General features: G+C 59.7%; 205 protein-coding genes, 8 tRNA genes and 1 pseudogene (2 of these 214 only partly in view). 106 read left to right on the forward strand and 108 right to left on the reverse strand.

Annotated features, from left to right (window positions below):
• From OHL18_RS11450 to ligD, 3 genes are all read left to right on the forward strand, one after another.
• On the forward strand, positions 1 to 878 hold the 3' portion of the coding sequence (locus OHL18_RS11450; RefSeq protein WP_263374987.1) for an alpha/beta hydrolase family protein. It extends 469 nt beyond the left edge of the window; only the last 878 of its 1,347 coding nucleotides appear in the window; its start codon lies off the left edge, out of view; it ends in the stop codon at positions 876 to 878.
• An 18-nt stretch (positions 879 to 896) separates the two neighbouring features.
• On the forward strand, positions 897 to 1,859 hold the full coding sequence (ku, locus tag OHL18_RS11455; RefSeq protein WP_317890489.1) for a non-homologous end joining protein Ku: 963 nt from the start codon (positions 897 to 899) through the stop codon (positions 1,857 to 1,859).
• A gap of 127 nt (positions 1,860 to 1,986) precedes the next feature.
• Positions 1,987 to 4,740, forward strand: a complete 2,754-nt coding sequence (ligD, locus tag OHL18_RS11460; RefSeq protein WP_263374988.1) for a DNA ligase D — start codon at positions 1,987 to 1,989, stop codon at positions 4,738 to 4,740.
• A 148-nt stretch (positions 4,741 to 4,888) separates the two neighbouring features.
• Here ligD and OHL18_RS11465 read toward each other — a convergent pair whose 3' ends face one another.
• Positions 4,889 to 5,785 carry a dimethylarginine dimethylaminohydrolase family protein gene (locus tag OHL18_RS11465; RefSeq protein ID WP_263374989.1) on the reverse strand — a complete coding sequence of 299 codons (897 nt, stop codon included), beginning with the start codon at positions 5,783 to 5,785 and terminating at the stop codon, positions 4,889 to 4,891.
• 355 nt (positions 5,786 to 6,140) lie between these two features.
• Here OHL18_RS11465 and OHL18_RS11470 point away from each other — a divergent pair, with 355 nt between their 5' ends.
• Positions 6,141 to 6,371, forward strand: a complete 231-nt coding sequence (locus OHL18_RS11470; RefSeq protein WP_263374990.1) for a hypothetical protein — start codon at positions 6,141 to 6,143, stop codon at positions 6,369 to 6,371.
• 72 nt (positions 6,372 to 6,443) lie between these two features.
• Here OHL18_RS11470 and OHL18_RS11475 read toward each other — a convergent pair whose 3' ends face one another.
• The 3 genes from OHL18_RS11475 to OHL18_RS11485 all read right to left on the reverse strand — a co-directional run bounded on the left by OHL18_RS11475 (position 6,444) and on the right by OHL18_RS11485 (position 11,823).
• Entirely contained in the window at positions 6,444 to 9,638 is a 3,195-nt protein-coding gene (locus OHL18_RS11475; protein WP_263374991.1) for an efflux RND transporter permease subunit, read from the reverse strand.
• A gap of 119 nt (positions 9,639 to 9,757) precedes the next feature.
• Positions 9,758 to 10,885 (reverse strand): efflux RND transporter periplasmic adaptor subunit, encoded by a 1,128-nt coding sequence (locus OHL18_RS11480; RefSeq protein WP_317890490.1) that lies wholly within the window; start codon positions 10,883 to 10,885, stop codon positions 9,758 to 9,760.
• Positions 10,886 to 11,121: 236 nt separating this feature from the next.
• The gene (locus OHL18_RS11485) at positions 11,122 to 11,823 is read right to left on the reverse strand and encodes a queuosine precursor transporter (protein WP_263374992.1); all 702 of its coding nucleotides are present in this window, start codon (positions 11,821 to 11,823) and stop codon (positions 11,122 to 11,124) included.
• A 100-nt stretch (positions 11,824 to 11,923) separates the two neighbouring features.
• Here OHL18_RS11485 and OHL18_RS11490 point away from each other — a divergent pair.
• Positions 11,924 to 12,000 (forward strand) — tRNA-Glu (locus OHL18_RS11490).
• A gap of 159 nt (positions 12,001 to 12,159) precedes the next feature.
• Here the strand turns inward: OHL18_RS11490 and OHL18_RS11495 are convergent.
• The 5 genes from OHL18_RS11495 to OHL18_RS11515 form a co-directional block, all read right to left on the reverse strand.
• Positions 12,160 to 12,555 (reverse strand): hypothetical protein, encoded by a 396-nt coding sequence (locus OHL18_RS11495; RefSeq protein ID WP_263374993.1) that lies wholly within the window; start codon positions 12,553 to 12,555, stop codon positions 12,160 to 12,162.
• Between the two features lie 12 nt (positions 12,556 to 12,567).
• Positions 12,568 to 13,284 carry a hypothetical protein gene (locus OHL18_RS11500; protein ID WP_263374994.1) on the reverse strand — a complete coding sequence of 239 codons (717 nt, stop codon included), beginning with the start codon at positions 13,282 to 13,284 and terminating at the stop codon, positions 12,568 to 12,570.
• A gap of 958 nt (positions 13,285 to 14,242) precedes the next feature.
• The gene (locus tag OHL18_RS11505; RefSeq protein ID WP_263374995.1) at positions 14,243 to 14,434 is read right to left on the reverse strand and encodes a CPBP family glutamic-type intramembrane protease; all 192 of its coding nucleotides are present in this window, start codon (positions 14,432 to 14,434) and stop codon (positions 14,243 to 14,245) included.
• A gap of 19 nt (positions 14,435 to 14,453) precedes the next feature.
• Positions 14,454 to 15,089 carry a response regulator transcription factor gene (locus OHL18_RS11510; protein WP_263374996.1) on the reverse strand — a complete coding sequence of 212 codons (636 nt, stop codon included), beginning with the start codon at positions 15,087 to 15,089 and terminating at the stop codon, positions 14,454 to 14,456.
• Positions 15,086 to 16,318 (reverse strand): sensor histidine kinase, encoded by a 1,233-nt coding sequence (locus OHL18_RS11515; protein WP_263374997.1) that lies wholly within the window; start codon positions 16,316 to 16,318, stop codon positions 15,086 to 15,088. The genes OHL18_RS11510 and OHL18_RS11515 overlap by 4 nt, the downstream gene beginning before the upstream one ends.
• A 170-nt stretch (positions 16,319 to 16,488) precedes the next feature.
• On the opposite strand from OHL18_RS11515, the gene OHL18_RS11520 reads away from it, so the two are divergent.
• Together OHL18_RS11520 and OHL18_RS11525 are read left to right on the forward strand one after the other, a co-directional pair.
• Complete coding sequence (locus tag OHL18_RS11520; RefSeq protein ID WP_263374998.1) at positions 16,489 to 19,203, forward strand: carboxypeptidase regulatory-like domain-containing protein; 2,715 nt, start codon at positions 16,489 to 16,491, stop codon at positions 19,201 to 19,203.
• A gap of 86 nt (positions 19,204 to 19,289) precedes the next feature.
• Positions 19,290 to 20,456 carry a hypothetical protein gene (locus OHL18_RS11525; RefSeq protein WP_263374999.1) on the forward strand — a complete coding sequence of 389 codons (1,167 nt, stop codon included), beginning with the start codon at positions 19,290 to 19,292 and terminating at the stop codon, positions 20,454 to 20,456.
• A 284-nt stretch (positions 20,457 to 20,740) separates the two neighbouring features.
• On the opposite strand, the gene OHL18_RS11530 is transcribed toward OHL18_RS11525, so the two are convergent.
• The gene (locus OHL18_RS11530) at positions 20,741 to 22,837 is read right to left on the reverse strand and encodes a PP2C family protein-serine/threonine phosphatase (protein ID WP_263375000.1); all 2,097 of its coding nucleotides are present in this window, start codon (positions 22,835 to 22,837) and stop codon (positions 20,741 to 20,743) included.
• Between the two features lie 31 nt (positions 22,838 to 22,868).
• Positions 22,869 to 23,147 carry a hypothetical protein gene (locus tag OHL18_RS11535; protein WP_263375001.1) on the reverse strand — a complete coding sequence of 93 codons (279 nt, stop codon included), beginning with the start codon at positions 23,145 to 23,147 and terminating at the stop codon, positions 22,869 to 22,871.
• A 613-nt stretch (positions 23,148 to 23,760) separates the two neighbouring features.
• On the opposite strand from OHL18_RS11535, the pseudogene OHL18_RS11540 reads away from it, so the two are divergent.
• Positions 23,761 to 24,040 (forward strand): annotated as a pseudogene (locus tag OHL18_RS11540) (transposase); the annotation flags it as partial.
• Positions 24,041 to 24,599: 559 nt separating this feature from the next.
• Here the strand turns inward: OHL18_RS11540 and OHL18_RS23445 are convergent.
• The 7 genes from OHL18_RS23445 to OHL18_RS11575 all read right to left on the reverse strand — a co-directional run bounded on the left by OHL18_RS23445 (position 24,600) and on the right by OHL18_RS11575 (position 30,331).
• The gene (locus OHL18_RS23445) at positions 24,600 to 25,745 is read right to left on the reverse strand and encodes an AAA domain-containing protein (RefSeq protein ID WP_263375002.1); all 1,146 of its coding nucleotides are present in this window, start codon (positions 25,743 to 25,745) and stop codon (positions 24,600 to 24,602) included.
• A 43-nt stretch (positions 25,746 to 25,788) separates the two neighbouring features.
• Positions 25,789 to 25,935, reverse strand: a complete 147-nt coding sequence (locus OHL18_RS11550; protein WP_263375003.1) for a hypothetical protein — start codon at positions 25,933 to 25,935, stop codon at positions 25,789 to 25,791.
• Between the two features lie 302 nt (positions 25,936 to 26,237).
• Positions 26,238 to 27,020: an alpha/beta fold hydrolase gene (locus OHL18_RS11555; RefSeq protein ID WP_263375004.1), complete on the reverse strand. Its 783-nt coding sequence runs from the start codon at positions 27,018 to 27,020 to the stop codon at positions 26,238 to 26,240.
• Positions 27,001 to 27,783 carry an MBL fold metallo-hydrolase gene (locus OHL18_RS11560; RefSeq protein ID WP_263375005.1) on the reverse strand — a complete coding sequence of 261 codons (783 nt, stop codon included), beginning with the start codon at positions 27,781 to 27,783 and terminating at the stop codon, positions 27,001 to 27,003. The genes OHL18_RS11555 and OHL18_RS11560 overlap by 20 nt, the downstream gene beginning before the upstream one ends.
• Positions 27,784 to 27,806: 23 nt before the next feature.
• Positions 27,807 to 28,970: a DUF5700 domain-containing putative Zn-dependent protease gene (locus OHL18_RS11565; RefSeq protein ID WP_263375006.1), complete on the reverse strand. Its 1,164-nt coding sequence runs from the start codon at positions 28,968 to 28,970 to the stop codon at positions 27,807 to 27,809.
• 271 nt (positions 28,971 to 29,241) lie between these two features.
• Positions 29,242 to 29,934 (reverse strand): alpha/beta fold hydrolase, encoded by a 693-nt coding sequence (locus OHL18_RS11570; protein WP_263375007.1) that lies wholly within the window; start codon positions 29,932 to 29,934, stop codon positions 29,242 to 29,244.
• A 163-nt stretch (positions 29,935 to 30,097) separates the two neighbouring features.
• Positions 30,098 to 30,331 carry a hypothetical protein gene (locus tag OHL18_RS11575; RefSeq protein WP_263375008.1) on the reverse strand — a complete coding sequence of 78 codons (234 nt, stop codon included), beginning with the start codon at positions 30,329 to 30,331 and terminating at the stop codon, positions 30,098 to 30,100.
• A 278-nt stretch (positions 30,332 to 30,609) separates the two neighbouring features.
• On the opposite strand from OHL18_RS11575, the gene OHL18_RS11580 reads away from it, so the two are divergent.
• Positions 30,610 to 31,239 (forward strand): response regulator, encoded by a 630-nt coding sequence (locus tag OHL18_RS11580; RefSeq protein ID WP_263375009.1) that lies wholly within the window; start codon positions 30,610 to 30,612, stop codon positions 31,237 to 31,239.
• 151 nt (positions 31,240 to 31,390) lie between these two features.
• Positions 31,391 to 32,188, forward strand: coding sequence for an alpha/beta fold hydrolase (locus tag OHL18_RS11585; RefSeq protein ID WP_263375010.1), 798 nt, complete (start codon positions 31,391 to 31,393; stop codon positions 32,186 to 32,188).
• A gap of 56 nt (positions 32,189 to 32,244) precedes the next feature.
• Here OHL18_RS11585 and OHL18_RS11590 read toward each other — a convergent pair whose 3' ends face one another.
• Both OHL18_RS11590 and OHL18_RS11595 read right to left on the reverse strand, forming a co-directional pair.
• Positions 32,245 to 35,334, reverse strand: a complete 3,090-nt coding sequence (locus tag OHL18_RS11590; protein ID WP_263375011.1) for a sensor histidine kinase — start codon at positions 35,332 to 35,334, stop codon at positions 32,245 to 32,247.
• Between the two features lie 317 nt (positions 35,335 to 35,651).
• Positions 35,652 to 37,061, reverse strand: a complete 1,410-nt coding sequence (locus tag OHL18_RS11595; RefSeq protein WP_263375012.1) for a dihydrolipoyl dehydrogenase family protein — start codon at positions 37,059 to 37,061, stop codon at positions 35,652 to 35,654.
• Positions 37,062 to 38,150: 1,089 nt separating this feature from the next.
• Here OHL18_RS11595 and OHL18_RS11600 point away from each other — a divergent pair.
• Positions 38,151 to 38,450, forward strand: a complete 300-nt coding sequence (locus OHL18_RS11600) for a hypothetical protein (protein WP_263375013.1) — start codon at positions 38,151 to 38,153, stop codon at positions 38,448 to 38,450.
• Positions 38,451 to 38,539: 89 nt separating this feature from the next.
• On the opposite strand, the gene OHL18_RS11605 is transcribed toward OHL18_RS11600, so the two are convergent.
• Together OHL18_RS11605 and OHL18_RS11610 are read right to left on the reverse strand one after the other, a co-directional pair.
• Positions 38,540 to 39,100 (reverse strand): RNA polymerase sigma factor, encoded by a 561-nt coding sequence (locus OHL18_RS11605; RefSeq protein WP_263375014.1) that lies wholly within the window; start codon positions 39,098 to 39,100, stop codon positions 38,540 to 38,542.
• A gap of 357 nt (positions 39,101 to 39,457) precedes the next feature.
• Positions 39,458 to 40,078, reverse strand: a complete 621-nt coding sequence (locus OHL18_RS11610) for a response regulator (RefSeq protein WP_263375015.1) — start codon at positions 40,076 to 40,078, stop codon at positions 39,458 to 39,460.
• A gap of 134 nt (positions 40,079 to 40,212) precedes the next feature.
• Between OHL18_RS11610 and OHL18_RS11615 the strand changes: the two genes are divergently transcribed.
• Positions 40,213 to 40,584: a hypothetical protein gene (locus OHL18_RS11615; protein ID WP_263375016.1), complete on the forward strand. Its 372-nt coding sequence runs from the start codon at positions 40,213 to 40,215 to the stop codon at positions 40,582 to 40,584.
• Positions 40,585 to 40,752: 168 nt separating this feature from the next.
• Positions 40,753 to 41,508: a response regulator transcription factor gene (locus tag OHL18_RS11620; RefSeq protein WP_263375017.1), complete on the forward strand. Its 756-nt coding sequence runs from the start codon at positions 40,753 to 40,755 to the stop codon at positions 41,506 to 41,508.
• A 71-nt stretch (positions 41,509 to 41,579) separates the two neighbouring features.
• Here the strand turns inward: OHL18_RS11620 and OHL18_RS11625 are convergent, their stop codons facing one another.
• The 3 genes from OHL18_RS11625 to OHL18_RS11635 are packed head-to-tail and all read right to left on the reverse strand — an operon-like array spanning position 41,580 to position 46,580.
• The gene (locus tag OHL18_RS11625; RefSeq protein ID WP_263375018.1) at positions 41,580 to 44,672 is read right to left on the reverse strand and encodes a sensor histidine kinase; all 3,093 of its coding nucleotides are present in this window, start codon (positions 44,670 to 44,672) and stop codon (positions 41,580 to 41,582) included.
• Entirely contained in the window at positions 44,647 to 45,747 is a 1,101-nt protein-coding gene (locus tag OHL18_RS11630; protein ID WP_263375019.1) for a LamG domain-containing protein, read from the reverse strand. Before OHL18_RS11630 ends, OHL18_RS11625 begins: the two co-directional genes overlap by 26 nt.
• A 59-nt stretch (positions 45,748 to 45,806) precedes the next feature.
• The gene (locus OHL18_RS11635) at positions 45,807 to 46,580 is read right to left on the reverse strand and encodes a response regulator transcription factor (protein ID WP_263375020.1); all 774 of its coding nucleotides are present in this window, start codon (positions 46,578 to 46,580) and stop codon (positions 45,807 to 45,809) included.
• A gap of 285 nt (positions 46,581 to 46,865) precedes the next feature.
• Here OHL18_RS11635 and OHL18_RS11640 point away from each other — a divergent pair, with 285 nt between their 5' ends.
• From OHL18_RS11640 to OHL18_RS11655, 4 genes are all read left to right on the forward strand, one after another.
• Positions 46,866 to 48,218, forward strand: coding sequence for an extracellular solute-binding protein (locus OHL18_RS11640; RefSeq protein ID WP_263375021.1), 1,353 nt, complete (start codon positions 46,866 to 46,868; stop codon positions 48,216 to 48,218).
• A 41-nt stretch (positions 48,219 to 48,259) separates the two neighbouring features.
• The gene (locus OHL18_RS11645) at positions 48,260 to 49,639 is read left to right on the forward strand and encodes an ATP-binding protein (protein ID WP_263375022.1); all 1,380 of its coding nucleotides are present in this window, start codon (positions 48,260 to 48,262) and stop codon (positions 49,637 to 49,639) included.
• 9 nt (positions 49,640 to 49,648) lie between these two features.
• Complete coding sequence (locus OHL18_RS11650) at positions 49,649 to 50,278, forward strand: response regulator (RefSeq protein WP_263375023.1); 630 nt, start codon at positions 49,649 to 49,651, stop codon at positions 50,276 to 50,278.
• A gap of 199 nt (positions 50,279 to 50,477) precedes the next feature.
• The gene (locus tag OHL18_RS11655; RefSeq protein WP_263375024.1) at positions 50,478 to 50,816 is read left to right on the forward strand and encodes a TQO small subunit DoxD; all 339 of its coding nucleotides are present in this window, start codon (positions 50,478 to 50,480) and stop codon (positions 50,814 to 50,816) included.
• A gap of 24 nt (positions 50,817 to 50,840) precedes the next feature.
• Here OHL18_RS11655 and OHL18_RS11660 read toward each other — a convergent pair whose 3' ends face one another.
• From OHL18_RS11660 to OHL18_RS11685, 7 genes are all read right to left on the reverse strand, one after another.
• On the reverse strand, positions 50,841 to 51,491 hold the full coding sequence (locus OHL18_RS11660) for an SDR family NAD(P)-dependent oxidoreductase (protein ID WP_263375025.1): 651 nt from the start codon (positions 51,489 to 51,491) through the stop codon (positions 50,841 to 50,843).
• Positions 51,492 to 51,669: 178 nt separating this feature from the next.
• The gene (locus OHL18_RS11665; RefSeq protein ID WP_263375026.1) at positions 51,670 to 52,131 is read right to left on the reverse strand and encodes a DUF6130 family protein; all 462 of its coding nucleotides are present in this window, start codon (positions 52,129 to 52,131) and stop codon (positions 51,670 to 51,672) included.
• A 39-nt stretch (positions 52,132 to 52,170) separates the two neighbouring features.
• A complete protein-coding gene (locus OHL18_RS11670) occupies positions 52,171 to 53,112 on the reverse strand; it encodes an MBL fold metallo-hydrolase (protein ID WP_263375027.1) in 942 nt (313 codons plus the stop codon).
• A 112-nt stretch (positions 53,113 to 53,224) separates the two neighbouring features.
• On the reverse strand, positions 53,225 to 53,845 hold the full coding sequence (locus OHL18_RS11675) for a YkgB family protein (protein WP_263375028.1): 621 nt from the start codon (positions 53,843 to 53,845) through the stop codon (positions 53,225 to 53,227).
• Between the two features lie 37 nt (positions 53,846 to 53,882).
• Positions 53,883 to 54,704, reverse strand: a complete 822-nt coding sequence (locus OHL18_RS11680) for an alpha/beta fold hydrolase (RefSeq protein ID WP_263375029.1) — start codon at positions 54,702 to 54,704, stop codon at positions 53,883 to 53,885.
• A 238-nt stretch (positions 54,705 to 54,942) separates the two neighbouring features.
• Positions 54,943 to 55,185 (reverse strand): DUF1427 family protein, encoded by a 243-nt coding sequence (locus OHL18_RS23305; RefSeq protein ID WP_396274396.1) that lies wholly within the window; start codon positions 55,183 to 55,185, stop codon positions 54,943 to 54,945.
• Between the two features lie 120 nt (positions 55,186 to 55,305).
• Complete coding sequence (locus OHL18_RS11685) at positions 55,306 to 57,054, reverse strand: MOSC and FAD-binding oxidoreductase domain-containing protein (protein WP_263375030.1); 1,749 nt, start codon at positions 57,052 to 57,054, stop codon at positions 55,306 to 55,308.
• Positions 57,055 to 57,255: 201 nt separating this feature from the next.
• On the opposite strand from OHL18_RS11685, the gene OHL18_RS11690 reads away from it, so the two are divergent.
• The 4 genes from OHL18_RS11690 to OHL18_RS11705 all read left to right on the forward strand — a co-directional run bounded on the left by OHL18_RS11690 (position 57,256) and on the right by OHL18_RS11705 (position 59,879).
• Positions 57,256 to 58,059, forward strand: a complete 804-nt coding sequence (locus OHL18_RS11690) for a cysteine hydrolase (protein ID WP_263375031.1) — start codon at positions 57,256 to 57,258, stop codon at positions 58,057 to 58,059.
• A gap of 33 nt (positions 58,060 to 58,092) precedes the next feature.
• Positions 58,093 to 58,263, forward strand: coding sequence for a hypothetical protein (locus OHL18_RS11695; protein ID WP_263375032.1), 171 nt, complete (start codon positions 58,093 to 58,095; stop codon positions 58,261 to 58,263).
• A 62-nt stretch (positions 58,264 to 58,325) separates the two neighbouring features.
• A complete protein-coding gene (gene rpiB, locus OHL18_RS11700; protein ID WP_263375033.1) occupies positions 58,326 to 58,793 on the forward strand; it encodes a ribose 5-phosphate isomerase B in 468 nt (155 codons plus the stop codon).
• Between the two features lie 153 nt (positions 58,794 to 58,946).
• Positions 58,947 to 59,879, forward strand: a complete 933-nt coding sequence (locus OHL18_RS11705; RefSeq protein ID WP_263375034.1) for an alpha/beta fold hydrolase — start codon at positions 58,947 to 58,949, stop codon at positions 59,877 to 59,879.
• Between the two features lie 163 nt (positions 59,880 to 60,042).
• On the opposite strand, the gene OHL18_RS11710 is transcribed toward OHL18_RS11705, so the two are convergent.
• The 8 genes from OHL18_RS11710 to OHL18_RS11745 all read right to left on the reverse strand — a co-directional run bounded on the left by OHL18_RS11710 (position 60,043) and on the right by OHL18_RS11745 (position 62,815).
• Positions 60,043 to 60,249 carry a hypothetical protein gene (locus OHL18_RS11710; RefSeq protein ID WP_263375035.1) on the reverse strand — a complete coding sequence of 69 codons (207 nt, stop codon included), beginning with the start codon at positions 60,247 to 60,249 and terminating at the stop codon, positions 60,043 to 60,045.
• Between the two features lie 76 nt (positions 60,250 to 60,325).
• Complete coding sequence (locus OHL18_RS11715) at positions 60,326 to 60,634, reverse strand: metallophosphoesterase family protein (RefSeq protein WP_263375036.1); 309 nt, start codon at positions 60,632 to 60,634, stop codon at positions 60,326 to 60,328.
• A 56-nt stretch (positions 60,635 to 60,690) separates the two neighbouring features.
• Positions 60,691 to 60,942, reverse strand: coding sequence for a metallophosphoesterase (locus OHL18_RS11720; protein ID WP_263375037.1), 252 nt, complete (start codon positions 60,940 to 60,942; stop codon positions 60,691 to 60,693).
• A gap of 1,108 nt (positions 60,943 to 62,050) precedes the next feature.
• Positions 62,051 to 62,126: transfer RNA gene (locus OHL18_RS11725), tRNA-Trp, on the reverse strand.
• A 276-nt stretch (positions 62,127 to 62,402) separates the two neighbouring features.
• Positions 62,403 to 62,477, reverse strand: a tRNA-Pro gene (locus OHL18_RS11730).
• Between the two features lie 7 nt (positions 62,478 to 62,484).
• Positions 62,485 to 62,560 (reverse strand) — tRNA-Phe (locus tag OHL18_RS11735).
• Between the two features lie 7 nt (positions 62,561 to 62,567).
• A tRNA-Ser gene (locus OHL18_RS11740) sits at positions 62,568 to 62,655 on the reverse strand.
• Positions 62,656 to 62,738: 83 nt separating this feature from the next.
• Positions 62,739 to 62,815: transfer RNA gene (locus OHL18_RS11745), tRNA-Leu, on the reverse strand.
• Positions 62,816 to 63,953: 1,138 nt separating this feature from the next.
• On the opposite strand from OHL18_RS11745, the gene OHL18_RS11750 reads away from it, so the two are divergent.
• Both OHL18_RS11750 and OHL18_RS11755 read left to right on the forward strand, forming a co-directional pair.
• On the forward strand, positions 63,954 to 64,211 hold the full coding sequence (locus OHL18_RS11750) for a hypothetical protein (protein WP_263375038.1): 258 nt from the start codon (positions 63,954 to 63,956) through the stop codon (positions 64,209 to 64,211).
• Positions 64,212 to 64,379: 168 nt separating this feature from the next.
• On the forward strand, positions 64,380 to 65,699 hold the full coding sequence (locus OHL18_RS11755) for a TROVE domain-containing protein (RefSeq protein WP_263375039.1): 1,320 nt from the start codon (positions 64,380 to 64,382) through the stop codon (positions 65,697 to 65,699).
• A 73-nt stretch (positions 65,700 to 65,772) separates the two neighbouring features.
• Here the strand turns inward: OHL18_RS11755 and OHL18_RS11760 are convergent, their stop codons facing one another.
• From OHL18_RS11760 to OHL18_RS11780, 5 genes are read right to left on the reverse strand one after another with little or no spacing between them, the layout of a single operon-like run.
• The gene (locus OHL18_RS11760; RefSeq protein WP_263375040.1) at positions 65,773 to 66,924 is read right to left on the reverse strand and encodes a VWA domain-containing protein; all 1,152 of its coding nucleotides are present in this window, start codon (positions 66,922 to 66,924) and stop codon (positions 65,773 to 65,775) included.
• Positions 66,921 to 69,188, reverse strand: coding sequence for a DUF5682 family protein (locus OHL18_RS11765; protein WP_263375041.1), 2,268 nt, complete (start codon positions 69,186 to 69,188; stop codon positions 66,921 to 66,923). Before OHL18_RS11765 ends, OHL18_RS11760 begins: the two co-directional genes overlap by 4 nt.
• Before the next feature lie 4 nt (positions 69,189 to 69,192).
• Entirely contained in the window at positions 69,193 to 70,281 is a 1,089-nt protein-coding gene (locus tag OHL18_RS11770) for an ATP-binding protein (RefSeq protein ID WP_263375042.1), read from the reverse strand.
• A gap of 5 nt (positions 70,282 to 70,286) precedes the next feature.
• Positions 70,287 to 71,684: a DUF5691 domain-containing protein gene (locus OHL18_RS11775; protein WP_263375043.1), complete on the reverse strand. Its 1,398-nt coding sequence runs from the start codon at positions 71,682 to 71,684 to the stop codon at positions 70,287 to 70,289.
• Positions 71,681 to 73,087: an SWIM zinc finger family protein gene (locus OHL18_RS11780; RefSeq protein WP_263375044.1), complete on the reverse strand. Its 1,407-nt coding sequence runs from the start codon at positions 73,085 to 73,087 to the stop codon at positions 71,681 to 71,683. The genes OHL18_RS11775 and OHL18_RS11780 overlap by 4 nt, the downstream gene beginning before the upstream one ends.
• 1,887 nt (positions 73,088 to 74,974) lie before the next feature.
• Here OHL18_RS11780 and OHL18_RS11785 point away from each other — a divergent pair.
• Positions 74,975 to 76,216: a hypothetical protein gene (locus OHL18_RS11785; protein WP_263375045.1), complete on the forward strand. Its 1,242-nt coding sequence runs from the start codon at positions 74,975 to 74,977 to the stop codon at positions 76,214 to 76,216.
• A 77-nt stretch (positions 76,217 to 76,293) separates the two neighbouring features.
• Here the strand turns inward: OHL18_RS11785 and katG are convergent, their stop codons facing one another.
• From katG to OHL18_RS11800, 3 genes are all read right to left on the reverse strand, one after another.
• Positions 76,294 to 78,513, reverse strand: coding sequence for a catalase/peroxidase HPI (gene katG, locus OHL18_RS11790; RefSeq protein ID WP_396274403.1), 2,220 nt, complete (start codon positions 78,511 to 78,513; stop codon positions 76,294 to 76,296).
• Between the two features lie 114 nt (positions 78,514 to 78,627).
• On the reverse strand, positions 78,628 to 79,068 hold the full coding sequence (locus OHL18_RS11795; protein ID WP_263375047.1) for a Fur family transcriptional regulator: 441 nt from the start codon (positions 79,066 to 79,068) through the stop codon (positions 78,628 to 78,630).
• Between the two features lie 179 nt (positions 79,069 to 79,247).
• The gene (locus OHL18_RS11800; RefSeq protein WP_184216517.1) at positions 79,248 to 79,448 is read right to left on the reverse strand and encodes a cold-shock protein; all 201 of its coding nucleotides are present in this window, start codon (positions 79,446 to 79,448) and stop codon (positions 79,248 to 79,250) included.
• Positions 79,449 to 80,898: 1,450 nt separating this feature from the next.
• On the opposite strand from OHL18_RS11800, the gene OHL18_RS11805 reads away from it, so the two are divergent.
• Positions 80,899 to 82,482, forward strand: a complete 1,584-nt coding sequence (locus tag OHL18_RS11805) for a pyridoxal phosphate-dependent decarboxylase family protein (protein ID WP_263375048.1) — start codon at positions 80,899 to 80,901, stop codon at positions 82,480 to 82,482.
• 72 nt (positions 82,483 to 82,554) lie between these two features.
• On the opposite strand, the gene OHL18_RS11810 is transcribed toward OHL18_RS11805, so the two are convergent.
• The gene (locus tag OHL18_RS11810) at positions 82,555 to 83,973 is read right to left on the reverse strand and encodes an FG-GAP repeat domain-containing protein (RefSeq protein ID WP_263375049.1); all 1,419 of its coding nucleotides are present in this window, start codon (positions 83,971 to 83,973) and stop codon (positions 82,555 to 82,557) included.
• Positions 83,974 to 84,078: 105 nt separating this feature from the next.
• Positions 84,079 to 85,419: a Gfo/Idh/MocA family protein gene (locus tag OHL18_RS11815; RefSeq protein WP_263375050.1), complete on the reverse strand. Its 1,341-nt coding sequence runs from the start codon at positions 85,417 to 85,419 to the stop codon at positions 84,079 to 84,081.
• 182 nt (positions 85,420 to 85,601) lie between these two features.
• Between OHL18_RS11815 and OHL18_RS11820 the strand changes: the two genes are divergently transcribed.
• Positions 85,602 to 86,369, forward strand: a complete 768-nt coding sequence (locus OHL18_RS11820; protein ID WP_263375051.1) for a 3-keto-disaccharide hydrolase — start codon at positions 85,602 to 85,604, stop codon at positions 86,367 to 86,369.
• A 5-nt stretch (positions 86,370 to 86,374) separates the two neighbouring features.
• Here OHL18_RS11820 and OHL18_RS11825 read toward each other — a convergent pair whose 3' ends face one another.
• Positions 86,375 to 87,028 (reverse strand): class I SAM-dependent methyltransferase, encoded by a 654-nt coding sequence (locus tag OHL18_RS11825; RefSeq protein WP_263375052.1) that lies wholly within the window; start codon positions 87,026 to 87,028, stop codon positions 86,375 to 86,377.
• 140 nt (positions 87,029 to 87,168) lie between these two features.
• Here OHL18_RS11825 and OHL18_RS11830 point away from each other — a divergent pair, with 140 nt between their 5' ends.
• Both OHL18_RS11830 and OHL18_RS11835 read left to right on the forward strand, forming a co-directional pair.
• Entirely contained in the window at positions 87,169 to 88,281 is a 1,113-nt protein-coding gene (locus tag OHL18_RS11830; RefSeq protein ID WP_263375053.1) for an alpha/beta fold hydrolase, read from the forward strand.
• Between the two features lie 116 nt (positions 88,282 to 88,397).
• Positions 88,398 to 89,321 (forward strand): DMT family transporter, encoded by a 924-nt coding sequence (locus OHL18_RS11835; RefSeq protein ID WP_263375054.1) that lies wholly within the window; start codon positions 88,398 to 88,400, stop codon positions 89,319 to 89,321.
• Between the two features lie 3 nt (positions 89,322 to 89,324).
• Here the strand turns inward: OHL18_RS11835 and OHL18_RS11840 are convergent, their stop codons facing one another.
• Positions 89,325 to 90,386: an L-threonylcarbamoyladenylate synthase gene (locus tag OHL18_RS11840; protein WP_263375055.1), complete on the reverse strand. Its 1,062-nt coding sequence runs from the start codon at positions 90,384 to 90,386 to the stop codon at positions 89,325 to 89,327.
• A gap of 54 nt (positions 90,387 to 90,440) precedes the next feature.
• Between OHL18_RS11840 and OHL18_RS11845 the strand changes: the two genes are divergently transcribed.
• Positions 90,441 to 91,055, forward strand: coding sequence for a class IV adenylate cyclase (locus OHL18_RS11845; protein WP_263375056.1), 615 nt, complete (start codon positions 90,441 to 90,443; stop codon positions 91,053 to 91,055).
• Between the two features lie 101 nt (positions 91,056 to 91,156).
• Here the strand turns inward: OHL18_RS11845 and OHL18_RS11850 are convergent, their stop codons facing one another.
• On the reverse strand, positions 91,157 to 92,140 hold the full coding sequence (locus tag OHL18_RS11850; RefSeq protein WP_263375057.1) for an energy transducer TonB: 984 nt from the start codon (positions 92,138 to 92,140) through the stop codon (positions 91,157 to 91,159).
• A gap of 382 nt (positions 92,141 to 92,522) precedes the next feature.
• On the opposite strand from OHL18_RS11850, the gene ileS reads away from it, so the two are divergent.
• Positions 92,523 to 95,567: an isoleucine--tRNA ligase gene (ileS, locus tag OHL18_RS11855; protein ID WP_263375058.1), complete on the forward strand. Its 3,045-nt coding sequence runs from the start codon at positions 92,523 to 92,525 to the stop codon at positions 95,565 to 95,567.
• Positions 95,564 to 96,091: a signal peptidase II gene (gene lspA, locus OHL18_RS11860; protein ID WP_263375059.1), complete on the forward strand. Its 528-nt coding sequence runs from the start codon at positions 95,564 to 95,566 to the stop codon at positions 96,089 to 96,091. The genes ileS and lspA overlap by 4 nt, the downstream gene beginning before the upstream one ends.
• 285 nt (positions 96,092 to 96,376) lie before the next feature.
• Here the strand turns inward: lspA and OHL18_RS11865 are convergent, their stop codons facing one another.
• Together OHL18_RS11865 and OHL18_RS11870 are read right to left on the reverse strand one after the other, a co-directional pair.
• Positions 96,377 to 96,775, reverse strand: a complete 399-nt coding sequence (locus OHL18_RS11865) for a PIN domain-containing protein (protein WP_263375060.1) — start codon at positions 96,773 to 96,775, stop codon at positions 96,377 to 96,379.
• Entirely contained in the window at positions 96,772 to 97,014 is a 243-nt protein-coding gene (locus OHL18_RS11870) for an AbrB/MazE/SpoVT family DNA-binding domain-containing protein (protein ID WP_263375061.1), read from the reverse strand. The genes OHL18_RS11865 and OHL18_RS11870 overlap by 4 nt, the downstream gene beginning before the upstream one ends.
• A gap of 176 nt (positions 97,015 to 97,190) precedes the next feature.
• Between OHL18_RS11870 and uvrA the strand changes: the two genes are divergently transcribed.
• The 8 genes from uvrA (at position 97,191) to aqpZ (ending at position 105,528) form a co-directional block, all read left to right on the forward strand.
• On the forward strand, positions 97,191 to 100,184 hold the full coding sequence (uvrA, locus tag OHL18_RS11875; protein ID WP_263375062.1) for an excinuclease ABC subunit UvrA: 2,994 nt from the start codon (positions 97,191 to 97,193) through the stop codon (positions 100,182 to 100,184).
• Complete coding sequence (locus OHL18_RS11880; protein WP_263375063.1) at positions 100,181 to 101,593, forward strand: tetratricopeptide repeat protein; 1,413 nt, start codon at positions 100,181 to 100,183, stop codon at positions 101,591 to 101,593. The genes uvrA and OHL18_RS11880 overlap by 4 nt, the downstream gene beginning before the upstream one ends.
• A gap of 24 nt (positions 101,594 to 101,617) precedes the next feature.
• The gene (locus OHL18_RS11885; protein WP_263375064.1) at positions 101,618 to 102,103 is read left to right on the forward strand and encodes a hypothetical protein; all 486 of its coding nucleotides are present in this window, start codon (positions 101,618 to 101,620) and stop codon (positions 102,101 to 102,103) included.
• A gap of 39 nt (positions 102,104 to 102,142) precedes the next feature.
• Complete coding sequence (locus OHL18_RS11890) at positions 102,143 to 102,721, forward strand: hypothetical protein (protein WP_263375065.1); 579 nt, start codon at positions 102,143 to 102,145, stop codon at positions 102,719 to 102,721.
• Positions 102,722 to 102,788: 67 nt separating this feature from the next.
• Positions 102,789 to 103,202, forward strand: coding sequence for a hypothetical protein (locus tag OHL18_RS11895; protein WP_263375066.1), 414 nt, complete (start codon positions 102,789 to 102,791; stop codon positions 103,200 to 103,202).
• A complete protein-coding gene (locus OHL18_RS11900) occupies positions 103,147 to 103,860 on the forward strand; it encodes a M48 family metalloprotease (RefSeq protein ID WP_263375067.1) in 714 nt (237 codons plus the stop codon). Before OHL18_RS11895 ends, OHL18_RS11900 begins: the two co-directional genes overlap by 56 nt.
• 35 nt (positions 103,861 to 103,895) lie before the next feature.
• Positions 103,896 to 104,723, forward strand: a complete 828-nt coding sequence (locus tag OHL18_RS11905) for a hypothetical protein (protein ID WP_263375068.1) — start codon at positions 103,896 to 103,898, stop codon at positions 104,721 to 104,723.
• A 79-nt stretch (positions 104,724 to 104,802) separates the two neighbouring features.
• On the forward strand, positions 104,803 to 105,528 hold the full coding sequence (aqpZ, locus tag OHL18_RS11910) for an aquaporin Z (RefSeq protein WP_263375069.1): 726 nt from the start codon (positions 104,803 to 104,805) through the stop codon (positions 105,526 to 105,528).
• A 63-nt stretch (positions 105,529 to 105,591) separates the two neighbouring features.
• On the opposite strand, the gene OHL18_RS11915 is transcribed toward aqpZ, so the two are convergent.
• On the reverse strand, positions 105,592 to 106,476 hold the full coding sequence (locus OHL18_RS11915; protein ID WP_263375070.1) for a prolipoprotein diacylglyceryl transferase: 885 nt from the start codon (positions 106,474 to 106,476) through the stop codon (positions 105,592 to 105,594).
• Positions 106,477 to 106,623: 147 nt separating this feature from the next.
• Between OHL18_RS11915 and hpt the strand changes: the two genes are divergently transcribed.
• From hpt to OHL18_RS11935, 4 genes are all read left to right on the forward strand, one after another.
• A complete protein-coding gene (gene hpt / locus OHL18_RS11920) occupies positions 106,624 to 107,148 on the forward strand; it encodes a hypoxanthine phosphoribosyltransferase (RefSeq protein ID WP_263375071.1) in 525 nt (174 codons plus the stop codon).
• A gap of 35 nt (positions 107,149 to 107,183) precedes the next feature.
• On the forward strand, positions 107,184 to 107,606 hold the full coding sequence (locus OHL18_RS11925; protein ID WP_263375072.1) for a VOC family protein: 423 nt from the start codon (positions 107,184 to 107,186) through the stop codon (positions 107,604 to 107,606).
• A gap of 86 nt (positions 107,607 to 107,692) precedes the next feature.
• Entirely contained in the window at positions 107,693 to 107,938 is a 246-nt protein-coding gene (locus OHL18_RS11930) for a hypothetical protein (RefSeq protein ID WP_263375073.1), read from the forward strand.
• Positions 107,931 to 108,365, forward strand: coding sequence for a TA system VapC family ribonuclease toxin (locus OHL18_RS11935; protein WP_263375074.1), 435 nt, complete (start codon positions 107,931 to 107,933; stop codon positions 108,363 to 108,365). The genes OHL18_RS11930 and OHL18_RS11935 overlap by 8 nt, the downstream gene beginning before the upstream one ends.
• 11 nt (positions 108,366 to 108,376) lie before the next feature.
• Here the strand turns inward: OHL18_RS11935 and OHL18_RS11940 are convergent, their stop codons facing one another.
• The 4 genes from OHL18_RS11940 to OHL18_RS11955 all read right to left on the reverse strand — a co-directional run bounded on the left by OHL18_RS11940 (position 108,377) and on the right by OHL18_RS11955 (position 112,942).
• Positions 108,377 to 108,922 carry a porin family protein gene (locus OHL18_RS11940; RefSeq protein ID WP_263375075.1) on the reverse strand — a complete coding sequence of 182 codons (546 nt, stop codon included), beginning with the start codon at positions 108,920 to 108,922 and terminating at the stop codon, positions 108,377 to 108,379.
• Positions 108,923 to 109,036: 114 nt separating this feature from the next.
• Positions 109,037 to 110,950 (reverse strand): hypothetical protein, encoded by a 1,914-nt coding sequence (locus OHL18_RS11945; RefSeq protein WP_263375076.1) that lies wholly within the window; start codon positions 110,948 to 110,950, stop codon positions 109,037 to 109,039.
• Positions 110,951 to 111,054: 104 nt separating this feature from the next.
• Positions 111,055 to 112,191: an energy transducer TonB gene (locus OHL18_RS11950; RefSeq protein ID WP_263375077.1), complete on the reverse strand. Its 1,137-nt coding sequence runs from the start codon at positions 112,189 to 112,191 to the stop codon at positions 111,055 to 111,057.
• A gap of 571 nt (positions 112,192 to 112,762) precedes the next feature.
• Entirely contained in the window at positions 112,763 to 112,942 is a 180-nt protein-coding gene (locus OHL18_RS11955; protein ID WP_263375078.1) for a hypothetical protein, read from the reverse strand.
• Positions 112,943 to 113,104: 162 nt separating this feature from the next.
• Between OHL18_RS11955 and OHL18_RS11960 the strand changes: the two genes are divergently transcribed.
• A complete protein-coding gene (locus tag OHL18_RS11960; RefSeq protein WP_263375751.1) occupies positions 113,105 to 114,358 on the forward strand; it encodes an amidohydrolase in 1,254 nt (417 codons plus the stop codon).
• Between the two features lie 73 nt (positions 114,359 to 114,431).
• Here OHL18_RS11960 and OHL18_RS11965 read toward each other — a convergent pair whose 3' ends face one another.
• A complete protein-coding gene (locus tag OHL18_RS11965; protein WP_263375079.1) occupies positions 114,432 to 114,584 on the reverse strand; it encodes an MFS transporter small subunit in 153 nt (50 codons plus the stop codon).
• A gap of 25 nt (positions 114,585 to 114,609) precedes the next feature.
• On the reverse strand, positions 114,610 to 115,986 hold the full coding sequence (locus OHL18_RS11970) for an L-lactate MFS transporter (protein WP_263375080.1): 1,377 nt from the start codon (positions 115,984 to 115,986) through the stop codon (positions 114,610 to 114,612).
• 214 nt (positions 115,987 to 116,200) lie between these two features.
• Here OHL18_RS11970 and acs point away from each other — a divergent pair, with 214 nt between their 5' ends.
• Entirely contained in the window at positions 116,201 to 118,174 is a 1,974-nt protein-coding gene (gene acs, locus OHL18_RS11975; RefSeq protein ID WP_263375081.1) for an acetate--CoA ligase, read from the forward strand.
• 173 nt (positions 118,175 to 118,347) lie between these two features.
• On the opposite strand, the gene OHL18_RS11980 is transcribed toward acs, so the two are convergent.
• The 3 genes from OHL18_RS11980 to OHL18_RS11990 all read right to left on the reverse strand — a co-directional run bounded on the left by OHL18_RS11980 (position 118,348) and on the right by OHL18_RS11990 (position 122,409).
• Entirely contained in the window at positions 118,348 to 118,938 is a 591-nt protein-coding gene (locus tag OHL18_RS11980) for a hypothetical protein (RefSeq protein ID WP_263375082.1), read from the reverse strand.
• 179 nt (positions 118,939 to 119,117) lie between these two features.
• Positions 119,118 to 121,538, reverse strand: coding sequence for a PAS domain S-box protein (locus OHL18_RS11985; RefSeq protein WP_263375083.1), 2,421 nt, complete (start codon positions 121,536 to 121,538; stop codon positions 119,118 to 119,120).
• Between the two features lie 175 nt (positions 121,539 to 121,713).
• Positions 121,714 to 122,409 carry a YybH family protein gene (locus OHL18_RS11990; protein WP_263375084.1) on the reverse strand — a complete coding sequence of 232 codons (696 nt, stop codon included), beginning with the start codon at positions 122,407 to 122,409 and terminating at the stop codon, positions 121,714 to 121,716.
• Positions 122,410 to 122,578: 169 nt separating this feature from the next.
• Here OHL18_RS11990 and OHL18_RS11995 point away from each other — a divergent pair, with 169 nt between their 5' ends.
• Entirely contained in the window at positions 122,579 to 123,874 is a 1,296-nt protein-coding gene (locus tag OHL18_RS11995; protein ID WP_263375085.1) for a dicarboxylate/amino acid:cation symporter, read from the forward strand.
• Between the two features lie 179 nt (positions 123,875 to 124,053).
• A complete protein-coding gene (gene dxs / locus OHL18_RS12000) occupies positions 124,054 to 125,943 on the forward strand; it encodes a 1-deoxy-D-xylulose-5-phosphate synthase (protein WP_263375087.1) in 1,890 nt (629 codons plus the stop codon).
• A 141-nt stretch (positions 125,944 to 126,084) separates the two neighbouring features.
• Here the strand turns inward: dxs and OHL18_RS12005 are convergent, their stop codons facing one another.
• The 3 genes from OHL18_RS12005 to dprA all read right to left on the reverse strand — a co-directional run bounded on the left by OHL18_RS12005 (position 126,085) and on the right by dprA (position 130,838).
• Positions 126,085 to 126,369, reverse strand: coding sequence for a DUF427 domain-containing protein (locus OHL18_RS12005; RefSeq protein ID WP_263375088.1), 285 nt, complete (start codon positions 126,367 to 126,369; stop codon positions 126,085 to 126,087).
• A 174-nt stretch (positions 126,370 to 126,543) separates the two neighbouring features.
• The gene (gene topA / locus OHL18_RS12010; RefSeq protein ID WP_263375089.1) at positions 126,544 to 129,348 is read right to left on the reverse strand and encodes a type I DNA topoisomerase; all 2,805 of its coding nucleotides are present in this window, start codon (positions 129,346 to 129,348) and stop codon (positions 126,544 to 126,546) included.
• A 275-nt stretch (positions 129,349 to 129,623) separates the two neighbouring features.
• Positions 129,624 to 130,838, reverse strand: a complete 1,215-nt coding sequence (gene dprA, locus OHL18_RS12015; RefSeq protein ID WP_263375090.1) for a DNA-processing protein DprA — start codon at positions 130,836 to 130,838, stop codon at positions 129,624 to 129,626.
• A gap of 347 nt (positions 130,839 to 131,185) precedes the next feature.
• Here dprA and OHL18_RS12020 point away from each other — a divergent pair, with 347 nt between their 5' ends.
• The gene (locus tag OHL18_RS12020; protein WP_263375091.1) at positions 131,186 to 132,619 is read left to right on the forward strand and encodes an ATP-grasp domain-containing protein; all 1,434 of its coding nucleotides are present in this window, start codon (positions 131,186 to 131,188) and stop codon (positions 132,617 to 132,619) included.
• Positions 132,620 to 132,688: 69 nt separating this feature from the next.
• Positions 132,689 to 134,056, forward strand: a complete 1,368-nt coding sequence (gene zwf / locus OHL18_RS12025; RefSeq protein ID WP_263375092.1) for a glucose-6-phosphate dehydrogenase — start codon at positions 132,689 to 132,691, stop codon at positions 134,054 to 134,056.
• Between the two features lie 148 nt (positions 134,057 to 134,204).
• Here zwf and OHL18_RS12030 read toward each other — a convergent pair whose 3' ends face one another.
• The gene (locus tag OHL18_RS12030; RefSeq protein ID WP_263375093.1) at positions 134,205 to 135,644 is read right to left on the reverse strand and encodes a serine/threonine protein kinase; all 1,440 of its coding nucleotides are present in this window, start codon (positions 135,642 to 135,644) and stop codon (positions 134,205 to 134,207) included.
• Positions 135,645 to 135,709: 65 nt separating this feature from the next.
• Between OHL18_RS12030 and OHL18_RS12035 the strand changes: the two genes are divergently transcribed.
• The 7 genes from OHL18_RS12035 (at position 135,710) to OHL18_RS12065 (ending at position 142,914) form a co-directional block, all read left to right on the forward strand.
• A complete protein-coding gene (locus OHL18_RS12035) occupies positions 135,710 to 136,459 on the forward strand; it encodes an HAD family hydrolase (protein ID WP_263375094.1) in 750 nt (249 codons plus the stop codon).
• A 169-nt stretch (positions 136,460 to 136,628) separates the two neighbouring features.
• Positions 136,629 to 136,713, forward strand: a tRNA-Leu gene (locus tag OHL18_RS12040).
• A 258-nt stretch (positions 136,714 to 136,971) separates the two neighbouring features.
• The gene (locus tag OHL18_RS12045; protein WP_263375095.1) at positions 136,972 to 138,333 is read left to right on the forward strand and encodes a pilus assembly protein TadG-related protein; all 1,362 of its coding nucleotides are present in this window, start codon (positions 136,972 to 136,974) and stop codon (positions 138,331 to 138,333) included.
• A gap of 56 nt (positions 138,334 to 138,389) precedes the next feature.
• A complete protein-coding gene (locus OHL18_RS12050; protein ID WP_263375096.1) occupies positions 138,390 to 138,827 on the forward strand; it encodes a TadE/TadG family type IV pilus assembly protein in 438 nt (145 codons plus the stop codon).
• 65 nt (positions 138,828 to 138,892) lie between these two features.
• Complete coding sequence (locus tag OHL18_RS12055) at positions 138,893 to 139,342, forward strand: TadE/TadG family type IV pilus assembly protein (RefSeq protein WP_263375097.1); 450 nt, start codon at positions 138,893 to 138,895, stop codon at positions 139,340 to 139,342.
• 205 nt (positions 139,343 to 139,547) lie between these two features.
• Complete coding sequence (gene xylA / locus OHL18_RS12060) at positions 139,548 to 140,879, forward strand: xylose isomerase (protein WP_263375098.1); 1,332 nt, start codon at positions 139,548 to 139,550, stop codon at positions 140,877 to 140,879.
• Between the two features lie 1,054 nt (positions 140,880 to 141,933).
• Complete coding sequence (locus OHL18_RS12065; protein WP_263375099.1) at positions 141,934 to 142,914, forward strand: hypothetical protein; 981 nt, start codon at positions 141,934 to 141,936, stop codon at positions 142,912 to 142,914.
• A gap of 478 nt (positions 142,915 to 143,392) precedes the next feature.
• Here OHL18_RS12065 and OHL18_RS12070 read toward each other — a convergent pair.
• Positions 143,393 to 143,481, reverse strand: a tRNA-Leu gene (locus OHL18_RS12070).
• A 178-nt stretch (positions 143,482 to 143,659) separates the two neighbouring features.
• On the opposite strand from OHL18_RS12070, the gene OHL18_RS12075 reads away from it, so the two are divergent.
• Positions 143,660 to 144,808 carry a glycoside hydrolase family 172 protein gene (locus tag OHL18_RS12075; protein WP_263375100.1) on the forward strand — a complete coding sequence of 383 codons (1,149 nt, stop codon included), beginning with the start codon at positions 143,660 to 143,662 and terminating at the stop codon, positions 144,806 to 144,808.
• 30 nt (positions 144,809 to 144,838) lie between these two features.
• Here OHL18_RS12075 and OHL18_RS12080 read toward each other — a convergent pair whose 3' ends face one another.
• The 9 genes from OHL18_RS12080 to OHL18_RS12120 form a co-directional block, all read right to left on the reverse strand.
• A complete protein-coding gene (locus OHL18_RS12080) occupies positions 144,839 to 145,168 on the reverse strand; it encodes a hypothetical protein (protein WP_263375101.1) in 330 nt (109 codons plus the stop codon).
• Positions 145,169 to 145,284: 116 nt separating this feature from the next.
• Positions 145,285 to 145,656: a VOC family protein gene (locus tag OHL18_RS12085; RefSeq protein WP_263375102.1), complete on the reverse strand. Its 372-nt coding sequence runs from the start codon at positions 145,654 to 145,656 to the stop codon at positions 145,285 to 145,287.
• Positions 145,657 to 145,698: 42 nt separating this feature from the next.
• Positions 145,699 to 145,872, reverse strand: a complete 174-nt coding sequence (locus tag OHL18_RS12090; RefSeq protein WP_263375103.1) for a hypothetical protein — start codon at positions 145,870 to 145,872, stop codon at positions 145,699 to 145,701.
• 131 nt (positions 145,873 to 146,003) lie between these two features.
• Entirely contained in the window at positions 146,004 to 147,029 is a 1,026-nt protein-coding gene (locus OHL18_RS12095) for a thioredoxin domain-containing protein (RefSeq protein WP_263375104.1), read from the reverse strand.
• A gap of 38 nt (positions 147,030 to 147,067) precedes the next feature.
• Positions 147,068 to 148,768, reverse strand: a complete 1,701-nt coding sequence (locus OHL18_RS12100; protein ID WP_263375105.1) for an NAD+ synthase — start codon at positions 148,766 to 148,768, stop codon at positions 147,068 to 147,070.
• A 116-nt stretch (positions 148,769 to 148,884) separates the two neighbouring features.
• Positions 148,885 to 150,396 (reverse strand): sugar transferase, encoded by a 1,512-nt coding sequence (locus OHL18_RS12105; RefSeq protein ID WP_263375106.1) that lies wholly within the window; start codon positions 150,394 to 150,396, stop codon positions 148,885 to 148,887.
• A gap of 410 nt (positions 150,397 to 150,806) precedes the next feature.
• The gene (locus tag OHL18_RS12110) at positions 150,807 to 151,712 is read right to left on the reverse strand and encodes an ABC transporter ATP-binding protein (protein ID WP_263375752.1); all 906 of its coding nucleotides are present in this window, start codon (positions 151,710 to 151,712) and stop codon (positions 150,807 to 150,809) included.
• Between the two features lie 182 nt (positions 151,713 to 151,894).
• The gene (locus OHL18_RS12115; protein WP_263375107.1) at positions 151,895 to 152,707 is read right to left on the reverse strand and encodes a molybdenum cofactor guanylyltransferase; all 813 of its coding nucleotides are present in this window, start codon (positions 152,705 to 152,707) and stop codon (positions 151,895 to 151,897) included.
• Positions 152,708 to 152,709: 2 nt separating this feature from the next.
• Positions 152,710 to 154,119, reverse strand: coding sequence for a dipeptidase (locus OHL18_RS12120; protein WP_263375108.1), 1,410 nt, complete (start codon positions 154,117 to 154,119; stop codon positions 152,710 to 152,712).
• Between the two features lie 156 nt (positions 154,120 to 154,275).
• Here OHL18_RS12120 and OHL18_RS12125 point away from each other — a divergent pair, with 156 nt between their 5' ends.
• Both OHL18_RS12125 and OHL18_RS12130 read left to right on the forward strand, forming a co-directional pair.
• Entirely contained in the window at positions 154,276 to 155,055 is a 780-nt protein-coding gene (locus tag OHL18_RS12125; protein ID WP_263375109.1) for a class I SAM-dependent methyltransferase, read from the forward strand.
• A 234-nt stretch (positions 155,056 to 155,289) separates the two neighbouring features.
• Positions 155,290 to 156,114: a hypothetical protein gene (locus OHL18_RS12130; protein WP_263375110.1), complete on the forward strand. Its 825-nt coding sequence runs from the start codon at positions 155,290 to 155,292 to the stop codon at positions 156,112 to 156,114.
• Positions 156,115 to 156,176: 62 nt separating this feature from the next.
• Here the strand turns inward: OHL18_RS12130 and OHL18_RS12135 are convergent, their stop codons facing one another.
• Both OHL18_RS12135 and OHL18_RS12140 read right to left on the reverse strand, forming a co-directional pair.
• A complete protein-coding gene (locus OHL18_RS12135; RefSeq protein ID WP_263375111.1) occupies positions 156,177 to 156,776 on the reverse strand; it encodes an HAD family hydrolase in 600 nt (199 codons plus the stop codon).
• A 27-nt stretch (positions 156,777 to 156,803) separates the two neighbouring features.
• Complete coding sequence (locus tag OHL18_RS12140) at positions 156,804 to 157,364, reverse strand: DinB family protein (protein ID WP_263375112.1); 561 nt, start codon at positions 157,362 to 157,364, stop codon at positions 156,804 to 156,806.
• 169 nt (positions 157,365 to 157,533) lie between these two features.
• Here OHL18_RS12140 and secA point away from each other — a divergent pair, with 169 nt between their 5' ends.
• The gene (secA, locus tag OHL18_RS12145; RefSeq protein ID WP_263375113.1) at positions 157,534 to 160,569 is read left to right on the forward strand and encodes a preprotein translocase subunit SecA; all 3,036 of its coding nucleotides are present in this window, start codon (positions 157,534 to 157,536) and stop codon (positions 160,567 to 160,569) included.
• Between the two features lie 32 nt (positions 160,570 to 160,601).
• On the opposite strand, the gene OHL18_RS12150 is transcribed toward secA, so the two are convergent.
• Genes OHL18_RS12150 through OHL18_RS12160 form a run of 3 tightly spaced genes read right to left on the reverse strand, consistent with a single transcriptional unit; the run spans position 160,602 to position 164,626 of the window.
• Positions 160,602 to 161,186: a hypothetical protein gene (locus tag OHL18_RS12150; protein ID WP_263375114.1), complete on the reverse strand. Its 585-nt coding sequence runs from the start codon at positions 161,184 to 161,186 to the stop codon at positions 160,602 to 160,604.
• The gene (locus OHL18_RS12155) at positions 161,183 to 163,159 is read right to left on the reverse strand and encodes a sensor histidine kinase (RefSeq protein ID WP_263375115.1); all 1,977 of its coding nucleotides are present in this window, start codon (positions 163,157 to 163,159) and stop codon (positions 161,183 to 161,185) included. The genes OHL18_RS12150 and OHL18_RS12155 overlap by 4 nt, the downstream gene beginning before the upstream one ends.
• Positions 163,160 to 163,168: 9 nt before the next feature.
• Positions 163,169 to 164,626 carry a sigma-54-dependent transcriptional regulator gene (locus tag OHL18_RS12160; RefSeq protein WP_263375116.1) on the reverse strand — a complete coding sequence of 486 codons (1,458 nt, stop codon included), beginning with the start codon at positions 164,624 to 164,626 and terminating at the stop codon, positions 163,169 to 163,171.
• A gap of 263 nt (positions 164,627 to 164,889) precedes the next feature.
• Here OHL18_RS12160 and OHL18_RS12165 point away from each other — a divergent pair, with 263 nt between their 5' ends.
• Positions 164,890 to 165,216, forward strand: coding sequence for a rhodanese-like domain-containing protein (locus tag OHL18_RS12165; RefSeq protein ID WP_263375117.1), 327 nt, complete (start codon positions 164,890 to 164,892; stop codon positions 165,214 to 165,216).
• 49 nt (positions 165,217 to 165,265) lie between these two features.
• Here OHL18_RS12165 and OHL18_RS12170 read toward each other — a convergent pair whose 3' ends face one another.
• Positions 165,266 to 166,231: a tyrosine-type recombinase/integrase gene (locus OHL18_RS12170; protein ID WP_263375118.1), complete on the reverse strand. Its 966-nt coding sequence runs from the start codon at positions 166,229 to 166,231 to the stop codon at positions 165,266 to 165,268.
• Entirely contained in the window at positions 166,228 to 167,193 is a 966-nt protein-coding gene (locus tag OHL18_RS12175; protein ID WP_263375119.1) for a tyrosine recombinase, read from the reverse strand. The genes OHL18_RS12170 and OHL18_RS12175 overlap by 4 nt, the downstream gene beginning before the upstream one ends.
• Before the next feature lie 121 nt (positions 167,194 to 167,314).
• Between OHL18_RS12175 and ffh the strand changes: the two genes are divergently transcribed.
• The 5 genes from ffh (at position 167,315) to OHL18_RS12200 (ending at position 169,981) form a co-directional block, all read left to right on the forward strand.
• Positions 167,315 to 168,700, forward strand: coding sequence for a signal recognition particle protein (gene ffh, locus OHL18_RS12180; RefSeq protein WP_263375120.1), 1,386 nt, complete (start codon positions 167,315 to 167,317; stop codon positions 168,698 to 168,700).
• A 26-nt stretch (positions 168,701 to 168,726) separates the two neighbouring features.
• Positions 168,727 to 169,053: a hypothetical protein gene (locus tag OHL18_RS23310; RefSeq protein ID WP_396274427.1), complete on the forward strand. Its 327-nt coding sequence runs from the start codon at positions 168,727 to 168,729 to the stop codon at positions 169,051 to 169,053.
• Positions 169,054 to 169,081: 28 nt separating this feature from the next.
• Positions 169,082 to 169,327, forward strand: coding sequence for a hypothetical protein (locus OHL18_RS12190; RefSeq protein WP_263375121.1), 246 nt, complete (start codon positions 169,082 to 169,084; stop codon positions 169,325 to 169,327).
• Positions 169,327 to 169,743: a type II toxin-antitoxin system VapC family toxin gene (locus OHL18_RS12195; RefSeq protein ID WP_263375122.1), complete on the forward strand. Its 417-nt coding sequence runs from the start codon at positions 169,327 to 169,329 to the stop codon at positions 169,741 to 169,743. The genes OHL18_RS12190 and OHL18_RS12195 overlap by 1 nt, the downstream gene beginning before the upstream one ends.
• Positions 169,744 to 169,837: 94 nt before the next feature.
• Positions 169,838 to 169,981, forward strand: a complete 144-nt coding sequence (locus OHL18_RS12200; protein WP_263375123.1) for a DUF3309 family protein — start codon at positions 169,838 to 169,840, stop codon at positions 169,979 to 169,981.
• A 93-nt stretch (positions 169,982 to 170,074) separates the two neighbouring features.
• Here OHL18_RS12200 and OHL18_RS12205 read toward each other — a convergent pair whose 3' ends face one another.
• A complete protein-coding gene (locus OHL18_RS12205) occupies positions 170,075 to 170,614 on the reverse strand; it encodes a GNAT family N-acetyltransferase (RefSeq protein ID WP_263375124.1) in 540 nt (179 codons plus the stop codon).
• Between the two features lie 144 nt (positions 170,615 to 170,758).
• Between OHL18_RS12205 and OHL18_RS12210 the strand changes: the two genes are divergently transcribed.
• Positions 170,759 to 171,742 (forward strand): dienelactone hydrolase family protein, encoded by a 984-nt coding sequence (locus OHL18_RS12210; RefSeq protein ID WP_263375125.1) that lies wholly within the window; start codon positions 170,759 to 170,761, stop codon positions 171,740 to 171,742.
• Between the two features lie 2 nt (positions 171,743 to 171,744).
• Positions 171,745 to 172,425, forward strand: coding sequence for a peroxiredoxin family protein (locus OHL18_RS12215; RefSeq protein ID WP_263375126.1), 681 nt, complete (start codon positions 171,745 to 171,747; stop codon positions 172,423 to 172,425).
• Positions 172,426 to 172,504: 79 nt separating this feature from the next.
• Here the strand turns inward: OHL18_RS12215 and OHL18_RS12220 are convergent, their stop codons facing one another.
• A complete protein-coding gene (locus OHL18_RS12220) occupies positions 172,505 to 173,434 on the reverse strand; it encodes an Fpg/Nei family DNA glycosylase (protein ID WP_263375127.1) in 930 nt (309 codons plus the stop codon).
• On the reverse strand, positions 173,427 to 178,241 hold the full coding sequence (locus OHL18_RS12225) for an Lhr family helicase (RefSeq protein WP_263375128.1): 4,815 nt from the start codon (positions 178,239 to 178,241) through the stop codon (positions 173,427 to 173,429). The genes OHL18_RS12220 and OHL18_RS12225 overlap by 8 nt, the downstream gene beginning before the upstream one ends.
• Positions 178,242 to 178,352: 111 nt before the next feature.
• Here OHL18_RS12225 and OHL18_RS12230 point away from each other — a divergent pair, with 111 nt between their 5' ends.
• A complete protein-coding gene (locus OHL18_RS12230; RefSeq protein ID WP_263375129.1) occupies positions 178,353 to 178,802 on the forward strand; it encodes a cytidine deaminase in 450 nt (149 codons plus the stop codon).
• Positions 178,799 to 180,136, forward strand: a complete 1,338-nt coding sequence (locus tag OHL18_RS12235; protein WP_263375130.1) for a thymidine phosphorylase — start codon at positions 178,799 to 178,801, stop codon at positions 180,134 to 180,136. Before OHL18_RS12230 ends, OHL18_RS12235 begins: the two co-directional genes overlap by 4 nt.
• A 328-nt stretch (positions 180,137 to 180,464) precedes the next feature.
• Here OHL18_RS12235 and OHL18_RS12240 read toward each other — a convergent pair whose 3' ends face one another.
• Complete coding sequence (locus OHL18_RS12240; protein ID WP_263375131.1) at positions 180,465 to 181,406, reverse strand: catalase family peroxidase; 942 nt, start codon at positions 181,404 to 181,406, stop codon at positions 180,465 to 180,467.
• A 225-nt stretch (positions 181,407 to 181,631) separates the two neighbouring features.
• On the opposite strand from OHL18_RS12240, the gene tpiA reads away from it, so the two are divergent.
• The gene (gene tpiA, locus OHL18_RS12245; RefSeq protein ID WP_263375132.1) at positions 181,632 to 182,420 is read left to right on the forward strand and encodes a triose-phosphate isomerase; all 789 of its coding nucleotides are present in this window, start codon (positions 181,632 to 181,634) and stop codon (positions 182,418 to 182,420) included.
• Between the two features lie 19 nt (positions 182,421 to 182,439).
• On the opposite strand, the gene lepB is transcribed toward tpiA, so the two are convergent.
• Positions 182,440 to 182,964 carry a signal peptidase I gene (gene lepB, locus OHL18_RS12250; RefSeq protein ID WP_263375133.1) on the reverse strand — a complete coding sequence of 175 codons (525 nt, stop codon included), beginning with the start codon at positions 182,962 to 182,964 and terminating at the stop codon, positions 182,440 to 182,442.
• 663 nt (positions 182,965 to 183,627) lie between these two features.
• Between lepB and murQ the strand changes: the two genes are divergently transcribed.
• Positions 183,628 to 184,596: an N-acetylmuramic acid 6-phosphate etherase gene (gene murQ, locus OHL18_RS12255; RefSeq protein WP_263375134.1), complete on the forward strand. Its 969-nt coding sequence runs from the start codon at positions 183,628 to 183,630 to the stop codon at positions 184,594 to 184,596.
• Positions 184,597 to 184,676: 80 nt separating this feature from the next.
• Here the strand turns inward: murQ and OHL18_RS12260 are convergent, their stop codons facing one another.
• Positions 184,677 to 185,192 carry a DinB family protein gene (locus tag OHL18_RS12260; RefSeq protein WP_263375135.1) on the reverse strand — a complete coding sequence of 172 codons (516 nt, stop codon included), beginning with the start codon at positions 185,190 to 185,192 and terminating at the stop codon, positions 184,677 to 184,679.
• A gap of 76 nt (positions 185,193 to 185,268) precedes the next feature.
• On the opposite strand from OHL18_RS12260, the gene OHL18_RS12265 reads away from it, so the two are divergent.
• The 5 genes from OHL18_RS12265 to OHL18_RS12285 all read left to right on the forward strand — a co-directional run bounded on the left by OHL18_RS12265 (position 185,269) and on the right by OHL18_RS12285 (position 188,563).
• Positions 185,269 to 185,520 (forward strand): AbrB/MazE/SpoVT family DNA-binding domain-containing protein, encoded by a 252-nt coding sequence (locus OHL18_RS12265; protein ID WP_263375136.1) that lies wholly within the window; start codon positions 185,269 to 185,271, stop codon positions 185,518 to 185,520.
• Positions 185,517 to 185,945 carry a type II toxin-antitoxin system VapC family toxin gene (locus tag OHL18_RS12270; RefSeq protein WP_263375137.1) on the forward strand — a complete coding sequence of 143 codons (429 nt, stop codon included), beginning with the start codon at positions 185,517 to 185,519 and terminating at the stop codon, positions 185,943 to 185,945. Before OHL18_RS12265 ends, OHL18_RS12270 begins: the two co-directional genes overlap by 4 nt.
• 59 nt (positions 185,946 to 186,004) lie before the next feature.
• Positions 186,005 to 187,291 (forward strand): UDP-N-acetylglucosamine 1-carboxyvinyltransferase, encoded by a 1,287-nt coding sequence (gene murA / locus OHL18_RS12275; protein WP_263375138.1) that lies wholly within the window; start codon positions 186,005 to 186,007, stop codon positions 187,289 to 187,291.
• A gap of 80 nt (positions 187,292 to 187,371) precedes the next feature.
• On the forward strand, positions 187,372 to 187,827 hold the full coding sequence (locus OHL18_RS12280) for an MbcA/ParS/Xre antitoxin family protein (RefSeq protein WP_263375139.1): 456 nt from the start codon (positions 187,372 to 187,374) through the stop codon (positions 187,825 to 187,827).
• Entirely contained in the window at positions 187,814 to 188,563 is a 750-nt protein-coding gene (locus OHL18_RS12285; RefSeq protein WP_263375140.1) for an RES family NAD+ phosphorylase, read from the forward strand. Before OHL18_RS12280 ends, OHL18_RS12285 begins: the two co-directional genes overlap by 14 nt.
• 18 nt (positions 188,564 to 188,581) lie before the next feature.
• Here OHL18_RS12285 and OHL18_RS12290 read toward each other — a convergent pair whose 3' ends face one another.
• The 6 genes from OHL18_RS12290 to OHL18_RS12315 all read right to left on the reverse strand — a co-directional run bounded on the left by OHL18_RS12290 (position 188,582) and on the right by OHL18_RS12315 (position 194,066).
• Positions 188,582 to 189,133 (reverse strand): NUDIX domain-containing protein, encoded by a 552-nt coding sequence (locus OHL18_RS12290; RefSeq protein ID WP_263375141.1) that lies wholly within the window; start codon positions 189,131 to 189,133, stop codon positions 188,582 to 188,584.
• Between the two features lie 123 nt (positions 189,134 to 189,256).
• Entirely contained in the window at positions 189,257 to 191,119 is a 1,863-nt protein-coding gene (locus tag OHL18_RS12295; protein ID WP_263375142.1) for a CocE/NonD family hydrolase, read from the reverse strand.
• 12 nt (positions 191,120 to 191,131) lie between these two features.
• Complete coding sequence (locus OHL18_RS12300; RefSeq protein ID WP_263375143.1) at positions 191,132 to 191,479, reverse strand: low molecular weight protein tyrosine phosphatase family protein; 348 nt, start codon at positions 191,477 to 191,479, stop codon at positions 191,132 to 191,134.
• An 18-nt stretch (positions 191,480 to 191,497) separates the two neighbouring features.
• Positions 191,498 to 191,767 (reverse strand): CDGSH iron-sulfur domain-containing protein, encoded by a 270-nt coding sequence (locus OHL18_RS12305; protein ID WP_184219477.1) that lies wholly within the window; start codon positions 191,765 to 191,767, stop codon positions 191,498 to 191,500.
• A 79-nt stretch (positions 191,768 to 191,846) separates the two neighbouring features.
• Complete coding sequence (locus OHL18_RS12310; protein ID WP_263375144.1) at positions 191,847 to 192,551, reverse strand: MBL fold metallo-hydrolase; 705 nt, start codon at positions 192,549 to 192,551, stop codon at positions 191,847 to 191,849.
• A 72-nt stretch (positions 192,552 to 192,623) separates the two neighbouring features.
• Positions 192,624 to 194,066 carry a carbohydrate porin gene (locus OHL18_RS12315; RefSeq protein WP_263375145.1) on the reverse strand — a complete coding sequence of 481 codons (1,443 nt, stop codon included), beginning with the start codon at positions 194,064 to 194,066 and terminating at the stop codon, positions 192,624 to 192,626.
• A 139-nt stretch (positions 194,067 to 194,205) separates the two neighbouring features.
• Here OHL18_RS12315 and OHL18_RS12320 point away from each other — a divergent pair, with 139 nt between their 5' ends.
• From OHL18_RS12320 to OHL18_RS12430, 23 genes are all read left to right on the forward strand, one after another.
• The gene (locus OHL18_RS12320; protein ID WP_263375146.1) at positions 194,206 to 194,484 is read left to right on the forward strand and encodes a metal/formaldehyde-sensitive transcriptional repressor; all 279 of its coding nucleotides are present in this window, start codon (positions 194,206 to 194,208) and stop codon (positions 194,482 to 194,484) included.
• A 44-nt stretch (positions 194,485 to 194,528) separates the two neighbouring features.
• Entirely contained in the window at positions 194,529 to 194,771 is a 243-nt protein-coding gene (locus OHL18_RS12325) for a FitA-like ribbon-helix-helix domain-containing protein (RefSeq protein WP_263375147.1), read from the forward strand.
• 14 nt (positions 194,772 to 194,785) lie between these two features.
• Complete coding sequence (locus OHL18_RS12330; RefSeq protein WP_263375148.1) at positions 194,786 to 195,205, forward strand: type II toxin-antitoxin system VapC family toxin; 420 nt, start codon at positions 194,786 to 194,788, stop codon at positions 195,203 to 195,205.
• A gap of 324 nt (positions 195,206 to 195,529) precedes the next feature.
• Positions 195,530 to 196,300 carry a thiazole synthase gene (locus OHL18_RS12335; RefSeq protein WP_263375753.1) on the forward strand — a complete coding sequence of 257 codons (771 nt, stop codon included), beginning with the start codon at positions 195,530 to 195,532 and terminating at the stop codon, positions 196,298 to 196,300.
• 871 nt (positions 196,301 to 197,171) lie between these two features.
• Positions 197,172 to 197,681, forward strand: a complete 510-nt coding sequence (gene ruvC, locus OHL18_RS12340; RefSeq protein ID WP_263375149.1) for a crossover junction endodeoxyribonuclease RuvC — start codon at positions 197,172 to 197,174, stop codon at positions 197,679 to 197,681.
• Positions 197,678 to 198,376 carry a hypothetical protein gene (locus OHL18_RS12345; RefSeq protein ID WP_263375150.1) on the forward strand — a complete coding sequence of 233 codons (699 nt, stop codon included), beginning with the start codon at positions 197,678 to 197,680 and terminating at the stop codon, positions 198,374 to 198,376. Before ruvC ends, OHL18_RS12345 begins: the two co-directional genes overlap by 4 nt.
• Positions 198,377 to 198,517: 141 nt before the next feature.
• Positions 198,518 to 200,137, forward strand: a complete 1,620-nt coding sequence (locus tag OHL18_RS12350) for a DUF6600 domain-containing protein (protein WP_263375151.1) — start codon at positions 198,518 to 198,520, stop codon at positions 200,135 to 200,137.
• A gap of 79 nt (positions 200,138 to 200,216) precedes the next feature.
• Positions 200,217 to 201,173 carry a prepilin peptidase gene (locus tag OHL18_RS12355; RefSeq protein WP_263375152.1) on the forward strand — a complete coding sequence of 319 codons (957 nt, stop codon included), beginning with the start codon at positions 200,217 to 200,219 and terminating at the stop codon, positions 201,171 to 201,173.
• A 104-nt stretch (positions 201,174 to 201,277) separates the two neighbouring features.
• Positions 201,278 to 201,685 carry an NADH-quinone oxidoreductase subunit A gene (locus tag OHL18_RS12360; protein WP_263375153.1) on the forward strand — a complete coding sequence of 136 codons (408 nt, stop codon included), beginning with the start codon at positions 201,278 to 201,280 and terminating at the stop codon, positions 201,683 to 201,685.
• Complete coding sequence (locus OHL18_RS12365; RefSeq protein WP_263375154.1) at positions 201,686 to 202,177, forward strand: NADH-quinone oxidoreductase subunit C; 492 nt, start codon at positions 201,686 to 201,688, stop codon at positions 202,175 to 202,177. It abuts the gene before it with no gap.
• Entirely contained in the window at positions 202,177 to 203,448 is a 1,272-nt protein-coding gene (gene nuoD, locus OHL18_RS12370) for an NADH dehydrogenase (quinone) subunit D (protein ID WP_263375155.1), read from the forward strand. Before OHL18_RS12365 ends, nuoD begins: the two co-directional genes overlap by 1 nt.
• A 357-nt stretch (positions 203,449 to 203,805) precedes the next feature.
• The gene (locus OHL18_RS12375; RefSeq protein ID WP_263375156.1) at positions 203,806 to 204,099 is read left to right on the forward strand and encodes a transcriptional regulator; all 294 of its coding nucleotides are present in this window, start codon (positions 203,806 to 203,808) and stop codon (positions 204,097 to 204,099) included.
• Positions 204,096 to 204,605 carry an NADH-quinone oxidoreductase subunit NuoE family protein gene (locus tag OHL18_RS12380; RefSeq protein WP_263375157.1) on the forward strand — a complete coding sequence of 170 codons (510 nt, stop codon included), beginning with the start codon at positions 204,096 to 204,098 and terminating at the stop codon, positions 204,603 to 204,605. Before OHL18_RS12375 ends, OHL18_RS12380 begins: the two co-directional genes overlap by 4 nt.
• Positions 204,606 to 205,922 (forward strand): NADH-quinone oxidoreductase subunit NuoF, encoded by a 1,317-nt coding sequence (gene nuoF, locus OHL18_RS12385; RefSeq protein WP_263375158.1) that lies wholly within the window; start codon positions 204,606 to 204,608, stop codon positions 205,920 to 205,922.
• Positions 205,923 to 205,972: 50 nt separating this feature from the next.
• Complete coding sequence (locus tag OHL18_RS12390) at positions 205,973 to 206,158, forward strand: type II toxin-antitoxin system HicA family toxin (protein WP_263375159.1); 186 nt, start codon at positions 205,973 to 205,975, stop codon at positions 206,156 to 206,158.
• Positions 206,155 to 206,490 (forward strand): type II toxin-antitoxin system HicB family antitoxin, encoded by a 336-nt coding sequence (locus OHL18_RS12395; protein ID WP_263375160.1) that lies wholly within the window; start codon positions 206,155 to 206,157, stop codon positions 206,488 to 206,490. Before OHL18_RS12390 ends, OHL18_RS12395 begins: the two co-directional genes overlap by 4 nt.
• Positions 206,491 to 206,497: 7 nt before the next feature.
• Positions 206,498 to 208,894, forward strand: a complete 2,397-nt coding sequence (locus OHL18_RS12400) for a molybdopterin-dependent oxidoreductase (protein ID WP_263375161.1) — start codon at positions 206,498 to 206,500, stop codon at positions 208,892 to 208,894.
• Between the two features lie 32 nt (positions 208,895 to 208,926).
• Positions 208,927 to 210,000, forward strand: coding sequence for an NADH-quinone oxidoreductase subunit NuoH (nuoH, locus tag OHL18_RS12405; protein ID WP_263375162.1), 1,074 nt, complete (start codon positions 208,927 to 208,929; stop codon positions 209,998 to 210,000).
• A gap of 114 nt (positions 210,001 to 210,114) precedes the next feature.
• A complete protein-coding gene (locus OHL18_RS12410) occupies positions 210,115 to 210,621 on the forward strand; it encodes an NADH-quinone oxidoreductase subunit J family protein (protein WP_263375163.1) in 507 nt (168 codons plus the stop codon).
• A 4-nt stretch (positions 210,622 to 210,625) separates the two neighbouring features.
• Positions 210,626 to 210,928 (forward strand): NADH-quinone oxidoreductase subunit NuoK, encoded by a 303-nt coding sequence (gene nuoK, locus OHL18_RS12415; RefSeq protein WP_263375164.1) that lies wholly within the window; start codon positions 210,626 to 210,628, stop codon positions 210,926 to 210,928.
• Between the two features lie 32 nt (positions 210,929 to 210,960).
• Positions 210,961 to 212,967: an NADH-quinone oxidoreductase subunit L gene (gene nuoL / locus OHL18_RS12420; protein WP_263375165.1), complete on the forward strand. Its 2,007-nt coding sequence runs from the start codon at positions 210,961 to 210,963 to the stop codon at positions 212,965 to 212,967.
• A gap of 95 nt (positions 212,968 to 213,062) precedes the next feature.
• Positions 213,063 to 214,676: a complex I subunit 4 family protein gene (locus OHL18_RS12425; protein ID WP_263375166.1), complete on the forward strand. Its 1,614-nt coding sequence runs from the start codon at positions 213,063 to 213,065 to the stop codon at positions 214,674 to 214,676.
• Positions 214,676 to 216,181, forward strand: coding sequence for an NADH-quinone oxidoreductase subunit N (locus OHL18_RS12430; protein ID WP_263375167.1), 1,506 nt, complete (start codon positions 214,676 to 214,678; stop codon positions 216,179 to 216,181). The genes OHL18_RS12425 and OHL18_RS12430 overlap by 1 nt, the downstream gene beginning before the upstream one ends.
• A 58-nt stretch (positions 216,182 to 216,239) precedes the next feature.
• Here OHL18_RS12430 and OHL18_RS12435 read toward each other — a convergent pair whose 3' ends face one another.
• Complete coding sequence (locus OHL18_RS12435; RefSeq protein WP_263375168.1) at positions 216,240 to 217,430, reverse strand: acyltransferase family protein; 1,191 nt, start codon at positions 217,428 to 217,430, stop codon at positions 216,240 to 216,242.
• 101 nt (positions 217,431 to 217,531) lie between these two features.
• On the opposite strand from OHL18_RS12435, the gene mdh reads away from it, so the two are divergent.
• On the forward strand, positions 217,532 to 218,461 hold the full coding sequence (mdh, locus tag OHL18_RS12440) for a malate dehydrogenase (protein WP_263375169.1): 930 nt from the start codon (positions 217,532 to 217,534) through the stop codon (positions 218,459 to 218,461).
• Between the two features lie 57 nt (positions 218,462 to 218,518).
• Here mdh and OHL18_RS12445 read toward each other — a convergent pair whose 3' ends face one another.
• The 3 genes from OHL18_RS12445 to OHL18_RS12455 form a co-directional block, all read right to left on the reverse strand.
• Positions 218,519 to 219,757, reverse strand: coding sequence for a hypothetical protein (locus OHL18_RS12445; protein WP_263375170.1), 1,239 nt, complete (start codon positions 219,755 to 219,757; stop codon positions 218,519 to 218,521).
• Between the two features lie 150 nt (positions 219,758 to 219,907).
• Entirely contained in the window at positions 219,908 to 220,429 is a 522-nt protein-coding gene (locus tag OHL18_RS12450; protein ID WP_263375171.1) for a peptidylprolyl isomerase, read from the reverse strand.
• 74 nt (positions 220,430 to 220,503) lie between these two features.
• Positions 220,504 to 221,304, reverse strand: a complete 801-nt coding sequence (locus OHL18_RS12455) for a peptidylprolyl isomerase (protein WP_263375172.1) — start codon at positions 221,302 to 221,304, stop codon at positions 220,504 to 220,506.
• A 156-nt stretch (positions 221,305 to 221,460) separates the two neighbouring features.
• Here OHL18_RS12455 and OHL18_RS12460 point away from each other — a divergent pair, with 156 nt between their 5' ends.
• Both OHL18_RS12460 and OHL18_RS12465 read left to right on the forward strand, forming a co-directional pair.
• Complete coding sequence (locus OHL18_RS12460; protein ID WP_263375173.1) at positions 221,461 to 221,754, forward strand: putative quinol monooxygenase; 294 nt, start codon at positions 221,461 to 221,463, stop codon at positions 221,752 to 221,754.
• A 38-nt stretch (positions 221,755 to 221,792) separates the two neighbouring features.
• On the forward strand, positions 221,793 to 222,053 hold the full coding sequence (locus OHL18_RS12465) for a hypothetical protein (protein WP_263375174.1): 261 nt from the start codon (positions 221,793 to 221,795) through the stop codon (positions 222,051 to 222,053).
• An 89-nt stretch (positions 222,054 to 222,142) separates the two neighbouring features.
• On the opposite strand, the gene OHL18_RS12470 is transcribed toward OHL18_RS12465, so the two are convergent.
• The 4 genes from OHL18_RS12470 to OHL18_RS12485 all read right to left on the reverse strand — a co-directional run bounded on the left by OHL18_RS12470 (position 222,143) and on the right by OHL18_RS12485 (position 224,182).
• Positions 222,143 to 222,457, reverse strand: coding sequence for an ATP synthase F0 subunit C (locus OHL18_RS12470; protein WP_184219558.1), 315 nt, complete (start codon positions 222,455 to 222,457; stop codon positions 222,143 to 222,145).
• Positions 222,458 to 222,597: 140 nt separating this feature from the next.
• Entirely contained in the window at positions 222,598 to 223,329 is a 732-nt protein-coding gene (gene atpB, locus OHL18_RS12475; RefSeq protein WP_263375175.1) for a F0F1 ATP synthase subunit A, read from the reverse strand.
• A gap of 28 nt (positions 223,330 to 223,357) precedes the next feature.
• Positions 223,358 to 223,780, reverse strand: a complete 423-nt coding sequence (locus tag OHL18_RS12480) for a hypothetical protein (protein ID WP_263375176.1) — start codon at positions 223,778 to 223,780, stop codon at positions 223,358 to 223,360.
• 168 nt (positions 223,781 to 223,948) lie between these two features.
• Entirely contained in the window at positions 223,949 to 224,182 is a 234-nt protein-coding gene (locus OHL18_RS12485; protein ID WP_263375177.1) for an AtpZ/AtpI family protein, read from the reverse strand.
• Positions 224,183 to 224,287: 105 nt separating this feature from the next.
• Here OHL18_RS12485 and OHL18_RS12490 point away from each other — a divergent pair, with 105 nt between their 5' ends.
• Positions 224,288 to 226,066 (forward strand): lysine--tRNA ligase, encoded by a 1,779-nt coding sequence (locus tag OHL18_RS12490; RefSeq protein WP_263375178.1) that lies wholly within the window; start codon positions 224,288 to 224,290, stop codon positions 226,064 to 226,066.
• Between the two features lie 510 nt (positions 226,067 to 226,576).
• Here the strand turns inward: OHL18_RS12490 and OHL18_RS12495 are convergent.
• Complete coding sequence (locus tag OHL18_RS12495; RefSeq protein WP_263375179.1) at positions 226,577 to 226,945, reverse strand: RrF2 family transcriptional regulator; 369 nt, start codon at positions 226,943 to 226,945, stop codon at positions 226,577 to 226,579.
• 44 nt (positions 226,946 to 226,989) lie between these two features.
• On the opposite strand from OHL18_RS12495, the gene OHL18_RS12500 reads away from it, so the two are divergent.
• A complete protein-coding gene (locus tag OHL18_RS12500) occupies positions 226,990 to 227,784 on the forward strand; it encodes a TIGR00282 family metallophosphoesterase (RefSeq protein ID WP_263375180.1) in 795 nt (264 codons plus the stop codon).
• Between the two features lie 101 nt (positions 227,785 to 227,885).
• Here the strand turns inward: OHL18_RS12500 and OHL18_RS12505 are convergent, their stop codons facing one another.
• Positions 227,886 to 229,178: a hypothetical protein gene (locus tag OHL18_RS12505; protein ID WP_263375181.1), complete on the reverse strand. Its 1,293-nt coding sequence runs from the start codon at positions 229,176 to 229,178 to the stop codon at positions 227,886 to 227,888.
• Positions 229,179 to 229,685: 507 nt separating this feature from the next.
• Between OHL18_RS12505 and smc the strand changes: the two genes are divergently transcribed.
• Positions 229,686 to 230,686, forward strand: partial view of a chromosome segregation protein SMC gene (smc, locus tag OHL18_RS12510; protein WP_263375182.1) — the 5' portion only. 2,860 nt of this gene lie beyond the right edge of the window; only the first 1,001 of its 3,861 coding nucleotides appear in the window; it begins with the start codon at positions 229,686 to 229,688; the stop codon falls past the right edge of the window.

Genomic DNA, 230,686 nt, shown 5'->3' on the forward strand with positions numbered 1-230,686 from the left:
AGAATGCGGTCGATGATCCCGGCATCATCCCCGAGAAGGTCTGGGACCCCAAGACCAACACGCGCATAGTGCCACCGTCACCACCGCCAGGCCATAACTTCGGCCACATCGACGCAGAAGCCTTGATAGCCGTCGGCTTCGGCGTAGCCACCTACTATTACGGCGACATCGACCCAGACTATCCCGAAGGTTTCTCGAACGGCATTCGCGCCCGCTACCAGAGACCCGGCCAGACAGATCGCGCCCCGGATGACTGGGGTGCGGTCGCAGCCTGGGCATGGGGCATGAGCCGCGTTCAGGACTACTTCGAGACCGACAAGAGCATCGACGCCAAACGCGTCGCCATCCACGGCATCTCCCGCCTGGGCAAGACCGTCATGTGGGCCGGAGCGCATGATCAGCGCTTCGCCGCCGTCATCGCAAGCTGCTCCGGTGAAGGCGGCGCAGCGCTCAGTCATCGGAACTACGGCGAAACCATCGCCAACCTGACGGACCCCACTCGCTTCTCCTACCAATTCGCTCCAAACTATGCGAAGTACGGCGGCTTCCCCGACAAAGCGCCTATGGACGCCAATCTCCTCATCGCATTGATCGCTCCTCGTCCTCTGCTCTTACAGACCGGCAGCACCGACGACTGGTCCGATCCCAAAGGCGAGTTCCTGGCCGAAGTCGCCGCTGGCCCGGTCTACAAGCTGCTCGGAAAAGAAGACCTTGGCACGGACGTCTGGCCCGCTGCCGGTCAGCCGATCCTCCACGACCTCAGCTACTTCATGCACGATGGCGGCCACGGCATGGTCCCCTCGGACTGGGCCATCTACATCGAGTTCCTCAAGAAAAATCTCCATCCGGAAAAGAAAAATCTCCATCCGGAAAAGTGAGCAAAAAGCATCTCTCAAATGCCGCCCCGAATCTCAGTAATCGAGGCCACCTTCATGCTACGTCCCTACTGGTCAGGTCAGATCCAGATCTCTCTCGTCTCCTTCACCGTGAAGTTGTTCGTCGCCACTGAATCCAAAGGCGAGATCCACTTTCACCAGATCAGCCGTAAGACCGGCGAGCGCGTCCGTCACCAGAAGGTCCTCGCCTCTGCGCTCGAACAGTCTCCGGACGAAGCCTCCGACCCCGTCGCCAAGAACGATATCGTCAAGGGCTACGAGTACAGCAAGGGGCAGTATGTCACCATTGAGCCCGAAGAGATCGAACACCTCCGCGTCCCCTCGAAGCACACGGTTGAGGTCACCCAGTTCGTCGACCTGAACGACCTTGCCCCGGAATACCTCGAAAAGCCCTACTTCGTCGTTCCTGAAAACGACCTCCAGACCGAAGCCTTCGCCGTCGTCCGCCGCGCCCTCGAAAAGACAAAGAAAGCCGCCCTCGGCAAGATCGCCTTCGGCGGTCGCGAGCATGTACTCGCCATCACCGCCGCCCCCGACGGAGCAGGCATGATGGCCTACACCATGCGCTACCAGGAAGAACTCCGTGACCCAGCCGAATACTTCCGCGACATCAAGAAAGTGGCGATCAACGAGGACTCGCTCGACCTCGCGGAGACGCTCATCAAGAAGAAGGCCGCGAAGTTCGACCCATCGAAGTTTGTTGATGGCTACGAGGTCGCCCTGAAGGAACTGGTCGAAGCGAAGGTCAACCACGCTCCTATCCCGAAAGATGAAGCTCCCGCGCCCAAGCGCAACAACGTCGTCAACCTCATGGATGCGCTGCGGAAGAGCCTCGACAACAAATCTGCCGACTCCTCCGAGCATGCTCAGAAGAAATCTGCGAAGACGGCGAAGAAAGGCATTGCTTTGGTCAAGGCAACAGAGTCCGTCACGAAGACCGCGGCAAAGCGCAAGTCCGCGTAGCTTTTCACCTGCGGCCGCCGCTCTCCAATCTTGTCATCCTTCGCATGGCCTGTTCACAGCTTCATCGTGAAAAGGCCATGCGGAGGATCTGCTTCACTCCTTACCGCTGCCTGCTCTGAGATACCCGATGACGACAGCAAAGAAAGCCGCCGCTAAAAAGTCCGCAAGGAAAGCGACACCCGCCACCGCCTCTAACGCCGTCGACGAGCAACTGGCGCGCTACCGCTCCATGCGCGACTTCGGCATCACCGCCGAGCCCTCCGGCGGCCCGCAAAAGAAGCAGGCGGCTCTCCCCTTCTGCATTCAGAAACACGCCGCCAGCCATCTCCACTACGACTTCCGCTTGGGCTGGAACGGCGTCCTCAAAAGCTGGGCCGTCGCCAAAGGCCCCAGCTACGTCGTCGCCGACAGACGTCTCGCCGTGCAGGTTGAAGACCACCCCATAGAATACGGCGGCTTCGAAGGCATCATCCCCGCCGGTCAATACGGGGGAGGCACGGTCATGCTCTGGGACCAGGGCACCTGGGAGCCACAAGAAGGACATGATGATGTGGATGCGGGCCTCCGCGACGGCTCACTCAAGTTCATCCTCAAGGGCACCAAGATGCACGGCAAGTGGGCGCTCGTCCGCATGGGCGGCAAGGCCGCGACCGAGCGAAAACCAAACTGGCTCCTCATCAAAGAGCACGATGACTTCGAGCGGCCGCCCGATGCTCCAGCGATCACCGAAGAAGAACCGAACTCCGTCGTCACCAAACGGTCCCTCGAACAGATCGCCGCGCAGGAAGACCACGTTTGGAACTCCAAAGACACGGCCAAAGGCAAAGCCTGGTACCGCCAGGAGAAGAAGTCTTCATCTGCCCGACCGAAGGCCAAGCAAGCCGCGGACAATACAACTTCACAGCTGGTCCGTCGGCTGAACTTCGATCCGATCCTCAAGCACCTCACTCCCGAATCGCAGCCTTTGTTCATCAAGCCCCAGCTAGCTCTCCAGGCCGAAGCCGCGCCCAAAGGACCCGGCTGGCTTCACGAGCTCAAACTCGACGGCTACCGCATCCAGGCCCGCAAGGATGGCGACAGGGTCCAGATGCTCACCCGCAGTGGTCTTGATTGGACCCACCGTATCCCTTCGATCGCAGACGCGGTCCGTACTCTGCCGGCTGAGAAGGCAACCCTCGATGGTGAAGTCGTCGTCCTCTCCGAGAACGGCACCACCAACTTTGCTCAACTCCAGGCCGCCTTCCAGGACGGAGCGAACAATCCCCTCACCTACTTCTGCTTCGACCTTCTCCATCTGAACGGCCACAGCACCCGCGACCGCCATTTAGTCGATCGCAAAGCTCTGTTGGCAGATCTTCTTGATGGCTTAGATACCGAGCTAATCCGCCTCAGCGAGCACATCGAGACCAGCGGCCAGGAGATGTTTCAGCACGCCTGCGCCCTGCACGCCGAAGGCATCATCTCCAAGCGTTCGCAGTCGCAGTATGTCTCGAGCCGCAACGGCGACTGGCTCAAGCTGAAATGCCTGCACGAACAGGAGTTCGTCATCGGCGGCTACACGCTACCCTCGAACGGCATCCACGGCGTCGGCGCTCTGCTCCTCGGCTACTACGAGGATGACAAACTGATCTACGCCGGGCGCACCGGCACCGGCTTCAACCAGAAGACGCACCGCAGCACTCGCGATAAGCTTGACGCTCTCGCAGCATCGCAATCGCCCTTCGCAGAGATCCCATCCGCCGCCCGCAAAGGCGCGAAGTGGGTCAAGCCGAAGCTCGTCGCGCAGGTCCGCTTCGCCACATGGACCGCAGACCTGCAACTACGTCAGGCCGCCTTCCTCGGTCTGCGCGAAGACAAGCCCGCGAAGGAGGTAGTCCGCGAAGAAGCCGCTCCGACACCAAAGCGTTCACGCACGCAACCTGCGAAGGCCGCCACTCACCGCCTCGCTCCCAAAGCCGCCGCGAAGGTCTCACCCGCTAAAGAAGAAGAAAAGGCACCGGTCCGCCTCACCCACCCCGACAAGGTCCTCGACCCCGAATCCGGCCTCACTAAGCAGGCCCTCGCTGATTATTACTGGGCCATAGCCGAAGCCATGCTGCCCCACATTGCCGGCCGCCCGCTCAGCCTCGTGCGCTGCCCCGAAGGCGCAGCCTCCGAGTGCTTCTACCAGAAGCACGTCACCTCGATGCTCCCCAAAGACATCGCGACGGTCATGGTCACAGATAAAAAGTCCGGCAAGCCCGAGCCCTACATCACCTTAGATACCCGCGAGACCCTCGCCGGGCTTGCCCAAATGAGCGTCCTCGAGATCCATCCCTGGGGCTCAAAGAACGATGACCTCGAGCACCCGGACCGCATCGTCATCGACCTCGATCCGGACACCTCGATCGCATGGTCTGTCCTCGCCGAAGCCGCCTCCAACGTCCGCAAACGCCTGAAGCAGCTTGGCCTCGAAAGCTTCCTGAAGACCACCGGTGGCAAAGGCCTCCACATCGTCGCTCCCATCGAGCCCGAACAAGATTGGAAGACCATCAAGGTCTTCGCCCGCAGCCTCGCACTCGCGATGGAGAAAGCCTCTCCTTCGCTTTATCTCTCGAAGATGACGAAGTCCGCTCGCGTGGGAAAGATCTATATCGACTACCTCCGCAACGAACGCGGAGCCACCGCCGTCGCCCCCTACTCACCTCGTGCACGCGCCGGGGTCAACGTGTCCATGCCACTCTCCTGGAAAGAACTTGAAGCGGACGCGCTTCCAAAGTTCAGCGTCACGAATCTTATAGAGTGGAAGCCCCGCCTCAAGAAAGATCCCTGGAAGGGCATCCTCACGCTCCGCCAGAAGCTAACCGCCCAGGCGATCGAATCACTTCGCCCGGCGAAGTAACTCCTCGCCAGAGCCGTCATTCTGAGGCGAAGCCGAAGAATCCCCGCATTTCGCCCGTGCCGCCACCAGACTCCTGGGCCCAAAGAACGAAACGCGGGGATCTTCACTACGTTCAGAATGACGGCCACGATGGTGTGATCTGCCTCGTCTACGTCAGACGCGGCGCATCCAACGCCTTACCCAATTTCATCACCAGGCATTTCGCCGCCCCGCCAGCCCGCAGAAACTCGCTCAACTCCACTTGAACTACCTCAAAATCAAGCGAACTCAGGCGAGCCAATAACTCCTCGCTGATCCGGTTCAAGATAATGGTCGAACCAATATTCACCGCATTGCAGGCAAACCGCACCGCATCCGCCTCCTCCACCACGATCCGACTGTCCTCCGGGTAGAACGCCTCAATCTCCCGCAACGAATCCGCGCCAAACGCCGCAGGATAGTACATCACGTACCCTCCCACCAACGGGGCGAAGCACGTATCCAGGTGATAGAACCGCGGGTCAATCAACTCCAGCCCGACAACCTCCACGCCCCACGCCGCTCGCAGCAAATCGTGGCTCGACTCCAGCGTCCTCGTCCCATACCCCACCCAAAGCCGCGTCCCATCTTCGCTGAAGAGCGCATCGCCTTCGCCTTCAAACGGTGTCTCACGCGCAACGTCCAAGACCTTGTATCCCTGCTCCGCAAACCAGCGTCTAAAGTGCGGCTCCTCTCCCTGCCGCTCCGGATGGAAGAAGCTGCTGATCGCCACCTCGCCGTTATAGAGAAGCCCGGCGTTCGCCGTAAACACCATATCGGGAGAGCCCGGCTGTGGTTCGACCAATAACACGTCGGCCACCTCCGAGACAGCAGCGTATAGGTTCTGCCACTGCTTCATCGCCAGGTCGCGCGACGCGTTATGAACGTTGCCCGTCATCCACGGATTGATCACGTAGTCCACGTCGTAGAGGTGCGGCGCGCACATCAAAAGCTGAGGTCTCGCACTCGAAAGGATGGAAACTGCGTTTATGGCATTGGGGTTCAGGTTGGTTACAGACGTACTCATCTCACATGGCCTCGACCTTGAGCTTGGCAGCCGCCAAATGCCGCGTCAACATGAATGATTATTCGGAAAAAGATGAATATACATGCTTGAAAATCCCATCAAATCGACCAGTTTGTTTCACAACGGCAATGCCCAAAAAGGCACAGCCAATACAGGAAGCCGATAAGTAAACTACTTCAGCTTTGCTTATCCTGCGTTACCAGAGTTATACTCGCGCCACTGAGGGCATGCCCCCGTAGTCGCTCAACCCAGCCGACTCCAGCCCTTCACAACGCAACAAATCGCTGACCGGGCTAACCGCCCTTGGCCCACCTCGCAAGTCTGGTGACCTGCAACTCCTCTTCAAGGAGCTCTTATGTCAACTCACGAAAGCTCAGTGCCGAAGCCTCATCAATCCGGCAGCTGGAACGTCATACGATCCAAGTCGGTGCCTTCCGGGGTAAGCGGATCGCACTCTGTCGCAAAGCCAGACGCTCTCAAAGCGACCGATGAGAGCGTTCTCAACAAAGAAGAGCAGGCTGCTTCAAACACACGCAAGCAGCTCAGGGTGTTTCCGTCGCTCGACCCTGCACTTCTCAAACACTAATCTCCGCACACTAAAAGAAGGCGCCCGCTTGATCTACAAGCGGGCGCTTTCTTTTTGCCTTCAGACACTGTCCTACGGAGTTACAGTCGACGGCGGCAGTTCGTTCCCGTTCTCCTTCTTCTTACCCTTCGAGAACATTCCCAGGAAGGTCTTCAGCAGAACGTATAGCACCGGGATAAACACCAGGTTCAGGATCGTCGACAGGATCATTCCGCCAACGATCGCCGTACCTACCGAGTGCCTTCCATAAGCGCCCGCACCCGTCGCGAAGTAGAGCGGCAACACGCCCAGGATGAACGCGATCGAGGTCATCAGAATCGGCCTCAAGCGAAGCTCCGCCGCCACGATCGCCGCCTCGATGATGCTCTTGCCATGCTCCAGTTGCTGCTCGGCAAACTCGACGATAAGAATCGAGTTCTTCGCCGAGAGACCAATCAGCATGACGAGACCGATCTGCACGTAGACGTCATCTACCAGCCCGCGGAAGGAGACCAGCGACAGCGCTCCAAGGATCGCCATCGGCACCGCCAACAGGATGATGAACGGCAGCGCGAAGCTCTCGTATTGCGCCGCCAACGCAAGGTACACAACCAGCAGACCGAGGCCAAAGATGATGATCGCCTTACCGGAAGACTCGATCTCTTCGAGAGCGATACCGGTCCACGAGTAGCTCATGCCCTGCAGCTTGAACTTGTTGAACAGGGTCACCATGTTCTCAAGCCCCTGCCCGGAGCTAAGCCCCGGAGCCGGCGAACCATCAATCTCCGCCGAACGGAAGAGGTTGTAGTGGTTGATGACCTGCGGACCAGAGGTCTCCGTCACCATCACGAGGTTCTCGAGCGGCACCATCTGATTCGTATTCGACCTGACGTAGTACCCCTTCAGGTCGTTCGCGCTGCGCCGGAACATCTGGTCAGCCTGCACGTACACGCGATACGAACGATTGTTGAAGTCAAAGTCGTTCACATAGCTCGAGCCCATGAAGGTCGACATCGCCGCCGTAATCTGATCGAGCGGCACGCCCATCGTCTTGGCCTTCTCGCGATCAAACGTCACCTGAAGCTGCGGATCGTTCGCGGTGAAGGTCGTGTTGAGCGCGGTCAGCCCTGACCCAGGCGCACGCGACGCGCCGACGATCTGGTGCGCCACGCGATCGATATCGGTGAACGTGTTGCGGCCAGCATCCTGCAGCATGAACTGGAATCCGCCCACAGTTCCGAGACCAGCGATCGCCGGAGGTTCCGCAGCGAACAGGATGCCGCCCGGCACCATGAAGAGCTTCGGCCCGATCCGCGCTACGATCTCTTTCGCGGAGTGTCCAGCGCCCTTCTTCGTGCGCTCGTCGATCGGCTTCAACGGCGCGAAGATCAATCCAGCGTTCGGCGAACTTCCGCCGGCCAGCGAGAAGCCCATGACCGAAAAAGTTCCGAAGACGTCATCGTCCTGCCGCACGAGGTCCGCGCCACGAGCGGCAAACTCCGACGTATACGAGAGCGAAGCTCCCGGAGGCGTCTGCACGATGATCAGGAAATAGCTCTGGTCTTCGGCCGGGATGAACGCCGTTGGCACATGGTTGTACATGTATCCCGTCAGCCCCAGCGACAGGAGGAAGAGCACCAGCACCGCCCAGCGCCACGCAACAACCCACTCTGCAATCTTCGCGTAGACCTTGATCGTCTTCCGGATCAGGGCTTCAATCGGATTCAGAATCAGCCCCAGCAGGCCCGTCGGACGTGACTGCGGTCGAAGCAGAATCGCCGCCAACGCCGGCGACAGCGTAAGCGCGTTGAACGCGGAGATCGCAATCGCGAAGGCAATCGTCAGCGAGAACTGCTTGTACAGAATGCCTGTGGTACCGGGGAAGAAGCTGACCGGCACAAACACGGAGATCAATACCAGCGACGTAGCAATAACGGCACTAGTAACCTCGGCCATCGCGACGCTGGTTGCATGGTGCGCATCGCGGCTCTCGCTGATCTCGCCTCGCTCCACCTCTTCTTCAAGATGTCGCTGGACATTCTCGATGACCACGATCGCGTCGTCAACGACTAGCCCCGTAGCGAGCGTGATTCCGAAGAGCGTCAGCGAGTTGATGGAGAAGCCGAAGATCTTGATGAACGCGAACGTTCCCACGAGCGACACAGGAATCGTCACCGCGGGAATGATAGTTGCGCGCCAGTCCTGGAGGAACAGGAAGATCACGACGATGACGATGATGATTGCCTCAGCCAGCGTCGTCTCAACCTCTTTGATCGAGTCCGACACAACCAGCGTCGAGTCAACCGCAACGACATAGTCCATGCCCGGAGGGAACGACTTCTTCAGCTCCGCGAGGACCGCTTCGCACTGCTGCTTCACCGAAAGGGCATTTGCAGTCGAGAGCTGCTGCACGCCGAGTCCGACTGCGTCGCCGCCCGAGAACTTCAGGTCCGTGTTGTAGTTCTCAGCACCAATCTCTGCGCGCCCCACGTCCTTCAGCAACACGATGCCGTTCGCCGTCGTGCTGTTCTTGATCACGATGTTCTCGAACTGCTTGGCGTCGGCCAAACGCCCCGCAACCCTCACCGCGATCTGGAAGCTCTGCTTTGGGTCGGACGGCGGAATGCCCAACTGTCCGGCGGGAACTTCGATGTTCTGTTCAGCCAGTGCATTCGTCACGTCAAGCGCTGTCAACTGCCGCGCCGCAAGCTTCGCGGGATCGAGCCAGAGACGCATCGCGTACTTACGTTCGCCGAAGATGACCACTGCGCCGACGCCCTTCACGCGCTTGAGAGCATCCGCAACGTACACGTCGAGGTAGTTCGAAATGAAAAGAGGTGAAAGCGAGTGGTCCGGTGAGATGAATCCGATCGCCAGCACGAAGTTTGCATTCGCCTTGGTGATCGAGATGCCGGTGTTATTGACTGCCGCAGGCAGACGGCCCGAGACGGACGACACACGGTTCTGAACGTCTACAGCGGCGATATCCAGATCGTAGCCGGTATCGAATGTCGCGGTAATGGTCGAGGTTCCATCGTTCGAACTCGTTGAGCTGATGTACCGCATCCCCTCGACGCCATTGATCGACTGCTCGAGAATCGTGGTTACGGCCGACTCGACGTCCTTCGAGTTGGCGCCGATGTAGTTGCAGCTCACCACGACCTGCGGAGGCGCAAGGTCCGGATACAGAGAGATAGGCAGCGTCGGGATGCACACCGCTCCGGCCAGCACAATAAGCAGCGCGCAGACCGTAGCGAAGATCGGGCGGCGAATGAAAAAATCTACCAAGTCAAACCTCTAAGTGCGCGTTGTACGTTATTCGTCGTTCGTTGTTCGTAAAATCAGGCCGCGGTGTCCGTATCCAACAAACGAACAACGTGCAACGTAGAACGAACAACGGCCTTCGCTTATCCCAGCGGCTGTACCGGTGCGCCCTCTTGCAGGAACTGGAGACCCGACAGAATCACCTTGTCCCCGGGCTTCAGACCGCTCAGCACCGGATAGGTATTGCCCACCGTATCTCCAAGCGTCACCGCAACCTGATGGGCAGCAAAGCCGCCCTTGCCGCCCGGCGCGGGAGCAGCCACGAAGACGAACGGCTGTCCACCCACGCGAACCACGGCCAGTACCGGCACCGTCGGAGCGGGAGCTGTGCTCCAGGTCACCTTCGCATTCACAAGTTGCTCGTTCCGCAGCGTCTGTGCGGTCCGCGGTATCGGAGCCTTCGCGAGAATGCTCTGCAGACCGTTGTCCACCTGCGGCGAAAGGAAGTTAATCGCAGACTTCACCAGCACCGAACCGTCGTTTCCGAGAATCTCCACCGGCAGACCCATACGCACCTGGCTCGTGCGCTCGGTTGGCAGGTAGATATACGCCTCCAGATCGGCGTTCTCATCCACGGTCGTCAGTACAGTGGTAGGCGATACGTAATCCCCAAGGTGTACCGGGATGTCACCCACGACTCCCGCAAACGGCGCGCGAATCTGGTAGTACTTCAGTTGTTCTTTTTGTGTGCCGGTCAGCGCAACGGAGGACTCGTAGTCGGCCTTCGCATTTTCAAATGCCTGTACCTCCTGGTCGTACGACTGCTTGGACGTCACTCCGGCCTCGTAGAGCTTCTTCTGCCTCTCCACCTCCACCTGGTTGTACAGGTAGAGCGCCTTCTTCTGCGCTTCGGTGCCCTGCTGGCTCTGTACCGTCGCAACCTGCTTCAACGGGTCGATCTGCATGAGCACCTGACCAGCCTTTACGGCCTCGCCGGAGTGTACAAAGATCCTCGTCAGGTTTCCGTCCACCTGCGGCTGCATCGTCGAAGAGCGCCGGCTCTTAATCGTCGCCACGTAGGTGTCGGAGTTCGGGACAGGGTTCAGCGTAACCGGCGCGACCTGCACCGGCGTCGCCTGCATCGCCGGGGGAGCCGCCGGAGCGGGCTTCTTGCAGCCGCTCAGAGTCAGCGCGACGAGCCCCACGCCCAGCGTTACGCCCAGCCTAGCGCCGCGCGCTATTGTTCGGAGAGCTTCGGATGCCTGTGACAATTGCAACTCCTTCATCGTTCTTCTATCCACAAATTCCACGGATTCAGGTCCGTTCAAGGCAATACCCACTCCGATCACAGCCTTGCCCTCGCCGCCGGACATAGCGGCAGGAGATCAGAACCACAAACGTTGCAGGATAAATTTAGACTACGGTCGTTAGATGAGCGTGTCTCTGCGGGGGATGCGTAAATTCTATCCAGTTCAAAACAGAAGGCTTGCGCAGAATTTCAGGCCGTTTATGAAGACGGCGTTTCCGTCGTCGCGAACCGGAACGGATTGAAGTCCTTGTCCCGGTCGAAGACGTCCGCGCCCTCCGCCCGCTTCAGCCAGTTGATCACGAGGTATGTCACCGGCGTCGCAATCACCTCATACGCCACCTTCAACAGATAGCCCGTGTAGATGATCTTGATCAGCGTGGGAATGCTGTACGTCCCGGCAAAGGTTAGGATGATCACGAGCGTCGTATCCACCGCCTGCCCCACCACCGTCGACCCGATCGTCCGCGTCCACAGCTTCCTTCCATTGGTGAGCAGCTTCAACCGCGCCATCGTGTAGGAGTTCGCGAACTCTCCCGCCCAAAACGAGATCAAACTCGCTACAAGAATGCGCGGGATGATCCCGAAGACCGTCGCAAATGCCTTCTGGTTCGGCCACTCCGGAGCCGCCGGCAGCGCGATCACGATGGACGCCACTCCATATAGCAGCGCCGTCCCAAAGAACCCCAGCCAGATCGCCCGCCGCGATGCCGCAAATCCATACACCTCGGTGAAGACGTCGCCGAAGATGTACGTAATCGGGAACAGAATGATCGCGCCGGAGATGTCGAACGGTCCCACCACGCAGACCTTCTGCGCCACCAGGTTCGACACCAGCAGGATCACCACGAACGCCGTCGTAAGCGCGTCGAGATACTTGTAGCTTCGCAGAGAAGTGGCCATGGGGTCTGGCTGCAGGATACTATGCCGCACCTTATCAACACACCCGAGGCTTTGACACAGCCCGCCCGCGTTGATAGCGTGAACCAAGTCACACCCACGCGTCCCCGTCGTCTAGCCGGCCCAGGACACCGCCTTCTCAAGGCGACAACACAAGTTCAAATCTTGTCGGGGACGCCAAATAGAATCAACAGCTTACAAGAACAACCTAATGTAGGATTGGGGTCCTGAAAGGGCACTTTCGAAAAATAGCGTCGACTGACGCTCTGACGCAACTCAAAAGGAAGCCCCTCTCGATCTATCCGAGAGGGGCTTCTTTACGCAGATCTACGCCTACACCTACGCTGACTTCGTGTCGGGCACGACGAACAGGCTGGAGAACTTCTTCAACGCCTCACGCTTCGCCGACTGGTCGGCCTGCTGGTAAATGTCCTGGGTGATGCGACTGGAGGCGTGTCTCAAGAGCTCCTGAACGACCTTCACGTTCTCGCCGGATTGGCTCAGGAAACTTGTAGTTGGTGTCGATGCGCCGATCCTCTGCGGACTTCTCTGCGTTACGACGATGTAACGTGCAACGTTCCAGGGCAGGGTCACGCGCAGGACAAACCGGGACACCTGTGCATGGGTGATGATGTTGATCGGGTAGGTGCCGCTTTCCAGCCACTTGACTACCATGCGGAGGACGATGTTGTTCCCCAAGTCAAGGCTGATGGTGATCCTGTCCGCAAGGCGCATGAACTCGTTAGTCTACTTCGACAGCGCCGCCGCGAACGCCTTGCGCTCATGAGTGAACCGGTCACCTGGCACCGACACCGGCTCAGTGTCTTCCACCGGCTCGTCCTCGTCGTCGAAATCGAAGATCGGCGGAGGGGCTTGGCCACGAGAGGAAGTCAGGGTTGGGCTTTCGTCCTCAGACTCATCCTTACCGCCGCCTTCGTCATCATCGTCGTCGTCCTGCGACCAACCATCATCATCACCCCCATTGTCGTCATCACCGCCCTCGTCGTCAGTGGACGGGCCTGGGTCGTTGTCCGACTCAGGGACGAACTCATCCCAGAGCTCGTTTACGTACCGAAGTAGCCCGAAGTCCACTCCCAAGTTCTTGATCGTGCCATTCATTAGCTTCCCGTAGACCTCGTTGCGGCGCTGCTCCAACCACCACAGAAAGTCGCTCGCATATTGAATGTTGCCCAGATCGATCGCCTTCCGCGCCAGCTCAACGCAGGCCTTGTTCATCGACCGGAGGCCGTTCTTTTCGGACTGGCTGGTCAGAGTAGGATGACCGGCGAAGTAGTGCTGGATGAACCTGAACACTTCGTCCGCATCCTGCTTCGTGACGTTGGTGCCGATAGACTCGCGGGTCGATCGGGAAAAATCGGCGTCATCGGCGAGGACTCGTTCAACTTCGGCCATAGCCTCGGCGGACACCGTCGCCGCTGACGCGGCTTCGCGCGAGTCGAACATGATGCCGTCCCAGACGGAGGGAACAAGGTGCTACACGCAGTGCTTCCAATCATCGTTGGTGCTCCCGTCCTTTCGGGGTGCACCTATGGACCGGCGCTGATAGTTGTTCTTCTCGGGGCAGACGAGGGATAGACCGCGAGCACGACGGCGTCGGCCCTCCCTAGTCAACTCGGTGCGGCGATCCCGGTCGTACGTCTTGGTGATGAAGCCAGCTTCGATCAGGCGACCGAGAGCGTTGCCGATTGCTTTGCGCTCCAGAAGAGACTCGGTCTCCAGAGTCTCCAGCGACGCTCGGCATCCATTCTCAATCCCTCCTGTCGCGATGCTAACCTTTTGCCCATCTTTCGGGCCAGCACCATCAGCAACAAGAGCTCAATATGGCCAAGGCCAGCTTCCCGGACAAAGTCGCGCAGTCAATGGGCCTGCTTTACCCGCCCCATGTTGAAGTCACCGTCCATGTAGATCGCTTCCCTGATGGCCCCAAACGGGGAGATTTAGGGGCCGGTTGCGATCGAAATGACGCCCAGCGCAACCGGCCCTTAGGGGTCTAATATCCAGGCGCTGGGTGATTACCCGGTTATTCTTATTTTTTTACTTTCTGATTTGCAGCAAAAGCACTTGTGCTCAGGGCATATGTACCTGTACTGAGAGCCTATGTACTTGTGCCCAGAGTCCCACTAAGTAGTAGGAGTGTCTATCGACACGTTAAGGTTATTAAGGTTAGACGCAAGAGCAACGACAACAGCAAGAACAAGAACGCTCAGGATCTCCACGCGGCCATCGCTGGCTTCCGCACCATATCCGCAGATCAGACCTCTCCCTGGAGCGTCGTCTCGCGATACCTCGTCGCCCGCACCCTCATTCGCGAGACCGCACAGGACGCTCACCTTGCCATCGTCTCGACCACGGCCCCGGGAGCTCCGGCCCCACGAAATCCGCCTCGGTCCTGGCCGCGCGGCTAACTGAGCACGACAGCGTTGGAGACCATAGGCAAGATGACTGCAGGTGCAAGGCGGCCGGTCCAGTTGAAGAGCAGGGTGTTGGCGATGCGTACTAGCCCGATTGGAACCCACAACAAAGGGTTGTGGTAGATGGCTAAGAAGGCGTCGCTGCCCAGGACAGCCTGCCAGCCTCCCCACTCGTTCGTCAAACAACACAAAGTCTCCCGATCACAACCATCCCTTCGCCCGCGCCATTCGGGCTGCCTCAGTACGATTGTGCGCCCCCAGCTTCGAGATCGCCTCCGAGAGGTAATTCCTCACCGTCCCGTCCGACAGCCGGAGGGACCGTGCCAGATCTGCCGTGCTCTCGCCTTCACCCGCCCGCCGCAATATCTCGCGCTCGCGATCGCTCAGCGGATCTACCTCCCCGCTCCACGCTTCAGCTGCCAGTTCAGGGTCCACCACACGGAGTCCGCGATATACGCGCCGAACTGCATCAGCCAACTCAGTTGATGGCCTGTCCTTCAACAAATACCCCAGCGCTCCCGCGTCTAGGGCCCGCCTCAGATACCCCGGTCTCGCGAAGGTCGTCAGGATCAGCACCCGCGTCGCCGGATAAAGTTCCCGCACTCGTCCGGCAAGCTCTAGCCCGGTCAGCTTTGGCATCTCGATGTCCGTGACCAGAACCCCCGGCCGGTGCCTCCCAATCGCTCGCAGCGCCTCTTCGCCATCGTTCGCCGCAGCAACTACTTCGATATCGGGTTCGATCCCCAGCAGCACGGCCAGCGCTCCCTGCACCATCCCCTGGTCCTCGGCTAAGACCACCTGGATCTCCTTAGCAGGCTTTCCCTGAGCGGCATTCATGCTTGCACCGGTCCTTCGGACACCGCACCGAAGGCGGCGTCGTCTCGCTCCACTCGCGGCCTCGCCGCATCCGCCGACACTCCGGATACCACGCGCAACGTCGCCACCAGCCGAGTGCCTCCGCTGACCGCCCGCTCCCGCAGCAAACTTCCTCCTAACACTGTCAACCGTTCGCGCATCCCCCGCAGACCGTTTCCCTCAGCCTTCAACTCCCCCGATCCATCGTCCTCAATGCTCATCGTCACCACATCGCCCTCGCGGCGCACTTCTAAGCGGCATGTGGTTGCTCCCGCATGACGGATCGCGTTGGTCACCGCCTCCCTCAACACAAGGCATAGCGTGTTTGTCGCCGGCTCCGGAAGCACCATGAACTCCATCTCCGTCCTCAATTCCACCCCCGCGCTCGTCAGCGATCGCCGCGCCCGCGCCACCTCCGCCGCCAGCCCTTCCGCGCGATATCCCGTCACCGCCTCGCGAATCTCAGCTAGCGCTTTGCGAGCCGTATCCTGCACCTCGGCAATCTCGCGGTGCGCCAGCTCCGGCTCAATGTCGAACAGCCGGTTCGCTACATCGCTCTTCAGCGCGATCACAGTCAGCGTGTGTCCCAGCAGGTCGTGCAGATCACGTGCGATCCGCTCCCGCTCGGCTACCTGGGTCAGATGCTCGATCTCAAGGTTCGCTCGCTCCAATTGCTCGCTCGCCATCACATGCCGCGCGTAGGCGAAGTTACTAAGCCCGATCGCTACTGTGTAAAAGATGACGCTCTCAGCAATCGCAATATCGCGATGGAGCAACGCGGTCTCGACCAAAACTCCAATCGCCTGCGCCGCCGCAATCACTCCAAATCTCCAGAGTGCCGCAAACATTCTTGTCTGGCACAGAAAGAAGACGCTCATCACCACAGGAAAAACAAACTCACCCGCTGCACTCCGGTTGAACGGGTAATTCAGATAACCCAGCGCGAACATCACCGCAAGCCACTCGAGACGCGGCGGCTCGTTGTCCCGGAACATCTTGTAGTAGGCCAGGAGGAACGTCGCATAGAATAGGGCAAACCCGCACCATCCCAGCACTGTGTGCCGGTACCATGGCGAGATAAACCAGAACACCGTGTAGAGCAGCGGGGGCCACCGGAACATCCATTGGTGTTGCGCCGAGATAGATGCCCGCAGGGTCCGGCCGCTCAGTTCTCCGAGTTCCACCGCGTCAGTAGCGCCTTGGCGATCCATAATGACTTTCATCATCTCGCGAATACAGCCGATCCAGAAACTCCCACCCATCATTCCAGACGTATGACACTTGTCATATGACACGTGTCACACAACCATCCTGATACTCCGCACTTAGTTTCGCCGCCGATCTCCCGCAACATAGCTCCTGTAACCCACAGGAGCTCCCGATGCCAACCCGGAACTTCATCGCCGCCGCTATCCTGGTCTCCGGTGTTCTCTCGCTGGGGACCGCCGCCGCTCAGTCCGCATGCCGCGAGCACTTCAGCATCGCCACCGGCCAGGTCATGGACAGCACCGGTGCGCTCATCGCCGACGCGACCCTCAAAATCAACGGAAGCGTTGAGATTCTCCACACAACGCGCGACGGCCGCTTCACCACCGCCTGCCTTCCCGACGGCACCTACAGCGTCACCATCGACGCCGACGGCTTCGAGACCGCTACCCATAGTCTTGAGGTGGGCCCAGGTGCTCGCGCGTTCTCCGTCCGCCTCAAGGTTCTCACCGTCAACACCGAGGTCGACGCCGCCCCCGACAGCTCCGGTGTCTCGAGCGAAGACATCGCCGGTTCCCGCACCCTCAAGACTGTTGACATCTCCCAGCTCGCCGACGATCCAGACGAGTTCAGCCGCCAGCTCCAGGTTCTCGCCGCAGCCGCTGGTGGCGCTCCCGGCGCGGCTATTGTTACTGTCGATGGCTTCCAGAACGGGGGCCAGATTCCCCCCAAGTCAGCAATCGCCTTCATCCGCGTCAACCCTGACCTCTTCTCCGCCGAGTACGCCCGCCCCCCATACCGAGGCGGGCGCGTCGAGATCTATACCAAACCCGGCCAGTCGAAGTTCCACGGCGCTCTGTTCACCACCCAGTCCGCCGGCTTCATGAACGCCGAAGACCCGTTCTCGCCCAGCCGTGCCGCCATCGGCAAGCAGCGCTACGGCTTCGAACTGAGCGGCCCCATCGCGAAGAACCGCAGCGACTTTGCTCTCGCCCTCGAACATCGCCAGATCAGCCAGTTCGCCGTCGTCGACGCCGTTACCCTCAACTCGTCGGGCACTGAAACTCCCGTCTCCGCCAACGTCGCCGCCCCGCGCTCGCTCTGGGAGGCCAGCGCTCGCTTCGGCTATCTCCTAAGCCCCAAGAACAACCTCACGGCAACCTACACCGCCAACGTCAACGGACTCTCGAACCAGGGCGTGGGCGGCAACGTCCTCGCCGAGGCCGGCTACAACACCAATCAATCCGAACAGGTCTTCCAGGTCTCTAACCTCCAAACTCTCTCAGCCACTCTCGTCCACGAGACCCGCGTCGGCTACACCTGGCGCTATCGCACCGACACGCCCATCTCCACGGCTCCATCGTTACAGGTCGGCGGCGCGTTCATCGGCGGCGGCGTCACCACGGGCTACCTCCGCTCCCACGAGCGCGACCTCGAAGTCGACGACGACATCATGTGCACCTATGGCAAACACAGCCTCAAGGCCGGCCTCGAACTGCTCGACACCTCGCTCAACGACACCCAGCCCGCCGGCTTCAACGGCACCTACATCTTCGGCGGCGGCGCCGCTCCCGCGCTCGATGGCTCCGGCACCTCCACCATTACCGGCCTCGAACAGTACCGCCGCACCCTGCTCAACCTTCCCGGCGGCACACCCACTCAGTTCAACATCACCACGGGAACACCCGCTGTCTCGCTGAACCAGCTTCAGGCCGTCCTATACGCTCAGGACCAGTGGAAGCTTCGCCCCCGCCTTCAGCTCTCACTTGGCCTGCGCTGGGCCATGCAGAACAACCCCACCACCATCGGGAACGCAGGGCCGCGTCTCGGCCTCGCCTGGTCGCCTGACCGCAAGCAGAAGACCGTCTTTCACCTCCGCTCCGGCCTCTTCTACGGTGTCGTCGATCCCCAGACTGTCCTCGCCGACCGCCAGCTCAACGGCACCATCCAGACCCAGTTCCAGATCAACAATCCCGCCTATGGCTCCCCTCTCAACACCGGCACTTCAACCATTACCACCCTCCGCGCTCCACTGCCCGGCCTTACCCAGGTTCCGTCCCTGCAATCTCATCTCGGCGTCGAGCACGACTTCCCCCGCCACTGGCACGTTCAGAGCAACCTGTACCTCGTCCACGCCTGGGACATCACGCGTTCCCGCAACATCAACCCACCGCTAGGCGACTCACCCACTGGCACGCGCCCCATTCAGCCCAACCTGAACCTCTTCCAGTTCCAGCAGACCGGCCGCCTCGGCGGCAACGTCCTCTTCGTCGGCGTCGACCAGCACAGCCTCAAGAAGCTCCAGATCTTCGCCGGCTACGTCCGCATGGATCTTCGCGGCAACGCCGACTCCGACACCTTCTTCCCCCAGAACGGTCTCTCCGGCAGCGGCGAACTCGCCCGCCCCTCATGGGAGGCCACGCACCAGCTCATCGCCTTCACCAACTACGTCCTCCCTCGCGGCGCGAACCTCTCCTTCCAGTTCAACGCCGCCTCCGGCCTTCCCTACAACGTCACCACCGGCTTCGACAACAACGGCGATGGTGTGTTCAACGACCGCCCCGTCTACGCCGTAGCATCGAGCGCCACCGTCTACAACACCGCCTTCGGCTCCCTCTCACCCACTGGCACCGGCGCCTTCCTCGGCCGCAATGCCGGCACGCTTCCTTGGAACGTCCATCTCGACACCAACCTCAGCCGCACCTTCAAGCTCCCTCACTCAACCGGCAAAGAAGGCCAGTCGCTCGCAATCAATCTGCGCTCGACGAACCTGCTCAACCACAACAACGTCCTCGCCGTCGGCGGTGTCCTCGGCTCTCCTCTCTTCGGCCAGGCCTATCAATCCGACCCCGGTCGCCGCGTCGAAGCCGGCCTCCGCTGGAGCTTCTAAAGCGCCGTCTCAAAGCGCTAAGAAACCACACGAGCGACCCATTTCAACACTCAACCGCACTCCAAACGAAGACCAAGGAGCCCACCATGAAACGCCTCGCCGCCACCCTCGCCACCGCGTCCCTCGTTCTCGCCTCCACCACCCCTATCGACGCTCTTCAAGCCCAAGCACCCGCGCCCGAAGCCTCAACAGCCCCGATCGCTCCGCCCATGCTCCCTATCATGACCAGCTACCGCTATTGGCCCGTGCAGTTCGTGCAGTTCGTCGGCCCCGAACTTCCGTATTCCATGATCGAGCTCGACGTCGACCCTGCCAACGCTAAGCACCCACTGCTCTATGTCACCCTCACCGACCGTGCGACGAGCAAGCGCATCCATTACGCCAGCGACGAAGGGCTTATCGCCTCCGCCACCGCACAGGGGGAAGAAGCCCACAAGACCGCGCTCGCCTTCGAGCAGGCCGATACCGAGAACGTCGGCAGCATCTCCACCCTGCGCTTCGCCATGGCCGACGGCAAGCCCCTGGAGTGGCGCTTCGTCCAGGGCTCCGACATCTCAGAACAAGGCAGCGGCCTCACTGCCCTCGCCGAGTCTAAGATCCCCATCTTCGCCTACCGCGAACTCGGCGCCCTTGCCGGGGAAGGCACCGCACTCCAGGTCGGCACCACAGTTAGCGTCGCCTCTGTCTGGAGCGAGTACAGCCACCCGCCCTACTTCATCCCTTACCACGGTGCCGAGACCGAGAGCGCTCACACCCTCGTCTTCATCCCAGGCCAGCAGACCTGGACAACCATCTCCGCCCCCGCCGCACTGACGGCCGGCGCAACCTGGGAGCTCGACGACGAGCACGGCAATCATCGCTCCATCCACATCGACAAGGTTGACGGGCCAAACCTCACAGTCACCTCTACTGACCGCTTCTCTCCCTCGGTCCACTGCACGCTCGACGTTACCCGTACCGGCGACATCTGGGCGATCAACCGCGTCCACTTCTCACCCATCCGCGACGGCGAAAAGCATGCCCTCACCCTTCAATTCACCACCCCGCTCACGCCGACAGCCGACCACGTCGAAGTCTCACTCCTGGTCGGCAAGAAGAAGACCATCGCCACCGGCCTCATCACCGCAGCCGACACCCCCGACCACGCCCCGGCTCTTACCTTCTCCACGCCCACATGGCTCGCCGGAAAGAAGATGACCGAAGTCAGCACCGCCAGCAGCGGCACGGTGACACTTACCTCCCATCCGTTATAGTCGCGGTGTGTGAATAGTCCCCTTATAGAGGGGCGTGGCATCACAAATTGAACCCGAAATTGAGAAAGTAGAAAAGAAAAGGAACTTCTTGCAGAGAGAGGACTGCGAGTGGCGCAGAGTCGACGCAAGTAGTGTCCGGAGGTCATCGCTATTCCACCCAGCACGAACGCCATCACGATGTTTGCTGTTTCTCCTGTCCAGTGTGTGACGCTGCCGTCAAGAAGAAGGCCGCGCCCCTCTTGCTCTCAACATAATCGAGAGTTCTTAGGACTGGACACTGGGTGTCACACTCCGACAGTTCGAGTGACGGCAATCAGGCTGATGTCGTCTTCCTGGCCGAAACTTTGTGCGGCATCTGCAAGTGCCTTTACCGCACCGTTGTTCCGGAGTAGTTCAGCGACGCGCTCGAAACCGAACAACTCTCCCTTCTCGTTCGTCGCTTCGAGGATGCCGTCGGAGACCATGACCAGCTTGTCGTCGTCGGCGAGAGTGAAGTGCATGACGGAGAACTCCGCTCCGTCGATCATGCCGAGCGGGAGAGCGCCTTCCATGTCGAGCGGCTTGCCGTTGAGATAAGGCGGCAGATGACCGGCGTTGGCGAGGGTGCACGTTCCGTCGGCGGCAATGCTGAGTGCAAGGCAGGTCGCCTGCGAGGCGTCGCGTCCGATGAGGCGTCGGTTGAGAGCTTCGAGGACGACGAGTGGACCGGAGTTCAGTTCCGCCGTGCTCCGGATGGCGCCGATGAGCAGGGCGACGGTCATGCCGGCCTGGAGGCCTTTGCCGGTGACGTCTCCGGCGACGATGAGGGTGCTTCCGGCCCCGTCGCTTCCGTCCGCAGGGTGCGGGATGATCTGGAAGAAGTCGCCGCCAATCTGGCGGGCGGCGCGGTACTCGGTTTCGATCAGCAGGCCGGGGTAGACGGTGCGGGACTCTGGAAGGATGACCTGCTGGACCTCGGCGGCCTGCTGGATGTCGAGCGCCTGCTGGCGCTGCAGGCGCAGCGAGACGAACAGGCGCCGGAGCAGGAGGAAGAAGAGAGCGAGAACCAGCAGAAGTTGCGCCGCCGCGCCAAGGGTAAACTGCATCCCGAAGGGAAACCAGGCGTGCCGGATATGAAGGCCACCTAGTTCAGCCTGGAACGTTGCAACGTCGAGCACGAGGACGGCAGGAAGGGCGACCCATCCCTCGCGTCCCTGTTGGCGCACTCCGAGAACGACGACCAGCACCAGCAAGGCGAGAAAGCCCAGCCTGGCAGCCACCGAGAGCAGATGGAACTTGACCGCTAACGGGTGCGGGACGAGGCCAACGACGATTTCTTCGCCGAGAAAGTCGCCGGCCATGTAGAGCAGCGTCAGCAGAACCACAGCCTTCGGCAGCCAGACCGGCCGCTTCAACTGGAACCAGACCCACCAGACCATTAACCAGATGGCGAGGAGGAGCGGGAAGAAGAGACCGTTCACCAATAGGTTCAACGTCACCTGGTTGATGAACTGGCTGAGGGTGCCGACTGTCTGAATGCTCATGTTACAGGCCGAGATCGCATAAACTATCGCGATCCAGTAGTAGACCTTGTCGGAGCGGTCGAAGATGGAGAGGCTGATGGATAGCACCATCAGCAGGCAGTAGAAAAGAACCTCGATGATGCTTATCGCCTGGAAGCGAACCTGTTCCAGCCAGCGGACCTGATAGCCGGCGGAGACCGCGCCTGCGTGGCCCAGGAGCGGAGCGGCATGGAAGCCGCCCGCGGCCGGTGCATATATGAGCGTGGCTGGTTCCATCCAGAGGCGGAAGGCGAGCACCTCGGTGCCATCGGCATTAGAAGCTCTATCTGAGGATGGGAGGGGGAAGAGCGTCGGCTGGCTGTAATAGACGCTGGGATGGCTGGTGGAGAAGTCACCGAAGCTACCCAGCAGGGTTCCGTTGGCGAAGACTTGGAAGCCGTCGTCCACATCGCTCGGCCCGGCGAGGGCGAGCTTTGTGCCGGCAAGGCTCTCTACCTTAACCCGGATACGGTACCAGGCATAGCCGGAGTAGCCTGGATGGCCGTGGGCTGTCCATCCAGGGACATAGCCTGAGAAGCCTACGACGGGGTCGAAGGAGCCGTTGGGCGGGGTGAGGTCGACGGTCTCCCAGTGGGAGTCGTCGAAGCCGGGCTTGGCCCATAGCGGTTGGTGCGTGGCGGGGTCGAGCGGCGAGTCGCCGATGCTGAACTTGTACGCCCCGTTCAGCGGAAAGATGGATTGGCCGAGGGTGATGTGGTCGACGCCGTCCGATGGCTCAGCGGGCTTGGGCGCGGGCGATTGCGCGAGGGTGGTGAGGCAGAGGAGAGACAGAAAAAGAACAGAGAGTTGCTTCAGTGTGGGACGGGCGAACTCGTTCAAGGGGCTTGATCCTCATCCGTACTATAACCATTTATGGAAGAAGGACAGTAGTTTGATCCTGAGAGGCGCACGTGCCGTATTCCATACGCACGAACGGGCCAAAGTTTATCCCGGTCTGCCAAACTGCGGCGGCGGTGATCCACGAGTAGGCGATGCCCATCACGGCGACGTGCCACTGCTGGGTGGAGACGCCGATCGAGAAGGTCAACATGCCGAGCTGGACGGCCCAGCGGCGGCGGCGGCCGCTCGGGATCTTCTGAAACTCGCCGGAGTCGGCGGCTAGGCACTGTTCGTAACTAGGGTCTATCAACCCTGGAATAACTCCATTAAATACAGAGAAATAGTGCATGAAGAGGGTCAGACACGGGGTAAAACGTGGGCGGGAGCGACTCCTGTGCTCCGCACTTGCTGCGTCGGCTCCGTCGCGCTGGTCGCTCCCGGCCACGTTTCACCAGACGCAACAGCGGGTACCGAAGCAGTACAAACGAAGGACAAAGAATGGCCGTATCGGAGGCCCAAGGGGGAACAACCATGAGCAGACCTAAGATGCTGGCGGCCTCGACCCAGGCCGGGCGTTCGCGTAGCAGAAATGGCCTTCTTGAAGGATTCCGTTCCGCGAGGAGAGGGATCATGAACTGTCAGGTCAAGAGGCGTTTGGTTAAACTTAGAAGAACAAAACACCAGGCCACACGCTTGCTGCGCAGGGCGTCCGGGGCGAGATGCCGGAGCGATCCGTCCTAACGTCCGAGCTCTGGCACTAAGGTCGTTTCGATGAGTTGGTGGATCTCCTCGCAGCACTAGAGGATACTAAAAGGTGGATCACACGCTCCTCACCGCCGCCCTCGGCGGACCATTGCGACCGCTTGGATTGCCCGGCTTGAAATGTGCCAGAGGAGAAGAGAGACACTGGACAAGGAGAGCATATGGGACGAGGCAAGAAGTACCAACCTGAGCAGGTGGTAAATCTGTTGCGGCAGATCGAGGTGGCGGATCGCGAACGGGAAGACGACAGCACTGGCGTGTAAAGAAGCGGAAATCGTGGAGCAGACGTACTTCCGTTGGCGCAAGGAGTATGGCGGCTTGCAGGTGGAGCAGGCGAAGCGGCTGAAGGAGTTGGAGCAAGAGAACTCAACGCTGAAGCGCCTGGTCGCGAACCTGAGCCTGGACAACCTTGTGTTGAAGGACTTCGCCTCGGGAAATGTATGGTCCGCTCCGCTTTTGCAAGCGCAGGTTTGCTTCTGACACATAGCGGTTTGCATAAGTGTATCCGGCCTCTCGCGAGTATGCCGCTCTTGGCAACCAGGCCATGATGAGATCCGCGCATGCCGTTCCCAATAACTTGGTTCGTTCTTGAAGAAGACCGGTTTCCCGAGCGGGTTTACAGCAAGCCGATCGACCGTTGTGTCATCCGTTTTCTGCACGGCAAAATTAGGAAGAGCTTTTGTCAGGCATCAGCCCCGCGATAGATCGGGCACTCCACAAAGCGCGTCGCCAATGTCATGATTGACGCTCTACTCTCTGGGCTACCGCCCCTTTTCCACGCGGGGAGATCCCGTTGGTATGGTTTCGCAGGATCCCTGCATACGGGCATACGTCATCAGTTGGCTCTTGTCCGTTTTTAGTGCTGCGTCTATCTTCGATCCTCGGCGGGAAAATGGCAGCGCCGCAAACATCTCATCCGCCAGTTCGTCGCTGGTCCGAAGTTTACCGTCGGATTGGACCCATCCAAGCAGCGCTTTCAATTCGTCGCTCGTGTATTCCGCTATAGAAGCTCGTACCGGAATGGGAGCAGTGACGGAACTTCGACGACTCGGCTCCGTGGATGGAGCGCTTGGGCTTGGGGCCATGGTGTCTTATGGTTGCGGCAACCTAGGCGGTCTCGGTAGGTCACTCGCCACCACAGCCTTTTGAAAGGCCTGAACGGCACGCTCCACTTCCTCGTGCCGTCGCATGAAACAATCCGTCGACCAGATACGGTGGAAGGTCCAGCCGAGGTTTTCGAGCTGCTGCTGGCGAAGCCGGTCTCGATCACGAGCCGTGTAGCGGGAATGGTAGGTCGCTCCATCGCATCGATCGCCAAGACGAACTTGCCGGGTTGGGTCGGGTGAGACGCCGCCAAGTCAATTCGAAACTTCGAGCACCCGACCTGCGGGACGATCGTCATTCCTTTTGCAGAGAGGGCCTCGTAAACGTCGGCCTCGAAGTCATTCATGGGTTCGCTGGTCATCTCACCGTGGGACAAGAGTGCGCCGCCCGAACTTGCATATTGGAGGTAGTTCTTCAAGAACTCAAGCCCCGTACCAGGTCGAACCTGAGTGCTGTTGATGTCGCTATAAACGAAGGAAGACACCACGATGACCTGTTCCTTGGCACGCGTGGCGGCAACGTTAAGGCGTCGGCGGCCCCCGGCTGACAGAATGGGCCCGAAGCGCAGCGGAAGATTCCCGGCCCTGTCTTTCCCATAACCGACGGTGAGAATGATGACGTCCCGCTCGTCTCCCTGCACTCTCTCCAAGTTCTTCACGAAAAACCGTTCCGGTCGATCTGTATCGAAGAAGCTCGCCAGTGTGGGGTGACGAGCAACCTCGCGATCAAGCAGAGCTTGAATCCGGTTTGCATGCTTGATGCCCATTGTTATGACGCCCAACGTACGACCGGGTTGGGTGCGTGCGTGATGGAGGACGAGTTCCACAACCTTCTGGACTTCGCCGCCCGAGCTGTCTTCCTGCCCGTCCGAACTCGGGATGGTATCGACGAAAACGTGAGACATCGCGGCGCTTCCGCCCGGTCCAGGAAACGTGACCAGTCGGTCGTCGTACATATGGTGATTGAAGAACGAGATGAGTGATTCGTCGCGACTTCGATAGTGCCAGTTGAGATGGAAGCCCTTAACGAACGGGATCATCATGTCGAGCAGGCTCTCGTATGCGGTCGCGTCACCGTCCTCGTCCTCATCCTCGTCTTCGTCGGACGCAGCAAAGAACGCGGTAGGCGGCAGTTGCTTGTTGTCTCCAGCGACAATGACGCGCTGGGTTCTTGTGCAGGAGGTAGCCGAGTTCTGTTGCAGGCTGATGGTTGGTCGAAATCGTAAGGAGCATCGACCTCAGTTTAGTAGACGTAGCGGAGGGAGGCCCTTCGACTGCTGGATGCACCGTTAGCCGCCACGAGAGACCGGGCACAGCCCAGTTATTCCGCCACCCGCCTCGCTCAAATTCCGTTAGCCAGTCCCTAGCAGAATCCGAAGCTGCTCAAAACGATTTTGCGGAAGTGTCGATGAAACTTTGGCTCTTCAATGAGTGCATGGGCGATTTGGCGTCCACTAACCTTTGTGAGCAATAGCCTAACGAGTGGATCGCGATTGAATCGACGGCATAAGGTCGCCCGGCATAAGGATCTCCAGTTATCGCTCTGCAATTGAGTTCACGAATGTTGTTATCGCGTTAGCCAGCGCGACCGGTTGATCCACTGGAATCAAGTGGCCGCAATCGGGGACTACCTCGAGACTTGCACCCTCGATCAAGGGCAACACTTCCCGCCGTTGCAGTTCCTCAGGATCCTGTCGATCCTGGTCCCCCACAAGAAGCAGAGTCGGTACTGCAATCTTCTTCACTTGGCTAGAAATATCTTCATACGCTGCGCTTGTCGGCCATGCCAGCTTAGCGCCCTGAGATCCTCCAAGGCTGTCCTGCAGGAGCTGTTCGACCGTTGCGGCGTCTGGTCGGCGCACTGTGAGGAAGTCGATCGCTGCTAGTGCGGTCGCGCGATGGTCGTATGCGTGCAACTGAGCTTGCATGGCCTCTTCCGGGATATGTTGCGGGAAAGGAGATGCAGGAGCCACAAGGATCAACGCCTCAAGCCCCGACGGACGCTGAGAGGCTAACAGTTGTGCAGCCTTGCCTCCCATGGAGTGACCTACGAGAACAAATCGCTTCAACCCCAGTGTGCGAATCAGCATGGATGCATCATGCGCCAAGTCGTGCAGGCTATAGGCATCCGTTGGGGCATCGGACGAGCCCCAACCACGCTGGTCATAAGCGATGCATCGGAAGCTAGGCTCCAGTGCACGCGTGACGGCCGTCCAAGTCCTCGCTGAACCGCCCCAATAGTGAAGAAAGATTAGCGTCGGGTCTCCGTTACCGGTATCCACTACGTTGAGATTGAGATTATCGATGCAAACTTTCATGATCCGGTCTTCCTTCCTCTTGATTCTTGCGGGTTCCCTGAATTGGTGCAACGAGCCTCTCCGCATGCCGACGCACCTCTATTGCATCCAGTGGTCCGCCATGTCCGAGATGAAAACGCTTAACACCGCCTCCAACAAGTCGCAGGAGCTCTCTGGCTGTGGCCTGGGTATCTTCCTCGAACGGCGGTTGGATCGCGTGGTGGATTCGCACGATGCCGCCGATGAGGATGCCCGAGGCTACAAGATCTCCCACCATAGCCTCGTCGTTTGCGAGGGTTACGGAAAGGGATCCCGCTGTATGCCCAGGCGTATGTCTGATAACGCCCGCGACGCCAAACCTGGAGATATCGAGAGTGTCGCCACCGGCGAGCAAAATGTCGGGTTCAAAAGCCTTGTAGCTCTGATGGGGTAGAGGCGTTCTAAGGAAATAGCGTCCTACCTTCCCTGTGGGGCAAAAGTTCATTGGTTTCTCTCGTTTGTAATACGGCAGATCGGCTTCATGCGCAAGGATCGGAGCTCGCGTTTTCTCCCGGAGTTCTGATGCACCGCCTGCGTGGTCCACGTGGGCGTGTGTGATGACAATGGCCTTGACATCCTCAAAGGTCAAGCCGAGCTTCAGAAGCACCCTTTCCACTCTCACGGCGGAGCCGGGTAGCCCAGCGTCGACTAGAACGCATCCGCTGTTACCTCTAATCAGATGCGCATTGACGATCTTGAGAGGCAGGATGGGTATACGGACAATTCTCGAGACGCTTGATTCCATAGAGGCAGATCCCTTGAGCTTGGCTATACACCGGGCGGTGTTGAAGGTAGCGGAGGAGCGATGGGACAACCGTCATGGAGCAATTGTGCAGCGCTCACGGTGTTCTCACGTAAGCGAGGATGCGTACGGTCTTTCCCGTAACTCTTGAGTCGTGTGTAGCGGAGAACGAATTCATAGCCGGGCTGCTGAATGACCTCCCCAACGGCTGCGGCACCATCCTGCTCGACGATTGCACTTACCATGGCGCTGCTGATGGAGTAGACGATTCCTCTACCCCAGAAATCGACGCTGTACACGACCTTATAAGGCACAGGTACAGGCGCCTGCAGGCTGGCAATGGAGAGTTCGAGAAGGTTGGCGCTATCGGAGAGATGCTCTCTGCCGTAGAGCGCTTCCGCGTACAGACGCTGCCCGGTCGGCCCTTTCGCGTCCTTCAGGATGTCGTCGGACCCAACAAACTTTGCGGTACCCTCATTTCGCATGTCCATGAAGAGCTCGGCTGTGTTGGAACAAAATTGGCCGCGAACGAGATCAGCAGGCAGCGTTCGCTCTTTGGCCCAGTGCGCGGTGTCTTCTTGATAGACGGCACCTTGTGCGCCATGAAACGCCTCGTGAATCATGACCTGCTTTGCCATGACGATGTCGTCGTTAAGTGCAATGTTGAGATAGAAATCGGAGCCGCCAAACGCGTACCCGCCGCCGTCGCCGCCCGCAACGACAAAGCCCCGCACGGAAACACTGTCAGGCTTGCCAATGTATGGGCGAATGCGATCGCGGATCCCTGTGTCGAAGCCTGACTCGATCTGGTCAAGAAGAGCCGAGATCGAAGCCGTCGAAGCCTTCACAGCCGAGAACATGTAGCTGGCTTCCGCGGGACTGCCGGCAGGCAATCCATGTGCGGCCGCCACGAGGGCGTGCGCGAACTGTTCTGCAGTGTCGGCTTCGCCAAGGTCTTGCATCTCCCTGATCATCCCCTGGTTGCCCTCAAGCTTCGCGACCGCCATGGCCTGATCGTTGGTCAACGTGGGGTCCTGGATCGCCTTAAGAACAGCACGCGCTGAGGTAGTGTCGATCTTCACTTGTTGAGACAGCGCGGGAGTCGTGAGCACTAGCGCACAAACGAAGAAGAGGCCAAATGTAAATCGGCGTGCCGGTATTCTTGCGGTGGTTATGTTCAGCTTCGGCATAGCAAGCTCCATTCCTCGCCTTCGCGGCTAGCTGCGTGTGCTCTCGAACAGAAACCACGAACGACGTTGAGATTGGTCAATCCAGTTCTCAAGAAGGCTCGCAGTGGCGATATCTCCGGTCTGATCGCAGAGCTCGTGAGCGCCATGCATTCTGGCTGAGTCATTCAGCTCTGGCTCTTTCGTCATCTGACGGATACTTTCCAGGTTTGCCGGGGCTCGGTTCCGCTTGCTCCGGAGAGTAGCGGAACCGCATCCAAGGGCTTCATACGCGTTAGGTGAGTGAGTCTGCGGCTGAAGCGATGATGTCTGCGACCGCCTCGGGATGAGAGACAAAGGGGCAATGGCTGGAGGCAACAGAGCTGACGGTAGCGTTCATACGCTTCGCGAAGAACTGCTGGGCAGGGGGAGGGATCATCTGATCGTCGGTGCAGACTAGGTACCACGATGGAGTCGTCTTCCAGGCAGGCGCACCCTGCTTGTCAGCAAACGCGACCACACTCAGCGGCTTCTGAACCGCAGCCATGACCGCTGCCTCGTCAGCAGTCGCGCCTCCTGCAAATACCTCGTGGAACTTCTCCCGGTTGATCCAAAGGAATCCGGAGGCGTCCGGCTGAACTGCAGCCGAACCCGCTGGGGGAGGACCCTGCTTTGCCACAGACTCCAGGCTCTCATCCTCGTCCAGGCCGAAAGCCGTGACGTAAACGAGCGCTTTCACGTTCTGAGCCAAGCTAGCGGCCCCGGTGATCACCGCACCACCGTAAGAGTGGCCAACCAGGACCGTAGGACCGGGCAGATTCGCCAGCAATCGGCGAGTGACTTCGATGTCGTCTGCAAGCGAAGTCAGCGGTATCTGCGCCGCGGTGACGCTGTAACCCTTTGCCTGCAGCAAAAGGATGACCTTGCTCCAGCACGAGCCATCAGCCCAGGCTCCGTGCACCAATGCGATGTTTCCGTTCTTACTCATAGACCCTCCAGATACCTTGCGTTCCCCAGGCGCCGGACACAACCTGTGCGGGTCCGGCTTCACCTTGTTGAGACTGAAGGTATGCCTCACCACCGAACTTCGGGAGACTCCTTGCAGCCAAAGAAAGGTAGCTCTTTCGACCTATGACTGTGTGAAAGAACGATCATTCCAAGGGCGGCAGAATGCGCCTGAGGCCAAAGCGCTTCGCATCGATGGAAAACGCTCCGGGACCAAGCAGTGCCACGCTAATGACTATCCCCATCTGGAGCGCTTCTTGCACAAGTTCGGAACTTTCGCCTGCTTTGAAGAAGCTCGCTTCCAGCGCGAGACAAAGTATGCATGCTACTTGAGAAAGAGCCCCTGTGTATAAACCAATCGACGCAACGACAATCGCCAACACTTTCCAGAAGTGATCGTCCCAGGGCGCCGCGAGCAAGAGGTGGGTTGCAACGCAACATCGGAGAATAAGCAGACCTAAGCCAGCGGCTTTCCCCGGAAACATGGAATAGAGTCTCTGCACTTACTAACGTTAGGGAGCGGTATCCGCATTCTGAAAGCCCCTTGCGAGGCTGTCTTCAGTAGCCCTTTAGAGTCGGGCAGTCGGAGAGTAGGTCCGCTAAAATGAGGAGAGATTGGAAGGCCGACCGATTCAGCTGGAGCTTAGTAGGAGCACACATGAGCGAACGTGGCATGATCAGGGTTCTGATTGTTGACGATCACCCGTTGATGGTGGCGGGGCTCTCCGGTGAAATCAATGCGCAGAGGGACATGTGTGTCGTTGCGGAAGCGGGCGGAGGAGAGGAAGCCCTCCTGCAATTCCGGGTGCATCGGCCTGATGTGACGCTCATGGATATCAGGATGCCCGGCGTGAACGGCATCGATGCCATCACGACGATCCGCGCTGAATATCCGCGAGCCAGAATAGTGGTCCTTTCCTCTTCGGCTGGCGATATCCAGGTGCTCAAGTCGTTCAAAGCCGGCGCCGTCGGATACTTGCTCAAGAATCTGTTGCGAACAGAACTGATCGAAACGATCCGTACCGTTCACGCGGGTCATCGAAGGATTCCGCCCGAGATTGCCCAGCAACTTGCCGCACATGCGGCAGAGGATGCTCTAACGGCAAGGGAGCTTGAAGTCCTGCGTGGAGTTGTCAAAGGGCAATCCAACAAGATGATCGGTTCGGAGCTGCACATCGCGGAGCATACCGTGAAGAACCACGTAAAGAGCATCCTGTCCAAGCTCGATGCCGACGATCGGACGGGCGCGGCCGTGATGGCATTGCGCCGAGGCTATATCGACCTCTAGATAAGGCTGGAGTCTTCGGATAAGCCCTGAAGGGCTACCGCATAACGCCTCCATTGGAACTATTCGTGCCAGGAACGCAAGGTTAGCTTCATCACAGGTCGCTTCGACTTCAGCAAGAGTTGAAAGCGAGCCGGACCCCAAGGAGCCTGACATGCAAAGATCGATTCGGTCCTGGATGCTCGTTCGAACTGCTTTCGCGCTGAGCCTCATACCTCTTCCTTCATTCGCACAATCTGCGACGCAACCGATCCACAACATCGTGCTCGTGCACGGCGCCTGGGCTGACGGTTCGAGCTGGGCGAAGGTCATCCCACTGCTGGAGCAGAAGGGTTACCACGTCACGGCTGTTCAAAACCCGTTGACTTCGTTTGCCGATGACGTTGCCGCCACCAAACGAGTGGTCGATGCTCAGGACGGACCGGTCCTTCTCGTCGGCCACTCTTATGGGGGTGCGATCATCACGGAAGTCGGCAACAACCCCAAGGTCGCAGGGCTCGTCTACGTAGCCGCCTTTGCTCCCGATACCGGCGAATCCGCGGGAGGTCTGGCCAAGCCGTATGGCCCGACGCCGGGCGTGACTGAGCTTCGCCCACTCGCGGATGGCTTCCTCGTCCTTTCAGACAAGGGCGTTCAGGAAGACTTTGCACAGGACGTTCCTGATTCCGTGCGCAAGCTGCTGATCGCCACGCAGGTTCCTACACAAGGGGCTGTGCTGGGGGCAACCATCAGTGCCGCCGCGTGGCGGACCAAGCCGAGCTGGTTTGTGATTGCCGCGAACGACCGGATGATTGCACCCGAACAGGAGCGTGCCTCGGCCAAACGGATGAATGCTCGGACCTTGACCCTCTCATCAAGCCATGTGCCCATGATTTCCAAGCCCGCTGAGGTCGCCGCGTTCCTCGACGATGCGGCGCGCGGAACCAATAACCCCAAGGCATCCGGAAACTAACCTGCAAGCCGGCGCGTGAGCGTCGGCTTCTTCTTTCATCTGAGAGGTGGCGGAGCCTAGTCGTCTGAAATGGGTCTGAGCCGCCGCCCCAAACGGCTCAACCAACCGGGAAATATCGAAGGAACCTCCTTCAGGTAGGCGATCCTCGCAGGGACTGAAGCCTCGATCTCTGTCCCGCTTCCGGGTCTGCTCCAGAGTTCAAGCTTTGCACCCAGCTTCTCCGCACGCTCATACATGCCGGGCAGCCCTAAGTGCCCTGGCCGTTTCCGATCGCGCAGTATGTCCTCTTCCATTCCCTTGCCATCGTCTCTAACTCTCAAAACGAGGCTGGCCTCGAGATAGTGCAGTTCCAACTCCACATGTTCGGCATCCGCATGGCGAAACGCGTTATAGAGTGCCTCTCTGCCCAGCCTGTATAGATCTCCTGCCGCGACCGGGTGCAGCGCCCGCGATTGGCCGGAGACGGAAAGGGCGAACGTCGCCTTGTGCAACGACGCGAACTCCTCGCCGGTGCTCGCAAGAACTTGCCCTAAGTCTGATGTCTCCGTAGGAGCCCGAAGGTCGAGCACCAGCTCGCGCCCCTCAAGCATCACCTGGTCGGATTGCTCGAGTGCCGCGACAAAGATCCGCCGGGCGGGCTCCTCGGGAGGCAGTTGTGCGGTGCCGGTATTGAACCGCAGCAGCAGCCCCTGAATGCCCTGAAAGAAAGTGTCATGGAGATCACGGGCAATCCGTTCGCGTTCCGCAAGACGTTCATACAACTTCGCTCGGGCGTTGGCCACCGCGCTGTTCAGACGTGCCAGGTAGAAGAGCCAAAGGCCACTCAGGGCGAGCAGAATGCACAGAATCTTGAAAGGCCAGCTCTGCAGGAACGTGGGCGGCAGGGTGATGTTCAGAGACGACGTTTCCTTGCCCCAGACACCATCGTTATTGCACGCAATCACGCTGAAAGAATAGTGGCCAGGAGGCAGATGGGAGTAAAAGGCCTGTCGACGAGCGCCTGCATCCAGCCAATCCTTGTCAAAGCCTTCGAGCCTGTATCGAAACCGAACGCGCCGCGGAATGAGCAGGCTGTTCGCCGTGTAATCGATCTGTAGATTCTGCGCTCCCTTGGAGAGGACAATCGGTCCACCAGTCTCAAAGCGCTTGCCATCCACCAACACCGAATCAATTGTTGTGGACGGCGCGATGGTATTTTCCTCAAGAGAATCCGGGTCAACCCAAGCCAGTAGACCCTTCGACGAAAAGTAAATTCTGCCGTCCGGTGTCTCGGCGGCGGCTGGAACCGGTCTCACAAGAGCGGGAGCACCTTGCGTTCCATCGAGATGCGTGTAGAGCCGCCCTCGCACGGTGTGGCTGTCGCTTACCTCAGCCTTCTGCAGATCGGCAGCGGCAATTTTCATGACGCCTTCCGGCATATTGAGCCACAAATCGCCGTTCGCTCTCTCGATGATTCCCGCAACATTCGCGAAGGGAGCGCCAGATTCCTGGAGGAGCGAATGCAGCTTTCCTTGAACGCTGTAAGCAAGCCCAGCCGTGCCACCAATCCAAACTCTGTTCCGATGCTCGTAAAGAGTAATGATGGTCCCAACGTCTAGACCATCCTTGTCACGAATAGCTGTGCGCCTTCCGTCAGGGCTCACGATCGTCATGCGGTTGCGAGAATATCCCAGCCACACGTTTCCGTCATGGTCCGTCAGCAGGCTCAGGGGAAATGGCTGGCGTCCCGTTTGGGTCTCAATATAAGGCGACCAGGCGCCGTCCTTCAGCCGAAACACCAAAGGCCCGGCGGGGGCGACGATAGCCGCCCACAGAGTGCCCGCGTGGTCCATGGTGAGCGACTGCACATCCGACGTCGGCGTCGTCTCGCCCGGAGGCAGAGGCACGGCGGTAAATTGCCCGTCACGGTATCTCCACAGTTTGCCCGTTGCTCCAACCCACACCGTCCCATCCGGAGCAGTGTAGAGACACGAGACGGTCGCCGGGCTCCCCGTCATGGTGGTGACGACTGTCCCATCGATGCGCTTCATCGTATCGGTTGCGTTGAAAGTTCCAACGAGCAGTGAGTTCCCGGCAACCGTGATTGCTGTGAGCGCCGTCTGGTTCTCCAGGTCGACAGACTTGAGAGTACTGGGCCGAAATTGATCGAGCCCGTTCGCTGAAAGAACCCATATGCTTCCTTCTCGATCTTCCAGAAGACCGAGAAGAAACACAGGCTTCTTGTCGATCGCTAATGACACAGGGTGCAGGTCGTCTTCGGCATGCTTGCTTCCAATCGACAAGAGGGAAGGGCTCACCTCGGCAAGGCCGGCATCGACGCCGAACACAAGGTCTCCCTTGTCCGTCACGATGGCCGCACCGATGTGCTGCAAACCAGTCTGATGTTCTTGCCACTGGCCCGTATCAGAGCGAACAATCTCCGGAAAGTCTTCGCGTCCCCGAACCCAATTCCGAGTGCTCTTATCGAAGTGCTTTGCGATGCTGACGCCTCGAATTCCGGTCGACTCAAAGCGCCTGCCTCCTCGCGGAAGGACGTACAGAACGTTGCCGTCCGATACCCACAGATTGCCCGCACCGTCTATCGTTGGAGGTTCACTGCGTTTCGCCGTGTAGTTCCAGTCGGCGCCAATCGGCTTCCACGTATCACCTTCTCGACGAATCAGCGAAAAGCCGTTGCTGGCCCACAAGTTCCCGTCAAAGTCCAGCGCAAAGCCCTGGATGCTGCCGTGACCGGTGCTATTTAGGTCGTTGCTGATGACGACAGAGCCGTCTCGGATCAACGAAGCTCCGCCGAACTGGTAGCTGACCCACATACCCCCGTCTGGTAAAGCAAGGATGCACTCCATCGATTGAGAGAGAAGCTGTTTCCCGGCTTTCGGTGAGAATCTCGTAAAGCTGACGCCATCGAATCGATAGAGACCATTGCCGCTCGTGATCCAGAGATAACCGTCCGATCCCTGAACGATATGAGAGACATCATCTGGAAGCCCCTCCTGCTCAGACCAGTGCGCATGAAATTGGCTGTTCAGGCTGGCTGTAGCGCTGGGTAAAGCTTGCGGTTGCGCGGTAAACGCGATCATCAGCCATCCGAGAGCGAGAAGACCTTGAAATGTGTTGAAGGACCGAACTCGATGATCCGTACGCATGTGTTCTCCACTCAGCTTGAATGTTCTTTATGTTAAAGGAAGCAAGTTCCTTGGCCTGGCTCGAAAGGGCCAAAGCGCGGATCAACCTCATTGTCTTGTTGGTGAGAATAGGCCGAGTCACTCTTCGAGTTCGGGGTCGTTCGCGAAAAACGACGTTAGCGGAAATCGAATCAATCTACGTCTGCCGCCGACGTTGTCTTCCCTACCCGAATTTCCAGGGATAATCATTGATAATTTTCGGGCCAAGCAGCCCCAATTTAGCGCGTCCAATGGCTCACGCCGGGTACAGCCCTGAGTTTGGAGACGACTTCGCTGGGCTATGGCTTGGTCAGGCCGGAAGCAAACAGGTAGACGAGACCTTCGGTGAGGGTGGGATGGGTGACAATCAGGTCGCGGAGAGCGGTATAGGGCAGATTGGCGGACATGGCGAGCTGGACCGGCGCAAGGAGCTCGCCTGTGCCAATGCCTACAGCCGTGAAGCCCAGGATAGTGTCGTCGGGTGCGATGAGGGCCTTCAGAAAACCTTCAGTCTCGCCCATGGTGCGAGTACGGAGGACGCCGATCATAGGCAGTCTGGCGAGACGATAGGAAATGCCCCGGCGCTTTGCGTCTGACTCGCTGAGGCCGATGCGAGCGAACTCGGGGTCGGTGAAAAGACAGAAGGGAACTTGGCGGGCTGTGGTGCTGCGGTATTTGCCTTGGGTGAGTTGGTCGCGAACGATACGATAGTCGTCGAAAGCAATGTGGGTGAAGTGAGGGCTACCAGCGCAGTCGCCCACAGCGAAGATGTTCTTAGCCGAGGTACGGAGAAGCTCGTCGACCTGGATGTGACCGGAGGGCTTGAGATCGACGCCGAGAAGGTCCAGGCCTATGTCCTGGGTGTTGGGTGTGCGACCGGCAGCTACGAGCAGGTGAGAGCCGGTAAGCATAACAAGATTCTTGGACTGGCTTTCGGAATGGTTAACGTAGATGGTAACTTTTGTGCCGGAGGTGCCGGAGACGCTATCAACGTTGGCGTTCGTGAGGAAATTAACGCCCTCACGCTCAAGCAGAGTCGTGAGGAGGGCTGAGACGTCTTCGTCTTCGCGGTGGAGAACACGAGGATTGCGCTCGACGACGGTGACAGCGGAGCCGAGACGGCGCATCGCCTGAGCGAACTCTAGGCCGATGTATCCGCCTCCTAGGATGATGAGGTGGCTAGGGACCTGGCCACTCTCGAGCATCTCGATGTGGGTAAGAGGGGCAGCTTCGCCGAGACCGGGAATAGGGTCGATGGTGGCACGCGAGCCGGTGCTGAGGACGATGGTGTCGGCGGTAAGAATGCGGGTCATGCCGTCAGCACAGTCGACATGTAGAGTCTTCGGCGCTGTGAAGCGGCCCTCGCCCAGAATGAGTTGGGCTCCCGTTTGAGCGAAGCGGCCCTGGTGCATCTCGATGAGACCCTCGACCATGGCACGTTTTCGGCCCCGAACGACCTCCATGTCAATTGGGCCAGAAGCGACAGGAAGGCCGAAGGCGGCGGCCTGAGAGGCATAGTGCGCCACCTTGGCCGAATGAACAAAGTTCTTGCTGGGCAGACACGCAATGTTCGGGCAGGACCCCCCGATATAGCGACGTTCGACGACGGCCGTTTTCTTACCGGCGTTGGCCATACTCCAGGCGATATATTTTCCGCCTTCGCCGCTGCCGAGGACCAGAATGTCGAAGTGGTCGGATGAGCTTGGCATGCTGGTCCACCTCCTGATCTGGGAACGATTAAGGCATACCACAGAAAGTATGTGCCGTGAAGGATGCGAGCGACCGCGAAGTAATGTCGCAGGGCTTGAAAACAGCATTGGCAAGTTTTGGCGGCGAGCAATCGATACGAAGTTGCCGACGACAACGACTTGGCGGGAGGAAGCAAATTACTTGAGCCGCAGAACGAGTCATGACTGCTCCGCGCTCTCAACTAGCGTGGGAAACTCGTCACCAAGAGCGACCGCCGTCTGTCTGTACTCTATGCGGTTGAATACGAACGGGCCGAAGTCATCGTAAATCCACTCCTTCCGGAAGGGCTGCCGAAAACGGCTCCAAGTAACTGTCTCCCCAGAAGTTTAGATATGCGCCAACAGCGGCCAGCATCCAACCTCTCCGCAGCCGCGGCCGCAACGGCAACCGCAACCGCAACCGCAACCGCAACCGAGCAGGTATACGCCTTCCAACTCGACGAAATAGCTGTCTGGTTCAACTTCACCCAAGAAATATCTGTCGAGGGGGCCACAGTTGAACCACTCGGGGATCAACGGCCCATATCTGCCAGCTGGACTTAAGCCTCGCTCGTGTTCAAACGCAGAAACTATCTCAATCAGCGACTTCCCCGTCTACGAATGGCGTTACAGAAAGGGCACCTTCAAAGGGCTGGATTGAGAACGAGAGTGTCATAAGGCGGCTCATATGCGATGGCTAAAGCAAGCATAAACTGGCGTGCCCCGAAAACGACATTATCCCCCACTTCGTTCCGCTTCGGGACTGAAAACTTCGCGATTGCCGGACACGTCGAATTTCGAGGGACTTGCAAACTACAGCGGGCCGCCGGGGCTGGGCCCTCCAGAACACAAGCCGGACAATTGGCGTGCGAGTCGGTGATCACGTCTTCCGATATGGTCAATCCGATCACGGGTATCAGCCCCAACTCCACGTTGCCGAAACGCAGACGTTCCGAGAAGCCTAACTGAGCGGGTGAACCAGCAACTTGCTACGCTAGGAGAATGTCTACGCGGTTGATGGTTGGCGATCGAGTCAGTCTGAGCGGGGGATACGATATAGAGCCACGCTGGTTGCAAGGCAGATCGGCGTACACGGGCACCGTTTGCAGCTTCATTCCGGGCCAGAACGCTGCGCTCGCAGCGGTGGTCGAACTAGAACACATGATTGAGGTGGATGCCGCTGTAGGGCAGATCACGGTTCTCGATCTTCGTTACTCAGACGCCGAATGGACAGAAGCGAACGTTGTCCAGATCGAGCTGTGCGACTTCATTCCCGAAGCAAAGCCTTGGCAGTCTCGCCGTCAGGGGAAATGGATCGAGTCCAATGCAATATGCTCCCGAGTTCCTGTTGACGACGTGACCTCACGGTAGATGACGTTATAGGTAACGGACCCCGTTTGGTTCATCATTGCCGACAGCAACGACTTTGCAGGACTTCCACTTCCGCGCTAAACCTTATCTCAGAGCTGGTCAGCAGAAGGTGCGTGCTTCTTGCAAGTGCAGTCGAGGCAGCCGTGTTCCGCGCAGCTCGCACAGGTCTGAATCAACCGCTTTCGCAGGGCTGTACGCGCACGGTGAAGACGCACACCTGCATTTGAAGCAGAAAGATTGTGCTGCTTTGCGAAGTCCTGTACACGCTGCTCTCCCAGATCCACCGCCAGGAGCGCTTCGGAGTATTCGGGCTTGAGATCCTTGATGATGTCATGAAGACAGGCGCATGCTTCGGTGTGGAGCTCCGGAGATCGCTGGGCCGATGTTTCAAGCTCGCGAGCCAACAGCTCGAGCGCCTTTTCCTGAGACTTGTTCCGGCGGTATCGGTCGATTACAGCATTGCGGAGCAGGCGGTAGAACCACGCAATTGCCGATTCATCCTGCTCGAATTCCCCCTGGTGCTCGAAGGCGCGAAGATAGCAGTTCTGAAGAATGTCTTCAGCCAGCGCAGCGTCGGAGACCCGTCGTCTGACAAAGGCAAGGAAGAGCTTTCGTTGAGTCAGAAGTTCGTTTAGCGGCGTGTTGATCATAAGAATGATGGGGCAGGAGGAACAATCCTCCTGCCTGGTTTGATGGGCAGACTAGTTGCGTGACTTGCAGACGCAAAGCACGCATTCACAGTTGTTACCACAGGGGCAATTTTCACACTTCATGATTGTTCTCCTCAGCGACGTCATCAACGTCTGCTCTGGTAAACGCACCATGTACATCTTTATTACACTTGCGCGTTCTAACGAGGCGGAATGACGGAATCGCTCCGCATAAAGAACAGTAGAAGCCTTGCCGCAAAAAGGGTGTTGACCAACTTGGCCCGATCCGGGGTCCGAACCTCGTTCTTTCCCATCTTGCCGTCAAAGCTGCACCAAACTTCCGCCTCCTGAAAGCTACTATCCATCGATGATCCCCCTCTTGATCGCGATGATTACCGCGTGAGTTCGGTCGTTTGCATCGAGCTTTGAGAGGATATTCTTCATATGACCTTTTACCGTCGCTTCTGAGACGTTAAGGCCATTCGCGATGATCTTGTTTGAGTTCCCCATGGCTACACTCTTCAAGACTTCGACCTCTCTTTCGGTCAAGACATCATCCGCCACATGACTGGCGAGCTCAGACGCAATCTCTGGCGGGATGTACCGCCGCCCCGCGTGGACCGCCCGGATCGTATCCAGCAGATCCTTTCGCAGCATACTTTTCAAAAGATATCCGGAGGCTCCGGCCTTTAATGCCCGCAAGGCCTGCACGTCGCCCTGATAAGTCGTCAGGATGATGAAGCGCGAGATAGGGTATTCGCGGCGTATCGCGGTGATGGCATCGATGCCGTTCATGCCCGGCATCTGTAGGTCCATGAGCGTGACATCCGGTCGATGTACACGATACTGTTCGACTGCTTCTACGCCGCTCGATGCCTCCGAGACAAGGACCATGTCCGGCTCGCCCTCGAGGACCGAGGCAATTCCCTCTCGCAGGAGCTGATGATCGTCAACCGCCAGGACCTTTATTGGATTCATAAAGAGCGCAACTCCTTGCGCGGGTATACGAAGAGAATACGCTAGCCCGCGATAGAGATTCCCTTCGAAAGAAGGGCGTAAATGTACCACTTTCGAGATTGCTCCCGGACTACCTGGCAGATAGCATTTCCGCTGTGCAAAGACTGTTTTCCATCTTTCCTTCCGGGACGGCGGGCACTGCGCTCTTTCTCCTGCGCGTGCTGGTAGCCATCCTGATCCTTGTGGATGGGAGCGCACGCTGGACACTTGTAACTTCGTTCTGGATTGGAGCGGTCTTCGTTCTGACGGCGGCGTTCCTGTGCACGGGATTGCTAACCCCATATGCTGCATCATCCGGTCTTTTGATATTTACCTGGGTTCTTATCTTCAGCCCAAACGGCGCTTCGTTTCATCTCGGCTGCGCGATCCTTACTTGCGCGATTCTGGCCTTGCTAGGCCCGGGCGCTTACTCCTTTGACGCGCGACTCTTCGGCCGGCGGGTGCTCACTGTGTCATCTCACAAATGAACATGGGTTCACGTTCAGTTTAGCTGGAATGCCGCCGCGCGATGAATCTCGGTCTGCATCTGCCCTCCCAATGGTGGTATCTCCAAAGCAACCGAAATGAGGGCAGGATATCGGCCCCGTTGGGGCTGTTCGTGCAGAGCACATTGTCAGAGACTGACTACAAAAGCAATGATCTTCAAGCTTCTCAAGGTGACCTTCATGCAAGCTGCGTATGTTGAACCTTCGAACTCTCCAATCCCTTATTGCGACCAGATCTTCAGCCGCCTAGTAGCGGACAAATTCACGCACCGCGAACCAGCGGAAGAGACTGCCTATCTGATTAGCGAAGATGAGCAATTCCACCGCGAGTCGGCAGAGGCTCTCGAAGATCTTGGGATCAGAGTGGTCAGCCTCTTCTCGGAAGCGGAGTATCTCTCCATCCCGCGTAGCGATGGAGCAGCTTGCCTGATCCTCGACATGCAGTTCCGCGGCAACTCGGGTCTGGAGGTTCAACGCCGGCTGACGACGGGCCTGCATCCTCCCGTAGTCTTCGTGAGCGACCCCTGCGATATCCGAACGACGGTGGCCGCGATGAAGTGGGGTGCTATCGACTTCCTGACCAGGCCGGTTGATCCGCGGGCGTTATTCGCCGCGATCAAGACGGCATTCGAACAGGACAAACGGAGACGGCAGAAGAAGGCAGAGCTGGATAGCCTGCAACAGCGCTTGTCGCTGCTGACGCCCCGAGAACGCGAGGTACTTCCTCTGGTCGTGGGCGGGTTGCTCAACAAGCAGTCGGCTTCTCTCCTGGATATCTCCGAGGTCACGCTTCAGATTCATCGCAGCCAGATCATGAAGAAGATGGCGGCGGACTCTCTCGCGGACCTTGTCAGGATGGCGCTGAAACTCCGCATCGCGCACTGGCGGGCAAGAGCAGCTTCATAAAAGGAACAGCGTCATAGCAATAGGCCTAGAACGTCGTCAGCTCATGAAGTCGCCAACAGTCTGGTACGGAATCACAATCCTTTTGAATCCTGCTTGCGGAAGAGAGGAAACCGGCGGCGGCGTGGCGATTGCTGGTAGACAAGTCTGCCGGGCAGCGTAACTTCGACCTCGGTCCCCGCTCCCTCTTTACTCCATACCTGCAACTGCGCCTGAATCTGCTGAGCACGCTCCTGCATCCCCGGAATACCCCAGTGCCCGGGCCGTCCGCCCCGCTTCAGGGTCTGAGCATCAATGCCGATTCCATCGTCGCGAAATCGCAGTCGAAGGTGAGATTCGCTATAGCTGATCTCTGCTTCGATCCGGTGAGGCTGAGCGTGAAGTAGCGAGTTTCTCAGGGCTTCACGTCCTATGCGGCAGATCTCTTCACTTATCAGGCTGGAGATCTCCCTTGGCTCGCCTTCGACAACCAGGGACAACGTCACCGGGATCGATTCGTCGTCGCGGCACTCTTCGTTCAGATCGACCATGATCTGGTTGAGAGCCAGCGCCAGATCATGCGTCTCATGCGCGGAGGAGCGAAGGCTCCGGATCGCATTGCGGCTTTCGACCAGAGCCTCATCGGCCCGGTTGAGAGCGCCGTCGAGAGCCGCCTTCGCCTCAAGTGGACGCGCGGGCAGCATCCGGTCCACCGCGTGGAAGCGAAGCATCAGGCCCTGGAAGCTTTGCAGGAGCGTGTCGTGCAGTTCACGTGCGATGCGCGTCCGTTCCGCAAGCCGCTCCTGAAAGCTGAGGTTAAGTTGCCGAGTCAGCCGGTTCATATGCAGGCGATAGAGCAAGAGCGACCCAAACACGATGGCCGCAAAGCACACTGTCCGAAACCACCATGTCTGCCAGAAAGCCGCCTCGACAGTAAATAGATAACTGTCCTCGACCCCATTCCATAGGCCCTGGCCGCTTGAGGCCATGACATGGAAACGATAGGTGCCGGGACCGAGGTTCCTGTAAACGACCTGCCGCAAGGTGGCGACGTCGCTCCACCCCTGGTCGTATCCATCGAGCTTGTAACGAAACTCCAGTGCTTGTGGAGCGGAGAGGCCCGCGGCATCGTATTTGAGAGTGATACTGCGCGGCCCCGGAGCAAGGCTCAGCAACCCGTGCATGTCTTGTTCCATGCCATCCACCGTTATCCCGGAGATCCGAACGCCGACGGGAGTAAAACGAGAGAGAAATGACTCCGGGTCCGCAACCGCCAGTCCAGAGCTCAGGGCGAGCCAAATGTGCCCGGAAGAGTCGGTAACAATCGAACGGTCGCGGCGAACTTCACTGATTCCCAGCAGCCCATCGCTCGCGTCGTAGAGTTGAGAGCCCGATCTCCCAATCAAGCCGGAAGCTAACCCATCGCGGTTTACCTGGACGACGTGGTCCGGAGTAGCGAACCATAGAGACCCGTGACTGTCTTCTGTGATGCCCAGGATCTCCTCGCGAAGCGCTTCCGGCAGTACAGGAGGTTGGTGAAGATGTCCGGAGGAGATGTAGGCAAGTCCTTCGGAGGTAGCAATCCAGAGCGTCTTCCTGGAATCCTCAAAGAGCGAATCGACCTCGGAGGAAGGCAGCCCCTCTCGCGCTGTCCAGGACGTCCAATGGCCTCCTGCCAGAGAGTCGAGGCCGCCAGCGGTAGCGAACCACATCGTTCCATCCTGCCCTTCGACGATCGAGTTAACCTGATTAGACGAAAGCCCCTCTGTGGTCGAGAAGTTGCGGATCTGCGAGCCCTTTACTTCGCTAACGCCCTTGCTCGCTGTACCTGCCCATATGGTTCCATCGCGACTGCAGTGCACCGAAAAGACACTGTCCTCAGCCAGTCCATCTCGCGCCGTAAGGCTGCGAGCAGTGACAGCCGTCCCGGCCATCTTCAGAGCAGTAAGCCCGCCTCGCTGCCGTCCAACCCAGATCTCCCCATTGCAACCGCTAATGGAATTGATGATGTCCTCTTTCAGGCCGTCTGCTGTCACCCGACCGACGTGACCTTGCTTCAGCCAGTACAGGCCTCCCGTGAGCGGAGCAAACCAGGTGCGGCCATCGCTATCGACGTAGACGGGCCCCGTGCCCGCTGGTGGAAGCCCTTCGGAGCTGGTGTACGTGGTGAAGGTTCCATCGCGCAATCGCTCCATGCCGCGCGAGCCTCCGTACCAAAGAACGCCCTCGCGATCTAAATGGACTGCCGTGACGGCGTCCTCCTGCTGCCGATTGATGAAGTCGGACGATACTGCCCTGGAGGGGGAAACCCTGAGAAGGCCCCGGTTCGTCCCTATCCAGGTATTGCCCTGCTGATCCACCGTGAGGGCCAGAGCCCGCAGACCGGCGGTCTGAGCTGAGAAATTATTCTTCAGAGCTCCGTCAGACTCGAGTTGGAGGATGCCGTTCTCGGTAACCGCCCACAGCCAGCCATTGTTCGATGGCAGTAACTCGCTGATCTTCCTCCCAGCAACAACTTTTGAAACATCGGTGATGCTTCCTCCGTTCGTGCGATATAGCCCGCCCTCTGCAGTGGCCATCCAGACCGCGCCATCAAGCGTTGATGCAAGCGAGACCACGGTGCCCGGAATCTTCTCGGCACCCACAACGCTCTCTACCTTGCCATCGCGGTAGAGGAAGAGACCCTCGCCGGTCGCGGAGAAGAGAACCCCGCCTCTATGCTCGGCGGCCATGGAAGAGAGCGTGAGCGTTTTGAGAGAGAGGCGGCTCGCCACGTCCTCGAATCTTCCATCTCGGTAACGCATCAGTTGAGGCCCATCGGCTCTGATCCAGAGACTTCCCTCGCCGTCCGAGACCAGATCGCGAACCGGCCCGAGAGAGCCGGAGGTTGCGATGGGCCGTTGGATCAGCGTCAGGCTGGACCCGTCGTAGCGAAGGAGCCCACGCTCAGTTCCGATCCAGAGGTAGCCGTCGTTCGATTCGCCGATCGCATAGACATGACCGCCAAGGAATCCACGATCGGCTCCCCACCGGTCGTGGACGTATTGCGACATGGTCTTGTTTTCATCCAGGGCGTGAGCACTGCCTGCGATGAACAACGCGACCAGCAGAACCTGAACCGGCCTCCACGACCTCCGCGAATTCTGACGGGACTTGTAATCATCAGGGCTGGTAATCGAACTTTTCAATCACCACCTCGGTCGGTAGCTTGGCCGTATGCCTCGAATGCAGGAAATCAAGTAAGTCGATGTAGATCTTATGGTTCGCTGGAACTGGAACGCCTTCTGTGAAGACCTTTTCGCTGACGATCTTCTGCCCCGGAGTATCTACTGCGCCTTGCACCGTCCTGAACGAGACCTTCCCAGGGTCCCAGCGAAACGTGTGAGTGAGCTCCCCCGCAGGCGCTTCGAACTTCGCGACATTCTTCGGAACATAGTACGGCTGAAGTACATAACGCGCATTATTTCCTGCAGGGTCGTCCCAGCGGCTTAGTTCGATGTCGAACTCGTCGTTGCGGCTCTCGTTGGCAAGCAGGAGGTCGTAGGCAAAGATCCGGAAGGTGGCGGAAGAGTCGAGATGGCCGGTGTCCTGGACGACAAATCGATACGTGCCATACCCCAGGCTCCGCATCGTGTGGATCTCGGCGCAGTACCAGTGGCCATCCCGCTCGTTCATACGCAGATGCAGGTATCCCTTCTCATCCACCCAGGCATTGTTGGGATCGTAAGACTGTGTTTCGCCGGCGGTATCGTTATCCGCGCCCTGCGCGGTCCAGTCGTAGCCGCTAAAATGGATCCTCTTCGGCACAATCGTAGCGCCGCTGCCTTTCACGATGGCGGTCGCCAGCACGCCGTTACCTATCGATGGAATCGACCCGAGTTTGAGCGCAGGCCGATATCCGGGTTCAACTAGTAGGGCGGCGTAGTCGGTGCCCAGATGGGTAGAGTTCCTCCAGCTCGAATCTGGCTGGATGTTGGTCAGGCCAGCGTTCCTGAACGGCTGTATCCACCAGACTTCGCTGAAGGCGTAGAGCACCACTTGGTCTCCGGCTTGTGTGCCGCTCACCTTGCCCTCCATGTAGTCCATTACCCTGGGCCCACCTAGGCTTGCGGCAGGCACGCGTGTGATCTGAATAGCCGGCTTGAGATTCCGTTGCGCGGTGTGACAACCGAGAAACACGAACGGAAGCGTGGCCAGAAGCACGCTGGAGATCTTCTGCCATCGTCCGGTGCCCAGGCGAATTATGCGGAGAGTGAGCGCCATAGATCTCCGGTTCGTCCAGACCCTTTTAGACCGGAGCGCGGAGGAATGCAACCACCTTCTCACGATGCGACGAACTCAGATCTCCAGCGCCGTTGATCTTCTTCGTTATGAGCTTGAGCCATCTGGCTCTCGCATCGATACGGAATGCGGAGTTTCACAGCCATTCGGACCAGGTCTGCCACGGATTCCGCAACCATCTTGCGCATGACCTGGCTCCGGTGGATCTGCAGGGTCACCTTGCTGATGCCCAGGAGCACCGCCGCCCGCTGGTTGAGTACGCCGCCGACGACGAGGGGAAGCACTTCGCGCTCACGTGGAGTCAGCAGCAAAAGGCGCCCCTTCAGTCTCGCCAGTTCTTCTTCCTTCTGCCGTATCTTCCGGTGCTGCACAAATGCCAGCCGGACAGCGGGCAATAAAGAGTCTGGATCCAGCGGCTTCTCGAAGAACTCCATCGCTCCTGCTCTCATAGCGGAGACGGCATTCGGAACGTCCGGGGAGCCGCTGAGAAATATGACCGGTGGTCCGGCCTGCTCCTTTAGTTGGCGGAGCAGTTCGAGGCTGCAGATGTCTCGCAAGTGGAAGTCGACAATCAGGCACGCGGAGCCATCATGCCTGCCGTGTCTCAGGTACTCACAAGCGGACCCAAAGCCGACCGCTTCAAATCCATGAAAACGGAGAAGTGCAATCAGTGACTCGCGAAAGTCTAACGCCTCGTCAATCACGTAGACCACTTCCTGGGCTTCTCTGGAAGGCAACTGCTTTGGGCTGGGGAACTTTGCGAACGCCGCGAGGGCAACAGGCTCCAAACGGGACTTGAGTGCAATGGGCTGCATGGAGAGACCGTCCTTTTGAGAGATTCGAGTGTGCAGGGCGGACGCTCTGTAGGTACCACCACCCGCTTCCGGTACGTTGCTTGCTACTCTGCGGTAAGACCGAAGGGACCGCATCACGAGATGCAGTATTTTTTCGTTACCACTCTGGGCTTGGCGGTGCATACTTCTTTCGAGGTAGGCAGCGCTCCAAACGCCACTGTCGCCAATTGCGCCATTCTGCCAGCGGTTGCTCTTTGCCTCGGCTGAAGATATACAGGATGCTCAAACAAACATCGGAGAACTCAGGTGGCGGGTGCAACGAATACCAACACGCGACGTTCCTGTCTTCCGCCTAAGCGTTCCACAAGCGCGACAGGGACCCTGATGCTCGCTCTGCTTCTAGGGGCGTGTCGGCAGTCTGCACCCGAACCCGTCACGCTGAGTTATTTCCGCCTCGGATGGTCGCAACCCGATGAGCTGCCGACCGCGGAACCGCTATCCCAGCGCTTCACTCGGGAGACCGGCATCCGCCTCAAGAATCTTCCGGTTCCGGAGAATACGCTCGATCAGCTCGACCTCTCGCGCAGGCTACTGGAAGGTGATGGATCAGGCCCCGACGTTGTAAACGTAGATATGATCTGGTCCGGCGTGCTCGAAAAAGATCTTGTCGACCTTAAGCCGTACTCTTCAGCCGAGATCGCCTCGATCGCGCCGTCGCTGGTGTCAAGCTACCGGGTGGATCAAAAGCTGGTGGCGATTCCCTACCAGGTCCAGGTGGGGACCTTGGAGTATCGCGCCGATCTCCTCCGCGAATATGGATACACCCACCCTCCCGCAACCTGGGACGAACTCGAGCAGATGGCGGAACGAATCCAGCGCGGCGAACGAGCCAAAGGCAATAAAGACTTCTGGGGATACGTGTGGCAGGGAGCGGACGCCGAAGCGCTAACCTGCAACGCTCTGGAGTGGCAGGCATCTGAAGGCGGCGGTCGCATCATCGAGGACGACCGGACGATCAGCGTCAACAATCCGGCGGCAATTCGATCCTGGCAGCGGGCGAGGCGTTGGATCGGGCGCATCTCGCCGCCAAGCGTGGTCGCATTTCGAGAACTCGACTCAATCAACGCTTTCGACTCAGGAAAGGCGGCGTTCAACCGCGTCTGGGGAGGAACCACTATCACGCGTGGGGGCCAGCATCGCCAGTTCCACGGCAGGCCCTCGCCGTTCGAGACGAAGAACGCTTATGCCGTCATGCCGGGAGGAGCGGCGGGGTCGGCAGGCACGCTAGGGGGCTCGGGGCTTGCGGTCTCGCAATATTCGGCCCATGTTCCGGAGGCGATCAGGTTTGTCCAGTTTCTGATCCGGGCACAGATCGAGTCGAACCTGGCGGAAGACCGCGCTTTCGTCGACACACCGCAGGTTCAGGTGGATAGTCGGTCGTCCGGTTCCGGAAAGTCGGCCCAAAATGCGAGTGGAGTTGTGAATCGCCCGTCGAGTGTCGTCGGCAACAAGTACGAGGACATCAGCCGGGCTTACATCTCCGCCGTACACTCCGTGCTGACTGGAGACAAAGCCGCGCCTGAAGCGGCCGCCGACCTGGAGAAGGAACTGGTCAGGATGACAGGTTTCAGAACTGGACCTCCGAAGGCAACGGACTAGCAAAGTCGTAAGCGGTGTAGCCGCTTTTCCAGCGAGATCGAATGAAATCAACAGACCTCAATCGCTTCATCGTCGGTCCCCGGCTCGCGCTCACCTTTGCCGTGCTGATTGCGTTGATCGTGGGCGGCAACGGTCTGCTGCTATGGCAGTTCCACATAGCTCGTGAACAGACCGATCGCCTGAACGCCGTAAGCCAGCAAGTCATTTCGGTTCTGCGACTGCAGGATAGTCTGCGGTCGTTTCATCAGCAACTGGATGAGATTGCGAAGACCCAGAACGCCCGGCGTCTTACCGTCGAGATCGCGCCCTTGCGCAAGAGTCTCCTCATCGAGACGCAGCAAACCAGGGACGTGGTCACAAGCTTTCCACCGGACATCAAGGTCGATCCGGCCTTTCTCCCCACTCTGGAGGCGATTGATGTCACGCTTCCCTCGCAACTCGATGCGATCACCGCTCTGGCTACGAAGGGCGATTGGGAAGCGGTTCGCCGGCGGTTGGCGAATGAGTTGAAGCCGCTCGAGACACAAACCTCCGTCCTGATCAAGAGCATGGACCAGGAGGTGAGCGCCGAGTTGGCGCAAGCGGTTGCGAGGATGAACGGGGTACAGCGCAGGATTCTCTTCATCGTGCCGGCCACCGCCATCGTGACGTTGTCCATCGCTGGCTTTCTGGGTTGGGCCATTACGCGCAGGATCATCCTGCTGCGTCTGGAAGAGCGGATCGAGGAACGTACCCGGATAGCCCGCGAGCTGCACGACACGCTGCTGCAGGGAGTGATTAGCGCGTCGATGCAGCTTCATATTGCGGTGGACAGTCTGCCGGTAGATTCTCCCTCTCGGCCGGCGTTTGCCCGAATCCTGCAGCTTACCGGGCAGGTGATCGACGACGGACGGAACGCCGTGCGAGGCTTCCGCGCGACGGACATAGAGTCCCATGAGCTGGCCGGGGCGCTTTCGAGGGTTCCGCAAGAGCTGAATTTTCAAGACGAGACCGACTTCCGAGTGATTATCGAAGGCCACCCGCAGCCATTGCATCCGGTGATCCGCGACGAGGTATACGCGATCAGTCGAGAGGCGCTGGTCAACGCTCTCCGTCATTCCAAGGCAGCCCACATCAGAATTGACCTGGAATACTCAACCGGCCAGTTGCGCGTGCTGGTGCGCGACGATGGCTGCGGGATCGATACGGCGGTGCAAGCGACAGGCCGCGACGGGCACTGGGGACTCTCTGGCATGCGCGAGCGGGCACATCGAATCGGGGGTAAACTCAAGGTTCTCAGCCGGGTCGGAGCAGGCACCGAGGTAGAACTTAGAGTGCCCGGGGAGATCGCCTTCGAGTCGCACTCCACCTCGGCATCAAGATGGCTTGGTGGAATCTACCGGCGCTTTGCAGCCACAACAGTAAATCCAGACAACCGTTGAGCAGGATCGATGCCTTTGCCTGAGCCAATTCGTATCTTCTGCGTGGACGATCATCCTTTGATGCGTGAAGGAATCGCAGCCGTCATTCGGAGCCAGCCAGACATGCATCTTGTGGGGGAAGCCTCCAGCGGCCGCGAGTCGATTCAGCGGTTTTCAGAGGCGTCACCCAATGTGACGCTGATGGATCTGCGTTTACCGGACATGAGCGGTATCGACGCAATGATCGCAATCCGCTCCGAGTTTCCGGGAGCCTACGTCATCATCCTCACCACATTTGACGGCGACGTTGAAATCAGGCGTGCTCTTCGGGCTGGGGCTCGCGCTTATTTGCTCAAGAGCATGAATCCCAGCGAGATGGTGGAGATCATTCGGCAGGTTCACCAAGGCAAGAAGCGAATCGTTTCAGAGATTGCTGAACAACTTGCACAATATTATGCAGACGAGGTCCTGACGCCGCGCGAGGTTGAGGTGCTGAGTCAGCTTGCGGGCGGCAATCGCAACCGCGACATCGCTGAAAAGCTCTTCATCACCGAGGAGACGGTCAAGGTACACGTCAAACACATCATGGAAAAACTTGGAGCTTCAGACCGGACCCAGGCCGTCGCGATCGGTCTCCGCAGAGGGATGATTCAGCTGTGAGACGCATCCGCACGAACGGATCTGATACCTGAATAGTGGTACATGAAGACTCCGATTCCTGGGGATTCGCTTTCGAGCTGGAGCGCTTAGTCTTCTGCTAAGCGTGGGTGGTCGCTTCTCTTACATGTTCTCCGCATATCCTGACGGTTGGCCCGGGTTAGGGCTTCTTCTCCTCCGAGCGGCGGCCGGGAGTGTGCTGGTGGTTCAAGGGATCACGTTCTACCGGGAGGAGCATAGACTTGGGATCTCGATCCTGACAGTGATTGTGGTCACGGTAGTCGTCGGGGTTCTTCTATGCGTCGGACTCCTCACGCGCTTCGCAACGGCGGTGGCGGCATCGGGGACGATTGGCTCGATGTTTGGCTGGCTGCCTGCCCCTAGGGCAGGAGTGTTCGAGACTCGCTCCACTCTGATTCTGGGACTTGTGATCGCAGCAGCAGTTGCTTCAGTTGGCCCGGGAGCCTTCTCCGTCGATGCGAGGCTCTTCGGGCGAAGAGAGGTCATCATTCCGAAGAGCCACGATGACACCCGAGTTTAGGCCGAGCGCTACCCTGGACTTCGCTTACCCGACTTCGTGGCGACGGATGGGCAGGTCGGGGACGAGATCAGACTTGCGCAGGCCACCGTCGACGAACAATCCAATTCCATTGATGTAGGAGCTGTCATCCGAAGCCAGAAACACCGCGACGCTCGCGATTTCTTCCGCATCTCCTACCCTTCCTAGAGGGATATCTCTTGCGAAGCCGTCAAGCAGCGACTGCTCTTGACCCGCTGGAGCAAGACCGAGTAGGCCTGGAGTCTTCGTGGCACCCGGACTCAGTACGTTCAAGCGAATCTTCCTGCCACGCAGATCCAAGATCCAGGAGCGGACGAAGTTGCGGATCGCCGCCTTCGTTGCACTGTAAACGCTGAAGGCTGGTGTCCGGGTGACCGACGTCTTAGAACCTGTGAGGATGATGAAGCCGCCCTCTCCCATGAGCGGAAGAGCCTTCTGTACTGTAAAGAGAACTCCCTTCACATTGGCAGCAAACGTCTTGTCGAAGTGCTCTTCAGAGATTTCGCCGAGCGGACTGAACTCGCCTCCGCCCGCATTCGCAAAGACGATATCACCGCGCCCAGCCTCATCTTTGACCAGCTTATAGAGCCGATCAAGATCCGCCACTATACTGACGTCGCCTTCAAATGCAGTGACTTGATCACCTATATCGCGCACCGCTCGCTCCAGATCGTTCTGTTGCCGCCTGTAACTACTGCGATCTTGCCATCTAGTTTTCCCATGCTCTTCTCCTTGCTCGTGTTGATACGGAGTGGCTATGCAACGGTCAAACCTGGACTGTCGCTCCTCGTCAAGCTTTTAGCTGCTGCTCTTCATCGACTGGCAGGGCTTCCGATTAAGGCTCTGACTTCGTCGGGGGAGAAGGGACCGTGAACCTGACCGTCTCACTGGTGATGACCCTGTGAGTTGGATCAGCGAGTTCAACCAGAACCTTATGGGGGCCGGGGTTGAGCCCAACGAGGATGATCGTCTCTCCACTCGCATCGACGAAGTGCCACGGCGCATCGTCCACCGTGATGTGAATATGCCCAATGCGCGGCGACACCGAGAGCGCACCTTTGCCAAAGACCGGTACCACCCGCAGGTTCTCCGTTCTGTATTGGATAAAGACTCGTCCGGCAGCCAGCGGCTCGGCCAGCGGTGGATCGACGATCAGCCGGGGCGGCGCTTCATTCTCAAGGGCGACAAGAGGAGACGCGCCGCGAACCTCTCGCGCACTCTGAGCATAAGTACTACCGGGGGCGACGGTGCAAATAGCCGCACCGGCCATAAGTGCGATTTGAGCTTGAGTATTCACGACACAACCTTTCGAATAAGAGATCTCTTTCGAAACAAACTAGACTCCCCTGTAGACCAGCCAGGTAAAGAGATCCGGCGAGATAAACCCATTGCCCCACTTCGAGTCGAATGAGGCCGATGGTTTACTCGCGATGACCTCCTTCGCGGAAGCCCCGGAACCTTTTAGCGCAGCGACTTTCCCACGCACCTCTGCCAGCATCTGCTCGAACGCGAGGACATCAGCGCGGCCACCGGCAGGACCGTGGCCTCCGACGACGATCGTGGAAGGACCTATGAGCGCCAGCGTCTCTCGACAAGCCTCGATCATCCCGTCGATGTTCCCGCCGCTGTTGTAGTCGATGAAGGGATAGAACCTGCTGAAGAAGCTGTCGCCAGCGTGCAGCACATCCGCATCGCGAAGGAAGACGGATATATCTGTGTCCGTATGGGCGGGGGTGTAACGTGTGAGGGTGATCTCTTGCCCGTTGGCCTGCAACGTCCTGGTGTGATCAAACGTAATCGTCGGCAACGCACCCGAAGGGCTCGGCGGATAGACACCCTCGAACTCCGGGATGAACTGCCTGTGCCGCATCCGGTAGAGTGTCTTCTCGTGGGCGAAGATGGTCGCGCCAGCCTCATGCATCCACGCGTTGCCGTCCGTATGGTCGAAGTGCCAGTGAGTATTGATGAGATACCGCAGCGGCCCGGAAGAGATCGACTGAAGTGCTCTCGACATCTGCGCCTTCGATGTCGCAAGACCATTGTCGATCACAAGCGTTCCATCAGATCCTGGCAGCACGAGAACGTTTCCTCCGGAGCCTGAGACAAGCGAAACGTTGTTGCGGAGAGGCTCAATCGTCAGCTTCGCCAGCCTGCCAGCCGCACGCATCTGCGCGGTGGTGATACTCGCTTCCTGAGCGGACGCCTCATGGTTGCCAGCGAACACAAATGTAGCCGTAGTTCCGAGGGATGAAGCGATAAACCTGCGTCGCGTTTGCATAGGGCTTGTCCTCTCTAGCTAGCCTGAACTCTTGAGCTGGGGCTATGTACGACTACAGCGCCTCACAATCATGTCTCGCCATGATGGGAGGCCTCGAAGCACGGAAGACATCTCACCTGTCGCTCGCGCTCTGGCGGCGCAATGCGGTCTTGGCGGAGTCGGCGAGCGTAACCACCGCGGCGGCCAGCATAATGACGTCCTTGATAATCAAGCGGCCAGCACCTGAGAGATAGGGGAAGCCGTGATTGGCATCGCCGAGAGCTGGCACCCAAGCTTCAGGGGTGGTGATCAGAAACGACAGCGTGGTACACGCCATCAGGATGAGCAGCCCGCTGCCCAATGCCGAGATCTCGGGCCAAAGGGGATAGAGAGCGATCAACAGGCCGATGCTAATGATGACGGCTCCGAGGCCATGCGAAAACGTGTAAGTACCGTTTTCCTTATGCCATTCGCGATGCTGAAGGTTCAGCTCGCCTTCCCTGTTCATGTGGGTTCGATACTCCGCAGGTTGGTGATAGAGAAAGCTCATCGCTGGGCTGTTCGCCACGAGGGGAACGATGCTGTCAGCTTCGTAGTCCACGAACTTAAGGCCACCAATCCAGACAAGCACGATGACCAAAGCGACTCGCAACATGGCCATGGCCACGCGGTCAAGCCTGGAGGCGACGGACAGAGCCGCCCAGGTCCACTTGCGAAGCATCGATCGGTTGTCATACTGCAACGTGTCATTCACGGAACTCTCCTCCGAGGTGAAAGGGTTGTCGCTCGTCTTACGATTTGAGGAACGCGAGAAGGTCTGCGTTGACCTCGTCGGCATGGGTAACGCTCATCCCGTGCGGAGCGCCGGTGTACACCTTCAGCGTGGCATTCTTGATGGTCTTCGAACTCAGGAGGGCGGAGTCAGCGATTGGCACGATCTGGTCCTGATCGCCATGAAGGATCAGCGTCGGAACTTCGATCTTCTTCAGGTCTTCCGTCAGGTCCGTCTCGGAGAAAGCCTTTATGCACTCGTATGTTCCAATCACGGAAGCCTGCATCGATTGCAACCAGAAGAAGTCGCGAACTCCCTGCGAGACCTTCGCGTCGGGCCTGTTGTATCCGTAGAAGGGCAGGCTGAGTTCCTTCATGAACTGCGAACGATCCGCAACGACACCGGCGCGAATTTCGTCGAAGACAGTGATGGGTAAGCCGCCCGGATTCTTCTCTGACTTGAGCATCACCGGTGGTATGGCGCCTATCAATACGAGCTTCGAGAGCCGCTTGTTGCCATGGCGGCCCACATATCGCGTTACTTCACCACCGCCCGTGGAGTGCCCGACGAGCATGACCCCTCTAAGATCGAGTGCTTCGATCAGCTCCGCAAGATCATCGGCGTAGGTGTCGAGGTTGTTGCCGCCCCACGACTGCCCCGAGCGTCCATGACCGCGGCGATCGTGGGCGATCACGCGGTATCCCTGCTGCCCCAGGTAAAGCATCTGTGCATCCCAGGCATCCGCACTGAGCGGCCATCCGTGTGAGAAGACGACTGGCTTGCCCGTCCCCCAGTCCTTGAAGTAAATCTTTGTTCCGTCCTTCGTCGTGATCGTATCCATCTTCGTTCCTCCTTGTTTGTGTGCGAACTTCCTGATCGCAGGTTGTGGTTGAGAAAAAGTTCTGAAAGCAGGAGGCGCGAAGACAATCCTGTGGCACAGGATGTCTAGGCCTCTTTCGAGTGGGAGTATCTCGTTTAGCATTTCAATGCCTTTGAATACCTTCGCTGCGTTTGCGCGAATACCCACAAAAAGCCCAGCTTGACCGCCGTTACGAATAAGAGAGTGAGAAAAAGGTTGATCATGATTGACCTGCCCTTCCTTCTCTTGTGGCGGATCGTCCCGTAGGGCCGCCGCAGAGATGGGTCATAGTCGCCGTTCGATTCCGTGCGCTAAGAATTTGGTTTGTGGACGAGTAGCCCGCCGTCATCGCGAGCACGATAAGAGCCCCTGGAATCGCCGATGGGCTGCCAACCGGCACCTGGAAGTATCGGCAACCTACTCCAACAGCGAAGCTAATGAGAAGGCCGATCGTGAGTTTCATGCGCTGTCTCCGAATACAAGACAAACACTAACTGGCCATCGCACGCGTCGCTATCATGTCTTTGCATGGTGTCTTCAGAAGGTCGCTAAGACCGCTGCGAGCCGTTAGCCCGCCACACCTTCAAAGGTCGAGCTCGATCTTCGACGCCGGTGTCGCGCAACAGATGAGAACGTCACCCTCTCCCGGCCGATCGAGTGGCTCCGGATCATACTTCACGCTGCCACTGATCGTCCCGGTCTGGCAGTTGTGGCAGACGCCCACGCGGCAGGACCATCGCACTGGAACATCGCAGGCTTCGGCGAACTCGAGCAGGCTTCCGAATTGAGCGCTCCACGGAACCGTAAGACCACTTCGAGTGAACGACACTGCCGGCCCTGAACCGGGCTCTCCTTCGGGCGGGTGTGGCGTCTTCGTTGGAGCATCTGCAATCCCCGGTGTCATCGCGGGCCCTGAACCAAAGGCCTCGGAGTGGATATGGCTGCCGGGAACCTCCCACGCCTCTAGGGCGGCGAACATATCTTCAAGAAACCCCGCAGGCCCGCAGAGATAGAAATCTGCCACCTGAGGTACACCAAGCTTCCGCAAGGAAGAGAGCGTCAGATGTCCGGCTGCGTCATAGTCCACGCCGAGCTTGTCCCGCTCTTCCGGCGCACTATAGGCAACGAACGATCGGCTCTTTGGATGGTGCTTCAGAGCATCCCGCACCTCGTCGGCAAAGGGGTGTTCTCGGCCATTGCGAGCGCCATAGCACCACCAGATCTCACGCTCGGAATCATCGCTCCTCACAAGTTCATGCAGCATGGAGAGCACCGGCGTCGCTCCGATCCCCGCGCTGAGCAGCACGACGGGACGGTCGCTCTCAGCCAGCGTGAAGCTGCCTCGCGGGGCGCTGACCTGCAGTGAATCGCCATAGTTGACGCTGTCGTGGAAGTACTGACTTCCCGGCCCGCTATCGCGTTTCACGCTGATGCGGTAAGTCCCAGCGCCCGGAGCGCCGGACATCGAATAGCTCCGTACTATCGGCGAGGGATAGCTCTGCGGCTGAATGCTGAAGACAAGGAACTGGCCAGCCAGAGCGGTCGGCAACGGGCTGCGGTCCTCTGCCTCCAGCACAAAGGACCGCACGTGGTCACTCTCACTTCGCACCTCCGCAACGCGCAGCGCTCGAAAGCCGCTCCACGCAGGACGCGGTGTCACGGCAGCAAGTCCAGCATTGCCAACCTGATCGCCGGCCTCAAGCAAAGCGCTTAGAGACCCCTTCCAACCCTCGCTCAGAGAAGGAACTCGTAAGGCTCGTTCTAGTTGATCGCGAGGATGGCTGGGCAGGTAAAGCAGCGCATCCATCTCGGCTACTGTGACATGCTCCGGCCCATCAGCAACCTTGACGATCCCGTCTCCTGCGCCAATCTCGCCTTCCTCGAGGACGCGGCAATAAAATCCCGGTCTCCCATGTGAGACCAGCAACGCCGGCATCCGTGGGTCATTCATCCTGATACCGACGCGGTAGCAGGTCACTCTTGGCTGCGTCACTTCGAAGAGAGCCGCGCCAATTCGATAGCGATCTCCGATGCAGACTTCACTATCCGCTAGGCCGTCGACGGTAAGGTTTTCTCCGAACTGCCCGTATTCAAAGTCGTCCCGGTGAAGGTGTTCTTCCCAGTGACGGTAAGAGTCAACCTGGTAGACCATCACAGCGCGGTGCTCACCGCCATGGCCCGCGAGATCCCCTTGGCCGTCACCATCGAGATTGAGTCGCCGCGCCATGACCCGTCCTGGCACAGATCGCTTCCACACCGCGGTACGGACTACCTTCCCTTGCCACAGGACATCCTGCGGAAGTCCGACGTTCACTGAGACGAGCGAGCCCATACCTAGCCTCCCGTCCATGAAGATACATCGATGCCCCCGTAGCGCCAGTCATGCCTTTCTATGAATTTTTGACCGACGCAAGTAATGGAAGAACATAATACCGGCCGCGGCCCTTCAGAACTAGGATCGGTTTGTCGATGCGAGCTACCCATGGACAAGGGAGCTCCGAACATCAACAAACTCATCTTCAGGAGCGGTACGATGACCGACGATATACCAAATACTTCACGGCGCCGCTTTCTCACTGTCGCCAGTGCCTCGACCGCCGCGGCGCTCTTCGCAACCCCTAAGCTCGTTGCTGAAGAAACTGATGGGATGTTGGTCGACACTCCAGCAATCGCGCCGACATCCTTGCGACTGAGTCCCAGCGACACAGCCGCGGTCTTTATCGATCCGCAGAACGATGTGTTGAGCGAAACCGGCAAGGCATGGGAGGCGGTCCGCGAAAGCCTCAAGGAAAACAACACCATCTCGAACATGGAACGCATCTTCAAAGCAGCGAAGGCTCATGGGTTCGAGGTCTTCATATCCCCTCACTACTTCTTTCCGGAAGACAAGGGCTGGAAGTTCAACGGCCCGCTCGAAGCCGACGAAGCCAGGACAGACCTGTTCGCTCGCAAAGGTCGCCTGACGCTTGCTGAGTTCAAGAACTCCGGCGCAGATTGGCTCGATCGCTTCAAACCCTATATCGAGGACGGCAAGACAATCGTGGTTTCTCCACATCGAGTGTGGGGTCCGCAGACGAACGACCTTGTCCTGCAACTACGCAAGCGCAGGATCAGCAAGATCATCCTCGGTGGCATGCTGGCCAATATGTGCGTCGAGTCGCACCTGAGAGAGTTCCTGGAGCAGGGCTTCGAAGTCGCGGTCGTGAAAGATGCAACGGCCGGCCCACGACACCCCACCTGGGGAAATGGCTATACAGCCGCAATGATCAACTATGCGTTTCTCGCCCATGCGGTTCTGACTACCGACGAGACGGTCAGGGCCATGGAACGTGGCTGACATTGGCGGAGGACGAAGGAATAAGGTTCGCGTATGAAGATGCTGCTCTATCTGGCTGGAATGTTTATCGACACCTTCGGCATCACTCATCCTTCAGAGGAAGCACGGTATCGAGCTGCACGCTACATAGCGTTCCTGCTGCTTCTTACATTCCTGTTGCTTTGCACGGTGATCGCCGTCGCGGTGCATCTCCTGCACGAATAGAGCCCGCAACGCATGAGGTCGACTTACGCAATCGTTGTTCTGTCTTCCCTGGAGGTTTCGAAATGAGAATCGCAATAGCTGCTGACCACGCTGGTTTCGCTCTGAAGGAACAGGTCCGTGGACTCGTTGCGGGCCTCGGACACGACGTTCGTGATCTTGGGGCACATGACGAGAAGCCGTCCGACTATCCGGACTTCGCAGAGCTGGTTGGGGCTCAACTCATGAGAGGTGCCGTTGATCGTGGCATTCTCATCTGCGGATCGGGGATTGGCGTCTGTATTGCGGCGAACAAGATGCCTGGCATCCGGGCAGGGATCTGTCACGACACCTATTCCGCGCACCAGGGTGTCGAGCATGACGATATGAATGTGCTCGTCATGGGTTCAAGAATTATTGGATCTGCACTTGCATCGGACATCGTAAGGGCTTACCTCGCAGCGAGCTTCGACGCATCTCAGGAACGCTTTGCCCGGCGGCTGAACAAAGTTAAGGCCATCGAACAAACCTACATGTCGGTGGCACTGAAATAACACTCGGCTACAGATCGATGGAATTCGCTCGACCGTTAGCCCCTCATACAAAGACCCTATCGGCAGCGGGTAAAGCGGTAGTTACGTTCAGTGTTCAAGTAAGAAAAGTTCCATTTCCTATATCCATCCACAAATCAATCGAAGGAGCATGACATGGCTACATTGATAGAGGAACTCAAAGAGCAGGGCGCCACGACCACCATCAACCCATCGACCACGCCTGTGGTTCGATACAACACGATTCACATCCGCGATGTCGACGTGTTTTACCGCGACGCTGGTCCGAAAGACGCGCCCGTGCTGCTTCTCCTACACGGCTTCCCTACTTCGTCGAATATGTTTCGCAACCTGATCCCCCGGCTCGCAAAGTCATTCCGCGTTATCGCTCCGGACTACCCCGGCTACGGCTTCAGCAGCGCCCCTGATCACAAGGCCTTCGCATACACCTTCGAAAACATGACCAACCTCGTCGAGGAGCTCACGGAGAAGCTCGAGCTGAACAAGTACACCCTGTACGTCATGGACTACGGCGCTCCCATCGGTTACCGGCTTGCACTTCGCCACCCTGAGAAGGTCTCAGGCCTGATCGTGCAGAACGGCAACGCCTATGAAGAGGGCCTGCTCGAGTTCTGGAACCCTATCAAGAAATACTGGCAAGAGGCGACCGCAGAGAACCGCGCCGCATTGGCTTTCCTGGTCAAGCCCGAAGCAACGAAATGGCAATACGAAAACGGGGTAAGCGATCTGAGCCTGCTGGACCCCACAACATGGACACTGGATCAGGCGTTGCTTGATCGCCCGGGCAACGGCGACATCCAGCTTGACATGCTCTTCGACTATCGAACGAATGTCCCTCTATACCCAGAATTCCAGGCCTTCTTTCGCCAATATAAGCCACCGACCCTGATCGTCTGGGGAAAGAATGACTTCATCTTTCCGTCGGAGGGCGCACTTCCCTACAGGCGGGATCTACCAGACGTCGAGACCCACCTGCTGGATACCGGTCACTTTGCTTTAGAGACCCACGGAGAAGAGATCGCCCTCCGGATCGAGGGATTCTTCGCCCCGCGACGCTATCCCTCGTGATGCTCTCGGGCAGCGAAGAAGTTCAGCTGACAGGTGGACGGATGTTGACCCGTCCACCTGTCACTGTCGCAACGATGAAGTGACCTGCCGCCCAAGGCAAGATACGCGATGCAGCGAGCCAAGATGTAAGCCGACCACACAAAGTGGCACGAATCATTTCCGGCTACCAATCGAACAGTGATTCGACGTCTGCCTGATTCGAACTCCTTATCTGAGCATTCGAGTCTCTGGTGGTGGAGAACTTATTGTTCGAGTGGCCCACTATCCGGCCGTCGTGGTCCCGTGCGACGGTGTCGCCATTCGCAAAGCCGGTTGTTTTGCTACCGACGATCTGGTTCTTTCCATCGCGCACGTACTCGATTTTCAACATTTCAATTCCTCCTCAGGCATGGTTCTCCTTGTTTCGTTTTTACGAGTGGATTTTAGAGGAGTCAGCCGAAGCGATGTTATGCCCTGGCCGACATGAGCATCAGCATCGGTGCCACCGCCGGAGCACCGTACAGTCCGAGCGCGGCGACGTTGACGAAGGTCGTGCTGTCAGTCTGTACGATTCCTGGTGTGCCATGTGCGTGCCCAAAGACATCCAGCTTGGGACGGACACGGCGCACGGTCTCCATCAACTCAGGGCATCCTGAGTTGATGTTTGAAGACCGCGCTCTGTCGGGGATGCCGAACGGTGGCACGTGCGTTATCAAGATGTCGATACCGGGCTCGATTTGGTCGTAAAGCCACCTGCGATCGTTCGCGGAGCTCAAGCCAAATGCTCCGCCGTACAGAGGAGTGACGGGTGATCCCCAGATCCGCAACCCTTCTACCTCAGTCTCTTCGTCACGAGAATGATCGCGTTCGTCAGCAAGGATCGCTTCTTTGGGTCGGCCTCAAGGAAGAACTCGTGGTTGCCCGGCACCACTATTTTGTGACGGTGCGGCAGTTCTCCCAGCCATTGATTGAAGTCGCCGACGGCCTTTATGCTCCGCGAGAACATAGTGAAGTTCCCGCAGTGAATGAGGATATCTGCGTCCGGCACGTCGAGCTCGCGGTGCAGCTCGTGGGTGTCGCTCATAAGAGCCAGCTTCACTAAGCGCTTGGTTCGCCTTGAGCGATTGTTGGTTGAATCAGTTGTCATATCCTCAACCTTACGGGTCAAGGATGATTTGTGGACTCAAGTCGAAATTCTTTCCGCGCAACGCGGCTCCGCATCAACTGAACGTGGTAGCAGCAGATCCGATGAAGCTCTTGGACGCCGACGTCATAAAGGCTGACCGGGTTGCTTGCAGGTCGTCGACACCGGTGTGAGGTCGCCGGTAGCCAAGCATCGTACGGCGGATCGCAGTGGTAAGTTTCTGGGGTGTCTGTTGCGGGTACATGGCACGGCGTTACTTGCCATCGAGTCTCCGCCCGATGAGCCCCCGGATTGCGACCGGCTGCGAAGCTGCGGTGCCCTCCCCGGATATCCTTGGGTCTCAAATGAAATTGGGGCATGACCGCCTAACGTAGTCTGGTGTCGTAGCGCGGTCGTGAATGGCATCGCAAGCTGGAGCGACATCGACAAACATTGCGCCGACGCCCAATGAGGAACACGAGCCAGATTGACTAAATCGGTCGCCCGGATTCACAGCCGACTTCCGCAGGGGATACCACGCTTTCGGATGGAAGCCATCGCTTGCTTGATCCTGCTATGTCTCCGGAGCACCTCGCTCCGCTCTCGGTGGATGCCGGCCGTTACATCGTCGATCAGCGAGAAAGGTATCGAGGTTCGGTAACCCCTCTTCCCGTCGAGCAGGCGAACGCTATGCAAAGATACTTTTCGTCCGGGCTGGGGGTGGGGCACCTTCCTCCATTCGGCATGGGCCGTGCGCCCGTGCACCACAACAACCTTGTAGTCCAACAACGCAAATCCGTTCAGATTCGAACTGAAGGTTGGGATCGCCCCTCTGATTAAGGGTCAGGTGCATAGCCTCTTTACCACGAACGCGTTGATGGAGGAAGAGCGAATCGAACCTGTCTGGCATCGGCCTTATGCCAACTACGAAGTAGCGCTTACAAGGCTTATAAGGCTCCGTCGCGGCACCGCTTTCCTCCGTTGCTATTGATTACAAGAATGGTGCCTTACCTGAGATCGAACTCAGCCCACCACCTTATGAGAGCAGAGGTTCCCCTGGAACAAAGCATGGCGAGGGAGGCAGGACTCGAACCTGCGGGTTCGGTTTTGGAGACCGACAGTGTAGCCACTTCGCTTACTCCCCCGTTTTTCGTCGATCGGATTTCAAAGAGCAAATAAAAATCCCCGCACTAGACGGGTTCTGTGAGTCCAGCAGGAGTCACAGAACCCTAAGTCGCACCCCACCCCAACCGTTCTTCGCGGATTGCGGCGACGACGTATTTGGTTACCTTTCTCATGGCGGTTACACTCCCAAGTAATTCGGCTTGCGATTGAAACATGGTGCACGCGGAAGGAGTTAAACCTCCATCTCAAAGTTCGTAGCTCTGTGCCTTGATCCGTTGGACGACGCCTGCAAATTATGGTCGGGGAGGGGAGAATCGAACTCCCACCGCTAGTTCCCAAAACCAGGATGCCAGCCATTACACTACTCCCCGAAATTGTTGGTGCCGCCTCGCAGATTCGAACTGCGTTCTCTGGCTTTTCAGACCAGCGTAATCACCAGACCTACGCAAGCAGCAATGATTTGGCGGAGAGTGAGAGATTCGAACGCTCGGCACCTTGCGGTGCGCCTCGCTAGCAGTGAGGTGGTTTAAGCCGCTCACCCAACTCTCCGAATTTAATGCGACTCATCGCAATCGCACCTGTAGGCTCGAAGTCTTGTGCTTATCCGCTACGCCTGTTTACGCATAGTTACGTGGTGCGGGTGGAGAGATTCGAACTCCCAATCTACTGCTTCTAAGCCATTCGCCTTTGCCATTTTGGCCACACCCGCACGTCTTAACTTGTCAAAGAACTTCCCCGCATCGCGGCAACGCGCCGCAATGGAACAAAACAAAACCCGCTCATTTGAGCGGGTCGGTGTGCCTTCGGATCATCCCTTGGTTACGGTTGATCCGGAACACGCCGACTCGCACTCAGGTTATCGAGTGTGGAGAGATACGGGCGCGAACTGGAGAACTTAAACTTCATGGTGATCCTCAAAAAACCGCCGGAGCTAGAAAATAGCATCCGGCTCAAGCACCTTCGCACATTTCGAACGATCATGCAATATATTTTCAGAAACTACTTGCATTTCATTAGAAGCTATGGGACATTAACTTCTGCGTAGGAGCAAGCCCGATGAAATTGACATTCCAAAATTCGATGCGTAGGTCACCGGAGATGATTTATCTCTGCAGTGATCACCGGGCGCTTCTGGTCTCCTGGCCATTACGGTAAGACGGACGTTCCTACGCATACCCAACCGTCAAATCAATAATCGCTGAGTGGCGAAGAGAACAGGTACTTCCTCTGTGACAGGACTAACACTCCTGTTCTCGCTCAACCCCTCAGCTAACTCTCCGTCAGTGGCGCACTGCATGGCTACTTCTGGCAAATCCGCAAGGATCGGGTTCGAATCCCATCTGCCATGCAGGATCTTTCCCTGACAGAGCTGCGCCTTATGCTAAGCCGCGGAACATGCGGTCGCGCGGAAGTAGATCAGTGGTGATAGAGACGAGTTACTTCCTCCGAAAATGAACGGGCAGAGCGGACTCTCTGCCAGAGTAGAGGCTCTGCGGGACGGGGGCGTTGCCCCGAAGTGCAAGGTTCCCTAGGTTGCTCGCTCTGAAACTCCTCTCGATAGTTCCCTGATCTGCGCAAAGACTACTTATTGACTTTGGCTGGTGGCGTAGATAACAGATACTTCGCTTGCAACGCGGGTGGTCGCAGGTTCGAATCCTGCCACGAACTTATGTTCGCGTAGCTCAGAGGTAGAGCACCTATGTTCTGTTATCGCTTTTTCCCCGGCCAATAACCCTCCAGCCACACGCTGGTTAGAAAGTAAGACTGAGATGAGCAAAGGATATGTGAAGGGCGGAACACCGATTGGTTCGGAGTCATTATGTCGGACATGCACGAGCGCTCACATTATGACGGGCTACAGGGAGTCGGAGATGCTGACGATGTGCAGCGGCATCCATCCGAATATCGTGGTGCCGTTCCGGATATATGAGTGCTCTAGTTACCAGGACAAAAATAAGCCAACCTGGCAGCAGATGCAGAAGCTGGCCATCCATGTTTCCCCGGGAAATCCTAAGCCGGTTGGATTCAAGGTCGGTCCAGGCTTCGGACAGACTACGGTGCGTGTCGTCGAAGAAGATGACGACTATGACGAGGACGATGAATAACGAAGCGCCGGTGGCGCAGAGTGCGGGTACTTCAACGGTAGAAGGCCGTCAGCAATGACGGAGGCTGCAGGTTCGATTCCTGCCGTAGGTTGACTGGGCCTATGTACAAATGACCGCGTTCGAATATTCCCCGGCGATGAAGTAAGTGCCCTTGAAAGGAGGTGCGTGATGAAGTTGAACGTCTTGAAGCTAAGCCGTCTGGTGCGGCCACGGACGCATGAGGGAGCACCTGCGGTTGAGGTTACTCCCGAGTTGGCGCTGCGCCGGTGTGTGCTGGCGTGCATGCTGTGGGAGGACGAGTTCTACGAGGACGGAGTCGCAATCGCCGGACGCATCCGCGAGCTGGTGCCGAAGGTCGAGGCCGGCAAGGTCGCAGCGCTCGCCATCGAGGCGCGAACCGCAATGAAGCTGCGGCACGCACCTCTGCTGTTGGTGCGCGAGATGGCGCGTCATGCGACGCACCGCGCGCTGGTGGCCGAGACTATGACTCGCGTCATCCAGCGTGCGGATGAGCTCGCGGAGTTTGTCGCGGTCTACTGGAAGGACGGACGTGCGCCGCTATCGGGACAGGTGAAGAAGGGTCTCGCAGCTGCGTTCCCGAAGTTCGACGAGTATGCGCTGGCCAAGTACGATCGGGCAGGCGCGGTTCGACTGCGGGACGTGCTGTTCCTCTGCCATGCGAAGCCTCGAGATGCCGAGCAGGCCGCAGTCTGGAAGCGGTTGGTCGATAACGAGCTCGCGACCCCCGACACCTGGGAGGTGGCACTCTCGGCTGGAGGGAAGAAGCACGAGGACGACAAGCGCATGCACTGGGAGCGGCTGCTGGCCGAGCGCAAGCTCGGGGCTCTCGCTTTGCTGCGCAACCTTCGGAACATGAAGGATGCGGGTGTAAGCGAGGAGCTGGTCGTCTCAGCGCTGGATGCGATGAAGACAGAGCGCGTGCTTCCATTTCGCTTCCTGGCTGCTGCGCGTTATGCGCCGCAGTGGGAGACAGAGTTGGAGCGAGCGATGTTCCGCGCAGTCGCAGATCGTGAGCGGCTGGCGGGCCACACTGTCATCCTGGTCGACGTCTCGGGGTCGATGGTAGCGCCGTTGTCGCGTCGGTCCGAGATGTTGCGGACGGATGCGGCGTATGGACTGGCGGTGCTGCTGCGCGAGGTCGCGGAGAAGGTAAGCGTCTATACCTTCTCGGACGACACGAAGCGGATTCCAGCACGGCGCGGGTTCGCGCTCCGGGATGCGATGGAGTCCAGTCTGCGGCATGGCGGGACTCGGCTGGGAGCGGCGCTCGATTCCATCAAGGAGAACTTTGATCGAATCGTCGTTGTGACAGACGAGCAGTCGCACGATCGCGTTCCCGCGCCGAAGGGCAAGGGATACATGATCAACGTGGCCAGCGCCCGGAACGGCGTGGGCTACGGAGCATGGGCCCACATCGACGGCTGGAGCGAAGCGGTGATTGAGTACATCCGCGAGCTTGAGCGGTAGAAGAGGAGTAGGGTTGGCGGGCCTGGAGAGTTCCTGGCCCGCCGCCTGACATCCGGTACCACTTCGACGTAGATTACGTTCCGCGAATCAGCGCAATATCCAGTGCTCCGGCCCACTGAGAGATATCCTGACGGGTCAGCGCTGCTGCCATCAGGTCCGGAAACTGGTCTGGCGTACAGGCGAAGACAGGACACTCCATGGCAGCGATCATCTCCGCGTGTTGCGCCTGAAAGCTAGGGTGCCCGTCGTCCGAGAGTGAGAGCAGAACGATTACATTCACCCCGTACAACTTCAGGGCAGCCACCCTGGCCAGCATCGACTTGGCATCTCCGCCTTCGTAGAGATCAGTCACCAGAATCAGGTGGGTCTTGGCTGGGTGTTCGATCTTTTGTTCGCAGTAAGCTAGAGCCGCGTTGATGTCCGTGCCTCCGCCCAACTGCACGCCAAAGAGAACTTCGACGGGATCGCTGAGCTCTTCGGTGAGATCGAAGATTGCCGTGTCGAAGCAGACCAACTGCGTGGAGATCCCTGGCACTGAGGCCATGACCGCGGCGAAGATCGAGGAGTACACCACCGAGGTCGCCATCGACCCGGACTGATCGACGCAGAGCATGACGTGTTCGAGATTCGCACGTGACCTCGTCTTCCGCGCATAGCCGACCAGAGTTTCCGCGACGATTGTGCCTGATTCCGGCTGGTAGTGGCGCAGATTGGCTTGTATCGTCCGTCCCCAGTCGATGTCGCTATGTCTGGGGCGGCGCGTCCTCTGCGATTTATTCAGCGCTCCGCGCAGCGTCTGCGTCGTCTTGTGTTCGAGCCGCGCGAGCAGTTCGTTCACTACCTTCCGCACGACCATGCGGGCGGTCTCACGGGTCTTTTCGGGGATGGCACCGCGCAGCGAGATCAGATCCGCGACGAGATGTATGTCCGCCTCAAGCGTAGCCAGAAACTCTGGCTCCAGCATCAACGACTTTAGATTGAGCCGCTCAAACGCGTCCTTCTGGATGATCTGGACGACGCTAGTTGGAAAGAACTCGCGGATGTCCCCGAGCCAGCGGGCGACGCGAGGCGAGGAGGCGCCAAGGCCGCCGCGCCCTTTGGCCGAGGAGCTTCCGTAGAGGGCTGAAAGCGCCGCGCTGAGCCTCACATCGCTCTCGGACAGTCCGGCTTGGTCTTCGTCGCCTAGGGCGAGCTTCCAGCGCCGCGTGCGTTCTTGATCGTTCAACGCTCGCCTCCCATCTCGATGCCGAGAATCTTATAGAGAAGTGGGAGGGCGGTGGCGAAGTTGGCATTCTGCTCTGGTTCGAGTGCTGCGGAGCTCTGGGGTTCTTTGCCACGCACCTGTTTTACCTTCTCCATCAGTCGCCGCCGCGAGACTCCGTCGAACCCCGACATGCTGCGTCGTAACAACGGGAGCGACTCTACGAAATCGTCTTCGCTCAACTGGCATAGCCAGTCGTCGACGAGCCGGAGCAGGGCTTCGTCCTGCAGGATGACCTCAGAGCCGCCGCTGAGGAAGCCTTCCAGAAATGATCCAGCAAGCTGCGGCGTGTTGCTCATCTGGAACGAGAACGCAGCGGAGATGGCGGTGGGCTCCCATGCGTAAAGATCGTGCAGTCTGCGCAGGCTGAAGCCAGCGATGACAGATGTCGCCTGCTCATCCTCGACCATGCTTCCGAGCTGGATTCGCCAGCCTGACGAGAGCGCTTCATCGCCGAAGAGGCCTAGAGCTTCGTCGTAGTCGCGCATCGCCGAGAGCCTTGCGCTGGCCGCCTCCTGGTCGAGCGCGTGTGACGCGATTCGGATACCGGCGTTCACCTCCGCGCTTAACGACCCAATCAGGTGACGCAGGGCCTCTTCGGGCAGCTTGCGAGCCGATCCATACCGCAGAACGCGCACCAACGGAGATACGGCTCCCATCACGTCGGTCAGGTCGCTTGCCTTCATCGCCACGGCCTGAAGCTGAGCGATGCAGTCCGATGCGGCGTCGGGTAGATCGGCGACCAGGGCCGAGCGGATCAGTGCCGCCAGTTCAGCGACTGACGTGGAGGCCTCGGCCTGGGCACGTGTCGCATTGCCAGCGGCGGACTCGATCGTCACGCCGTAAATTAGCGCCTCAGCGAGGGCGACCGAAAGCTCCGGCACCCAGCGCAGCATCCAGAGCTCGCGGAAGGTCCCGCGTCCGGCCTCCGCATCGATCAGACGTCCCCACTTGACGTTGAGCAACAGCAGGCGGTGCAGCAGGGTCGACTTCAGCAGCCCAACTTCGCTACGCAGGTCGAGCCGCACCTCGGTATCGATGTCCTCCGGCTTAAGCCGTGTCTTCTTCTGCCAGAGCGCGAGGTCGCGGGCGAGCGGCATCTGCGGGACGTTGTCGCCGATCTCCCCGACTTGCTCGCCGACGTAGAGCTTCTGCTCGATCAATCGAAGCGCGATGGTATCGCCGTGGCACAGGGTCGCAAGCGATGCGTCCCGCATCTCCGCCAGACCGGGCACGGTGAGCGATCGCATAGCGGCCAGCCCGAGGGCAAGCCGGGCAGCTTCGATCGCCGACGCGGTAGGAGCGGCATGGCCTTCCTGGCGCAGCAGAAACGCCGTCTTGGACTGCCAGACGGCCGCGAACTCTTCGATGGCCGGCATCTCCTGCGTTCCATACAGCTGCCAGAGATGGCGATACCAGCCCGGCGAAATCACCCCGGCTCCGTAGCCTGAAGATGCGCTCAGGCGGCTGTCAGTCCAGGGAACCCACGTGGCATGCACCTTGATTCGAGGAAGGTCCTTCACCAGTGCCTTGTCGGCGGCGACAGTGGTGACCGCACGAAGCCCGCTGAGATGCCATGCGCCGCAGACCACGGCAATTGGGCCGCTCTGAGTCTTGATTGCGTCGCGAATGCGCATCCGCATGAAGGCCTCGCGTCTTGCCTGCTTCAGCGCAAACTCCTCGGAGGAAACTTCTAAGGAGCGGACTTCGGTCATCGCAGCTTCGATGGCTGCGAAGATCTCGATTGCCCGCTCTCCGCTACCGCCGTACTGCTCGATCAGAGCGTTCCACAACGCCTCGCCGTCTCCGTAGCCGGCAGCTTCGGCCATCTGGTCGAGCGGGTCCGGTTCGCGTTCGGCAGGCGCTGCATCTTGCATTCGTTCTTGCCGGGCGGTCTCCTTTGCGATTGCCAGAGAGACCGCTGCGGGCCAGTCGCAGAAGCTGGCGGTGCGGCCGCGTTCGACCGCCCACTGCATCGCCACCCACTCGGGAGAGAACTCCGCAAACGGCATGAAGAACGCTGCGCTTGCGTCATCGACTGCGTGGAGCAGCATGGCCACCGGTGGCTTCATCCCCTCATCGGCTACAAACCTGATGAGGTCGTCGCCTTCGGGCGGCCCCTCGATCAGGATGCACTCGGGATTAAGCGCTTCGAGCGCACGCCGCAGCAACGCCGCCGAGCCAGGCCCATGATGCCGGATGCCGAGCAAATGTACTCGTGGGTCCATCGAACTAAAGGACCTCGCGGATCGCCCGGTAGAGATCGCTCCAGCCGTCGCGGGTCCGCACGACCGCTTCGAGATACTCTTCGAGCGCGACCGTGTCCTGGACCGGATCTTTGATCACCGCGCCGACCAGGTTGGACGCGAGGCTCTCGGCGTCGATCACGCCATCGCCAAAGTGTGCGGCTGATGCCCAGGCGCTCACGCCCACAGAGATTGCCTCCGCAGTCGAAAGCGAACCCGAGGAGGTCTTCAGCTTGGTCTTGCCGTTCAGCGTCTTGCCCTCGCGCAGTTCCCGGAAGAGCGTTACGATGCGGACCATCTCCTTGTCGGCGGGCTGAATCGGAGGAAGGCTGAGGTTGGTCCCCATCTCCTGCACTCGTTTGAGCACGATGCCTGTCTCCTCTTCGAGCGTCGCAGGAGAGGGCAGTACGACTACGTTGAAGCGGCGCTTGAGAGCGGAGGAGAGATCGTTGACGCCCTTGTCGCGGTTGTTCGCCGTCGCGATGACGTTGAAGCCTCGCCGGGCATCGATGGCGGTGTCGAGCTCCGGCACAGGGAGCGTCTTCTCGGACAGGATAGTGATCAGCGTGTCCTGCACATCCGACCCCATGCGCGTCAACTCTTCCAGCCGCAGGATCGTCCCCTCTTCCATCGCCCTCGTCAACGGGGTCTTCACCATCGCTTCACGCGAGGGACCCTTGGCCAGCAGCAAAGCGTAGTTCCAGCCATAGCGGATCTGGTTCTCGTCCGTACCGGCGGTGCACTGGATCATGCGCTGCGACGACCCGGAGATGGCTGCGGCAAGATGCTCCGAGACCCACGACTTGGCCGTGCCGGGCAGCCCCAGCAGAAGTAAGGCGCGGTCGGTCGCAAGCGTGGCCACGGCAGTCTCGATCAGGCGCCGGTTGCCGACGTACTTCGCCGAGATCAACGTCCCGTCCGTGGCCTTGCCCCCGAGCACGTAGGTGACGACGGCCTGTGGCGACATCCTCCAGTTCTCCGGTCTCGGCCGCGCGTCGCCTTTTGTCAAAGCCTCAAGCTCTTCGGCGTAGATCTCTTCAGCGCCGCGTCGCAGCTTCTCGTTTGTCTCGATCATGTCTCTCAACCCTTCTCCATCGCATCCAGAATGTCCAGCAACGCCAACGCACTCACGGTCTGTGCCGGCTCAATCATCTCCAAAAGAACCCGAAGTCTGGCCCTGAGCTCGCCCGGGCAGCAGGCGGCCAGAAGGTCCATCCACTCCGGCCCCTTCATCTCCTGCAACTTATCCCGCCACTCAGATGAGCGCAGGACCGCTTCGATCAAGGTACCGGGCACCGGGCCTCGAAGGGCACGGTGCATCCAACTCCAGCCCGCAATGAGAAATGGCGGCTTGGCTCCGTAGGGCTGTACGAGTATCTCCGCCCATCGCAGACATTCACTGGACGTCATGGTGTCGAGCTGCATGGGGCCGCACTGGCTCATCTGCTCCCACGCATCCAGAAGCCGCTTGACGATCTGCTCGAGCAAGTCGAGTCGTCGGTCGGCCGTCGCCAAAAGGGCCAACGCCAGCAGAAGGCCCTCGTCCTTTGCGGCTGCTTCAACGAGGTCCGTCTCGGAGATCTGCAGTCCCCGGGCAAGCTCCTCGAAACTGACCTCCGCGAAGGTCTCGCGAATCCATCCCTTCGCCTGATGCTCTTTCACCGTTGCTGGCAGTTGCAGCTTGAGGACCGTGTGTTTCCGAAAGATGCCGGACTCGATCTTCTCAATCCGCTCCATGCAGGCACTGAGCGCCGGATGCCATCCGGTTACGCCCGGCAATCGTCCGAGCAAGCGCCGCGCAAGGTCGCGCACGCGGGGTGCACGGTCCTTCTGCAATCCCTCAAGAAAGTCCTTGTCGGTCGGCTGCAACTCCGCTGCCAGCGCTCCCAGCAGGCGCAACCGTATCTCTGCATCCTCCTGCGACCAGACGGACCGGACAAGTTCAAGTCCCGCAACCGAGTCCTTCCTGCGCAGATTCATGATGAAGGTCTGTCGAAGCGCTGGCGGTGCCGTGGTCCAGTTCGTCTCATCCAGGTCAGTTGTCGAAAAGAAGTCAATTAACCGATGTTGCTCTGCCGCGCCTTCACCCGAAGCCCACACCTCGGCAGTAGCTCCCAAATGCTCCGCATGCGCCTTCACAAAGCCGCTCATACGCGGCAGATCGAACGGATGCGGACGGAGCTTCAGCCGCGCAAAGCTCCATGCCAGGGCGAGCTCGACATCTTCGGTAGAGCGACGGTTTCGCAGCAGCCAGATCATCGGCTTCCGGATACGGTCCGGCAGGATTCTCCGGTCGTCAGGAGCCTTGGCTTCAACCGAAAACTGCGTTGGGGCAACCGGCCTCTCGAAACGCAGGGCTTGGCCCGTCAGACTCAAAAGCGCAAGCGGACTGGCATCTCCAATCTTCTGCAGAGGCTGCCGTGCGGTCCCGGCCAGCAGCGCTGGTAGCACCTTGGATTTAAGCTCCGTCGCCGTCATCCGTCTACCCACCTTCCCAGCGGCGTCTCTGCCCAGCACAGAGTGCAGTAGCGTCCGTCCCAGAGCGCGACAGCATCGATCCGTTCCAGTCCAGCCAAAGGCTCCGCCATCTCGCTCTGAGAAGGCCGCAGAGTGAAAGTGTCCGAGGCTCCGTCCGCATCGCAGACGAAGATCGACTTGCCCGATCGCCGCACCGTGGCATTGCGGAAACTGACCGGCCACGTTCCGGCCCAAGGCTGCACGCTGAGGGCCGCTTCATAGGCTGCATAAGCGTCGGCGATCCGCGCCTCCGGCAGAGTGAGACGGTCTGTCGATGACTGGGAACCGGATGAACGCACCAGCAGAGCCCGCATCGGGGCCGCTGAGGGGTAAAACACCAGCTCGGCCTCCAGCCGCTCACCCACTGCGTATCCGCTCGCGGCAGCGCCTGTCGCAACGGGGACAAAGTCCAGCAGTACCGCGAACCTCGCCTTGCTCTCCAGCCAAAGCCAGGTCTCGATCCGCCTCAGCTTGTCCGGCTGAACCTCACTCAGGACCGCAACGACTCGCCATGAACCCTCGACTCGCTCAGCCCCGGCATCGTTCAGCAGGGCGTCCCTGGAGATCGTCCATCCAACCGCCTGGCGCACATCTGCCTTCAACGCAGGTGATAGTTCCTCTTGCCGGCGGTACGCCTCGGCGATCAGGTGGAGTTGGCCTAACTCTTCCACGGCCGCAGTCGCTCGCTGCGCCTCTGGCAATGAAAACAGCCGCGCCGACAGTCCATCCAGGCGGCCCGCCAGTCCCGGAGCTTTAGCATCCACCATCCGCTGTGCGATCGTCCGGCAGGCTGCGCTGCTCTGCGCCACGAACGCTGCCATGCCGCGCTCGACCTGGTCTTCGAGCCAGAGGTCCAGTTCATCCAGTCCCGCTCGAATCGAAGACTCTCGTTCCAGCCGGTTCCGCTCTCGAGCCGCAGCCGCACGAGCTTCAGCCTTCGGGTCTTCGATCTCCGCTTCCGGCGTCGCCGCAATCGATAGTGAAACCTTTGGCTTCGGCACATCGCCGTCGGTTGAAGTGGGTCCTGAACTGGGGCCGCGCCGTCGCGACACCCACTCCTTTACCCAGTCGGGCGCCTCGGTGGTCTCAAAAGGAACCTTGCCCTCGGCCCGTAGCCACATCAGCGCCAGCGAGTGTTTGCAGGGAAACTTCCGGCTCGGGCAACTGCACTTATAGCCCGCGTCAGCTTCGGAGATGACAACCCGGTAGGGTGTAGCACCGGAGCCCTGGCACTCGCCCCACACTAAACCGCCGTCATCTGTCGCCAACTTCGGCCAGCCGCCAGGCTTCAGCAGCTTGCGGGCAGCGTCGACCGATCCCTGATCGGGTGCCAGGGCGAGAATCTTTTCGAAGGTGACGGGCATTCACCCACAATCCTAAACGGAGTTGATGGACCTGCCGCTACGATGCTCGCTCCCCTTCAGTCGATCTTCAGGAATCGGGAAGCAAAGCTCTAACCAACTCAAATGAGCCGAAAATAAATCGTGCAAGATTTTGCTCGCATCTCGTTCTACCATCGAAGGCAATCCTCTTCCCTGATCGGGCGTATCCATGGAAGGCATCTTTCTGCTTGTTGGGCTTGCAGTTCTGGCAATACCTGTAGTCGCCATTGCAGCGTGGATCAGGGCGTCTAACACCCGCGAGTTGGTCGAGAATCAATCTCTTGAAAATCAGCGTGCCGTCTCCGATCTCAAACGTAAGATCGCCACGCTTCGTCGATCCCTGGAGGTTGTCAATGAGAAGCTGGCGGCCACGGGGAGCAGTTTCCCGGCGGCGCCGGTTGAATCGGTTCCTGCAAAGGCCGCCTCTGTAGAGCCGGTTCAAAGTGTCGCCTACACCCTTTCCATTCCGGTCGAGCAATCCCCGAAGATAGTACCGGTGACTCCGCCAGACAGCCTTCCGCAAGATAGTACCGTGCTGGAGACTCTACCTGCGATTCCTCCAACGCCTGTGCTTGCGGAATCTGCAACGACTGCATTGCCAGCCGCTGCTATAGTCGCGCCGCCGCCCGTGCCAGGGACCCCAGTCAATGCAAACGCTGCCCCCGCTCCCGTCGCCGCAGCGCCATTCGTCTCCGCCGTGGTCCCTGCGCCGCGCATAACGCCTCCATTTCGGACACCCTCTGCGCCTAGAATCGGTAGAAGCCGTCCAGCAATAACGAGGGCACAATCGGGGCACTTTCCTTTCGAAAAATGGCTCCCAATGTGCCTTTCAGCCCCCTCCGAATTCCACTGCTTGTCATTGATTCTGTGATTGATTGCTGATTCTCAAGGCGACAACACAAGTTCAAATCTTATCGGGGACGCCAAACTCGCGAATCAGTTCGCGGAATCGAAGATCGTTACACACCCATGCTCCCCCGTTTGTGGCCGCATCATGGAGTGTTATCTTATCGTGGGATGACGGCGAAAACAGGGCTCGTGAGTATCTGAGAGACATGGTCCCCAGCGATCCGCGTGAGCGCGTCGTTGATGGTGTCAGTCGTATTCTTCGTCGCAATATGAAGTAGCCGAGTTGACTTGGCAGTCGTCTGACAGAGCTTATATTTGTTGTCGATCGTTTCCCGTGCACGAAAGATGAGTTCTGAGCGCAAAGTGGACTCCATGTTTCCTTGCGGCGCTCTGGCCATAACCTGCCGGTTTACGCGGGTGAGATGCGGGCTTCTCGTGTTACGACTTTGCAGGCCAACTATCTGAAGTTTCAAGCCGGACAGAGTCAGCGCTGGGAGCAGAGTGCTGAGTCGGCATCTCGAGCCAAACCAAGTCCCTCACAATCCAAGCATATGCTGCAAAACCTGTTTGTCACAGTAAATCGCCAACGGCCGTCGGCCATCAGCTATTTCATTGCCAATCGAAGGGCCGTGACGTAGGATACCGCTAACCATGAAAAATTATGCTGGAAGCGTGGGACGGATTGCCCCGATTTCAAGGCAGTCTATTGTTCTTGTCTGCGTCTCTGTGTTTGTTGCGGTCTGTATCCTTGCCTCTGCGCTCCTGCAGCACTTCGGATTTCCGTTGGACGATTCCTGGATACATCAGACAATCGGTCGCAACTTTGCGAATTTCGGCTCGCTGGGTTATTCGCCGCATCAGCGGTCTTCGGGTTCCACCAGCCTGCTCTGGACGCTTTTGCTGGGCACCAACTATAAGATCTTGCCTCACGTAAATCCGGTCATTTACTGTCTCGCGGTAAACTTGGCCTGCCTGCTCGCAATCTGTCTCTCTATGCTTCGTCTGGCAATCCGCGATGGCATGACACGAGGGCTCGCTGTGTTGTGGGCAGTCGCTCCTCTGGCTGACGGCAACTTCGTCTGGCTGGGCTTCACGGGCATGGAGCACCTCCTGTTCGTCGCTCTCTCCTTGCTGTCTATCTCAGCATGGTTCTTGCGCGGCGAGCATCCTGTAAGAAGCGCGGCACTCGCAGGTCTTGCGTTAGGACTGCTTGGGATGACACGCCCCGAAGGCTGCGTTCTTCTCGTCGTCATCTTTCTGCTTGAGTTTCTCACTCCCTTGAGAGCCGGCCGCAAACCGCGTGAACTCTGGACTGCCGCCGCCCTTGCGCTGCCGCTCGCCGCAATCCCCTTCGCGGTCAATCTGAGAACCTCTGGTTCCCTGCTTCCGCTGACACTCAAAGGGCGGCAGTTCCTCTACTTCGGAACGTCACACATCGACCTAAGCACCCGCTTGCACCTCCTTCTCGAATGGCAGCAAAGGATCATCACTTCCGTCTACATGCAGCCGGCAGATGTGTGGGCCTGGAAGCCCCGGCTGATCATGATTCTTCTGACCAAGATTGTTCCTCTTCTCTGCCTGCTTGGCCTAGTCTCTCTCTTCAAAGACCGCTGCTCCCTGACGTTGATCTTTTGCATGTGGGGGATCATCCACTCTTTCCTGTACGTGATCATGCTGCCGAGCATGGGCCACGGCGGCCGCTATCAACCCTTTATCCTGCTCCTGCTGCTTCCTCTGGCTACGCGCGGCATCTACTTCGCGATAAGTATCGTTCGGCTTGGCCGGAGTCCGGCCACATGGCTGGCTTACGGGTGCTTGATCGTCTTTGCCACCTTCTCCCTAAGGATGTGGCGGTTGGGTCTTAGCTACGGGATCCAGCACATTGAAACGAGCCACGGAGTGATGGCCCCATATCTGAACGCCCACTTTCCTCAGGAGACAATCGCCATCTTCGACATTGGCAGGATCGGGTACGTCTTCACGGGAACGGTGGTCGATCTCGGCGGTCTAACCGACACGTCGTACAGCGCCTACCTCTTTCGCCGCCAGGTAGCGACATACCTGCAGGAACACAAGATCGAATATGCGGTACTGCCCCGCGATGCCGGCATCAACAGCCGGCTAGGCCTCATCTCTGGCCAGGAAGTGGACCTAGAGCCGATCGCCCACGCCTGCGCCGATTTTTACGAGTGGAACTTCACTAAAACCCTGACGAACAACGCGGCCCAGTGTCAGGACCTCATGCGCATCCACTATCGTTAGGGTCTTCCACCTTTCCACAAAAAAAGAAGGAGGCCAGTTACCTGGCCTCCTTCTTTTTCTGCAATTCAATCGTGCCTTTAGACCAGATCGAACCGATCAAGGTTCATTACCTTGTTCCACGCTGCTACGAAGTCCTTCACGAACGTCTCCTTCGCATCGGACGCCGCATAAACCTCAGAGAGCGCGCGAAGCTGCGAGTTCGATCCGAAGATCAGGTCGACGCGCGTTGCGGTCCACTTGACCTCTCCGGTCGAGCGATCAAGCCCCTCGAACAAGCCCTCCGAAGTAGAAGAAGCCTTCCACTCCGTGCCCATATCCAGCAGGTTCACGAAGAAGTCGTTGGTCAGCGTACCTGGCTTGTCTGTGAAGACACCGTCCTTCGACTGCCGGTAGTTTGCACCGAGCACACGCAGCCCGCCCACAAGCACCGTCATCTCCGGAGCAGTCAGCGTAAGCAGTTGCGCGCGGTCGACCAGCAGAGCCTCTGCCCGCTCCTTGTGTCCAAGGCGGAGGTAGTTGCGGAAGCCGTCCGCCGTCTGCTCCAGGGGAGCAAACGAGTGAACATCGGTCAGTTCCTGCGTCGTGTCAGCGCGGCCCGGCGTGAAGGGAACCTTTACATCGTGTCCGGCCTTCTTCGCCGCATCCTCGACCGCCGCAGTACCGCCCAACACGATCAGGTCAGCCAGTGAGACCGTTTTGCCCGTCGCGTTGAACTCTGCCTGGATGCCCTCAAGAGTCGTGAGTACCTTCGCCAGAACCTGAGGCTGATTCACCTCCCAGTTCTTCTGTGGCTCCAGACGAATGCGAGCACCGTTGGCTCCGCCACGCTTGTCCGAGCCACGGAAGGAAGCCGCGGAAGCCCACGCCGTCGAGACGAGCTGTGAGGTCGTCAGACCGGACGAAAGGATCTTCGCCTTCAACTCAGCAATCTCCGCATCGCCGATCACTGTGTAGTTGACCGCCGGGATCGGGTCCTGCCAGAGCAGCGTCTCCTTGGGAACCAGCGGCCCAAGGTAACGAACGATCGGGCCCATATCGCGGTGCGTCAGCTTGAACCACGCCCGCGCGAAGGCGTCGGCGAACTGCTCCGGATTCGCCTGGAAGCGCCTGCCGATCTTCTCGTACTCGGGATCGAACTTCAGCGCAAGGTCCGAGGTGAACATCATCGGAAGGTGCTTCTTGCCCTCAATGTGCGCGTCCGGAATGTTGGCCTCTTCAGCCGTGGCGTACCACTGCCATCCGCCGCCGGGGCCCTTCTTCAGCGCCCAGTCAAAGTTGTAAAGGTTGTCGAGGTACTCGCTATCCCACTTGATCGGCTGCGACGTCCAGGCGCCTTCAAGACCGCTCGAGATGGTGTCTTCAGAGTGTCCCTTGCCCTTGGAGTTCTTCCAGCCAAAACCCTGCTGCTCGATCGGCGCGCCCTCTGGTTCGGGGCCGACGTTCGGACCGGGATCGTACGCTCCATGCCCCTTGCCGAAGGTGTGACCACCGGCGATCAGCGCGAACGTCTCTTCGTCGTTCATCGCCATGCGGCCGAAGGTCTCGCGAATGTCGTGCGCCGAGCCGAGCGGATCGGGCTTGCCATCCGGGCCTTCCGGGTTCACGTAGATCAGGCCCATCTGCACTGCGGCCAGTGGATTATCCAGTTCGCGCTTGCCCTGGTAGCGATCGCTGCCCAGCCACGTGTGTTCGGAGCCCCAGAAGATGTCTTCCTGCGGCACCCAGACATCGGCGCGGCCACCGGCGAAGCCGAAGGTCTTGAAGCCCATGGACTCAAGCGCTACGTTGCCGGTCAGGATCATCAGGTCGGCCCAGGAGATCTTCTTGCCGTACTTCTGCTTGATCGGCCAAAGCAGACGCCGTGCCTTGTCCAGACTCACGTTGTCCGGCCAACTGTTCAGCGGAGCGAAGCGCTGCGTGCCCATGCCCGCGCCGCCGCGGCCGTCGTAGGTCCGGTACGTGCCCGCGCTATGCCAGGCCATGCGGATAAAGAAAGGGCCGTAGTGGCCGTAGTCCGCGGGCCACCAGCTCTGCGAGTCCGTCATCAACGCATGCAGGTCCTTGACGACCGCATCGAGATCGAGCGTCTTGAACTCTTCCGCGTAGTCGAACTCCGCGCCCATGGGATCGGCAAGCTTGGTGTTCTGGTGAAGGATCGCGAGATCAAGGCGGTCAGGCCACCACTCCATGTTGCGCGTAATCTTGCGCGAGTTGTGAGTGACAGCGCCATGCATCGGCGACTCTGTCTCTGTGGCCGTGGCGGAGTGGCCGCCGCCGTGGGGTACCGGGCATTTCATCTCTTCTGACAAGGTTCGCTCCTTCTTGCCGGGGACTGACTCCCCGCTGCTGTAATGCGTTTCTGTCAAAGGACGCTTCCGTCGCCGGACTCATCCCGAAAAATCCAAACTCAATCAGTCCGCGCTCACCTTGCCGCGGCTCTTCGCGGGAGTGCACTTCGCACAGAGTCCGCGCACAATCAACTCGCACTCGCGCAGCGTGCGCTTACCCAGCGAACTCAATGCCGGCTTCGGCACCTCGTACCACTCCACGTCCTCGACATTGCCACACTGGTCGCAGATGAAGTGATGATGTCGCACGCCCTTGGCATCGAAGCGCGCAGCACGGCCTTCGACCGCCACCTCGCGCACCAGCCCCGCCTGCACGAGATCCCTCAAATTGTTATAAGTGGTGGCCCGCGACAGCCGTGGATCGAGGCGATTCACCGCCTCGAAGATCTCCGCCGCCGTGGGATGTCCGGGGTACTCCATTAGGAACGCCATCACGCAATGGCGCTGCGGAGTGAACCTCAGTCCCGTGTTCTCCAGGCTCTCGCGGATTGATTCTGTGTCCATCACCGTATTTAGATTCTGTCTAATCTCGGACTTTGTCAAGACAACGGCTGTGCATCGCCGGTGAAAAAACGATGAATGACCTCTGTCTATGGAGAGCTGCAAATCGACGGGATCAGACACTCACAAAAACGAAAAAGGACGGCCCAAGGCCGTCCTTTTGTCGAGTGATGCTTTGAAGCTTAGAGAGGCTGGATGTCCGCAGCCTGCCAGCCCTTGGGTCCCTTGACCACGTTGAACTGTACAGCCTGACCTTCGGTGAGGCTCTTGAAGCCGCTCGAGGTGATCGCCGAGTAGTGTGCGAACACATCCTCGCCGTTCTGCCTGCTGATAAACCCAAAGCCCTTCGCGTCGTTAAACCACTTCACTGTTCCCTGTTCCATTTTGATTCCTTCTTGATGCTGAATTGACGCTCGGACTAATTGGGCATTACCGTACAGCCATTGCAAAAACCAATCTGTTCAACCGACACCTCTAGGCTATCACGAGCGCGTTCGATGTTCGCACGTCATTCCATCGTCTTCGTCAGTCGTGACGTTTCTCCGGCCCATTTCGACCGCTGTTCCTGGCATTGCTCGCCGTTTCCGCCGCAACTGTCACACTCTCCCCCACCTAGTTTGTCATTCCCGAAGGGAATCTGCGTTTTCCTTCCCTTTCGTAGCTTCACACGCAGTAATCCTGAATTTGCCACAAGAACTGTCAGAGACAACTTGAATCCGATATCTCTCAAAATGCCGTTTTTCGTGCTCAATCTTGCTATTCAGTCCCCTCGATCGCAAGCTCTTTGGCTCTTTCTCTTCCGGCTGCGGGCATGATGTCCTCTCTGTCCGTACATACCGACCATCGCGTCATGCAGTCGAAGCCTATTTGAAATATCTGCTGCCGCTTCGCGGGCTCTAAGCTCGGGAGAGCACTTACCCAGATTGCCAGACAATTCGTGCAGCCGGACGGCCCCCATATTCGATAGTCCGGATTCGCTTTAGGTTGGGTATCCGGCAGAACAGTCACGAGCAATGCACGGCCAAAGAGCATGTACTGACCGGAGGAGTACGGAACATAGTTTGGGTCACTGAGCCATTTCCGCTCTTCGCGTGTGCCGAACCCCTTTGGGACGAGAATCCCTACAGTAAATGAGGCGTCCAATAGCAGATCACCCCTCGTTCTAAGTATGAGTTCGTAGGTAGGTTGGTGATCATGAGCGAATGGAAAAATTGTGAAAAACCTTGATACGCTCCATGCATTGCCTATTGTGTACTCGCATTTGCCGCCCCCACAGTGGACATCTGGGACCTGACAACCCGCCTGCTTAAGGAGGCGTTCGATATCCGACTTCGTAGTTCGTCCGGGCTGAAGCTTCAGGAACTCTTTGTAGATGGCCTCGGATCGTGAACGGACGATAGTTTCATGGATGCGAGCCGACAGAAAAAGCAGGCCGTACCCGGCCAGCAAAACGGCGATGACTGTACGTCCTACACGCCACAATCTCGCCATTAGCACCTGCGTGACCATGTTGGAATTATGCAGTTCAAGGACACTCTGGGCAATGCTAAGCTAAAAACTTTCCTTTCACTCAAAGTGTCGTGTTATCAGAGACTCCCAACAAACAAAATACTCGCATCCGATTGCGGGGAGTTTTTTCGCCGAAGCCACATCATCCTTAGGCTTGTCTTCCTGCGGTACTTCGCCTCTCCGTCGCTGCCAAGAATGAGCACATTATGAGAGTTTTTAGACGAAGTCCCCCCGTTCTGCAGCGTTCCCGCACCTTTTGCTGCCAACAGATGGTATCCAAATTGCCTTTCAGTTAGGCACCGTCTGCTGCAGGCAAGGATTTCGATGGTTGAATTAGAGCGCTCGGCCCGGCCGTCAACACAACTCGAGTTTGGGAAAAAAACGCTTGACGCGGCGTCGCCGTCAGAGGCTGAGGCGCTGCGCCAACAGGCACACCTCATGCTGGACCAGATGCTGGACTACTCGGAGGCCATCCGGGATCGTCCCGTCTGGCAACCGATTCCGGAGACAGTCCGGGCGTCTTTTCAAGCTGGAATGCCTTCGAGTGGCACAAGCCTCGCTGAAGTTCATCAACAGTTCATGGAGACCATCGTGCCGTTCACCGCCGCCAACACACATCCCGGCTTTCTGGGTTGGGTACAGGGCGGAGGTTCGCAGATCGGCATGCTGGCGGGCATGCTGACCGCTGGGCTCAATGCAAACGTGGGTGGCCGTGATCAGATTCCTCTTGATGTCGAGCGGCAGGTCACGCGCTGGATGCAAGATCTCTTCGGTTTTCCGGCAGGGGCGAGCGGCATCTTTCTGACCGGAACGTCGATGGCCAATTTCGTTGCGATCGTGATCGCCCGCGATGCTCGCCTGGGTGTCGGCGTTCGCCGCACTGGAACAATGGCTGTATCGAGACCGCTCAGGGCCTACGCCTCTACCGCAGTGCACGGCAGCGTGGCCAAAGCGCTTGATCTTGCTGGTCTTGGCAGTGACACGCTGCGCCTCATCGCAACCGACGCGCAGGGCCGCATCGACCTGACACTTCTCGCGCAAGCGGTACACGAAGACTGGCGCCAGGGCTTCACGCCTTTCCTTGTAGTTGGATCTGCGGGAACAGTCGATCTCGGTGCGATCGACGATCTCAACGGTATCGCCGAGTTCTGCGAACAGGAAGATCTGTGGTTCCACGTAGACGGCGCTCTCGGGGCTCTCGCCATGTTGGCACCCGATCTGGCTCCGAGATTGAAAGGGATCGAACGTGCCGATACGCTTGCCTTCGACTTCCATAAGTGGACACAGGTTCCATACGACGCCGGCTTCCTGCTTGTACGGGATGCGACGCTCCATCAGCAGGCTTTTGCATCGGCTCCAAACTACCTGGCCCGCGAAGATCGTGGTCTATCCGCCGGCTCACCATGGCCCTGCGATCTGGGCCCTGAGCTTTCGAGAAGCTTTCGCGCCCTGAAGGTGTGGATCACGTTGAAGGTCTACGGCGCGGATAGTCTCGGTTCAGTGATCCAGAACACATGCAGCCTTGCTCGGGCTCTCGCCGCGCGGATTACCAATACGCCGGAGTTGGAACTGCTGGCGCCGGTCGAGTTGAACATCGTCTGTTTCCGGTATCGCTTTGCCGCAATGGACATCACAGAGGGTCCGTCACGGACAGAGCAAGATGCGAACCGGCTCAACCGCGAACTCGTCATCCGTCTGCAGGAGGCGGGAAGGATTGCGCCATCCACGACCATGGTTGGAGGAAAACTTGCAATCCGCGCCGCAATCGTGAACCACCGCACGACGCTTGCTGACATGGACGCCCTGGTGGATGGGACACTGTCAAACGGTCGAGAGCTTGAGTTTCACAATCCGAAGATCTCTGCGCTTCACTGGAACGAATCTTCAGTCCCAGCATGGGAAGCCTGACTCTCCATCCAATTCAACAAGCAAAACAAAAACTCCCCGCCGAAGCGGGGAGTTTTTTCTTGCCGAAGCCGCCTAATCCTTAGGCTTGTCTTCCTGCGGCACTTCCTTCCCTTCGCCCGGGAACGGCCACTGCTTATTCAGCTCTAGAGTCGACTCGCGAACATCGCCGGGCACCTTCACCACCTTCAGGTTCTCGAGCACATGCACGCCCAGCTTCCCGGCCGTGGCGAGGTCGATGTCGCCATCGTGGTCGAAGTCGCCCCAGACGATCTGCGTGCCGATGGTCGCTGTCCCGTTCAGCGAGAGCGTCTCGCGCTCGAACCGCGGGTCCGCTTCCCATGCCGAGGCGACCATCGTCGCGGGCCACTTCTCATCGGGCGACTTCATCGTCTCGCCCGCATGGGTCTTGGCCTTCGTCAACTGCTCCGCGCCCGGCAGACGGTACGCATACACGACGTTCGGATCGTACGATCCCGGATCGCCGCCACCGTGGCCGCGATACCGCTTGCCCGTGATCAGCTCCGGAACTCCGTCGCCGTCGATGTCGACCAGCGCCACAGCGTGCGACTGCGAGAACGACTCGTCGATCACGTGCCGAATCCACTTCGGTGCAGACGGCGTCCCCGCCTGCTCCAGCCAGTAGAGCCCGTACCCATGTCCCTGCCCGTAGATGAGGTCCAGCTTGCCATCGTGGTTCACGTCGTAACCAAGCACCGGGAAGCCGCTATCGCCGAGGTCCCAGTCGCCGTGCCACTTCCACTTGTCGTTGTCCGCGTCGATCTGCTCGAACCATCCATGCGGCGTCAGAATGTCCGCCTTGCCGTCGCCGTTGATGTCCGCAATGCCGATACCGTGGCCGTCCTCGTTCGATCCGCCCGCCTTGTGTACCTTCGGCGTCGCCTTGGAGAAATCGACCCAGATCACGCCGGAGTGATCGTAGTGCGCCAGCGCGAGGTCGGGCTTGCCGTCACCGTTGATGTCGGCAAACGCGCCACCCTCGGTGTCGTAGGTGTCGGTGATCTTCGCTCCCACCCACTGCGCTCCAGCAGCGGTCGCCTTCGGGCCGGGGTTCTTGAACCACCACAGGCCATTCGAGATCCATCCCGTCGTCACGAGGTCGGGCAGGCCGTCGTGGTCCACATCCACCACCCACTCGCCGCAGTCGTTGACGAACTCATTGTGCGTGCCCACCTGGCGGAACTGGTGCCGCTTCCACTCGCCGCCGTTCGCGCCGGGGTTCTCGTACCAGTAGCCCCCGCTCAACAGGTCGACAAAGCCGTCGCCGTTCATGTCGATCACCGAGATGCCCTCGGCGTGGTCCGAACCCAGCCGGTGCGCGAGGAAGGTGGTTCTCGGCTTGCCATCAGGCCCAAGGCCGGGGTCCGCCATCCGGCGCTCCGTCGCGTGTGCCGGATCCTGCGCGTAAGCCGAAGCCGCGCCCAAAGCCAGCGTGGCAATCGCCGCGGTCATAAAGCAAGATGCAATCTTCATAGCCCTCTCCATTACTCAAAAAACTTGTCCTCCTTCGAGGGGCGAATCGCACGCCTCACCGCGATTCGCCCCTCGGAGGATCTGCTTCTCCAGCCATGGACTTCCCTAAACGATCTTCATCGTCTCCGGATTCCAGTGAATGATGCTGTCCTTCTCGAAGCTCAGGTTCCCGAGCAACGCCGCTCCCGCCGCGCGGAAGCCGAACGTCGCATCTTCCACAGGAACCTGCCGGCTGCGTACTGACTTGAAGAAGTTCGAGAAGTGGTCGTAGCTGTCGAGATATCCCTGCGGCGCGGTAAAGGCCTCCACATCGCGCGGTGTCTCCTCGGGATGGACCACGGGATACTTCTTGCGGTACTGCTCGATGTACGCCTTCTGCTGCGCGTCCGCGAACGTGGATACGGTATATCCGGGCTCCTTCGATGGAGGAACCCGAGTGACCGTAACCGTGCGCCCGGAGATCTCCATCTGTCCTTCCGATCCCGTGAACAGGAAGCCTTCGCTCTCTTCGCCACCATCGACGAAGTTCACGCGCAGGCTCAGGTTGAAGCCCTCGGGATAGTCGAACAGCGCGAGCAGCACGTCGTTCGCGTCGCGGCCATCCTTCCAGTACCGCAGACCTCCCGTCGCCATCGCGCGCGTCGGTCCATGCGATCCAGTGATGAAGTGCGTCCCGCTGAAGAGGTGAACGAACAAATCTCCCGCCACGCCCGAACCATAATCCTTCCACTTGCGCCACTGGAAGAACCGCTCGCCGCTCCACGGAATCTTCGGCGCGGTACCGAGGAAGCGCGGCCAGTCGCAGGTCTCGGTCGAAGCATCGAGCGGCACGGAGTAGTTCCAAGCGCCGATCGACGAGTTCCGATCCCACCGCGCCTGCACCATGTTCAGCTTGCCGATAGCGCCCGAAGCCAGCAGCTCCTTCGCCTTCGCGTAGACCACGGAGCTGACGCGCTGGCTGCCCACCTGAAGAATACGGTTGGTCGACTTCGCTGCATCGATGATCTCCGGCCCATCCGAGTAGAGATGGATCATCGGCTTTTCGAGGTAGACATCCTTGCCCGCCTTCATGCTGTCCACGGCGGCCTGCTTATGCCAGTGGTCGGGCGTGGCGATCAGTACCGCGTCGACATCGGGGCGCTTCAGAATCTCGCGATAGTCGCGAGTCGTGAAGACGTCATTGCCCCACAGCTCCTTCGCATGGGTCAGACGGCCGTCGTAGCAATCGGCCACGGCGACCAGCTTCACACCCGGAACGGTGATGGCGACGCTGGTGTCGAACTGTCCCTGGATGCCCGCGCCGATCAACGCCAGGTTGATCTGGTCGTTTGCGGAGCGTGGCGCAACCGCCGGGGCCTGCGCGAGAAGCGGGTGAAGGCGGCCCGCCGCGGCGGCAAGCATGGTCGTCTTTGCAGCGGATTGAAGAAAGGCTCTACGGTCTGGCATCGGTAACTCCCTCGAAGTCGGTGCGGGATGGTTTCGTTATCTCGCTTCGGTAGAAAAGGTACGGGATGGGACACGGAAGTGTCCAGCGCCCCTTGCCCCGAACCCTGAGGACAAACGCTTCAGCGACTTGGGAAATCCTCCGATTCGCCCTAAACTGATCCAGTCAGACGGAGAAACGCAAAGTGCTCGCATCGAAACGTATCCGCCCACTGCAGACCGTACTCCTAGCCCTGTTGCTGTCCGGTCTTCCGGTCATCGCTCAGACCACCCCGGAGTACACGCTGCCGCCGCGCCAAGCTCCCATCGTTCTCTTCGATGGCAAAGACCTCTCAAAATTCGACACCTTCATCAAGGGCCGTGGCTTGAACTCCGACCCCACCCACGTCTTCAAGGTGGAGAACAAAGTCATCCATGTCTCCGGACACGAGATGGGATACATCATCACCAAGCAGTCCTTCCACCGCTTCTATCTCCGCGCCGAGTTCAAATGGGGCACCGGTACCTTCGGCGAGCGCAAGGGACAGGCGCGTGACAGCGGCATCCTCTACAACATCCAGGGCGAAGACAAGGTCTGGCCCCGCTCCATCGAGTTCCAGATCAAGGAAGGCGAGACCGGCGACTTCTGGCTGACCGACGGCGCAGCCCTCACCGGCCCAGACGGCAAGCGCGTGACCGGCCCCACAGGAGCCGCCACCAACATCGGCCACATCCACAAAGGCCCGCAGAAGAATGTCGTGGGCTTCCGCAACACTGAGGGCGAACTCGAAAAGCCCTATGGCGAATGGAACATCCTGGAAGTCGTCGTCGACGACAATCACATCACCCAGTACGTCAACGGAGTCCTCGCCAACGTAGGCACCGATCCCTTCCCCACCGAAGGTAAGATCCTCTTCCAGTCCGAGGGTGCGGAGGTCTACTTCCGCAACATCCAGTTATCACCGTTGAAGTAGTGGAATCACTTCACCCCGAAGATCAGAAAATAATCCTGCCCATCGGCTTTAGTGAAGTCGTACTTCGCCTCCAGCCTATACCCGGCCTCGCCCATCTCCCTCACCACAATCTCCAGGTTCAACCCGTGGTCCGTTCCACTCCCATTGCGGTCGATGATCCCCACCTTCGCCCCCGGCCGGAGCGCTGCCCGCAACTCCTTCATCACGGGGATAGGGTGCGCGATCTCGTGGTAGACCTTCAGCATCAGCGCTGCATCCACGCTCCCCGGCGGCAGCTTCAGCTCATCCGGCGCCCCCAGCACCGTCTTCACATTGCCCAGCTTTTCTTTCTGCGCACGCTGATCGATGTACTTAATCGCTTCAGCATTGATGTCCTCCGCGTACACCGTGCCTCCAGGTGCGACGCGCCGAGCCGCCCGCACCGTAAACCATCCCGAACCTGCGCCGATATCCACCACACTCTTCCCCGGCCTGATCCCCAGCAGGTCCATCACACGATCGATCTGCAGCTTCTTGTCGCGTTCTGGATATTCGAAGATCGACAGATCGCCCGCATACGGCGTGCTCGTAGGCCGCTGCGGTGCCTGCGCTGAACCCGCTCCAACCACCATCGACGCCGACAAGCTCAACACCACAAAGAAACGCCCGAAAGATCTCATCCCCCAAGCATCCGCTTGAAACGGCCCCTCTGGCAAACACCCGGTTCAAAACCGCGCTGCAATCCTTGGCAAGCCGCAACAAGCCGATCCTTCCTTCGTAGAATCCTCGCTGCCGTAATACCCTCTACACCATGCGGACAATGAAACACCTCCTGGCGGCTAGCCTTGCGTTCTCCTCCTTTGCGGCAATCGCCCAGACCGCAGACACGAAAACCACGCAGCCTGAACCCACCCAACACACCTTCGTCATCAAAGAATTCCGCACCGAAAGCGGCGTCGTGCTGCCCGAGGCGCGCGTCGTCTATGGCACCTACGGCCACCTCAACGCCGCCAAGGACAACGCCATCCTCCTACCGTCGCACTACATGGCAGAGATGCACGGCTACGATTGGCTGATCGGCCCCGGCAAGGCACTCGACCCGACAAAGCAGTTCCTCATCACGAGCGAACTCTTTGGCAACGGCCGCTCGTCCTCGCCCAGCAATACGCCCGAGCCCTTTCACGGCCCCCGCTTCCCCGTCACCACCATCCGCGATAACGTCGAAGCCGTCCACCAGCTCCTCACCACGGAGCTCGGCGTGCAGCACCTCAAGGCCGTCATAGGATTCTCCATGGGAGCGCAGCAGGCCTTCCAGTGGGCTGTCTCCTACCCCACCTTCATGGACCGCGTCGTCGCCACCTCCGGCACCGCGAAGACCTACGGCCACGGCATTGTCCGCCTGGAAAGCCAGATCGACGCCATCACCGCCGACCCCACCTTCAACAACGGCGATTACACCGTCCAGCCAAAGAAGGGCATCGAGACCTTCAACCTCATCTGGACCGCGTGGCTCTTCTCGCAGGAGTGGTGGCGACAGGAGCTATGGCGCACCGAAGAACCCGCCGGAACCACCTTCAAGCAAGTCGTCGAGAAGTACCGCACCCACTTCATCGACGGAGCCGACGCCAACGACCTTATCCTGCAGATGCGCACCTGGGAGAGCAACGACGTAGGCGCAACTCCCGGCTTCAACGGCGACGTAGAAAAAGCCCTCGCCTCCATCAAGGCTCCGGTCCTCTACATGCCATCCGCAACCGATCTCTACTTCCCCGTCACCGACGCCCAGTATGAGTCGAAGTTCATCCCCCACGTCACGCTTCTGCCCATCCCTTCACTCTGGGGCCATCCTGCAGGTGCAGGCGCCAGCCCCGCCGATGCGAGCTTTCTCAATGACCACATCGCCGCCTTCCTCAAGATCGCCAGAGCAGACTAGACGCCGGGGGTCCACTCCGGGTGCCCCATCCATGCGGTCTCTTCGCATGGGTGGGATTGGACCACGACAGCCATCTCGCTCGATCGCGCAGCCATGTAGGCTGACTTAACACCTTCATGCTTCGACTCACGCCATCGACCGTCGCGCATCTACTCCTGCTCGCCACCGTAGCCGTCTGGGGAGCGACCTTCGTCCTCGTCAAAGACGCTCTTACCGACTCGACCCCGCTTCTCTTCAATCTCCTCCGCATGACGCTTGCCTTCGTCGTGCTCGCGGCAGTGAATCACCGCCATCTCCGCAAGCTCTCACGGCGTTCGGTCGTCTCCGGCCTTGTCGTCGGCATCCTCCTCGCCGCCGGATACCAGTTCCAGACCAGCGGCCTCGCCCGCACTACGCCAGCGAAGTCCGCCTTCATCACTGGCCTGGTCGTGGTCTTCGTGCCGCTCTTCACCGCGATCCCCGCGCTGCGCCCGGCCGGCTCCCATGCCCCGCGCTGGACCGCCGCGATCGGAGCTGTCCTCGCTTTCAGCGGCTTACTCTTGCTCACAACTCCGCCCGGCACAGAGTGGCGTCACCTCTTCGCGTCCATCGGCCTGGGCGACCTGCTCACCCTCGCCTGCGCCATCGCCTTCGCCGGACACCTTATCTCCCTTGCGCATACTTCGCCCGGCTTGTCACTGCAGCAGCTCTCCACACTTCAAATAGGCTTTGCCGCGCTCATCATGCTCGTCACCCTCCCGCTCGGCGAGCAGCCCCATGCCACCTTCACGCCGCGCCTAATCCTTGCCCTTGGCGTCACCAGCATCATCGCCACTGCCGCCGCCTTCACCATCCAAAGCTGGGCGCAGAAGCACCTGCCGCCGACGCACACGGCGGTCATCCTCTCGCTCGAACCCGTCTTCGCCTGGCTCACCTCGCTGCTCTTCTTTAAGGAGCACCTCGGCACCCGAGCCTTAACCGGCGCGGCACTCATCGCCGCCGGAATCGCCGCCACCGAGCTGCTCCCAGCCGCTCAAACTCCAGAACAGATTCCCGTTTAGCCGCTACTTCCTCCGAGCCGCCTTCTCCAACCGGTCCCGGAGCGCCACCGCCACCCCGTCCCCACTCGGCACCGGACACACAATCACATCCACCCCGCGCGAATCCAACCACCTTAACCCCGCGAAGATCCGATGCGCGAAGGCATCGTCATCGCCCCACTCCCCGCACACGAACGTCTCCTCCGCATACGAGGCGTCCCACTCCTCCGGCAGGATGACTCCCACCTTCTCTTCCGCTTCTTGTGCTTGCTCAATCGCTGCGTGCAGCGAATGGGTCACATCTCCGGAAGCCTCCACCGAAACCAAGACCAGACGCGCCCGCGGAGCATAGTGCCGCAACCCCACTCCCGGCGAAGGCAGACTCTCCGGCACAGAGTCAACAGAAGCAGCCGCCCGAAACAACTCCACTTCCACCCCAGTCGCATCGAAGATCATCGCGGCGGTCACCGCCCCAGGGCGATAAACCACCATCGGCGTCTTCAGCACATCGAGAACAGTAGACTCGATCCCCACGCGCGTCGCTCCACCATCCAGCACCGCATCGATCCGGCCATCCAGATCTTCGAGCACATGCCCTGCCGTCGTAGGACTTGTCCGGCCAAACCGGTTCGCACTGGGAGCAGCCACCGGCACCCCAGCCAGCCGAATCAGCTCCATTGCCACAGGATGCCCCGGCATCCTCACCCCCACCAGCGGTCGACCCGCTGTCACCGCATCCGGCACCGCACTCGTCCTCGGCAACAGCAGCGTCAAAGGCCCGGGCCAGAACGCCTCAATCAACGTCCCTACCCTTGCCGAGAACTCCTCTGGAACTTCCGCCACCCTAGCCATCATCTCGCGGTCGCTTACATGCACAATCAGAGGATCCCACTCCGGACGCTCCTTCGCCGTAAAGATCTTCGCAATGGCCGTCGCATCAAGAGCGTTCGCCCCCAGCCCGTAGACCGTCTCCGTCGGGAAAGCGACCGTCCCGCCACCGCGCAAAACCTCCGCTGCCCGCTCGATTCCGCCCCGGTTCTCCCCCTCGTGAGCAAATAAATGCTCGGTTTTGCACAAACCATTCATCTCCACATCTTATCCGGCGCAAAGTCCATCCCCCATCCGCCGTATACTTTGTGAATGCAGGCTCCTGAGATCGAACTCAAGTTCCCAGTCAGCGACCCCGCCGACTTTCAGTCCATGCTTCCCTCCCTCGGATTCCACCTTGATAGCGCTCGAACCTTTGAACGCAATACGCTCTACGACACCCCCACCCGGACCCTCCGAGAACAGCGTCAGATCCTTCGTATCCGCCAGTACGGCTCGCTCTGGACCGTCACCCACAAGCGCCCCAGCAGCGACCTAGCCTCAGCGCGGTTCAAGGTCCGCATCGAGACCGAGACCCACGTCGACGACGGCGAGGCCACGGCCGAGATCTTCTCCAGCCTCGGCTATCTGCCTGTCTTCCGCTACGAAAAGTTCCGCACCGAGTGGTCCCAGATGCCGCTCTTCGCCGCCGAACGCTCCGACGGCGCTCTTGGCCACCTCGTCGTCGACGAGACCCCCATCGGCAACTACGCCGAGCTCGAAGGGCCGCCGGACTGGATAGACAGCATGCTGGAGCTCCTCCTGGTCGACCCCAAGACCTGCATCACCGACAGCTACGGGAAGCTCTTCGAGAACTGGAGACTCGCCACCGGCAGCCCGGCAGAACACCTCACCTTCGCTGAGATCAACGCGGCTGTAGCGGTATAGGGTTCGTCCGCACCCAGAGGAGGATCTACCTTACGTTTTCGGACCGCCACAAACAAAAAGCCCGCTCAACCGAGCGGGCTTTTCTGCACTCCCCAGCAAAATCAGTAGATGTGGAAGTCCACCTGGATCTGCACTTCCGTCTTTACCGGCTTGCCATTGTCCATACCCGGCTTGAAGCGGAACTGCTGCACCGCCTCCTTCGCCTTGTCGCCAAGTCCCATGCCAGGATCACTGACCACGCGCACCCGGATCGGCATGCCTCTCTCATCGACGACCACATCGACGATCGCCACACCCATGTACTTCGCCTTGCGCGCCTCTTCGGTAAACTCGGCATCGACCTGGGAGACAACCTTAGGTGCGCTCACGCTTCCGCCAATCTGCCGGATGCCGCCGCCCGTGTTTCCGCCAGATCCCGGCCCCATGCCATTTCCGTTCCCGGAACCCAGTCCCGAGCCATTGCCGTTGCCCATCGAAACGCCGACCTTAGGCGCGTTTGCCATCCCGATGTTCGGCATATCCGTCTGCATCTTCAGGTGCGGATCGACATCGATCGTCGGCGCAACCGCCAGCTTTGGCTCAATCTTCGGAGGCGCTATCGGCGGCGTAATCTGCACCGGGCTGAACTTCGGCGGACTTCCCTTGCTTACCGGAGCTGGGCCCTTCTGTCCGCCGCCGCCACCCATCCGTATGGTCTTCACCGGGGCAGGGGGGCGAACCGGAGTCTCCAGTGACACAACGTTCAGCTGTTTGGGAGCCGTAATCTGGACGATCTTGCGCCCGACGACCCAGAGGATCAACCCAATGATCACAGCGTGGATCACAATCGCGATCGCCGTGGAGGTTGGGTCGCGCTTGACCGCCATCCGGTCCACCACCGCAACCGGCTTCGACTCCAGCACCAGCGGCGGCAGCTTCTTCGGAAAAAAGACGTCGTAGATGCTGTTCTTCAGCGACGCAAAGATACCCTGTTCCGGGCCCAGTAGATCCTTGCCGTCAATATGCAGTTCCACGTCCCGACGTGGAACTGAGACGACTTCTTCGCTCGGTTCAGTCTCGGGGGCAATCATCAACGAATTGGCCATAAAAAGTTTCGCCTCGGCGACTTCAGGGTCTGCGACCCTCGTCGCAAAACCTTATCGCTCCACTTCGAGCCGCAGCGGTACGCGTCCATCGCGCCCGATACCACTCTTGCCTGTACGTTCCCGGTCTTCCGCCGGATGACTCCAGGCAAATAAAACACTGGCCTGATGTCATTCTACAAACTTTCACACACGTCTGCCTCTAGGTTTGACGCACGTGAAGCCTGTCAGGTACGCCGAAATCATTTCGGCGTTAAATATCTTTAACTCCGTCCATCACATGCAATCTCTCGCCCTCGCCTTGAAGCGATTCGACATCTTCATCCCGGATACAATAGACGTTTGACCGCAGCTCTGTCTTGCTGCCTTAAATGCAGAGGAATCGATGCCGGAAGTAACCCCGAATCATGACCAGCCAAAAGGTCTAAAGTCTACCCTGAACCTCCCGCAGACCACCTTCCCCATGAAGGCGAATCTGCCGCAGAACGAGCCCGTGCGCCTCGCCGCGTGGCAGCAGGCGGACCTCTACGGCCAGATTCGCGCCGCCCGCAAAGGTGAGGCCAAGTACGTCCTGCACGACGGACCGCCCTACGCCAACGGGGCCATCCACCTGGGCCACGCCCTGAACAAGTGCATCAAGGACTTCGTCGTCAAGACCAAGACCATGGCCGGCTTCGACTCCCCTTACGTCCCTGGCTGGGACTGCCACGGCCTGCCCATCGAGATCAAGGTCGATGAGCAACTCGGCCGCAAGAAGCTCGACATGCCAGCCATCTCCGTCCGCCGCGCCTGCCGCGAGTACGCGCAGAAGTACGTCGACCTGCAGAAGTCCCAGTTCGAGCGCCTCGGCATCTTTGGCCGCTGGAACGACCCCTACCTGACGATGTCCTTCGCCTACGAGGCCAGCATCCTCGAGACCTTCTACGAGTTCTTCGAGAAGGAGTTCGTCTACAAGGGCCTCAAACCGGTCTACTGGTGCATCCACGACAAGACCGCCCTCGCCGAGGCCGAGGTGGAGTACGAGCAGCACACCAGCCCCAGCGTCTACGTCCGCTACAAGCTGACGAGCGCCCCAAATCCGGGTCAAGGTTTGGGTGCCCCATCCATCGCGCCTTTGTATCATGCGATGGGTGGGTCTGCCACAGATGTCTACGCCATCATCTGGACCACCACCCCCTGGACCCTTCCGGCATCCCAAGCCATCGCCTTCAACCCCGGCATGGAGTACGTCGCCCTCGCCACGCCAAACGCCACCTACATCGTCGCCCAGGCGCTTCTGTCAGAGGTCATCGTTCGCTGCAACCTGATGAGCGCGGCCAACCCATCCGAACCCGCATCCCAGGCCGACATCGTCGCCGTCTTCACCGGCGAGCACCTCGAACACGCCACCTTCCACCACCCCTTCCTCGATCGCGAGATCCTGGGCGTCCTCGCGCCTTATGTCACGGCCGAGCAAGGCACCGGCGCGGTCCACACCTCGCCCGCCCATGGAGTCGACGACTTCTACACCGGCAAGCGCTACGAACTCCCAGAGATCCAGTACGTCGACAATGCCGGCAAGCAGCGCCACACCGCCGATAAGTACTCGAACCACACCACGCAGGTCTACGACGACCTCACCGTCTTCAAGTCCAACCCTGTCATCATCGAGCTCCTGCGCGAGCACGGCGCGCTGCTCTCCGCCGCCAGCATCGAGCACTCCTACCCGCACTGCTGGCGCTGCCACAACCCGGTCATCGTCCGTGCAACGGAGCAGTGGTTCATCGGCATGGAAACGCCGATGGTCGCGCCCGACGGAACCACGGAAAGCTTCCGCCAACGCGCCCTCGATGAGATCAAAAAAGTCGTCTGGGACCCCGCCTGGGGCGAAGAGCGCATCTCGAACATGATCGCCACCCGGCCCGACTGGTGCATCTCCCGCCAGCGCATCTGGGGCGTTCCTATCGCCGTCTTCCTCTGCGACAAGTGCGGCACCCCGCTCAACGACGCCGCCATCAACAAGAGCATCGTCGAACTCTTCAAGAAGGAGAGCGCCGACGCCTGGTACATTCACGAGCCCGCAGCCCTGCTGCCAGCGGGAACCACCTGCTCCTGCGGCCACACCGAGTTCCGCAAGGAGATGGACATCCTCGACGTCTGGTTCGAGTCCGGCGCAAGCTGGCACGCCGTCCTCGAAGCCGAGCCCGAACTGAGCTTCCCCGCCGATCTTTACACCGAGGGCGGAGACCAGCACCGCGGCTGGTTCCACTCTTCCCTGTTGAACTCCGTGGCCACGCGCGGCATCGCTCCCTACCGCATGGTCGCTACCTCCGGCTGGACGCTCGACGAACAAGGCCGCCCGTTCTCGAAGTCGCTCGGCAACGGCGTCGACCCTGTCGACATCGCCAAGCGCCTGGGCGGCGAGGTCATCCGCCTCTGGGTCGCCTCGGTCGACTTCCGCGAGGACGTCGCCGCCAGCGAAAACCTGATGCAGCGCGTCAGCGACAACTACCGCAAGCTCCGCAACACGCTGCGCTTCCTGCTCGGCAACCTGCACGACTTCACGCCTGCCACTGACGCGGTCACCGACTTCCACAAGCTCGAACCGCTCGACCAGTACATCCTCGCCCGCATGGCCGAGCTCGACGCCAAGATCCGCACCGCTTACGAACACTTCGAGTTCCACCGCGCCTACCACGCGCTCAACGAGTTCGTGAACACCGACCTCAGCGCCTTGTACCTCGACGTCCTGAAGGACCGCCTCTACACCTTCGCCCCGAACCACGCAGCACGCCGCAGCGCCCAGACCGCGCTTTGGCGCATCGCCGAAGCCCTCACCCGGTTGATCGCCCCCATCCTCAGCTTCACCGCCGATGAAACGTGGGCGTTGCTGCCCAAAGTCGAGGGCCGCGAATCCAGCGTCCACCTCGCGCTCTTCCCAGACATGAAGGACATCATCCCCGGCAGCGTGAAGCAGCTTGAAGAAGATTGGCAACGACTTCTCGCGGTTCGTGAAAAAGTGATGATCAAGTTGGAAGAGATGCGTCGCGAAAAGGTAATCGGGAAATCTCTCGAAGCTAGCGTGTCGATTGGCGCAGATTCGACATCCCTGCCTCTGCTTGAGAGATACGAAGGGAGTCTATGTGAGCTATTCAACGTCTCGCAGGTTTTTCTTGAAGCCATCGGCGACAGAGAAAAACTCTACTACGCGACCAACCAAGACTTAGTCGATAGTCACGTCTTCACGCCAGGCTCTCCAACCATCACTGATACCGTTCGCCTGAAGACGGCTGCTGCTGGCGGACCCAAGTGCGAACGCTGCTGGCGCTACGTCCCCGACGTAGGCAACGAAGCCAACTACCCAACCGTCTGCCTCCGCTGCGCCGAAGCCCTCGCCGCGATCCACTTCCCGCCGTACACCGCCGAAGGCGAGAAAGGCGCGGCCGAATGAACCTGCACACCATGCCCTTCCCGCCGCGCGAACGCACCCGAGACTGGCGCATCCCGCTCCTGATCCTCAGCGCGCTCGTCATCGTAGCCGACCGCCTCTCAAAGCTCTGGATCGTCCACCACATCCCCAGCGGCAGCGCGCGCGTCATCATTCCAGGCGTCTTTCGCCTGACTCATGTGCTCAACACCGGCGCGGCCTTCAGCCTCTTCGCTGACTCCGTCTCTCCCGGCACCGTCCGCATCGGGCTGATCGTCTTCTCAGTCGTCGCGGCCTTCATCGTGCTCGGCCTGCTGCTGCGCACCGGCCGCTACCTCACCATCAGTAGCGTGGCGCTCGCGCTCATCCTCGGCGGCGCTGTGGGCAACCTCTACGACCGCGCCCGCCTCTACTCCGTCGTCGACTTCCTCGAAGTCACCATCGTCCACTACCACTGGCCCGACTTCAACGTCGCCGACAGCTGCATCGTCATCGGAGCCTGCCTGCTGGTCATAGAAATCTTCCGCCCACAGCCACAAATCGACTAATCATCATTGCAATTTTGTTTGTCATTCCCGAAGGGAATCTGCGTCTCACGACCTACCTGTGAGACCATGCTTTCGTGGGAATCATCACAAAACAGATCGACAAACTGCCCACATGGGCGCAATGGGTTTTAGCAGCTCTGGGCCTATTTGCGGGCGTATATGGAGTAGTTCGCTACGGCTTCTGGCATATGTTGCTACGAGTGATATTCAGCCCGGAGTTATAACCTCTTGCCCTTTGTCATCCTTCGCCGAAGGCGGAGGATCTGCTTCTCTCAGCCACCAACCTCACCCAATCGCTTTGAGTCCCGCCACCCGAACCGCTCTTCGATCGAACGTCAGCGTATGCCCACATCCTGAATGAGCATTCAGCGCCCCGATCAGAGCATCTTCGAACTCCGCCGTCCCGCGCTTCAAAGCGAAGGCCGCTTCGAACACCTGCTGTTCATTCTGGATCGTTAGAGAGTCCGCGGTGAGAAGCGCCTCGAGGCACGCTGCAATCTGAATGGGCGTTTGCTTGAAGACACTCCTCAAGACCCAGACAATCTCCAGCATCACAGCCACGTTGATAAACCCAGGATCGGATGCACTGATCCTGCGCTCGAAGATACGATTCACCAGCACAGACTGGTCCGGATCATCCTGAAGCAGATAGCGCAGGACGACGTTCGTATCGAGACCGATCATCGCCGATAGCGCGCCGTCGCACTCTTGCCGAGAGCGGACTCCATCTCTTCCACCGTCACGACATGGTCAAGCTTCGGCAGAATCCCTTTGAGCCTGGATACCGGGGTCTTCGGCAGAATCACAACGGCACCGTCAGGCTGGAGAAAGAACTTGAACTGGTCCCCCGCTTTGAGGTTCAGATACTCCCGCACCTGCTTCGGAAGGGTTACCTGATTCTTGCTGCTGAGGGTAGCTTCCATGAGAGCATCTCCTGCTTTACATTTTAGCAATTGTAAAGCGCACTGCACGAAACTGGTGGCGGATCTATGACGTGAAACACCCCGCTGGCATTCCAACCCAATCTAACCGAAAATAGAGGTTTGCCCTCTCCGCCTGTCTCGCACAACGGAGAACGGGCAACGAACATCGGCCTCTTATGAATGACCAGATCACAATCCGCGGCGCGCGCACCCACAACCTCAAGGGCATCGACGTCTCTATCCCTCACAACAAACTCACCGTCGTCTCCGGCGTCAGCGGTTCGGGCAAGTCCTCGCTCGCCTTTGACACCGTCTACGCCGAGGGCCAGCGCCGTTACGTGGAATCGCTCTCCGCCTACGCCCGCCAGTTCCTCGAGCGCATCGAGAAGCCCGACGTCGACTTCATGGACGGCCTCGCTCCGGCCATCGCCATCAAGCAGAAGAACCAGACGCGAAACCCGCGCTCGACCGTAGCGACAGCCACCGAGATCTACGACTACCTCCGCCTGCTCTATGCCCGCTGCGGCACCGTCACCTGCCTGCACTGCGGCGGCATCGTCAAGCGCGACTCCGTCGACGAGATCGTCGACTCGCTGCTGGCGCTGCCGGAATCCACCCGCGCTTACGCGCTCTTCCCCATCGTCCGCGCGGAGATCAAGCTAGAAGCCCTGCAAGGTTCGAGCGTCGCAGCCGTCGAAGCTCCTGCCCCGCCGAAGCCGACCAAGCTCTCCACGAAGAAGACCAAAGCCCCCCCAGCGCCGCCAGTCGTCGACATCACCGACGCACTCAAAGAGCGCCTCACCGAACTCCGCCGTCGCGGCTACAACCGTCTCTTCCAGAATGGCAAGATCGTCGAGTTCTCGACCCCCGAGTCTTTGCTCGAGCTTGACTTCACGCAGCCTATCTTTGTGCTTATCGACCGCCTCGCCATCTCGCCCGACGTTCGCGCCCGCATCGTCGACGCTATCGAGACCGGCTACCGCGAGTCCGGCGAAGTCCGCTTCCAGACCGTCCCGCGCGAAGAAGACCAAGCACCACAATCCTTCCGCTACAGCGCCGCCTTCGAGTGCACCACCTGCCACCGCGCCTATCGCGAGCCCGAGCCGCGCCTCTTCTCCTTCAACAATCCCTTCGGCGCCTGCCCGCGCTGCCAGGGCTTCGGCAACACCATCGACTTCGACCCCAACCTCATCATCCCGGACAAGTCAAAGACCCTCGACGAAGGCGCGGTCGCCCCGTGGACAACCACCAAGTACCGCCCGCACCACGGCGAGATGAAGCGCGCGGCAGCGGCCGCAGGCGTTCCCACCAACGTCCCCTGGTTCGACCTCACGCCCGCGCAGCAGGAGTTCATCCAGGAAGGCAAAGGCAGCTTCCCCGGCATTCGCGGCTTCTTCGCCGAGCTCGACCGAAAGAAGTACAAGCTCCACGTCCGCGTCTTCCTCTCGAAGTACCGCGGCTACGCCACCTGCCCCGACTGCAAGGGCCAGCGCCTCCGCGCCGAAGCCCGCGCTGTCCTCATCAACAACATGAACATCTGCGAGGCTGCCGCCCTCACCATCACCGCCGCGCAGGAGTTCTTCGACAATTTGCAACTTTCACCGGCACAAACTGAGATCGCCGGAAAGATCCTCGAAGAGGTCCGCCAGCGCATCGGCTTCCTGCACCAGGTCGGCCTCGACTACCTCACGCTCGACCGCCTTAGCTCCACGCTTTCGGGCGGCGAGTCGCAGCGCATTCAGCTTGCAACCTCGCTAGGCTCACGCCTTGTAGGCGCTCTGTATGTGTTGGACGAACCCAGCATCGGCCTGCACACCCGCGACACCGCCAAACTCATCCGCATCATGGAAGATCTGCGCGACCTCGGCAACACCATCCTCGTCGTCGAGCATGATCCCGATGTCATCCGCGCCGCCGACTATCTCCTCGACCTCGGGCCCGGCGCTGGCGAACTCGGCGGTCAGCTCCTCGCCGCAGGCACAGTATCCGAGGTCACCCGTGACCCGAACTCCATCACTGGCAAGTACCTCTCCGGCCGTCTCACCATCCCCGTCCCCAAGCACCGCCGCGAAGTAGGCCGCGAGCATCTCAAGCTCACCGGCGCGCGCATTCACAACCTCAAGGGCGTCGACCTCGACATTCCGCTCGGCCTGCTCTGCTGCGTGACCGGCGTCTCCGGCTCGGGCAAGTCCACCATCGTGCACCAAGTCTTATACCGTGCGCTGATGCAGGCCTTGGGCCAGGGCGAAGGCTCCGACCCCGCGCATCTCTATCGCGGACTCTCCGGAGCGCAGTACCTCAACGATGTCGTTCTCGTCGACCAGTCCCCCATCGGCCGGACCCCGCGGTCGAACCCGGTCACCTACATCAAGGCCTTCGACGCCATCCGCGAGCTCTTCGCCGCGCAACCTGACGCCAAGCGCAAGAGCCTCTCCGCTGGCAGCTTTTCGTTCAACGTCCCCGGTGGCCGCTGCGATGTGTGCGAGGGCGATGGCACCGTCACCGTCGAGATGCAGTTCCTCGCCGACATCGAGCTGCCCTGCGAAGAATGTAACGGCACACGTTACAAAAACTCCGTGCTCGACGTGAAGTATCGCAACAAGAACATCCACGACGTCCTGAACATGACGGTCAAGGAAGCCCTCGTCTACTTCGCCGGCAACCCCAAGATCGCCGACAAGCTCTACGTCCTCGACGAAGTCGGGCTCGGCTACGTTCGCCTCGGCCAGTCCGCCACCACGCTTTCCGGCGGCGAAGCCCAGCGCGTCAAACTCGCGTCGCACTTATCTACGGCGCGAACAATACAAAATCGCGCCACGACGAATGAGGCGGCCGTAAAGGCCCGCAGCCGCACCCTCTACATCCTCGACGAGCCCACCACCGGCCTCCACTTCGACGATGTGGCCAAACTCCTCGCCGCCTTCCGCAAGCTCATCGACGGCGGCGGCTCGCTCCTCGTCATCGAGCACAACCTCGACGTCATCAAGTCCGCCGACTGGGTCATCGACATGGGCCCCGAAGGCGGCTCCGGCGGCGGACGCGTCGTCGCCGAAGGAACGCCTGAAGAGATCGCCGCGAACCCCGCCAGCCACACCGGCCACTGGCTCGCCCCGGTGCTCCCCCCCCCACCCGCAACCGCAACACACGAAGAGATCGCAGTCACCGCATGATCACAAGGAAGCCACTCTCTGGGTGCCCCATCCATGCAGCTTCACCGCATGGGTGGGCATTCGTGCGCAGCACGAACCGCTCCTACCCAATCTTCCTGATCCTTGTGTTGCTCTTGTGCGTGCAAGCACGAGCCCAACTTCCCGCAGACACCACCCAGCAGCCCGCCGCCCCCGACACCACCCTCCTCATGCAGGCCAACGACGCCCTTGAGAAGTCCGACTACACGGCTGCCCTTCCCATCCTCCAGAAGCTCTCTGCCGCCAACCCCAAAGACGCCCACATCCTCTTTGATCTCGGCCTGACGCAGGACAACCTCGACCATGACGCCGAAGCCGCCGCTGCCTACCGCGCCTCCGCCGCTGCCGATCCAAAGTTCGCCTCGCCACACCTCGCCCTGGGCCTGCTTCTCGCCCGCGACGGCAAGCCTTCAGAGGCGCACACCGAACTCCTGGCAGCCGCCAACCTATCTGGTCCTGCGAATGATGTCGACACCGCCGCCCGCGCACTTCGGGGGCTCGCCAAACTTGACCTCACTGTTAACGCCGCCGACGCCCGGGACGAGCTCCTCACCGCGCTCAAGATGTCGTCTGAGACCCCTGACGACATCCTCCTCTCCGCCCAGATCGCAGAAGCTCTCAACGATCTTCCACTGGCCGAGACTGCCTACAAACGGCTCCTCACTGCGACACCAAACGATCCGGCAACATGTGCCGCTCTGGCTCACGTCCTTCGCTTGGAGAACAAGCCCGCAGACGCTGAATCGATCCTCACAGGCGCTTTAGCCGTACACCCCGGCGACACCGCGCTGACCGCCCAACTAGCCTCTGCCTACCTCGCAGAAGATGATCCGGCAAAGTCCGCCCTGGCCGTGCCGCTCGCGGAAACTCTCCATCAGCAGCATCCCGACGAAGCCAGTATTACTCGCCTGCTGGCCCGTCTCTACGCCCAGACGAAACAGCCTGCCAAGGCCGATCCTCTCTATCTCGCGCTCCTCAAGCAGACTCCGAACGACCCAACCCTGCTGGACGACTACGGCGCGAACCTCGTCCATCTCGCCCGCTTCGCAGAAGCCGAAGCCGTCCTCAAGCGCGCCGTCGCCGATCCCAAGGCCTTCCCCACCACGGAAGACCTTGCAGCAGCGTACAGCGACCTCGCATTTTCCGCTTCTGAGAACAATGACCCAACAATGACGTTGCAAGCGCTTGATCTGCGTGCTAAAGTCGCAACCACTACTGCTGGATCTGTCTTCCTCGAGGCAACAGCTCACGACAAACTCCACCAGTACAAACAGGCAATCGAGCTGTACAAGCAGTTTCTGGACTTGCCGGAAGTTAAGGCAAACGGCAAGTTTGCCGATCAGGAGTGGGAGGTGAAACACCGCCTCATCGCCCTTGAAAAGATGAAGTAAGCAGGCTCCTCACAGAGGTGCACCATGCAGCTTCCATGTAGATTCACCCCCACCATCGCCCCGGCCTCCGTTGTCCTCACCGTAGCCGTTCTTCTGCTGACCGCCACTCCGGCCCGCGCCGCCATTGATGAGACCATTCCCGCGCCGCAGTCCATCGCCATGCTCGAACAGCGCGCCATGATGGCCCAGCCACGGGAACAGTGCTTCCTCTTCACCGAACTGGTCCACAGCATGACTCAACTTGCCGGGAAGCAGTTCCTTGACGGCGACTTTGAGCAAGGTGCCGCCACGCTTAAGAAGATCCAGCACTACGCCCAGCTCATCCACCAGAATCTCGCCAACAACACCAAGCGAATCAAGGAAGCCGAGAAGCTGATGGAGCACACCACCTTCCACCTGGGCGAGTACGTCCACCAAGCCACGGGCGACGATAAGATGGCGCTTCAGGCCACGCTGAAGCAACTTGACGGCGTCCACGACGAACTCCTTACGCAGGTCTTCGCTCACTAAATCGGACCATTCAGCCTGCTGCTCGCCTATCATTCCGGTATGCGCCGATCAATCTTCCAGCGTCTCCTGATCCTCGCTGTCTGCTTTAGCGCTTCCACTGCGCTCTACTCAGCCGTAAACCCTACTCCCTGTTCCCTACACCCTGCCTTTCAGCGGGAGGACCCGCTCTCGCAGAAGGAGATTGAAGAGCTCCGCGATACGAACCGCCTCCCCAACGAGCGCGTTATGGCCTTTATCAGATTCATGGATGAGCGCACAGAGACGATCCGCAAGCTGTCCGCCGGGCCGCGCCATCCTGGACGCGAGCAGGACATCCACGACACGCTCGAACAGTTCACAGCCATCGCCGATAATCTTGAAGACAATCTGAACGAGTACGGACCGCGCCACCGCGACATTCGCAAGGCGCTCCCGAAGCTTCTCCGCGCCATCGATCGTTGGTCGTCGGTCATCAAGTCCCCGCCCGACGACGACGCCTATAACATCTCCCGCAAGCTCGCTCTCGAGTCCATCCGCGACCTGCGGGAAGACACCGAGCGTCTCATCGAAGACCAGAAGATCTGGTTCGCTGCCCACCCTCCTCAGAAAGATGCGGAGGGCAATGTACTAGAGCAATAGCCGCAAGTCGGAACGTCGCGCTCAGATCCCCTGAACGTCCGTCTTCTCCGCCCTCATCATGGGAAGGATGACGAAGAAGCACGCAAGCAAAGGCATCAATGCAGGAATGATTCCCACCCAGGGAAAGGGCTTCCGAGCAAAACCGCCCACCAAACCCTCGGCTACCGCAGTCAACACGAGAATCAGAGCCATCCTGCCTGCCCACTTCAGATTCTGGCGATTTAAATTCGAGAACCGCGTCATCATCGAAGACCTGCTTAGACTGCACGTTTTTCGTGCGGGAAATTTGCCCTTACTTTATACCGAAAAACCCATGAGTCAAGCTCAAGATTTCACTGAGCGCCGGCGATCCACGCATTGCGAGCGTATCGCGATGAGTCGTGTGCAGAAACACCCACAGCGCAGCGTGCTAACCTCGAAAAAGAGTGCCCGCCACCGCAAAGACATCCGCACCAACCCAGGCGCTGACGCCTCTCTTTGAAGAGGAGTACCGCGAGCTTCGGCCCCGCGCTCCTATCCCTCCGCTCGACATCCGTTTCCGCCGCTTCACCTCGCTGAATACGACGATCCGTCTGCGCGAAGGCCAGTTGCACGTTCGGCTTTCGGACATCCTGGAGCACGCTCCGGAGTCCGTCCTCCGCGCTATCGCACACATTCTATTGGCGAAACTCTACCGCAAGCCCATCGCTCCGCACCACGCCGACCGTTACCGCCGCCACGTCTCGTCCGAAGCCGTCTCGAAGCAGGCCGAGCACGTTCGCCAGACCCGAGGCCGCAAGCGCCTCGTCGCGCCGGTTGGCCACTTCTACGACCTGGACGAGGTCTTCGAGTCGCTCAATACGCGATTCTTCCACGGCCTGCTCGGTCGCCCAACGCTCACCTGGTCCGCGCATCATGCGCGGCGAATGCTGGGCCACTACGACGCCGCGCACAACACGATCGTCGTTAGCAAAGTATTTGATCGGCCTGATACGCCGCGATGCGCCATCGAGTATCTGCTGTATCACGAGATGCTTCACCTCAAGCACCCGGTGCGCGTGAAAGCCGGACGCCGCTGCGTCCACTCCCGCGAGTTTCAGGCGGAAGAACGCCTCTTCCCCGAACTTGAGCAAGCCAAGGCCTATCTGAAACGGCTCTAAGGGACCGTAAGATGTTTCATGCTAGCCTGATGCGCATGAAGCTCAGAGAATGTCTGCTCCTATTCGTGCTGACGACTGTATCAGCTGTATCAACCGCCCAGGTCCCTGCTACCACGGTTGACTCTGGCAACAAGTCCGATCCAGCAACATGGAACAAAGATGCTGATGACGCGCTCACGGCAGAGAACAATCATGAGTACGCGACCGCCTACAGTCTCTACAAACGCCTCCTGTCTGAAGGGCCGCCCCAGCGCAATATCCTGATGCAGGCCGCGATTGCGGCGCGGGGTGCGGGACATCCGGACGAAGCGCTCTCCTTCTATCAGCAGGGCAGCCAGCTCGGTACCGTGAGCAACGAGATTCCTGAATTGATTGCCGTCGTTCCAATCTACTCCGCTCTCGGTCGATGGGAGGATTTCGATAAGGCGAAAGCCAGACTCCGACAGCTCGCGGCCGCGGATTCATCCTTCGCGGGAAGAGGCTATCTCATCGACGAGTTCACGGAAGGATCACGGCAGTTCAGAGTGCTCGAATTTCCTAACCTTACGGGAAGGTTCAACTCGCGCTATCGTTTCCTCGTCGTCTCGGAGGCCGATCCCGCTGAAAAGTTCATCCCTTACTATGACCTCGAATCGGACGATGCCGACCAGGCCTTTTTCAAGATCGATCATCCCAAACTCGCCGCCAAGGGGGAACGCAGATACTCTCTGGACTCTTATCCGAAGCCCAGAGCACAGGCACTTATGGGCTTCTATGACGGTGAGCCGACTTACGAAACACTCCGTGCCATCGTCGCAAAGAGCGGAGAGAAAAAGCCACTCGCGACCGATAGCGATAAGAAAACTACGATTGCTCCGAAGTAGTTGTCACGGCGCTCGCATGCTACGATTTCGCGAACTCTCCGGGCCCAAACCCGACAAAACTAACAAAAGAGGTTAAACGATGCATCTCTCCAAACGTGCAGCAGCCGAGTTTGTCGGCACCTTCTGGCTGGTCTTCGGAGGCTGCGGCTCCGCCGTGCTCGCAGCCGGATTCCCGTCCCTCGGCATCGGCTTTGCAGGTGTATCGCTAGCCTTCGGACTGACCGTGCTGACCATGGCGTTTGCAATCGGCCACGTCTCCGGCTGCCATCTCAATCCCGCCGTCTCGGTCGGTCTTGTAGTGGGCAAACGATTCCCTATCAAGGAGTTACCGGTCTACGTGGTGGCGCAGGTGCTGGGCGCGATCGCAGGTTCGGGAGTGCTCTACCTCATCGCCAGCGGCAAGCCCGGCTTCTCGCTCGCAGGAGGCTTTGCCTCAAATGGCTACGGTGTCCACTCGCCTGATGGTTACTCGCTGTTCGCTTGCTTTGTCGCCGAGGTTGTCTTGACGGCGGTCTTTCTGCTCGTGATTCTCGGGTCCACCGACGAGCGTGCGCCGAAAGGCTTCGCTCCGATCGCCATCGGTCTCTGCCTGACGCTAATTCACCTGATCAGCATTCCGGTCACAAATACTTCGGTAAACCCTGCCCGCAGCACTGGCCCGGCGATCTTTGTTGGCGGCTGGGCGTTGAGCCAGCTTTGGCTGTTCTGGGCCGCGCCCATCCTTGGTGGGATTCTTGGCGGCCTTATCTCCGACACCTTCTTCGCCGTTCCACAGGAGCCGATCCGCGAGGCGATGTCGAAGTAGCAAAAAGACTGGCCGCGCGGGATCAACCGCTGCGGCCAGTTCGATTCGCTTTTTACGATTTCTTCAGGCAGACGCAGAGGCTTCGATGTCTACCAGAACCGGCCCAGGAACCTTCTTTTTAGTCAGCACCATGATCAAACCACCCACCAGTATCGAGGCCAGCGACGCCACCTGCGCGTTGCTCATGCCCCAATAAAGCTTGGGATTGACCCGCACGAACTCCACGAGAAAGCGACCGAAACCGCTCAGTGCGAGGTAAAGCCCGGTAAGCCAGCCGACAGAACGCGATTTATTGCCGAGTCGCCAGAGCAGCCAGGCCAATGCCAGGGAGAATAGCAGTTCGTAGATCGGCGTGGGTTGCACCAGGTCCGGCGTCGGGACAAGCGCGTTCTTCGCCATATGGACGCCCCACGGAAGAGTCGTCTTGATGCCGTAATCACCGTCTCCCGAGGTCAGGCAGCCGATGCGTCCTACGCCGTAACCTACTGCAGCAGAGGGAGTTGCTAGATCGAGCATACGGACGCCCGCCCACCCGCCACGAAGCGTGTCGGGTCTCGCCACCGCGCCCTGCCACATCAGCACCGCGATGCCGGCGATCATACCTCCGAACCAAGCAAAGCCGGCGCGGAACCAAGTGAGAAACTCGCCGAGGATCTCCAGCGGATGGTTCCAGCCCGGTGCCTGCATGCGCTTGAAGGCCATCAGCATCGTCGGGACATCCTGCAGCTCGTGCCACGCCTTCGCCCCTAAAATTCCGCAGACCACGGCAAGAGCGACTACGTTCAGTGCGTCCGCGTCCACTCCGTTGCGGACAAAGTTCCGGTGCAACACAACCGTCGCTACTACGGCGGCAAGCCACAACAGGAGGCCAAAGGTGCCCGGCTGCCAGGGGCCAAGGATCAAGTGGCCCAGGTGAAATGGGCCGATCTGCGGTAAATAGGGGTACATATGCCTCGCTTCCTTCCAAGTATATCGCCATCGTTGCGGGTGGAATCACACCGGCTTGTAGCAGGCACTTTCCATAAAGGCACGGTTCGCGCTACCCTTTGCTTTATGTCCAACAGCACGCCCCCCAGTTTTCCTCCCTCAGCCAGCATGGAAGTCCTCATCTCGAAGGAACAGATCGCCGAGCGCGTCGCCGCCATCGGCAAGCAGATCTCGGCGGATTACGCCGGCCATTCCATCGTCCTTATCGGTGTTTTGAAGGGAGCGGCGATCTTTCTCGCCGACCTCGCCCGCGCCATCGAGGTAGACAACACCTTTGACTTCGTTGCCGTCTCGAGCTACGGCCGCGCCCGTGTGTCTTCCGGCGCCGTAAAGCTGATCAAGGACATCGACAACCCGATCGAGGGAAAGCACGTCATCATCGTCGAAGATATTCTGGATACGGGACTGACTTTGAGCTACCTGCGCGGGCTGATGCTGCAGCACAAGCCCGCCTCGCTGAAGATCGCAACCTGCCTGGATAAGCCGGAGCGGCGGCTGGTTCCGATTGAGGCAGATTACGTGGCGTTCAGCATTCCGAACCAGTTTGTGATCGGATATGGGATGGACTATGCCGAGCGGTATCGTGGCGTGGAAGATATCCGGTTGTTCCCGGATGAGGCTGTCGGGCACTAAGAGCTGCCTGCATTCCGGATCTTGTGGAGGGTGAGATGCTTCGTCTGACGCCCTTTCTGCTCTTCGACGGAAACTGTGCCGAGGCTATGGAGTTCTACTTTGGCTGCTTCGGTGGGACGCTGACTTTGACGCGACTCGCGGACACGCCGATGAAGGATCAGATGCCCGCGGCGCAGCACCACAAGATCGTCAACGCATACCTGAAAAGCGATGCCATCGAATTTTCTGCGACGGACTGGCTGCATCCGACACACGTCCGGCTGCAGGGGAACTCGACCGCAATGTATGTCGTCGCGGCCCGGTTTGATGAGCTCAAGCGTCTCTTCGACAGGCTGTCCGAGGGAGCTGACAAGGAGTTCTTCCTCGACCTTTGCGAGATGCCGTTTGGGATCTACGGCCGGTTTACGGGCCGGTTCGGCGTGGAGTGGTTCTTTCGGGGCGAGAGGGGTGCCGATTAGCCGCGCTAAAGCCTGCCAAAGGTCTCCGCTGAATGCATCAACCATCAAAATCGCATCACTTTGCCGTATTTACGTAGCATGTTGGAATGAGGACGACTGTCAATCTCGATCCAGATGTCTATCGCTTCACGTCTGCCTACGCCGGAGCGAAGGGGATCACACTTTCAGCGGCAATCGGCGAACTGATTCGCCGCGCGGAGCAAATTCCTGAGACGGGGAGCGATTCGCCCAGGCTGAAGAAGAGTCCGCATGGATATCTTGTGATAGCCGGAACCGGAGAGGCTCTAAGCCCGGCGATGGTTAAAGCAGCGTCGGAGGACGAGTTTGTCTGAGGCCAGATATCTCCTGGATGTGAGCGTGCTTGTAGCGCTGCTGTCGGAAGATCACATCCACCATAACCTGGTGACGGTCTGGTTCAATCAGCCTGACCTTCAGTGGGCCATCTGTCCCTTCACCGAAGCTGGGTTCCTTCGTAACGCGACGGCGCCACGATCTGGGCAAATAAGCATGGCAGAGGCGACGGCGGTGCTCTCGCAGATCGCCAAGGAGCCCGGTTATCTTTACGTCCCAATCACGGTCGACTGGCAGACTCTCTGCAGCCTTTTTTTCAAGCGCATCTACGGCACGAAGCAAGTGACAGACGCGTATCTTTTAGGTCTTGCCGTGCGCGAGAGATTGGTACTGTCCACGATGGACAAGGCGGTCTCTCACCTAGCGGGAGAGGAGTACAGCAACCATGTCCTGCTGCTAGAAGAATAGCGACGCGGCCTTTAGCGGAAGTGGTAGGCGACGCCGATGCTGCCGAAGTAGGGCGTAAGGCCGTTCTTCAGGCCGAGGTTTGAGAACCAGTCCTGGTACTCGAAGTCGCCGCGGATGTTGAGGTAGGGCTTCAGCTTGTAGTCCACACCGCCGCCGAGCACGACCATGTTGTAGGCCAGATTGGCGGCCGATTGCCCACCGGGAAAATAGGGCGGGAAGTTGAAGACGCCACGTCCGTACATGACCTTTGCGTAGGGAGTCCAGCGGGGTTTGCGGAAGAAGACATAGCGGCCACCGGCTTTGTAGGTGCGCTCGTAGATCAAGTCCGTCCCGTTCGCCTGGTTGTACTCGAGTTCGACTCCGTAGTGCGGCTTGAAGTCGACGTCACCGTAGAAGCCGTAGCCCTTGATGTCTCTGCCGTAGTCGGAGTGGCCGTAGGTGAACTCTCCGCCCGCCTGGATGTCGAGGGATCGGGTTGCCGTGGGCAGCTTCTGGGCTTGCATCGCCGAGACGGAGCCTGCCGCCAGCAATAGGGATAAGAGCGTCTTCCTCAACATTCGTAAACTCCTGATTTATAAAGGCCCAGATTCAATGCTGCGGGTTCGAGCCGGACATCCGTGCTAAACGCGAGGGCGGGCGATGGAGTCGGCCCGCTCTCGCGAGTTTGATTCCTAGTTTTGAGGCGCGGGTGGAGTCGCGGTACCGGTGGTGGCATCGGGGGCTGCAGCGGTTGCTGCCGGCTGAGCGGCATCAGGCGCGGCCGTGGCTGGAGCAGCGGCCGTGGGTGCCGGAGCTGGTGTCGTCGCCGGATCGACCGGAGGTGCCGGAGCCTTGTAGTAGCTGAGCTTCAGATAGACGGGCTCGACCTCGAAGGGCATCTTGTCGGCCGGGCTGAGGATGGGTTCAAAGGCGGAGTGCAGCGGAATTAGCTTGTCGGTCCAGGGATCGAAGCGGAGGTAGCTCGAGAGCGGCACGGCGGCCTGCTGCTTGAGGTCGTTCATCTCCAGTTTGTCGGCCTTGGGAACCAGGGCCTGCATCCAGAAGGCGCTGTCCTTTTCGTTCTTGACGATGCCATCGCCGATCATCGGATTGTTCAGGGCCTTCAGGCCGTCGACGCGGGCGCGAAGCTGGGCGAGGTAGAGGCCGAAGTACTTCTGGCTGTCGACGAGTTCCTTGGCGTTGAGCAGCTCGATCGCCTTCTTCGCGGCAGCCTCGTTGTCAGCATCCGTGTGGTGCATTGGGATGTGCTTGAAGGAGGTGGTGTCGGGGAAGATGAGGCGGTCGTTGAAGGCATACTTGGTATCAAGACGGTGGCCGAGGATAATGTGCGCGAGCTGGAAGGCAAGCGCGGCGTTCAGGTCGCCTGCCTGCTGGGCTCCATCCTGGGTGACGATGCCGGTGGTGTCGATGAGGCCCTTCGAGAGGATGATCGTGTTGCCGACGGCGAGCGATTCGAGCGGCTCGGTCATCAGGGTCCGCACGCGTATTGGGCGCGAGACGGTGATGTTGTTGTAGGCGAGGATGTTGCTGGCAAGCGCTTCGAGGGTCTTGTCGAACTCGCTGCCCGGAGCGTCGAGGAGGCCAGCTTCGAAGAGGCGCTCGATGACGTTGTCTTCCGCCTGCTGCACCCAGGCGCGCTGAGCTCCGAGAGGGCTCACATCCTGCGCATCGTTCGAGACGTCGGTCGCGCCTTCGACTTCAACCGAGGTGTTCTCGGCTTCCTTCTCAGGGACCTTCAACACATAACCCCAGATGTGGTTGATGGCCTTGAACTGGAGGGTCTTGGTGGGGCTCTTGGGGTCGGTCTCTTCGACGTAGATAGAGTTGGGGAGCCAGAGATCCGGCTGGACGTTGGTACGCCAGCTATCGAAGTGATAGTACTCCTTGAAGTCCTTCTCGGTGCCGGAGACGTTGCCGTCGAAGCGGACGACGTTGCCGTTGTGGGTCTCAACCCAGATACGGCCAATGAACTTGCCAGCCAGCTTGCTGTTACCGGGGATGATGCTCTTGTTGGCGATGGGTGTTACGTCGAAGACGGCGGTGGGGACGTTGCCGAGGAACTCGTTGCGGACGTAGCCGAAGTTGTAATAGGAGCGGCTGAAGTCCTCGTCATCCATGACGAGCATGCGGGCGAAGCCTGCCGGGTTGAACTGAAGGCGAAGGCCGTTGCCGAGGCCACCGGCGAAGCCGAGGGTGTGCTTGAAGAGGCTGCCGATCTTGTGGTCTTCCTTGGCCTTGATGTCGTTGCGCGCGAAGGAGTCTTCGCCGATGTGCTTGCCGAAGTCGATGCGGGTGAGGTACTGCTCGTCGGACTCGGGCACCTGGACGACGCCGGGTTCGGGACGCATGTTCTGGATATAAATCTCGAGCAGCGGCGTGCGCTCTTTGATGACCTTTACGGTTGCGGCCTCGCGGGCGATCGCCTTGTCGAGAAGCGCGTTCTGCGCCGGGGTCAGCTTGCGGGCCGGAGCCTCTTCCTTCTTCTTCTTACCGCCGATACCCAGAACGGCGTTTGCCGGAAGCGAAGTAGAGATGAGCAGGGCCGCTGACAGCAGCGTCGCGAGGGGATGTTTCCGAAAGACCATTTTGTAAAGCTCCTGAACTTGCTCGCTGAAACTAAGAGGTTGGAAGACTACGTTCTCCAGCATACGGCTGGTGCTCCGGGCCGCAAGGCCGTGATTGGTTCGAATCAGCCGTTCGATTCAGACTGGAACGTCACGGTGACGTTTCCTTCCCAGTCGACAGGGTGACCGTTGGCATCGACCGCGGGCTGGAAGCGCATGGCCTGGGCGGCGTGTTCCGCCGACTGGTCGAGACCGTGGCCAAGTGGGCGAGTGATCTGGAGGACGGTGACAGCACCGGTGGCAGAGACGCGGATGCGCACCTGAACAACGCCGTTGATGTGTAACGCGGTGGCCTCAGCGGTGTATACGGGCTTCGGCTTGTAGATGACCTTAGGCGTGTTCTGGGGAACGCCGGGTGCAGCCGCGGCACCAGGCTTAGGCAGCGAAACCTGCTGGACTTGTCCAAGATTGACCTGACCGGCGGTATGGCCGGTCGAGTTCATGGGGCCAGTACCGCCAGCTACGCCGAGCTTCACGCCCTGCACGGGACGGACGCCGTTGCCGGTCATCTGCTGACCGCCGGGGCTTCCGGAGCCGAGGTTGACAGCAGTCGCAGCGGGGCCGCCGCCAGTGTTCGAGGCGGGCATGCCGGCCAGGCCCTTCTGGCCGAGGTTGATGGCAGAAACCGCAGGGCGGTTCGAGGGGGCGATGGGATTGTTGGCGCTACCCAGGGCCACTGCTGTCGGGTGAGGCGAGTTGTTGACTACCGAGGCGGCCATCGGATGCGCAAGGCTGACGACGACGGGCGCCGGGGGGGCGACCACTTTCTTGGGTGCGGCAGGCGTGACGACCGGGGCAGGCTGGGTCATCTTCACTTCAGCAGGCTTGGGTGCCTCGATCGGCTTTACATCGGGCAGCTTGATCTTGGGGGGATCGACCTTGACGACAGGCGGCGTGGGCGGCGGTGGCTCGTGCAGGATCTTTGGTTCCGGCGGCGGCAGGGGCTTGACGACGGGCATGATCAGCATCGTCTCTTCGCGCCGGGCGTCGAGGGTCTTCTTGGCGGTGACGCTCAGAACGATGACAAGGGCGACTATCAGCACGTTGATGACGATGGCCGTGGCGGTCGAAGCCTTGCTCTGCTTGCCGGCGTCGAGCAGGCCAAAGTCTTTGAACTGACGACTGGAGGCGGATGCTGCACGTTTCGCGGCGACGGCCGCTGGCTTGAGCTGTTCGGGGAGTGGTTGCAGCGTATTGGCCATGATATCGGAGCGCCCTTTGTGCAGCTTCCTGCCGGAAGCTGGTAGTCGAGTGATGATTTGGATGGTCAGGTTGAACTCTATCGGTTAGAGCCTGAACACCCCGGCTAAAAGCTGCAACAAGTCACGTCGTCGAGCGAATGGTCGTGGCTGGCTGCCACCCTATGTTTACTTGCCGCTCCGGAGTTCGGTCGCATCGGTAGCGGCAAAAAATCGGTACGCTCTAACAGGGTACACTTCCGTAACCGATGTTAGTATCGTCGCCTGTCCACAGCGGCATGGCACTTGCACTTTTGTTGCAGGGATGCACCCTACGGAACTATGCCGTTTGACTGCATTTTTGCGTTTTCCCTCTCTATCACTCTCTGACGCAGAAAGCAGGCTTGAGGGTTACATAGGGGTAAACCCGCCTCTGCGTTCGTGGCCTGTTTTGAAGCAGAGGCGGCTTGGGTGAAGATGCGCGAACTCTGCCTCAGGATCAAATCCGATTCGATTTCGACGAGGCAGGGGGAGCAAAAGTCACCCGGTATTTTTTTCTGGGAAGTGGCACTTTCGGGGCAGTTCCGGGGAGTATTCAGCGTTTAAGGCCATTCAGGGCCTTGCGATAGCGCTCGGGAGGGTCGGGCATCTGACTCTCCTTCACTGCCGCGCGGTAGCCACCGTTGTAGATGGAGTACATGACGGCGAGCGAGCAGCCGACGCCAAAGATGAATCCGAAGAATATCGCGAACATTGCCGACCAGAGAATCGTCATGCTGATCGCAGTCTACAGGGAGATACACTGATCGAACCGTAAACGATTTGGTTTGAAGATATTGGAGAAGAAATGAGATCTCTGTATGCGTTTTGTGTCCTGTCCGCCTGCGTTCTGGCTGGGTGTAGCCCGCTGTTGACTTCTGAGATACAGGGGCAGGAGGTGTCGGCTTTGGTCGACAAACAGGAGTCAAATCTGCTGGCGACTTATAAGTCGCTGCACGCTGCGCCGGAGCTATCGCACCACGAGGAGAAGACCTCTGCCCTGCTCGCCGGCGAGCTTCGAGCGGCGGGTTACGAGGTGACCGAGCATGTGGGGGTCTATGCGGACGGCTCGAAGGCGTTCGGAGTGGTGGCGATCCTGAAGAACGGAGCTGGGCCGACGCTGTTGGTACGGGCGGATATGGACGCTCTGCCGGTGACGGAGAAGACTGGGCTGCCGTATGCGAGCTCGGTGCGGGCGAAGAATCCGGCGGGACAGGATGTTGGAGTGATGCACGCCTGCGGGCACGATATCCATGTGACGACGATGATCGGCGTGGCGCGCCTGATGGTGGAGGAGAAGGCGAAGTGGCATGGGACGCTGATGCTGATCGGCCAGCCGAGCGAGGAGACGATCGACGGCGCTCAAGCTATGCTCGCCGACCACCTTTATGAGCGCTTTGGAACACCGGACATGGCGATTGCGCTGCATGACAGCAACTTGGCCGTTGGGACGCTTGCGATCGTTCCCGGCTATGCGATGGCGAGTTCCACTGGCATGGATGTCCTCATGCGCGGGGTGGGAGCGCATGCATCGCAGCCTCAGAGTGGCAAAGATCCGATCGTGATGTCGGCCGAGTTCATTGTGGCGCTGCAGACGATCGTGAGCCGGTCTACGCCGCCTCGGTCACCAGCCGTATTGACGGTTGGCGATATCCACGGCGGGACGAAGCGCAATATCATTCCCGATGAAGTGAAGATGGAACTGAACTTCCGTGCCTACGACGAGAGCGTCCGCCAGACGATCATTGCCGGAATCGAGCGCACAGCCAAGGGAATCGCGATTGCCGCGGGTGTTCCCGAGGATCGTATGCCCATTCTCACGATGCAGGAGTACACGCCTTCGATGTACAACGATCCCGCCCTATCAGCGCGGCTGGTCGCGTTGTTTCAACAGAAGCTTGGCAAGGAATCGATCGTCGAAGACGATCCGAAGATGGGAAGTGAAGACTTCGGCGTGTTTGGACTCGATCACAAGATTCCTGCGGTCATCTTCTGGCTGGGAGCTTACGATCCGGCGAAGGTGGCGGAGAGCAAGGCATCGGGGAAGCCGCTGCCTTCGCCGCACTCTCCTTTGTTTGCGCCGGTGCCGGAGCCGACGATTCGCATGGGCGTAACGGCGATGACGGATGCTGCGATCGCGCTGCTGCAGTGAAGAGACAAAGGCAAATGCGGGGGTCTCTCCACTGCGCTTCGCTCCGGTCGAGATGACGATTTTTTAGTGGGGTCTACTTTGCTGGCGCGGTTGCAGCTGGTGCTGGTTTGGTGAAGATCTTCAGCGCGTTCTGCACGGTGTAGTTGAGCCCCCACAGAGTGGGAAGCACGACGATCACCCAGGCGGCGGCGATTAATACGGGCGAGGACTTTTTTACTTCGGTCATGCTGAATCTCCTATGCGCAGTGCTCTTAGTGGGCTGCGCCTACCGGCGTGAGGGTCTCCGAATCTTTCAGCCAGTACTTCTCGCTGACCGGCTTCACAAAGAGGTTCGCAATGAAGCCAACGACAAGCAGGCCGGACATGATGTGCAGGATGAGCGGGTAGGCGTCCTGCTTGGGCAGCTTGTTGGCGACGTAGTGGTCGAGGATGCCGTTCACGATGAGCGGACCTACGATGCCGGCGGTCGACCATGCGGTGAGCAGGCGGCCATGGATCGCCGAGACGTTATAGCCCCCGAAGAGGTCCTTCAGGTAGGCGGGGATGGTGGCGAAGCCGCCACCGTACATCGAGATCACGACCGCGGAGATCAGGACAAAGAGAGTCACCGAGTTCAAGTGGTCGAGTCGTGTAAGCGGAAGAACGAAGTAGAGGACCGTACCCAGCGTGAAGAAGACGAAGTAGGTCACCTTGCGCCCGAGGATGTCCGAGCAGGAGGCCCAGATGAATCGGCCAGCCATGTTGAAGATGCTGAGAAGGCCGACGAATCCTACCGCCGCAGTGGGGGTGATGACGCCTTTGAAGAGATCCTGGATCATCGGGGCAGCCTGCTCGAGGATGCCGATGCCTGCGGTGACGTTGGTGAAGAGGATGATCCAGAGTAGAAAGAACTGCGGCGTCTTCCATGCTTGTGCGACGGCGACATTGTGCTTCGAGATGAGGGCGGATTGTTTGACCGGAGCGGTCCAGCCTTCGGGCTTCCAGTCCTTGGCGGGGACGCGGATGGTGAAGACGCCAAACATCATGAAGACGAAGTAGATCGCCCCCATGGTGATGAAGGTGTACGGAATGGAGGGCTGTCCGGCTGCCTTGAAGTGGGCCATCAACTGGTTGGCGAGCGGGCCACCGATCATCGCTCCGCCGCCGAAGCCCATAATGGCGAGGCCGGTTGCGAGGCCGGGGCGATCGGGGAACCACTTGATGAGGGTCGAGACGGGAGAGATGTATCCCAGGCCGAGGCCGATGCCGCCGATGACTCCGTAGCCAAGGTAGATGAGAGCGAGATTGTGGGTGCTGGCTCCGGCTGAGGCGATGAAGAAGCCGACGCTGAAGCAGAGCGCCGCGTAGAACATGGCCTTGCGTGGGCCGGCCTTCTCCAGCCATGCGCCGAAGAGCGCGGCTGAGATGCCTAGGAAGGCGATGGCGATGGAGAAGATGTAGCCGATCTCCTTGAGGTTCCACGCGGATCCGTCCGCACCATGCAGAGCGAGGAGGGGATTCTTAAAGACAGAGAAGGAGTAGACCTGACCGATCGAAAGATGGATGGCGAGAGCTGCGGGAGGAACAAGCCAGCGGCTGTAGCCGGCTGGTGCGATGGAATGATCACGATCGAGAAAGCCCAGGGACATTTTCAAAAACTCCAGTACTCAAGTGCTCTTTACATGCATGCAAAACAGCGTAGCGCGTCACATAGTAAAAGCCGATCACCCGAATGGGGCGATTTGGTGACAACCATACACCCTGCGCAAAACGATTGTCCGGGCGGCAGGTTCGTTTGTTTGCCTGTGGTGCGCGGCATAGCGTACCTTTTTGCTACCGTAGTGAAACTGAGGTAATGGTTTGATGGCTGGGCAGACTCTTGAGACACAGAACTCCAATCTAAGCTCGACCCTTCGCGAGAACCGGGTCTTCCCTCCCCCGGCCGAGTTTGCGGCGAAGGCTCATATCGGCAGCCTTGTAGAGTATGAGGCTCTGTACAAGAAGAGCGTCGAGGAACCCGACGCGTTCTGGGCGGATGCGGCGTCGGAGCTTGAGTGGTTTGCTCCGTGGTCGCAGGTGCTGGATGGCACTGGGCCGGATGCGAAGTGGTTCGTCGATGGCAAGATCAATCTCTGCCATAACTGCGTGGACCGACATGCTCTTGGCGCGAACCGGGACAAGGTCGCCATCTTGTGGGAGGGCGAACCCGGTGAGATTCGGCGGATTACCTACGGCGAGTTGCATGAACAGGTGCAGCGGTTCGCAAATGTGCTGAAGGCGCAGGGCGTGAAGAAAGGCGACCGCGTCGCAATCTACATGGGCATGTCGCCGGAGTTGGCGACCGCTCTGCTGTCCTGCGCGCGCATCGGTGCGGTGCATTCGGTGATCTTTGGCGGATTCGCCGCGCATGCGCTGGTAGACCGCATCAACGATTCCGAGTGCGTTGCGGTGTTGACGCAGGATGGAAGCTATCGCCGCGGCAGCGAGATCAAGCTGAAGGCGATCGTGGATGAGGCGCTGACGAAGTGCCCGTCGGTGAAGAGCGTCCTCGTGTATCAGCGGACAAAGTCTCCTATCGACATGCAGGAAGGGCGCGACATCTGGCTGCACGAGGCGGTGGAGTCCGTTGCGGCAGAGTGTCCTTGCGAGTGGATGGACGCGGAAGACCCGCTGTACATCCTTTACACTTCGGGGACGACCGGCAAACCCAAGGGGCTGGTGCATACGACCGGTGGATATGCGGTTGGAACATACCTCACCAGCAAGTACGTCTTCGATCTGCGGGGCGACGACGTCTACTGGTGCACGGCCGATATCGGTTGGGTGACCGGGCACTCGTACGTGGTGTACGGGCCGATGCAGAACGGTGTGACCGTGCTGATGTACGAGGGTGCTCCAAACTTCCCGGAGAACGACCGGTTCTGGAAGATCATCGACGAGCACAAGGTGACGGTCTTCTATACCGCGCCGACGGCGATCCGGGCGTTCATCAAGTGGGGCAATGAGTGGATAGAGAAGTACGATCTGGGATCGCTGCGGCTGCTGGGAACTGTCGGCGAGCCGATCAATCCCGAGGCGTGGATGTGGTATCACCGCATGGTGGGTAAGGAGCGGTGCCCGATCGCCGATACGTGGTGGCAGACGGAGACGGGCGCGATCATGATCGCTCCGATTCCGGGAGCAGTCGCGACGAAGCCTGGATCGGCGACGCGGCCATTCTTTGGAATTGTGCCGGAGATTGTCACAAAAGAGGGAGATCCGGTACCGGATGGGCAGGGCGGGCTGCTGGTGATCTCGAAGCCGTGGCCCTCGAGGGCGCGGACAATCTATGGCGACCCGGAGCGGTATCAGCAGGCTTACTTCAGCGAGGTGCCCGGTAAGTACTTTACTGGCGACGGCGCGCGGCGCGATGAGGATGGCTACTTCTGGCTGATGGGCCGGGTAGACGACGTTATCAACGTGAGCGGGCACCGGCTGGGCACGATGGAGATCGAGTCGGCTCTGGTGGCGCATACGAAGGTTGCCGAGGCGGCGGTGGTAGGGCGTCCCGACGAGATGAAGGGGCAGGCGATCGCAGCGTTCGTCACGCTGGAGCATGGCTACGAGGCGAGCGACGCTCTACGGCAGGAGCTGCGGCAGTGGGTGGCGAAGGAGATTGGAGCGCTGGCCCGACCGGACGATCTGCGGTTCACCGATGCCTTGCCGAAGACCCGGAGTGGAAAGATTATGCGGCGGCTGCTGAGGGAGCTGGCTACGACGGGTGAGGTGAAGGGCGATACGACGACGCTCGAAGACTTCGCTGTGGTGGCTCGACTAAGGGAGCAGGACGAGGCCTAGTGGCGGGGAGAAAGCCAGTTCCTTCGACTCGCGCGTGCGCTCGCTTAGGATGACAGGGCTGGTGGTCGGGGATCTCGGCTTTGCGAAGGATGACAAGAGCTAGATGATGGTTGAATGCAAATGAGAACGGCCTCCGGATGGAGGCCGTTCTCATGTGTGGATGTGCCGTTTGGTTACGCTGAGGTGTTTACCAGCGATCCGCTGCCTAGACCTTGTTGTACGAGATAGCTGGCGACGGCTTGAAGCGCGTCGTCCGTACTACCGGATGTCAGAAGAGTGCTGAGCTTGGTGACGAGCTTCTCGAGCGCCGTATCCGAGGTGCTGGAGGTTGCGTCCGACGTGCTGGCGGAGGTGCTGGAGCTTGAGTCAGAGGGCTTGATGCCTAGGTCGAGCTCCAGCTGCTTGATGTCGGACTGCGCCGCAGTGGTGTTGCCGGAGGTCAGATCCTTGAGGAACGAGGTCAGGTCCTTGGTCGTATTGGACTGCGTTGAGCTGGCCTTGAGGTCCTTCTGGAGCTGGGTCAGGGCCGTCTTCGCGCCGGTCGCGTCGCCGGAGGCGAGGTCCTTGAGCAGCGTGACGAGGTCCTGGGTAAGCGGGTCGAGCGAGCTGGTCGAGGAGTTGTCGGACGACGAGGAGAGAAGCGAGGACGAGGAAACTGCGCTGGTGGATGCGGTCTGGGAGGTGCTCGATGTGGTGACCGGGGTGTACGCGCTGTCGAGCAGCGACTGGAGAACAGAGGATGAGACACCAGTGGTAATAGACACAGAACGCTCCCTGAAGATTGATTGCCGCGGCAGAATCCTGGGGAAAGAACTCGGGGAGGATCGGATGCCGCTGGAACCATAGTGCCTTGAGGAAATGTGGAGTGAAATACCCCGATGGTGCTAAGCAAAGTTTGCCGTAAACGGCAGAATTTGCCGAGATTAGTCTCCTCGGGGGTCGCTTACACCAGGGACGTGTCGGAGTCCGTGGGCCGCGAAGGCAGAGTGAAGAAGAAGCTGGAACCCTCGTCCGGCTTGCTGGTGGCCCAGATGCGGCCGCCGTGCTGCTCGACGATGCTGCGGCAGATGGCGAGGCCGAGGCCGGTGCCTCCGCGAGAGCGCGAGTCCGAGGCGTCGACCTGGTGGAAGCGCTCGAAGATCTGCTCCAGCTTGTCCTCGGGGATTCCTGGGCCAGAGTCCTGAACCTCAATCTGGATCTCATCATTCTCCGTGCGGCTTGCCTTAAAGACGATGCGTCCGCCCTTGGGAGAGAACTTGATGGCGTTCGAGATGAGATTGTTGATGGTCTGCGCGACGCGGTCGGGATCGGCCCATGCGTCTACCTGTTGCGCCTCGACCTGGATCTCGATATCGGCCTTTGCGGCCTGCGTCTGCTGGGTTGCAGCCGCCTTGCGCAGCATCTCGTCGATGCCAAACATGCTGTAGTTCAGCTCGGTTTTGCCGCTGTTGATGCGTTCGAGGTCGAGGATGTCGTTGACGAGCGCGACGAGCCGGTCGGTGTTGCCGATGGCGATCTCAAGCATCTGCCTGGTGCGTTCGGGCTTGGAGGAGAGCGCTCCGCTCTGGATGAGGCCGAGCGAGGCGCGGAGCGAGGTCAGCGGCGTCCGGAGCTCGTGCGAGACCGTCGAGATGAACTCGTCTTTCATGCGGTCGAGGGCGCGGCGCTGCGTGGTGTCGGTGAAGGCCACGACGACGCCGACTGCCCGGCCGCCAGGGATCCTTTCGCCATCAACTGTCCGGACATCCGTATCGATCTGGGGGCGGGCGACGTAGTCCACCGGGAAGAAGGTGCCGTCTTTGCGCCAGAAGACCTCTGTCGATATCCGGGTGGTCTCCATCTTATGAAGACTGAGATTGATCGGACACGTCTCCCAGGAATAGTGCTGGCCGCTGGGATGGCGATGATGGATGAGGTCGTGCATAGACTGGCCAAGGGCCTCTGCGGGGTCGTAGCCGAGCATCTGCGCGGCGGCGGGGTTCATGACGGTAATTCGGCCTTCTAGATCGACACCGAGGATACCGTCGCCGATGGACTCCAGGATGGAGTTCGACTGGCGGACGAGGGCGCGAAGTTCACCTTCGGCGCGGATCTTGTCGCTGACGTCGACGCCGAAGCCAAGGACGTAGGGCTTGCGGTCCGGCACCGAGATGAGCTTGTTGCGATAGGCGATGACGCGTAGCTCGCCATTCAGATGGCGCAGGTGCAGCAGGCCTTCGGCCTGACCGGTGCGCGTAATCTGTTCGAGATAAGCGGGGAAGAACTTCTCGGTACCAGGGAACATAAGGTCGAGGAGGGAGTGGCCGACCACGTCTTCGACGGTGCGTCCGATGGCCTCGGCACCATGCCGGTTGACCGAGAGAAGGACGCCGTTGGCGTCGTGGGTGCACACCATGCCGAGCGAACCTTCGATGAGTTCGCGATAGCGGGCTTCGCTCTCGCGGAGGGTGGCCTCGGCGTCGCGCTGAACGGTGACGTCGATGCCGGTGGCGATGATGAAAGCGACCTGACTCTGGGCGTCGAGCAGGGCGGTGGCCGACCACGAAATGCGGCGCGGACTGCCGTTCCGGGTGAGCCAGACGTTCTCGAAGGTGACCGGATATCCGCCCGTCCGAATGCCTTCAAACTCGCGCATTGCGTCGGGGACGTCCTCGCTGGGGATGAGTTGTTCCCAGACGTATCGGCCGAGGAGTTCGGACGACTTGTAACCGGAGATGCTCTCGCAGGCGCGGTTGAAGCGCACGATGCGGCCGGCGGTGTCGAAGACAGCGACGAGAGCTCCAACGGTGTCGAGGACGGCGGAGACGAAGTTGCGCTCGACGGTAAGGGCGGTATCGGTTCGCTGATGCAGGCGCGCGGCAAGCTCCATCTGGCGGACGCGGCTGTTGAGCTCGAGCCGGGTGATGACCTGCCGGCTGATGATGGTGAGCGCGTCCCTCTGCGAGGCAGTGAGCTTGCGAGGCACGGAGTCCAGCACAAAGACAGTGCCGATGATGGTGCCGGTCGGCGTGATGAGCGGAGCGCCAGCGTAGTAGCGGAAGATGCGGCCACCGAGTTCGATGCCGCTCTCTTCGTGCTCGGGATCGAGATAGGCGTCGGCGACTTCGTAGACCTGCTCCTGCGCGATGGTGCGCTCGCAGGGATTTTCGCCGCGGGGCTGCTCCGCGACCGAGATGCCGACGGTGGCTTTGAAGACCATGCGGTCGCCATCAAGCAGCATGATAGCGGCGATCGGGGTGCTGCAGACCTGGGTGGTCAGGCGCGCGAGATCGCTGAGCGCCGGGTCGGCCGGCGTCATCAGCACCTCGTATTTTTCGACGGCTTCGACACGCAAAGCTTCGTCTTCGAGCGCACGCTGGCTCATGGTCTTAAACTTCATGGTAGGAGATGACCTGGCCCTGGATTCTGCCACTTAAGGGTGACGATGCAATCCAGCTACAGATTCTTCACGTCTTCCCTGTAAGTCTTTCTGCGCCTTGTTTCTAGATTCATTTCGAATGATGATCCTTGCCGAGGTTGAAGCCGGAACGCTCAATCGTTCACGGTCTTGGCAAGGTGCAGCAGCTTCCCGCGTCGGGCGGCTCGTCGGCACTTGATTCCATAGCCACCTGCCAACCCCCTCCCGGCCCCGAGGTGTCGGTTCCCTTCTTCCATACAGTCATGTAGCGGCCAGTCAGGGTTACGGTCTGGCCATGTTGATCTTTGAAGGCCGCTTCGTAGTGGCCCCACGTGAATCCCATATTGTTTGACGGGCCCATCTGAGCGCCCTGCGCCACCCACGTCAACTGATACTCTTTCGGGTCCCACTGCGCCTGTGCCGCGATGGCGATCTTGCCCATGACGGGCGACTTTCCGTTGGCCAGCGACACGGCATCGTCGGCAAACCAGCTTGAGAATGCCTTTCCTCCACCTGCGGCGACGGAGGCTGCAAACTTGGTCTCCAGCTCCAGCAGCAGGAGGATGCCAGGTGTAAACGTTGGCTGGGTGAGCGGGCTGATCTTGTACCCGCTCTGTGGGAGCGGATCGTAGGTCGATGACTTCGGCGGCTGGTTCTGATTCCGGACCTGGGAGTTTACTAGCGGTAGCGGATCGAGCTGGCCCTGAGCCTGAGCGCCCCGAGAGTGGCAGTAAAGTCCGCAGAGCAAAGCGGTGACTGTCACAAGGTGACGCATACCGACCATGCTACCAGCCGGAAAGGTCTTCGGTGTGGCGCAACTGTCGGCTGCAATCGACATCGTCATCGCTGGGTTTACGCTTGTCTGGATTGGTATTCCGAACTGTTATTCTTCGCAAGCGATGGCAAATGACAAACCCCTGCGATCCCTTCCGACCGGCTTCGTTTTGCCTATTTGCGCGGCGGCGCTTTTGCTATCGGGCATCGCCGCTGGCTGGTTGATTTCTGGGATGCCAGTCACTGGTTTGATTCTTCGCTGGGCGGGAATCGCGTTGCTGGCGGCACATGCAGGCAGCCGGCGATCAGTCACCCCCTGGATCATTGCGGCAATGATCGCCGGGGCCGAGATCGGCTTCGATGCCCCTTCCTTTGCGGTGCATCTACGGGTCTTCTCAGACATCTTTCTGCGGCTGATCAAGACGATCGTCGCTCCGCTGATCCTGGTGACCCTGATCACGGGAATCGCCGGGCACGGCGACCTGAAGGGCGTTGGCCGGATGGGGCTGCGCAGCCTTGTCTACTTCGAGGTGGTTACGACCCTGGCGCTGGCCATCGGGCTGATTGCCATCAATCTGAGCCATGCCGGAGCTGGCCTGACCCTCCCTATAAGCCCGCACGACTCGGTCGCCACGCCGCCACCGCTGCAATGGGAAGATTTTTTGTTGCACATCTTCCCGGAGAACATCGCGAAGTCTATTGCGGAGGGGCAGATCCTGCAAGTTGCGGTCTTCGCTGTTTTGTTTGGAATTGCGCTGACGACGCTGCCCGATTCCAAGCGCGGTCCGGTGCTGCGGCTGACAGAGTCGCTCTCCGAGGTGATGTTCCGGTTCACCAACGTGGTGATGTACTACGCGCCGATTGGTGTGGGTGCGGCGATGGCGTTCACGGTGGGCCACATGGGGCTGGGCGTGATGGTGAACCTGGGCAAGCTGCTGCTGACCTTCTACGCAGCCCTGGTTGCGTTCGCGCTGCTGGTGCTGCTCCCGGCGGCTCTACTCTTTCGCGTGCCGATCCGGCGGTTTCTGCGAGCCGTGGCCGAGCCTGCGACGATCGCCTTTGCGACTTCCACCAGCGAGGCCGCGCTTCCAAGGGCAATGGAGTGCATGGAGGCGTTGGGAGTGCCGCGGCGCATCGTCAGCTTCGTGATTCCGGCTGGATATAGCTTCAACCTGGACGGATCGACACTTTACCTTGCGGTGGCGAGCATTTTCGTGGCGCAGGCGGCGGGAGTACATCTCTCGATTGGCAGGCAGCTTGCGATGATGGCGACGCTGGTGCTGACCAGCAAGGGAGTGGCGGGCGTTCCCCGCGCGGTGCTGGTGGTGCTGCTGGCAACGGCTGCGACCTTCGGGCTGCCGACAGAGCCGATCTTCGTCATCCTTGGGATCGACGCGATCATGGACATGGCGCGGACGATGATCAACGTCGTCGGCAACTGCCTGGCTTCGGTGATCGTCGCGAAGTGGGAAGGTACCTTCGACACGGAGCCTGCGTCGGAGGTGGTTCGTGAGGGTACTGTCGCCTGAGCGACAGAGCTTTCGCAGGATCGATTGGCCGCTCGAAACCTCGATCTTTGGCGTCTAACGATTGATATACTAAGGAGCTACGGCAGGCGGCGAAGTAGCTGTCCCGGCAAGCTCGAAGGACCTGTTCGCGACCCATCGCCAGCGTTCAAGTCCACATCCACGGGCAGACAGGTACGTGAATGAGCAGCATCCTCGAGACGATCGAATCCCCCGCAGACATCAAGAAGCTCTCGCTCCCTCAACTGGAGACTCTCGCCGCAGAGATCCGCGAACGGCTAATCCATAGCGTCTCGAAGACGGGCGGCCACATTGGGCCGAACCTTGGCGTGGTCGAGCTGACCCTTGCGATGCACTACGTCTTCGACACGCCGACGGACAGCTTCGTCTTTGATGTAAGTCATCAGGCTTATGTCCATAAGTTACTGACGGGAAGAGAGAAGCTGTTCCATACGATTCGACAACCGGGCGGACTGAACGGCTTCATGCTTCGGACTGAAAGCGAGCATGACAGCTACGGTGCGGGACACGCCGGGACGGCGCTGAGCGCGGCTCTGGGGATGGCTGTAGCGAGAGATATGTCCGGAGGGTCGGAGCATATCGTGGCGCTGGCCGGGGACGCCGCGTTTACCAACGGCATCTCATTCGAGGCGCTGAACAACATTGCCTCGCAGACCAAGCGGATGATCATCGTGTTGAACGACAATGCCTGGTCGATCGACAAGAACGTCGGGGCGATTGCGGAGTACTTCCATAAGATTGTTACCAATCCAACCATCGCAGGGCTGCACGAGCGAGCTAGCGGGCTGATCGGGCGATTTGGAGGTAAGACAGCTACGCACCTCCGGCGCAAGGCGGAAGAGGCGGCCAAGGGTCTGATCGGGCCGGGCATGCTCTTCGAGGAGTTCGGGCTGACTTACTACGGCCCGCTTGATGGGCATAACCTTCCACTCTTAATCGAAACATTTAAGTTTTTGAAGCAGCAGAACCGGCCTGTTCTTCTCCATGCAATCACGCAGAAGAGCCGTGGGTTCCAGCCTGCAATCGAGCAGCAGAAGAAGTTTCACGGCCTGGGGCCTTACAACGCCGAGACTGGCGAAACAAAGCCGGCTGGGCAAAAAACTTACTCGGAGATCTTTGCGGAAAGCCTTTCAAAGCTGGCAACGGCGAACGACAAGGTCGTCGCCATTACGGCTGCGATGCCGAATGGGACGGCGCTTGACCTCTTCCGGCCCCTGCATCCGACGCGTTACTTCGACGTGGGAATCGCCGAGGAACATGCGGTCATCTTCGCCGCGGGCATGGCGACCAAGGGGTACAAGCCGTTTGTCGCGATCTATTCGACCTTTCTGCAACGAGCGTTCGACCAGATCGTGCACGATGTCTGCCTGCAGGAGCTTCCCGTGGTCTTCTGTATGGATCGTGGCGGACTTTCCGGCGACGATGGGCCAACGCACCATGGTCTGTTCGACATCAGCTACCTACGCAGCGTGCCCAACCTGATTCACATGGTTCCGAAGGACGAGGATGAGCTCGCGGACATGATGTACACGGCGATGCTGCATCCGGGGCCATCGGCGATCCGCTACCCGCGTGGGGTCGGGCCGGGAACGCCGGTGAAGGCTAAGCCGGAGGCGCTAGAGATCGGCAAGGCCGAGGTCATCCAGGATGGCGAAGATGTCGCGATCTTCGGGCTGGGAGCGATGCTGCCTGAGGCGATGCGGTTGGCTGGGATGTTGGAGAGCGAAGGGATCTCGGTGGCTGTCGTCAATCCCCGGTTCGCTAAGCCGGTCGACGCCGCGTGCGTTGAAGCCTATGGACGGCGATGCGGCCTAATGATCACCATGGAGGACCATGTGCTCGCGGGCGGGTTTGGGTCGGCGATTCTGGAGTGCGCGAACGAACAGGAGATCGCGACACCGGTTGTGCGGATCGGATGGCCGGATGAGTTCATCGAGCACGGGAAGGTGGAGGCTTTGCGCGCCAAGTACGGGCTGACCGCCGAGGCAGCAATGGAGAAGATTCAGCCCTATCTGGCGACGCTGCGAAACGAGCGGATGGTGGCTCGGTAGAAAAGCCCGGGGCTGAAGCCCCGATTTCCGTATGCTTTTGAAAGTTCGGGCTAAAGCCCGAACCTACTCCGAAAGACCTTCAATGAACTGCCGTCAGCGCCTGAATTTTTTAGCGGCTATCGGCGATCGATATCGGCTAACCTATTTAGTTACTTCAACTCCACGCCAGAATGCGACGTGATGTTTTACATTACGGGCGGCGGGCTTTGGGTCAGGGTAGTACCACGCTGCGTCCGGATTCTCCTGGCCGTCGACAAGAAGGGTGTAGTAGCGTGCCTGGCCCTTCCAGGGACAGCTTGAAGTCGTTGAACTCGGCTTGAAGAACTCGCGCTTCACTGACTCGTCGGGAAAATAGATGTTGCCCTCTACGGTCTCGTACGTTTCGCTTTCCGCAATTGTCTGGCCATTCCATACTGCTTTTGCCATATCAAACGTACTCTCATTCTTATCAATAGTTTACGGCGAACGCACACGATTTCCACAGCGCTGCCGGGGTTCTGGAACCCGAAATCCAATGACGCATTTGTAACAGAAGATTGCTCGAAACGGAAATGGGCCGCACGAGCGGCCCACATCGGTTAACAACCTGCTGGCTACTGCCTACGCGTAGGTTTCGACGACTGCGCGGGTCTTCTCCGGGTCAGGAACGGCCAGCGGGACCGTTGGAGCTGGGCCAGCCACCTTGCGCTCGTAGGTGCATGGGGCGTGGGTCGGCTCCTCGACGGGAGCCCCTTTCTTCGGGCGGCGCTTCGGCAGCGCCGCGTGATTGTTGGGGCAGACGTAGGAGGTTCCCTTGTCGTTGACCACTTCAAGCAGATAGGCGCTGTCGCACTTCGGGCAGGTCTCGTTGATGAGCTTGAGATTGCTCGCATAGTCGCACTTGGGGTAGTTGGTGCAGCCATAGAAGACGTCGCCGCGCTTGGTCTTGCGAGCAGCGAGGTCGCCGCCGTCCTTCGGGCACTTTACGTCCAGCAAGTCCTGCTTGACATACTTGCACTTGGGATAGCCGCTGCAGGCGATGAACTCGCCATACTGACCGTCCCGCTGAAGCAATGGTTTTCCACACTTAGGGCAAGACTCTTCAAGTTGCACTGGAGGTTTTGTCTGTACCTTCTGCGTAAGCTTGCGGATGGTCTTACACGGAGGATCGTCGTTGTATCCGGGGCAGGCCATGAACGGGCCCCAAGGGCCGTTGCGAAGAACCATGACGCGGCCGCAGTTGTCGCAGAACTCCTCTTCGGGGACGTCGTCGGCTCCGGGGGCGCTGAGGTCGGGCTTGGCGGCGAAGTTCTCCTTCGTGAAGTCGCAGCTTACGGCTTCGACGATGACCTTCTTGCTGGTGCCTTCGGCAACCTTGGCCTGGGCGTCGTTGATGGCGGACTGGAGAGCCTTATTGTCGGCGACCTCTTTGGAGAAGTCCGGCATCTCTTCAGTCATCGCTTTCACTTCTACCGGGAAGTTCAACGTATCATTGATCTTCTTCAATAGAGCTTTGGGATCCTTCTTCCAAGGTCCCATGGCCACCGTCATCGGCTTGGCCTTCGAGAAGGCGCTGCAGGCGTAGAAGCTGCCGAACTTGCCCCACTTCAGAATGAGCGCGCTGCCGCACTTGTCGCAGGTCTGGTCGGTGACCTGCTCCATACGCTTGATGTCTTCCATGTGGGTGCCGGCGTAGAGGAGTTCCTTCTCGAAGTGGTCGTAGAAGCCATTGAGGAGGTCAGTCCATTTCTCCTCGCCGTCCTCGACCGCGTCGAGCTCGCCCTCGAGTTTGGCGGTGTACTGGGCGTCGAAGATATACGGGAAGTTTTTGACCAGCAGACCGGTGACAACGGTCCCAATCTCCGTCGGGACGAACTTGCCCTGGATCTTCTTGACGTAGTCGCGATCCTGGATTGTGTTGATGATGGACGCGTAGGTGGACGGGCGACCGATTCCCTGCTCCTCAAGCACCTTTACCAGAGAGGCCTCGTTGTAGCGCGGCGGAGGCTCGGTGAACTTCTGCTCGGAGTCTACGGAGAGCATGTCGAGGGACTGGCCGTCTTTCATCTCGGGCAGGATGGTGTCCTCGGAGGCGTTGTCCCAAACGGCGAGGTAGCCGTCGAACTTGAGGATCGAGCCCGAGACGCGGAAGTTATAGGTGCGATCGGATTTCGCGGCGATCTCAACCGTGGTCTGGTCGAAGACGGCGGGAACCATCTGCGAGGAGACGAACTTCTGCCAGATCATCTTGTAGAGGCGGTACTGCTCTTCGCTGAGGTGCGCTTTGATGGAGTCGGGGGTGTAGTCGACGCGGGTGGGGCGGATGGCCTCGTGGGCGTCCTGGGCGTCCTTCTTGCCCTTGTAGTCGTTGGCGCTGGCCGGGAGGTACTTCGCTCCGTGCTTCTTCTGCACGTAGTCGCGGGCCTCGGTGATGGAGTCGGCGGAGACGCGGGTGGAGTCGGTACGCATGTAGGTGATGAGGCCGACGGTGCCGTCCTTGCCGATCTCGACGCCTTCGTAGAGGCGCTGAGCCACACCCATCGTACGGCGGACATTGAAGCCCAAGCGGCTGGAGGCGTCCTGCTGCAGCTTGCTGGTGGTGTAGGGAGCGGTGGGGTTGCGCTTCCGCTCCTTGCGCTCGACGGAAGCGACCGACCACTGCGCCTTGCGCATCTGGGCGATGACTTCTTCGGTGATCTTTTCGTTCGCGAGAGCTCCGGAGAGAAACTGCTCCTTGCCTTCCTTGTCGACGCCGTTGGAGACGCGGGAGGTCTCGCCGTCGATGCCGGTGAATTTGGCGACGAAGTCCTGCTTGCCGGCCTGGAGCTTTGAGGTGATGTTCCAGTACTCGACGGGGTTGAAGGCGTTGATCTCGCTCTCGCGCTCGACGATGAGGCGGAGGGCGACGGTCTGGACACGGCCAGCGGAGAGGCCGCGACGGACTTTATCCCAAAGTAAAGGCGAAACCTGGTAGCCGACCAGACGGTCGAGGACGCGGCGGGTCTGCTGGGCGTCGACGAGGTCTTCGTTTACGTCCCGAGCCTTCAGGAAGGCCGCCTTGACCGCCTTCTGGGTGATCTCATTAAAGGTTACGCGCTTGATCTTCGACTTGTCCTTTACCATCGGCGCAAGCTGCATGAAGAGATGCGCTGCGATGGCCTCGCCTTCGCGGTCGGGGTCGGGTGCCAGGTAGACCATGTCCGCCTTCGCGGCGAGCTTCTTCAGACGATCTACAACCTTCTCTTTGCCGGGTGAGACGATGAGCGTCGGCTCAAACGTCCGCTTCTTCAGCTCCACGCCGATGTCGTTCTTTGGCAGGTCCATGATGTGGCCAATGGAGGCCTCCACCACGTAATCATTGCCGAGATATTTATTGATCGTCTTTGCCTTTGCGGGCGACTCCACGATCACCAGTGACTTTGCCATTCGTTCCCTTCTCGTACGTTTACATCTGAAAAACGCAGCCTCAAATCCGGCTGCTCGATCGGCTTTCCAAAACTCACCGATTCCATGCGAACCTAACACGGTTGCGATCCCACGTCATCTCCACCTATCGGGAGGAGGGACGAACCGCAGCCGTGAAGGTCACTTTTTACACAGGCCTTTCCTAGCCGCGGCTACCCCGTCCGGGAGGTGCTGCTCACACGAGCAAATCGGCAAAGATCACTTTACGTTTCAACGGTTTCCAGCAGCAGGAAAGGCTAAAACGTGCGAACGTAATTCTTGCCTGGCAACTGCTTCACTCTGCCGGAAAGTTCCAGTTCGAAGAGTGCCGCAAAAATCTCTGCAGAACCCATCTCGCCATCCAGGCCTTCGATCAGTTCGTCGAGTTGCAGCGACTCATCCTGCCGCAACCGCTCAAAGACTATTCGCTCTGGCTCGGCAAGAGGCTTCTGGTTAAACAGTGATGCGGTCAGCGATGAGTTCGATTCACCGCCGCCCGTGGTGGCCTGCCCGGAGCTCGCGCGCTGGGCGCCCATCTCGTCCTCAAGCTGGAGCCGGATCTGGGTGGGCAGGTCCTCCCATACATCCTCCCATGTTGCGGTCAGCTTAGCTCCCTGCTTGATGAGCGTGTTTGGCCCCCATGCGTTCTTGTTGGTCACGTTGCCGGGGACGGCGAAGACATCGCGGTTCTGCTCCATCGCGCAACGGGCGGTGATGCGGGTGCCGCTGTGCTCTCCTGCTTCGATGACGAGGACGCCGACGCTGAGGCCGCTGAGGATACGATTGCGTAGCGGAAAGTTCTGCGGTGCGGGGAAGGTGCCAAAGGGGTACTCGGTCACGATGGTGCCGCCGTTGGCGACGATGTCTTCGGCGAGCTTTTTATTCTCCTTGGGGTATATGACGTCGATTCCCGTGCCCCAGACGGCGAGGGTTCTCCCCTTCGCGACAAGCGCGCCCTTGTGCGCGGCGGTGTCGATGCCGCGAGCCATGCCGCTTTGGATCACGAGGTTGCGCAGGGCGAGGTCGCGGGCGAGCATCTCGGCCATGCCTGAGCCATAGACGGTCGGCGACCGGGTGCCGACGACGGCGATTCCGGGACGATCGAGCAGGTCGACCGGGCCGCGGATCCAGAGCACGGCGGGAGGGTCAAAGATCTCGAGCAGGCGTTCGGGATACTCGCGGTCGTCGCGAGTGAGGAAGGTAACGCCGGGCTCGGTCTCGATGCGCTTGATCTCGTCTTCGGCGGTCGCGCGGGCGCGGCCATCGAAGAAGAACTGCGCCGCACTGGCAGGCATGCCGAGAGACTCAAGCTCGGTCAGCGATGCCTCAAAGATGCGCTCCGCCGCGCCGATACGCTCCATTGCGCGTGCAGCTCGCCGCGGCCCCACCGCCGGGGTCAGCGTTAACGCCATCCAGGCGAGCCGCGCCATCTCGCGCGCAGCCCCCTTCTCCAACTTCCCACCTGCACCCATGCGCATTCCCTTCCAGCTCTGTTAGAAACGCGGCCCTACGGATGAGGGCAGAGCCTAATGGAGAGAGAGGGGCGTGTCAAGGAGGCAAGGGTGAGCAAAGCGCAGCAAGACGCAGCGAAAGGCAGTCAAAAGACACCCGATGAGAGATTAATGAGAGAGATGGCTCTCGAAATGTGCTTCCAAGGCTGATTTTCGGGCCAAAAGGGGATCCGTGCGGCGGCGAACGGGTCAATCGGCGTGGCAACGGGATTGCATGTTCTTTCTGCAAGACGATGCCACAACTACTCGAGATGGAAGTACCCGCAAGAAGCACAGACTCGGCCCGCAGCAGGGGCGAGAGTCGGTTGATGGAGCTGAACGACGCTCTGAGTTACGAGATGCAGCGGGAGCAAGAGGTGGAGCTGCGGGTGGAGCGAGCGCTTCTGCTTGCTTTCCTGGGGCTGGAGCTCGAAGCACGCAACGATCACTTCCGAGTGCTGGAGCTCGATGAGACGCATCGCACAAACCTGCTGGAGCTTGGCCGGCTGCTGGCGAAGACGGGCAATCACAAGGCGGCACAGATCGTTTATGCCCAGTCGGTGACGCATCATCCAAACGATCTTGTGGGGCTGGTGAATCTCGGAAGTGTGACGCTGCAGCTTGGCGACTCTGCTGGAGCGCGGGAGCGCTATGAGGCTGCGCTTGCTATCGATCCGGAGTTCGTCGAGGCGCATGGCGGAATGTACTACGCGCTGAAGGGGCTCGGCGAGTTTGACGCGGCAGTGAGGCACGCGCAGAAGGCCTTCGGAAGAAAGAATGTCTTTGCGGCACCCTATCGCGGCGATGAACCAGCGATACCGGTGATCCTGCTGGTCTCATCGACGGGCGGAAATACGCCGGTGGAGCGACTGCTGGACGAGACGGTCTTCCAGACATACATTGTGGTTGCAGACTTCTTCGACCCAAATACGCCTCTACCGGAGCATCGGCTGATCTTCAATGGGATCGGCGATGTGGAGGTTGCGATCGAGGCCCTGATCGCTGCGGAGAACCTGATCGCGCAGTCGCGGGCACGCGTGCTCAACGCGCCGTCTGCGGTGCTGGCGACCAGTCGTGCAGGCAATGCGTCGCGCATGACTTCCCTGACCGGGGTGGTGACAGCCAAGACCAGGCTCTATCCGTATGCATTGCTGGCGGGCGCGGGTGGTGCCAAAGCGCTTGATGAGGGTGGCTTCAGCTTCCCGCTGCTACTGCGTGTGCCGGGGCTCCACATGGGCGAGCACTTTGTCGAGGTGGCGGGCGCGGACCAGCTTGCTGCGGAGGTCGCCGGACTGCCCGGTGAGGGACGGGAGGGAGCGGAGCTTCTGGCGATCGAGTTTCTCGATGCCCGAGGAGCGGACGGATGCGTGCGCAAGTATCGCGCCATGTTTGTCGATGGCAAGATCTATCCACTGCACCTTGCGATCTCGTCGAAGTGGAAGATCCACTACTTCAGCGCCGACATGGCGGAGCGGCCGGACCATCGTGCCGAAGAACAGCGGTTTCTGCAGGACATGGCCGGTTTTCTTGGACCGAAGGCAATGAAAGGTCTTGCCGCGATCCAGGAGGCGCTTGGTCTCGATTACGGTGGAATCGACTTCGGGATCGGCCCTGATGGTGACGTTCTGCTCTTTGAGGCCAACGCGACGATGGTAGTGGAACAGCCGGCGGATGATCCTCGGTGGGAGTATCGCCGGGCCAATGTACACAGCATTCACAATGGCTTCCGCGAGATGCTGATGAAAAATCTGCTCGTTTCTTAGCGGCCCGTGAGGACTTCGTGTCACACATATGCGACATCCGACGTGCCATGATAGAAGTGAGAGGTTTTCATGGAACAGGTTATATCCGACTCACTTGTCTTCTTCGGAGCCACGGGCGACCTCGCCTACAAACAGATCTTCCCGTCGCTGCAACGGCTGGCGCGACGCGGCAAGCTGAACATGTGCGTCATCGGGGTAGCGAAGTCCGGCTGGAACCTCGAACAGTTCAAGGCGCACGCGACCAAGAGCCTCGAGACCCACGGCGGCATCGATCCCGAAGGCTACCCGATCCTGATGGAGCGCCTGCGCTACGTTGACGGCGACTACGCTGATCCGCAGACCTTCAAGAACGTCCGTGCCGAGCTTGGCAAGTCGCAACATCCGCTGCACTACCTGGCGATTCCTCCAAGCCTCTTCGGCGAGGTAATGGACCAGTTGAAGCTGGCCGGTTGCGCAGATGGCGCCCGCGTCATCGTCGAGAAGCCGTTTGGCCATGACCTCGAGTCGGCCATTGAACTCAACAAGACGGTGCAGAAGAGCTTCCAGGAACAAGACGTCTTTCGCATCGACCACTACCTCGGTAAGAATGCTGTCCAAAATCTCCTTTACTTCCGATTTGCGAACGCGTTTCTTGAGCCCATCTGGAACCGGCAGTACGTGAAGTCGGTCGAGATCACGATGGCCGAGAGCTTCGGCGTGCAAGGCCGAGGCAGCTTCTACGATGGCGTGGGCGCGATCCGCGACGTTGTCCAGAACCACATCATGCAGCTCGTCTCGAATATTGCAATGGAACCGCCTCCGGGCATGGACATGGAGCTCTTCCGCGATGAGCGCGTAAAGGTGCTTCGGGGCATCCTGCCCATCAAGCCGGAGGATGTCGTGCTGGGCCAGTTCGAGGGCTACCTGGACGAGCCTGGGGTAGCAAAGGACTCGCGCGTCGAGACCTTCGTGGCGATGCGTTTGAATATCAACTCCTGGCGCTGGAAGAGCGTTCCCTTCTTTATTCGTACAGGCAAGTGTCTGGGAACGACCGGAACGCAGATCGTGGCGCGGCTGCGCAAGCCGCCTATGATCTTCTCTTCCGAGCAGAGCAGCCAGAACTACATCCGCTTCCAGGTGAGCCCTGATGTGAAGATCGCCATTGGAGCGCTAGAAAAGTCGTTTGGGCAAGGCTTTATCGGGCACCCGACAGAGCTTGTCGCCGCGACGCCTCCTACCCCAAACGACATGCTGCCCTACGAAGAGCTGATTGAAGATGCGATGATTGGCAACCAGCGGCGGTTTGCGCGGCAGGATTATGTTGAAGAGTCGTGGCGACTGCTCGACCCGATCCTCAGTGCGAATCTGCCGATCCAGAAGTATGCTCCGGGAAGCTGGGGACCTGCGGAGGCAGACATCCTGCACGGGAAGTACGGCGGCTGGTCGAACCCAGCGTAGATGTGCGCGCTGCTGCCATGACCCTCTCTAATCAGCCGTCATTCTGAACGGAGTGAAGACTCTCCATATCTTCTGTACGGGACACCCGAGGATTGTTAGCGGCACGAGCGAGATGCGGGATTCTTTGGCTGCGCCTCAGAATGACGGACTAGACACTAGCTGCTTGATGACTCCTCTGATTCAGGCGCAAGTTCTGGCTTACGGCAGGCCTGCCAAACCATCCCAGGCTCCAGCCAATCAGCCCTATGGCTAGCGCTATTAGGATGATCCCGGCTACGAGTATGGCGTTTGTAACAACGGGCGTCGACGGTTCCGGGGACAGCGAAAGTTCACTTGAGGCTTCGCGGAGTGACCCACGCTTGTCGGGAACCGACGGCTCAACGTTGGGCAGAGGCTCTGGTTCGGCTGGAGTGGAGGGTCGGCTTGCCGCAGACATCTGCGCCGAAGTCTGGCCGCTGTAGGGAGCTACCGTGGGAAAGCTCATGCGTGCGTTGGCCGCGATACTGGAGCGGCCCGTTCGAACGCCCGAACGGCCACCGGACGGAGGTTTACTGGCTGGGTCTTCCCAGACAGTACGCACGCGCGGCGCGTCGGCGGGGCGCGGCGGGTAGTTTGGCCGGCTTGCGGGATCGCGGAGGTCGAGAGCCGCAGGGACGCCCTGAGATTCCGACGCGATGGGGAACGCTGCTTCGACCTCCTTTGGGTTCTTCATCCGCGTCAGCCAGCCGGAGCGCCGGTCCGCAAGATCCTGCAACTCTTCGCAGAGCTCGCTGGCCGTCTGGTATCTTGCAGCGGGATCCTTCTCGAGCAGCTTCAGAATTACGGCCTCAAGGTCAGCGGGAATCTCACCGTTCAGGGAGCGAATGGGCTCCGGGCCTTTTTCGGCGAGGAGCTGAACGAAGACGAGAGCGCTAGTGCTTCCCTGGAACGGGAGTTGGCCGGTGGCCATCTCGTACATGACGACGCCCAGCGAGAAGAGATCGGATCGAGCATCGAGGTCTTCGCCCTTTGCCTGCTCGGGCGACATGTAGGAGGCGGTGCCTACGGTAGCGCCCATGGTTGTGAGGTGCGCGGCGAGCTTGCGCTCTTCGCTGGCGTACTGTTCCACCTTGGCAAGACCGAAGTCCAACACCTTGGCCTGCGAGGTGCCGTTGAGCTTCTTGACGAGGAAGATGTTGGCCGGCTTAATGTCGCGATGGACGACCCCGCGAGCGTGGGCGGCGGCCAGCGCGTCGGCGACCTCGGCGGCGTGGCGGAGGATATCTTCGGGACGCATTGCGGATGCGCCGATGCGCGCCTTCAGCGTCTCGCCTTCGAGTAGTTCCATCACCAGGTAGGGAGCGTTATCCTGCTCGCCGATGTCGAAGATAGTGCAGATGTTGGGATGGTTTAGGCCGGAAGCTGCGCGGGCCTCGCGGAGAAAGCGCTCGCCGATTCCGGGCATGGTGAAGCGGTCGTCGATCACCTTGACGGCGACGTCGCGATGTAGGCGGGCGTCCCAGGCGCGGAAGACTTTGGCCATGCCACCGCCGCCCAGTTCACCCAGGATCTCGTATGGCCCCAACTTCTGTCCCGGTTCAGGAAACATGGCGAAGCTCCATCATAACGCCTCAAGTTTCACGTTACGTTCAGGTGCGATGGGAGTTTCGGGGCATGGACTCGCTCTATAATCCACGTGTGCTCTCCTCTTCCTCAAGCATCTCGAGACAGCTCCCCGGCCAGACCCTGCTCTTCGATGCGGACGACACGCTGTGGGAGAACAACATCTACTTCGAGCGGGCGATCACGAGTTTTATCTCGTATCTCGATCATCGTGTGCATACTCCGCAGGAGGTTCGCGAGCACTTGAATCACGTGGAACATGCCATGGTCGCCAGCAGCGGATATGGGCTGAAGAGCTTTCGCAAATCGCTGATCAAGTGCTTCGAGCAGCTGACCTCTTCGCCGATCACGGAGGAGAAACATCGCAGGATTGTGAGCTTCGCGAACTCGATTGCAGAGCAGGAGATTGAACTTCTGGCCGGGGTCAGTGAGACGCTTCCGCAACTCGCTTCGCGCCATCGCTGCATCCTGGTCACTAAGGGCGACCCTGCGGAGCAGACGGACAAGCTTCGGCGTTCTGGATTGGAAGATTATTTCGTCGCCGTCGAGGTGCTTCCGGAGAAGCACCAGGAGGCCTACCTGAGTCTGAGCGCGCACCATGGCTGCGACAGTGCGACAACATGGATGATCGGGAACAGTCCGCGGTCGGACATCAATCCCGCACTGGCGGCAGGACTGCACGCGATCTTCATCCCGCACGACTTTACCTGGGTGCTGGAGCACGAGATCGTCAACCAGCCCAAAGCTGGTCAGCACTTGCTGGAGCTTGGAGGCTTCGCGGAGCTTGGGCAGATCTTTTAGGGCGAGCAATCCGGGGCTACAGCTCCCCGCTACTCCTAAACCTCTGAAACCGGAGTTCTTCAACAGCTTCCTTGAGATGCGGCATCTCCACGGAGGGGCGCAGGGGTGCTACACTAACACTCGTGATGCACACCGCTCTCGATTGCAGCCTCCCGGCTGACGAGATCATGCGGAGGTGGCGAAATTGGCAGACGCACTAGCTTGAGGTGCTAGCGCCGCAAGGCATAGGGGTTCAAGTCCCCTCCTCCGCACCACTCCTTTTTCCTCTTCAAAGATGAAGCAAAGAGCAAGGCCAGCCCTAAGCGCTGGCCTTTTCTATTGCCGCCTTTCTGCGATTCCTCTCCGATACAACTTACGTTTGTTCCGGCGTTTACCGAATCAAGGAATCACTGGAATGGGCCGATCATGCACAGAAGAGGCATAGGAGCGGTTGGCCTATCAGAGTGCTCCAAAACAGGTCACGCGACCGTTGGAACCAGCCATCACAACACCGGGGACAAGATGGGGTCACGATGAGCATCCGCCGATTTCTGAGACGTGACGACGGTCAGACCACCGTGTTTTTCGGCGTCATGATCACCGTCATCATCGCTTTGGTCGGACTTTCGGTGGATGTCGGGAACCTCTGCTTCACCGAGAACAAGCTGCACACGGCGGCTGAGGCAGCCGCGCTCTCGGGGGCGCTGGAGATCGGTTCCTGCCTGGGGGTGAGCAACTGCAGCGCCATGCAGACGGCAGCTACCTCAGCGCTAGCTGAGAACGGATATACCGGCAGCACGCTGGTGACCAACTGCGGCTCGACTTCCAATACGGCGCTGACACTTCTCTTGAACAATCCGCCGTGCTACCGGGGTTCCGCCGATCCGAACCAGGGTAAAACAAAGTATGTCGAGGCCGTTGTTTCCATGCCGGTGCCAACCTATTTTGTTCGGCTGATCGGTTACACCACGGTGCTGCTCACGGCCCGGGCGGAGTCGGTGCGAACCTCCAACCCGAACTGCATCTATGCGCTCGACCAGAGCAGCGCCAACGCGATCACGGTCGCCGTGCTGGCGTCGCTCACGGCGACGTGCGGCGTTGTGGATGAGTCGAACTCCTCGGGTGCCTTCGGCTGCGCCTTGTTTGCAGCGGTCTCCGTCCCCAATCTGAAGATCACAGGAGGGATACAAAATCTTCTCTGCAGCGTCAGTCCTACACCTCGGACCTCAGTTCCTGTTCCCAACCCCGCCGATCCGCTTTCCACCCTTCCCAAGCCGACCGTGCTCTCTTGCGGGGCGAGCCTGCTATCGCCCTACCATGGCGCGGCCGGTCCGCTGGTCATCGTGGGAAACGCTGTGCTCTATCCGGATGCCGCGTATTGCGGAGGGATTACCGTCGGGCCACTGGCAAATGTGACCTTCATGCCTGGAACGTACGTGATTCGCTCGGTTGGCCCGCTAGGAGGCATCACTTTCAGTCTTCTCTCAACGGTCACCGGCACCGGCGTCACCTTCTACAACTACGGCCCCAACGGGGGTATCAACTTTGTGGCGTCGTCGATCACGCTCGGCCATCTGACACTTACCGCACCGACGTCGGGCACCTATGCCGGCATCCTCTTCTTTCAGGACCCGGGAGATACCGCGGCCGCGATCATTGTGGCGAACTCTTCCCTCAACACAACGCTGACAGGAGCCTACTACCTGCCTACAGCGACGGTGACTTGCGCGGTGAGCGGCTCCTCGACGTACAACATTATCGTGGCGAAGGACATCAACTTTGCGGCCCTCAGTTTTCCGCTAGGGACCTTCGGCACAACTTCGGTTACAAACGACTATTCGTCGCTTGCGAATGGATCTCCTCTTGCCGGCGGAGGTTCGGCCTTAGTCCAATGAATGGTACGGGGTGCTCTGGGAACGAGAGGACCATTCTGGACGGTCTTTGCCGGAGGTTGGCACGTCTCCGCGTGGACGACGGCGCGTCGAGCCTGATCGAATGCGCGCTCTTTCTGCCGATGGTTCTCGTGCTTCTGCTTGGTTCCGTCGACTTCGGCAGAGCGTTCTACGTCAACCTTGAGGTTGAAGCGGCAGCCGAGGCCGGAGCGCTCTATGGCGTGCAGAATCCGAGCGACACCAGCGGGATGCAGGCTGCGGCCGCCCTGGACGCTCCAGACATCAACTTGCTCTCCTCCACGGCAACCTATGGAACCGAGTGCTCTGACGGCACCATGATCACGCCAGCGAATTCGGCTGTGCCGAGTTGCAGTGTGAACGCCGTGACCTACGTCGAGGTGACGACGAGCATGACCTACAAGCCCTACTTCACCTATCCCGGCATGGGAGCGACGTGGAGCCTGGCCAGCAAGGTGCACCTGCGGACAACGCAATGAATCGGCGGGCTCTAAACGACGACGGAAGAAACGCCTTCCGGAGGCTTGGGGCGGAAGAAGACGGCGTGACGATCATCGAGACCGCGATCGTCGTGATCTCCATGCTTCTGCTAATGACCGGCGTGATCGACTTCTCCCGGGCTCTGTATGCCGACATCTACATCGGGTATGTGGCGCACTCCGCGACACGGTACGCCATGGTGCGCGGGAGCACGTTTTCCGGGACCTCGTGTACCACCACGGCGACGCAGAACTGTGATGCGACCGCAAGCGACATCGTGACCTACGCCAAGGCCTCCGCGCCGTCGGGGATCGCGACGGGCACGGACATGACGATTACTCCGACCTGGCCTGGGACAGGGCCGAATGGATCCTGCACGACCACCAACGGAACGAACAGTCCCGGCTGCATCGTGAAGGTGCAGGTAAGCTATAACTTCCGCTTTGCTCTTCCGTTTGTCTCAAACAGCGTGCTGGTCCTAAAGAGCGCCTCTTCGGTAACGATCGTCGAGTAGCAGCGAACTTCTCGCTCTTGGACAGAATTCTCCTGGTTAAAGACCTCATTGACCAAGAACGAATTGACCTGCTCGGGTCTCCTTCAGTATCGTTGGCAGGCGTATGCTGGATTAATCGATTTAGCCAGCCAGTCAGAAAGTCATCCCAGAGATTTAAGATTCAACCTGAGTGGTATCCACCTGATTTACGAATGAGGAGAAGATCATGTCGAACTCTGTATTCAGCAGCTTCGAGACGGTAAAGTTTGAAGGCGCTGACTCCAGCAATCCGCTCGCCTACCGCTTCTACGACGCGGAACGAGTTGTCATGGGTAAGCCGCTCAAAGACCATCTCCGCTTTGCCGTCGCGTACTGGCACTCGCTGGCAATGACTGGGAGCGACCCTTTCGGCGGCCCGACGATCAACCGCCCGTGGATGGCGGCTGGCGATCCGATCGCGCAGGCGAAGGTGAAGGCGGACGCGGCGTTCGATCTCTTCCGTGTGCTCGATCTGCCGTTCTATTGCTTCCATGACGCCGACATGGCGCCTGCAGGCGAGACGCTGGCCGATACGCTGAAGAACTTTCACACCATGGCCGACTACCTCGACGAGAAGATGCAGAGCTCGAAGACGAAGCTGCTATGGGGCACGGCAAATCTCTTCTCCGCCCCGAAGTTTATGGCGGGAGCCTCGACCAATCCTGACCCTGAGGTCTTCGCATGGTGCGCCACGACGATCAAGCACTGTATGGATGTGACGAAGCAGCTTGGCGGATCGAACTACGTCCTGTGGGGCGGTCGCGAGGGCTACGAGACGCTGCTGAACACGAATATGAAGCAGGAGCTCGACCAGATGGGCCGAATGCTCTCGCTGGTGGTCGAGTACAAGCATAAGATCGGGTTCGACGGTCAGATCCTGATCGAGCCGAAGCCGAAGGAGCCCACCTCGCATCAGTACGATTTTGACGCGGCGACGGTTTACGGATTCCTGAAGGCTTATGGGCTGGAGAAGGAGGTTCGCGTAAACCTTGAGGCGAACCACGCCACGCTGGCAGGCCACAGCTTCGAGCACGAGATCGCGACCGCCTCAGCGTTTGGCATCCTGGGGTCTCTGGACATCAACCGCGGGGACGCGCTGTTGGGTTGGGACACCGACCAGTTCCCCAACGACCTGTGGACGATGACGATGTCGATGTACCACGTCATCAAGGCCGGCGGCCTGGGCAAGGGCGGATGCAACTTCGACGCGAAGGTGCGCCGCCAGAGCTTCACGGCGGAGGACATGATCCACGCCCACGTCGGAGGTGCGGACCTCTGCGCTCGGGCGTTCCTGACGGCGGCCAAGCTGATCGAGGACGGCAAGTACGACGCGATCCTCACCGAGCGCTACGCGGGCTGGCAGCAGCCGGAGGCACAGGCCATGTTCAGCGGGAAGTGGTCGCTCGACGAGATTGCGGGCTGGGCAGAGAAGGAAGCGATCAACCCGCAGCCTCGCTCCGGCAAGCAGGAGCAGATCGAGAACCTGTTGATGCGGAGCATCTACACAGACAAGATCTAACTACATCGACTCCCAACATAAACAGGCGGCGTCTCCGCTCATCAAAGCGAGACGCCGCGTTTTGTTTTGCGAAAGGTCCTAAAACGGTCCCTAACGAAACAGCGGGCCCAGACGATGAGCAGATAGAAGCCATAATTCACTGATTCTATGGTGCCCGGAGGGGGACTTGTTCTTCAGCCCCTTATTGATGGATCGTAAGTTACTGATTCTGCGTTGCGCCAAACACGGTCAAAATGCCAGAAACGCATGCCGTGGGCACAATCCGGGCACGCGACGTTCCATTTGGCACGACGTTCCAGGAAAGATGTTCGCGGGAAAGAGTCGGTTTCATATCTGTTTCACATGAACCCCGCCACCAGAGCGTCAGGAGCGCCATACGCGCGATTTGGTCGTGGCGGCTAGGGTGGTAGCAGTGAGCTTCAAAAGGCTTCTGTCGGCGCTGATTATGAAGAATAAACCGCCTTCAAAAAGTCGATGGCAGATGGTGTCGTAGTCGTCGCCAGCGAAGAAACTGAAAACTACGTAACACGGTGAGTCTGCTTAGTCTGATCAATCTATAGTTTTATGGCGTTTGAGCCGTCCGTCTAGGTCAGCGGTTTCCCGGCACGCCTTCAGGAGATCATCGCCAGTCCTAGCAGTTCGAAGGGCGGCACGGATGACCATGCTGTCTGTAACGCGAAGCCCCTGACCTAACAGCCAAGCAACAAGCTCTCGAACGATGCGCCGATCCTCTTCGTGGAACCAAAATTGAGTGGCTTTGCCGATTCTACGTTTCGATTTGGCCGCTGACGCTTCGAACCTTGTCCCCGGTGGTTTCTGCGGGTCGGGTGCAACGGTTACGGTTGCCTTTGGCGGCAACTTGCGTTGAAGCGCTGCGACCAAGCTAGCCCTTTATGGCGAATCGCCAGCCCAGTGGCGGTGTGTATAATCTCGGCATCCATATTTCTGGCCCGATTATCGTTGCAAATCCAGCGCAACTTGAGAGAGGGAAGACTGTTCTCGATAACGCTAGATAGGCCTTTTGGAAATCAGGTTGATCTTGAGGTTTGTAAGAATGACGGCGAATTCGAAAGCCAAAACAACCATTTTTGCGGGTGTCCTTCTCCTCGGCAACGCTGTTCCAACTGTGGCCCGGGCACAGTACAGCCCACCACTCATGCAAGTAAGAAATCCGGATTCTAGTCTTGTTGTTGTGGCGAAACCTATGAACGGTTCATATGCCTTGTTTGACACCAAACATCCGCAAGAATGCATTGGCACCTTTAATCCTCGCGCGTTCCTCGACGGTAAGGACACATTAACGCCTGCAGGTCTCAGCAATGCCGCCGAACTGCAAAAATTAAATGATGCTTCGCCGCAAGCTCCTAATGGCCAACACATGCTTCAAATGACGCTTTACAAGGGTCCGGCAGTGCAAGTGGGTGTTTGTAACATCGGTCAATTCTCGGCAAATTCTGCCGCTACAGCCCAGCAGACTACAGCACCTCCCGCCACGGGGCAGCAAGCTTACGCAGACCAAATGAACGCGGCGATGAATACAGTCAGAATCATGAGCTACAAGATTACTAAAGCTGATGAAAAGAATTTGCAGATCGAAATTTCCGACTCGCTTAATAGGACCTACACAATGAAGATCGAGCCCGCGAGCACGCTATCAGCGATGGGAAGCTCAATGCGCAACAGCGCGCGTGGTGTCAGCGATGGCAATCTCGGAAGCTGGAAAGGCAAGTCGATCAAGGTGAGTATCGGCGGCTCGTTTGCGGAAATGTTCAACGGAGATGGCACCCGCCAAGTCCAAAGCGAAAAGGGCTTGGGTTCGGGGTCGGTGACTGCCACTATGAGGAACTGGAACGAAAGCGATATGAAGAAAATGTTTGGTGAAGCAATCAATAGGATGCCGACTGCTATCTGGGTACCTGTCGCTCAGACCCTTGAAACGAAGGTCTTAGTTCCAGCATCTGCCCCGGTGGGGGTTGGTGGCCAATCAGAGGTCGTCCAGCCAGCAGCTGCGGCAACGGGGCCTCAACCGCAGTAAAGCGGCTGACACGACAAGAACCGCGCAACCTTCGACACTACGGCCTCTTTTGTCGAGAGTGTCTGTTTTTAGGCTGCAACTCGGCGGCTGTGGGTCAATGAAACAACGATGCATGTCTGGCGGGAAGGTGAAGGTAGGCCAAGTAATTGAAGAGAAGCAGCGGCCAATTCAGAGAAAACCAACGCTTGATCCATAGGACGCCAGCAACGAAGGTTCCAAAAAGTAAAAACCAAGCAACGGCGTCGACCGCTTCCTCCCTTGAGAGCTTACGTATGTTCATTTTGACAGCGCCACAGTTTCGATAATTCGTCCGCTTACGATAGCGGTAAGCCGTGCGGCAGGGAGGGCCCCAGCCCCTTACAATCGGCGATTTTATTGAACTGCGTCGCGTGTGTGGCGTTAGCCTCCTCTATCTGGGCACGTTCTAGGCACAAATATAAAAGTCACCAGTAAAGCACTCATTCCAAAGCTATATATTTGGTGCCCGGAGGGGGACTTGAACCCCCACGACCGATTGGGGTCTGCGGATTTTAAGTCCGCTGTGTCTGCCGATTTCACCATCCGGGCGCTTGTTGCTTTCATCATGCTAATGCATTGGCTGGCTCGTTTGGCTGACATGCGGCTTGTCGATCGAGCCGTTGGCTCAATCGAATACAATTCGGTGCGACTTCGAAGCGAGGTGGATGCGGTCTTGAAGAAGCGCCGCGTCCCGCGCTTTGATCACTTCCACCATTGAGGTCCGTGCATGTCGATGTCCCGCCTCCTGGCTCTTCCGTCGCTGCTGCTTGCCACTGCTTGCGCCAACGCGCAGATTCCGTCTACCTTCCCCGATCCCACACATCTGCAGACCTACACACTGCATCGTTCTTCGAGCCGTGAGGCCACCGGGGCGAACGCAGACGCTCGGACAGTCACGCCGGGACAGACGCTGACCGTGCTCGACGTCGACGGGCCGGGCATGGTCTCGCACATCTGGTTCACTCTCGATGCTCCGGAACCTTACGCGCTGAAGCGCATCGTGCTGCGGATGTACTGGGATGGCGAGACTACGCCGAGTGTCGAGACGCCGATTGGGGACTTCTTCGGTCTGGGCAATGGGGTCTACTTCCACTGGGAGTCGATGCTGCTCTCCGCCGGGAACGATAAGGCACTAAACTGCTACATGCCGATGCCCTACGCGCACCACGCGCGCATCACCGTCACGAATGAGGGCAAGCAGGCGCTGCGGTCGCTCTACTGGAACATCGACTACCGCGTGAACGCCCAGCCGTTGCCGGACGACACGCTCTACTTTCACGCACAGTATCGCCAGGCGCAGCCCAACACGGGATGGACGGGCAACTGGTACGAGAATGGCGACCCTATCGTGAACTACAAGCGAAATCTGGATGGCAAGGACAACTACACCTGGTTCGAGGCGAAGGGACGAGGGCAGTTCGTCGGCGTCACCTTCTCGGTGCTGCAGAATCAGGATGGCTGGTGGGGCGAGGGCAACGATATGTTCCAGATTGATGGTGATGCTCCATCCATCGTCGGTACAGGAGGCGAAGATTATTTCCTGGGGGCGTGGGCGTATGGTGGCGCACAGGACTATATGCTGCACGGCGCACCCGTCGTCGGCAGGGAGCTGGCGGGCGAGCGGTCGAGCATGTACCGCTTCCACTTCGATTCGCCGATCCCGTTTACGAAATCAATGCGGGCCAGCATGGAGCATGGTCACGCGAACCATCGCTCGGATAACTTCTATTCGGTCGCTTACTGGTATCAGGCGGAGCCGCACGCTCCGTTCCCTGCCCTTCCTGATGTCGACCAGCGAATTCCTACGCTGCAGTTCGTTGGCGGGCCGGGGAATGCGAAGGGGCCCTACGACCCGAACAGTCTGCATCCGCGGTAGCGGCCGATGCCCAGAGCTAAAGCCCCAAGACTAGGCGTCGGTCTCGGTGCGGCGGGCGTGTCTTGCGAGGGTGTATTTGGGAAGCCATGAGGCCGCGACTCGTGCCGCGCGCTCGTCGAGAGTCGCCTCCGACTTGATTGCATTGATCGCTTCCTGAAGAACGCGGACTGCTTCCATCGCTCCGGGCCAGTAGACGCGGGCTTCGCTCATCTGGTCTTCAATGAGGTAGTTCGCGGCGCGCTCCAGGCAGTCGATCGACCAGACCTTGGCCTGGTTGGAGCGGCGGCGATCCCAATTCTTGGAGCCGAACGTCAGGTCGGCGAGATCCAGGTCAGACAGGTGATCAGAAGACAACGGCATGAGTTTCCCTTGTGCGGTCAGGAGTCTTTAGAGTCAAGCTCATGCAGAGTAACAGTGGTTTTCTCTTGGGGGCATAACCCCATCGTGTCATGTCCCGCCTTTGGTCACCAGACAACCTACTCGAGGAAGGTTACGCAGACTCCGTTGGGGTCGTGGGCCGCAAACTCGAGCGTTCCCCACGGCTTCCTTGCCAGGCCGCCGTTGGGATGGACCTTGCCGCCGCGCTGTTTGTACTCCTCGAAGAACAGGGTGACATCGTCGACGACGATCCGCACCATGGTCTGTTCGCCGACGGCCTTTCCTACGGTTTTGTCGGTTATGGAGGCGATATGAATCGAGGCTCCATCGCGGGAGATGCCAACGTAATTCGGCGGTGTGTTATCGCGAAAGCTCTCCGTAAATCCGCATACGTCGGTCCACCAGGCGAGTGACGTCGCGACGTCGACGGCGGGCAAGATGGGCACAGCAGCTTTTACCGAGGCGCTCATGGAGAGCAAGACTAAATCATGCCGACGGGGCCAGCACCGCCCTTAGAGGCTTTCCTGCCCAACTTCGGCGTTCTCACCTTCTCCCAGCAGCCGCTGCGGATGCAGCGCCGCTAACTCGTAGACAGAAAACGAAGAAAAGGTACCGTCATTGAAGTTCACGAGCAACGTCTGTTCGCTCAGATGTTCCACCTCGATGATTTCAAGACGCACCTTCATCACATTCCTCTTGCCGGCAAGGTCGTTGAACGTAAAAAGACCGTCCGTGTCGCGAGTGCTAACCCTAGCACTTGCGACACGGACGGTCTGTACTGTCGTCAACACAGTCCGCAACGCGTTCGCGAACCGTGCTACTTCAGCGAATTGAGGCTCGGTGGTGGGGGGTCGACCTTCACGCCATCGAGGCCGGCCTGGAAGACGATGATCTTCTTCAGGATCTCGTAGGGCATGGCAGCGGGAGATACCGGGAGCAGCCGACCGTTGACCGACAGGGTAGGGGTTTGGTCTACGCCAGCCTCTTCTGCCAACTTGGCGGAAGCGGTCACCGTGGCCTTGGTCTCCGCCGTAGCAGCGCAGAGGTCGATGGCCGCGGGGTCGAGCCCAGCCTTGGTGACGGCGGCGTCCAGAGTCTTGGCGGTGCCTTCAGGAGTCAGAGCTTCCTGGGTGGCGTAGACCGCGGCCTCGTACTTGAAGTAGGCATCGTTGCTCTGCTTGGCGACGCAGACGCCTACAGCCGCCGCCTGGAAGGCTGCCGGGTGGATCGCCACGAGCGGGAAGGCCTGGTGCACGATGCGGGCCTTGGGGAAGTCCCTGGCCAACTGATCCATGGTGGTTGCGGCCTCCTTGCAGTGCGGGCATTGCAGGTCGGAGAACTCCACGAGGAGAAGCTCCTTGCCGGCGGCTCCCTGCGCGGGGCCGTTGGCGCGGTCCTGTAGAAGCTTGCGCTTCTCGGCGTAGGGGTTGATGCCGAAGTCGATCATGGTGTCCGCGATGGCGTGCTTACCGTCCGGCATCACGTAGAAGGCGGTGCTCTGCACCTTGGCGTTGGGGGTCTTGTCGGAGACGTAGACGATCACCTTGCTCACGCCCGGTGCGGCCGTCTTCTGAATACCTTCGACGCGCCAGATGCGATTGTCATCGTACCCCCAGAGGGAGTGCAGGAAGCCGTTTACGGTATCACCCGTTGGGACATCCGCGGTGAAGTACTTCATGTTGACCGGAGGAAACGGGTCGACTGGCGCGGCGGGTGCGGGCTGCGCGGAGGGAGCCAGCAGCGATGGAGGCGGTGCCTGTGCAACCGCTTTGTCCGAGACCGCGAACGATCCCACCATCAGAAGAGCCGTGAATCCCGTTGAAACTATCTCTGCAATCTTCAAAAAACTTCCTCCGTAAGATGTCACTTGCTGCTGCGTTTCTAGATCTGAACCTTTGCCGCGATGGGAAACCGTCTCCCGAGGCCAAAAGACTTCGGCGTGACCTTCAGTACCGGCGCTGCCTGCTGCCTCTTATATTCGCATCTCTCCACCAGTTGCAGCACCGACCGAACCAGCGCCACATCGACACCCTGCTCCTTGGCAATCTGTTCGGCGGAACAGTACCGCTCGACGTAGGCCTCAAGGATGGGGTCGAGCACCTCGTAAGGTGGGAGCGAGTCCGTGTCCTTCTGGTCTGGACGCAACTCCGCTGAAGGCGGTTTCTCGATGGTTGAGAGCGGGATCAGCTCGCGCTCGCGGTTCGCATAGCGGCTGAGAGCGTAGACCTTGGTCTTCATGACGTCGCCGATAACGGCGAGCGCTCCCACCATGTCGCCGTAGAGCGTGCAGTAGCCGGTGGACATCTCGCTCTTGTTGCCGGTGGTCAGGACCAGGGCGCCAAACTTGTTGGAGATCGTCATCAGCAGGCTGCCGCGAATTCGCGACTGGAGGTTCTCCTCCGCGAGACCGAACTTCGTGCCGGCGAAGAGCGGAGCGAGGACCGACTCGGACTGATTGAAGATCTCGTGGATGGCGAGCAGCTCGAACCGGATGCCGAGGTTCTTTGCAAGGTCGCGTGCGTCGTCGATGGAGCCCGCTGAAGAATACTCGCTGGGCATTCCGATGCCCATGACGTTCTCTGCGCCAAGAGCCTCGACGGCGATGGCAGCGACGAGGGCGGAGTCGATGCCACCGCTGAGCGCCACGAGTGCCTTCGAGAAGCCGCACTTGCGGACGTAATCGCGCGTGCCGAGGACGAGAGCGTCCCACATCGCTGCCGTCTCGTCGGATTCAGCGACAGGAGCGGCGATTTCAGCGACAGGAGCAGCGAACGGGGCCGTTGCGCTGGATGGCGTCTCGAAGAAGATGATGTCTTCGGCGAAGGACTTCGCCTGTGCGACGACCTGGCCATCGGGAGCAACCACGATCGATGAACCATCAAAGATGAGGCTGTCGTTGCCGCCGACCTGGTTGACCATCGCGACAAAGGCACTGTGACGCTTTGCCAAAGCCGCAAGCATCTCACGGCGGACCTTGCGTTTGTCGCGCCAGAAGGGCGAGGCGGAGATGTTCAGAATCACACGGTGAACGCCGGGAGGCGCGTCATCCCACTGCCGCATCAACTCTTCGACCGGATCGGTGGGATAGAGCCTGCGCGGCCAGAAGCCCTTGTCGTTCCAGGCATCCTCGCAGATGGTGATGGCGAGCGTCTCGCCGCCGATAGAAGTGAGCGCCTGATGGCTGGCTGGCTCGAAGTACCGCTGCTCGTCAAAGACGTCGTAGAAGGGCAGGAGCATCTTCTGCTGCGTGAAGGTGACCCTGCCGCCGCTGAGAAGTGCGGCCACGTTCCGGACATGCTTGCCGATGACGGATTTGAGCGGCATCACGGTTCCACAGAGGATCGCTGGACGACCTGGCTCGGCGGTCCATGTAGCAATCCCGGAGAGGGCCCGTTCAGCACTGTCGAGGAAGTCCTTCTTCTCGAGCAGATCCGCAGGAGGGTATCCGCAGATGGCGAGTTCGGGGAAGATGACCAAGTCCGCGCGGTCTGTCGCGGCCTTGGTCGCGAAGTCAATGATCTTTTGGGTGTTTCCGTCGAAGTCCCCAACCGTGGGATTGATCTGGGCGAGCGCTATTCTCACAACTTCAAGTCTAACCCGCGCTGGAGCGAAACTGTCATCCACGAAGAAGCGCCCCGATCCTCAGAGGATGACGGGGCGCTTGATCTTGTAAGGACGAGTTGGGAGTTGGGAAGGAGTTACGATCCCGTGCCGGTGATGACCACGCCTACCGTCCGGACAAGGATTTTGAGATCAAGGGCGAGGCTCCAGTTTTCGACGTACGCAGTATCGAGCGAGATATAGCTGTCGAAGGACGGGTCTTGCCGCGCTTCGACCTGCCAGAGACCGGTCAGTCCGGGAAGAACGTCCAGACGCTTCAGGTGGGAGAGCTCGTACTGCTCGACCTCTGACGCGATGGGAGGGCGGGGACCAACAAGACTCATGTCGCCGCGGACGACGTTGTACAGCTGTGGAAGTTCGTCGAGCGAGTACTTGCGGAGCTTGATACCGACCCGTGTGATGCGAGGGTCGTTGACGATCTTGAAGAGGATGCCCTTGCGCTCGTTCATGTGCTCGAGGTCGGCCTTCAGCTTGTCGGCGTTGGTGACCATGGTGCGGAACTTGTAGCAGTCGAAGCAGCGGCCCTTGCGGCCGATACGCTTCGCGGCGTAGAAGACTGGGCCCTCGGAATCAAGCTTGATCCAGATGGCAAGGATGGCAAGGATGGGAGAGAGAGCAACCAGGCCGAGGGCGGCGAGGGTAAGATCGAGCGCTCGCTTGACCAGGTAGGCACCGATGGGGAAGTCCCTGCGATGGAGCGGGATGGTCGGGAACTGGCCGACGTACTCGACGGGAGCGTTCCAGGCGAGGCCGTCGTAGAGGTCGGGCACCACGCGAACGTCGATACCTGCCGTGCGCGCCTCCTGCACGAGGCCGAGGACGAGCTTTTTCTCCGCAGGGACGGAGAGGAAGATCTCGTCGACGAAGAGGGTACGCGCCAGCTTCAAGCAGTTCCTGAAGTCGCCTACGATATCGGCGTCTCCTGAGTCGCTCTCTTCCTCCGTAATTGCAACGAAGCCCTTGAAGCGGAAGCCGAGGTGATCGAGCGAGTTGAGGTGGTTGCGCAGCGCGTGGGCGACACGGCCCGCACCGACGATCAGAACGTTGCGCGTCTCAATACCAGCGCGGAAGCGCTTGTACATCATGTGACGCCGAATCATCCGGCGAACAATAATCATGACGAACGCGATGAGCAGGGTCAGCGTGATCTCGATGCGCGAGATCTGCGCTCCGCTTGAGAGATACAGGGTACCGCAGAGCGTCAGTCCGGCGACGACGCTCGCGTGCGCCGTCATGCGAAGTTCATGCAGACCGCTCATCTGCTGGATCGGACGATACAGGCCATAAGTCCGCATGAAGAAGACGAGGCACAGACCGAACCAGAGGATGTAGGTCATAAAGACGCCTACGGATGATGGGGGAAGATGCTGTACCCCATCCCACGGTCCGCCCCGAAAGGGGATGGAATCGCGCAGCCTCATGGCGAGGCCGCCCGCGATCAGGGCGCTGATCAAGTCCAGCGAAGCGGATAGCAAGCCGGTTACCGACGGACGATTGAAGAGTCCGAAACTGGTCACCGAGGATCCGCCGGCGCTTGATCTTCCACTGTCCGAGGTCGGTATGGGACGCAAATAGTCGGGAGCTGCCACACTGCCTCCTTACAAATTCAAGACGACCTGATGCACAGGCCTGACATGGATCTCGTGATAGCGCCACCTTAACTGACTTTCGGTGATCTATCGAGACTATAGCGGATGCGGGAAACGCAAGGTCTACTACTATCGTTCAGAACGACAGCCACAAGTAACACTCCTGTGGCAGTTGACAAAGCGGTTTCACATCCGGTCGTAACCTGACTCACTGAAAACAAGCGGGCCTGGACTGCATCGGGGTTGGGGAGGTTGAAGTTGATTAGAGAAGCGCGTTAGCAAAGCGTAGCCTCATTAGAGGACCAATGTCAACGGGAATCTACTTCCTTTTCAATCTTACCTCGGAACGATGGAACGGCCGAAAGTATCTCTTTCTCCGGTCGCAGAGACAGGAATTTCTGGAACTCTCTTCAAACCGGCAACAAAAGTTCGTCCAGTTGGAGGAACTCGTGGATGATCGGATCTTGACTCGCCTCCATCTCCGCCATCGTGCCAAAGAAACGCGCATTGCCTTCGTGAAGAAATACGATTCTGTCCGCCAGCTTCTTGGCCAACCGCATGTCGTGGGTCACCACGATGCTGGTGAGGTGAAGCTGGTGCTTCAAGCGCTGGATCAAGTCGCCTAAGAGGTGGCCCATCAGCGGGTCCACCATCGTCGTAGGCTCGTCGTACAAGATCGCCTCCGGCTGCGACGAGAGGGCCCTGGCGATCGCCACCGACCGCTTCATGCCAGTAGAAAGATCGGAGGGGAGGAGGTTCTCCATCCCTGCAACGCCGACCATCTCAAGAAGCCCCTTCGAAACCTGCAGTATCTGGTCCTCAGCTAACTCTCTCCGCTCTCGCAGGGGGAAGGCGACGTTCTCGCCCACCGTAATCGAATCGAAGAGAGCGCCATTCTGGAAGACCATCGTGACCTTGCGACGAATCTCCTGCATCTGCTTCTCATCGAAGCCGGCGATGTCTTCCCCGGCCACCCGCACGATACCCGAGTCCGGCTTGAGAAACCCCATCAGCATCTGCAGCGAGACCGACTTACCTACACCACTTCGACCGAGAATGCAGAGGGTCTCTCCCGAGTTCACACAGAAGCTGACATCCTTCAACACGACAAAGCTGCCGAAAGACTTCGAGACGTTCTCAAAAGAGATATAGCTTCCCGGCTTATGGTTGGTCTCGGGAATCGCATCGGCAGCGGCCTCATTCTGCGCGGCAGCCTGCTCCATGAACTCGTCCACCATGGGAGCAACATCCTCGCTCACTCCCTCCGTCAGGTCCATTGACGACGTTGCAGAGGACTCGTCCGCCGAACCGGCCATTGACTCGTCTGAAGTCTTCGAATCGTCGCCGGGATCTTTGCTCAAATCAGACATGCCTCTCCAGGAGTGTTTCAGTGCTAGGAGTGTTTCAGTGCTTCTGGATACTTCCAAGACTTATCCAGCTGCGACGTGATGCGGTTTGGATGCTCTCGAAAGCTCTCCGAGCATCCCGTTACCTGCAATTATCTCGCAGGCGATTCGGGCTGCTTGTTGGAACCCTTCGACCTCAACAAAGTCGCGACCCTTTTTAAATCAGTTTCGGTATTTACATTGATGAATTGGTCGCAACTCTCGATGAACGAACATTCATTCAGATCGGCTTCTCCAGCGTCGACTTTGAGGTGCGACTGATTCATCGACACCCATTGAAGGCCTGAAGAGTTGCCCGCGAGATACCCGTTCGATTCTGATCCATCGACCCTATCCTCGGTCTGAGGTTCTTGATTGAATGACGTGCAACATGCCCCTGCAGATTGCAACACCGGCACAACCTTATAGCGGCCCGAGTCGAGCGCCTCTCGAACTGGTCCGAGCACGGATCGGTGGACAAGGCTTACTAAGGGCTGAGGCCTTCCGTCGAGTTCTACAAGACAAGCCTCGACCTTCTTGTTCGCTATAGCTTCAGTCGCCCACATGGTCAATAAGTGACCAATCCATGGCGCCGTGAGCAGCGGCATGTCTACCGGGATGAAGAATGCCCAATCGGCCTCTCCTCTTGTTGCCAGGTCATTCAGGGCCGCTTCAATGCCGCCGAGCGGCCCGCAGGAGGGGTAGCGATCGACGATTGCACGGTCTGCTCCTTCAAGCGCCTCGCGTTCGCCGCAAATTGTTACCTCGACACCACCGTCCGGAGATTGAAGTTCCTTTACCGAACGCAGCGTCTCGACGGCACGCTCCAGCAGGGTCTTCCCCTCCAGCTCCAGCATCGCCTTGTCGCGGCCCATGCGGGAGCTCTTGCCGCCGGCCAGGACGTACGGTTTTATCTTAAGCGTCAAGCTCAGGCCCCGACCGCGGCGAGGAACCGAATAATGGATTCGATCCCGCGATGGAAGTTCGACAGGTTGAACTTCTCGTTCGGGGCATGAAGGTTATCGTCTGGCAGACCGAAGCCCATCAAGACCGTTGGCGTCTTGAGTTCACGGACGAAGTCGCCGACGATTGGTATCGATCCGCCTCCGCGCACGAAGACGGACTCCTTGCCGAAGACCTCGCGCATAGCTTCGGTTGCTGCCTTCACATAGGCGTTGTCCGTGCTCACCACGATTGGATCGCCCGAGTGAATCAGACGCACCTCCAGCACGATCCCCTTTGGGCAGATCGATTCGACGTACTCCTTATACAGAGCGAAGGTCTCCGCGGGAGTCATGTCCGGCACCAGCCGCATGCTCACCTTCGCGACAGCCTTGGCTGGAATCACGGTCTTCGCTCCAGCACCGATGAAACCGCCGGGCATGCCGTGAACGTCGAGCGTCGGCCGCGACCAGGTCCGCTCCAGCGTGCTGTAGCCCGGCTCTCCGGTAAGCTCCGTCGACCCCACTTCGTGCTCGCGATACTCTTCCTCGTCGAACGGCAGCGCCTTCCACGCTTTCAACTCAGCGTCCGTGGGCGTCTGCACCTTGTCGTAAAAGCCGGGGATGAGGATCTTTCCGTCTTCGTCCTTCAGCTTAGCGATTACCTGGGCGAGCGCGACAAAGGGATTCGGAACGGCTCCTCCGTACATGCCTGAGTGCAGGTCCGTCCTCGCGCCGCGTGCCTCGATCTCGGTGTAGATCATGCCGCGCAGCCCCACGCACAGGGTCGGTGTCTCGGGCGCAAACATCTCCGTATCGGAGACCAGAGCGACGTCCGCCTTCAGCCGCTCACCATGCTCGCGGACGAAGGCCGCAATGCCCTCGCCGCCCACTTCTTCTTCGCCTTCGAGGATGACGCGGAGGTTCACCGGCAGCACACCACCACCCGCCACCATCAGCGCTTCGATCGCCTTCACGTGCATCCACATCTGGCCCTTGTCGTCGACTGCGCCACGGGCATACAGGTTTCCGTCGCGCTCCGTGGGCTCGAAGGGCGGCGACGTCCACTCGTTCAAAGGCTCTGCCGGCTGGACATCGTAGTGGCCGTAGCAGAGGACCGTCGGCTTGCCTGCCGCGTGCCGTAGATCTGCATAGACGAGCGGGTGGCCGCCTGGACGCGCTGCGGTCGCCGTCTCGATCAGCTCAATGTTCTCGAGGCCAATCCGCTTCAACTCGTCCGCGCAGAACTGCGCCGCCCGCCGCACATCGTCCTTGTGCTCGGGCGCGGTTGAGACCGAAGGAATCCGCAGCAGCGCCTTCAACTCTTCTACGAATCGATCCCGATTTGTATTCGCAAACTCTACTGCCGTGGCAGTCCCTGTAACCGTCACACTCATCACCACTCCTGATCTCTGACCAGCGCTACATCATGGGTGCCCCGTTCATGCAGTTCCATCGCACGAGTGAGCCGTAGCGCCACAAATACAGCTCCAACCATTAGATCTTCTAATATCGCTCGCGCTCTGGCACACCTCGGCACGAAACTTGAGTATATGAAAGATCAAGCGACTCCATCATCTACCATCGCGGGCCAGACCTGGAACACAGACGCGTATGCCGCCAACGGACGCTTCGTAGCCACTCTCGCGAAGGGCGTTGTTGAACTTCTCTCACCCCAGCCTGGCGAAAGGATCCTAGACCTTGGCTGCGGAGACGGCGCGTTGACTGAGGAACTCGCCGCGACCGGGGCGATCATCACCGGCGTCGATGCTTCTGCCGCCATGATCGAGGCCGCACGCGCTCGAGGGCTGCACATCGACCACCACGACGCTACGGCTCTGCCTTACGAAAACGAGTTCGACGCCGTCTTCTCGAACGCGGCGCTGCACTGGATTCGCAATGCTCCAGCGGTACTTGCCGGAGTTCACCGTGCCCTTCGCCCAGGTGGACGTTTCGTCGTCGAGATGGGAGGCCACGGCAATATCGCCGCGATCCGAGTCGCGCTTCAAGCGGTGATGGCCGACTACGGCATCGACGCCGAGGAGACGGCATCATCCCTGTTCGCCTCCCCAGCCTATTACGGTTGCCGGCTCGAGGCTGCGGGCTTCCGCGTCGACTCGATCGAACTCATCCCCCGTCCCACCCCGCTTGCCTCCGGCATGGAGGTCTGGCTGAACACCTTCCGCAACGGCGTCCTCGACCGGCTCGCTCCCGCTGAACGCGCGGAGGCGCTTACACGCACGGTCGAGCTGCTCCGTCCCGTGCTTTGCGACCTGGACGGCAACTGGATCGCCGACTACGTCCGGCTGCGCTTTAAGGCCGTCTGCGCTTGAAGATCAAGTCTTCGCGACTTCTCCCTGATCCACCGCGTCTAACCCGAAAGAGTCGAAGATCAATCCAGGGGCTGTGCGATACTGACGCACCGGCGGTTAACTTTTTGCCCTTTTATCGTGCAGTACGGTCCGAACGATCACTCTTGCACATCTAGATGCAGTTGGTTCAAGACGGAGGCGGTAAGCCGCCTTATTCATAGAGCTTCAAGCACTTCAAACGTACGACAGGAGCACATGTCCCTAAAACTCCGCAATCTCACGATACCCTCCCTCTTTCTCGTAGCGATCAGCCTGTCGGCACCTGCATTCAGCCAACAGATAGCGCAAACCCTGCCCAACGCCCCTGACTTCCCTGCTGCGGCGGAAACGGCCTACAGCACCAGCGCGGGCCCGTCCGACGAGACAACCGGCCAGCAGGACCAGACGCCCATCCAGGCTGCTACTACGCCCGATCATCCGGCACACCAGGACGGTCAAACCAAACGTATCCTTGGCATCATCCCCAACTTCCGATCGGTTAGTGCTAATCAGCACCTGCCGCCTCAGTCCATCAAAGAAAAATTTATTACCGCTTCTCAGGACACCTTCGACTACTCCGCGATCGTGGTTCCTGCGCTGCTCGCCGGCTATAACCAGGGCCGCAACCAGACGCCCGAGTTCGGTCACGGCGGTGTCGCCTACGGTCGCTACCTTTGGCACTCGGTCCTCGACCAGACCAGCGAAAATTTCTTTGTGGAGTTCGTCGTTCCCGCTGCCATGCACGAGGACACACGATACTACACGCTCGGCGAAGGCGGCTTCAGCAAACGCGCCGTCTATGCGATCAAGCATGTCGTCGTCACCCGCAATGACGCCGGCCACGACACGTTCAACTCGGGCGAAATCGTCGGAGCCGCGATGGCTGCCGCACTTTCGAACGCCTATTATCCAGGGCCAGAACGCACTTTTTCAAATACCGCCGAGCAATTCGGTACCAGTGTCGGCATCGATGCGATCACGTTCGCTTTCCGCGAGTTCTGGCCGGACATCAACCACAAACTCTTCCACGGGAAAGACTAAGTCTGTTGTGAGTTATCCGTTGTAAGTTGTACGTGAAACGAAGAACGTACAACTTGCAACGCTCAGCCTTTCTTCCAAACTTCCCGGATGTCCCTGCTTCGCATGCCTGCGCGATGTGCCGCCTCCAGCCCTTCGTCCGTATCTTCAAAGACAATGCATTCGGCGGGAGCCACGCCGATCCGTCGCGCCGCTTCAAGGTAGACATCGGGCGCGGGCTTGCCGTGCTCCACCTCGTCTGCGGAGACGATATGGTCGAAGAGTGGCAGCAGGCCGGTCGCTCCCAGCGTCGCCTTCACATTCTCCAGGTGGCCGTTTGATCCCACCGCCATGGGCACCTTGCCGTGGTTCGCCCGTGCGATGTCCGCGACGACAGCGATCTCCTCGGCGCGATCCAAGTTGCCGATGAAGATCGGGGTGTAGCGCCGGGAGAGATCTTCGGTGTCGATCTTGACACCCGTAAGCTCCTCAAACTCGGCAAATAACGCTGCCGGTGTCACACCAGTCCGGGCAAAGTACCACTCCGCCGACATCTCCAGCCCGAGGCTGCGAAGCGCCTCGTTTACAGCGTAGAAGTGGACGGGCGCGGTATCCACCAGCGTTCCGTCGCAATCGAAGATCAGCCCGGCATAGGGTTCATCAAGGTTAAAGCTCAAGTCGGCCATACCTTGAGCCTACCGCAGACGACGCCTCTACTTCTCGCTGCTTGGGGGAACCAGGCCCTTCAGACGCAGATACAGCGCGAGCGTCGCATACTGCTCGTTATCGTGCGATACCGTCCCCCACGCCAACCCAAGCCGCGATCGTGTCGATGTTCCTGCCGGGAGCATCTGCAGCAGATTCGCCTCACTGAGCGAAGCGAAGGCCTTATCGCACTCCGCGAACGAAGCGTTCAATGCCGCCACGATGGTTGCCTTGTCCGCGGTCTCCTCGGGAACTTTAGGCTGAGCCTCTGCGGCAGTTCCATTGATGGTTCCGCAGCTATGCCACTGCGCCTCGGTGATGTGGTTCACCACCCGCGCGTAAGTCCGAACCTCGGGCGTTGGCTTGTAAGAATAGCTCTCCGCGGGCATCCTGTCGGCGGACTTCAGGATGTTCCCCTTGAGCGCTGCATAACCGCGTTGAACCTCGGAAAACGGTGTCACCGGCACCGTAGAGACCGGCTTGCCCGGAGCCTGTGCCGAAAGGAACACATTCACGCCGACAATGGCTGTAACAACTGCACAACGCGACAGATTCAAACTTAGATTCAAGCAGGTCTCCTGGGCGTCCGGCTCAGGCTGGACTCACCGTTTGTTGCAGATTACTCCAACTCTCCGTGAACGTTCGTTACAAATCCGGCCAACCTGCAGCGGACGACGTACTATGGCATCCAACCATTTACACTAATCAATGGGCGCAATCGTGCCCAAAGGACCGGTTTTGATTAACTCAGTAATCTCGAAAGTCTTCGGTACCAGCAATGAACGCGCCGTCAAGCGCATGATGCCCATCGTCCAGCAGATCAATGAGTTGGAGTCTTCCATCGTCTCGCTCACCGACGAGCAACTTCGCAACAAGACCGTCGAGTTCCGCCAGCGCATCGCCGAGTCGATCGCCGCCGCCAACGTCCCGCAGGATGAGGCAGGCAAGCCGGACGAAGACGCTCTCTACGCCGCTGAAAAGGCCGCGCTGGACGAGATTCTACCCGAGGCCTTCGCCGTAGTCCGAGAGGCCGGCAAGCGTGCGGTCGGTATGAGGCACTTCGACGTCCAGCTCATCGGCGGCATCATTCTGCACTCCGGCAAGATTGCCGAGATGAAGACCGGTGAAGGCAAGACCCTGGTTGCGACGCTTCCCTGCTACCTGAACGCACTTGCGGGCCGCGGCGTCCATGTTGTGACCGTCAACGACTATCTGGCCAAGCGCGATGCCGAGTGGATGGGCAAGATCTACGGCTTCCTCGGCATGTCGGTCGGCGTCATTGTGCATGACCTCGACGACCGCCAGCGCAAAGAGGCCTATGGCTCCGATATCACTTACGGAACCAATAACGAGTTCGGCTTCGACTACCTGCGCGACAACATGAAGTTCGAGCTGACCGACCAGTGCCAGCGCGGACACTACTACTGCATCGTCGACGAGGTGGACTCGATTCTGATCGACGAGGCCCGTACGCCGCTGATCATCTCGGGTCCGACCGATCAGACGACGGACAAGTACGCCCGCGTGAATGTCATTATTCCGGAGCTGGAGCTCGGCGAGCTCGTCGAGACGCTGGAAACGAAGACCTACAGCGGCGACTTTGTCGTCGACGAGAAGGCACGCGCCATCACCGTCACCGATGAAGGCTGGGAGAAGATCGAGAAGCTGCTCGGCATCGGCAACATAGCCGACCCTGAGAACTGGGACCTCAAGCATCACGTAGAAACAGCGATCAAAGCGCACAATCTGTACAAGCGCGACGTGGAGTATGTGGTCAAGGACGGCGAGGTCATCATCGTCGATACCTTCACCGGTCGTCTTATGCCGGGACGCCGCTGGTCGGATGGATTGCACCAGGCCGTCGAAGCGAAGGAAGGCGTGGCGATCAAGAAGGAAGACCAGACGCTGGCCACGATCACCTTCCAAAACTACTTCCGCATGTACAAGAAGCTCAGCGGAATGACGGGTACCGCTGAAACCGAAGCAGCCGAGTTCGACAAGATCTACAAGCTTGACATCGTTGTAACGCCGACGAACCGCAAGATGCAGCGCATTGAAAACTCCGACGTCGTCTTCCGCACCGCGAAGGAAAAGTATTTCGCGGTGGCCGATGAGATCTCGCGGCTGCACGAAGAGAAGCAGCCAGTGCTGGTCGGAACCACGTCGATCGAGAAGTCGGAGCTGCTCTCGGACATCCTGAAGCGCAAGGGTGTGCGGCACGTCGTTCTGAACGCCAAGTTCCACGAGAAGGAAGCAGAGATCGTCGCGCAGGCTGGACGGCTTGGCATGGTCACCATCGCCACCAACATGGCAGGTCGTGGTACCGACATCCTGCTCGGTGGCAACTCCGAGTTCATGGCCCGGCAGGAGTTGGTGAAGAAGGCCCAGGCGCGGGCTGTATCCGCTGCTGAAGGCGCGATCAACCCTGTCGCTGGGCCTGGCATGGTGCGCTTCTACTACCAGTCGCAGGAGTTTGAGACCACCCAGGCAGCATGGGATGCCGCCATCGCTTCTCACGAGGCAGCCGCAAAGAAAGAGCATGAGGCGGTCATCGCCGCCGGCGGGTTGCACATCATCGGCACCGAGCGGCATGAGTCCCGCCGCGTCGACAACCAGTTACGCGGTCGCGCAGGCCGTCAGGGCGACCCCGGAGCGTCGCGCTTCTATCTCTCGCTTGAAGACGACCTGATGCGCATCTTCGCGCGTGAGTGGGTCTCTACCCTGCTGCAGCGCATGGGCATGGAAGAAGGCGTGCCGATCGAGAGCAAGATGATCTCGAACCGCATTGAGGCAGCGCAGAAGGCCGTCGAGACGCAGAACTTTGAGTCGCGCAAGCACGTCCTCGAGTACGACGACGTGATGAACAAGCAGCGCGAGGCCGTGTACGGCCTGCGTCGCCAGCTTATGGGCGGTGTCGACCAGAAGCAGCTCATTACGGATGACTATGTCTCCACCATTCTCTCGAACATCCTCGACGAGAACGCGCCAGAGAAGGCGCATCCCGACGAGTGGAAGACGGACGTGATCTTCAACCAGCTCTACGACGTCTTCGGTGTTCGCTTCGAGAATGAGATCAAGATCGAAGAGATGACGCGCCATGATCTTGGCGAGACCATCTTCGAGAAGCTGCGCGGCCGCTACGACCGCAAGGAGTTGATTCTTGGTCCGCAGGCGATGCGCTATCACGAGCGCATCGTGATGCTCTCGGTGCTCGATGGCCTTTGGAAGGACCATCTTCTCGCGATGGACCACCTGAAGGAAGGCATCGGCCTGCGTGGCTACGCGCAGCAGGACCCGCTGGTCGCGTACAAGAAGGAATCGTTCGAGATGTTCGAGGCAATGATGATGCGCTTCCAGGAAGATACGGCGCGCCATCTCTTCCGCATGCAGATCATCGGGCCGGATGGGACGCCGATCGATCCGGAGACGATCACGATCATCGCACCCGATGCTCAGCTTGGGCTTCAAGAGAATGACGAGCCAAGGCAGATCGAAGCGAACTCCAACGGGAATGGCCATGCCGCTGCACCGCAGCAGGCACCCACTCCGGTTGCGGTGCCCACACGGGCTCCGTCAACGACCATCGACGCGCTCGAAAAGGAGTTCCAGCGCAAGAAGCAGCGCGACCTCGATGCGGCTCGCGCATCGGGAGCAACTGAGAGCAGCAACGGAACAGGAGCTCCGAAACGCGCGGGCGACAAGGTTGGCCGCAACGACGATTGTCCCTGCGGGTCAGGCAAGAAGTACAAGAAGTGCCACGGCGTGAATGCTTAGCGCCAAAGCCTAAGGGGACGCGGTTTCGGGGATCACTTCTGGACGTCGTCGGCCAGAAGGTCCGCCTTGGTGGCAAGGATCCTTGCACCTTCGACATCGCCACCCTTAAGCGCGTCGGAGGCCTCCTTCAAGAAGAGCCTGACTTTGGCAATCTGCTTTTGCTCGTGGTCCTGCACAGCGGAAGGAAGGTCGGCGATCCGCTTCTCGACGGCGGAGATCTTCTCAGCCACATCCTTCTGCTGCCCCGGACTGGCGTCGACCCCCGAACCCAGCGCACCGAGCATCGCCGTCTCTGGCGGTGTCGTCTCGGCCGGTGGAGTTGCAACAGCAACCGTCGGAGCGGGTAGAGGCGGCGGAGTGGTGTTCGTCTGCTTCTTTGGCTTCTTCTTCGGCTTCACCTCCGCGGCCACGACCGGCTTCGCATCGGTGACGCCGGCAGGGGGCTTCGCCTCCATTGGAGGGAGCTCGGCCTGATTGGGCGGGGGCACGTAGATGTTGGGGGTCTTGGCCTGGGGCGCCAGCGCGGGGACCTTCTGCTGATGAAAGCAGCCAGACAACACGGTGCATAACAGCGCAAGGCCGGTCGACGCACCGATGTTCGTCCAAAGCAGTCTCACGCGCGTGTGCCCCGTAACGCAAAATTATTCTGGGTGGATGTGTCTAACCGCATGTTAGAACCCGGTGATGAGATCGGCAAGGTCAGAGTGAATACACTGCCGCGATCCTCCGCCTGAGCGTCAGTCGTGGACCGAACCGCGAGCGTTCCGCCGTGCATTTGCAGGATACGGTACGTCATGGCCAGACCAATACCACTTCCGGTCTTTTTTGTCGTGAAGTAAAGCTCGAAGATACGAGGCAGCAGTTCGGCCTCGATTCCCGTCCCACGGTCGCGTACCTCGATCACGGCCGATTGATTCTCACGGCGCAGCATAATGGTCACCACACCCCCATCCGGCATCGCCTGCATCCCGTTCAGAACGAGGTTGAGGATGGCCTGACGGATGAGGTCCGAGTCCACATGGACGAGCAGCGGGCCACGAACGGCCTCTGCCTTAACGGTGACGTTGTTGTCCTTCATCTGCTCCCAGGTCAGGTCGATGACCGCGGCGATCACGTCACGGAGGTCGATGACCCGAAGCCTGAGCTCCATGGGCCGGGAAAAGTCGGCAAGCGTCTGAACGACACGATCGAGCCGCTGCATCTCGCTGACGAGGATGTTGACGTGGCGTTGCGCCGACTCACCGGAGTCTCCGTTGGCGGCGAGCTTTCCGCGCAGAAGCTCCAGGTGAAGGACCATGGCGTTGATCGGGTTCTTGACCTCGTGACCGACGCCGGCTGTAATCCTTCCTATGGCGGCAAGCCGGCGCGAGACCTCAAGTTCCTGCTCCAACTGCATGGCGCTGTCGATATCGCGCAGTGTGAGCATAATGCCGATGTCCGCGCCGGAGGTGTTGCCATCGGGAATTCGATCGAGCGAGATCTGGACCTGTCGGCCGTCATCGAGCACGGCAAACTCCGGGGTGGTCCCATCATGCTCCAGCGCCGCGACCACAGCGGTGCCGAGCGCGGTATCGGGCGGGAATATCTCCTCGACGCGGCGGCCGACGAGGTCGCCGTGACGCTTCGGCGGACCTTCTTCTCCGGGTGCCCGCAGGAAGAGTGCAACCGCATCCGAGACCATCACCGAACGCAACTCGCCGGTGGCGTGGTCCGGGGCCAGGAGCAGGACGCCATCGCGCAGGGTATCCAGCATCTGCTCCATGTTGGCCTGGAGCGCGGTGTAGCGGGTCTCCTTGCTGCGCATCTTGCGCTCAAGGCGGTCGATGGTCTTGGCGACGCGTACGACCGTGTCCGGCTGATCGAAGGCGCCGTCGACGGGCTGGGGGCCATCTTCCTCCGCACCCACGGTGAGCAATTCGAGTTGAGCGTTCACCGTTTCAAGCGGTCGCAGCGCAATGTTGGTAAGAACTCCGGCACCGAGTACAAGAAGCAGGGTCGCGGGGACGGCAAAGAGGAGAGCGTCACGCAGGCCCGGAGCAAACGAGGCGCGAATGAACGTCGAACGCACACCTATATGGACGATCAGGAAGGGTTGACCGTTACGGTTCAGCGCTGATCCGAGATCGAAGACACGCGGCGTACCAAAGACCTGGCGCCACTGGTAGATGAGTCCACGTGCCGCAACCGTTTCGAGGCTGATGCGACCTGCGGCGGGTTGATCCACTGCATCAGGGTCCGTGCTGGCAAGCACGATACCGTGGGAGTCGGTGACGCTCACATCCTGCACTGTAAGCGAGGTACGGAGGATTGCCCCCATCTGCGCCTGGAGGGTCTCATCGCTGCGCAGCACGTTGCTGACGCTCTTCATCAGCTCCTCTTCGGATGCCGGTGTGCTGAGGTCGCGGGCCAGCCCAATCTCCAGCGCGTGCCGCACCGTCGACCTCACCTGGCTTGCGAGTGCCTCGTTCGAGGTGGCGGTCTGCTCGATCCTCTGCCGCAGCAGTTCTGCAATAAACAGGCCTGTCAGCAGAAGCACGACGATCAGCGTCACCACGGTCGCCGCCAAAACGAGCTTCGTCTTCAGGCGCATGACTTGATCTTAGTCCGTCCGCATCGAAGCACTATATTCCTTCAGCTTATTCTGGAGTGTCTTCGAGCTGATGCCAAGGATCTCTGCGGCCCGGGTCTTGTTGTTCTGGGTGGACTGCAGCGTCTTCAGGATCAACTGGCGTTCCGCTTCGTCGACGGTGGTGCCCACTTCAACCGAGACCATGCGCTCCTCGCGACGCTCCTCGGCGCGGCGCTCCGGAGAGTAGGGCTGCGGCGGATCACCGGGTGTCAGCGGACGCCGCGTATTCCGTGTCTGGCGCACCAGCGGAGAGAATCCCGGTTCAGCGAAGTTCGCGGGCAGATGCTCGATGCCGATGGTACCCGAACCGGCAAGAATCGTCGCTCGTTCGATGGTATTGCGCAGCTCGCGCACGTTTCCCGGCCAGTCATAGGCGGTCAGCTTAGCCAGAAGTTCCTCAGACATTCCCTGCACCGTGCAGTCGTGACGTGCGTTCATATCATCGATCATCTTTTCGGCGATTGCCTGTACATCGACCAGATGCTCGCGCAGCGGGGGCATCTGGATGTTGAAGACGTTGAGCCGGTAGAAGAGATCTCCGCGCAGTTCGCCGTTCTCGACGGCCTCCTGGGGGTTCTTGTTGGTTGCGGCGACGACGCGGACATCGATCGGCGTCTCGACCTTGCTGCCGAGACGGCGGAAGGCACGATCTTCGAGCACGCGAAGGAGCTTGGCTTGCGTCGCCGCCGGCATCTCGCCGATCTCGTCGAGCAACAGGGTGCCCTCTTCCGCAAGTTCGAAGCACCCGGCGCGGCGCTCGACGGCACCTGTGAAGGCGCCCTTTTCGTGGCCAAAGATCTCGCTCTCGATCAGCGTCTCCGGAATGGCCGCGCAATTGACCGCCACGAACGGCTTGGTGCGCCTCGCGCTGAGATCGTGCAGGGCACGCGCCACCAGTTCCTTGCCGGTGCCGCTTTCGCCGGTGATGAGCACGGGAACGTTCGAAGGAGCGACGCGCTCGATGAGCTTGAAGATCGCCTTCATCGCCGGGGAGCTGCCGACGAGCGATCCAAGCGTGCCCGAGTCGTGGGCGAGACGGCGGACCGGCTCAAGTTCAACATCAGTCTCCTTCTGCAAGGTGGCATTCTGCAGGATGGATTTGAGACGGACGGAATCGACCGGCTTCGGAAGATAGTCGAAGGCTCCGAGGCGCATCGCTTCAACGGCGGAACTGATCGACCCTTGAGCAGTGAGCATGACAACGGCGATGCGCTCTGGCATGTCGGTGATGCGCTGCAACAGCATCATGCCATCCATACGCGGCATCTTGAGGTCGGTGACTACGATGGACGGAGACCACTGAATGACCTTCTCAAGCCCTTCGACACCGTTCGAGGCGGAACTGGCACGATAGCCCCATGACTCAATGAGTTCAGTAAGGCCGGTGCGGGCGTGCTCTTCGTCTTCCACAATTAAAACTTTGACCACAGAACTACAGCCCTCCGCACATGGCCGGCATACGGCGCACTCTTGTGCTCAGAAATTTAAACATCGCCATGAAGTGACGAAAAAAAGCCGACTTTTCCGGCACTGGTGATTGGAACAGGTTGCCAAAAATTTGGGCATATTACCTTGGTTCCGTGGGTTACAAACTCTGGGTATCGCTGACTCCTGTTCCAGTTACCAGTCGAGCATCTTTCCTTCCTTGCTCAACGGGCCTTTTGCCTGCGGAAGAAAGGTATCCTATTAGGATGCTCGATCCGGAGATCAATGCGCAAGCCCTCGTCCTTTTGCTTCAGCAACCCAATCCGCCACTTTTAGTTGATGTTCGAGAAAAGTGGGAGTTCGACACGGCTCACATCGCGAATTCGCTGCTGATGCCCATGGGAGATGTTCCCTCCCGGGCCCATGCGGAGATCGACCCCGACGAGCGGGTCGTGGTGATCTGCCACCACGGGGCGCGGTCGCTGAATGTAACGATGTGGATGCGGGCGCAGGGATTTGAGCATGTGCAGTCCCTTGCGGGCGGCATCGATGGGTGGTCACGTACCGTCGATCCAAGTGTTACCAGATACTAGGCGCCCGGCCATGGCGCTGTTGGCGAAGCAGGTACGCTGTGGCTAAGGACTAGCTGCGCGCCCGCGGATGGGTCTCGTCGTAGACGCGCTGGACTTGGCCGACCGTGAGTTGGGTGTAGCGCTGGGTGGTCGAGAGACGCTCGTGGCCGAGCATCTCCTGGATCGCACGAAGGTCCGCACCCTCTTCAAGCATATGAGTTCCGAAGGCGTGGCGCAGGGTGTGCGGATGCACGTCTGCGGCGAGGCCACGGGACTGCGCGATGGCCTTGACGATCCGGCCAACGCTGCGCGTGGTAATTCGGCAATCGCCGCGCGTGCGCATGTTGATCAGCAGTGCGCCTTCGTGGAGGAGCAGTCCCTTGCCCGCTGCAGCAAGCTTCGCCTCACGCGCGGGAAGATAGGAACGAATGGCGATCGCCGCTTCGTCGCCAAGAGGGACGAAGCGTTCCTTGCGGCCCTTGCCGCGCACCAGGATCGAATCGTTGCCCCACTGAATGTCGCTGAGATCGATGCCGACGAGCTCCGAGTTGCGGATACCGCAGCCATAGAGAAGCTCGAAGATCACGCGATCGCGTTCCGGCCATGCGGCAGCCTCTTCCTTCTTTGCTCCAGTCTCAAGTGAGTTCAGGACTCGATTTACGTCCTCCATGCTGGGTACTCGCGGCAGACGGACGGGCCGTTTCGGAGTGGACACCAGCAGCGCGGGATTTTGCTGGATGAGACCCTCCTTCGCGAGCCACTTGAACCAGGAACGGATGGCGGCGAGGGCCCGGGCGGCGCTGGCTTTCGTGAGGCCGCGATCGTAAAGCAGGGCGAGATAGGCACGGATGTGGAGGTGCTCGACCTGGGCGAAGGAGCCGGAAGACGTGAGGGTTTCGTCGAGATAGGCGGCAAAGTTGCCTATCTCCCGGGCGTAGGCACGGACGGTGTGCTCGGAGGCACCGCGTTCGTTGGCGAGCATGGCGAGGAATCGTTCGGCCTGTTGGTGGAACTGACTTGGGGACTCCGTACTCATGCGACGGCCCCGGCAATTGGTTCTGCGGGGCGCTCGCGGCGCTTGCCTCGCGGATGATGCAGCCGGTGGACCTGCTTCAGGTGCTCCATGGCGACATGGGTGTAGACCTGGGTGGTGGCGATATCCGCGTGGCCGAGCAGCGTCTGCACGCTGCGCAGGTCTGCGCCGTGCTCGACCATGTGGGTTGCGCAGCTATGGCGAAGCTTGTGCGGGCTGGCTTTCGTACCCGATGGCGCGGCCGACCGGACCATCTCCCAGACCCACTGCCGGGTGAGGATCTTGCCGTTTTTGCTGAGAAAGAGAGCGCGTTGGATGCCAGCCTTTGCGAGTGCGGGCCGGCCGCGCTGGAGGTATGCCTCGATGGCCGCAACCGCCTTATCGCCAAGCGGAACGATACGTTCTTTATCCCCCTTGCCGCGAACCTGGGCGCGCGCCTGGTCGAGGTGCAGGTCCTCTTCTCGCAGGGCACAGATCTCGCCGACACGAAGGCCACCGGCATAGAGAAGCTCCAGGATGGCGTGATCGCGCAGGGCGAGGGCGTCGGCCTCCGGATGCTGTGCGGCGATGCCGGTGCGGTCGAGCATCGCCGCGACTTCGGTTTCAGCGAGGGACTTGGGCAGAATCTTCCAGCTTGCTGGAGTTTCGATGTTGACCGTGGGGTCGTGGGAGATGCGCTTGTCCATCAGCAGCCAGCGGTAGAATCCGCGCAATCCGCTGAGTTTGCGGGCGATGGAGCGGGACTCGACCTGGTTGGCGCGAAGGCCCTGCATGAAGGCGCTGACGTCCGCCTGGACAGCGGTGAGCAGGAGGCCGTCGGTCTTTTCGAGATGCTCGGCAAATTGTTCGAGATCGAGCGTGTAAGCACTACAGGAGGCCGGACGCAGGCCCTTCTCCACCCGGAGGTAGGCGGCATACTCCCTCACCAGCCGCGCATTCCCCGTCACGTTCGCATTGGGGTCCATGCGTTGATTATCCGCCCGGTGGCGGGGGTGGATGGGCGGGATCGAGCCCGTCGAACCAGCCAAGCTAGCACCAGACTTGCTACGTCTAACGCGCTGGTAAACTAGCGATGAGACGAAAATTATGTTTGAGAACCTTTCCGATAAGCTGCAACGATCTTTTAAGCACCTGCGTGGCCAGGGCACCATCACCGACGAAAACATTGGCGAAGCGCTGCAGGAGATCCGCCTCGCTCTGCTGGAGTCCGACGTAAACCTTACGGTCGTCGACGAACTCGTAAGCCATATTCGCACCAAAGCTATGGGGACCCAGGTCACTACAGCTCTCAGCCCTTCGGAGCAGATCGTCAAAATCGTCCACGACGAGCTTGTGAATGTGCTGGGCAAGGACACGGCGAAGTTCAAGACCGCCTCGCAGCCGCCGAGCGTGATTCTTATGGCCGGACTGCAGGGTTCGGGTAAGACCACGACCTCTGGCAAGCTGGGTCAATGGCTGAAGAAGTCCGGTCACCGGCCCATGCTGGTCTCCGTGGACGTCTATCGTCCCGCTGCGCGGCAGCAGTTGGCCATCGTCGCCAAGAGCATCGGAGCCAATATTTACGAGGGCGACCTCAAGGGCGAGACGGCGAACTCCGACCTCGTGCTTCGGTTGGCCAAGGAAGCTCGTCGTGAAGCGGCAAACTTCGGCTGCGACATCCTGATCGTCGACACCGCGGGCCGCAACCAGATCGACGCCGCGCTGATGGACGAGATGGCGCAGTTGAAGAAGCTGCTGAACCCATCGGAGATCCTGTTCGTCGCCGATGCGATGACCGGACAGGACGCGGTGAAGTCGGCAAAGAGCTTCCACGATCTGCTGGCGCTGACCGGCGTCGTGCTGACGAAGATGGACGGCGACGCGCGCGGCGGTGCTGCGCTGTCGATCCGCCACGTGACCGGAGCTCCGATCAAGTTCCTCGGAACCGGCGAAAAGCCGGACGCCTTCGAACCCTTCCACCCAGACCGCATCGTCAGCCGCATCATGGGCATGGGCGACATCGCCACGCTGCTCGAACGTGCGGAAGAGAAACTCGACCGCGGCAAGGCAGAGCAGTTTGCGAAGAAGGCGCTCTCGGGCGATGGCTTCTCGCTCGACGACTTCCGCGACCAGTTGCGACAGATCAAGAAGATGGGATCGATGAAGTCGATCCTGAAGATGCTGCCCTCGGTCGGCCCATTCGCCGGCATGGCGCAAGCGGCGGAGAACGTCGACGAGAAGCAGTTCACGCGGGTGGAGTCGATCATCAACTCGATGACGAACAAGGAGCGCCAGGACCACGAGATCATCTCCGGCAGCCGCCGCAAGCGCATCGCGAAAGGCAGTGGCACGACGGTGCAGGACGTGAACAATCTGCTACGTCAGTACGCGCAGATGAGAAAAATGTTCAAGACGATGGGCGGCGGCGGAGGCATCAAGGCGCAGCAGAGGATGATGAGCCAGATGCAGGGGAAGCAGCGGTTCGGGCGGTAGCTTAGACAGATTGGAGCGGGCCGCTCATGGGACTGGATGTCGTCGAACTCGTCATGCGCTGCGAAGAGGTCTTCGCGATCGAGCTTCGCGACGAAGATATGGAGCGGGTGCGAACGGTCGGAGACCTTTACACTGCGATCTGCAAGGAACTCAAGTTCGCACCTTGCGTGGCACCGACGCTCGAAGCCGGGAAAAATCGCCTGCCGCAGAAGGTTCTAAATCTGGAACCTGATGTCTGGAACGCTGAAGATACATGGGCGACCCTCGTCGCCATTTTCGTGGATCAACTCGCAGTCGATGAAGAAGAAGTGGTGCCATCTGCCGATATCGCCAACGATCTCCGGGCAGACTAGATCCGACCGGTGATATTCTCAAGTCGTTATGATCCGCCTCGAACTCCAACCCGAGACCGAAGCCCAGCTCGCCGCAGAAGCGCAGGCTCGCGGCCTCGCGCTGGACCGCTACATCGAGAAGATCGTAGAAGGTCGTCCTGCTGAGCAGCTTTTCGCCCAACAGAAGGCTCGCTCAATCAGCGAAGCGATTGACCGCATCCTCGAACTGCGCGAAGACTCGGATATCGGGGGCCTCAACGTTAAAGACCTCATCAACGAAGGCCGCAAGCACTGATGACAACGTTCGTCGTTGACGCCTCGGCCACCTTGCCCTGGTGTCTGAAAGACGAAGAGTCAGCCTGGACAATTAGCCTTCTTCGCCGTCTCAGCACTGGCGACCGAATCATCGTCCCCGCCCACTGGCCCACCGAAGTCTCGAACGGGCTGCTGATGGCGACCCGCCGCAAGCGCATCCCGGAAGGCCGTGCCGCTCTGTTCTGGGATGAGCTGGCAATCCTTCCCATCACGGTCGAACAAGCCCTCACCCCCACACAAGCAAAGTCCGCGCTCGCCCTTTGCGATCAGCACCGACTGACCGTATACGATGCCGGTTATCTTGAACTGGCCAAGAGGATGGGTATTTCTTTGGCCACGCTCGACGGCGATCTACGACGGGCGGCTGTGGCCGAAGGAGTCTCGCTCTTTCGATAAAGCGGAGCCATTAGCCGGCTAAGCAGATTTATTACGCCACCATCAAAATCTGCATCTCACTTCGTGTTGTGAAATTAAGTAGCACGGAGAAAGTATGCTCATCCTTCTTATCGTTCTGATTCTGGTCTTCGGGTTTGGCGGCTATCGCATGGGGCCTGGCCTCGGGTACTACGGCGGAGGCGGCATCGGCACAATTCTGCTGATCGTCCTTATCTTGTATCTGCTCCACGTCATATAACTAACCAGACCGCACCCACTGCATCGATGCATTCATCCTTCGCGCCGTAGCGATCGTTTCCACGCGTCGCGGCTCGAAGGGTGGCCGTGTCGCTCAAACCACGCCTTTCACCATCCGCACCACCGTAATTCCTTCCCCTGCACCAACCGGCACAGTAATCTCTTCCAGCTTGCGATAGCCCTTGAGGCTATACAGCGGTACGCCTGAAAGCGTGCTTCCCATCTCAAAGCTCTTGAAGCCTGCGTCTTTCGCGGCATCTTCAGACCGTACCAGGATTGCCGTACCCAGCCCCTGCCGCGCAAACGATGGGTGGATGAAGATGGCACGGATCTTTGCGGCGTCCTTCTGCGGATCAAGAAGCTCCGGCTCAATCGCTTCGACTTGATGGTCGCCGCCGTAGAGCGTCTTACGCTTGCTCCATCCACCGCAGCCCGCGAGTGCGCCGTCTTCCGAAAATGCGAGCAGATACGTACCATCTGCGACCAGTTGCGTGTCGACAGTGAAGACCGTTGTAAGCGCGAGTTCGCGTTGTTCGGGCGTGTATTCGACCTGAAGCGTGAGAACCGAGGCGGCGATAAGCTCGCGGATGGCGGGGATGTCGGCCACAGTGGCGGCGCGGAAGTGGAAGGCCATCGAAACAGTTTAGCGGGCGTGAGGGTTTGTGGCACTTCGCCCACCTTAGCGAAGATAGAGCTGTCGCGAAGATGGGGCGCCCGAACTGGTGGCGGTTCATCGCGTGAATTCAGATGCTCCGGCTGCGGTTGTCGCGAGATGCGGGTGCGGATTACACTTCTCCGCATGAAGCCATTCTGGAACCGCTCCCTGCTCAAGCTTGCTGCCGCCCTCGTTCTGGTTCCACTCGCCGCCCCGGTTGTTCATGCACAGGATTGGGCAAAGGCGAGGCTGGACAAGTCGCCACGGCACCGCGAGTGGGTGACGCTGAAGCATGATGGGCGCTCGTTGCAGGCGTATGTCGTCTATCCCGAGGTGAAGCAGAAGGCCACCGTCGTCGTGCTGATCCACGAGATCTTCGGGCTGAGCGACTGGGCGAAGGAGATGGCGGACGAGATCGCGGCGGAGGGTTACATCGTCGTCGCGCCGGATCTGTTGAGCGGCATGGGGCCAAAGGGAGGCGGCTCCAGCGAGTTTGCCGATCAGGAAGCGACGGTCAAAGCTGTATCCGGCCTGGACGCGGCGGTAGTGACGGCGGACCTCGATGCGGCGGCGGACTATGGCAAGAAGCTGCCGTCGGCCAATGGCAAACTCGCAGTGGCAGGCTTCTGCTGGGGTGGCGGCAAGACCTTCGCGTTCGCGACGCATCGTAAAGACCTCTCCGCGGCGTTTGTCTTCTACGGTCCGCCGCCATCGGATGTGACAACGATTGTGGCCCCGGTGTACGGCTTCTATGCGGGCAATGATGCGCGCATCGATGCAACGCTGCCGGACACCATTACAGCGATGAAGGCGGCGGGAAAGAAGTTCGAGCCAGTGACCTATGACGGCGCTGGACATGGCTTCATGCGTGCAGGCGAAGACCCGGCCCCGACGACGACCGAGGCAAACAAGCAGGCTCGGGAGAAGGGCTTTGCGCGGCTACTGATGTTGTTGAAGCAGGTAGATCAGCAGACGGCGCAACTTGCCGTTCCGGACATGGATCGTTCCGTTGCGAAGCAGGCGAAAAACGCCGCTCCGATGAGTTGCGAGCACGGAACTGTGACGACGGACACGGCCAAGACGAAGACGTCGGCTGCGATAATGTAGGGATGGACGCGACACCGCAGATAAGCCTTCAGGACAGGCTCGACGAAATTACAACCAGGACGCGCTCGCTGGTCCAGGCCGATCGGCTGGCGATCTCGGAACAGGCCACGGCAGAGCTGTTCGCGTCGGGCATCGAAGAAGGAATTTTGAAGGCGGGGGCGCTGGCGCCGGAGTTCAGTCTCGTCGACGCGCGGTCGCGCAAGGTCGTCCAGTTGGCCGACCTGATCGCGCTGGGGCCGACGGTTGTCAGCTTCTTTCGCGGCAGGTGGTGCCCCTACTGCGTGACCGAGATGGAGACGTGGCGCGAGCTTCAGCCGGAACTGCGCAAGCGTGGGGCGCTGTTTGTATCGATCGCGCCGCAGAGTGTGCGCCAGAGCAATTTCATGATCGAGCAGCATGCGCTGACGTTTCCCGTGCTCTCCGATCCCGGCGCGGCCGTTGCGGAGGCCTACGGTGTTGCCTACAGCATTCCCGAGGTCCAGCGCCGCTACTACCAAAGCATTCTGATCAACATCCCCTTCAATAACGCGGGACTGAGCTATCACAATGCGACGGAGGCAAGCTGGCGGCTGCCTTTGCCAGCAACTTTTCTAGTGAAACAGGATGGCGTAATCGCCTATAGCCAGGCGCATGCGGACTTCCGCGTGCGGACAGAGCCGGCGGAGATTCTGGCGCTTCTTTGATCGAAAGAACGGGCACGAACAAACTAAAAGCAGATCCTCCGACTTCGTCGAAGGACGCCAAGGATTTGGAAGATCGGACCTAACAGCCAACTTTGCGGCGGCGAGGGGCTTGGGTGCGACCGACCGGAGCGGGCACCGAGGCAGTGCCTGACTCGATCTTTGACTCAACCCACGGCTGGCATTGCGGGCACCAGTAGGTGGAGCGTGCCTGCTCGCCTTGTTTGCGCATCATGATGGAGGCACCGCAGCGGCGGCACTCTTCGCCCTGACGCCCGTAGACCCAGAGACGTTCGTCGCGGTTGGAGTTGCCCGTTGTCCTTCGATTGCCGAAGTACGTGACGATGCCGTCCCCCGAACCGTCGAGAACATTGACCTGCATGTAACGCTGGGCGAACTCGGCCATCTGTTCCCTCTCTCGCGGCGTAATGGTGTTCATGGCGCGAAAAGGGTTGACGCCAGCGATGAAGGCGACCTCACTCTTGTAGACATTCCCAAGACCAGCGAGCACGCGCTGATTCAGTAGGGCGACGGCGATCTCGGCGTTCGGATTCGCGGCGGCATAGTCCGCGAGCCGCTTCGCGCCTGCTTCGACGGTGAAGCCTTCCGAAAGAATGTCGGGGCCCAGCTTCGGGATCTGCGTATAGCGTTCGAGCGAGCGAGCGGTGTGGAACTCCACCACGGGGACGTTGAAGGCGACGGCTTCGAAGTCTGCGGTGCGGATGACGGCACGCATGGCGCGATGAGGCATGCGCCAGCGCTCGCCGGTGCGATAGATGTGCCAGCTTCCGCTCATCAGCATGTGCGTGACGAGGATGAGATCGCCGGAGAAGTGCATGAGACACCACTTGCCCCGCGACTCGACCTTCTCGATGGTGCGGCCGATGATCGGGGTGTCGTCGTTCACGCGAGCGAGCGGTGCGAGGCCGGTCTCGAAGCCGGTGACGATCTTGCCGCCAATCGCGCGTTGCAGAGCGCGGGCCGCTCGGTAGATTGTGTCGCCTTCAGGCATTGGGTCGCGCCTCTCTTTGTTGGCCGGGGAGAGGCGGCAGATTGCGGCGAACGTTGAAGCCCATAGGGGCGGCCTGGAAACCGGCGTCGAGGAGGATGCGGGCGATCGGATGTTCTGCTACCGAAATGCCATTGATCGTTGTGATGAGCATTCCCGCACGGTCATTGCCCATCGTGCTTTCGTGCTGGACACGGGTTACCAGAAACTCCGCAAGTGAGCGAGCTGTTTGTGTCCGCTGCGGTTCTTCTTCAGGGAGGAAGATCTGCAGGTTGGGGTTGCCGCGGCGCAGGTAGGCGATCAACGAACCGTTGCAAAGAATGACGCGCGCGCCGACGCTGCGCGTAAGCGACGATGACGCATCGGGCGCAGCGGGCCAGCGTAGGAGCGAGCCATAGGGATTAGCCGGATCGGTGGCGGCGAGTTGGACGATCTCGCTCTTGCCAGGGTCGGGGTCGTTGCGCAGGGAACGCAGGAGATCAACGGCTGCGGGCATGGCGAACTGCGTTGCTCCGAGGTCCGCGGCGAAGTAGCCACGACGGACTTTGCCACTCTCTTCGAGCGCCTTCATCACGTCATAGATGGCGGAGAAGCCACCGGGGAGGTTCTCGGCATGCGCGGTCTCGCGGAGGACGACGCCGTAACGAGTGAGCAGTTGCTGTGCGATGGCGTGCGACCAGTTGGTAGCGGAGCGGTCGGAATCGAAGGCCGTCGCCTGCAGCGTCCAGCGGCCTTGCACAGTTGGCGGAGTTGTACGGCGCGAGCGGAAGGCGCTCTGGTTATGAACGCGCTTCGCAGGGCGAGAGTTGGTGGAAGGACGATCGCAGTAAGCGCGGAGAGCGGCGAGGCCGTCGTTGCGAAGCTGGCCGCGCCAGACCAGGTTCCAGATGGCATCGATGGTCTCGCCGGGATAGCCGCCGCCGAGGGCGTCGTGGATGTCTGCGAAGAAGGACGCTCCATGGCTCTGCAAATAGGTAACAATGGCGGTTTCTTTTTCTGCTGCGCCCGCGTACTTCTCTTCTCCCCTTTCCCTCGTCCCTTCTCCCTGCGTTATGGGCCACAGCTCTGGTAATTTCTCCGCCAAGTACAGGCCGATGCGGCCATCGCGCTCGCCGATGGGATCGAGTCCGGCCCAGACGACTTCGCCGGCAGCGATGAGGGTGTCGAGGTCAGAGGGCTTATAGTTCATCAGCCTCGCAGGCAGTATCTCGGTCTCGAGGATGGAGGCGGGGAGCGGTGCGCCTTGGAGGTTTTCGATCACGTCGAGGAGAGCGTCGAGGCCGCGTCGAGGTTGGATGACGCCCTGCCAGCGTGTGATGAGCCGTGCGAGGGTGCGCTGTTCGACGGGCTCGACTTCCTTGCGAAGGCGGGCCAGAGACTTCCTGCGAATGGTGCGGAGGACTTCGTTGTCGCACCATTCGCGATGGATGCCGCCGGGGCGGAAGCCGCCTTCGACGATGCGACCTGTACCGACAAGCCGATTCAACGTGGTGTCGACTACATCTGGCGAGAGCGCAAAGCGGCTTGCGGCCTGATGTGTCGTGAAAGGGCCGTGGGTGCGACCGTAACGGCGCAGTAGGTCGAAGAGTGCTTCAGGGACTGCGTTGAGGAAGGCTGAAGGCAGGCCGGGTGGAAGAGGCACGCCAAGGGCATCGCGGTAGCGGCCAGAATCTTCCACAGCGATAAATCGCTTCTCTCCCGCCACGGTGACTTCAAGTACGCGCCGTGCCTTCGCCAGACGGTCCGCTGAATTTGCAACTTCTTCGGTTACACACCTGCGGAGAAGCTCTGCACGAGTGAGGTCTCCAAGGCGAAGGAGAAGATCATGCACGCCGTCCATGTTCTTCGCCTTGTAGGTATCAGCAAGGCACTGCAGTTGTTCTTCGGTCTCTTCGATGGCATTGAGGTCGAGCAGCTCGCGAAGATCGGCGTCGCCCATCAATTCGCGGAGCTGGTCCTGGTCGATGGACAGCGCCTGCGCGCGCCGTTCGGCCAGGGGAGCGTCACCATCGTAGATGTAGTTAGCAACGTAACTGAAGAGTAACGCGGAGGCAAAGGGCGATGGCGTCCGTGAATCGACGGTGTGGACGCGGAGTGAACGGTTGCCGACGGCGCGGAGAATCTCCATCAACGCGGGCATGTCGAAGACGTCGCGCAGGCACTCGCGATAGGCCTCCAGCAGAATCGGAAATGATGAGTAGCGAGAGGCGACGCTGAGCAGGTCGTAGGCGCGCTTGCGCTGTTGCCATAGGGGCGTGCGGCCATCGGCGCGGCGGCGTGGCAGTAGTAGAGCACGGGAGGCGCTCTCGCGGAACTTCGCTGCGAAGAGAGCGGTCGAGCCGAGTTGGCGCAGGACGAGTTCGGCGGCTTCTTCAGGTTCAAGCAGCAGCGGTTCGATGGGCGGAGCTTCGTCGGCCTCGGGGAAGCGCAGAACGAAGCCGTCTTCGCTCCACATGGTCTCGACTTCCATGCCGTTGTTGCTGCGGATCTTTGCCGTGGCAGCCATGGCCCAAGGCGCGTGGATGCGACTACCGAAGGGCGTCAGCACACAGACGCGCCAGTCACCAAGCTCGTCGCGGACGCGCTCGATGACGATGTTGCGGTCGTCGGGAACGGTGACTGTCGCGATCTCCTGGTCGGCGAGATAGCGCAAGACGTTCTCGGCGGCCCGAGGTTCGAGGTCGTGTTGCGAGACGAGTTGCGTGATCGCGACGCTGCGTGGCATCTCCCGCAACTCGCGGACAAGAGCGCCGATGCGGTGGCCAAACTCCAACGGTCGGCCTGCGCGGTCGCCGTGCCAGAAGGGCATCTTGCCCGGTTCTCCAGGAGCGGGCGAGACAAGGACGCGGTCATGATTGATCTCGTCGATGCGCCAGGTCGAAGCGCCCAAGATGAAGGTGTCACCGGTGCGCGACTCGAAGACCATCTCTTCATCCAGCTCGCCGACGCGCAGGGGCTTGCTGGCTCCTGAGAGGAAGACACCGTAGAGGCCGCGGTCCGGGATGGTCCCGCCGTTGAGGATGGCGATGCGTTTGACGCCAGAGCGCGGGGTGAGCCAGTTACGGTTGCGGTCCCAGGTGATGCGTGGGCGAAGCTCGGCGAATTCGTCCGATGGATAGCGACCGGCAAGCATGTCGAGCACGCCGTCGAATACGCTCTGGCTGAGGCCCGCAAACGGCGCGGCACTGCGGATAAGCGCGTAGAGCGCGGCGTAGCTGATGCCGGGGGATTCTTCTTCGTCGGATTTCGCCTTGCTGCGAAGTGCAGCGTTCAGCGCATCGAGCGGCGGATGCGCGATAATGGCTACCATCTGCTGCGCCAGCACGTCGAGCGGATTGCGAAGAAAGCGCGTGGACTCGACGTGGCCTTCGTGCATGGCGCGGGTGACGGCGGCGCAGGCGATCAGGTCGGCGCGATACTTGGGGAAGATGATGCCGTTCGAAGGCGCTCCGACCTGATGACCTGCGCGGCCTATGCGCTGCATGCCGCTGGCGACCGAGGGTGGAGCTTCGATCTGGATGACGAGATCGATCGCTCCCATGTCGATGCCGAGTTCGAGCGACGATGTCGCAACGAGGGCCTTGATCTTCCCTGCCTTCAGCAGCTCTTCGATCTCGCTGCGCTGCGTCGCTGCGAGCGATCCATGATGGGCGCGGGCGATGGGTTCGCCTGCGAGATCGTTCAACGCCCCGGCGAGCCGTTCGGCTACACGGCGGGCATTGACGAAGATAAGCGTTGAAGTTCGCTCGCGAATGATCTCCAATAAGCGAGGATGGATCGACTGCCAGATCGAGGTTCGCTTCGGACCTTGCGACACCGGGCCGCTGGGGATCTCTTCGATCTCGCCGAGCTTGGCCATGTCCTCAACAGGCACTTCGACGCGTAGGTCAAGGAGTTTGCGGGCACCAGCATTGACTATCGTGACAGGGCGATAGATGGGCCCGGCGGCATCGGACGGCGCTGCTGGGTCCTGGGCGACCTCCATCAACACTTCGGAGACCTCACCTTCGACGTTGGCGATCAGCCCTTCGTCAGTGCCCGATTTGATGGCGTCGGCTTTGGTCGTCGCGCCGCTGAGGAAGCGGGCTACTTCTTCAAGCGGGCGCTGCGTTGCGGAGAGGCCGATGCGCTGAATCGCGCCGCCTGTAAGAGCCTCGAGGCGTTCGATAGAGAGCGCCATGTGCGCGCCGCGCTTGGTGGGAACGAGAGCGTGGATCTCGTCGATGATGATGGTTTCGACGGAGCGGAGGGACTCACCGGCTTCAGAGGTGAGTAGCAAATATAAAGACTCAGGCGTGGTGATAAGGATGTCGCCGGGATGGTTGCGGAAGCGTGCGCGCTCCTTCGGCGAGGTATCGCCCGTGCGGACGCTGATCTCCGGCATGCGGAAGGGAACGCCTTCACGCTGGGCCATGTTGGCGATGCCCTGCAGCGGCGAGCGGAGATTGCGTTCGACGTCGGCGGCGAGGGCCTTGAGCGGCGAGATGTAGACGACGCGGCAGCCCTTGGGCGCATAGGCTAGCGTCTGCATCATCAGCTTATCGAGGCACCAGAGGAACGCCGTGAGCGTCTTGCCAGTACCGGTAGGCGCGAGGATAAGCGTGGATTCGCCGCGTGCAATAGCGGGCCAGCCCTCACGCTGCGGGGCTGTGGGACCGTCGAAGACCGCGCGGAACCAAGCAGCGGTGATGGGATGGAAGAGCGCAAGTGCGGTGTCGGCTGAAGGAACGACCTCTTCCGCAACGACGGTCGCAGCTTTGGCCGTCTTCTTCGGCTTCAACTCTTTCGATTTGGCGGGATTGCGTGGCATGAAATCTTTCACCCTAGCTTACTTCGGGCTCTCTGTTGAGATGCGGGTTCCTCGCGATTATGTGTGTGCGGTCAACGCATTCGGCCCGCGACGATTGAGTAAGATGGCGGTATGTCTGATTCATTGCACGCCAGCGGTCTTGCCCCCGCTACGATCGACGATCTCCGCCAACAGGCGAAGACGGTTGCCAAACACTCGCACTCCCCCTACAGCCGGTTTCGTGTCGGCGCAGCCATTTTGATAACCGCTGGCGAATCGGCGGACCAGCATGTTGTGACCGGCTGCAATGTCGAGAACGCATCGTTCCGCTTAACGACCTGCGCGGAGCAGTCGGCGATTGCCACAGCGGTTGGGAAGTATGGGCCGAAGATCAGCATTCACGCGGTGGCGGTGGCGAATCTGAATGGCGCGGCAAGCATGCCGTGCGGTGCGTGCAGGCAGACGATCCTTGAATTTTCTACGCCAGACACATGGGTCTTCTATCCGGCCGAGAAGGGCGCGGCAGCAGAGGCGAAGCTCACTGACCTGATTCCGGCAGCCTTCCGATTGGAGCAGGCATGAGCGAGACCCTACAGATTCATCCAGTAGACGTGATCCTGCACAAGCGCGACGGCCTCGCGCTGAGCGATGCCGAGATTCAGTATTTCATCCGCGCCGTCGTCGAACACACGGCTACCGACGCGCAGATTGCCGCGTGGCTGATGGCGGTGTGGCAGCGCGGTCTGAATGCGCGCGAGCTGGCCACGCTGACGACGGCGATGCGCTACTCCGGCGAGACGTTCGATTCGGCGTTTCTGAACAGCTTCTGCATCGATAAGCACTCGACCGGAGGCGTGGGAGACAAGACTTCCCTGCTGATCGCGCCTATCGTGGCAGCCGCCGGACTGAAGGTGCCTATGATCAGCGGCCGGTCGCTGGGTCACACGGGTGGAACGCTCGATAAGCTCGAGACCATTCCTGGCTTCCGCACGCAGCTCTCGATGGCGGAGTTCGCCGACGTCATCTCACGCTGCGGCTTCTTCATGGCCGGACAGACGCCAAGGCTGGTTCCGGCGGATCGCATCCTTTATGGCCTCCGCGACCACACCGGGACGGTGGAGTCGCCGAATCTGATCTGCGCGAGCATTATGAGCAAGAAGCTAGCCGAGGGCATCAACGGGTTGGTGCTCGACGTGAAGACAGGCAGCGGCGCGTTCATGTCGAAGTACGAAGACGCAAAGCATCTCGCATCGTTGATGGTCGAGACGGGAGAGCTTGCGGGAACGAAGACAGTCGCTCTGCTAACGGCGATGGATGAGCCGCTTGGACGGTTCTCCGGTAACTGGGTCGAGGTTTGGGAGTGCGTCGACATTTTGAAGAACGTCCGGCATCCGATGTCGGCGGACCTGATCGAGTTATCGAACATCCTTTCGGGATGGATGCTCTACCTCGGCGGCAAGGCTGACTCGCCGGAGGCCGGCGCGAAGCTCTCCGATGAGATGCTGACGACTGGGGCGGCTTACAAGGCATGGCTGGAGATGACCGCATTGCAGGGCGGCGATGTTCGCGTTTTTGACGATCCCGCTGCGCACCACAAACCTTCGGCGAGACGCGTGCTGACGGCTGGCGCTTCGGGCTACCTGCACTCATTGGACTGCCGCGAGGTGGGATGGGCAGTGCAGCGACTCGGTGCGGGACGTGCGAAGCCGGGCGACCCGGTGAGCGCGCACGCCGGGCTTGAAGTTCACGCCAAGCTTGGGACGAAGGTCGAGGAAGGCCAGCCGCTGCTGACCTTGTTCGCAGAAGATGCTGCGTTGTTAGATGAGCCGGAGGCGATGCTCCGGGCGACCTACCACATCGCTCCGGAGCCACCTGAATTGAACCCGCTCGTGCGGGAGATTATCCGCGCCCAATGAACCAACAAACAGTTTCAGTCAAAGCGGCGATTCGCAGAGGGCAACTGACCGTCAATCTGCCGGTCTCGATAATTATTGCGTCGGGCGGGATTGTCACCACTCGGTTCGCCCATGGTTGGTGGATACTACCTGGGTTCATAGCTTCGATTTCATTGGCCTGGTTATGGTGGTCGCTTGCTGTCCCAAGTTGGAGGTTGTGGGCCTTGCGTTCAGGTTGCGATCCAGACGAGTTGCAGAAACGCGGAGTTCAAGTCGGCCTTGTCTGGCCGAGGGGCAGCTTCTTCGAAAAGACAGAGCTACCGCCTCGCTGCCACAAACAAGGATAGGACTAAGCGCTGCGCCGTCTGCGTCCGCTGATGAGGTAGATCGCGGCACGAAGCTCCAGCAGCGGATCGTTCGAAGGCTCGATGCCGTCGACGCGCGGGATCGGGTCGAAGATGGTGTGCTTCTGCTCCGCGGCATCCTCTTCCACCAGCGAGGTCAGTGTGATGGTGCCGAGGTCGGCGATCTTGCTGTCGGCTGCCCAATGAATCGTCGCATTGTCGACAACTTCGCCCACTCCGGCTAGCTGCGCCTTCACCTTGAAGACAACCGGGGCGGACTTCACGCGAGCCGCGATCTCGTCGAAAAGGTAATTCGGCTCCTTCGCCTTGGTCGCCTCGTCGTCGAGGTGATCGAGACCAGCCTCGGGAGAGATCTGGTAGCGGATGAACTGTGAACCTCCCTCTGCGTTGAGGAACTCCATCGCGGTGACGCCGAAATAGCCTTCCGTCGCGAAGCTGACCGGGGCGGGCTTGGGCGTCTGCACGAAGGCGAGTGCGGCGGGATGCGACCCGACGAAGGCTTCCACCGGAGTGGGCGAAGGCGCACCGGGAGCACTGCTTGCAATCGCGGTCAGAAATTCCAGGAACTCTTCGCCGGTATGGGTCGGGAAACCGTCTGTGGAGTGGGCGATGATGTCGGTGTGAACTCGTTCGCCGAGGTGGAAGCGGACGGCAATACCGCGCGGGTTCGCGTTGGGATCGTTGTCCGGGATGACAGGAACGCCGGTGGAGTTCGAGAAGCGGACCGTGACGGGAGTGGAAGGATTGGCGAAGTGGGGAGCGCGGCTGAGCGCAGAGGCACCCGGCGCCGGGGTGAACTCGCCCTTCAGAAGGATGCCTTTAGCATGGGCCGGACGGATGCCGGGGTAAGCGCCAAAGATCGCCTGGAACTTTGCGATCAGGGCTTCACTGAGTGCGATGAGCTTTTCGTCATTGGGAAGAGGCATAAAGTGATCTCCTGGAAATTTTGGGAACGGTGGCCCAAGGTCACTCTACCGAGGGATAGCGAGGAACGCTACTCGACACATAAATTCTTCAAGAATCCGCGCTTGCGGAGCATGGCATATCTCTTTCGGGGATCGGAAGGGTAGTTCGATTCGGCCGCCGGAAGCGAATCTTTTCCCCTCCTATCTCTTCCCTCCGCGTGCTCAAAGTGGGATACTAAGTCGCTGATGCGTAAGCCACTGATTGCCGCGAACTGGAAGATGTACAAGACGCCCGCCGAGTCGGTCGCCTTCCTGCACGAATTTCTCCCCCTGGTCTGCAACATCGACGACATCGACATCGCGATCTATCCGACGATGTCCTCGCTGGCGTCTGTGATCGGGGCCGTCCAGGGCACAAACGTCTCGGCTGGAGCTCAGACGATGCATTGGCTGAACGAGGGTCCCTACACGGGCCAGACTTCGCCGACCATGCTTGCCAGCATCAACTGCGACCATGTGTTGCTGGGCCACTCCGAACGCCGCATCTACGCGCACGAAACGGACGACATGGTGAACTGGAAGCTGCGGGCAGCGCTAGCCCAGGGTCTCATTCCCATGGTGTGCGTGGGAGAGACCCATGACAAGCGAGAGTCGGGCCTGACCGAAGCCGTTTTGCGCTGGCAGATCAGTTGCGCACTGAACAGCATCAAGCCCGAAGAGGCCGAGCCGATCGTCATCGCATACGAGCCCGTCTGGGCCATCGGCACCGGATCGGTGGCCAAGCCGGACCAGGTCTCCGAGGCGCACCGGATCATTCGCCGGGAGGTCGCCGCCCGGCTGGGAGAACAGTGTGCGGAGAGGATGCGGATTATCTACGGAGGAAGCGTGAAGCCGGAGAATATCGCCGGCATTATGGAGCAGCCGGAGATCGACGGCGCCCTGGTGGGGGGAGCGAGCCTGAACCCGCATACCTTCGCCGCGATCATTCAAAATGCACTGCCGGTGGCACATGCCGCCAGCCGTTCGAAGTGCTAGTTGCACTGTGGGCAGAGCTCTAGCGGACTACGCCTATCTGATCCACCGGCCAATAGACGAAGGCTGCTTTCCCGTAGATAAGCTCCCGCGCGACCGGGCCGAAGTCCCGGCTGTCGCTGGAGATCGAGCGATGGTCGCCCATCACCCAATAGTCATGGGGCGGGATGATCGTCTCCGGCTGTGAACGCTCATCCTCATAGCGGATGGGAACGTAGCCCTCTTTAAGGGGCACGCCGTTTACGAAGACCTGCCCGTGGTCGATCTTCAGTCGGTCGCCTCCCACAGCAATGACCCGCTTGATATAGCTCTTCGAGTGGTCGTGGGGATAGAGGAAGACGACCACATCACCGTGATGGATATCGCCGACCCGATAAGCGATCTTGTTGATGAAGAGCCTGTCCTGATCCTGCAGCATGGGCAGCATGCTGGTGCCTTCGACGCGGACAGGCTGGTATAGGAAGACAATAATGAACGCCGACACGATGATGGAGACCAGAACGTCCCGTGCCCAGGAGGAGGTCCAGGGACGCAGCGCGGGGGGCAATGAAGCTTGAGGCTCCCTGGAGGGCTCAGCGGACAGCGATTCGAGCGATGCCTCTGGCCCCGGGCCGGGCACGCTGACTGTCGTCCTCGCCGGTGGTAGCTGTGGTTGCACGTCCTGAGACACTTCGGTGTTCGCTCCTGCCTGGGATGCAGCCGCCAAAAGGGCCAACCGAACCTATCTTCCCTTCTACCAATCTACACTCGCAACTTCCAGGAGCCCAACTGTGGGAACGGGAGCGGCGAAAAGAACCAGCCGAGGTGAGTCCTCCACCCCGAGTTAGGAGTGAATACTGGGATCGTGGCTCGCAAACTCGCCGCATCTTCTCTTAGTCTTTATCTCACCGTGAAAATGCGTTTTCGTGTCCCCTGCGTTCGCGATCTCACCCAAAAGATGGAGTGTGCAAAATAGCCGGTCGACTAGACTACGAGGAAAGTTGATGGTCGGCCACGCTGCCGCCTCTCCGTTACGGGATGGAACTCGTCGCTTGGCCTGAACCGACGTGGCGCTCCCGTGCCTGGCCGACGAGCCCTGAACCCGGTAATGTCGTCAACAACATAACGACATGCGATTCAAAGAGCGAATCAGCGGCGATATCCGTACAGCATCATTCCCTATGGACAACATCAAAGTTAGCAGTAGAATGACACAGGATCGCATACAACTATGGCCACTCTCACACTACCCGACCTCCCCATCGTTCAGAAGGCTGGTACAAATCACGTGTCTGATCCGGCATTGATTACGACCGAGACAGCGAACGCGGCCTCGGAAGGGTTTGATAAGAAGTCCGCTCTCGAGATCGCCCGCATCATCAACCACGAAGACGCCAAGGTAGCCGCAGCAATCAAGAAGGCGCTTCCCGAAATTGCAGTGGTCATCGACACCGTGGCCCGCGCGCTTCGCGATGGCGGTCGCCTGATCTATGTCGGGGCCGGTTCAAGCGGACGGATCTCCGCTCTCGATGCCTCGGAGTGCCCGCCAACGTATTCGACGACCCCGCAGCAGGTCCAGTACATCATGGCCGGCGGCCCGAAGGCGCTAGCCTCGGCGTCCGACGTAAATGAAGATTCGCCCGAGATCGGCCAACGTGACATTGCTCGCCGCCGTCCCACGCGGAAAGACATCGTCATCGGCGTCTCCGCCAGCGGCCGCACCCCGTATGTTGTTGGTGCCGTTGAATATGCACGCGCACGCGGAGCCAAGACCGCTGCCGTCGTCTGCAACCTGCACACTCCCCTGGCCGAAGTGGCCGACACCACCATCGTCGCCGAAGTAGGCCCGGAGGTCGTCTCCGGATCGACCCGCATGAAGGCCTCCACAGCCCAGAAGATGATTCTGAACATGATCACAACGGGAGCGATGACCCGCCTGGGTTACGTCTACGACAACCTGATGGTGAACGTGCACATGAAGAACGCCAAGCTGGTCGAGCGTGGCATCCGCGTGCTGATGACCGTCTGCGAGATTGACCGCGATACCGCTATCCGCACCATCAAGTCCGCCGGAAAGTCGATTCCGATCGCGGTCGTCATGTTGAAGGCCAATGTCGACAAGATGGAAGCAGTTCGGCGCCTGACCAAGTCGGACGGCAACGTCCGTCTCGCGATTGAAGACTCCAAGCTCGAAATCTGATCCTTCCGGTCAAATGAATCAAGGAGATCCCCGCCCTCAAGCGGGGATCTCCGCTTTCCGAACCAAATCAGGATTGGCACTCAGACGAGGTATTTCTCGCGGAAGAGCGTGAGGTGGTGCTCGGCGTGCCCGGCGAGAAGAAAAGCCATCGCGCGAACGGTGAAGGTCTTCCCGTTCGCCGTGCCTGTGCGCATCCAGGCGGTCGGCGGCAGATGTCTATACAGTGTCAGAGTTGAAAGCCGGACCTGGCGGAACTCTTCAAGGTGATCGGCAAGCCTTACCCTGTCCGCTTCGGCCCCTGCGACCGCCACGTCCTGATCGAAGCCGGGTAAAGGATCGCCCAGACCGCGAGCGAACCATAACGCTCGCCCGGCGAAGATGCGCTCTGTGTCCGTGATGTGGCTCATGGCCTCGCGAATGCTCCATTTGCCGGTAGCGTAGCGGTGCAGCGACTTCTCCTCCGATAAATCGCCGAGGAGTTCGTCAAACTGCGGCAACTGATTCAGAAGAGCCGCCAGAGGATCGTCTCCCTCTACCTCGTTGATGTAGTTCCAGTGAAACTCCGATGCCTCATGCGTCTCCGGTCGTCCGATCATGCCACCACTGTATCCTCTGATTCATCGGTTCGCCAGACCAACCTGCTATTCTTTACCTTGAGTTATAGAGGTAAAGATGGCCGCTTCAAGCACGATCAGCAGTAAAGGTCAGATCACCGTGCCCATCGAAGTCCGCCGGCGACTTGGAGTCAAGCAGGGTGACCGCGTCGAGTTCGTCGTCGAAGACGGGAAGACGATCCTGCGTCGCGTACAACCATCAGAAAACCCTTTCGACAAATGGATCGGCCGTCTCCCAGGATTCAAAAACGTCGACGAGATCAATGCCTGGGTGCGAGAGATGCGCGATCCAGATGGGGAATATGAGTGAGAACATCACTCGATACAAACATTCTCTCCGCCATCTGGTCGGGAGAACCCGGCGCCTCCAACCTTTCAAACCAGCTTCAGGTCCTCAGGAATACCGGAACGCTCGCCATCGCGCCGATCGTCTTTGCGGAGCTGTTCGCCCATCCACATGCGACCCAGGACATTATGGGCGAATTTATGACTGACACCGCAATAGAAGTCGATTTCCATCTGGACAAGTCCGTCTGGATCGAAGCGGGCCTTCGGTACTCCCAATATGCAGCCCGCCGCCGGAAATCTATCCGCGAGGCTCCGCGGCGTCTCCTTGCGGACTTTCTGGTAGGAGCCCATGCGCTCGTTCATGCAGACCAGTTGATGACTCTAGACACCAACAGATTTACACACGACTTTCCTGAGCTCCGCCTGGTCGATACATCCGTCCTATAGCATCGGCCCGAACCACCCCCGCCACCCATTTCCACTCCGAATCCCCCTAAACTAAGGGGATGGACAAGTTTGTAGTACGCGGCGGCAACCCGCTTCTCGGCACCGTCAAGATCTCCGGCGCGAAGAACTCCGCGCTTCCCTGCATGGCCGCCGCCATCCTCACCGCCGACGAGGTCATCCTCGAAAACATTCCCCAGGTCCGCGACATCGAGACCGAACGCAAGCTGCTTGAGTCAATGGGCGCGGAAGTCGAGCTCGGCTATGGCCGCGCCCAGCACCGGACGTCGATCAAGTGCGGCATTCTTTCTGACCCCGTTGCCAAGTACGAGATCGTGAAGACCATGCGCGCGAGTTCGCTGGTGCTCGGTCCGCTCATCGCGCGCACTGGCATAGCCCGCGTCGCGATGCCGGGAGGCTGCGCCATCGGCGGCCGGCCCATCGATTTGCACATCAAAGCGCTCGAACAGATGGGCGCGACCATCACCTACGACCACGGCTACCTGGAGGCAAAGGCTGATCGCCTGAAGGGTACGCACATCGTCTTCGACAAGATCACGGTTACCGGGACGGAAGACATCCTGATGGCGGCCACGCTGGCTGAGGGCGAGACGATCCTGGAAAACAGCGCCCGCGAACCCGAAGTCACTGATCTCGCTGCGTTGCTGATCGCCATGGGCGCGAAGATCGAAGGCGCTGGCACGTCGACCATCAAGATCCAGGGTGTCTCCAGCCTGCATGGCGCACGCTACCGCATCAATCCCGACCGCATTGAAGCGGGGACATTCCTGATAGCCGGTGCAATCACTGGCGGCGATCTGAACGTCGATTGCTGTGACCCCGCGCACCTCGGATCTCTGATTGGCAAGCTCGAACAAGCGGGTGCCCGTCTCGACATTGGGACCGACAGCATCCGTGTGCGCTCCGAAGGTGTCGGAAGCCTGAAAGCGGTCGACATCTCAACCGAAGAGTACCCCGGCTTCCCTACCGACATGCAGGCACAATACATGGCGCTGGCGACCCAGGCGGAAGGCACGTCCATCGTGACCGAGAACATCTTCGAGAACCGGTTCATGCACGTGAACGAACTCGTCCGCATGGGCGCAAACATCAGCGTCTCCGGCCGTACGGCAACGGTGCGTGGTCGCACGCCGCTGCAGTCCGCAGCCGTGATGTGCTCTGACCTGCGGGCCTCTGCGGCACTCGTTCTGGCAGCGCTGGTCGCCGACGGGGAGAGCATTCTCGACCGCGTTTATCACATGGACCGCGGCTACGAGCGCATGGAAGAGAAGCTGCGTGGAGTCGGGGCCCAGATCCGGCGGATGGGCGATGTGTTCGGAAAGAGATAGTTCGCGCCTCAATCCGGAAAAACAATCTTGCACCTAGATCTCGATTTCGGTGATAATAAATCACGGAATCGAGGTGCTTGTTGCCAGCCGCCCTGCTCGTTGAACAACTCGCTCCCAGCGTCACCGGCTATCCGTTCGAACACGCGGCGAACCTCGCGGACGAGCGTGAACGGGCCAGGCTGAGCGCCAGCGCGCTGAAGGCATTTCTGAACATTGCCGCAAAGTGGGAGTTGAATGAGACGCAGTCGCGCGGTCTGCTCGGCGGAGTTGCTTCATCCACTTTCCATGCCTGGAGATCGAATCCCGGCAGTAAGAAGCTCGATCAGGATACTTTAACGCGGATCTCTCTGGTGATCGGCGTCTACAAAGCGCTGAACATCTACTTCAGCAAGCCGTGGTCGGATCGCTGGATGACGCTCGAAAATCGTGGGCCGTTGTTTGCCGGACGCGCGCCGATCGAGTACATGCTGCGCCATGGCCAACCAGGCATGGTGGAAGTTCGCCGCATGCTGGACTCGTGGCGTGGCGGACACTAAGATCGCAGTGACTCCGCCGCTGCAAGCCTTCCGTCGCCGCGGTCTGCATCGCCTGATTCCCTCGAAGTTCAGTGAGGGTGGAACGGTGCTTGCGGATGTGGCTGACGACGAAGCGATGCTTGCCGACATGATGCTGCTGGACGGTGCCACGAACGATCGCATTCAGGGCGAGCATCATGGCATCTCAGGCATAACCCCCTATGAGCTTGTCTACGGCATCCCCAACGCGCACATTGTACGAGCGGCTTATCTGCATCCCAGCCCCTTTGGCAGCCGCTTCAACGACGTCACCCGCGGAGCGTGGTACGCTGCGATCAAGTTGGAGACCTCGTTCGCAGAGGTGATCTGGCATCGCGGTGAACACCTGGCGGAGATGGTCGTCCCTGAGCTTCCCGAGCAGCGGCCTGACGTTGAGTTGTCGGAGTATGACGACTGGCAGGCGGACTTCAACACGGGCTTTCACGCGCTTGAGCCCGTCGAGGCCTATGCGGAATGCCTGGAGCCAGCGCCGGTTCCCGAGTGCTATGAGCGTCCACAGGCATTTGCGAGGCAGCTTCTCAAAGAGCGCTCAAACGGGATCGTCTATCCCAGCGTGCGCCACGCCGGGGGCACCTGCGTCGTATGTTTTCGTCCGGCGCTGATCATCAATCCCCGGCGTGCCGGTCGTTACCAGATTGAGCTGAAGCTAACGCGTGGCACGTACCGCAGCAAGATCCAGCGCGTGTTGGTGGAATAGGTCGTACCGACATCCGCCCTAGGCGTGGCGTTCGCGCCACAGCTTGTAGATGCCCCATGCCGCCACCGTGCAGTTGTCGACAATCGTTCGATCAAGGATCATCGCTTCAAACCGCTCAACCGGAACGCGATGAACGGTCAAATCGTGCTCTTCCGCATCCGGCTCCGGCTCGCCTAGCTTCAGGTCCTCCGCAAGAAAGCAGACCTGCTTCTGATTCATCACGCCATAGGCGATCTGGAAGGTCGTCAGGTGAGTCATCTTTCCGGCGGTCAGGCCGGTCTCTTCGCGCAGTTCGCCCCGAGCGAGTTCTTCGGGATCGACATCGGCTGTCTCCCACCCGCCTTGGGGGAACTCCAGATGGTTTGCAAGGACGGTATAGCGGAACTGTTCGATGAGGTAGAGGAAGCTACCTTCCGCAGTGACCTCAAGCGGGATGACGATGCACGCAGGATCCTTATCGATCACGCCGTAGATCCCACGCTCGCCGTTCGCCCGCTCGATCACATCTTCGCGAACGCTCGTCCAGGGATTCCGGTAGACCTCTCGCGTGCTGATCGTCTTGATCGACATAGGTAATCCACCCCAAAACCTTGTCATCCTTCGCCATAAGCGGAGGATCTACTCCTGCTCTGTCCTCACTTCAGCTTAGCAAGAGCGTCACAAAACTCTTCTACCTCAAGAGTTGCAGCGCGATTAATTGGGGCTCAGAAACTCCAGGTGAGAGGGATACTTCGGCGAGCCGTAGATCGACATAGTCTGCGCTTTGTACGCTTCGGGCGGAGCGGTCATGATGTTGGGAACAAAAGTCTGTGGGTTGCGGTCGTAGAGCGGGAACCAGCTCGACTGGACCTCGACCATGATCTTGTGGCCCTTCAGGAAGGTGTGGTCCGCGCCATGGAGGCTCCACTTGTACTCGTTCACCTCGCTGGGCTTGATGGCCTCGGGATGCTCGAAACTCTTGAGGTAGCGGCCACGGAAGATCTCATCGACGATCATCAACTGGTAGCCGTTCATTGGAGCGGGAGCGTCGTCTGGGTAGACGTCGATGAGCTTGACGACCCAGTCGGCATCGGTGCCGGTGGTTGCGGCAAAGAGGTCGGCTACGACGTCGCCCGTGACGGTTACATCGTGGTCGAGCACAGGCGTGGTGAAGTTCGCCAGGTCCTTGCGGCTGCTGACGAAGCGCTGATCTTCGACCAGCCACGGGCGCCAGCGTGAGCCGGTGCCGTAGGTCGATTCGACCGGCCTCATACGAAACGGAATAGGGTCAGCGGGGTCAGCGACGTAGGCGGCGGCGACGGTGTTGTAATCGCCCGTCGGAGCGGCGAATCCAAGCGCATGCTCGGCGCCAAGGTACAGCTTCTCGCCCTTGAAGCCGCTTACGGGTGGCCAGACATCGTAGCGCTCCCACTGGTTGACGCCGGTGCGAAAGCTGGCGACACCCTTGAGATCAAAGCCGCTCTGGCCTTTCAAATACTTCTCGAAGAACGGAAATTCCATGGTCTTGCGATACTCTTCGCCGGTGGGCTGGCCGAAGTCTATCGCTCCCAGGTTCTTGCCCGGGCCGCCCCACCCTCCATGGTTCCACGGGCCGAGAACCATGAAGACCTCGCCCTTCTTGTCGTGCGGCTTCAGCGCGGCGTACTCCGCCTGCGTGCCCCACATATCTTCCTGGTCCCACCACCCGCCGACTTCAAGTGTGGGGACTTCGACCTTGGTGAGGTGCGATTCGACGGCCATGTCCTGCCAGAACTTCGTATAGGCGGGCTGCGTCAGGAAGATCTTCGCGGTGGGCAGATTGCTTATCTTCGCCGACTCCGCCGCTCCGGCAAAGTTCCCATGTTCGAGAAAAAAGTTGTACTGGTCCTCTTTGGAGTCGGCCGGAACGTCGGTCTTCTGCGCTTCCAGTTGTTGCACGTAGTCGAAGCCGTAGGTCTCGCGGAAGGCTCCGTTGTGGAAGAAGTCGTCACCCTTCCAGACATTGGTCATAGGCGCCTGGGGAGAGATCGCCTTCACCGCCGGATGGGCGTCGATGCCCGCCATCATCGCAAGGAAGCCAGGATAGGAGACGCCCAAAACGCCCACCTTGCCGGAGTTATTGGGCACATGCTTCAGCAGCCAGTCGATGGTGTCGCGGGTGTCGGTGGTCTCGTCGACGTCCTGCTTGGAGTGATGCGCGACGATGGGCCGGTTCATCACAAAGGTGCCTTCGGAGCCATATCTCCCGCGGATGTCGCAGAGGACGAAGATATAACCGCTCGCCACCAACTCCGGCTTGGATATGTTGAGCCGCTCGGAGGTGGCGTGTTCCGCGCCGTAGGGAGTGCGCTGGATGAGAAACGGCAATGCTGGGCCTGACTTCTCGGAACCGACTGGACGGAGGATGACGACATGAAGCTTTACCCCATCGCGGACAGGAATCATCTCTTCCTGCCGGGTGTACTCGTGATCGTGATGTTCCGGCTTTGCAGCGGCATCCTGAGCGAACGCTGGCAAAGCAGCGGATAGAGAAATCGAAATTCCTATGGCGAGAACTGCTCTGCGGAATACGCTCACGATCACCTCAACTCACGAATTTTTACTGCTTCCTGCGCGGCCAAGATACGCGGCCATCTTCTGTCTCAACAGGTCAACCAGCTCCGGTTGCATGTAGGTGTAACGGTCCGGAACGCCCAGGCAAACGACCGTCTTCCCTTTCAGCGCGTTAGCGAATCTGGTTTGCAAGAATTTCTTCTGTCGCGCTTCCATCACGAAGATGGCATCCGCCCATTCGACTATGCCCAGATCGATCACGTACTCGGCGTCTGGAGCCGTGCCCGCGGAGCTGGTCCCAATACCGTCAATCTCGGCGAAGACGGCCTCTGCCGTCGGCGAACGAAGACGATTCCTCGCGCAGACAAACAGAAGCCGCTTCACTTGCTGATTTCCAGGGATCTAACCCAGCGCTACCGGCTCGACGGGAATTGGACTCGCGTCGCACTTCCAGCCCTCGCGACCATGGGTTCCATCGCAGAACGGGCGCTTGGACGAGAGTCCGCAGCGGCAGAGCGAGATCGCCGGTTTGCCCGTCAGGTCCCACACATTCCCGTTCACGTCCACAAGCTCGATAAGACCTTCCACCCGGAATGGGCCGTTCGGACGAACCGTGATCTTGACCGACGGCACCGGCGTCTCAGCCGCACTCACAACTACTTCTTCAGACATTCGAAACTCTCCAGAAAGCCAACCTGCGCTTGATAAGCCAGCATAACAAACGCTTCGTCATCCACTTCGCAGCCAATGGTTAAGCTTTCACCTTCGCGATGGCCTGACGCAGCGCCGGGATGCCACCCTGACGCACCGGCCCATGACCGCAGGCGAATCTCTCAATGGGATAGGCAAGCAGCTTCTCCGCGCTTGCCACCGCGACTTCGGCGTTCCATGTAACGAACTTTGGAAAGGGGAAGAACCACGGCGCGTGATTGCTTACATTCAGCTCACCCATAGCCACCAGCGCGTCGCCGGCGTAAAGCGTGCCGTCGCGCTCATCGAGAAACGACATATGTCCGGGGATGTGACCGGGCGTGTCGATACACCGGAGCGAGCCCACCTTGTCTCCTTCGCTCAGGAGCCGGGTCGGCTTAGAACGGATGCCCGGAGTTCCACCTTTGATCTTGCCCGGAGCCTCGCCCGGTCGCATGGAGAGATCAGGTGGGGTTCGCAGGATCGGCAGGCTCCGCTCGTTCGAGATCAGCTCTGTCCTGTCAGATCCAAGTTTCGCGAGCAGAGCATCCACAGAACCCACATGATCGGTATGGGCATGCGTCAGCAGGATGCGGCGAATCGGCGCGTTAAGGCGTGCAGCTTCCGCGATGATCAGCGCAGCCGTACTACTCAGCATGCCCGTATCGATCAGCGTGAAGCCATCCTCTTCCCGCACCAGATAACAGTTCACAAATCCGAAGCGGGTTAGCTGGCGCGCGTTGCCGGATACCTGTGTCGTTGTCATAATCTTCAGCGATCAAGATAATTCATCCGCGCCGACAGATCGAGACCCGCCAGCTTATTCTGCCCGATTCCTCTAGAAGTCGATGTGCGAGCGGACGCTGAAGACAATCACAGGACCACGGGCCGTGTTGTAGCCCGGGTGATCGATGAACTGCGTATCAAACGCATAGAAGAAACCGCGCCACGCGTGAAGGTTGTAGTAGCCCTCGAGGATATCCTCGCGGCCGTAGCTCAGGTTGCCGTCACCGAGGATGAAGCCGTGGCCACCGAGCTTCAGATACTCCTGATGGTCATGCTTGATCGCGTTGGTGACGAAGGCGAGGCCGATCTTATCCAAGGGACGATGCCAGCGTGATCCGGCAAAGTCGCCGCCGGTCTCAAAGGTCTGGTCGACCTCCGTGTAGGCAAACGACTCATGCTGGCCTTCGTTCCAGCCAATCCTGCCAAAGACGCGAAGGTCCTTCGATAGCTCCTGCTCGGCGTTCAGTCCGAAGCCGTACTTCACTTCGCTGTCGCGCTCGTGCGCGGTGATGTCCGGCACGGCGTCGGTGCCGTTCAGATAAGCGTTGATCGCATCGCGATAGAGGCCCATATGGGCGTGGTTCGCATATCCCAGAAGGCGAACGACACTCCTTCGCTCCTCGCCTCCCTTGCTTCGAAGAAAAGGAAGACGCGACTCGAACTCGACGTTCTGCCCACTCGCGCGGCGCAGGGCCCAGTCAAGGTCGATGCCGTTCGCCACGGTCGGCATCAGCGCAAGAACGTAACGGGCAGACCATTGCTTGTCGTCGTACTCGGTCACCACGCCGTAGGTATAGCCGCGCGTGTCCGCCGCATAGTCCCAGGCTCCGTTGTTATCCACCGTCCAGTTCATGAACTGCAGGTGGCTATCGGTACCGATGGAGTTGATATCGAGCGTGTCGGGCAGGCTCATCTTGCCGGCACGAATCTCGAATCGCCGCTCCGGAACGAGTGTGGCGAGGTTGAAGACGCCACGGTCGGCCTCCACCATCTTGTTCGTCAGGCCGATGGTCTGGCGAAGCTGAACGCGGGCGAGATAGGGCTTTGAGCCCAGGTTGGGATTGCGGACGACATCCAGGTTGGTGAATCCGGCGATGCCGAGGGCCTCGCTAAGTCCTCGGCCACCGGCCGATTCGAAGTCCAGCAGAAAGTCGGTCTCCGTGCGTGGATTCTTGCGGATCTGCATGCCGAGATAGAGAGTCCCGATGAGCGAGACCTTATACTCTCCGCGATTGATAAAGCTGTTTACCCCCTGGTAGGGCGAGTGGAACGCGGGATCGGCCTGAAAGATGATGTTGGTCTGGCCAGCGGCGAAGAAACGCGACGTGTTCGAGTGGGGAAAGACGGTGACCGGAGCACTCTCCGCCGGCAGAGCGTCTGCTGGAGATGCCGCGCTGGGGGCATCGGGTATCTTTTGAGCAGAGGCAGTGGAGCGGAGGCTGGAGGCGATCGCCAGCAGGGCCATCGCTCCACAGAGTCGCCAGGAGAATGTCATAAGCCTCCGATTTTCAGCCTTCGAGATGAATGTCGTGCAAAATTGCATGAGGACGGATTCGCTTTCGAGAAGGCGGATTCAAGGATCGAGCACGGTGCGGATGGGATTAGTATACCCCGGTAGGGTATAGGCGAGAGACATGACGAGCGACAAGCCTGGTAAAGAACGTGTGAAATTACTGAATCGCGTCAAACGCCTGCGCGGCCAGTTGGATGCGGTCGAGCGCACCCTGGCGGAGGATCGCGAGTGCGCGGACGTGCTGATGCTGCTGGCTGCCGTGCGCGGCGGAATCAACGGCCTGATGGCGGAGGTGCTTGAAGACCACATCCGGCTGCACCTGCTGCAGGACGGCCGGGTACCGCTGACTCCGGAGCTCGGAGAGGAGTTGATCGACCTGGTGAGGGCGTATCTGAAGTGATATCACTTTTATCGAAGTGATATCATTCGGTTGTGAGGTGACCCATGGCTGCTGTGACGATTCGCAATCTATCGGACGAAACACATCGCGCCCTGAAGGTCAGGGCAAAGCAAAAAGGTAGAAGCACCGAGGCGGAGATTCGTTCGATTCTTGACGAGGTAGTGAATCCACCTGAGCGGCTCAAGATTGGGACGGAGTTGGCGAAGCTAGGCAAGCTGTTCGGCGGTGTGGAACTGGATATCAAGCGTGATCAAACGCCCGCTGGAAGCACAGTAAATTTTGAATAACTGAGAGCGTCCGAATGATTTTGGTCGATACGAACGTTCTCTCCGAACCGATGAAGCCAACCGCAAACGCGACGGTTCTTTCCTGGCTGGACAAACAGCAGGATGGAACGCTTTATCTGGCGGCAACCAGCTTCGCTGAATCCTTGTCGGGGATCGAGCTTCTTCCGAAGGGTAGACGCAAGCAAGTGTTGTCTACGACATTTGAGACGCTCGTGCGTCGGCTCTTCAAGAATCGTGTTCTGCCTTTCGATGATCGAGCGGCAGTTGAGTATTCGAGGGCAGTCGCGATCGCCAGGAGCAAAGGTCGCAGCATCTCCATCGCGGACGGTCAGATCGCTGCCATCGCAGCCGTCCACGGCTTCACCGTCGCGACCAGAGACACAGCGCCCTTCCTCGCAGCCGGAGTGCCGGTTTTGAACCCGTGGCAAGAATGATTCCCTGTTTTCACCCGCCGTTTGACATCCAATCTCCCCGGCGCTACCTTCTAGCTACACGGGAAAGGAGGATGGTCCAGCCTATGAAAATTGATTGTTCCAGTTGCAAAACGCTACGTGAGGTGACTGAGGCTTAGAGCGTCCTTGCTCTAGTCCCAGCGGTTTTTTTTCTCAAGTATCCCCGCAGCGGCCCATGCACGAGTATGGACGCCTCAAGTCAATCCCACCAGTCTACCGCCGAACGGCCCACATCTCCGGATGCGGGCCGTTCGCTTTAATCCTCATCCCTTCCCTCTCCTTCTTTCGCCGTAAAATAAGCGCATGATGTCGCCATTGGTAATCGCCGGAAAAGCCTTTCAGTCGCGCCTGATCGTGGGCACGGGCAAGTACAAGGACGGAGCCGAGACACAGGCTGCTGTCGAAGCCTCAGGCGCGGAGATGGTCACTGTCGCGGTGCGCCGCGTGAACCTCGACCGGTCGCGTGAGTCGCTACTCGACTTCCTCGACCCGGAACGATACTTTCTTCTGCCCAACACCGCCGGTTGCTACACCGCCGAGGAGGCCATCCGCGCCGCTCGGCTTGGCCGCGAGGTGGGCCTTTCGGACTGGGTGAAGATCGAGGTCATCGGCGACCAAGCGACACTGTATCCGGACATTCAAGCGACGCTCGAAGCGACCCGCGTCCTCGTCAAAGAGGGGTTCACCGTCCTTCCCTATACGTCTGATGACATTGTGTTTGCGAAGCGCCTGATCGATGCGGGTGCAGCCGCAGTCATGCCTCTGGGAGCGCCGATCGGTAGCGGTCTCGGCCTCCAGAACACGGCCAACCTCCGCATCCTGCGCGAGCTGATCACCGAAGTTCCGCTGATCGTGGACGCTGGCGTAGGCACGGCGTCGGACGCTGCTCTAGCGATGGAGTTGGGCTTCGATGCGGTGCTTATGAATACTGCCATCGCCGCCGCCAGCGACCCCATCCTGATGGCCGACGCGATGCAGCATGCTGTGCTCGCAGGGCGACAGGCGTTTCTTGCGGGGAGGATGCCGAGGAGGCTGTATGCGACGGCTAGTTCGCCGCTCGAGGGGATTTCAAAGTAACCCAAGTGGTGCGCGAGATTGACCGAAAAAACGCCTTTCGGGAGATCTGATCAATTGAATACAGAATCCACGTCAGCATTCCTATAGTTTTCGACCATGGGTGTCCCGATGACGGATCAAAGTTCTAGTTCTTTCACACATAGGCGGAAACAAGACGGCTCGCACGATTCGATCTGCCTCGCCTGTCTCGCGACGATCTCCTCACATATGAGTGAAGCGGGTCTGGAAAGAGAAGAGCAGGATCACGTCTGCTCCTTTTCCTTCCGATCTATTCGGTCAAAGCGCACGATCGACACTGTTCCGACGAACGTACGATTTCCTTTGCGCATGTCTTGAATCGACAACAAGAGTGGGCTCCGTGTTTTTTGTCTTCAAAAATACGCGTAGGGACGACCGACGAGATCATCGATTCGAGGCGCTAAGTGAACAGACTACTCGGGTGCCTTCGCTGTATTGCTCAGCCTGACCTCTACTCGCTTGAGCAGTGGATCGCTCTGAGCTTGAGCATTACTTGCCTAGGAGTCGATGCCTACGCGGTCTTCCTCACGATCACAGGTTCACCCCTGTCTGTCGGTTCATTCAGCATCGATATGTCAGGTCATGAAGCACTCATGTGGACGTTCGAAGGCTTGCTTGTACTGGCCGTAGCTGGTCTCTTGGCGTTCGCTTTTTCCACGCGCTCAGGCCTTCCTGATATCGAATAGCTGTGCACTTTTTTCCAATCGGCAGGAAGCTGCCGAAACCCCGGCACAACCAGCCTCGTCCAAACCATCAGATTGCAAAATCAGTCAGTCGCCGATGCACGACTCTCGATCCATCACCCGACCCCACTGTTCCAGCATTCTTTTCCACCCTGTCGTAAACTCGCACCATGCGCGTCTTCGGCATCGATTGCGGCACTGAGTTCACCGGCTACGGCGTGGTCGAGATGGACCACGAGGCCCGCAACCCGAAGCTGGTTCATCTCTGCGCCGGAGCCATCAAGCTCAACAAGAAGGAGACCACTCCGCAGCGACTGGCGCAGGTCTACGCGGAACTAATCGGGCTCATCGCGCTGCACCAGCCTGACGTTGTGGCCATCGAAGAGGTCTTCTTCTCCGCCAACGCCAAGTCCGCGCTGAAGCTCGGCCAGGTACGCGGCGTCGCCATGCTGGCTGCTGCAACCTGCAAGATGCCGGTCGTCGAGTACGCTCCGTTGTCCATCAAGAGCGCGGTCGTCGGGTACGGTCTCGCCGCGAAAGAGCAGGTACAGTTCATGGTCACGCGGCTGCTCGAACTGGACGAGACGCCGGATTCTCCCGACGCCTGTGACGCTCTCGCCATCGCCATCTGCCACATCCACACCGCGCAGACACTCACCCTGCAGGGAGCTTCTCGTTGAACGCACTTTCGCGACGCATCGCCCTGGTCTTCCTGCTCCTGCTTCTCACCAGATTCGGATCGGCGCAGATTCAAACGCCTGTGCCTGTAGCGGAGGTCACTTTCCACTTCGAACGTCCGGGCCTTCCCGTGCCAAAGTTCACCCTAACCGTTGACGAGTCCGGTCGCGCCCGCTATGAGGCAGACGAGGTTATCATCGCTGCGAGGGTAGCCACGGAGGCTGAACTGACCCCGGCGCATCATATCGACCGCACGGTCACGCTCAGCAGAGCGACCACCCAGAAGATCTTCGCGAACGCCCGGGCATTGGACCTATTCAACATCGTCTGCGCTTCCAAGGCGAAGAACATCGCCGACACCGGCACCAAGACGCTGCGCTACTCCCAGGAGTTCCTGCACGGCAGTTGCACTTACAACTACTCCGAGAACAAGGGTGTGGTGCTGCTGACCGATCTCTTCGTTGGGATCGCACGCACGCTGGATGTGGGCCGGAAGCTGGACTTCCAGCACCGCTTCGACCGGCTTGGCCTGGACAGCACCATGGCCAGCCTGTCTGAAGAGGTAGACGCCGGAAGAGCCGTGGAGGTGGGCGTGATCGCGCCGACCCTGCGCTCGCTCGCCGAAGACAGTGACGTGCTACAGCGCGTTCGCCAGCGCGCCGCCCGGCTGCTGCAAGTTGCGCAATCCCCTTCGTAATCGCGCTGCGATCCGGTTTTGCATTACTCGCACCAGATTTTTTAGGCCGAGCGGTTCCGACGGCGCGTCTAAACCGTGTCGCGCGTGTTTCTATGGAGTGGAAGCACACGACTGAAGCACACGACGATGGGAGTCGCGTCAATGTCCCTCATTTCTTTTCTTGCCAGTTCGAAGTCCAGAGGCTCCGCCCGCAGCGGGATTCTGCTCCTCGCTGTCGTTGCGGTGGTTGGGGCCAGCATGTCCCGGCCCGCCTTTGCTCAGAGCGTTAAGCCATTTCGCACGGCGCGGCTGACCTACCTTGCAGGCGATGTGCGCGTGGAACAAAGCGGCACCTTGTCCGGATCGAAGGCGGTGGTGAATCTGCCGCTGGTGGAGGGCGCAGTGCTTTCCACGGGTGATGACGGAGAGGCCGAGGTAGAGTTTGAGGACGGCAGCCTGCTGCGGCTCACACCACACTCCGGCGCAGGTCTGGTCAATCTCGGCATCGACAGCAGCGGCGAGTATCAGACCCGAATCACCATCCTGGGCGGCTTGGCGTACGTGGAACTACGCGGCGGCACCAAGTATCACTATCTGGTGGACGTCGGAGGCGACGAGATCTCGCCGATCGAAAATGCGATTGTCAGGGTCAACTACGATCAGGCTCCAGCGAGCATCTCGATTCTGGATGGAAGCGCACACCTGGTTGCGGCCAGCGGCTCGGACTTCTCGGCCACGGCGGGGCAGACGGTTCGGTCCGGCGATGCCTCCGAGGGGGGCACGTATATGGCTCGGGAGGTGGTCGCACCGGAGAGCTGGGACCAGTGGAATCAGGACCGCGATGCCGCAGCAGCCGGGGAAGCCTCGACCGAGACGGATGTGCGGTCGAAGTACGCGGGGGATCAGGGTTATGGATGGTCGGACCTGGACGCGAATGGGAATTGGTACGACGTTCCGGGCCGGGGAGAGGTCTGGCAGCCCGACGTGGCTGCCGCGCCTGTCGATGACGGTAGTGGCGATGCTGCGGCCCAGTCTTCGTTCGACCCCTACAGCTATGGAAGCTGGGCGTACACACCCGCCGGCTACCTTTGGGCCTCTGGTTACGGATGGGGATGGTTGCCCTACCGCTGCGGGCAGTGGAACTACTGGGATGGCTTTGGATGGGCGTGGAGCCCCGGCATCAACTGCGGCGCCTTCGGCTTTGGCGGCTACTACGACGGCGGGGTGTACATCGGCCACGCTCCGGGCGACTACAAGAAGCCTGGCCGCCCGCTGCCAAAGCCGGGACCGGTGCATCCGATCCTTCGTGGCCGCGGAGGACCGGTACCGGTAGCGCCCGTGCATCCGATCCAGCGTCCAGATGCCAATAACCCGGAGCACCGCGACACCGGAGAGCGCGTGATCGCCGGCAACACCGTGATGCCTCTGCCGCGCACGGGAGGTCTGGTTCCGGCACAAAGCGCCTCGAGCAACGCTCGAGCGACGATCGGGGCCGGAATGCGGCGAGACTACGCCGTTGACCGTTCCACCAGCACGCCGGTGACCGGAGTGCAGCCATCTGCCCTCTATGCGGCCCCGTCGTCAAACGCTCGTGCCGCCTGGCATCCGGTGCAATCAGGCGACGGAGCACGTCAGCCCGTGGCTGAGGGCAGCCGCGCGGTACCTGTAGTACGCTCCGAACCGGTCGCGCCTCAACGTCAGTCGGCTCCAGCTCCGCGGGCAGCACCTGCTTCTGCGCCTGCAACACATCCTGAAGCCGCACCCTCGGGTCACCCGAAGTAAACAAGTTTCTTTGATTCGCGTAAAAGAGAGTTCGGCGACTCAACCAACTCTTCTCCTGGTGCGAGGGCATACTGAAGAGGTGACCGTCTCTGAACAACTTTTTATCTTTCTCGAAGCGGCGGTGGCCTTCGCTGGTCTGCTCTTTGGCAGCTTCCTGAATGTCTGCATCGCTCGTCTTCCGCAGGGCGAGAGCGTTGTGACGCCGCGCTCCCGGTGCCCGGCGTGCGGCCATGGGATTCGCTGGTACGACAACTTCCCTGTCCTCAGCTGGCTCGCGCTAAGAGCGCGCTGCCGCGATTGCAAATCGTCGATCTCCTGGCAGTATCCGGCTATTGAGTTGGCGACCGCGACGTGGTTTGCCATCGCCGGCTCCGGGTTTGCGAGAATGATCACCTCGGCCCAGCCCGCCCAGGCTTACAGCGCGGAGGAGTGGGCGATCTCCGCGATCTCCGCCCTATCGAGCTCGGTCCTCGGCTTCTTGTTGATCGGGCTGATGGTGATGGACTGGCAGACCTATCTTCTACCAAATGCTTTCACTTTTGGCGGCATGGCAGCGGCTTTCTTCCTCACTTGCAGCGAAGCGATCTTTCTCGCTCCAGGCGAAGACCAGATCGTCCTGAACTCAACCCACCAACTCAGGCTGCGAAGCCCGGGAAGCTTCGCCTCGCAGGGCAATGTCTTCCTGACCGGACCGGAGCACCTGATCTTTGGCAGAATCGCCGCCGCGTGCGGAATTGCGCTGCTGCTCCTGTCTATCCGGTGGATCTACAGGGCGCTACGCAAGCGCGAGGGCATGGGCATGGGCGACGTGAAGATGCTGGCAATGATCGCGGCGTTTCTGGGCTTCTGGCCGGCGATCCTCTCTCTCTTCGTGGGAGTTCTGGCGGCAGCCGTTTACTCCGTCGCACTGGTTACCAAAGGGCGGGCGACGGCGACGACCCGCATCGCCTTTGGAAGCTTTCTTGCTTTCGGCGGCCTGGTCTCTACCGTCTTCGGGGAGCGCCTCATCGCAGCGTATTCCCTTCTGCTGCAATGACTCCCAGCCAACCCCAAAAATGGGACTTGACATTTCGTCCCATCATCCCAAAGCCCTTGTTTGCTTGACACTTGCCAGTCACGCTTCTAGTCTCGAAACTGGCCATGCAAAGTTACCCCTATATCTGGAATTACCTTCCGCTCGTGCTTCAGGTGCTGGTCGCGCTGGGGTTGGCGTGCGGCATGGTGGGTGCCTCGTTCTTCATCGGCAAGCATAAAAACAGTCGCACCAAGGGTGGCGCGTACGAGTGCGGCATGGACCCCGTGGGCGATGCCCGCGGCCGCTTCTCCGTTCGCTTCTACATGGTCGCGATGCTGTTCATCCTCTTCGACGTGGAAGCCGTCTTCATGCTTCCCTGGGCTGTGATCTTCCGCAGACTACCCGCGATCACTGGCTCGAAGTTCTTCGGCTTCAATGAGATGATCGTCTACCTCGGCTTTGTCGCCGTCGGCCTCTTCTACGTCTGGAAGAAGGGCATCCTGAACTGGTCGAACGATAAGGGAGACCTGTAAATGTACGATCCCGCAAGCAAGATCGCCGGATTTGCCGCAGTTCTTGAGGCTCAGCCCGAGAACGCCGCAGTGAAGGCTCTGACCGCTCTGGCCGTCGACGCAAAGTTCGATCGCAACGAGTTCACCTTCACGGTCAACCGCGAGAACATCATCGAAGCGGCGAACGCAGTCAAAGCCGCAGGGTACAACTTCCTCGAAGACGTCACCGCCGTTGATTGGTACCCGTCGGAGCCGCGCTTCCAGATCAGCTACCACATCCTCTCCCACACGCTGAAGGAACGCATTCGCCTCGTCGTCCGGCTGGATGGCTCTGATGCGAACGTGGATAGCATCATCTCCGTCTGGCCCTCGTGCAACTTCTACGAACGCGAGATCTTCGACCTCTTCGGCGTCCACTTCGCCGGCCATCCCAACCTCGTCCGTATCATGATGCCCGAGGACTGGGAGGGTCATCCCCTACGCAAGGACTACCCCGTGGAGGGCTACCGCTAATGGCTCCTGTCGCAGAAGAAGAAGCAATCAAGCGCTACTCCGCGCAGAACCCCGGTGTAAACGACATCCTCGCCGACGCCCGCGCGCACAGCACGGGCACAACCAAAGACCACACCATGGTCATCAACATGGGCCCCCAGCACCCGTCGACACACGGCGTACTCCGGCTTGTGGTGGAGATTGATGGTGAATCGGTCGTCGGGCTGGCTTCGGACATCGGCTACCTGCACACCGGCATCGAGAAGACCTGCGAGGCGAAGTTCTACCAGCAGGTAGTTCCGCTGACCGACCGCATCGACTACCTCTCACCGATGTCGAACAATCTCTGTTATTGCCTGGCGGTCGAGAAGCTGCTGGGCCTCGAAATTCCCGAGCGGGCACAGTACCTTCGCGTCCTCTTCAACGAGCTGACCCGCATCCAGTCCCATCTGGTCTGGCTGGGAACGCACGCCATGGACATCGGCGCGCTGACCGTCTTCCTCTACTGCTTCCGTGAGCGCGAAGCTCTGCTGCGCATCTTCGAGGCCGTCGCCGGCCAGCGCATGATGACCAGCTACTTCCGCATCGGCGGCCTCAGCCTGGAACCGCCCACCGACCTCTACAAAGAGATCCGCAGCTTCCTGGACACGATGCCTTCGAACATCGACCAGTACGAGGGCCTGCTGACCGGCAACCCCATCTGGATCGGTCGTCTGAAGGGTGTCGGCTACCTCTCGCCCGAGGACGCGATCGCTCTCGGCGTGACCGGACCTCCGCTGCGCGCCAGCGGCGTCGACTTCGACCTGCGCCGCGATATGCCCTACTCCGGCTACGACAAGTTCAAGTTCAACGTTCCTACCTCGACCGGCGGCGATGTCTGGGCTCGCTACGAGGTTCGGATGCTGGAGATGCGCGAGTCAGTAAAGATCTGCCTGCAGGCGCTCGAGGGACTTCCCTCCGGCCGCATCGTGGCCGACGCTCCGAAGATCATCCTTCCCGACCGAGAGCAGATGAAGACGCAGATGGAGTCGCTGATCCATCACTTCAAGATCGTCACCGAAGGTTTCGGCGTACCGGCAGGCGAGGTCTACCAGGGCATCGAAAGCCCGCGTGGGCAGATGGGATACTACGTAGTTTCCGACGGTACGGCTAAGCCCTACCGCGTCCACATGCGTAACCCGAGCTATGCGACGCTGCAGGCGCTCGAGACGATGTGCAAGGGCAAGTTGCTGGCGGATGTGGTTTCCGTCATTGGCTCGATTGATATTGTGCTGGGAGAGATTGATCGATGAAAAGAACGCGCGAACGGACGCTATCGACCATTTATGGAGCGGTGTGCCTCTTGTTCGCATCCTGGATGGGTCTAATGTGGTTTCTTGATCATCACTCCCGTACCCTTCACCCCTCCAACGGGAACGATCTGAAAGACGTCTGGAAGTTGGCTCTAATAGCCGCCAGTCTCGGGATGCAACTGATCTCCGGAAACAAATGGGCTCAAGCGATTTTTGTAGTTTCTAGTTTTTGCATTGGATGCTGGTTATTGTTTGGATTCAAGACCACACGGACTGAGATGATCTTTGCTCCGCTTTTTTTCGTTCCGGCGACTCTAGCCTTTGCCGCTTGGAAGAAGGCTCCTGCACAGATGCAACATGGAATCTAACCTTCACACCGAACTCTGGACCTCCTTCGCTTCGCAGATTCGCAGTTACGGCGCGGCACACGGGCTCAACAGTCAGCACCAGGCAGTTGTAGAAGTAGGCAGTGACGTAATTCTCCTTCGTGTCGGAACCCGCTGGCTCCGCTTCACTCCCAGCGAGATGACCGAAGACAACAACCGCGTGCACCTTTTCCACCTGAACGAAGATGGAACCGTGACCGTCGGAGATGTAACCGAAGATATGGACTTTACCGCCGAAAGGCTGACGCGGGAGCTAATGCAGTGAGCACAATCGCCAACACGATCTTCTCGCCAGAGACGGCGGCACGCTTCGACAAACTCGTCACCATCTATCCGGTGCGCCGTTCCGCGCTCGTGCCCATGCTGCTGTACGCGCAGGACGACCTGGGCTACGTCACCGACGCCGCTATCGCCGAGATCGCCGAGCGCATCGGCATCCTCGAGCTCGACGTGCGCAACGTGCTCAGCTACTACTCCATGCTGCGCACCAAGCCAGCGGGAAAGTACAACGTCCAGGTCTGCACGAACATCTCCTGCATGCTGCGCGGCGGGTACGAGATCCTCGACCACTGCAAGCACAAGCTCGGCATCGGCCACAAAGAGGTCACGCCGGACGGCGTCTTTTCGCTGGAAGAGGTCGAGTGCATCGGCGCCTGCTGCTGGGCTCCGGCCATGCAGATCAACTATGACTTCCACGACGATCTGACTCCCGAGAAGGTCGACGTTCTCTTTCAGATGTATAAGGACGGCCAGGGAAAGGACGTGAAGTAGATGCCATCGCTCGTCTCGCACCCCGATGAAGTAAAGGTCCTATCGCGCCGGTTCGGCCAGGGCGCAACCGATATTGAGAAGTACATCGAGCTCGACGGCTACAAGGCCGTGCAGAACGCCATCGCGCAAGGTCCGGAGTGGATCATCAACGTGATGAAGGCCTCCGGCATGCGCGGCCGCGGTGGCGCGGGCTTCCCTACTGGTCTCAAGTGGTCGTTTGTTCCAAAGCAGTCCGAGAAGCCAAAGTACGTGCTGGTGAATGGCGACGAGTCCGAGCCCGGCACCTGCAAGGACCACGTCATCTTCCTGCACGATCCGCACGCGGTCATCGAAGGCACGATGATCGCCGGTCTCGCCATCGGATCGAAGCTCGGCTTCATCTACCTGCGCGGCGAGTACCGCTACCTGCTGAAGATCGTCGAGAAGGCCGTCGCGGACGCCTACGCCAAGGGCTTTCTAGGCAAGAACATCTTCGGCACCGGCGTGGACTTCGACATCATCACGCAGACCGGAGCGGGAGCGTATGAGGTCGGCGAAGAGTCGGCGCTGATGGAGTCACTCGAGGGCAAGCGCGGCGTGCCTCGCATCAAGCCTCCCTTCCCTGCTGTCGTCGGCCTCTATGGCGGCCCCACCGTCATCAACAACGCAGAGACCATCGCCGCTGTTCCGCACATTCTTCTGATGGGCGGCGAAGAGTTCGCTAAGCTGGGCTCCGAACGCAACGGCGGAACGCGCCTCTTCGGCATATCCGGCCATGTAGAACGCCCTGGCGTGTATGAACTCCCCATGGGCTACAGCCTGCGCAAGGCGATCTACGACGTGGCGGGCGGCGTGAAGGGCGGCAAGAAGCTGAAAGCCGTCGTGCCCGGCGGATCGTCCTGCCCGGTGCTGACCGCAGACGAAATCGACGTAGGCCTCGACTTCGACCAGATGGGCAAGGCCGGAACTATGCTCGGTTCAGGCGGCATCGTCGTGCTCGACGAGACTGTCTCGATCGTAGAGTTCGCGCTGCGCACCATCAACTTCTACCAGCACGAGAGCTGCGGCTGGTGCATCCCCTGCCGCGAGGGCACGGACTGGATCAAGAAGACGCTGACGCGGGTTCATGCGGGCGGCGGATCGAGGAAGGACGTCGACAACGTGCAGTATCTCGCCGAAAACATGCTGGGCCGCACCTTCTGCCCACTTGGCGACGCAGCGGCGATGCCGACGCTCGGATTCGTGAAGAAGTTCCGCAAAGAGTTTGAAGATTACATTGACGGCAAGAAGGCTGGAGTACCGATTATCACCATCGATCAATTAGTCGGAGCACATTGAGTCGTATTCATCTGTAAAGCACAACACTCACCGACCGGAGCAGAACCAAGGTGAAGCGGCGTGATCTAGAGAAGATTGTTTTGAAAGACGGATGGCGGTACAGCTACTCCAAAGGCGGCCATGACCATTATGCCCATCCAACGAAATCCGGTAAGGTGACCTTCTGCGGGCACCCGTCAGATGAAGTTGCACCGAAGACGCTAATCAGTATCCTGAAACAGGCAGGTTTGCGATGACGAGACAATATCCGGTGATCTACGAGTGGTCCGGCAAGAACTTCGCGGGCTTTGCGCCGGATATTCCGGGATGCATGGCGACGGCGAAGACCCTCACCAAGATTCGCTTGGCGTTGAAAGGCGCGCTCGAATCTCACCTGCAATGGATGCAGGATGACGGCGATCCGATCCCCGAAGCTTCTTCAGAGACGACCGTAGATATGAGCGACGATCCGGAGTTTCCAAATCCTCCCGGGTATTACGTCGTCGTAGAAAAAGTAGATTTGCAGCTCCCACGAAAGAGACGCACCACCGCCCGCAAGGGCCTTTCACGCGAGGCTGTGCTCGCCTAAGGAACTTATGCCAGACGTAACCTTTACCGTTGACGGAAACAAGCTCACCGCCCCCGCGGGCACTCTACTAATCGAGGCCTGCAAGTCCGCCGGCATCGAGATCCCCGCGTTCTGCTACTACCCGGGGCTCTCGCTGCAGGCCGCCTGCCGCATGTGCGTCGTACGTATCGAGAAGATGCCGAAGCTGCAGACCGCCTGCACCACGCCGGTCGCCGAAGGCATGGTCGTACAGACCGAGACTCCGGAGATCGCGCAGGCCCGCAAGGCCACGCTGCAACTGCTGCTCGGCAACCATCCGCTCGATTGCCCCGTCTGCGACGCCGGTGGCGAGTGCGAACTGCAGGACATGACCTTCAAGTACGGCGCGGCGGACAGCTTCTACGCGGAGCCGAAGAACCACCGCGAAGAGCAGAAGTGGTCGCCCGTCGTCTACTTCGACCGGCCGCGCTGCATCCTCTGCTACCGCTGCGTGCGGATGTGCGGCGAAGGCATGGACGTCTTCGCGCTTGGCATCCAGAATCGTGGCAGCTCTTCCGTCATCGCTCCGAACGTTCCCGCGCAGATGTCTCCTGACGATCTGCCGCACGTCGACTGCGAGCAGTGCGGCATGTGCATCGACGCCTGCCCCGTGGGCGCGCTCACCTCCGGCACGTATCGCTATAAGACTCGCCCGTGGGAGATGAACCACGTCGCCACCGTCTGCACGCACTGCGGCGATGGCTGCAAGACGACTCTCGGCGTGCGCTCGACTTCCGATGGAGCCGAGATCGTGCGCGGCGACAACCGCGACAAGAGCGGCATCAACGGCGACTTCCTCTGCAACAAGGGCCGCTACGCCTTCGACTTCGCCAACTCGCCCGACCGCATCACGCAGCCCTTGGTGCGGAACTCAAGCGGCGTACTGCTGCCCGTCTCGTGGGAGCAGGCGCTCGAACACGTCGGCAAGAAGCTTCGCGAACTGCGCGACACGCGCGGCGGCAAGAGCATCGGCGTGGTCGGCGGCAACCGCCTCACCAACGAAGAGGCCTACCTGCTGCAGAAGTTTGCACGCACGGTCCTGCAAACGAACAACATCGACCACCACCGGACTGCGGACTACGTCACCTTCGCGCAGGCGCTTGCCGGAACCACTGGCAAGGCCGCCTCGCAGCGCGATGTTGAGAAGGCACCAGCGATCTTCCTCATCGGGGGCGACCCGACCAACCAGAATCCGCTGACCGCGTGGAACCTGCGCTCGAATGTCCGCCTGAACAAGGCTCGCATCTACATCGCGAACACGGAAGGGATCAAGCTCCGCCGCAACGCGAAGGCTTTCCTGCACGTCGCTCCGTTTGGATATAGCGCGTTGGCCAGCTTCATCGCGGGAGACGACTCGGTGGTTGACTCGCTGAAGCAGCCGGGCACCGACTCCCAGGCGCTCTTTGACTTCCGCGCTGCACTTCGCGCCGAACAAGAGGTCGTCGTCCTCATCGGCTCCGAGCTTCGCGGCGGCGATCTGAAGCAGCTTCTCGACTTCGGCAAGACGCTCCCAGGCCGTAAGTTCGCCCTGCTCTCGGACTACGTCAACTCGCGCGGCGCAGCCGATATGGGTCTTTTGCCGGACATGCTGCCGGGCTACACGCCCATCACCGCGGGCAGCAATCTTGCAGCCGAATACAACATTGCCACCGAGCCCGGTCTCGACATGCTCGAGATCTTCGACGCCGCCGGACGTGGTGATCTGTCGGCACTGTACGTTGTTGGAGCGAACCCGGTAGCCCGTTACGGAGTCGACCCCATCGCCCTCAAGAACACCTTCGTCGTCGTGCAGGAGATGTTCCTTACTGAGACCGCCGCGCTCGCCGACGTCATCCTTCCAGCCGCCAATCTCTACGAGAAGTCGGGTTCGGTCACCAACAGCTACGGCGATTTGCAGCAGGTCAATAAGGCTGGCGATCGCGCCGGTGTCCGTACCGACTTCGAGATGATCGTCCGCATCGCCGACAAGATGGGCGCGAACATGCGCGCGCTCGTTCCCTTCGGCAAGGGCCTCCGCGCCGACATGGGACAGACCCGCGGAGCTCAGTCCGGCGAGGCCGACCGCCACGCCGTATGGCTGACTGCGAACAACCTCGAGCCGCGCCTTAGCCCGTTCGATCCGATGGCGATCCTCGACGAGATCAACCGCCTCGTCCCGGGTTACAGCCTGCTGCGGCTGCAACTGCTCTCAGGCAACGACCAGCACCTATCGCCCGCCGCACCCAGCGACCTCGTCCAGATCACCAACCGCCGCGACCTCGTGCTTCCCGCGAACGATGGTCTGTTCACTTCCGGTACACTGGGCCGCTACTCCGCCATGCTTGCCGACCTGCAGCAGAACGCAGCGAGCCGAACCGCCGCCGCCGAACAGACCGCAGCCGACTGAACCGATTTCGAGAGATGAGATAAAGAGATACGATGACGCACCTTCTAGACAGCCTCTCCGAGTTCCAGATCTTCCTCCTGCTCACGATCGTGAAGGTGCTGGTGGTGCTGGTCATTACGCTGACCGCCGTCGCCTACACCGTGCTGTTGGAGCGCAAGGTCATCGGTCGCATGCAGAATCGCTGGGGACCTAGCCGCGTGGGGCCTTTCGGACTGCTGCAGCCGCTTGCCGACGGCATCAAGCTCTTCCTGAAGGAAGATTTGACACCGCTGGCGACCGAGAAGCCGCTCTTTCTCGCCGCGCCGATCATTGCGCTCACCTGCGCGCTCATCTCGGTCGCGGTCGTTCCGTTCGGTGCTCTCACCCGCATAAGGGGCGTAGATCTTTTTCAGATCGCCGATGTCAACGTGGGCCTGCTGGTCATCCTCGGCATCACCTCGATCGGCGTCTACGGCATCGCGCTCTCTGGCTGGGCCTCGAACAACAAATTCGCTCTGCTCGGCTCGCTCCGAGCAACCGCGCAGGTCATCAGCTACGAGCTCGCGCTTGGCCTCTCGCTGGTCGGTGTCGTCCTTCGAGCCGGATCGCTTCGCCTTCGTGACATCGTGGACGTCCAGACGACGCACGGCATGGCCTCCTGGAATATCTTTGGCGGATTCCAGTTCGTCGCCTTCTTCATCTACCTGATGGCCGCCTATGCCGAGACCAACCGCTCGCCCTTCGACCTTCCAGAAGCCGAATCCGAGCTCGTCGCCGGGTATCACACCGAGTACAGCTCCATGAAGTTCGCCATGTTCTTCATGGCCGAATACGCCAACATGATCACCGTAAGCTGCGTCGCCACGCTGCTCTTCTTCGGCGGAGCGTCCAGCCCACTTGGCCATCTGCTTCCCGACGACTTCGGCGGCCCGATCCTCTCAGCGATCTTCCCGATCCTCTGGTTCGTCGCCAAGATCTTCTCGTTCCTCTTTCTCTACATCTGGGTCCGTTCCACGCTTCCGCGCTTCCGTTACGACCAGCTTATGGACTTTGGCTGGAAGTTCCTTCTTCCCGTCGCCATGGCCAACATCGTTGCCACCAGCCTGGTATTAGCGCTGCGCGGTTAAGATTCACGCAGCAAGCTGTTTTACAATCAGCAGATAGCCGCAACCTCTGCTGGGAACCGTTCGAGCTTCAGCTTCTGCGTGCTGGGCTCAGCGAAAAGGATTCGACGGACGAACATGGAACTGGCACTCTTCATCATCTTCGGGCTGATCGCGGTCGCGGGGGCGCTCAACTTCCTCTTTCAGCGCCACCCCATCAACAGCGCGCTCTCGCTGATCGCCGTGATGATGTCGCTGGCCGTTCTCTACTGGTCGCTTGGGGCGGAGTTCCTCGCCGCCGCACAGGTCATCGTCTACTCGGGCGCCATCATGGTGCTCTTCGTCTTCGTCATCATGCTGCTGAATGCGGGCGAAGAAGAACGCACCAGCGGCAGCCGCATGGCGTACATCGCCGGCTTTCCCGGAGCTCTGGTTATCTTCTGCCTGCTCTCCTTCGTCTTTTTGACGGAACGCAAGGCGCTTGGTAACGCCAACATCGGTGGCTATCTGAACAACCTCACCTCGAACATCTCGGAGATCAGCACGGTTCTGTTTACGAAGCTGCTGCTTCCCTTCGAGGTCACCTCGGTCCTTATTCTCGTCGCAATCCTCGGCGCGGTCGTTCTCGCACGGAAGGAGCAGTAGACAGATGGTTCCCATCTCCTGGTACCTGATCCTCGCCGCGATCCTGTTCTCGACCGGCGTGGCTTCGTTCCTGATCAAGCGCAACGTCGTCACCATCTTCATGTCGATCGAGCTTATGCTCAACGCCGTGAACCTGACCTTTGTCGCCTTCGCCCATATGTGGCACCAGGTGAACGGCCAGATCTTCGTCTTCTTCGTCATGGTCGTCGCAGCGGCAGAGGCCGCGGTCGGCCTCGCCATCATCATCGCCATCTTCCGCACCCGCAGCACGTTGAACGTGGATCAGATCAACCTGATGAAGTCGTAACCGTAGCCCCGACAGGCAGGAAAAAGTAAGCTATGCCCTCTTCGTATCTCTGGTTGATTCCGCTGCTTCCCTTCGCCGGGTTCCTCATCAACGGGACCATTGGCCGCAAGCTGCCTCGCGCTGCCGTCACCGGAGTCGCCCTGCTCTTTACGCTCGTTCCCGCGCTGCTGGTTGCGTGGATCTGGAGCGGCGTTCTCGCCGGTGCAGCGCCGATCTCGATCGTCAGTGCTCCCTGGATCAGCATCTCCGGCTTCACCGTCAACTTCGCCTTCACGGTCGATCACCTCACCGCGATCATGCTGGCCATCGTCACCGGCGTTGGCTTCCTCATCCATCTCTACTCCGCCGGATACATGGCGCATGAGGACGGCTTCTGGCGCTTCTTCGCCTATCTGAACCTCTTCATGTTCTTCATGCTGGTGCTGGTGCTGTCGTCGAGCTTTCTTCTGCTCTTTGTCGGCTGGGAGGGCGTCGGTCTCGCCTCCTACCTGCTGATCGGCTTCTACTTCAAAAAGGACTCCGCCGCCAATGCTGGCAAGAAAGCCTTCGTCGTCAATCGAATTGGCGACTTCGGCTTCCTGCTTGCGATGTTCCTGATCATCGCCCACTTTGGCTCGCTCGATTTTGCGACCGTATTCAGCAAGGCATCCCTGATAACGACGCCAGGCGGATTCATCACGGCGATCTGCCTCCTGCTCGTCGTTGGAGCCGCCGGTAAGTCCGCCCAGATTCCTCTTTACGTCTGGCTGCCGGACGCGATGGAAGGTCCCACGCCCGTCTCCGCGCTCATCCACGCTGCGACCATGGTTACGGCCGGGATCTACATGGTCGCGCGCTGCCATGTGCTGTTCAATCTTTCTCCAGTGGCACTCACCGTCGTAGCCTGCATCGGCGCGGCCACCGCGATCTTCGCGGCGCTGATCGGTCTGGTGCAGACGGACATCAAGCGCGTCCTCGCCTACTCGACCGTCTCGCAGCTCGGCTACATGTTTCTGGCCTGCGGCGTTGGAGCGTACTCGGCCGCTATCTTCCACCTGATGACCCATGCCTTCTTCAAGGCGCTGCTCTTCCTCGCTGCGGGTTCGGTGATCCACGCGCTAAACGGCGAGCAGGATATGAACAAGATGGGCGCGCTCCGCAAGCGCATCCCCGTCACGTTTTATACGATGACGGCGGGAGTTATCGCCATCGCGGGAATCTGGCCCTTCGCTGGTTTTTACTCCAAGGACGAGATTCTCTATCAGGCCTTCACTTCTACGAACCCTGTTGGCAAACTTGTCTGGGCAGTCGGCCTCGTTACGGCGGGTCTCACTTCGTTCTACATGTTCCGTCTCTGGTTCAAGACCTTCTGGGGCGAGTCACACGTTGAGGAACATGGCTCGCTCGAGCACCACGGTGCCGCCGTCCATGCTCACTCTGACACCAAGCTGGTAATAGAGGCCAGCCATGATGACCACAGTCACTCGCATGGCGTTCACGAGTCGCCATGGATCATGCTATTCCCTCTTGTCATTCTCGCGATCCTCTCGTTCATTGGTGGCTGGGTCGGCAACCCGGAGGCCTTTGGTGGTCATGACGAGATCGGCCACTTCCTCGCGCCTGTACTTACTTCGGGTATCGCAGAGAGTGTCGAAGGCAGTCATAGTACGGAATGGATTCTGGCGGGGATATCTCTCGCGACCGCCTTCCTTGGTTTCCTCGTAGCCTACTTCCTCTACATCGTGAAGCCGGGAACCTCCACCAAGCTCGCCACCAGCTTCAAGCCCGTCTACACTCTGCTCGAGAACAAGTTCTACGTCGACGAGATCTACGCCTTGGTTATCGTCACACCGCTCATGGTCTTCTCGCGCCTCTTTCTCGCCGGTCTCGTCGATGGTGGCGTTGCCAGTGGAGTTCCCTCCGCCACCGCAGCCGGAGTTCGCGGTCTTGGCAGCCTGACCCGCAAGATACAGTCGGGAAACATTCGCTCCTACGCCGGATGGCTCGCGCTTGGCGCGGCCGCCGTGCTCGTCTTCATGATCTTTATCCACGTTCGGTAACGCCCGGGTGCCCCATCCATGCGGCTTCATCGCATGGGTGGGACGTAAAAAGTTCAAGCAATCGCTTTTACTAAGGAAAAGATGAACCTGCCGCTATGAATCTAGACCACTCCATCCTTTCGATCATCACCTTCGTCCCACTCGTGGGCGCGGTCGTTCTCGCGCTGCTGCCGGACAAAGGCAAGACGATGCAGTGGGGCGCGCTCGCCGTCAGCCTCGTCACCTTCCTCTGTACCCTGCATCTGCCCGCACACTATAACTACGCCGCGCACGGCTACCAGTTCGAGCAGAATTGCTCCTGGATCTCGAACCCCGCCATCCGCTACCACCTCGGCGTCGATGGACTCTCGCTCTGGCTCATCGTGCTCACCGGCTTTCTCGCGCCTCTTGGCGTGCTCATCAGCTGGAACGCGATCCCCAAGCGCAAGAAGACCTTCTACATCCTCTTCCTGCTGCAGCAGACGGCAATGTTCGGTGTCTTCGTCGCTCTCGACCTCTTCCTCTACTACGCATACTGGGAGCTCACGCTGGTTCCCATGACCATCCTGATCGCCACCTTCGGCCGCACCGAAAAGCGTCGCGCAGCAGCGATCAAGTACTTCCTCTACGCCTTCATCCCCTCGGCCATCCTGCTCGTCGCCGTCCTCTGGCTTTATGTGCAGACGGGCACCTTCGACGTGCCTACACTGACGCATCTCGCAGCGGTCCACGGCATCTCGGCCAATTCCCCGGCCCTCTGGCTCGCATCCCTAGCCTTTCTGTTCGCCTTCGCTGTGAAGGTGCCGATCTTCCCGCTGCACGGCTGGCTTTCTGATGCCGTCGCCGAAGCTCCTACCGCCGCTGTCATGGTGCTGGTCGGCAAGCTAGGCCTTTACTCCATCCTGCGCTTCAGCTTCGGCATCTTCCCGGACGAAAGCCACCGCATCGCTCCGCTGCTGATTGCGCTCGCCGCCATCGGCATCGTCTACGGCGCGCTCATCGCGCTTGTTCAGAAAGACCTGAAACGCCTAGCCGCCTACGGCACGCTCGGCCACGTCAGCGTCGCGGTGCTGGGCATCTTCACCTTCACCATCGCCGGCCTCGACGGCGGCATCTACCAGACCCTCAACGAGGGTCTCGGCGGCGCGGCCTTCTTCATGCTGCTCGGCCTGCTCTACGAGCGCTACCAGACCTACGACATGCGCGGGTACGGCGGTCTGGCCGCGAAGTTCCCGTGGATGGTGACCCTCTTCGTCATCACCACGCTCTCGGTCATCGGCCTGCCCATGCTGAACGGCTTCGTCGGCGAGTTCCTTGTCTTCTCTGGCTCGATGCAGTGGTCGCTGCTGCACGGCAGCAGCTTCTGGTGGACGGCCCTCTCGACATCGGGCGTCATCCTTACCGCTGCCTACATGCTCTGGATGATCCAGCGCGTCTTCTACGGCGACCTCGGCATCAAGAGCGAGACCGTCACCGGATGGGACATCGATGCGCGCGAGCACATCGCTCTCTGGCCGCTCATGGCCGTCTTCCTTGTAATGGGATTGGCATCGCCCTACTGGACACGCGCAATTGATACCTTCGCGGTTACAAATCAACAACCGGCAGTCACATCGCCCGCCACCCCAGCCGATACCGCATCCCGGCCCGGCGCGTTTGCCGACCCAACACTATCCTCTGCCGCGCTCGGCAAACCCGCTCCAGAAACAAACAAGGGAGCCCGCTACTAATGTCGCCTAACGTAATCGACCTGCTTCCCGAAGAGATACTTACCATCACTGGCGTGCTCGTCATGCTGATCGAGCCGGTGCTGAAACCCGGCACCAGCCGCAAGCCGCTCGGATGGCTCGCAATCCTCGGCACCATCGCATCAGGTGCCGCAGCGTTCTATCAGCTTCAGTTCGGCACGCTTCAGGCCTACTCCGGCTTGATCCAGATCGATGCCTTTTCGGTCTTCTTTCATGTCCTGATCGCAGCGGTTGTGCTGGTCACGCTGCTGGGGTCGCTGGATTACTTTGACGGTCACGCTACCCACGCTGGCGAGTACTTTGCGCTCGCGCTCTTCGGCGCCGTGGGCATGATGCTGATGACCTGCTCGGTCGAGTTGCTGATGGTCTTCATCGGCCTCGAGATCTCTTCGATCTCGACCTACATCATGGCCGGCTTCCGCAAGGGTCAGGCAACAGGCTCCGAGTCCTCCATCAAATACTTCCTTCTCGGCAGCTTCGCGACGGCCTTCTTCCTCTACGGCATCGCGCTGGCCTTCGGTGCGACCGGCTCCACATCGATCGCGGCCATCGCCGCGGGTCTCGGCACCTCCGCTACGCCTACTATGGCCTTCATGGCGCTGGCCATGATTGTGATCGGTATCGGCTTCAAGGTCTCCGCGGCTCCCTTCCATGTATGGACGCCGGACGTCTACCAGGGCGCTCCCGCCCCGGTCGTGGGCCTGATGTCGACCGCACCCAAGGCCGCCGCCTTCGCTGTGCTTCTTCGTATCACCTTCGACGGCTTCCCAGGCTTCGAGCCCCGCTGGGCGCTCCTGATCGGCATCATTGCCGTGCTCTCGATGACCATCGGCAACCTCGGCGCTCTGCTGCAGAAGGACGTGAAGCGCATGCTGGCTTACTCGAGCATCGCGCATGCAGGCTACCTGCTCGTAGCCTTCACCGCCTTCCCTAAGGACGCGATCGCCTCGGCCGCCTTCTACATCGCGGCCTATTCGGCGATGAACGTCGGTGCCTTCGCCGTCATCACCCAGGTCTCAGGCTACGACGAGACCTCGCGTACCGCGGAAGACTTCACCGGCCTCGCGCTGCGCCGTCCGGTCATGGCTGCGCTGCTCAGCTTCTTCCTGCTCTCGCTGATCGGGATTCCCTTCACCGGCGGATTCTTCGGCAAGTTCTACGTCTTCTCGGCCGCCATCAACGCCGGCCACATCTGGATCGCCGTTCTCGGTCTGGCGAACAGCGGCTTCGCCTGCTTCTACTATCTCCGCCTGATCGCCGCTCTCTATACGAAATCGCTCAAAGACGTGACCGAGGATGGCGTGGACATCGCCCATCCCTTCACCGCGACGACTGTGCCTGCTGGCATCGGCCTCACGCTTGCGGCTGCCGCGACGCTGATCCTTGGCATCCTTCCAGGACAGGTTTTGCAGCTGGCTCAGCGCGCTGGGACTACGTCGCTCGCTCCGGTTGAGAAAGCTGCCATGCCCACGATCGAAATTAAGTAGACTTGCCTTCCGGTCGGCGGTTGGCTGTCGAAATCGTGTGCTTATCCGTTGAACTGGATCACACCGTCGGTGCTCTGTGTACCTGACCTGCGAATCGATCTTTGAGCTTCAGTAAAGGTCTCTCCAGAAAGCGATAGCTCAGTGCCGCAATCAGCAGAGTGGCCGTGAATGCGACCAGCAGGGTCATCGCAAACGGGTGTTCAGTTGAGACTCGGTGGGCCAGCTCTGAGTAAACATCGTGCAGTAGATCGTGGTAGACGTAGAAGCCATAGCTGATGATGCCCAGGGCGCGTAGCGGCCTCCAACTAAGCGCGGCTCCTAAAGCGCTGCCGGGGTGAATGCATTCCAGAATTAGTGCGGCAGCGAAGACGTCAATGATCGTGAAGCCAAACACCCCGATCCAATTCGAAGCTGAGCCGTCCAGGGGCAAGGCAAGCGCTTTTGTAGCGATGAGATAGAGCGCGACAAAGAGGGCTGCGGAAATGAGCAGCAAAGGACGGCTCAACCGGCGCACCATGGCCTCTTCCGGGCCGCGCAAACTGAGCGCGACAAGACCACCAATAAGCAGCGCATCGAGGCGAGTGGGCAAGCTTCGATAAAACAGTTCCATGCGGAGGAGTTGAGGGGAAAGCGTCACACTCAGAATGCCTCGAAGAATCGGACTGAAAATGACCGCAGCCAAGCAGATCTTGATCAGCGTCTCTCGCCTCCGTACCTGATACACGATAAGCGGCCAGATCAAGTAGAACTGTTCTTCTACGCAGAGCGACCAGAAGTGGCCTATGTAGAGATGAAACGGGTATCCGAACCAGGAACTGACGGGCGCTCCAAATGTCAGCTTGTCGAAGCGGTACGGATCGCCTGGGACATGGAGGAAGAAAAACCGGGCGTAGTTCCCGAGGTAGACCGGCCAAAGTGCCCAGCGCCAATTCCACTGCCAATGAGCCAAGCGCGCAACGAGCAGGACGATTGCCCAGATGAAGTAATACAACGGGAAGATTCGCAAGGTACGCCGGACATAGAAGTCTCGGTAGCGATGGCCTTTGTGCTGGCTGTCATAGAGGATGCCAGTGATGAGAAATCCGGACAGCACGAAGAAGATATCGACGCCGGTCCATCCCCAGCCAAACAGGAATGCTCGGCCTGCGCCGTAGTGCTGAAAGAAGACCATAATGACAGCCACGGCCCGCAATCCATCTAGCGCAACGTAATATGCCGATTTTGGGACACCAGGGGAGGTTAAGGTCATCTTGGAATCTAACTATATCGCGCGCCGGTGATCGCACACCGATTTGCCACCCCTCATGTTGAAGGCGGAAAATTGAACGTAAGTCATTTCCGGAGAAGATAATGCGCAAGAAAGTAACCATCGTAGGATCGGGCAATGTTGGAGCCACCGCAGCACACTGGATCGCCGCCAAGGAACTGGCCGATGTTGTCCTGCTGGACGTCGTCGAAGGCGTGCCCCAGGGCAAGGCGCTCGATCTTCTGCAGGCCATGCCGATTGAGAAGCGCGACTGCAGTATCCTCGGCACCAACGACTACGCAGACACCGCCAACTCCGACATCGTCGTCATCACCGCAGGCATCGCCCGCAAGCCGGGCATGAGCCGCGACGACTTGTTGAACACCAACTCCGGCATCATGTCGAGCGTCGTCAAGCAGGTCGTAGCCGCGTCGCCCGACACCATCATCATCGTCGTCTCGAACCCGCTGGATGCCATGGCGCAGGCTGCGTTCAAGCACTCCGGCTTCCCGCGCGAGCGCGTTATAGGCATGGCGGGCGTGCTCGACTCAGCCCGCTTCCGTACGTTTATCGCTACGGAGCTGAACGTCTCGGTCGAGAATGTCACAGCCTTCGTCCTTGGCGGCCACGGCGACACCATGGTGCCGCTCTCGCGCTACTCGACCGTCGCTGGCATTCCGATCACAGAGTTGATTGCGCCCGATCGCTTGAAGGAGCTTGAGAGCCGCACAGCCAATGGTGGCGCGGAGATTGTGAAGCACCTGAAGACTGGGTCTGCTTACTATGCGCCTTCTGCGGCTGCGGTCGAGATGGTCGAAGCCATCCTCAAGGACAAGAAAAAGATCCTTCCCTGCGCCGCCTATCTCCAAGGCGAGTACGGCATCTCCGGACTCTATGTCGGCGTGCCTTGCAAGCTGGGAGCGAAGGGCCTTGAGCAGATCATCGAAATCAAGCTGACGGCTGAAGAGCAAGCCGCGCTGCAGAAGTCTGCTGATTCGGTGAAGGAGCTCTGCACCGTGATCGACGTTCTGTAAGACTCCGAAGCATAGACCTACGCGAGAGGGCCGGCTCCATAGCCGGCCCATTCTTGTTTAATCAGGCTGGCCACGCTGTTCGGAGGCCGCCTTGTTGGAGTAGTGCGTCACATATTTCAGCCGGCCTACGTAGCCTAGACGAATGGGTTCGGCACCCGTGGGCAGAATCCAGAACGCGGCGTAAGCGAAGAGGAAGGCCCAGCCGATGATCCTGCGCCCCATTGGGATCTCCGACGCGGGAGCGTCAGGACCGTCGCGTTCGACACGCTGTACGTCCAGATAAAGCAACAGAAACGCGATGCTGATGACGTGAATGTAGATCCAGCGTCCCCAGTCGACGGCGAAGTAGAAGAGCACGAGCGTGCCTAGGAAAGAGACGAACACTGAGGTCCAGAGCACGATAAGGTCGCGCGAGAAGCGAGCACGGGCCAGGACAAGGCTCTCTCCAAGGGTCGGAACCAGCGCCAGCGCCGCGAAGAACGGGAAGACCTTCCAGTAACCATATCTGTGGATGAACATAATTGTCTCTGCGCGTGCGAAGTCGCGGGAGCGGACGAGATAGACCATAGCTCCGTTGGCGCAGATCTCCGTGCTGTTCGGCACTTCGAATTTGTATCCGATAGAGGAGCATATCTGGGTGACGATCTGCTCGTTGCCGATATGTTTGGAGCAGAAGTACGTAGCTACGACACCCACCAGAGCAGGCAACGCGCACGCCTTCGCCGCTTCCCTGAAGCTGCGACCGCTGAACATCAGCGCCGCGAAGAAGTAAGGAGCGTAGAAGATGTTGCCTTCGTGCGAGAGCGTGCCAATCAGAATCGCCGCGGTCAGGTAGAGTACGACGCCGGTAGACGACAGCTTCCCCTTCTTGAGCAGAAGGAGGAACAGGGCGAGCGCCGCGATGTGGATGATCTCTTTGTTGTAGCCCGAACGCGGGTGCAGAAATTGATAGGAGAACGTTGCGGGAGAGAGCAGCAGTGCCAGCACCCAGAGGTTCAAAGAGGACGCGAGGACGAAGAAACGTGCCGACCAGAAGATGATGACGTAGCAAAGAAGGTAGAAGACTACGACGTACACGACCGGCGATAGATGGGTCACGCGGCTGAGAACGTATGCAACCTGCCCAGGAAGCCCGCGGCGGATGAAGCCGCCTTCGTAGTTCACCAGCCAGTTCGAAAGCGTCCAGTTGCGGGAGACGCGAATGACGATCAGTCCATTGATTAAGGTCAACGCAGACGCGTAGAAAAAAAATACATTGACCCAGGTCTTTGGGAGCTTCAGGGATGCAAGCTGCATGGTGTCGGATCTCCGGTATACGGGGTGCGGACTCGCCGGCTACGCTTGCACTATAAATGGTCTCAGCAATGGCCGGAGAAGGGTTCGGAAAGTTCCTAAAGACCTCTCCGAACTCTCTCTCCGGCCATGTATGACATGCGACAGACGGCGTTAGGCTACGCGCTCGATCGTGACACTCTCGAGTACCACGGGCGTCTTCGGACGGTCCATGCCGTCCTTGGCTACCTTGGAGATCTTCTCGACGATGTCGTAGCCTTCAACGACTTCGCCGAAGATGGTGTGCTTGCCGGTCAGCCAGCTGGTGTCTGCGACGGTGATGAAGAACTGCGATCCGTTGGTATTCGGGCCGGCGTTCGCCATGGCCAGCTTGCCCTTCTGCTGGAAGCCGTGCTTCGAGCCCTTGGTCTCGTCCGCAAACTTGTAGCCAGGACCGCCCATGCCGGTGCCTTCGGGGTCGCCGCCCTGGATCATGAAGTTCGGGATCACGCGATGGAAGATGGTGCCGTCGTAGAGCTTGTCACCCTTCTTGGAGCGGCTGTTCCACTCCTTGGTTCCCTCGGCGAGACCGATAAAGTTTGCAACCGTCTGCGGTGCGTCCGCCTCGAACAGCTCGCAAACGATCGTTCCTTCCGATGTCTTGAATGTGGCGTATACGCCGGGCTTGGTAGGCATTGTGAATCTTCTCCTTGCAGGTTAATGGATCGGTAAAAAGGGCGCTCCCGCTGAATCGCAGGATGAGCGCAAAACTAGTTAGATGTAGCCGCGGGCAATTTTGGCGTTGCCGCAGGTGCGGCTGCAGGCAGCGGCGGCATGGGCTGGCCTTCGCGCACGATCGTCACTTTATTGATGATGACTGGCTCGCGGGGTTTGTCCTGCGCGTCGCGATCGACGCGCGCAATGGAGGCCACAACCAGCACGCTGTGTTCATCGCACTGGCCGAAGATGGTGTAGCCGCCGTTCAGGTCGGGATACGGGACCTCGGTGATGAAGAACTGAGAACCATTGGTTCCATGGCCATCCGTTCCCTGGCCCGCGTTCGCCATGGCTAGGCGTCCCGCGACGTCGAAGGTCAACGACGGGTCGGTCTCGTTGTCGAAGTAGTAGCCTGCATCGCCCATGCCGGTTCCTAGCCGATCGCCACCCTGGATCATGAATCCCGGAATGACGCGGTGGAACGTGACGCCGTTGTAAAACGGCTGGTGATGGACCTTCTTGTGGGTCGTCTGATCTTCCCAGTCCTTCGAACCTTCAGCTAAACCAATAAAATTCGCCGAGGCCACAGGGGCGATCTTGTCAAAGAGCTTGCAGGTCATTCGCCCCATGGTCGAATCGATCACGACCGTCGGCCCGGTCGGCACCGGTGGTGCCTTGGCGTGGCTCACCGTGCTGGGAGCGTCGGGCAGGTCCTGCGAGGCGGCCGCGGGCGCCGATTGGGTGGTAGCAGGTGCCGGGGGCGGGGTCTGCGAGGCCGGAGCTTGCGCCAGAACGGGAGAACAATAGGCGGCTGGGCCAAGAAGCGCCATCAGCGCGAACGAGCGAAGGATCATTGAGCGGTAAATCTCCACTTAGACAGGCTATCGCAGCCATCGTTATGAAGCAAAACCGGTGGTTCAATTCGGGAGTGAAGCGAAACCAAATGTCGTTCCCAATGTAACTACCCCGCAACAGGATGCGTCTTATCGTGAAGCAATAGGAGGAAGCCAATGGTTCGTTTCGCACTATACGGAGAGTTGAAGGCCAAGCCCGGCAAAGAAGCCGAGGTTGAGGCCTTTCTGAAGCAGGGCGCGGAGATGGCAAAGCAGGAAAAAGGCACCGTCACCTGGTACGCCCTGAAGGAAGATGATGGAGCGTATGGCATCTTCGATACGTTTGAAGATGAGGCAGGCCGCGAGGCTCACCTGAACGGCGACATCGCGAAAGCATTGATGGCCAAGGCAGCCGACCTCTTTTCCGAACCGCCAAAGATCCACAAGATCGACATTGTGGCCGAGAAATAGCAGCTTCGGTTAAAGGGCGATTGTTCGATGATTGTTCGATGTCCGACAACCTCGAAGTGGCCTCCTACATCACAGAGACAAGCATGGAGGTGCTTTTCATGGCACAGGGACTTGATTCAACGAAATCCGCAGCACGCCCGTCGCACGAGGCAATCGAACAGGACACCGTTGCTACCGAGGTAGGTGACTCCGAGCAGAAGCGCTTGGATCACATTGGCATGGAAGCGGCGAAACGCGGCAATAATCGCATCATTAGCAATGAAGAGAGGATCCCCTCAAGCACGATCTTCACCAAGTAATTCCGAAATCACTTCCCCAGATTGAAAACAGAAAAGGCGCTCCGACTGGAGCGCCTTTTTCTTTTTTACCTTGGCCCGAAGGCCGCAGACTAGACAGCCTTGAGGTAGATGATAACGAAGGTGAAGAGAGCGAGGGACTCGATGAAGGCGAGACCGAGAATCAGGAAGATGAAGATTCCGGGACGGGCGCCGGGGTTACGTGCGAGAGCTTCGGTAGCCGAAGCAGTCGCCTTACCCTGACCGAGACCGCAGAGGCCCGATGCGAGCGCCATGCCGAGCCCGGCAGCCAGCGGAACCGAGTTGAATCCACCTGTCGCAGTTCCCTGCGCAAAGGCCGGCGATGCGATGAGCAACGCAGCCAACGACATAAAGACGTACTTGAAAACCATGAACGTGTTCTTCATTGTGTTGCTCCTGCTCCCAGAATGTACGCCGCCAGTGGGTGGTTGATGCTCACCGTGCTGGCACCCTCACGCTATGCGGCGCTGTTGCAATCCCGCGGAGTGGGAGCCACTCTCCACGGCGAAACTTGTTTGCACGATCTCTAGTGATCGTGTGAGACAGCCAGCGAGAGATAGATCGTCGCCAGCAGGAAGAAGACATAAGCCTGAACGACAGCCACACCAAGGTGCAGACCGAGAAAGATCAGCGGCACGCCGATCGGCACCAGCGAGAAGAACGCCAGTGTTACGAGATCACCCGCCAGCATGTTCGCGTAGAGACGGACGGTGAGCGAGAGGACGCGCGCCAGGTGCGAGATGATCTCGATGGGCAGCATCAGCGGATAGAGCCACCACACCGGCCCCAGGAACTGCTTGATGTAGCCCGCTCCGTTCGCCCGGATGCCATGGTAGTGGTAGTAGAGAAAGGTGCAGAGCGCGAAGCCGAGCGGCACGACCGCGTTCGCTGTGGGCGACTCGAGGCCGGGGATCAGGCCGAGCAGGTTCGCCAGCAGGATGAACAGGAAGAGCGTGGTCAGGTAGGCCGTGAACTTCTCATAACCATGGCCGACGATCGATTCGCTCTGGTCGGCGACAAACTCGCTGGTCATCTCGGCGAGATGCTGCACCGCGCCGGGCTTCTCAACGCTCAGCGAGACACGCACCGCGATGAAGTACAGCAGCAGGAAGGCCGTTACGAGCAGCTCCATAGCCACGGCGTTCGTGATCGGGGCCTTCGGGTGAAGCACGTGAATATGCAGCGCAGCCAGGAGCGAGTCGACCGGTCCGGCGAAGAGCGAGTTCAAAAACTTGGTCAGCAGTAGCTGTTTCGGCATAAGTAGTTTCTTTTGAGCTGAATTCTGACTACACCGTCCAGGCCTTCATCAGCCGGATGCCCTCGATCGAGAGACAAAACACTCCCAGACCAAGGCCAGCCGCGAGCGCGAACACTGAACCGTGTAGAACCTTAAGGCTACCATACAGAAGCACGACGGTAAGCCCCAGCCGCAGGAAGAAACCCAACAAAACACGGCCCATAGGCTTGGCTTTCCCGGTTCCTCCCGGCTCGGCATCCATCTGGGCCATCACGGCTGTCATCAGGCGCAGCCACTCCCACAATCCCGAGCCAGAGATCAACGCGCCGACCAGCAGTAGCGCGGCACTCTGCCAGCCCAGCTTCAGCCAGAGCAGCACTGCTCCGACCGCCGTCAGGATCGCCAGCAGCCGGATCGCTCCGATCACGGTCCGGCGAAAGTCGGCGTCGGTAAATTCGTCAAAAGCCTTCATCGTCCCAATATCCCCAACCCACTATGAAGCGTCATCTCGACCGGAGCGAAGCGGAGTGGAGAGACCCCCGCATTTGCATTTGTCCTTCTGCGCCGTGGAACATGTGCATGTGCCCCATTCATCGCGGCATTATCGCGATGAGTGGGTCTTAGTGCGCCAAATACCGCGCTACCGCCCATCACTCAAAAACTTCGAAGCCGTGCGGAAGATCTGGATAAAGCCAGCGACCGCCCCCAGCAGAATCCCCAGAATCCCGATCCAGTGCTGATGGAAGTGCCGGTCTGCCCATCCGCCTGCCAGCCAGCCGATCAGGCATCCAGCAGGCAGCGCAATCGCCAACTGAATCATCGACTCGGCCTTGACCACCTCGCCCAGCCCGCGCTTCTTCTCTTCACTTGCCATAGCTTTTCATTACATCATGGCGGCATCGCCGTTGGCCCTGCCGGGATGCAGCACCTCGTTATACTGAAGTGTCTGGCCTCCACGCCAGCCTCCAAAGGGACACCTGTGTACGAATCGAAGTTTGAGGAAGACCTCTACCAACTGCGCCGCGACAAGCTGAAGCAGATCGCCGAATTGGGCCAGCCCAGCTACCCCAACAGCTACGCCGCCACGACGACCGTGCCCGAGATCTGGGCCGCCTACGACGCCATCACCTCCGAGCAGTTCGAGGCCGACATCGCCGCCGGCAAGAAGATCGAGGTCTCCATCGCCGGCCGCATCATGGCCATTCGCGTCCAGGGCAAGGCCGGGTTCGCGCAGTTGCAGCAGAGCGGCCGCCGCCTGCAGATCTACGTTCGCAAGGACGACGTTGGCGAGACGTCATTCGCCATCTACAAGCTGCTCGACCTGGGCGACCACATCGGCGTTCGCGGCCACCTCTTCCGCACCCGCACTGGCGAGCTGACCATCCACGTCGCGGAACTGACGTTCCTGACCAAGGCGATGCTCGCGCTGCCGGACAAGTACCACGGTCTCGAAGACACGGAGCTGCGCTACCGCCAGCGTTACGTTGATCTCTTCATGAACACCGGCAACACCCCGAAGACCGCCCCCGCCCCGGCTCCGTCAACAGAACCGGGAGCCGCCACGGAACCGGGTGCCCCATATCTGGCGGCCTCATCGCCAGATGTGGGAGAAGCGCCACAGGTCCAGCCCGAAGGCCCACCCAACGTCCGCGAGGTCTTCGTCAAGCGAGCCGCCATCCTCCGCGCCCTCCGCACCTTCTTCGACTCACGCGGTTACCTCGAAGTCGAGACACCGATGATGCACTCCATCGCCGGCGGAGCCGCGGCGCGCCCTTTCACGACCCACCACAACACGCTGGATATGGATCTCTTCCTGCGCATCGCGCCGGAGCTTTACCTGAAGCGGCTGGTGGTCGGCGGCATGGACCGCGTCTACGAGATCAACCGTAACTTCCGCAACGAAGGCGTCAGCACGCAGCACAACCCCGAGTTCACCATGCTCGAGTTCTACCAGGCGTATGCGAACTACCACGACCTGATGAATTTGACGGAAGAGCTGGTGAAGTTCGTGGCGATGGAAGTGAACGGGACGACCAATTGTCACTTCAATGGGAACGAAATCGATCTCGACAAATGGACCAAGCTGTCGATGCGGGATGCCATCATTCGTTTCTTCCCGACGGAGTTCGCTCAACAGCCGATAATCAGTACCTTCGATACTAGGGAATCTTTGTACAGCCTTCTCGACATGGTTGTGAATACGGGATATAGCTGCGAGGTCGCAGAGCGGAGAACCGAGCTAGACCGGATAATCAACGCCCTGAACTTGTCAAAATCAAATCTCTCCGTTGGCGACCCACTTGGCAAGGTCATCGCAGAAGTCTTCGAGACCGTCGCCGAGTCCCATCTCGTCCAACCCACGATCATCTACGACTTCCCTCTAGCCGTCTCTCCGCTCTCCAAGCAGAAGCCCAACGAGCCCGACTGGGTGGAGCGCTTCGAGTTCTACATCGGCGGCTTCGAAGTGGGCAACGCCTTCTCCGAGCTGAACGACCCCGACGAGCAGCGCCGCCGCTTCGAAGCCCAGATGGCCGAGAAAGAACGCGGCGACGACGAGGCCCACGGCATGGAAGAAGACTACGTCCGCGCCCTCGGCTACGGCCTCCCGCCCACCGGCGGCGAGGGCATCGGCATCGACCGCCTTACCATGATTCTCACCGGCAGCCGCTCTATCCGCGACGTGATCCTCTTCCCGCTCATGCGGCCCCAGGCGAAGACCAATAGCGCTGATTCCAAGCCAGAGACTCCGTCATCCTGAGCGGAGGCGCGTAGCGCCGAAGTCAAAGGACCCCGATAAAGTTCACACCACCCATGCCGCTCGGACCTTTCAGCCACGTACTTGAATGTGGCTGAGAGGTTCGAGCGGTACTGGCAGGTACAAACAGCGTCGGGATCCTTCGACTCCGCTTCTCGCGATACAACCGCGAGATGCTACGCTCAGGATGACGGGATTCACTCGCATCGACCGAGGACTCACCCGACCTGTCAAGCCATTTTCCCCGTATCTCCCTCATTCTAAAAGCCAAAAACTTGCCCAAAGGATAGTGCCCACCTGCTATCCTTAACTTATGCTGCGAAAAGAAAATTTCAGCTGCGGGCACTCATCCGGACGAATCTGCTAACCGTATAAGAATGACGACTTTAGGGTATAAGCCTTTTATTATGAGGACTTTGACCTCTGCAATTTTTTAAGTCGCACATTGCAAACAACTTATACCGGCCGAGGCTAGCGTTTTTTTTGCGGGCCATCGCACGCAGAGGAACAAACCTACCCTTTCTTCATCCGCTTCACTACCTGCGCCAGCGTGGTCTCGTTCATCGCGGCCACCGCGTGCGATGCCGTCTTCTTCATCAACGAGGCCAGCGCCTTGTCCTCGACGCCGAGCCACTCCCCTGCCGTCGCCGCGAACACATCGCCGATGCCGATCTCCTTCGCTGCCACCTTCAACTTCGCTCCGCCGCTGGGCCCCTTGCGCTGCACGATGAAGCCCGCTTCATGCAGTTGAAGAAACACACGCCGCACCATCACCGCGCTCTCGTTCAACTCGTCCGCAATCGCCTGCGAGGTGTGCATTGCCTCAGGTTCAGCCGCCAACAGTGCCAGGACACGCAGCCCCAAATCGAAACGTCCATTCATTGCCATGCAAAGCAAGCTATCACACGCTCTGCTAGCATTTCGAAGTGAATATCCTCTTTGTCGGCGACGTCTTCGGATCAGCCGGCCGCCATATCGTCCGCGAACACCTCCCCCACGTCCTGGAAACCAACGCCGTCGACCTGCTGGTCATCAACGGCGAGAACTCCGCCGGCGGCTTCGGCATCACGCCGTCGCTGGCCGAAGAGTTCTTCGACATGGGCGCGCATGTCATCACCACCGGCAACCACATCTGGGACAAGCGCGAGATCTTCGAGTACATGGCCGTCCCCGCGGACTCGCATGTGCGCGGCCGCCGCGTGCTGCGGCCGGCCAACTACGCGGTCGGCACGCCGGGCTTCGGCTACTACCAGGGCGAGCTGCCGACGGGCCAGGAGTACGCCGTCATCAACCTGCAGGGCCGCGTCTTTATGTCGTCCTGCGACGACCCCTTCCGTAAGGCCGATGAGCTGCTCTCGAAGATAACCGCCAAGGTCATCCTGCTGGACTTCCACGGCGAGGCGACATCGGAGAAGGTGGCGCTGGGATGGTATCTCGATGGCCGCGTGACAGCCGTGCTGGGAACGCATACGCACATCCCAACGGCCGACAACCGCATTCTGCACAACGGGACGGCTTACCAGACGGACGTGGGCATGTCGGGGCCGTATGACTCCGTAATCGGCGTGGAGAAGGAGCTTATTCTGGCGAAGTTCCTCACCGGCATGCCGGGCAAGTTCGAGGCAGCTAAAGGCAACGCGAAGATGTGCGCGGCGCTGATAGAGTGCGACGGCGCGACCGGGCGGGCGACGCATATTCAGCGGATCATGCTAGGAGAATGACGGGTAGATCGGGCCTTTGGCCCGAAGAGTTCGCGGGTTGAGCTAATAAGAGAAGAGGCAGCCCGAAGGCTGCCTCTTCTGCATTTGACTGCGGCCCAAAACTACTTCGCAGCGGCCTTCTTGTGTACCGGAGCCTTCTTTACCGGAGCCTTCTTCGGCACAACCAACTCAGCGTCGCTCATCGTGATCATCAGCGGGCTGGGTGTGTAGGAGGCGTAGGTGCCCTCCAGCGTTACCTTGTCGCCGACTGCGGGCACAGGCGTCTTGAGCGGCTCTTTCAGGTTGAAGGTGAAGTCAGCCGTCTTGGCCTGGACCGAGTCGTCGGAGACGGATACCTGGATCGAAGAATCGGTAGCCGAGACAATTGTCACTTCAGGCAACTCAACCGACTTACCCTTGATCGTTTGCCAGACCTTATCCGCATCCTCGGGCTTGCCATTCGCCAGGATGAACTCCTTATCGCCAACCGCGAGGGCGGAGAGATCCGGAGTGTCCTTGATGACGCCGGCGACGATGTCAGCAGGCGACGGAGCGGGGGTGATGGTGAAGCCTGCCGGCGGATCAAGGTTGGTCTGGACGGCGGCGGTCACAGCGTCATAACCATCGGCCTTGCCGTGGTACTTCTTATAGCAATAGTTCGCGACCTTCAGGAACTCGGTCTTGTAGGGGTCGGGAGCGAAGGCTGCGGCGCGCGAGGTGTACCACGTGCAGTTCACATAGTCAGGCGGAGTGGACTGGTAGTAGGCGATGCCGAGCTGGTAGGTGTCCTGGAGCAGAGGGCCGGGCTTGGTCGTCTGGTCGACCGGAACTGATGCGAGCTCCGACTTGTAGTTCGTGATCGCGGTCGCGGTGTCCTTCTTGGCTAGTGCAGCGGTAGCGATGGCGCTGTAGAAGGTCGGCGTCACACCCTTCTTCAAGTTGTCGAAGTCAGCCTGAGCCATGTCCTTTGGCTTGGTCGCGGCAAGGCCCTTGGTGGCATAAGAGGCAGCAGCGTCAAGAGCAGCCTGCTTCGCCGCCGGGTCGCTCACTGCATCCGCATTCTGCTTGCGGAGGAAGACTTCAAACGTCAAGCCACGAAGGTTGTTCGGGTCAACCTGCAGGAGGCGATCGGCTGCGTCCAGGGCTTTATCGGGCGCTGGAATCTGGCTGTAGGCAATCATCAACTGCTGCAGGACATCGCCCTTTACAGCCGACTGCGGGAACGCCGTCAAATAAGCCTCGCACGCGGGGGCCTTGGCGGCGGGAGTCGTCGCACTGGCGCAACCGTTATACGACGCAAATTCGGCGGCCGGCATCTGCACCTGCCCAGCGTCAGCTTGACCAAATGCGATCATGCTGGCTTGAGGGGCAAAGCTTGCGACCGTCAGGAGAGATGCAACCACTACCTTCTTCATTCAAAGCTCCTCAAAACATTCAGGTTGTCGATTGGCCAACGGAGCGCCCAATTCCTATGCACACATGAAGGACGTACTCCGCTGCGTCCAACTGCCAGTGAAGCGGATTATAGAAACCGTGAACTACTCATGCAAGTTTCAGGGGTTTTGCTCAACAATACACGCAATTCGCGTCGTATCCATAGAGATTTGTAAAGATCGAAGTGCAGATCCAGACGCGGCGAATTCATCGGGGAACCGTTTTCCGTGATGCCCTATTAGCGGCACTGAGAGGTGAGATGCAACTTTTTTGTATCCGACTTTCGATTCGTCGCGGGCAGGTCGGAGATGTGGACGACCTGCGAGGGCAAAAGGGTCTTCTTTTGCTTTGGACACCTATTTGTTGGGTTACGTCCCGATTTCCCACAAGATGTAGCGTCACACATGTTGCCGGACGAGGTTCGCCCTAATAAAGTACAGCTAGGCGGGCTTCCACCTGATATCTGGAATCCGCATTCACGAGGCCACATGCTCAAGCTCAAAAAAGTTCAGATCCTCGGCTTCAAGTCCTTCTGCGACCGCACCGAAGTGCAGCTCTCGGGCGAAGGCATCGCTGCCATCGTCGGGCCGAACGGCTGCGGTAAGTCGAACATCTCCGACGCCATCACCTGGGTTCTCGGCGAGCAGTCGGCCAAGAGCCTCCGCGGTATCAAGATGGAAGACGTCATCTTCGCCGGCTCCCGCGAGCGCAAACCAACGGGCATGGCAGAGGTTTCCCTGACTCTGGTCGATCCGGATGTGTACGACGGCAACCAGCTTCCTGACGAGAACGACGTAGTCGCCATCAACTCCACCGCCTCGATCTCCGACTGGGACGAGACCGCGCTCCGCCAGCAACGCGCCGAGGAGACCGAAGAGGCCGTCGCCGATGCGCAGCCCGGCACCGTTATCGAAGGCGACCAGAAGATACTGCCCGCAGATGCGAACGCGGAGCCTGATCCGGCCAATCCCGACAACGTCGTCCTCAAGATTCGCCGCCGCAAGTTTGGCCGCGCTCCCGTGCGCGCCGGGGAGATCACCATCACCCGCCGTCTCTTCCGGACCGGCGACTCCGAGTACCTGCTCAACGGCAAGATCTGCCGCCTGCGCGACATCCAGGACATCTTCATGGGCACCGGTCTTGGCGGCGAGAGCTACGCCATCATCGGCCAGGAGCGCATCGGCCAGTTGCTCAGCTCGAAGCCGCTCGACCGCCGCGGCATCATCGAGGAAGCTGCGGGCATTACTCGCTTCAAGACGAAGAAGCGCCTTGCTGAACTACGTCTGGAGTCGGCAAAGCAGAACCTCTCGCGCGTCAACGACATCTTCGACGAAGTGACCAAGCAGATGGGCACGCTGAAGCGCCAGGCCGCCAAGGCCGAGCGCTACGGCGCGCTGCGCGATGAGCTCCGCACGAAGCTCCGCGTGGTGCTTGCCAGCCGAATGTCGCAGCTGGATACCGAAGCCGCATCGGCGGCTGCGGAGATCAC

This window comes from Granulicella aggregans, assembly GCF_025685565.1.
Lineage (GTDB): Bacteria > Acidobacteriota > Terriglobia > Terriglobales > Acidobacteriaceae > Edaphobacter > Edaphobacter aggregans_B.

Coding starts and splice junctions, on each gene's coding strand:
- OHL18_RS12290 (WP_263375141.1), bottom strand. CDS start 189,133: ATGTCGATCAAGACGATCAGCACGCGAGAGGTCTACCGGAATCCCTGG.
- OHL18_RS12090 (WP_263375103.1), bottom strand. CDS start 145,872: ATGAAGGTGCGTCTTGAAATCATCGAGGTGGAACATCTGAGCGAACAG.
- OHL18_RS12120 (WP_263375108.1), bottom strand. CDS start 154,119: ATGAGTGTGACGGTTACAGGGACTGCCACGGCAGTAGAGTTTGCGAAT.
- OHL18_RS12320 (WP_263375146.1), top strand. CDS start 194,206: ATGACGAGCGACAAGCCTGGTAAAGAACGTGTGAAATTACTGAATCGC.
- OHL18_RS12240 (WP_263375131.1), bottom strand. CDS start 181,406: ATGCCTCTTCCCAATGACGAAAAGCTCATCGCACTCAGTGAAGCCCTG.
- OHL18_RS12480 (WP_263375176.1), bottom strand. CDS start 223,780: ATGAAGGCTTTTGACGAATTTACCGACGCCGACTTTCGCCGGACCGTG.
- OHL18_RS11995 (WP_263375085.1), top strand. CDS start 122,579: ATGCCAGTCACTGGTTTGATTCTTCGCTGGGCGGGAATCGCGTTGCTG.
- dprA (WP_263375090.1), bottom strand. CDS start 130,838: ATGGGTGCAGGTGGGAAGTTGGAGAAGGGGGCTGCGCGCGAGATGGCG.
- OHL18_RS11495 (WP_263374993.1), bottom strand. CDS start 12,555: ATGCGCCTTGCGGACAGGATCACCATCAGCCTTGACTTGGGGAACAAC.
- OHL18_RS11885 (WP_263375064.1), top strand. CDS start 101,618: ATGCAGCTTCCATGTAGATTCACCCCCACCATCGCCCCGGCCTCCGTT.
- OHL18_RS11620 (WP_263375017.1), top strand. CDS start 40,753: ATGATCTTCAAGCTTCTCAAGGTGACCTTCATGCAAGCTGCGTATGTT.
- OHL18_RS12460 (WP_263375173.1), top strand. CDS start 221,461: ATGGTTCGTTTCGCACTATACGGAGAGTTGAAGGCCAAGCCCGGCAAA.
- xylA (WP_263375098.1), top strand. CDS start 139,548: ATGTCGAACTCTGTATTCAGCAGCTTCGAGACGGTAAAGTTTGAAGGC.
- OHL18_RS11925 (WP_263375072.1), top strand. CDS start 107,184: ATGCTTCGTCTGACGCCCTTTCTGCTCTTCGACGGAAACTGTGCCGAG.
- OHL18_RS12020 (WP_263375091.1), top strand. CDS start 131,186: ATGGAGCTGAACGACGCTCTGAGTTACGAGATGCAGCGGGAGCAAGAG.
- OHL18_RS12305 (WP_184219477.1), bottom strand. CDS start 191,767: ATGTCTGAAGAAGTAGTTGTGAGTGCGGCTGAGACGCCGGTGCCGTCG.
- OHL18_RS12315 (WP_263375145.1), bottom strand. CDS start 194,066: ATGACATTCTCCTGGCGACTCTGTGGAGCGATGGCCCTGCTGGCGATC.
- OHL18_RS11465 (WP_263374989.1), bottom strand. CDS start 5,785: ATGAGTACGTCTGTAACCAACCTGAACCCCAATGCCATAAACGCAGTT.
- OHL18_RS12080 (WP_263375101.1), bottom strand. CDS start 145,168: ATGCCGTTGTCTTCTGATCACCTGTCTGACCTGGATCTCGCCGACCTG.
- OHL18_RS12175 (WP_263375119.1), bottom strand. CDS start 167,193: ATGGACCCCAATGCGAACGTGACGGGGAATGCGCGGCTGGTGAGGGAG.
- OHL18_RS11985 (WP_263375083.1), bottom strand. CDS start 121,538: ATGAGCCAGCGTGCGCTCGAAGACGAAGCTTTGCGTGTCGAAGCCGTC.
- OHL18_RS12400 (WP_263375161.1), top strand. CDS start 206,498: ATGCCAGACGTAACCTTTACCGTTGACGGAAACAAGCTCACCGCCCCC.
- OHL18_RS12330 (WP_263375148.1), top strand. CDS start 194,786: ATGATTTTGGTCGATACGAACGTTCTCTCCGAACCGATGAAGCCAACC.
- murQ (WP_263375134.1), top strand. CDS start 183,628: ATGGCCACTCTCACACTACCCGACCTCCCCATCGTTCAGAAGGCTGGT.
- OHL18_RS11680 (WP_263375029.1), bottom strand. CDS start 54,704: ATGGATACGATCACGACGAAGGACGGAACAAAGATTTACTTCAAGGAC.
- OHL18_RS11870 (WP_263375061.1), bottom strand. CDS start 97,014: ATGGAAGCTACCCTCAGCAGCAAGAATCAGGTAACCCTTCCGAAGCAG.
- OHL18_RS11560 (WP_263375005.1), bottom strand. CDS start 27,783: ATGGAATCAAGCGTCTCGAGAATTGTCCGTATACCCATCCTGCCTCTC.
- OHL18_RS12205 (WP_263375124.1), bottom strand. CDS start 170,614: ATGGCCTTCCACTTCCGCGCCGCCACTGTGGCCGACATCCCCGCCATC.
- OHL18_RS12450 (WP_263375171.1), bottom strand. CDS start 220,429: ATGCCTACCAAGCCCGGCGTATACGCCACATTCAAGACATCGGAAGGA.
- OHL18_RS12325 (WP_263375147.1), top strand. CDS start 194,529: ATGGCTGCTGTGACGATTCGCAATCTATCGGACGAAACACATCGCGCC.
- OHL18_RS12075 (WP_263375100.1), top strand. CDS start 143,660: ATGTCGATGTCCCGCCTCCTGGCTCTTCCGTCGCTGCTGCTTGCCACT.
- OHL18_RS11780 (WP_263375044.1), bottom strand. CDS start 73,087: ATGCCCGTCACCTTCGAAAAGATTCTCGCCCTGGCACCCGATCAGGGA.
- OHL18_RS12435 (WP_263375168.1), bottom strand. CDS start 217,430: ATGACCTTAACCTCCCCTGGTGTCCCAAAATCGGCATATTACGTTGCG.
- OHL18_RS11710 (WP_263375035.1), bottom strand. CDS start 60,249: ATGTTGAAAATCGAGTACGTGCGCGATGGAAAGAACCAGATCGTCGGT.
- OHL18_RS12265 (WP_263375136.1), top strand. CDS start 185,269: ATGGCCGCTTCAAGCACGATCAGCAGTAAAGGTCAGATCACCGTGCCC.
- OHL18_RS11515 (WP_263374997.1), bottom strand. CDS start 16,318: ATGGATCGCCAAGGCGCTACTGACGCGGTGGAACTCGGAGAACTGAGC.
- OHL18_RS11840 (WP_263375055.1), bottom strand. CDS start 90,386: ATGAATGGTTTGTGCAAAACCGAGCATTTATTTGCTCACGAGGGGGAG.
- OHL18_RS11890 (WP_263375065.1), top strand. CDS start 102,143: ATGCGCCGATCAATCTTCCAGCGTCTCCTGATCCTCGCTGTCTGCTTT.
- OHL18_RS11940 (WP_263375075.1), bottom strand. CDS start 108,922: ATGTTGAGGAAGACGCTCTTATCCCTATTGCTGGCGGCAGGCTCCGTC.
- OHL18_RS11785 (WP_263375045.1), top strand. CDS start 74,975: ATGACACGAGGGCTCGCTGTGTTGTGGGCAGTCGCTCCTCTGGCTGAC.
- OHL18_RS12165 (WP_263375117.1), top strand. CDS start 164,890: ATGCTCGATCCGGAGATCAATGCGCAAGCCCTCGTCCTTTTGCTTCAG.
- OHL18_RS11815 (WP_263375050.1), bottom strand. CDS start 85,419: ATGCCAGACCGTAGAGCCTTTCTTCAATCCGCTGCAAAGACGACCATG.
- OHL18_RS11990 (WP_263375084.1), bottom strand. CDS start 122,409: ATGTCGATTGCAGCCGACAGTTGCGCCACACCGAAGACCTTTCCGGCT.
- nuoL (WP_263375165.1), top strand. CDS start 210,961: ATGCCCTCTTCGTATCTCTGGTTGATTCCGCTGCTTCCCTTCGCCGGG.
- OHL18_RS11590 (WP_263375011.1), bottom strand. CDS start 35,334: ATGCGTACGGATCATCGAGTTCGGTCCTTCAACACATTTCAAGGTCTT.
- acs (WP_263375081.1), top strand. CDS start 116,201: ATGGCTGGGCAGACTCTTGAGACACAGAACTCCAATCTAAGCTCGACC.
- murA (WP_263375138.1), top strand. CDS start 186,005: ATGGACAAGTTTGTAGTACGCGGCGGCAACCCGCTTCTCGGCACCGTC.
- OHL18_RS11585 (WP_263375010.1), top strand. CDS start 31,391: ATGCAAAGATCGATTCGGTCCTGGATGCTCGTTCGAACTGCTTTCGCG.
- OHL18_RS12495 (WP_263375179.1), bottom strand. CDS start 226,945: ATGAATGGACGTTTCGATTTGGGGCTGCGTGTCCTGGCACTGTTGGCG.
- OHL18_RS11525 (WP_263374999.1), top strand. CDS start 19,290: ATGAAACGCCTCGCCGCCACCCTCGCCACCGCGTCCCTCGTTCTCGCC.
- OHL18_RS11965 (WP_263375079.1), bottom strand. CDS start 114,584: ATGACCGAAGTAAAAAAGTCCTCGCCCGTATTAATCGCCGCCGCCTGG.
- topA (WP_263375089.1), bottom strand. CDS start 129,348: ATGGCAAAGTCACTGGTGATCGTGGAGTCGCCCGCAAAGGCAAAGACG.
- OHL18_RS11800 (WP_184216517.1), bottom strand. CDS start 79,448: ATGGAACAGGGAACAGTGAAGTGGTTTAACGACGCGAAGGGCTTTGGG.
- OHL18_RS12485 (WP_263375177.1), bottom strand. CDS start 224,182: ATGGCAAGTGAAGAGAAGAAGCGCGGGCTGGGCGAGGTGGTCAAGGCC.
- OHL18_RS11470 (WP_263374990.1), top strand. CDS start 6,141: ATGTCAACTCACGAAAGCTCAGTGCCGAAGCCTCATCAATCCGGCAGC.
- OHL18_RS11850 (WP_263375057.1), bottom strand. CDS start 92,140: ATGGCCAATTCGTTGATGATTGCCCCCGAGACTGAACCGAGCGAAGAA.
- OHL18_RS12135 (WP_263375111.1), bottom strand. CDS start 156,776: ATGGCCGACTTGAGCTTTAACCTTGATGAACCCTATGCCGGGCTGATC.
- OHL18_RS23305 (WP_396274396.1), bottom strand. CDS start 55,185: ATGAAACTCACGATCGGCCTTCTCATTAGCTTCGCTGTTGGAGTAGGT.
- OHL18_RS12110 (WP_263375752.1), bottom strand. CDS start 151,712: ATGGCCGGTTCGGCGGACGAGTCCTCTGCAACGTCGTCAATGGACCTG.
- OHL18_RS11845 (WP_263375056.1), top strand. CDS start 90,441: ATGCAGGCTCCTGAGATCGAACTCAAGTTCCCAGTCAGCGACCCCGCC.
- OHL18_RS12445 (WP_263375170.1), bottom strand. CDS start 219,757: ATGCAGCTTGCATCCCTGAAGCTCCCAAAGACCTGGGTCAATGTATTT.
- OHL18_RS11880 (WP_263375063.1), top strand. CDS start 100,181: ATGATCACAAGGAAGCCACTCTCTGGGTGCCCCATCCATGCAGCTTCA.
- OHL18_RS12470 (WP_184219558.1), bottom strand. CDS start 222,457: ATGAAGAACACGTTCATGGTTTTCAAGTACGTCTTTATGTCGTTGGCT.
- OHL18_RS12045 (WP_263375095.1), top strand. CDS start 136,972: ATGAGCATCCGCCGATTTCTGAGACGTGACGACGGTCAGACCACCGTG.
- OHL18_RS12425 (WP_263375166.1), top strand. CDS start 213,063: ATGAATCTAGACCACTCCATCCTTTCGATCATCACCTTCGTCCCACTC.
- OHL18_RS11605 (WP_263375014.1), bottom strand. CDS start 39,100: ATGATCAACACGCCGCTAAACGAACTTCTGACTCAACGAAAGCTCTTC.
- OHL18_RS11650 (WP_263375023.1), top strand. CDS start 49,649: ATGCCTTTGCCTGAGCCAATTCGTATCTTCTGCGTGGACGATCATCCT.
- OHL18_RS11835 (WP_263375054.1), top strand. CDS start 88,398: ATGCTTCGACTCACGCCATCGACCGTCGCGCATCTACTCCTGCTCGCC.
- OHL18_RS12410 (WP_263375163.1), top strand. CDS start 210,115: ATGGAACTGGCACTCTTCATCATCTTCGGGCTGATCGCGGTCGCGGGG.
- OHL18_RS12215 (WP_263375126.1), top strand. CDS start 171,745: ATGGACGCGACACCGCAGATAAGCCTTCAGGACAGGCTCGACGAAATT.
- OHL18_RS11795 (WP_263375047.1), bottom strand. CDS start 79,068: ATGGACACAGAATCAATCCGCGAGAGCCTGGAGAACACGGGACTGAGG.
- OHL18_RS11510 (WP_263374996.1), bottom strand. CDS start 15,089: ATGAATGCCGCTCAGGGAAAGCCTGCTAAGGAGATCCAGGTGGTCTTA.
- OHL18_RS12335 (WP_263375753.1), top strand. CDS start 195,530: ATGTCGCCATTGGTAATCGCCGGAAAAGCCTTTCAGTCGCGCCTGATC.
- OHL18_RS12200 (WP_263375123.1), top strand. CDS start 169,838: ATGCTCATCCTTCTTATCGTTCTGATTCTGGTCTTCGGGTTTGGCGGC.
- tpiA (WP_263375132.1), top strand. CDS start 181,632: ATGCGTAAGCCACTGATTGCCGCGAACTGGAAGATGTACAAGACGCCC.
- OHL18_RS12125 (WP_263375109.1), top strand. CDS start 154,276: ATGAAAGATCAAGCGACTCCATCATCTACCATCGCGGGCCAGACCTGG.
- OHL18_RS12375 (WP_263375156.1), top strand. CDS start 203,806: ATGGAATCTAACCTTCACACCGAACTCTGGACCTCCTTCGCTTCGCAG.
- OHL18_RS12065 (WP_263375099.1), top strand. CDS start 141,934: ATGACGGCGAATTCGAAAGCCAAAACAACCATTTTTGCGGGTGTCCTT.
- OHL18_RS12220 (WP_263375127.1), bottom strand. CDS start 173,434: ATGCCTGAAGGCGACACAATCTACCGAGCGGCCCGCGCTCTGCAACGC.
- OHL18_RS12155 (WP_263375115.1), bottom strand. CDS start 163,159: ATGCGCCTGAAGACGAAGCTCGTTTTGGCGGCGACCGTGGTGACGCTG.
- OHL18_RS12195 (WP_263375122.1), top strand. CDS start 169,327: ATGACAACGTTCGTCGTTGACGCCTCGGCCACCTTGCCCTGGTGTCTG.
- ffh (WP_263375120.1), top strand. CDS start 167,315: ATGTTTGAGAACCTTTCCGATAAGCTGCAACGATCTTTTAAGCACCTG.
- OHL18_RS11755 (WP_263375039.1), top strand. CDS start 64,380: ATGAAGTTGAACGTCTTGAAGCTAAGCCGTCTGGTGCGGCCACGGACG.
- OHL18_RS11945 (WP_263375076.1), bottom strand. CDS start 110,950: ATGGTCTTTCGGAAACATCCCCTCGCGACGCTGCTGTCAGCGGCCCTG.
- OHL18_RS12235 (WP_263375130.1), top strand. CDS start 178,799: ATGAGCGAGACCCTACAGATTCATCCAGTAGACGTGATCCTGCACAAG.
- OHL18_RS12310 (WP_263375144.1), bottom strand. CDS start 192,551: ATGACAACGACACAGGTATCCGGCAACGCGCGCCAGCTAACCCGCTTC.
- ileS (WP_263375058.1), top strand. CDS start 92,523: ATGCCGGAAGTAACCCCGAATCATGACCAGCCAAAAGGTCTAAAGTCT.
- OHL18_RS11950 (WP_263375077.1), bottom strand. CDS start 112,191: ATGGCCAATACGCTGCAACCACTCCCCGAACAGCTCAAGCCAGCGGCC.
- OHL18_RS11565 (WP_263375006.1), bottom strand. CDS start 28,970: ATGCCGAAGCTGAACATAACCACCGCAAGAATACCGGCACGCCGATTT.
- OHL18_RS11550 (WP_263375003.1), bottom strand. CDS start 25,935: ATGCTCCTTACGATTTCGACCAACCATCAGCCTGCAACAGAACTCGGC.
- OHL18_RS12085 (WP_263375102.1), bottom strand. CDS start 145,656: ATGAGCGCCTCGGTAAAAGCTGCTGTGCCCATCTTGCCCGCCGTCGAC.
- OHL18_RS11775 (WP_263375043.1), bottom strand. CDS start 71,684: ATGACGGCGACGGAGCTTAAATCCAAGGTGCTACCAGCGCTGCTGGCC.
- OHL18_RS11805 (WP_263375048.1), top strand. CDS start 80,899: ATGGTTGAATTAGAGCGCTCGGCCCGGCCGTCAACACAACTCGAGTTT.
- OHL18_RS11770 (WP_263375042.1), bottom strand. CDS start 70,281: ATGATCGAGACAAACGAGAAGCTGCGACGCGGCGCTGAAGAGATCTAC.
- nuoK (WP_263375164.1), top strand. CDS start 210,626: ATGGTTCCCATCTCCTGGTACCTGATCCTCGCCGCGATCCTGTTCTCG.
- OHL18_RS23310 (WP_396274427.1), top strand. CDS start 168,727: ATGGGACTGGATGTCGTCGAACTCGTCATGCGCTGCGAAGAGGTCTTC.
- OHL18_RS11905 (WP_263375068.1), top strand. CDS start 103,896: ATGAAGCTCAGAGAATGTCTGCTCCTATTCGTGCTGACGACTGTATCA.
- OHL18_RS11610 (WP_263375015.1), bottom strand. CDS start 40,078: ATGAATCCAATAAAGGTCCTGGCGGTTGACGATCATCAGCTCCTGCGA.
- mdh (WP_263375169.1), top strand. CDS start 217,532: ATGCGCAAGAAAGTAACCATCGTAGGATCGGGCAATGTTGGAGCCACC.
- atpB (WP_263375175.1), bottom strand. CDS start 223,329: ATGCCGAAACAGCTACTGCTGACCAAGTTTTTGAACTCGCTCTTCGCC.
- OHL18_RS12395 (WP_263375160.1), top strand. CDS start 206,155: ATGACGAGACAATATCCGGTGATCTACGAGTGGTCCGGCAAGAACTTC.
- OHL18_RS11895 (WP_263375066.1), top strand. CDS start 102,789: ATGACGAAGAAGCACGCAAGCAAAGGCATCAATGCAGGAATGATTCCC.
- OHL18_RS11555 (WP_263375004.1), bottom strand. CDS start 27,020: ATGAAAGTTTGCATCGATAATCTCAATCTCAACGTAGTGGATACCGGT.
- ku (WP_317890489.1), top strand. CDS start 897: ATGCCGCCCCGAATCTCAGTAATCGAGGCCACCTTCATGCTACGTCCC.
- OHL18_RS11750 (WP_263375038.1), top strand. CDS start 63,954: ATGACGGGCTACAGGGAGTCGGAGATGCTGACGATGTGCAGCGGCATC.
- OHL18_RS11595 (WP_263375012.1), bottom strand. CDS start 37,061: ATGCCAAGCTCATCCGACCACTTCGACATTCTGGTCCTCGGCAGCGGC.
- OHL18_RS11485 (WP_263374992.1), bottom strand. CDS start 11,823: ATGGCCACTTCTCTGCGAAGCTACAAGTATCTCGACGCGCTTACGACG.
- ligD (WP_263374988.1), top strand. CDS start 1,987: ATGACGACAGCAAAGAAAGCCGCCGCTAAAAAGTCCGCAAGGAAAGCG.
- OHL18_RS12365 (WP_263375154.1), top strand. CDS start 201,686: ATGTACGATCCCGCAAGCAAGATCGCCGGATTTGCCGCAGTTCTTGAG.
- OHL18_RS12030 (WP_263375093.1), bottom strand. CDS start 135,644: ATGTTTCCTGAACCGGGACAGAAGTTGGGGCCATACGAGATCCTGGGT.
- OHL18_RS11580 (WP_263375009.1), top strand. CDS start 30,610: ATGAGCGAACGTGGCATGATCAGGGTTCTGATTGTTGACGATCACCCG.
- OHL18_RS11570 (WP_263375007.1), bottom strand. CDS start 29,934: ATGAGTAAGAACGGAAACATCGCATTGGTGCACGGAGCCTGGGCTGAT.
- OHL18_RS12190 (WP_263375121.1), top strand. CDS start 169,082: ATGATCCGCCTCGAACTCCAACCCGAGACCGAAGCCCAGCTCGCCGCA.
- OHL18_RS12170 (WP_263375118.1), bottom strand. CDS start 166,231: ATGAGTACGGAGTCCCCAAGTCAGTTCCACCAACAGGCCGAACGATTC.
- OHL18_RS11915 (WP_263375070.1), bottom strand. CDS start 106,476: ATGTACCCCTATTTACCGCAGATCGGCCCATTTCACCTGGGCCACTTG.
- nuoF (WP_263375158.1), top strand. CDS start 204,606: ATGCCATCGCTCGTCTCGCACCCCGATGAAGTAAAGGTCCTATCGCGC.
- rpiB (WP_263375033.1), top strand. CDS start 58,326: ATGAGAATCGCAATAGCTGCTGACCACGCTGGTTTCGCTCTGAAGGAA.
- OHL18_RS11635 (WP_263375020.1), bottom strand. CDS start 46,580: ATGCAGCCCATTGCACTCAAGTCCCGTTTGGAGCCTGTTGCCCTCGCG.
- OHL18_RS11720 (WP_263375037.1), bottom strand. CDS start 60,942: ATGAGCGACACCCACGAGCTGCACCGCGAGCTCGACGTGCCGGACGCA.
- OHL18_RS11520 (WP_263374998.1), top strand. CDS start 16,489: ATGCCAACCCGGAACTTCATCGCCGCCGCTATCCTGGTCTCCGGTGTT.
- OHL18_RS11810 (WP_263375049.1), bottom strand. CDS start 83,973: ATGAAGATTGCATCTTGCTTTATGACCGCGGCGATTGCCACGCTGGCT.
- OHL18_RS11865 (WP_263375060.1), bottom strand. CDS start 96,775: ATGATCGGTCTCGATACGAACGTCGTCCTGCGCTATCTGCTTCAGGAT.
- OHL18_RS12360 (WP_263375153.1), top strand. CDS start 201,278: ATGCAAAGTTACCCCTATATCTGGAATTACCTTCCGCTCGTGCTTCAG.
- zwf (WP_263375092.1), top strand. CDS start 132,689: ATGGAACAGGTTATATCCGACTCACTTGTCTTCTTCGGAGCCACGGGC.
- OHL18_RS12130 (WP_263375110.1), top strand. CDS start 155,290: ATGTCCCTAAAACTCCGCAATCTCACGATACCCTCCCTCTTTCTCGTA.
- OHL18_RS11695 (WP_263375032.1), top strand. CDS start 58,093: ATGAAGATGCTGCTCTATCTGGCTGGAATGTTTATCGACACCTTCGGC.
- uvrA (WP_263375062.1), top strand. CDS start 97,191: ATGAATGACCAGATCACAATCCGCGGCGCGCGCACCCACAACCTCAAG.
- OHL18_RS11690 (WP_263375031.1), top strand. CDS start 57,256: ATGACCGACGATATACCAAATACTTCACGGCGCCGCTTTCTCACTGTC.
- OHL18_RS11500 (WP_263374994.1), bottom strand. CDS start 13,284: ATGTTCGACTCGCGCGAAGCCGCGTCAGCGGCGACGGTGTCCGCCGAG.
- aqpZ (WP_263375069.1), top strand. CDS start 104,803: ATGCATCTCTCCAAACGTGCAGCAGCCGAGTTTGTCGGCACCTTCTGG.
- OHL18_RS11970 (WP_263375080.1), bottom strand. CDS start 115,986: ATGTCCCTGGGCTTTCTCGATCGTGATCATTCCATCGCACCAGCCGGC.
- katG (WP_396274403.1), bottom strand. CDS start 78,513: ATGAAATGCCCGGTACCCCACGGCGGCGGCCACTCCGCCACGGCCACA.
- dxs (WP_263375087.1), top strand. CDS start 124,054: ATGAGCAGCATCCTCGAGACGATCGAATCCCCCGCAGACATCAAGAAG.
- OHL18_RS12225 (WP_263375128.1), bottom strand. CDS start 178,241: ATGCCACGCAATCCCGCCAAATCGAAAGAGTTGAAGCCGAAGAAGACG.
- OHL18_RS11705 (WP_263375034.1), top strand. CDS start 58,947: ATGGCTACATTGATAGAGGAACTCAAAGAGCAGGGCGCCACGACCACC.
- hpt (WP_263375071.1), top strand. CDS start 106,624: ATGGAAGTCCTCATCTCGAAGGAACAGATCGCCGAGCGCGTCGCCGCC.
- nuoD (WP_263375155.1), top strand. CDS start 202,177: ATGGCTCCTGTCGCAGAAGAAGAAGCAATCAAGCGCTACTCCGCGCAG.
- ruvC (WP_263375149.1), top strand. CDS start 197,172: ATGCGCGTCTTCGGCATCGATTGCGGCACTGAGTTCACCGGCTACGGC.
- OHL18_RS11830 (WP_263375053.1), top strand. CDS start 87,169: ATGAAACACCTCCTGGCGGCTAGCCTTGCGTTCTCCTCCTTTGCGGCA.
- OHL18_RS11825 (WP_263375052.1), bottom strand. CDS start 87,028: ATGAGATCTTTCGGGCGTTTCTTTGTGGTGTTGAGCTTGTCGGCGTCG.
- OHL18_RS11630 (WP_263375019.1), bottom strand. CDS start 45,747: ATGGCGCTCACTCTCCGCATAATTCGCCTGGGCACCGGACGATGGCAG.
- OHL18_RS11765 (WP_263375041.1), bottom strand. CDS start 69,188: ATGGACCCACGAGTACATTTGCTCGGCATCCGGCATCATGGGCCTGGC.
- OHL18_RS12350 (WP_263375151.1), top strand. CDS start 198,518: ATGTCCCTCATTTCTTTTCTTGCCAGTTCGAAGTCCAGAGGCTCCGCC.
- OHL18_RS11955 (WP_263375078.1), bottom strand. CDS start 112,942: ATGACGATTCTCTGGTCGGCAATGTTCGCGATATTCTTCGGATTCATC.
- OHL18_RS12230 (WP_263375129.1), top strand. CDS start 178,353: ATGTCTGATTCATTGCACGCCAGCGGTCTTGCCCCCGCTACGATCGAC.
- OHL18_RS12035 (WP_263375094.1), top strand. CDS start 135,710: ATGGACTCGCTCTATAATCCACGTGTGCTCTCCTCTTCCTCAAGCATC.
- OHL18_RS11670 (WP_263375027.1), bottom strand. CDS start 53,112: ATGCAAACGCGACGCAGGTTTATCGCTTCATCCCTCGGAACTACGGCT.
- OHL18_RS12260 (WP_263375135.1), bottom strand. CDS start 185,192: ATGATCGGACGACCGGAGACGCATGAGGCATCGGAGTTTCACTGGAAC.
- OHL18_RS23445 (WP_263375002.1), bottom strand. CDS start 25,745: ATGATGATCCCGTTCGTTAAGGGCTTCCATCTCAACTGGCACTATCGA.
- OHL18_RS12005 (WP_263375088.1), bottom strand. CDS start 126,369: ATGGCAAAAGCAGTATGGAATGGCCAGACAATTGCGGAAAGCGAAACG.
- OHL18_RS11685 (WP_263375030.1), bottom strand. CDS start 57,054: ATGGGCTCGCTCGTCTCAGTGAACGTCGGACTTCCGCAGGATGTCCTG.
- OHL18_RS12430 (WP_263375167.1), top strand. CDS start 214,676: ATGTCGCCTAACGTAATCGACCTGCTTCCCGAAGAGATACTTACCATC.
- OHL18_RS12465 (WP_263375174.1), top strand. CDS start 221,793: ATGTCCGACAACCTCGAAGTGGCCTCCTACATCACAGAGACAAGCATG.
- nuoH (WP_263375162.1), top strand. CDS start 208,927: ATGACGCACCTTCTAGACAGCCTCTCCGAGTTCCAGATCTTCCTCCTG.
- lspA (WP_263375059.1), top strand. CDS start 95,564: ATGAACCTGCACACCATGCCCTTCCCGCCGCGCGAACGCACCCGAGAC.
- OHL18_RS11645 (WP_263375022.1), top strand. CDS start 48,260: ATGAAATCAACAGACCTCAATCGCTTCATCGTCGGTCCCCGGCTCGCG.
- OHL18_RS12455 (WP_263375172.1), bottom strand. CDS start 221,304: ATGATCCTTCGCTCGTTCGCGCTGATGGCGCTTCTTGGCCCAGCCGCC.
- OHL18_RS12505 (WP_263375181.1), bottom strand. CDS start 229,178: ATGAAGAAGGTAGTGGTTGCATCTCTCCTGACGGTCGCAAGCTTTGCC.
- OHL18_RS11930 (WP_263375073.1), top strand. CDS start 107,693: ATGAGGACGACTGTCAATCTCGATCCAGATGTCTATCGCTTCACGTCT.